222 protein-coding genes, 6 tRNA genes, 1 pseudogene and 1 riboswitch (2 of these 230 running past the window's edge) are annotated in these 227420 nt (G+C 73.0%); of the genes and pseudogenes, 122 read left to right on the top strand and 107 right to left on the bottom strand.

Annotated elements, in window-relative coordinates; all coding sequences use genetic code 11:
• From BLU82_RS29095 to BLU82_RS29150, 12 genes are all read left to right on the top strand, one after another.
• On the top strand, positions 1-1470 hold the 3' portion of the coding sequence (locus BLU82_RS29095) for a DUF6049 family protein (RefSeq protein WP_092624375.1). 717 nt of this gene lie to the left of the window's left edge; the window shows 1470 of its 2187 coding nt (coding positions 718-2187); its start codon lies off the left edge, out of view; it ends in the stop codon at positions 1468-1470.
• The gene (murJ, locus tag BLU82_RS29100; RefSeq protein WP_092624376.1) at positions 1467-4979 is read left to right on the top strand and encodes a murein biosynthesis integral membrane protein MurJ; all 3513 of its coding nucleotides are present in this window, start codon (positions 1467-1469) and stop codon (positions 4977-4979) included. The genes BLU82_RS29095 and murJ overlap by 4 nt, the downstream gene beginning before the upstream one ends.
• Positions 4976-5629 (top strand): RNA polymerase sigma factor SigM, encoded by a 654-nt coding sequence (sigM, locus tag BLU82_RS29105; RefSeq protein ID WP_092624377.1) that lies wholly within the window; start codon positions 4976-4978, stop codon positions 5627-5629. The genes murJ and sigM overlap by 4 nt, the downstream gene beginning before the upstream one ends.
• Positions 5626-6453: an anti-sigma factor gene (locus BLU82_RS29110; RefSeq protein WP_157741329.1), complete on the top strand. Its 828-nt coding sequence runs from the start codon at positions 5626-5628 to the stop codon at positions 6451-6453. Before sigM ends, BLU82_RS29110 begins: the two co-directional genes overlap by 4 nt.
• 77 nt (positions 6454-6530) lie before the next feature.
• A complete protein-coding gene (gene trxB, locus BLU82_RS29115; protein WP_092624379.1) occupies positions 6531-7502 on the top strand; it encodes a thioredoxin-disulfide reductase in 972 nt (323 codons plus the stop codon).
• A gap of 47 nt (positions 7503-7549) precedes the next feature.
• Positions 7550-7873, top strand: coding sequence for a thioredoxin (gene trxA / locus BLU82_RS29120; RefSeq protein WP_053203681.1), 324 nt, complete (start codon positions 7550-7552; stop codon positions 7871-7873).
• A gap of 374 nt (positions 7874-8247) precedes the next feature.
• Entirely contained in the window at positions 8248-8736 is a 489-nt protein-coding gene (locus tag BLU82_RS29125; protein WP_141711372.1) for a hypothetical protein, read from the top strand.
• A gap of 197 nt (positions 8737-8933) precedes the next feature.
• A complete protein-coding gene (locus BLU82_RS29130) occupies positions 8934-11741 on the top strand; it encodes an FtsK/SpoIIIE domain-containing protein (protein ID WP_092624380.1) in 2808 nt (935 codons plus the stop codon).
• Entirely contained in the window at positions 11738-13567 is a 1830-nt protein-coding gene (locus tag BLU82_RS29135) for a hypothetical protein (protein WP_092624381.1), read from the top strand. Before BLU82_RS29130 ends, BLU82_RS29135 begins: the two co-directional genes overlap by 4 nt.
• 108 nt (positions 13568-13675) lie before the next feature.
• Positions 13676-14281, top strand: a complete 606-nt coding sequence (locus BLU82_RS29140; RefSeq protein ID WP_092624382.1) for a hypothetical protein — start codon at positions 13676-13678, stop codon at positions 14279-14281.
• Positions 14282-14283: 2 nt separating this feature from the next.
• Positions 14284-14676, top strand: a complete 393-nt coding sequence (locus tag BLU82_RS29145) for a hypothetical protein (protein ID WP_092624383.1) — start codon at positions 14284-14286, stop codon at positions 14674-14676.
• A gap of 73 nt (positions 14677-14749) precedes the next feature.
• Positions 14750-15979, top strand: coding sequence for a GNAT family N-acetyltransferase (locus BLU82_RS29150; RefSeq protein ID WP_092624384.1), 1230 nt, complete (start codon positions 14750-14752; stop codon positions 15977-15979).
• A 421-nt stretch (positions 15980-16400) separates the two neighbouring features.
• Here the strand turns inward: BLU82_RS29150 and BLU82_RS29155 are convergent, their stop codons facing one another.
• The 6 genes from BLU82_RS29155 to BLU82_RS29180 form a co-directional block, all read right to left on the bottom strand.
• On the bottom strand, positions 16401-16709 hold the full coding sequence (locus tag BLU82_RS29155; protein WP_069109343.1) for a hypothetical protein: 309 nt from the start codon (positions 16707-16709) through the stop codon (positions 16401-16403).
• An 8-nt stretch (positions 16710-16717) separates the two neighbouring features.
• Positions 16718-18577, bottom strand: coding sequence for a hypothetical protein (locus BLU82_RS29160; protein WP_092624385.1), 1860 nt, complete (start codon positions 18575-18577; stop codon positions 16718-16720).
• Between the two features lie 73 nt (positions 18578-18650).
• Positions 18651-19472, bottom strand: a complete 822-nt coding sequence (locus BLU82_RS29165) for a hypothetical protein (protein WP_092624386.1) — start codon at positions 19470-19472, stop codon at positions 18651-18653.
• Positions 19469-20839 carry a CHAP domain-containing protein gene (locus BLU82_RS29170; protein WP_092624387.1) on the bottom strand — a complete coding sequence of 457 codons (1371 nt, stop codon included), beginning with the start codon at positions 20837-20839 and terminating at the stop codon, positions 19469-19471. Before BLU82_RS29170 ends, BLU82_RS29165 begins: the two co-directional genes overlap by 4 nt.
• 97 nt (positions 20840-20936) lie before the next feature.
• Positions 20937-21296, bottom strand: a complete 360-nt coding sequence (locus BLU82_RS29175; RefSeq protein ID WP_092624388.1) for a hypothetical protein — start codon at positions 21294-21296, stop codon at positions 20937-20939.
• Between the two features lie 48 nt (positions 21297-21344).
• A complete protein-coding gene (locus BLU82_RS29180; protein WP_092624389.1) occupies positions 21345-21923 on the bottom strand; it encodes a YbjN domain-containing protein in 579 nt (192 codons plus the stop codon).
• A 109-nt stretch (positions 21924-22032) separates the two neighbouring features.
• Between BLU82_RS29180 and BLU82_RS29185 the strand changes: the two genes are divergently transcribed.
• The gene (locus BLU82_RS29185; RefSeq protein WP_092624390.1) at positions 22033-22893 is read left to right on the top strand and encodes a hypothetical protein; all 861 of its coding nucleotides are present in this window, start codon (positions 22033-22035) and stop codon (positions 22891-22893) included.
• A gap of 13 nt (positions 22894-22906) precedes the next feature.
• Here BLU82_RS29185 and BLU82_RS29190 read toward each other — a convergent pair whose 3' ends face one another.
• The 7 genes from BLU82_RS29190 to BLU82_RS29220 all read right to left on the bottom strand — a co-directional run bounded on the left by BLU82_RS29190 (position 22907) and on the right by BLU82_RS29220 (position 31494).
• Positions 22907-23716 carry a J domain-containing protein gene (locus BLU82_RS29190; protein ID WP_092626457.1) on the bottom strand — a complete coding sequence of 270 codons (810 nt, stop codon included), beginning with the start codon at positions 23714-23716 and terminating at the stop codon, positions 22907-22909.
• 94 nt (positions 23717-23810) lie between these two features.
• Positions 23811-26138 (bottom strand): hypothetical protein, encoded by a 2328-nt coding sequence (locus tag BLU82_RS29195; protein ID WP_092624391.1) that lies wholly within the window; start codon positions 26136-26138, stop codon positions 23811-23813.
• Complete coding sequence (locus BLU82_RS29200; RefSeq protein WP_092624392.1) at positions 26135-27943, bottom strand: ATP-binding protein; 1809 nt, start codon at positions 27941-27943, stop codon at positions 26135-26137. The genes BLU82_RS29195 and BLU82_RS29200 overlap by 4 nt, the downstream gene beginning before the upstream one ends.
• Before the next feature lie 800 nt (positions 27944-28743).
• Positions 28744-29478: a hypothetical protein gene (locus BLU82_RS29205; protein ID WP_092624393.1), complete on the bottom strand. Its 735-nt coding sequence runs from the start codon at positions 29476-29478 to the stop codon at positions 28744-28746.
• A gap of 42 nt (positions 29479-29520) precedes the next feature.
• Entirely contained in the window at positions 29521-29844 is a 324-nt protein-coding gene (locus tag BLU82_RS29210; protein WP_069109353.1) for a hypothetical protein, read from the bottom strand.
• A 46-nt stretch (positions 29845-29890) separates the two neighbouring features.
• The gene (locus tag BLU82_RS29215; RefSeq protein WP_092624394.1) at positions 29891-31171 is read right to left on the bottom strand and encodes a conjugal transfer protein; all 1281 of its coding nucleotides are present in this window, start codon (positions 31169-31171) and stop codon (positions 29891-29893) included.
• Positions 31168-31494 carry a hypothetical protein gene (locus BLU82_RS29220; protein WP_092624395.1) on the bottom strand — a complete coding sequence of 109 codons (327 nt, stop codon included), beginning with the start codon at positions 31492-31494 and terminating at the stop codon, positions 31168-31170. Before BLU82_RS29220 ends, BLU82_RS29215 begins: the two co-directional genes overlap by 4 nt.
• A 253-nt stretch (positions 31495-31747) precedes the next feature.
• On the opposite strand from BLU82_RS29220, the gene BLU82_RS29225 reads away from it, so the two are divergent.
• The 12 genes from BLU82_RS29225 (at position 31748) to BLU82_RS29280 (ending at position 43642) form a co-directional block, all read left to right on the top strand.
• Positions 31748-32548, top strand: coding sequence for a hypothetical protein (locus tag BLU82_RS29225; protein ID WP_092624396.1), 801 nt, complete (start codon positions 31748-31750; stop codon positions 32546-32548).
• Positions 32549-33447: 899 nt separating this feature from the next.
• Positions 33448-33873: a hypothetical protein gene (locus BLU82_RS29230; RefSeq protein ID WP_092624397.1), complete on the top strand. Its 426-nt coding sequence runs from the start codon at positions 33448-33450 to the stop codon at positions 33871-33873.
• A gap of 53 nt (positions 33874-33926) precedes the next feature.
• Complete coding sequence (locus BLU82_RS29235) at positions 33927-34628, top strand: SAF domain-containing protein (RefSeq protein ID WP_092624398.1); 702 nt, start codon at positions 33927-33929, stop codon at positions 34626-34628.
• Entirely contained in the window at positions 34628-35437 is an 810-nt protein-coding gene (locus BLU82_RS29240; RefSeq protein ID WP_092624399.1) for a hypothetical protein, read from the top strand. The genes BLU82_RS29235 and BLU82_RS29240 overlap by 1 nt, the downstream gene beginning before the upstream one ends.
• Positions 35430-37037 carry an ATPase, T2SS/T4P/T4SS family gene (locus BLU82_RS29245; protein WP_092624400.1) on the top strand — a complete coding sequence of 536 codons (1608 nt, stop codon included), beginning with the start codon at positions 35430-35432 and terminating at the stop codon, positions 37035-37037. Before BLU82_RS29240 ends, BLU82_RS29245 begins: the two co-directional genes overlap by 8 nt.
• On the top strand, positions 37034-37942 hold the full coding sequence (locus tag BLU82_RS29250; protein ID WP_092624401.1) for a type II secretion system F family protein: 909 nt from the start codon (positions 37034-37036) through the stop codon (positions 37940-37942). The genes BLU82_RS29245 and BLU82_RS29250 overlap by 4 nt, the downstream gene beginning before the upstream one ends.
• Positions 37939-38844 carry a type II secretion system F family protein gene (locus tag BLU82_RS29255; protein ID WP_092624402.1) on the top strand — a complete coding sequence of 302 codons (906 nt, stop codon included), beginning with the start codon at positions 37939-37941 and terminating at the stop codon, positions 38842-38844. The genes BLU82_RS29250 and BLU82_RS29255 overlap by 4 nt, the downstream gene beginning before the upstream one ends.
• A gap of 124 nt (positions 38845-38968) precedes the next feature.
• A complete protein-coding gene (locus BLU82_RS29260) occupies positions 38969-39169 on the top strand; it encodes a hypothetical protein (RefSeq protein ID WP_157741330.1) in 201 nt (66 codons plus the stop codon).
• A gap of 3 nt (positions 39170-39172) precedes the next feature.
• A complete protein-coding gene (locus tag BLU82_RS29265; protein ID WP_092624404.1) occupies positions 39173-39607 on the top strand; it encodes a TadE/TadG family type IV pilus assembly protein in 435 nt (144 codons plus the stop codon).
• 1 nt (position 39608) lies between these two features.
• Positions 39609-40046, top strand: coding sequence for a TadE family protein (locus BLU82_RS29270; RefSeq protein WP_092624405.1), 438 nt, complete (start codon positions 39609-39611; stop codon positions 40044-40046).
• Positions 40043-40474: a hypothetical protein gene (locus BLU82_RS29275; protein WP_092624406.1), complete on the top strand. Its 432-nt coding sequence runs from the start codon at positions 40043-40045 to the stop codon at positions 40472-40474. Before BLU82_RS29270 ends, BLU82_RS29275 begins: the two co-directional genes overlap by 4 nt.
• A 12-nt stretch (positions 40475-40486) precedes the next feature.
• On the top strand, positions 40487-43642 hold the full coding sequence (locus BLU82_RS29280; protein ID WP_092624407.1) for a LysM peptidoglycan-binding domain-containing protein: 3156 nt from the start codon (positions 40487-40489) through the stop codon (positions 43640-43642).
• Here the strand turns inward: BLU82_RS29280 and BLU82_RS29285 are convergent.
• Together BLU82_RS29285 and BLU82_RS29290 are read right to left on the bottom strand one after the other, a co-directional pair.
• Positions 43639-44553: a hypothetical protein gene (locus BLU82_RS29285; protein ID WP_157741331.1), complete on the bottom strand. Its 915-nt coding sequence runs from the start codon at positions 44551-44553 to the stop codon at positions 43639-43641. The two genes, BLU82_RS29280 and BLU82_RS29285, sit on opposite strands and share 4 nt — an antisense overlap.
• A complete protein-coding gene (locus BLU82_RS29290) occupies positions 44547-45146 on the bottom strand; it encodes a hypothetical protein (RefSeq protein ID WP_157741332.1) in 600 nt (199 codons plus the stop codon). The genes BLU82_RS29285 and BLU82_RS29290 overlap by 7 nt, the downstream gene beginning before the upstream one ends.
• Positions 45147-45264: 118 nt before the next feature.
• On the opposite strand from BLU82_RS29290, the gene BLU82_RS29295 reads away from it, so the two are divergent.
• From BLU82_RS29295 to BLU82_RS29305, 3 genes are all read left to right on the top strand, one after another.
• Positions 45265-46401 carry an N-acetylmuramoyl-L-alanine amidase gene (locus tag BLU82_RS29295; RefSeq protein ID WP_092624410.1) on the top strand — a complete coding sequence of 379 codons (1137 nt, stop codon included), beginning with the start codon at positions 45265-45267 and terminating at the stop codon, positions 46399-46401.
• A 98-nt stretch (positions 46402-46499) separates the two neighbouring features.
• Positions 46500-47837, top strand: a complete 1338-nt coding sequence (locus BLU82_RS29300; RefSeq protein ID WP_231947607.1) for a PLP-dependent aminotransferase family protein — start codon at positions 46500-46502, stop codon at positions 47835-47837.
• A gap of 16 nt (positions 47838-47853) precedes the next feature.
• Complete coding sequence (locus BLU82_RS29305; protein ID WP_092624411.1) at positions 47854-48816, top strand: D-alanine--D-alanine ligase; 963 nt, start codon at positions 47854-47856, stop codon at positions 48814-48816.
• Positions 48817-48949: 133 nt separating this feature from the next.
• Here BLU82_RS29305 and BLU82_RS29310 read toward each other — a convergent pair whose 3' ends face one another.
• The 8 genes from BLU82_RS29310 to rpmH form a co-directional block, all read right to left on the bottom strand.
• On the bottom strand, positions 48950-49972 hold the full coding sequence (locus BLU82_RS29310) for a ParB/RepB/Spo0J family partition protein (RefSeq protein WP_092624412.1): 1023 nt from the start codon (positions 49970-49972) through the stop codon (positions 48950-48952).
• Positions 49965-50879: a ParA family protein gene (locus BLU82_RS29315; protein ID WP_092626461.1), complete on the bottom strand. Its 915-nt coding sequence runs from the start codon at positions 50877-50879 to the stop codon at positions 49965-49967. The genes BLU82_RS29310 and BLU82_RS29315 overlap by 8 nt, the downstream gene beginning before the upstream one ends.
• Before the next feature lie 239 nt (positions 50880-51118).
• A complete protein-coding gene (rsmG, locus tag BLU82_RS29320) occupies positions 51119-51799 on the bottom strand; it encodes a 16S rRNA (guanine(527)-N(7))-methyltransferase RsmG (RefSeq protein ID WP_231947608.1) in 681 nt (226 codons plus the stop codon).
• Between the two features lie 53 nt (positions 51800-51852).
• The gene (locus BLU82_RS29325; RefSeq protein WP_069109372.1) at positions 51853-52374 is read right to left on the bottom strand and encodes a R3H domain-containing nucleic acid-binding protein; all 522 of its coding nucleotides are present in this window, start codon (positions 52372-52374) and stop codon (positions 51853-51855) included.
• A gap of 78 nt (positions 52375-52452) precedes the next feature.
• Positions 52453-53379, bottom strand: a complete 927-nt coding sequence (yidC, locus tag BLU82_RS29330; RefSeq protein ID WP_197682551.1) for a membrane protein insertase YidC — start codon at positions 53377-53379, stop codon at positions 52453-52455.
• A 7-nt stretch (positions 53380-53386) separates the two neighbouring features.
• Positions 53387-53734: a membrane protein insertion efficiency factor YidD gene (gene yidD / locus BLU82_RS29335; RefSeq protein WP_092624414.1), complete on the bottom strand. Its 348-nt coding sequence runs from the start codon at positions 53732-53734 to the stop codon at positions 53387-53389.
• Positions 53731-54102: a ribonuclease P protein component gene (rnpA, locus tag BLU82_RS29340; protein WP_092624415.1), complete on the bottom strand. Its 372-nt coding sequence runs from the start codon at positions 54100-54102 to the stop codon at positions 53731-53733. The genes yidD and rnpA overlap by 4 nt, the downstream gene beginning before the upstream one ends.
• A gap of 37 nt (positions 54103-54139) precedes the next feature.
• Positions 54140-54277, bottom strand: a complete 138-nt coding sequence (gene rpmH / locus BLU82_RS29345) for a 50S ribosomal protein L34 (RefSeq protein WP_053203721.1) — start codon at positions 54275-54277, stop codon at positions 54140-54142.
• A gap of 473 nt (positions 54278-54750) precedes the next feature.
• On the opposite strand from rpmH, the gene dnaA reads away from it, so the two are divergent.
• The 14 genes from dnaA (at position 54751) to BLU82_RS29410 (ending at position 69095) form a co-directional block, all read left to right on the top strand.
• Entirely contained in the window at positions 54751-56223 is a 1473-nt protein-coding gene (gene dnaA, locus BLU82_RS29350) for a chromosomal replication initiator protein DnaA (protein ID WP_231947609.1), read from the top strand.
• Between the two features lie 409 nt (positions 56224-56632).
• Entirely contained in the window at positions 56633-57766 is a 1134-nt protein-coding gene (gene dnaN, locus BLU82_RS29355; RefSeq protein WP_092624416.1) for a DNA polymerase III subunit beta, read from the top strand.
• Positions 57767-57908: 142 nt separating this feature from the next.
• Positions 57909-58829: a phosphogluconate dehydrogenase (NAD(+)-dependent, decarboxylating) gene (gene gnd, locus BLU82_RS29360; RefSeq protein WP_092624417.1), complete on the top strand. Its 921-nt coding sequence runs from the start codon at positions 57909-57911 to the stop codon at positions 58827-58829.
• A gap of 10 nt (positions 58830-58839) precedes the next feature.
• Positions 58840-60015, top strand: a complete 1176-nt coding sequence (gene recF, locus BLU82_RS29365) for a DNA replication/repair protein RecF (protein ID WP_092624418.1) — start codon at positions 58840-58842, stop codon at positions 60013-60015.
• A gap of 19 nt (positions 60016-60034) precedes the next feature.
• On the top strand, positions 60035-60655 hold the full coding sequence (locus BLU82_RS29370) for a DUF721 domain-containing protein (protein WP_092624419.1): 621 nt from the start codon (positions 60035-60037) through the stop codon (positions 60653-60655).
• Between the two features lie 252 nt (positions 60656-60907).
• Positions 60908-62914: a DNA topoisomerase (ATP-hydrolyzing) subunit B gene (gene gyrB, locus BLU82_RS29375; RefSeq protein ID WP_197682552.1), complete on the top strand. Its 2007-nt coding sequence runs from the start codon at positions 60908-60910 to the stop codon at positions 62912-62914.
• Positions 62915-63095: 181 nt separating this feature from the next.
• On the top strand, positions 63096-65567 hold the full coding sequence (gyrA, locus tag BLU82_RS29380) for a DNA gyrase subunit A (RefSeq protein ID WP_092626470.1): 2472 nt from the start codon (positions 63096-63098) through the stop codon (positions 65565-65567).
• Complete coding sequence (locus tag BLU82_RS35860; RefSeq protein WP_231947612.1) at positions 65564-66607, top strand: DUF3566 domain-containing protein; 1044 nt, start codon at positions 65564-65566, stop codon at positions 66605-66607. Before gyrA ends, BLU82_RS35860 begins: the two co-directional genes overlap by 4 nt.
• 87 nt (positions 66608-66694) lie before the next feature.
• Positions 66695-66768, top strand: a tRNA-Ile gene (locus tag BLU82_RS29390).
• A 68-nt stretch (positions 66769-66836) separates the two neighbouring features.
• Entirely contained in the window at positions 66837-67181 is a 345-nt protein-coding gene (locus tag BLU82_RS29395; RefSeq protein ID WP_092624421.1) for a hypothetical protein, read from the top strand.
• 65 nt (positions 67182-67246) lie between these two features.
• A complete protein-coding gene (locus BLU82_RS29400; RefSeq protein ID WP_197682553.1) occupies positions 67247-67777 on the top strand; it encodes a DUF305 domain-containing protein in 531 nt (176 codons plus the stop codon).
• A gap of 85 nt (positions 67778-67862) precedes the next feature.
• The gene (locus BLU82_RS34870; protein ID WP_172885730.1) at positions 67863-68003 is read left to right on the top strand and encodes a DLW-39 family protein; all 141 of its coding nucleotides are present in this window, start codon (positions 67863-67865) and stop codon (positions 68001-68003) included.
• A 133-nt stretch (positions 68004-68136) separates the two neighbouring features.
• A complete protein-coding gene (locus tag BLU82_RS29405; protein WP_197682554.1) occupies positions 68137-68907 on the top strand; it encodes a MerR family transcriptional regulator in 771 nt (256 codons plus the stop codon).
• 112 nt (positions 68908-69019) lie between these two features.
• Positions 69020-69095 (top strand) — tRNA-Ala (locus tag BLU82_RS29410).
• Between the two features lie 228 nt (positions 69096-69323).
• On the opposite strand, the gene BLU82_RS29415 is transcribed toward BLU82_RS29410, so the two are convergent.
• Positions 69324-69530: a hypothetical protein gene (locus BLU82_RS29415; RefSeq protein ID WP_092624422.1), complete on the bottom strand. Its 207-nt coding sequence runs from the start codon at positions 69528-69530 to the stop codon at positions 69324-69326.
• Positions 69531-69595: 65 nt separating this feature from the next.
• On the opposite strand from BLU82_RS29415, the gene BLU82_RS29420 reads away from it, so the two are divergent.
• A complete protein-coding gene (locus BLU82_RS29420; RefSeq protein ID WP_197682555.1) occupies positions 69596-70468 on the top strand; it encodes a phosphotransferase in 873 nt (290 codons plus the stop codon).
• 3 nt (positions 70469-70471) lie between these two features.
• Here the strand turns inward: BLU82_RS29420 and BLU82_RS29425 are convergent, their stop codons facing one another.
• Positions 70472-72754 carry an LLM class flavin-dependent oxidoreductase gene (locus tag BLU82_RS29425; RefSeq protein ID WP_092624423.1) on the bottom strand — a complete coding sequence of 761 codons (2283 nt, stop codon included), beginning with the start codon at positions 72752-72754 and terminating at the stop codon, positions 70472-70474.
• A 65-nt stretch (positions 72755-72819) separates the two neighbouring features.
• Between BLU82_RS29425 and BLU82_RS29430 the strand changes: the two genes are divergently transcribed.
• The 11 genes from BLU82_RS29430 to cobT all read left to right on the top strand — a co-directional run bounded on the left by BLU82_RS29430 (position 72820) and on the right by cobT (position 84031).
• A complete protein-coding gene (locus BLU82_RS29430; RefSeq protein WP_092624424.1) occupies positions 72820-73203 on the top strand; it encodes a helix-turn-helix domain-containing protein in 384 nt (127 codons plus the stop codon).
• Positions 73204-73269: 66 nt separating this feature from the next.
• Complete coding sequence (locus BLU82_RS29435; protein ID WP_092624425.1) at positions 73270-74130, top strand: fumarylacetoacetate hydrolase family protein; 861 nt, start codon at positions 73270-73272, stop codon at positions 74128-74130.
• Between the two features lie 91 nt (positions 74131-74221).
• Positions 74222-75124: a sigma-70 family RNA polymerase sigma factor gene (locus BLU82_RS29440; RefSeq protein ID WP_092624426.1), complete on the top strand. Its 903-nt coding sequence runs from the start codon at positions 74222-74224 to the stop codon at positions 75122-75124.
• A gap of 41 nt (positions 75125-75165) precedes the next feature.
• Positions 75166-75312: riboswitch (cobalamin riboswitch) on the top strand.
• A 72-nt stretch (positions 75313-75384) separates the two neighbouring features.
• A complete protein-coding gene (locus BLU82_RS29445) occupies positions 75385-76356 on the top strand; it encodes an ABC transporter substrate-binding protein (RefSeq protein ID WP_092624427.1) in 972 nt (323 codons plus the stop codon).
• Between the two features lie 4 nt (positions 76357-76360).
• Positions 76361-77422, top strand: a complete 1062-nt coding sequence (locus BLU82_RS29450; protein ID WP_197682556.1) for an iron ABC transporter permease — start codon at positions 76361-76363, stop codon at positions 77420-77422.
• 5 nt (positions 77423-77427) lie between these two features.
• Positions 77428-78231 carry an ABC transporter ATP-binding protein gene (locus BLU82_RS29455; protein ID WP_370246339.1) on the top strand — a complete coding sequence of 268 codons (804 nt, stop codon included), beginning with the start codon at positions 77428-77430 and terminating at the stop codon, positions 78229-78231.
• An 80-nt stretch (positions 78232-78311) separates the two neighbouring features.
• Positions 78312-79196, top strand: coding sequence for an adenosylcobinamide-phosphate synthase CbiB (gene cbiB, locus BLU82_RS29460; protein WP_197682558.1), 885 nt, complete (start codon positions 78312-78314; stop codon positions 79194-79196).
• Positions 79193-80584 (top strand): cobyric acid synthase, encoded by a 1392-nt coding sequence (locus tag BLU82_RS29465; RefSeq protein ID WP_092624429.1) that lies wholly within the window; start codon positions 79193-79195, stop codon positions 80582-80584. The genes cbiB and BLU82_RS29465 overlap by 4 nt, the downstream gene beginning before the upstream one ends.
• Positions 80581-81342: an adenosylcobinamide-GDP ribazoletransferase gene (gene cobS / locus BLU82_RS29470; protein WP_092624430.1), complete on the top strand. Its 762-nt coding sequence runs from the start codon at positions 80581-80583 to the stop codon at positions 81340-81342. Before BLU82_RS29465 ends, cobS begins: the two co-directional genes overlap by 4 nt.
• The gene (cobC, locus tag BLU82_RS29475) at positions 81339-82982 is read left to right on the top strand and encodes an Rv2231c family pyridoxal phosphate-dependent protein CobC (protein WP_092624431.1); all 1644 of its coding nucleotides are present in this window, start codon (positions 81339-81341) and stop codon (positions 82980-82982) included. Before cobS ends, cobC begins: the two co-directional genes overlap by 4 nt.
• A complete protein-coding gene (gene cobT, locus BLU82_RS29480) occupies positions 82979-84031 on the top strand; it encodes a nicotinate-nucleotide--dimethylbenzimidazole phosphoribosyltransferase (protein WP_092624432.1) in 1053 nt (350 codons plus the stop codon). Before cobC ends, cobT begins: the two co-directional genes overlap by 4 nt.
• A 145-nt stretch (positions 84032-84176) precedes the next feature.
• Here the strand turns inward: cobT and BLU82_RS29485 are convergent, their stop codons facing one another.
• Entirely contained in the window at positions 84177-84935 is a 759-nt protein-coding gene (locus BLU82_RS29485; RefSeq protein WP_157741333.1) for a hypothetical protein, read from the bottom strand.
• 147 nt (positions 84936-85082) lie between these two features.
• Here BLU82_RS29485 and BLU82_RS29490 point away from each other — a divergent pair, with 147 nt between their 5' ends.
• Both BLU82_RS29490 and BLU82_RS29495 read left to right on the top strand, forming a co-directional pair.
• Positions 85083-85607 carry a peptidylprolyl isomerase gene (locus tag BLU82_RS29490; RefSeq protein ID WP_092624434.1) on the top strand — a complete coding sequence of 175 codons (525 nt, stop codon included), beginning with the start codon at positions 85083-85085 and terminating at the stop codon, positions 85605-85607.
• A gap of 22 nt (positions 85608-85629) precedes the next feature.
• The gene (locus BLU82_RS29495; RefSeq protein WP_092624435.1) at positions 85630-86559 is read left to right on the top strand and encodes a rhomboid family intramembrane serine protease; all 930 of its coding nucleotides are present in this window, start codon (positions 85630-85632) and stop codon (positions 86557-86559) included.
• A gap of 304 nt (positions 86560-86863) precedes the next feature.
• Here BLU82_RS29495 and BLU82_RS29500 read toward each other — a convergent pair whose 3' ends face one another.
• The gene (locus BLU82_RS29500; protein WP_092624436.1) at positions 86864-87121 is read right to left on the bottom strand and encodes a cell division protein CrgA; all 258 of its coding nucleotides are present in this window, start codon (positions 87119-87121) and stop codon (positions 86864-86866) included.
• Between the two features lie 108 nt (positions 87122-87229).
• Here BLU82_RS29500 and BLU82_RS29505 point away from each other — a divergent pair, with 108 nt between their 5' ends.
• On the top strand, positions 87230-87967 hold the full coding sequence (locus BLU82_RS29505) for a DUF881 domain-containing protein (RefSeq protein ID WP_157741334.1): 738 nt from the start codon (positions 87230-87232) through the stop codon (positions 87965-87967).
• Entirely contained in the window at positions 87964-88605 is a 642-nt protein-coding gene (locus BLU82_RS29510) for an aminodeoxychorismate/anthranilate synthase component II (RefSeq protein WP_092624438.1), read from the top strand. Before BLU82_RS29505 ends, BLU82_RS29510 begins: the two co-directional genes overlap by 4 nt.
• Positions 88606-88671: 66 nt before the next feature.
• On the opposite strand, the gene pknB is transcribed toward BLU82_RS29510, so the two are convergent.
• The 6 genes from pknB to BLU82_RS29540 form a co-directional block, all read right to left on the bottom strand.
• Positions 88672-90561: a Stk1 family PASTA domain-containing Ser/Thr kinase gene (gene pknB / locus BLU82_RS29515; protein ID WP_092624439.1), complete on the bottom strand. Its 1890-nt coding sequence runs from the start codon at positions 90559-90561 to the stop codon at positions 88672-88674.
• A gap of 85 nt (positions 90562-90646) precedes the next feature.
• Entirely contained in the window at positions 90647-92116 is a 1470-nt protein-coding gene (locus BLU82_RS29520) for a penicillin-binding protein 2 (RefSeq protein ID WP_092624440.1), read from the bottom strand.
• A complete protein-coding gene (locus BLU82_RS29525) occupies positions 92113-93507 on the bottom strand; it encodes an FtsW/RodA/SpoVE family cell cycle protein (RefSeq protein ID WP_092624441.1) in 1395 nt (464 codons plus the stop codon). The genes BLU82_RS29520 and BLU82_RS29525 overlap by 4 nt, the downstream gene beginning before the upstream one ends.
• Positions 93504-94934: a PP2C family serine/threonine-protein phosphatase gene (locus tag BLU82_RS29530; RefSeq protein ID WP_092624442.1), complete on the bottom strand. Its 1431-nt coding sequence runs from the start codon at positions 94932-94934 to the stop codon at positions 93504-93506. The genes BLU82_RS29525 and BLU82_RS29530 overlap by 4 nt, the downstream gene beginning before the upstream one ends.
• A gap of 6 nt (positions 94935-94940) precedes the next feature.
• A complete protein-coding gene (locus tag BLU82_RS29535) occupies positions 94941-95417 on the bottom strand; it encodes an FHA domain-containing protein (protein WP_053203759.1) in 477 nt (158 codons plus the stop codon).
• Between the two features lie 4 nt (positions 95418-95421).
• The gene (locus BLU82_RS29540; RefSeq protein ID WP_092624443.1) at positions 95422-96141 is read right to left on the bottom strand and encodes a DUF3662 and FHA domain-containing protein; all 720 of its coding nucleotides are present in this window, start codon (positions 96139-96141) and stop codon (positions 95422-95424) included.
• A gap of 253 nt (positions 96142-96394) precedes the next feature.
• On the opposite strand from BLU82_RS29540, the gene BLU82_RS29545 reads away from it, so the two are divergent.
• Positions 96395-96481, top strand: a tRNA-Leu gene (locus BLU82_RS29545).
• Positions 96482-96548: 67 nt separating this feature from the next.
• Positions 96549-97145, top strand: a complete 597-nt coding sequence (locus tag BLU82_RS29550; RefSeq protein WP_092624444.1) for a short chain dehydrogenase — start codon at positions 96549-96551, stop codon at positions 97143-97145.
• Positions 97146-97203: 58 nt separating this feature from the next.
• Here the strand turns inward: BLU82_RS29550 and BLU82_RS29555 are convergent, their stop codons facing one another.
• Together BLU82_RS29555 and BLU82_RS29560 are read right to left on the bottom strand one after the other, a co-directional pair.
• Entirely contained in the window at positions 97204-98595 is a 1392-nt protein-coding gene (locus BLU82_RS29555) for an MFS transporter (RefSeq protein ID WP_092624445.1), read from the bottom strand.
• A 17-nt stretch (positions 98596-98612) separates the two neighbouring features.
• Positions 98613-99320, bottom strand: a complete 708-nt coding sequence (locus BLU82_RS29560) for a TetR/AcrR family transcriptional regulator (RefSeq protein WP_092624446.1) — start codon at positions 99318-99320, stop codon at positions 98613-98615.
• A 113-nt stretch (positions 99321-99433) separates the two neighbouring features.
• On the opposite strand from BLU82_RS29560, the gene BLU82_RS29565 reads away from it, so the two are divergent.
• Positions 99434-100360, top strand: coding sequence for an NAD-dependent epimerase/dehydratase family protein (locus tag BLU82_RS29565; protein WP_092624447.1), 927 nt, complete (start codon positions 99434-99436; stop codon positions 100358-100360).
• Here BLU82_RS29565 and BLU82_RS29570 read toward each other — a convergent pair.
• The 3 genes from BLU82_RS29570 to BLU82_RS29585 are packed head-to-tail and all read right to left on the bottom strand — an operon-like array spanning position 100335 to position 103329.
• Positions 100335-100931, bottom strand: a complete 597-nt coding sequence (locus tag BLU82_RS29570) for a class II aldolase/adducin family protein (RefSeq protein ID WP_197682559.1) — start codon at positions 100929-100931, stop codon at positions 100335-100337. The two genes, BLU82_RS29565 and BLU82_RS29570, sit on opposite strands and share 26 nt — an antisense overlap.
• Positions 100928-102577, bottom strand: coding sequence for a four-carbon acid sugar kinase family protein (locus tag BLU82_RS34490; protein WP_157741336.1), 1650 nt, complete (start codon positions 102575-102577; stop codon positions 100928-100930). The genes BLU82_RS29570 and BLU82_RS34490 overlap by 4 nt, the downstream gene beginning before the upstream one ends.
• A complete protein-coding gene (locus tag BLU82_RS29585; protein WP_157741337.1) occupies positions 102574-103329 on the bottom strand; it encodes a DeoR/GlpR family DNA-binding transcription regulator in 756 nt (251 codons plus the stop codon). The genes BLU82_RS34490 and BLU82_RS29585 overlap by 4 nt, the downstream gene beginning before the upstream one ends.
• Before the next feature lie 87 nt (positions 103330-103416).
• Here BLU82_RS29585 and BLU82_RS29590 point away from each other — a divergent pair, with 87 nt between their 5' ends.
• The 9 genes from BLU82_RS29590 to BLU82_RS29630 all read left to right on the top strand — a co-directional run bounded on the left by BLU82_RS29590 (position 103417) and on the right by BLU82_RS29630 (position 115589).
• Positions 103417-104340: a hypothetical protein gene (locus tag BLU82_RS29590; protein WP_092624449.1), complete on the top strand. Its 924-nt coding sequence runs from the start codon at positions 103417-103419 to the stop codon at positions 104338-104340.
• Positions 104337-104960, top strand: a complete 624-nt coding sequence (locus BLU82_RS29595) for a hypothetical protein (protein WP_092624450.1) — start codon at positions 104337-104339, stop codon at positions 104958-104960. The genes BLU82_RS29590 and BLU82_RS29595 overlap by 4 nt, the downstream gene beginning before the upstream one ends.
• A gap of 235 nt (positions 104961-105195) precedes the next feature.
• Positions 105196-106602, top strand: coding sequence for an extracellular solute-binding protein (locus tag BLU82_RS29600; RefSeq protein ID WP_092624451.1), 1407 nt, complete (start codon positions 105196-105198; stop codon positions 106600-106602).
• A 70-nt stretch (positions 106603-106672) separates the two neighbouring features.
• Complete coding sequence (locus tag BLU82_RS29605; RefSeq protein WP_092626499.1) at positions 106673-107569, top strand: carbohydrate ABC transporter permease; 897 nt, start codon at positions 106673-106675, stop codon at positions 107567-107569.
• A complete protein-coding gene (locus tag BLU82_RS29610; RefSeq protein ID WP_092624452.1) occupies positions 107566-108465 on the top strand; it encodes a carbohydrate ABC transporter permease in 900 nt (299 codons plus the stop codon). The genes BLU82_RS29605 and BLU82_RS29610 overlap by 4 nt, the downstream gene beginning before the upstream one ends.
• Positions 108462-110966, top strand: coding sequence for a hypothetical protein (locus BLU82_RS29615; protein WP_092624453.1), 2505 nt, complete (start codon positions 108462-108464; stop codon positions 110964-110966). The genes BLU82_RS29610 and BLU82_RS29615 overlap by 4 nt, the downstream gene beginning before the upstream one ends.
• Positions 110963-112324: a GH1 family beta-glucosidase gene (locus BLU82_RS29620; RefSeq protein WP_092624454.1), complete on the top strand. Its 1362-nt coding sequence runs from the start codon at positions 110963-110965 to the stop codon at positions 112322-112324. Before BLU82_RS29615 ends, BLU82_RS29620 begins: the two co-directional genes overlap by 4 nt.
• Positions 112321-114078 carry a hypothetical protein gene (locus tag BLU82_RS29625; protein WP_092624455.1) on the top strand — a complete coding sequence of 586 codons (1758 nt, stop codon included), beginning with the start codon at positions 112321-112323 and terminating at the stop codon, positions 114076-114078. The genes BLU82_RS29620 and BLU82_RS29625 overlap by 4 nt, the downstream gene beginning before the upstream one ends.
• The gene (locus BLU82_RS29630) at positions 114075-115589 is read left to right on the top strand and encodes an FAD-dependent oxidoreductase (protein ID WP_092626501.1); all 1515 of its coding nucleotides are present in this window, start codon (positions 114075-114077) and stop codon (positions 115587-115589) included. The genes BLU82_RS29625 and BLU82_RS29630 overlap by 4 nt, the downstream gene beginning before the upstream one ends.
• A 13-nt stretch (positions 115590-115602) precedes the next feature.
• Here the strand turns inward: BLU82_RS29630 and BLU82_RS29635 are convergent, their stop codons facing one another.
• Positions 115603-117417 (bottom strand): beta-N-acetylglucosaminidase domain-containing protein, encoded by a 1815-nt coding sequence (locus BLU82_RS29635; RefSeq protein WP_092624456.1) that lies wholly within the window; start codon positions 117415-117417, stop codon positions 115603-115605.
• A 24-nt stretch (positions 117418-117441) separates the two neighbouring features.
• Between BLU82_RS29635 and BLU82_RS29640 the strand changes: the two genes are divergently transcribed.
• The 6 genes from BLU82_RS29640 (at position 117442) to BLU82_RS29665 (ending at position 127257) form a co-directional block, all read left to right on the top strand.
• Positions 117442-119262, top strand: a complete 1821-nt coding sequence (locus BLU82_RS29640) for an MBL fold metallo-hydrolase (RefSeq protein WP_092624457.1) — start codon at positions 117442-117444, stop codon at positions 119260-119262.
• A 12-nt stretch (positions 119263-119274) separates the two neighbouring features.
• Positions 119275-120318, top strand: a complete 1044-nt coding sequence (locus BLU82_RS29645) for a LacI family DNA-binding transcriptional regulator (RefSeq protein WP_197682561.1) — start codon at positions 119275-119277, stop codon at positions 120316-120318.
• 812 nt (positions 120319-121130) lie between these two features.
• Positions 121131-122204 (top strand): ROK family protein, encoded by a 1074-nt coding sequence (locus BLU82_RS29650; protein WP_092624458.1) that lies wholly within the window; start codon positions 121131-121133, stop codon positions 122202-122204.
• On the top strand, positions 122197-122793 hold the full coding sequence (locus BLU82_RS29655) for an SIS domain-containing protein (RefSeq protein ID WP_092624459.1): 597 nt from the start codon (positions 122197-122199) through the stop codon (positions 122791-122793). Before BLU82_RS29650 ends, BLU82_RS29655 begins: the two co-directional genes overlap by 8 nt.
• Positions 122790-125330 (top strand): alpha-mannosidase, encoded by a 2541-nt coding sequence (locus tag BLU82_RS29660; RefSeq protein WP_092624460.1) that lies wholly within the window; start codon positions 122790-122792, stop codon positions 125328-125330. The genes BLU82_RS29655 and BLU82_RS29660 overlap by 4 nt, the downstream gene beginning before the upstream one ends.
• Positions 125320-127257 (top strand): beta-L-arabinofuranosidase domain-containing protein, encoded by a 1938-nt coding sequence (locus BLU82_RS29665; protein ID WP_092624461.1) that lies wholly within the window; start codon positions 125320-125322, stop codon positions 127255-127257. Before BLU82_RS29660 ends, BLU82_RS29665 begins: the two co-directional genes overlap by 11 nt.
• Before the next feature lie 92 nt (positions 127258-127349).
• On the opposite strand, the gene soxR is transcribed toward BLU82_RS29665, so the two are convergent.
• The gene (gene soxR / locus BLU82_RS29670; RefSeq protein ID WP_092624462.1) at positions 127350-127826 is read right to left on the bottom strand and encodes a redox-sensitive transcriptional activator SoxR; all 477 of its coding nucleotides are present in this window, start codon (positions 127824-127826) and stop codon (positions 127350-127352) included.
• 122 nt (positions 127827-127948) lie between these two features.
• Between soxR and BLU82_RS29675 the strand changes: the two genes are divergently transcribed.
• The gene (locus BLU82_RS29675; RefSeq protein WP_092624463.1) at positions 127949-128929 is read left to right on the top strand and encodes a zinc-binding dehydrogenase; all 981 of its coding nucleotides are present in this window, start codon (positions 127949-127951) and stop codon (positions 128927-128929) included.
• Between the two features lie 42 nt (positions 128930-128971).
• Here BLU82_RS29675 and BLU82_RS29680 read toward each other — a convergent pair whose 3' ends face one another.
• Positions 128972-130237 carry a PP2C family serine/threonine-protein phosphatase gene (locus BLU82_RS29680; RefSeq protein WP_092624464.1) on the bottom strand — a complete coding sequence of 422 codons (1266 nt, stop codon included), beginning with the start codon at positions 130235-130237 and terminating at the stop codon, positions 128972-128974.
• A 608-nt stretch (positions 130238-130845) separates the two neighbouring features.
• On the opposite strand from BLU82_RS29680, the gene BLU82_RS34495 reads away from it, so the two are divergent.
• The gene (locus tag BLU82_RS34495) at positions 130846-131283 is read left to right on the top strand and encodes a hypothetical protein (protein WP_157741338.1); all 438 of its coding nucleotides are present in this window, start codon (positions 130846-130848) and stop codon (positions 131281-131283) included.
• Between the two features lie 849 nt (positions 131284-132132).
• Here BLU82_RS34495 and BLU82_RS29690 read toward each other — a convergent pair.
• Positions 132133-133092, bottom strand: coding sequence for an AraC family transcriptional regulator (locus tag BLU82_RS29690; protein ID WP_092624466.1), 960 nt, complete (start codon positions 133090-133092; stop codon positions 132133-132135).
• 80 nt (positions 133093-133172) lie between these two features.
• Here BLU82_RS29690 and BLU82_RS29695 point away from each other — a divergent pair, with 80 nt between their 5' ends.
• Positions 133173-134006: an NAD(P)H-binding protein gene (locus tag BLU82_RS29695; RefSeq protein ID WP_092624467.1), complete on the top strand. Its 834-nt coding sequence runs from the start codon at positions 133173-133175 to the stop codon at positions 134004-134006.
• 165 nt (positions 134007-134171) lie between these two features.
• Here BLU82_RS29695 and BLU82_RS29700 read toward each other — a convergent pair whose 3' ends face one another.
• Positions 134172-136685 (bottom strand): hypothetical protein, encoded by a 2514-nt coding sequence (locus BLU82_RS29700; RefSeq protein ID WP_157741339.1) that lies wholly within the window; start codon positions 136683-136685, stop codon positions 134172-134174.
• A gap of 99 nt (positions 136686-136784) precedes the next feature.
• On the opposite strand from BLU82_RS29700, the gene BLU82_RS29705 reads away from it, so the two are divergent.
• Positions 136785-138575 (top strand): LuxR family transcriptional regulator, encoded by a 1791-nt coding sequence (locus tag BLU82_RS29705; protein WP_157741340.1) that lies wholly within the window; start codon positions 136785-136787, stop codon positions 138573-138575.
• 296 nt (positions 138576-138871) lie between these two features.
• Positions 138872-139684 carry a tyrosine-type recombinase/integrase gene (locus BLU82_RS29710; protein ID WP_197682562.1) on the top strand — a complete coding sequence of 271 codons (813 nt, stop codon included), beginning with the start codon at positions 138872-138874 and terminating at the stop codon, positions 139682-139684.
• A gap of 14 nt (positions 139685-139698) precedes the next feature.
• On the opposite strand, the gene BLU82_RS29715 is transcribed toward BLU82_RS29710, so the two are convergent.
• Positions 139699-139944 carry a helix-turn-helix domain-containing protein gene (locus tag BLU82_RS29715; RefSeq protein ID WP_092624470.1) on the bottom strand — a complete coding sequence of 82 codons (246 nt, stop codon included), beginning with the start codon at positions 139942-139944 and terminating at the stop codon, positions 139699-139701.
• Positions 139945-140031: 87 nt separating this feature from the next.
• Between BLU82_RS29715 and BLU82_RS29720 the strand changes: the two genes are divergently transcribed.
• The 4 genes from BLU82_RS29720 (at position 140032) to BLU82_RS29735 (ending at position 141399) form a co-directional block, all read left to right on the top strand.
• On the top strand, positions 140032-140364 hold the full coding sequence (locus tag BLU82_RS29720; RefSeq protein ID WP_092624471.1) for a hypothetical protein: 333 nt from the start codon (positions 140032-140034) through the stop codon (positions 140362-140364).
• Entirely contained in the window at positions 140361-140633 is a 273-nt protein-coding gene (locus tag BLU82_RS29725; protein ID WP_092624472.1) for a hypothetical protein, read from the top strand. The genes BLU82_RS29720 and BLU82_RS29725 overlap by 4 nt, the downstream gene beginning before the upstream one ends.
• Before the next feature lie 109 nt (positions 140634-140742).
• The gene (locus tag BLU82_RS29730; RefSeq protein ID WP_092624473.1) at positions 140743-140922 is read left to right on the top strand and encodes a hypothetical protein; all 180 of its coding nucleotides are present in this window, start codon (positions 140743-140745) and stop codon (positions 140920-140922) included.
• A 261-nt stretch (positions 140923-141183) separates the two neighbouring features.
• Complete coding sequence (locus BLU82_RS29735) at positions 141184-141399, top strand: hypothetical protein (protein WP_157741341.1); 216 nt, start codon at positions 141184-141186, stop codon at positions 141397-141399.
• A gap of 160 nt (positions 141400-141559) precedes the next feature.
• Here the strand turns inward: BLU82_RS29735 and BLU82_RS29740 are convergent, their stop codons facing one another.
• The 23 genes from BLU82_RS29740 to BLU82_RS29835 form a co-directional block, all read right to left on the bottom strand.
• Complete coding sequence (locus tag BLU82_RS29740) at positions 141560-141760, bottom strand: hypothetical protein (protein ID WP_092624475.1); 201 nt, start codon at positions 141758-141760, stop codon at positions 141560-141562.
• The gene (locus BLU82_RS34500; protein WP_157741342.1) at positions 141757-141924 is read right to left on the bottom strand and encodes a hypothetical protein; all 168 of its coding nucleotides are present in this window, start codon (positions 141922-141924) and stop codon (positions 141757-141759) included. The genes BLU82_RS29740 and BLU82_RS34500 overlap by 4 nt, the downstream gene beginning before the upstream one ends.
• Positions 141921-142454 carry a hypothetical protein gene (locus BLU82_RS29745; protein ID WP_092624476.1) on the bottom strand — a complete coding sequence of 178 codons (534 nt, stop codon included), beginning with the start codon at positions 142452-142454 and terminating at the stop codon, positions 141921-141923. Before BLU82_RS29745 ends, BLU82_RS34500 begins: the two co-directional genes overlap by 4 nt.
• Positions 142454-143035, bottom strand: a complete 582-nt coding sequence (locus BLU82_RS29750) for a hypothetical protein (protein ID WP_092624477.1) — start codon at positions 143033-143035, stop codon at positions 142454-142456. Before BLU82_RS29750 ends, BLU82_RS29745 begins: the two co-directional genes overlap by 1 nt.
• Before the next feature lie 4 nt (positions 143036-143039).
• Positions 143040-145220: a hypothetical protein gene (locus tag BLU82_RS29755; RefSeq protein ID WP_092624478.1), complete on the bottom strand. Its 2181-nt coding sequence runs from the start codon at positions 145218-145220 to the stop codon at positions 143040-143042.
• Positions 145217-145576, bottom strand: coding sequence for a hypothetical protein (locus BLU82_RS29760; RefSeq protein ID WP_092624479.1), 360 nt, complete (start codon positions 145574-145576; stop codon positions 145217-145219). The genes BLU82_RS29755 and BLU82_RS29760 overlap by 4 nt, the downstream gene beginning before the upstream one ends.
• 3 nt (positions 145577-145579) lie before the next feature.
• Positions 145580-147334, bottom strand: a complete 1755-nt coding sequence (locus BLU82_RS29765; protein ID WP_092624480.1) for a hypothetical protein — start codon at positions 147332-147334, stop codon at positions 145580-145582.
• Between the two features lie 2 nt (positions 147335-147336).
• Positions 147337-147840, bottom strand: coding sequence for a hypothetical protein (locus BLU82_RS29770; protein WP_092624481.1), 504 nt, complete (start codon positions 147838-147840; stop codon positions 147337-147339).
• A 3-nt stretch (positions 147841-147843) separates the two neighbouring features.
• A complete protein-coding gene (locus tag BLU82_RS29775; RefSeq protein WP_092624482.1) occupies positions 147844-148437 on the bottom strand; it encodes a hypothetical protein in 594 nt (197 codons plus the stop codon).
• Complete coding sequence (locus tag BLU82_RS29780; RefSeq protein ID WP_092624483.1) at positions 148437-148838, bottom strand: hypothetical protein; 402 nt, start codon at positions 148836-148838, stop codon at positions 148437-148439. The genes BLU82_RS29775 and BLU82_RS29780 overlap by 1 nt, the downstream gene beginning before the upstream one ends.
• On the bottom strand, positions 148835-149173 hold the full coding sequence (locus BLU82_RS29785) for a hypothetical protein (protein WP_092624484.1): 339 nt from the start codon (positions 149171-149173) through the stop codon (positions 148835-148837). Before BLU82_RS29785 ends, BLU82_RS29780 begins: the two co-directional genes overlap by 4 nt.
• 1 nt (position 149174) lies before the next feature.
• Positions 149175-149303, bottom strand: a complete 129-nt coding sequence (locus tag BLU82_RS36065; protein ID WP_255367092.1) for a hypothetical protein — start codon at positions 149301-149303, stop codon at positions 149175-149177.
• Positions 149303-151267, bottom strand: coding sequence for a phage major capsid protein (locus tag BLU82_RS29790; protein ID WP_092624485.1), 1965 nt, complete (start codon positions 151265-151267; stop codon positions 149303-149305). The genes BLU82_RS36065 and BLU82_RS29790 overlap by 1 nt, the downstream gene beginning before the upstream one ends.
• A complete protein-coding gene (locus BLU82_RS29795; protein ID WP_092624486.1) occupies positions 151264-151473 on the bottom strand; it encodes a hypothetical protein in 210 nt (69 codons plus the stop codon). The genes BLU82_RS29790 and BLU82_RS29795 overlap by 4 nt, the downstream gene beginning before the upstream one ends.
• Complete coding sequence (locus BLU82_RS29800) at positions 151470-152705, bottom strand: phage portal protein (RefSeq protein ID WP_197682563.1); 1236 nt, start codon at positions 152703-152705, stop codon at positions 151470-151472. Before BLU82_RS29800 ends, BLU82_RS29795 begins: the two co-directional genes overlap by 4 nt.
• Positions 152706-152902: 197 nt before the next feature.
• Complete coding sequence (locus tag BLU82_RS29805) at positions 152903-154249, bottom strand: phage terminase large subunit family protein (protein WP_157741343.1); 1347 nt, start codon at positions 154247-154249, stop codon at positions 152903-152905.
• Between the two features lie 161 nt (positions 154250-154410).
• The gene (locus BLU82_RS29810; RefSeq protein WP_157741344.1) at positions 154411-154701 is read right to left on the bottom strand and encodes a hypothetical protein; all 291 of its coding nucleotides are present in this window, start codon (positions 154699-154701) and stop codon (positions 154411-154413) included.
• Complete coding sequence (locus tag BLU82_RS29815) at positions 154695-154991, bottom strand: HNH endonuclease (RefSeq protein ID WP_092624489.1); 297 nt, start codon at positions 154989-154991, stop codon at positions 154695-154697. Before BLU82_RS29815 ends, BLU82_RS29810 begins: the two co-directional genes overlap by 7 nt.
• A gap of 6 nt (positions 154992-154997) precedes the next feature.
• Positions 154998-155282 (bottom strand): hypothetical protein, encoded by a 285-nt coding sequence (locus tag BLU82_RS34505; RefSeq protein WP_157741345.1) that lies wholly within the window; start codon positions 155280-155282, stop codon positions 154998-155000.
• Complete coding sequence (locus BLU82_RS29820) at positions 155279-156181, bottom strand: peptidoglycan recognition family protein (RefSeq protein WP_092624490.1); 903 nt, start codon at positions 156179-156181, stop codon at positions 155279-155281. The genes BLU82_RS34505 and BLU82_RS29820 overlap by 4 nt, the downstream gene beginning before the upstream one ends.
• A gap of 664 nt (positions 156182-156845) precedes the next feature.
• Complete coding sequence (locus BLU82_RS29825) at positions 156846-157202, bottom strand: hypothetical protein (RefSeq protein WP_092624491.1); 357 nt, start codon at positions 157200-157202, stop codon at positions 156846-156848.
• Positions 157199-157417 carry a hypothetical protein gene (locus BLU82_RS29830; protein WP_157741346.1) on the bottom strand — a complete coding sequence of 73 codons (219 nt, stop codon included), beginning with the start codon at positions 157415-157417 and terminating at the stop codon, positions 157199-157201. Before BLU82_RS29830 ends, BLU82_RS29825 begins: the two co-directional genes overlap by 4 nt.
• Entirely contained in the window at positions 157414-157593 is a 180-nt protein-coding gene (locus tag BLU82_RS29835; protein WP_092624493.1) for a hypothetical protein, read from the bottom strand. The genes BLU82_RS29830 and BLU82_RS29835 overlap by 4 nt, the downstream gene beginning before the upstream one ends.
• A gap of 44 nt (positions 157594-157637) precedes the next feature.
• Between BLU82_RS29835 and BLU82_RS29840 the strand changes: the two genes are divergently transcribed.
• Entirely contained in the window at positions 157638-158114 is a 477-nt protein-coding gene (locus BLU82_RS29840) for a hypothetical protein (protein WP_092624494.1), read from the top strand.
• Between the two features lie 214 nt (positions 158115-158328).
• Here BLU82_RS29840 and BLU82_RS29845 read toward each other — a convergent pair whose 3' ends face one another.
• From BLU82_RS29845 to BLU82_RS29865, 5 genes are all read right to left on the bottom strand, one after another.
• On the bottom strand, positions 158329-158553 hold the full coding sequence (locus tag BLU82_RS29845) for a hypothetical protein (RefSeq protein ID WP_092624495.1): 225 nt from the start codon (positions 158551-158553) through the stop codon (positions 158329-158331).
• Positions 158550-158750 (bottom strand): BldC family transcriptional regulator, encoded by a 201-nt coding sequence (locus BLU82_RS29850; protein WP_092626510.1) that lies wholly within the window; start codon positions 158748-158750, stop codon positions 158550-158552. The genes BLU82_RS29845 and BLU82_RS29850 overlap by 4 nt, the downstream gene beginning before the upstream one ends.
• Positions 158747-159133, bottom strand: coding sequence for a hypothetical protein (locus BLU82_RS29855; protein WP_157741347.1), 387 nt, complete (start codon positions 159131-159133; stop codon positions 158747-158749). The genes BLU82_RS29850 and BLU82_RS29855 overlap by 4 nt, the downstream gene beginning before the upstream one ends.
• Positions 159134-159273: 140 nt before the next feature.
• Positions 159274-159468 (bottom strand): hypothetical protein, encoded by a 195-nt coding sequence (locus BLU82_RS29860; RefSeq protein ID WP_092624497.1) that lies wholly within the window; start codon positions 159466-159468, stop codon positions 159274-159276.
• Positions 159465-159668 carry a helix-turn-helix domain-containing protein gene (locus tag BLU82_RS29865; protein ID WP_092624498.1) on the bottom strand — a complete coding sequence of 68 codons (204 nt, stop codon included), beginning with the start codon at positions 159666-159668 and terminating at the stop codon, positions 159465-159467. The genes BLU82_RS29860 and BLU82_RS29865 overlap by 4 nt, the downstream gene beginning before the upstream one ends.
• Before the next feature lie 108 nt (positions 159669-159776).
• Here BLU82_RS29865 and BLU82_RS36480 point away from each other — a divergent pair, with 108 nt between their 5' ends.
• Positions 159777-160109, top strand: coding sequence for a helix-turn-helix domain-containing protein (locus BLU82_RS36480; RefSeq protein ID WP_370246340.1), 333 nt, complete (start codon positions 159777-159779; stop codon positions 160107-160109).
• Here the strand turns inward: BLU82_RS36480 and BLU82_RS29875 are convergent.
• Positions 160072-160147, bottom strand: a tRNA-Arg gene (locus tag BLU82_RS29875). The genes BLU82_RS36480 and BLU82_RS29875 overlap by 38 nt on opposite strands.
• Before the next feature lie 157 nt (positions 160148-160304).
• Here BLU82_RS29875 and BLU82_RS29880 point away from each other — a divergent pair.
• Positions 160305-161504, top strand: a complete 1200-nt coding sequence (locus BLU82_RS29880) for an amidohydrolase family protein (protein ID WP_092624499.1) — start codon at positions 160305-160307, stop codon at positions 161502-161504.
• Positions 161505-162604: 1100 nt separating this feature from the next.
• Positions 162605-164440 (top strand): phosphoenolpyruvate carboxykinase (GTP), encoded by a 1836-nt coding sequence (locus tag BLU82_RS29885; protein WP_092624500.1) that lies wholly within the window; start codon positions 162605-162607, stop codon positions 164438-164440.
• 477 nt (positions 164441-164917) lie between these two features.
• Here the strand turns inward: BLU82_RS29885 and BLU82_RS29890 are convergent, their stop codons facing one another.
• Genes BLU82_RS29890 through BLU82_RS29910 form a run of 5 tightly spaced genes read right to left on the bottom strand, consistent with a single transcriptional unit; the run spans position 164918 to position 170619 of the window.
• Positions 164918-165871: an LLM class flavin-dependent oxidoreductase gene (locus BLU82_RS29890; protein ID WP_092624501.1), complete on the bottom strand. Its 954-nt coding sequence runs from the start codon at positions 165869-165871 to the stop codon at positions 164918-164920.
• On the bottom strand, positions 165871-167103 hold the full coding sequence (locus tag BLU82_RS29895) for a pyridoxal-phosphate dependent enzyme (RefSeq protein WP_092624502.1): 1233 nt from the start codon (positions 167101-167103) through the stop codon (positions 165871-165873). Before BLU82_RS29895 ends, BLU82_RS29890 begins: the two co-directional genes overlap by 1 nt.
• Complete coding sequence (locus tag BLU82_RS29900; protein WP_092624503.1) at positions 167100-168281, bottom strand: Xaa-Pro peptidase family protein; 1182 nt, start codon at positions 168279-168281, stop codon at positions 167100-167102. The genes BLU82_RS29895 and BLU82_RS29900 overlap by 4 nt, the downstream gene beginning before the upstream one ends.
• Positions 168278-169300, bottom strand: a complete 1023-nt coding sequence (locus tag BLU82_RS29905) for an LLM class flavin-dependent oxidoreductase (RefSeq protein WP_157741348.1) — start codon at positions 169298-169300, stop codon at positions 168278-168280. Before BLU82_RS29905 ends, BLU82_RS29900 begins: the two co-directional genes overlap by 4 nt.
• Positions 169297-170619: a cytosine permease gene (locus BLU82_RS29910; RefSeq protein ID WP_157741349.1), complete on the bottom strand. Its 1323-nt coding sequence runs from the start codon at positions 170617-170619 to the stop codon at positions 169297-169299. The genes BLU82_RS29905 and BLU82_RS29910 overlap by 4 nt, the downstream gene beginning before the upstream one ends.
• A gap of 100 nt (positions 170620-170719) precedes the next feature.
• Here BLU82_RS29910 and BLU82_RS29915 point away from each other — a divergent pair, with 100 nt between their 5' ends.
• Both BLU82_RS29915 and BLU82_RS29920 read left to right on the top strand, forming a co-directional pair.
• Positions 170720-171907, top strand: a complete 1188-nt coding sequence (locus BLU82_RS29915; RefSeq protein ID WP_092624506.1) for a CdaR family transcriptional regulator — start codon at positions 170720-170722, stop codon at positions 171905-171907.
• Positions 171908-171975: 68 nt separating this feature from the next.
• Positions 171976-172413 (top strand): glyoxalase/bleomycin resistance/extradiol dioxygenase family protein, encoded by a 438-nt coding sequence (locus BLU82_RS29920; RefSeq protein ID WP_092624507.1) that lies wholly within the window; start codon positions 171976-171978, stop codon positions 172411-172413.
• On the opposite strand, the gene BLU82_RS29925 is transcribed toward BLU82_RS29920, so the two are convergent.
• Positions 172410-173168 (bottom strand): hypothetical protein, encoded by a 759-nt coding sequence (locus BLU82_RS29925; RefSeq protein WP_157741350.1) that lies wholly within the window; start codon positions 173166-173168, stop codon positions 172410-172412. The two genes, BLU82_RS29920 and BLU82_RS29925, sit on opposite strands and share 4 nt — an antisense overlap.
• Positions 173169-173246: 78 nt before the next feature.
• Positions 173247-174263, bottom strand: a complete 1017-nt coding sequence (locus tag BLU82_RS29930) for a nucleotidyltransferase domain-containing protein (RefSeq protein ID WP_092624509.1) — start codon at positions 174261-174263, stop codon at positions 173247-173249.
• 55 nt (positions 174264-174318) lie between these two features.
• Here BLU82_RS29930 and BLU82_RS29935 point away from each other — a divergent pair, with 55 nt between their 5' ends.
• Positions 174319-174849, top strand: coding sequence for a GNAT family N-acetyltransferase (locus tag BLU82_RS29935; protein WP_092624510.1), 531 nt, complete (start codon positions 174319-174321; stop codon positions 174847-174849).
• A gap of 75 nt (positions 174850-174924) precedes the next feature.
• On the opposite strand, the gene BLU82_RS29940 is transcribed toward BLU82_RS29935, so the two are convergent.
• Positions 174925-175015: transfer RNA gene (locus tag BLU82_RS29940), tRNA-Ser, on the bottom strand.
• 69 nt (positions 175016-175084) lie between these two features.
• On the opposite strand from BLU82_RS29940, the gene BLU82_RS29945 reads away from it, so the two are divergent.
• On the top strand, positions 175085-175738 hold the full coding sequence (locus tag BLU82_RS29945) for a phosphoribosyltransferase (protein ID WP_197682564.1): 654 nt from the start codon (positions 175085-175087) through the stop codon (positions 175736-175738).
• Positions 175739-175902: 164 nt separating this feature from the next.
• On the top strand, positions 175903-177510 hold the full coding sequence (locus tag BLU82_RS29950) for an LCP family protein (protein ID WP_157741351.1): 1608 nt from the start codon (positions 175903-175905) through the stop codon (positions 177508-177510).
• Position 177511: 1 nt separating this feature from the next.
• Here the strand turns inward: BLU82_RS29950 and BLU82_RS29955 are convergent, their stop codons facing one another.
• The 5 genes from BLU82_RS29955 to BLU82_RS34515 all read right to left on the bottom strand — a co-directional run bounded on the left by BLU82_RS29955 (position 177512) and on the right by BLU82_RS34515 (position 181025).
• Positions 177512-178474, bottom strand: coding sequence for a hypothetical protein (locus BLU82_RS29955; RefSeq protein WP_092624513.1), 963 nt, complete (start codon positions 178472-178474; stop codon positions 177512-177514).
• A gap of 19 nt (positions 178475-178493) precedes the next feature.
• The gene (locus BLU82_RS29960) at positions 178494-178970 is read right to left on the bottom strand and encodes a hypothetical protein (RefSeq protein ID WP_069109464.1); all 477 of its coding nucleotides are present in this window, start codon (positions 178968-178970) and stop codon (positions 178494-178496) included.
• A gap of 43 nt (positions 178971-179013) precedes the next feature.
• Positions 179014-179190 (bottom strand): hypothetical protein, encoded by a 177-nt coding sequence (locus BLU82_RS34510; protein ID WP_157574569.1) that lies wholly within the window; start codon positions 179188-179190, stop codon positions 179014-179016.
• A gap of 91 nt (positions 179191-179281) precedes the next feature.
• Positions 179282-180931, bottom strand: coding sequence for a bis-aminopropyl spermidine synthase family protein (locus BLU82_RS29965; RefSeq protein ID WP_197682565.1), 1650 nt, complete (start codon positions 180929-180931; stop codon positions 179282-179284).
• A 1-nt stretch (position 180932) separates the two neighbouring features.
• A tRNA-Ser gene (locus BLU82_RS34515) sits at positions 180933-181025 on the bottom strand.
• Positions 181026-181072: 47 nt separating this feature from the next.
• Here BLU82_RS34515 and BLU82_RS29970 point away from each other — a divergent pair.
• Complete coding sequence (locus tag BLU82_RS29970; protein ID WP_092624514.1) at positions 181073-181834, top strand: phosphotransferase; 762 nt, start codon at positions 181073-181075, stop codon at positions 181832-181834.
• 128 nt (positions 181835-181962) lie between these two features.
• Here the strand turns inward: BLU82_RS29970 and BLU82_RS29975 are convergent.
• Positions 181963-182787: pseudogene (locus tag BLU82_RS29975) on the bottom strand (sulfurtransferase); the annotation flags it as partial.
• A 96-nt stretch (positions 182788-182883) separates the two neighbouring features.
• Here BLU82_RS29975 and BLU82_RS29980 point away from each other — a divergent pair.
• From BLU82_RS29980 to BLU82_RS29990, 3 genes are read left to right on the top strand one after another with little or no spacing between them, the layout of a single operon-like run.
• Positions 182884-183324, top strand: coding sequence for an SRPBCC family protein (locus tag BLU82_RS29980; protein ID WP_092624515.1), 441 nt, complete (start codon positions 182884-182886; stop codon positions 183322-183324).
• Positions 183321-183650, top strand: coding sequence for a helix-turn-helix transcriptional regulator (locus BLU82_RS29985; protein ID WP_092624516.1), 330 nt, complete (start codon positions 183321-183323; stop codon positions 183648-183650). The genes BLU82_RS29980 and BLU82_RS29985 overlap by 4 nt, the downstream gene beginning before the upstream one ends.
• A complete protein-coding gene (locus tag BLU82_RS29990) occupies positions 183647-184018 on the top strand; it encodes a VOC family protein (protein WP_092624517.1) in 372 nt (123 codons plus the stop codon). Before BLU82_RS29985 ends, BLU82_RS29990 begins: the two co-directional genes overlap by 4 nt.
• Here the strand turns inward: BLU82_RS29990 and BLU82_RS29995 are convergent.
• Complete coding sequence (locus tag BLU82_RS29995) at positions 184009-184572, bottom strand: hypothetical protein (protein WP_069109471.1); 564 nt, start codon at positions 184570-184572, stop codon at positions 184009-184011. The two genes, BLU82_RS29990 and BLU82_RS29995, sit on opposite strands and share 10 nt — an antisense overlap.
• The gene (locus tag BLU82_RS30000; protein WP_092626524.1) at positions 184573-186204 is read right to left on the bottom strand and encodes a long-chain fatty acid--CoA ligase; all 1632 of its coding nucleotides are present in this window, start codon (positions 186202-186204) and stop codon (positions 184573-184575) included.
• 158 nt (positions 186205-186362) lie between these two features.
• On the opposite strand from BLU82_RS30000, the gene BLU82_RS30005 reads away from it, so the two are divergent.
• The 5 genes from BLU82_RS30005 to BLU82_RS30025 all read left to right on the top strand — a co-directional run bounded on the left by BLU82_RS30005 (position 186363) and on the right by BLU82_RS30025 (position 191484).
• Positions 186363-187634, top strand: coding sequence for an ammonium transporter (locus BLU82_RS30005; RefSeq protein ID WP_092624518.1), 1272 nt, complete (start codon positions 186363-186365; stop codon positions 187632-187634).
• Positions 187635-187653: 19 nt separating this feature from the next.
• Positions 187654-188937 (top strand): hypothetical protein, encoded by a 1284-nt coding sequence (locus BLU82_RS30010; protein ID WP_092624519.1) that lies wholly within the window; start codon positions 187654-187656, stop codon positions 188935-188937.
• Between the two features lie 24 nt (positions 188938-188961).
• Positions 188962-189843 carry a hypothetical protein gene (locus tag BLU82_RS30015; RefSeq protein WP_092624520.1) on the top strand — a complete coding sequence of 294 codons (882 nt, stop codon included), beginning with the start codon at positions 188962-188964 and terminating at the stop codon, positions 189841-189843.
• A gap of 70 nt (positions 189844-189913) precedes the next feature.
• Positions 189914-190273: a YciI family protein gene (locus tag BLU82_RS30020; RefSeq protein WP_092624521.1), complete on the top strand. Its 360-nt coding sequence runs from the start codon at positions 189914-189916 to the stop codon at positions 190271-190273.
• Positions 190270-191484: an RNA polymerase sigma factor gene (locus BLU82_RS30025; protein WP_092624522.1), complete on the top strand. Its 1215-nt coding sequence runs from the start codon at positions 190270-190272 to the stop codon at positions 191482-191484. Before BLU82_RS30020 ends, BLU82_RS30025 begins: the two co-directional genes overlap by 4 nt.
• Here the strand turns inward: BLU82_RS30025 and BLU82_RS30030 are convergent.
• Entirely contained in the window at positions 191477-192055 is a 579-nt protein-coding gene (locus BLU82_RS30030; RefSeq protein ID WP_092624523.1) for a dihydrofolate reductase family protein, read from the bottom strand. The genes BLU82_RS30025 and BLU82_RS30030 overlap by 8 nt on opposite strands.
• A 66-nt stretch (positions 192056-192121) precedes the next feature.
• On the opposite strand from BLU82_RS30030, the gene BLU82_RS30035 reads away from it, so the two are divergent.
• A complete protein-coding gene (locus BLU82_RS30035; protein ID WP_092624524.1) occupies positions 192122-193048 on the top strand; it encodes an RNA polymerase subunit sigma-70 in 927 nt (308 codons plus the stop codon).
• Between the two features lie 52 nt (positions 193049-193100).
• On the opposite strand, the gene BLU82_RS30040 is transcribed toward BLU82_RS30035, so the two are convergent.
• Genes BLU82_RS30040 through BLU82_RS30060 form a run of 5 tightly spaced genes read right to left on the bottom strand, consistent with a single transcriptional unit; the run spans position 193101 to position 199153 of the window.
• Complete coding sequence (locus BLU82_RS30040) at positions 193101-194543, bottom strand: sulfatase-like hydrolase/transferase (protein WP_157741352.1); 1443 nt, start codon at positions 194541-194543, stop codon at positions 193101-193103.
• On the bottom strand, positions 194540-195835 hold the full coding sequence (locus tag BLU82_RS30045; RefSeq protein WP_092624526.1) for a Gfo/Idh/MocA family protein: 1296 nt from the start codon (positions 195833-195835) through the stop codon (positions 194540-194542). The genes BLU82_RS30040 and BLU82_RS30045 overlap by 4 nt, the downstream gene beginning before the upstream one ends.
• 2 nt (positions 195836-195837) lie before the next feature.
• Complete coding sequence (locus BLU82_RS30050) at positions 195838-196701, bottom strand: carbohydrate ABC transporter permease (protein WP_092624527.1); 864 nt, start codon at positions 196699-196701, stop codon at positions 195838-195840.
• Positions 196701-197744: a carbohydrate ABC transporter permease gene (locus tag BLU82_RS30055; RefSeq protein ID WP_092624528.1), complete on the bottom strand. Its 1044-nt coding sequence runs from the start codon at positions 197742-197744 to the stop codon at positions 196701-196703. Before BLU82_RS30055 ends, BLU82_RS30050 begins: the two co-directional genes overlap by 1 nt.
• Before the next feature lie 5 nt (positions 197745-197749).
• Complete coding sequence (locus BLU82_RS30060) at positions 197750-199153, bottom strand: ABC transporter substrate-binding protein (protein ID WP_157741353.1); 1404 nt, start codon at positions 199151-199153, stop codon at positions 197750-197752.
• 131 nt (positions 199154-199284) lie between these two features.
• On the opposite strand from BLU82_RS30060, the gene BLU82_RS30065 reads away from it, so the two are divergent.
• Both BLU82_RS30065 and BLU82_RS30070 read left to right on the top strand, forming a co-directional pair.
• Positions 199285-200295 carry an Lrp/AsnC family transcriptional regulator gene (locus BLU82_RS30065; protein WP_172885732.1) on the top strand — a complete coding sequence of 337 codons (1011 nt, stop codon included), beginning with the start codon at positions 199285-199287 and terminating at the stop codon, positions 200293-200295.
• A gap of 73 nt (positions 200296-200368) precedes the next feature.
• Positions 200369-200923 carry a GrpB family protein gene (locus tag BLU82_RS30070; RefSeq protein WP_197682566.1) on the top strand — a complete coding sequence of 185 codons (555 nt, stop codon included), beginning with the start codon at positions 200369-200371 and terminating at the stop codon, positions 200921-200923.
• Here the strand turns inward: BLU82_RS30070 and BLU82_RS30075 are convergent.
• Positions 200895-201845, bottom strand: a complete 951-nt coding sequence (locus BLU82_RS30075; RefSeq protein WP_092626526.1) for a DUF389 domain-containing protein — start codon at positions 201843-201845, stop codon at positions 200895-200897. The genes BLU82_RS30070 and BLU82_RS30075 overlap by 29 nt on opposite strands.
• A gap of 36 nt (positions 201846-201881) precedes the next feature.
• Here BLU82_RS30075 and BLU82_RS30080 point away from each other — a divergent pair, with 36 nt between their 5' ends.
• The 7 genes from BLU82_RS30080 (at position 201882) to BLU82_RS30110 (ending at position 207250) form a co-directional block, all read left to right on the top strand.
• Complete coding sequence (locus BLU82_RS30080; protein WP_092626529.1) at positions 201882-202829, top strand: 2-hydroxyacid dehydrogenase; 948 nt, start codon at positions 201882-201884, stop codon at positions 202827-202829.
• A gap of 7 nt (positions 202830-202836) precedes the next feature.
• A complete protein-coding gene (locus tag BLU82_RS30085) occupies positions 202837-203616 on the top strand; it encodes a carbon-nitrogen hydrolase family protein (RefSeq protein ID WP_092624532.1) in 780 nt (259 codons plus the stop codon).
• Positions 203613-204185, top strand: coding sequence for a molybdenum cofactor guanylyltransferase (locus tag BLU82_RS30090; RefSeq protein ID WP_092624533.1), 573 nt, complete (start codon positions 203613-203615; stop codon positions 204183-204185). The genes BLU82_RS30085 and BLU82_RS30090 overlap by 4 nt, the downstream gene beginning before the upstream one ends.
• Positions 204186-204227: 42 nt before the next feature.
• Complete coding sequence (locus BLU82_RS30095; RefSeq protein WP_092624534.1) at positions 204228-204491, top strand: DUF6457 domain-containing protein; 264 nt, start codon at positions 204228-204230, stop codon at positions 204489-204491.
• Between the two features lie 23 nt (positions 204492-204514).
• Positions 204515-205615 (top strand): TrkA family potassium uptake protein, encoded by a 1101-nt coding sequence (locus BLU82_RS30100; RefSeq protein ID WP_092624535.1) that lies wholly within the window; start codon positions 204515-204517, stop codon positions 205613-205615.
• Positions 205616-205628: 13 nt separating this feature from the next.
• Positions 205629-206606 (top strand): NAD(P)H-quinone oxidoreductase, encoded by a 978-nt coding sequence (locus BLU82_RS30105; protein WP_092624536.1) that lies wholly within the window; start codon positions 205629-205631, stop codon positions 206604-206606.
• A gap of 98 nt (positions 206607-206704) precedes the next feature.
• Positions 206705-207250 (top strand): NUDIX hydrolase, encoded by a 546-nt coding sequence (locus BLU82_RS30110; protein WP_092624537.1) that lies wholly within the window; start codon positions 206705-206707, stop codon positions 207248-207250.
• Positions 207251-207253: 3 nt separating this feature from the next.
• On the opposite strand, the gene BLU82_RS30115 is transcribed toward BLU82_RS30110, so the two are convergent.
• Positions 207254-207616, bottom strand: a complete 363-nt coding sequence (locus BLU82_RS30115) for a DoxX family protein (RefSeq protein WP_092624538.1) — start codon at positions 207614-207616, stop codon at positions 207254-207256.
• Positions 207617-207717: 101 nt separating this feature from the next.
• On the opposite strand from BLU82_RS30115, the gene BLU82_RS30120 reads away from it, so the two are divergent.
• The 6 genes from BLU82_RS30120 to BLU82_RS30145 all read left to right on the top strand — a co-directional run bounded on the left by BLU82_RS30120 (position 207718) and on the right by BLU82_RS30145 (position 213573).
• Positions 207718-208125 (top strand): helix-turn-helix domain-containing protein, encoded by a 408-nt coding sequence (locus BLU82_RS30120; protein WP_092624539.1) that lies wholly within the window; start codon positions 207718-207720, stop codon positions 208123-208125.
• 207 nt (positions 208126-208332) lie between these two features.
• Complete coding sequence (locus tag BLU82_RS30125; protein ID WP_092624540.1) at positions 208333-208926, top strand: PadR family transcriptional regulator; 594 nt, start codon at positions 208333-208335, stop codon at positions 208924-208926.
• The gene (locus BLU82_RS30130) at positions 208923-209654 is read left to right on the top strand and encodes an ABC transporter ATP-binding protein (protein WP_092624541.1); all 732 of its coding nucleotides are present in this window, start codon (positions 208923-208925) and stop codon (positions 209652-209654) included. Before BLU82_RS30125 ends, BLU82_RS30130 begins: the two co-directional genes overlap by 4 nt.
• Positions 209651-212389 (top strand): FtsX-like permease family protein, encoded by a 2739-nt coding sequence (locus BLU82_RS30135; protein WP_092624542.1) that lies wholly within the window; start codon positions 209651-209653, stop codon positions 212387-212389. The genes BLU82_RS30130 and BLU82_RS30135 overlap by 4 nt, the downstream gene beginning before the upstream one ends.
• A 168-nt stretch (positions 212390-212557) precedes the next feature.
• Positions 212558-213136, top strand: a complete 579-nt coding sequence (locus BLU82_RS30140; protein ID WP_092624543.1) for a bacterial proteasome activator family protein — start codon at positions 212558-212560, stop codon at positions 213134-213136.
• Positions 213137-213138: 2 nt separating this feature from the next.
• On the top strand, positions 213139-213573 hold the full coding sequence (locus tag BLU82_RS30145; protein ID WP_092624544.1) for a hypothetical protein: 435 nt from the start codon (positions 213139-213141) through the stop codon (positions 213571-213573).
• 9 nt (positions 213574-213582) lie between these two features.
• On the opposite strand, the gene BLU82_RS30150 is transcribed toward BLU82_RS30145, so the two are convergent.
• The 4 genes from BLU82_RS30150 to pheA all read right to left on the bottom strand — a co-directional run bounded on the left by BLU82_RS30150 (position 213583) and on the right by pheA (position 217250).
• Positions 213583-214038, bottom strand: coding sequence for a hypothetical protein (locus BLU82_RS30150; RefSeq protein WP_092624545.1), 456 nt, complete (start codon positions 214036-214038; stop codon positions 213583-213585).
• 158 nt (positions 214039-214196) lie between these two features.
• Positions 214197-215006, bottom strand: coding sequence for an HAD family hydrolase (locus BLU82_RS30155; protein WP_092624546.1), 810 nt, complete (start codon positions 215004-215006; stop codon positions 214197-214199).
• Positions 215007-215008: 2 nt separating this feature from the next.
• Positions 215009-216271: a serine--tRNA ligase gene (serS, locus tag BLU82_RS30160; RefSeq protein ID WP_092626532.1), complete on the bottom strand. Its 1263-nt coding sequence runs from the start codon at positions 216269-216271 to the stop codon at positions 215009-215011.
• Positions 216272-216314: 43 nt separating this feature from the next.
• Entirely contained in the window at positions 216315-217250 is a 936-nt protein-coding gene (gene pheA / locus BLU82_RS30165; protein ID WP_092624547.1) for a prephenate dehydratase, read from the bottom strand.
• Between the two features lie 82 nt (positions 217251-217332).
• On the opposite strand from pheA, the gene BLU82_RS30170 reads away from it, so the two are divergent.
• Positions 217333-219648 carry a hypothetical protein gene (locus BLU82_RS30170; protein WP_092624548.1) on the top strand — a complete coding sequence of 772 codons (2316 nt, stop codon included), beginning with the start codon at positions 217333-217335 and terminating at the stop codon, positions 219646-219648.
• Here BLU82_RS30170 and BLU82_RS30175 read toward each other — a convergent pair.
• Positions 219640-220461 (bottom strand): arylamine N-acetyltransferase, encoded by an 822-nt coding sequence (locus BLU82_RS30175; RefSeq protein WP_092624549.1) that lies wholly within the window; start codon positions 220459-220461, stop codon positions 219640-219642. The two genes, BLU82_RS30170 and BLU82_RS30175, sit on opposite strands and share 9 nt — an antisense overlap.
• The gene (locus tag BLU82_RS30180) at positions 220454-221209 is read right to left on the bottom strand and encodes a glycosyltransferase (RefSeq protein WP_092624550.1); all 756 of its coding nucleotides are present in this window, start codon (positions 221207-221209) and stop codon (positions 220454-220456) included. The genes BLU82_RS30175 and BLU82_RS30180 overlap by 8 nt, the downstream gene beginning before the upstream one ends.
• 36 nt (positions 221210-221245) lie before the next feature.
• Between BLU82_RS30180 and BLU82_RS30185 the strand changes: the two genes are divergently transcribed.
• A complete protein-coding gene (locus tag BLU82_RS30185; protein WP_092624551.1) occupies positions 221246-222472 on the top strand; it encodes an arginine deiminase in 1227 nt (408 codons plus the stop codon).
• 204 nt (positions 222473-222676) lie between these two features.
• On the opposite strand, the gene BLU82_RS30190 is transcribed toward BLU82_RS30185, so the two are convergent.
• On the bottom strand, positions 222677-223594 hold the full coding sequence (locus tag BLU82_RS30190) for a DUF5926 family protein (protein WP_092624552.1): 918 nt from the start codon (positions 223592-223594) through the stop codon (positions 222677-222679).
• Positions 223595-223643: 49 nt separating this feature from the next.
• A complete protein-coding gene (locus tag BLU82_RS30195; protein ID WP_157741355.1) occupies positions 223644-224084 on the bottom strand; it encodes an ATP-binding protein in 441 nt (146 codons plus the stop codon).
• Positions 224085-224606: 522 nt separating this feature from the next.
• Here BLU82_RS30195 and BLU82_RS30200 point away from each other — a divergent pair.
• A complete protein-coding gene (locus BLU82_RS30200; RefSeq protein ID WP_172885733.1) occupies positions 224607-225899 on the top strand; it encodes a globin domain-containing protein in 1293 nt (430 codons plus the stop codon).
• A 49-nt stretch (positions 225900-225948) separates the two neighbouring features.
• Here the strand turns inward: BLU82_RS30200 and BLU82_RS30205 are convergent, their stop codons facing one another.
• Positions 225949-226359 carry a hypothetical protein gene (locus BLU82_RS30205; RefSeq protein ID WP_092624555.1) on the bottom strand — a complete coding sequence of 137 codons (411 nt, stop codon included), beginning with the start codon at positions 226357-226359 and terminating at the stop codon, positions 225949-225951.
• 46 nt (positions 226360-226405) lie between these two features.
• Positions 226406-227420 carry the 3' portion of an AAA family ATPase gene (locus tag BLU82_RS30210; RefSeq protein WP_092624556.1) on the bottom strand. The gene runs 182 nt beyond the window's last position, so only the last 1015 of its 1197 coding nucleotides appear in the window; its start codon lies beyond the right edge, outside the window; its stop codon occupies positions 226406-226408.

A 227420-nucleotide genomic window follows, 5' to 3' on the forward strand; every position in this document is an offset into this window, starting at 1 on the left:
CTCGACACCGTGTCCGTGCTGTCCGACGGCTACAGCGTGGTCACGCCCGAGGGCACCATCGACGGCTCGCAGGCCAACACCGACGCCGCCCTGGCCTGGCGCGAGCGGTTCGACGAGGTCACCCAGGACCACGACGTCTGGATGCTGCCGTACGCGCTGCCCGACGTCGGCGCCTTCGACGAGCACGACGCCGCCCTCGCCGGCACGCTGAGCCGGCAGTCGCTGGCGGCGAGCGAGGCCGCGGCCGAGCAGCTGCCCGCCGCCACGTCCGGCGTCGCCTGGCTCGACGGCGCCGTCACCGACGACGTCCTGACGACGCTGGCCGACGCCGGCGCCGGCACCGTCGTCGTCCCGTCCGACGCGGTCGAGGCCACCGACCAGGACGATGCCGACCACAGCGAGGCCGGCGCGCTCGGCGAGGTCGCCGCCGGCGACACAACGCTGCGTGTCGTCGCCGCCGACGCCGGGCTCAGCTCGGCCATCGCCGACGCCGTCGCGGCCGGCGACCCCACCGCCGGCGCCGCCGACCTCCAGCAGCGCTGGATCGCCGAGACCGCCATGGTCGCGCTCGCCGCCGCCGACGACGACACCGAGCCGCCGCTGCTGGTCGCCGCGCCGCCGCTGCGCTGGCGCCCGGCCGAGCCCATCCCGCAGAGCCTTGTCGCCACGTGGACGTCCAGCACCTGGGTCGAACCGGTCGGCCTCACCGACCTCGTCGGCACCGGCGAGGCGCCGGAGGTTTCGACGGCGCCGTCCGAGGGCACGACCTCGCTGCCGGAAGCCAACGTCGCCGCCACCGCCGCGCTGCGCGACGACGCCACGCAGTACACCACCCTGCTGGCCGACCCCGAGGACGTGACCACCGCGCTCGACCACGCCACCCTGCGCTCGGCGTCCACCGGCTGGCGCGACAACCCCGACACCGGGGTCTCCTACGCCAGGGGCATCGGCGACGCCCTCTCCCGGCGCATCGAGCGGGTCAGCATCACCGTGCCCGAGTCGGTCACGCTGTCCAGCCGGACCGGATCCTTCCCGCTCACCGTCACCAACGACCTGCCCGACGCCGTCAACGTCCGGCTCCAGGTGCGGTCCGAGAACCCCGACCGCCTGCGCGTCTCCGAGGTCGAGACCCAGGAGATGGGCCCGGGCGAGCAGAAGCTGGTCGAGGTCACGGCGCAGGCCGCGGCGAACGGCCGGGTTCCCATCGAGGTGCAGCTGACCACCGACGACGGCGAGCCCATCGGGAACCCGGTGGCCACCGTCGTCAACGCCACCGAGTACGGCACCATCGGCTGGGTCATCGTCGGCGGGGCCGGCGCGCTGTTCCTCGGCGCCATCGTCCGCCGTACGCTGCGCAGCCGGCGGCCGCGCCGGCGCCGTCGTCCCGACGACTCGCCCGACCCAGCCGGAGGCAGCGTTCTCGACGAGCTTCCCGCGGAGGCGAGGCCCACCCAGGAGGCAGCGCGGTGACGGCGACGCAAGAGCCGCCCCGCAGCTCCGGCCTGCTGGGCTCCAGCGCCATCATGGCCGCCGGGACGGTGGTCTCGCGGCTCACCGGGTTCGCGCGCGCCGCCGTCATCGCGGCGGCCATCGGCCTGACGGCGGCCACGGCCGACGTCTTCAACGTGCCGAACGTGCTGCCGAACATGATCTACATCCTGGTCGGCGGCGGCGTGCTCAACTCCGTCCTCGTCCCGGTGCTGGTCCGCGCCATCAAGAACGACGCCGACGGCGGCCAGGCGTTCTCGCAACGGCTGTTCAGCCTGGCCGTGGCGGTGCTCGGACTGGCGACGCTGCTGGCGGTGCTGGCCGCGCCCTGGCTGATGCAACTGATCGTCGACGACCGCTATCTCGAGCCCGACATGCGGCCGTACTTCGACAACATGGTGATGTTCGCCCGGTTCTGCCTGCCGCAGATCTTCTTCTACGGGCTGTACGTGCTGATCGGCCAGATGCTCAACGCCAAGGGCCGGTTCGGCCCGATGATGTGGTCGCCGATCCTCAACAACGTCGTGGCCATCGCGGTGTTCGGCGTGTTCCTGTACGTGTACGGCACCCAGGGCTTCGAGCCGTTCACGACCACCCAGACGCTGCTGCTGGGGCTGGGGTCCACGGTCGGCGTGCTGGCGCAGGCGATCGTGCTGATCCCGGTGCTGCGCAAGACCGGGTTCTCGCTGCGGTTCCGCACCGACTGGCGCGGCCAAGGGCTCGGCGAGTCGGTGCGGCTGGGGCTGTGGACGGTCGCGTTCGTCGTGGTCAACCAGCTCGCGTACCTGGTGGTCGTGAAGGTCGCGTCGGGCGCCAGCAGCGTCAGCGCGGGCGACGCCGGCGCCGGTTACTCGGTGTACGCCAACGCCATGCTGATCATGATGGTGCCGCACTCCATCATCACGGTGTCGCTGGCCACCGCGCTGCTGCCGCGGCTGTCCGACCTCGCCGCCGACGGCCACCTCGACGACGTCCGCGAGAAGCTGGTCGCGGCGCTGCGCATGTGCCTGGCGGTCATCATCCCGCTCGGCGCGCTGATGGCGGCGCTGGCGTTCCCGCTGACGGCGATGATCTTCGACTACGGGTCGGCCGGCGGGCAGACCGGACGACTGGCGCTGACGCTGGTCGTGCTGATGCCGGGGCTCGTCGCGTTCACCGTCCACTACCTCGTGCTGCGCGGCTTCTACGCGCTGCAGGACACCAAGACCCCGTTCTACACGCAGATCTGGGTGTCGGCGGTCATCATGATCGGCGCCGTCGGCGTCGCCGTCGCCGCGCCCGGCCCCCAGTACGTCACCATGGCGCTGGCCGCCGGCTACAGCGTCGCGTACGTCGTCGGCGCCGGCGTGGGCGCCATCAGGCTGCAGCAGCGCATCGGCACGCTCGGCGGCGGCCAGCTGGTGCAGCACGTCATCCGGCTGCTGATCCACTCCGCCATCGCGGCCGGACTGGCCTGGCTGGTGTGGCGCGGCTGGACCGGCCTGGGCGTCAGCGACGCGCTGCCGTCGCTGTTCGCGCGCATGCTGGAGCTGCTCATCGGCGGCACGGTGGGCGTGGTGACGTTCGTCGGCCTGGCCTACGCCTTCCGGGTGGCCGAGGTGCGCTCCGCCGTCGCGATGGTGCTGGCCCGGCTGCGCGGCGGCGGCCGCGCCGCTCCCGCCGTCGACCCCGGCGACCTCCTCGAGGACACCGCCGAGTACCACATCCCGGTCGAGACCGGCACGCTCAGCATCTTCCGCCGTCCGGTCGATCCCACGATGACGTCGGAGTTCTTCCTCGACGAGACCCTGCCCGGCGTGCCGAGCTTCTTCGACACCCATGCCGGCGGGTACCGCGACCGCGCGGGTGTGGGCGGCGCCGCGGCGCTCGGCCTCGACGCGGCCCGCGAGGGCGCGCGCGTCGTCCAGCCGCTGCCCGGCACCCGGCCGGGCGCGCCGTCCGAGCCGCCCGGGCCGGCGCCGGGACAGCGCCGCACGGTCGCGGGACGCTACCGGTTCGAGCGGCTGCTGCAGAACGCCGACGGCATCCAGTCCTGGCAGGCGGTCGACGACGTCCTGCGGCGGGCCGTGTTCGTCCAGGCCGTCGCGCTCGACGACCCGCGGGCGGGCGGGTTCGCCACCGCGGCGCGGGTGTCGTCCACCGTCTCCGACCCCCGGTTCCTGCGCGTCCTCGACGTCGGCAGCGACGACGACGTCGCCTACGTCGTCCGCGAGTGGACCCCAGGGCAGAGCCTGGCCGCGCTGCTGGGGCACGCCGGCGCGTTCCACCCCGAGCAGGCCGCCGCCGTCGGACGCGAGGTCGCCGAGGCCATGGCCACGGCGCACGCCCAGGGGCTGGCGCACCGCCACCTCGACCCCACGCTGGTGTTCGTCACGGCCGACGGCTCGGTGAAGATCGCCGGACTCGAGACGGAGTACGCGTTGCGGGGGGCCGCCCAGACGCCGTGCGCGCCCACCGACCCGTCCCACCCGCGCCCGGCCGAGCTCGACGCCATCGGCATCGGCGGCGTGCTCTATGCCGCGCTGACCGCCCGCTGGCCCGTCGGCACGCCAGGCGGGCTCCCGCCGGCGCCGCTCATCGACGGCCGGCTCGCCTCACCGCGCCAGGTCCGCCCCGGCGTGCCGCGGCTGCTCGACGCCGTCACCGACCGCGCCATCGGGCACGCCCGCCGGCACCACGCCGCCCCGCTGGTCACCCCGCTCGAGGTCGCGACCGAGCTGGCCAACGGCGCACGCCACCAGCAGCGCGCCGTCGTCGCCGACGAAGCCGTCGTCGCGGCGCCGCCCGCGCTCCTCGACGAGCCCGGCGACGTCCCGCCGCCACCGAGCCGGGTCGAGCAGCTGCGGGAACGGCGCAAGTCCGGCCGCACCGCCCGGCTGCTCGGCGTCATGGCGGCCATGCTGCTGCTCGTCGGCGCCACGCTGGTCGGGCTGCAGCTCCTCCTCGGGGCCATCGACGACGCCGGCGACGACTCCACGCCGTCCACCTCGGCCACCGAGGGCGTCACGACGCCGTCCGAGGACACCCCGGCCACGGAGGCGACGCCCGTCGCCGTCAGCGCCGCCACCGACTTCGACCCCGCCGGCAACGGCGAGGAGAACCCGAGCGACGTCGGCAACGTCTTCGACGGCGACCCCGAGACCACCTGGACCACCGTCAACTACTACGACCCGCTCGAGGCGCAGAAGGACGGCGTCGGCGTCTACCTCGACCTCGGGCAGGCGGTGTCCGTGCGCGAGGTCCGGCTGGCGCTGATCAACTCCGGCGCGAGCTTCGAGCTGCGGGTCGCGCCCGAGGACGCCACCCAGGCGCCCGGCGATCTCGACGGCTGGACCGCCATCGACACCGTCGAGGACTCTGAGCAGAATGTCACCCGCACACTTGACGACGCGGTGAGCACCCGGTATCTCCTCGTGTGGTTCACTCAGTTGCCCCTTGCCGACGACGGCAACTACCGGAGCGGAATAGCCGAAGCGGAGGTGCTCGGGTGACGCAGTCCGCGCCCGGACCCCGGGTGCCCGACGAGCAACTGCTGCGTCAGCACGTCGACGGCGACCCCGACGCCTTCGGTGAGCTGGTGAAACGGCATCAGGACCGCATGTGGGCGGTCGCGCTGCGCACGCTCGGCGACCCGCACGACGCGGCCGACGCCCTGCAGGACGCCATGATCAACGCGTTCCGGCGGGCCGGGTCGTTCCGGTCCGAGTCCGCGGTCACCACCTGGCTGCACCGCATCGTCGTCAACGCCTGCCTCGACCGCGTCCGGCACCAGGCCGCCCGGCCCGCCGACCCGGTCGCCTTCGACGGCACCGAGATCCCGGGCGTCGCGCCCGCCACCGAGCCGTCCAGCGACCCCGCCGAGCGCACCGCCCTGAGGGTCGACCTCGAGCAGGCGCTGGCCACGCTGCCGGCCGACCAGCGGCTGCCGCTCATCCTCGTCGACGTCGAGGGGTTCCCGGTCGCCGAGGCGGCCGAGCTGCTCGGACTCCCCGTCGGCACCATCAAGAGCCGCTGCGCCCGGGCCCGCGCCAAGCTCGTCCCGCTGCTGGCCCCCGGCCGGCTCAGCACCACCGGGAACCAAGGCGCCGGTGGCGACGTCCCATCTGGGACGTCGCGTGGAACAGGAGGTGAGCATCGGTGACCACTGCCGGCGCCCATCCGCCTACCCATGTGCTGGCCGACCTCGCCGAAGGCGTCCTCGACGACGCCCAGGCGCGCGAGGTGCGGGCCCACGTCGACGACTGCCCCACCTGCCAGGCCACCCTCGACGAGCTGGCCCAGGTCAGCGTCGCCCTGCGCGCCCTGCCGGCCGAGCTGCCGGTCCCCGAGTTCGTGGCGGCGCGCATCTCGCACGCGCTGGCCGCCGAGCGGGCGTCCGGCGCAGCCGCGACGGCCGCGTCCGCCGACTCCGCCTCCGCCGACGACGGCACCGTCGCCTGGTTCCGGCGCCGGCTGCCGCAGGGCCTGGCCGCCGCCGCGAGCGTCGCGGTCCTCGGCCTGGCCGGGTACGTCGCCGTCGGTGGCGGCGGTGGTGGCAACGACAGCGACGGCGCCGGGCAGCCGGCCGCCGCGGAAGCCGAGGCCCCTGACGAGGCTTCCGCCTTCTCGCAGTCCACGCCGTCCGGCGTCCAGCGGGACGGCACCCCGTCGACCGCCATGGACACCGCCCCGCCGGCCGAGGATCAGTCGGTCGACGCGGCGCCGGAGGCCCTCGAACAGACCCGGCTCATCACCGCCGTCACCGAGGTCGTCCAGGGCGACGCCGACCCCGCCGGCCCGGACACCTGCGGCGAAGAGCTGGCCGACGAGCTCGGCCTGCCGCTGGTGGGCGCCACCAACGTCGGCTCGGGCGTGCTCGTCGTCCTCGACGACACCGCCACCTACGACGGCTGGCTGATCACCACCTGCGCGTCCACGACCAACGAGACCATGCAGCCGCAGGTCGAGGTCCCGAAGAGCGAGTGAACGCCCCGCCGGGAATGCCGACCGCCTAGGATCCGTTGGGGCAGATGAACCAACGCGACGCTAGGGAAGGCACAGGCGTGACCGACATCCGCGACCTGATCATCATCGGTTCCGGGCCGGCCGGCTACACGGCGGCTGTGTACGCTGCCCGGGCCCGGCTCGAACCGCTGCTCATCGAGGGCGAGGTCAGCTGGGGCGGCGCCCTGATGAACACCACCGAGGTCGAGAACTACCCCGGCTTCCGCGACGGCATCCTCGGCCCGGCGCTGATGGAGGAGATGCGCGCCCAGGCCGAGCGGTTCGGCGCCGAGATCCTCACCCGCGACGTCGTCGAGGCCGACCTCACCGGGCCGGTGAAGTCGGTCACCGACAGCGAGGGCAACGTGCACCGGTCGCGCGCCGTCATCGTCGCCACCGGGTCGCGCTACCGCGAGCTGGGCCTCGAGAACGAGAAGCGGCTGTCCGGCCACGGTGTCTCGTGGTGTGCCACGTGCGACGGCTTCTTCTTCCGCGAGCAGGACATCGCCGTGGTCGGCGGTGGCGACTCCGCCATGGAGGAGGCCACCTTCCTCACCCGGTTCGCGCGCAAGGTGTACGTCATCCACCGCCGCGACTCCCTGCGCGCGTCGAAGGTCATGCAGGAGCGCGCCCTCGCGAACGACAAGATCGAATTCGTGTGGAACACCGAGGTGCTCGACGTCCTGGGCGACGACAAGGTCAGCGGGCTGCGGCTGCGCGACACCGTCACCGGCGCCGAGCGTGAGCTGGCCGTCACCGGCCTGTTCATCGCCATCGGCCACGACCCCCGGTCCGAGCTGTTCCAGGGGCAGCTGCGCCTCGACGACGAAGGCTACGTGCTGGTCGACGCGCCCACCACGAAGACCGAACTGGCCGGCGTGTTCGCCGCCGGCGACGTCGTCGACCACATCTACCGCCAGGCCATCACCGCGGCCGGCACCGGCTGCCAGGCCGCCCTCGACGCCGAGCGGTACCTCGCCGACATCGAGGCCGCCGAGAAAGCCGCCACGCCCGAGCTCGCCGTCCGCTGACACCGAGCTCCGTCACCAGAGAAACGCCCACCATCAAGGAGTCACACATGGGCAACATCCAGCACGTCACCACCGCCGACTTCGACGCGAAGGTCCTGCAGAGCGACAAGCCCGTCCTCGTCGACTTCTGGGCCGAGTGGTGCGGGCCGTGCCGCATGATCGCCCCGGTCCTCGAGGAGATCGCCGCCTCGCAGGACAACCTCGAGATCGTCAAGCTCAACGTCGACGAGAACCCGGAGATCGCGGCCAGCTACCGCATCACCTCCATCCCGGCGCTGAACGTCTACTCCGGCGGTCAGGTCGTCAAGCAGATCGTCGGCGCCAAGCCGAAGGCCGCTCTGCTCAACGACCTCGCCGACTACGTGGGCTGACCCCAGCCCGTCGACCATGCGGCCTCCACGGCCGCTCCTGGCGCCCGCCGGTGGACTTCACGGTCCGCCCGGCGGGCGTCGTCGCGTTCGGCGCCGCATCGGCCGAACGCCGGCCGCGCTCATCCATCCGGACGAAAAATCAATCGGACATAACCGCCACAATCGCCTGAAAAACACGTTGTAGCGCGTACTAGTTTGCTCCGGACCTCTTGCCCTGGGGACCGAAACCGACATTGAATGTCGTATCCGCAGAAACGAGCCGCTCCGTTTGCCGAGCGCCGAGTTCTCCCGGATCATCTCGTCACGGAAGTCCTTGCTCGGACACCTACCGTGTCAGTGACCGGGGCTCCTGGGACGTCAGGCGAGAGGTGTACATGGAATACAGAGACGATTTGGTGAACGCCGAGAACGCCGCCGTCGAGGCCTACACCTCGATGGCGGTTCGGCAGACCAAGCTGTTGCTGCTCGGTATCGGCACGATGATCGCCTCGATCGTGGCGATCGTCCTGGCCGCACTGGCGACGCTCGCCGACCTCGCGGGCGTGGCCACGCTTCATGCGGCCTTCATTCCGGTGGCGGTCGTCGGCCTCGCGTGCGGCGGGGTCGATTTCATCGCGCGGCGCCGCGACAACGACTACGTCGCGGGCTGGGCGACGGTCGTGGGCCAAGGCGCGCTCACGGCGGCCGGCGCCATTGCTCTGCTCGGTTGGTTCTCAGCGGACCTCTGGGTGTTCGGAGTGGGCCTGGTGGTCGGAATAGTAACCAGTTCGATCTTGGTCAAGTATCCCGAATGGGAAACCGAAGCGGAAATGATCGAACGGTTTGTCCGAGTTCCCGATGACGGTCAGGACGATTTCTTCTGACCGTCGTCCGTTCGGATGACGCCACGTCCCCCTCGAGCACCTTCCGCCGGCCGACACCCCGGAGTCGGCCGGCCGCGTCGTTCCCGGCCGCGTCCCGCCGCTGATCCCGTCCCGCAGATCCCTCCGCCCTTCCCGGTCACAAACCGGCCATCCCGCGCACTTTCGTAGGGGACAGGCACTCGACAGGAAGGGCAGGCATGCGCGTATCCGCCCTCCACCTCGGTCTTCTCCGCGGTCCCGGCCCGAGCGACGACGGCCCGGCCGCCCTGGCGCACGCCGTCCAGGCCACCGAGGACGCCGCACTCCGCCTGCGCACGCTGGCCCACGCCGCCGCCGAGCGCGAACGCCGCCGGCTCGCCGACGACCAGCAGGCCATCGCCCGCGACTCCCGGCGCCGGCAGGCCCGGTCGCACGCGTCGCTGCTGGCCGCCGCCGACCGCGTCCGCCTCGACATCACCGAACTGCTCGGCCGCGGCCCCGGCTACGCGCACGAGGGCTGGGAGTCCCCGCTCTGGGCCGAGCCGTACGACCAACCGGTCGACGTCACCCAGGTCGTGCGGGCCGCCACCCTCGGGCTCGCGTCGCCGAGCAACATCGTCGAGCTGCCGTTCGTGCTGCCCGCGCTGGGCGGCAACGTCGTCATCACGCACGCGCCCGGCGGCCGCGCCCCGGCGCACAACCTCGCGCAGGCGTTCGTCACCCGCGCGCTCGCGTCCGCGCTGCCCGGCTCGCTGCGGCTGCACCTGCTCGACCCCGGCGGGCTCGGGCAGAACCTCGGCGTCCTCAGCCGGCTGCCCGAGCCGCTGGTCGCCGGCGGCGTGCGGGCCACCCACGAGGAGGTCTCGGCCGAGCTGCGGGCGCTGCGCGAGCACGTCCACCGGCTCAACAGCCAGGTGCTGCTCGGCGACGACGACTCCCTGGTCACCCGCTGGCGCGAGGGCAACGCGCAGGGCATCCCCTGCTCGCTGGTGCTCGCGGCCGGGCTGGGCCCCCACCTCACCGCCGACGACGCCCAGCAGCTCTGGTCGCTGGCGCGCACGGGCAACCGCTGCGGCGTCGCCGTGGTCGCCGTCATCGACACCGGGCGCGAGCTGCCGCACGGCGTCGCGCTGGCCGACCTCCTCGAGAACGCCGAACACCTGCACGTCGACCACGAGGGCGGCGCCACCTGGGCGTCGTCGCCGCCGGCATTGCTGCATCACGCGCGAGTGCGCTGCCCCAACCCGCCCGGTTCGGCGCAGCACCGGTTCCTCACCACCATCCTGGCGCCGGCCGTGCGTCGCGGCGTCAACCGCCCGGTCGTGCTCAGCGACCTGCTCGCCGCCGAGCCTCCCGGCGCCGGCACCACCCACACCCGCATCGCCGCCACCGTCGGCCAGGCCGCCGACGGCTCCGCCCTCGAGCTCGCGGTCGGCGACGACGAAGGCGTGGCCATCGGCGGCATCGTCGTCGGGCCGTCCGGCTCCGGCAAGACGACGCTGCTGCACGCCTTCATCCACGCGCTCGCGCACCGGTACCCGCCCGAGGAGCTCGAGCTCTACCTCCTCGACATGAAGGCCGGCGTCGAGTTCGCCGAGTACGCGCCCCGCCCCGGGCGGCCCGCGCTGCCGCACGTGCGCGCCGTCGGCATCGAGGCCGACGCCACCTTCGCGCTCGGCGTCCTGCAGCACCTCGCCGCCGTCGACGCCCAGCGCAAGCAGCTGTTCAAAGAGGCGTCCGCCGCGAGCGGCCGCGAGATCAAGAACATCGCCCAGTATCGCGAGGCCACCGGTGAGGCGCTGCCGCGCGTGCTGTTCGTCGCCGACGAGTTCCAGCTCATGCTCGCCGGGCCCACCGAGGATGCCGCCTGGAACACCCTCGACGTCCTGGTCAAGCAGGGCCGCAGCCAGGGCGTCCACGTGCTGCTGGCCACGCAGAGCCTCAACTCCGTCGGCACCGGCCGGGCCGCCCAGAAGGCGTCCGTCTTCGACCAGCTCGAGCTGCGGGTCGGGCTGCGGTGCAAGCCCGACGAGCTCAGCCTGCTGCTCGACCGCACCGTCCGCGACCGCCTCGACACCGGCCGCCGCGGCTCCGGGGTGCTCAACCACGCGCGCGGCGACAAAGACGCCGACCAGCTGTTCCAGGGCGGGCTGCTCGACGCCGACGAGCGTCGCCGCATCCGCGACTCCGTCGTCGCCCGGTTCGGGGCCGATCCCCGCATCCGCGTCAGCCGCGGCACCGGCGGCGTCGAGCTGGGCGACGCCGCGCCCGTGCTGGCGTCCACACCCGGGCCCACCGTCTACGTCGGTGCGCCCGTGGGGGTGTCGCCGCCGCTGGTGGGGGTTCCAGCCCGCTCCGGCGACGGTCGCGGGCTGCTGCTGGCCGGCCGCGACGAATCCCACGCCGTCGGCGCCGTCAGCGCCATGATGGCCGGGCTCGCCCTCCAGCCGGGCTCTGACGACGCCGGCTTCGTCGTCGTCGACCTCCTGCCCCCGCGTATCCCCGGCCGCCGCCCCCTCGACCAGGTGGTCCACTGGCTCGGCTCGCGGGTCGCGGTGCTCGACGAAGCCGGGCTCGACGAGTTGCCCGCTGTGGCCACCCGCCCGTCCGGCCCGGTGTTCGTCGCCGTGCTCGGGCTGCAGTACTCGTCGATCGAGGCGCCGCTCTACAGCGACGAGCCCCATCCGCTCGGCTGGCTGTGCGGCACCGGGCCGGCTCTGTCGGTGTTCCCGCTCATCTGGCTCGACACCCCCGACCGGCTGCGCAAGCTCGGCCAGCACGGCGAACGGCTGCAGCTGCGGGCCGACACCGGCGGCGACCTCATCGACACCACCTCCTTCCTCGGCGTCCGCCCACCCTTCCCCGCGTCACGTGGGCGCCTCTGGTTCCACGACCTCGCCGGCGACGCCGACCCCGTCCTGCTCGACCCCCTCCAGGTCGGAACCGTCCTCCCCGATCTCCGTCCGGCTGCGCCTCCTGGCGGTCCTGACGACGAGCCCTCCTCCGGGTTCGGAGCGACGCCATGACCGCCGAGGTCGAGTTCGGCACCACCGGCGATCCCGCCACGCCGAGCTCCGCCGCCCCCGTCCGCACCCCGGCCATGCGCGCCTACTGCGCCACCCTCGCCCGCTTCACGTCGTCGGTGCAGAGCACGGAACAGCTGCTGCGCAACGACGACGCCGGCACCCGCGAAGACGCCGAGCAGCGCGAGCAGACCGCCGCCACTCGGCTCCGTGGCATCCACCGCGCCTCCTCCGCCGCTGATGACGGACTGGCCCACTGCGCCACCGTCCGCTCCGAGTACGGCCTCACCCCGCTCCTCGGCGGCCGGGGTCCCGGCCCAGCCACCGCCGGCCCGCTCGCCCGCCACCCGCACCCCGACCACGCCCCGGGCGCTGCCCCCGCCGCCGACCAGCCGTCCGCCCACGACCTCCACCCCGACTACGCCGCCGCCGCTGCCCCCGCCACCGACAACCCGCTCGCCCGCCACTCCCACCCCGACTACGCCCCGGGCGCTGCCCCCGCCACCGCCGACCAGCCACCCGCTCGCCACCCCCACCTCGGCCACGCCCCCGGCGCTGCCCCCGCTACCGACCAGCCACTCACCCACCACCCGCGCCCCGGCCAAGCCCCCGGCCCCGCCATCGGCGACGATCCGTTCGCCGGCCACGTCCCCACCGCTCACCCCGACGATCACAGGAGCTTCGACGCCGCCGGCCAGCGCTCGTGGCCCATCGCCGACCCGGGCCAGGGGTCGTCCGCTGCCACCGCGGACCACCACCTACCCGCCGATCAACCGCCTAGCAGCTACCGGCGCCCCAGCCAAGCCCCCGGCCCCGCCATCGCCGACGATCCGTTCGCCGCCCCTCACCCCGACGATCACCGGCCCATCGACGCCGCCGGCCAGCTCTGGTCGCCCGCCGCCGACCCAGGCCAGGGATCGTTCGCTGCCACCGCGCACCATTACCCACCCGCCGATCAACCGCCTAGTAGCCAGCGCTCACCGCGTACCGGTGCCGATCCGCACCAACGCCCACCCACCGATTGGACCTACGACGCGCCCCCCTACGCCGACCCGGCCGGGCGTCGCGCCGTCGATCCCGTCTTCCACGGCGATCAGCCGTCCACCGGCTACGGTCACGCGGGGACGGCCGACGCCGACCACGGGTCGTCCGCCAGCACCGCCGGCCACCGTTCTCCGCGCGCCGGCACTGATCCGGACCACGTGCCGCCCACCGGTCACCGTCCATCGGTCGACGACACGTCCGGCTTCGACGCCGGCTACGGTCCCGCCGACCACACGTACGCCAATCGTCCGGCCAGCCCCAGCAGGGCGGCGCCCACGGGCGGCGCCGCCACCGCCGTCCATGCCGACCCCGTCGTGCGGCCAACCGCCCACGAGCTCGACGACCCGACGCCGGCGGTCGACCGGCTGCGTCGCACCGGCGGCGCCGACCTCGGCGTGGCACTGACCGCGCTCGGCCGCAGGCGCGACGAACTGAAGCTGGCCGAGGCCGAGTTCGAGACCTGGCTCGTCGCCCACGACGAACAGTCGCGGCGGGTCACGACGAGCGCCGCCGTGGGCGCCGGGCTGGCCGGGGCCGCCGTCATGGTCATCGCCGGCACGCGCGTGTCCGCCGCCATGACGCTCGCGTTGCTGATCGCCTGCACGCTGGCCGTCGTCGCGGTCGGGCTGGGCGTGGCCGCGGCCCGCCGGCTCCCCCGCGTGTGCCGGGGCGCCGGGCTCTCGCGCCGGCCTGACACAACGGCACTGGTCAGGTACGGCGCACGCATCGGCGGGGCGGCGCTGCTCGCCCTGACGGTGGCCAATATCGCGGCCGGCGCTCTCTGAAATATCAGCGCCACCTGTCACATTCGCCCTCGAAAAACGACCTACAGGAAAGTAAGCGGCCCGATCCCGACCCGGCAGGTGGGGGCCAGAACGAGAAGGGCGGCAGCCATGCCGAGCATCAAGGAATCGGGCGAGATCCTCATCGACGTCGCCAGCGGGCTGACCCGCGGCGGCGACGAGACATCGCGCGGGCTCACCGAGCTGGAACAGAAGGCCAACGCGGCCATCGAGGCGCTGCACGACCTGCGCGCACCGGCCGAGGAGGCCAAGGCGGCCGCCGAACGGCTGCGAGCCCGGGCCGAGAACGCGCGGGCGAAGTTCGAAGAACTCGAGCGCGCCGCCTCGGTCACCGAGGACGGCGCCCGCCTGCTGCAATCCGCCTGCGACGACCTCCAACGCGGCGACGCCGACCTGGCCGGCGCGTTCGAGCCGCAGATCCGGCCCATCGCCGCGCAGGTCACCCAGTTCACCGAGAGCCTGCGGCAGAGCGCCGAGCGCCTCGAACGTGCGGTCGACGGCGTCGCCGAGGGCGCGCAGCAGATCAGCCGGAGCACCGACCAACTGCTCGACCACGGCGAACAGATCACGAAGGGCGCCGGCCAGGTCACGTCCAACCTCGCGCAGGTGAAGAAGCGGCTCGCCCAGGTCATCCCGGCCGCCGCGCGCGCCGTCCGCGACCGCGGCAGCGAAGCCGTCCACGTCGCCCGGCGGTAGCCATGTCCACCGCGCCGTCCACCCTCGGCGGCATCGAAGAGGAGATCCGCCTGCTGCGCGAGTCGCAGCGGGCCCTCCACGATGCCCTCGCCGCGGCGGTGCGCGGCCGTGAGGCCACCGCCGCCGACCTCACGGCCGTTCAGAAGCGCATCACCGCGAAGACCGAGCAGGCGCTCCCCCACGACGCCGCCATCAGCCAGCGCATCGGCAGCGCCATCGAGTCCTCGTTCACCACGGCCATCCGCGCACTCACCGCTCGCTGGAACGAGATCGTCGAGCTCCTCAAGAAGGCGGGCCAGCGGGTCGACGCGGCATTACACGACGCCGAGCGCCGGCGGCGGCAACGTGAGGACGCCGAACACCAGGCACGTCAGGCCCAGCACCGCACCGTCTGACCCGGCCGCCTCACCAGCCCACCCGCGCCGAAAACCTCTGGCCCAGCCGGGAAGCATGCGCTAGACAAGGACGGTGACGAACGACCTGGTCCTGCGCACAGCCACCGACGCCGACTACGCCGAGCTGGAAGCCCACATCGCCAACGCGTTCCTCGAGGACGTCGACGAAGACACCGCCGACTACAACCGGATGATCTTCGAGCCCGGCCGCACCCAGCTGATGACCGACGCCGGGCGCATCGTGGGCTCGGGCCTCGTCATCACGCGCGACCTCAGCGTGCCCGGCGGCGTCATCCCGGCCGCCCACGTCACCGGGGTCGGCGTCGCGTCAACGCACCGCCGGCGTGGAGTGCTGACGGCGCTCATGAACGCCATGCTGACCGAGGCGCACGGCCGCGGCACCGAGCCGCTCGCCGTGCTCTGGGCCAGCGAGGGCGCCATCTACGGACGCTACGGCTACGGCCTGGCATCGTGGCGGGTGTCGTACGAGATCGGCAGCCGCGACATCACCGTCGGCGGCAGCACGCCCGACGGCGCCCGGCTGCGGACGGCCGCCACCCGCGACGTCCTCGACGACATCCGGGCGGTGTTCGACCGCGTGCTGGCGCACCGTCCCGGCCTGTCCACCCGGCCGGGCCAGTGGTGGGAGTACCTCACCGCCGACCCGAAGGGCTGGCGGCGCGGCATGTCGTCCGAACGCACCGTCGTGTACGAGGACGACGGCGGTGTGCGCGGCTACGCCCGGTACCGACTCAAGTCCGGCTGGAACGAGACCGGCCCCGACGGCGAGGTCCGGGTCACCGAGCTGCTCGCCGAGACGCCCGACGCGCACGCCGCGCTGTGGCGGTTCCTGACCTCGGTCGACCTCGTCCGCACGGTCAAGTACACCCACGGCCCCGTCGACGACCCGCTGCCGCACCTGGTCAACAACCCCGACGCGCTGGTCGGGTCGGCCGGCGGCTCGCTGTGGGTCCGCATCCTCGACGTCGCGGGCGCGCTCGCCGCCCGGCGTTACGCCGCCCCCGTCGACGTCGTGCTCGAGGTCACCGACCCCACGTTCGCCGGCAACACCGGCCGCTGGCGACTGGTCGCCGACGACGCCAAGGCCGACGTCACGCCCACCGACGCCGACGCCGACCTCGCCCTGGACGTCCGCGCGCTCGGCTCGCTCTACCTCGGCGGCGTCTCGGCGGCCACGCTGGCGGCCGGCGGACTGGTGACCGAGCGCACCCCCGGCTCCGTCGCGCGCCTCTCGACGGCGTTCGGCTGGCACCGCGCCCCGGTCACGGTCGAGGTCTTCTGACCTAGCCGCGCCCGCCTACCGCGCGCGGCTGCGGGGCTGAGGCCGGTCACCCGCCTCATCGACCGGACGCCGGCCGAGAACGCTCGGACGCCTCGGGTCGGCAGTGAACGCGATGTAGTCGGCGAAGCGAGCGAACCAGGCCAGCTCAAACAGCGCGGGGCCGACCGGATCCTGCGGGCCGGCAGGACCGGCCCAGGTCGGCACGATCGGCCAGGTCGGCGGACCGGAACCTGCGGGGGCGGCGGACCGGACCGGGCGAGGTCGGCAGACCAGGTCCTGCGGGCCGGCAGGGACCGGCCCAGGGTCCACGGGGTCGGTTGGCGCGCAACTCCTCGACCCACGGGCCGGTCGAGTACCGGCCGGACCGAGCGCAGCCCGACGGATCGACGGCGAATGGGGCGGCCGGCGATGCGGGCGAGCGTCAGCTGGTGCCCCAGCCCTCGGTGTCGATCTTCCGGTTCCGGTTGCGTCGCGCCAGGATGCTGCCGAGCGCGAGCACGAACAGCACCAGGCACACCAGCAGCACGACGTGGGCACCGCTGATGCCGGCGCCGTCCCAGCCGGGGACCTCCCAGACGGCGTCGTCGGCGGAGGCGATGAAGCCGCGGTCGATCATCCACTCGCGGCCTTCGTCCCACGAGCTGAACACCAGCGGCGCCACCACCGGCAGGGCCAGCGGCGCGGCCAGGAACATCATGAACACGTCGTTGTCGGAGACGTTGTCGGCCATGGCGCCCCTCAGTAGATGCCGTCGCTGAGGTGCCGGATGCGCACCGCCCGCGTGCGCGACACCACCTGGGACCCGGCGCCGTCGTTGCCACGCCAGTGCAGCTGCAGCTTGGTGCCGTCGTTCTGGACCGGCTCGACCTGCTCGATGATGACCCAGCCGGTGTCGTCGTCGAGGCGGGCGAGGCTGCCGGCCTGCAGCTGCGACACCATGATCATCTCGGACCAGCCGGCGGTCTCGACCTGCGTGGACGCGGCCGCCGAACCGCCGCCGGAGGTGCGGGCGCGGCTCCAGTCGGCGAGGCCGGACGTGCCGGCGCCGTAGCCCTCGGCGAGGTCGGCGTTGAGGTTGACCCGCCACGACGCCTCGGGGCTGTCGGCCAGCGCGCGGGAGCGCTGCACGTGCAGGACGGGGTGTGTGATGACGCTGGGGCGCAGCGCGTCGAGCAGGTAGAGGTCCTGCTCGTCGTTGACGCGGCGCGCCTCGCGCGGGTCGGGGGTCCAGTAGCACTGGATCAGCGCCGGCGTGGCGTCGCCGGACTGGACCGTGGCCCGGCCGGGCACCGGCTCGGCCGGCTCGGTCGGGCGGTCGCTGCCCCACAGTGCCGACGCCACGCGGCTGTCGAGGCGGCCGAGCGCCACGACGGTGCCGACGTCGTCGCGGTGTTCCTCACGCAGCAGCGGGTCGTCGGCGCGCTGCATGCTGAGGACGAGATACACGTTGACCTGGCGGCCGTGGCGGAGCAGGTCGGTGACGCGGTCGTGCGCCAGCGACGCGGCGGCCGGTCCCTGGCCGGCCCGGTTGGCGGCGTCGGCGACGGCGGTGGCGAACTCGCGGAAATGGTGGATGACGACGACCAGCGGCTCGAGCTCGCTGCGGCTGGTCCCGGACTCGATCAGCGCGACCCGGCCCTCCATCTCGCGCCACGCCTGGTTCAGCACGACGATCTGGTCGTCGAGCGTGGACGCGACGATCTGCACGTTCGGCCAGTCGCGCACGCCGAGGAGGTCGACGCGGCGGTGGTCGATGATCCACACCGGCCAGCCGCGCGCCGCCGCCTCGATGGCGATGCCCGTGAGCAGCACCCGCTTCCCGGCGCCGGAGCGCCCGAGCACCAGCAGATGCCCCTGCGGCGCGGCGAGGTTCCAGCCGACCCGCGTGCCGCTGGCGTCGACACCCAGCGGCACCAGCCACGACGACAGGTCGGCCTGGGTGGGCACCGGCCGGGCGACGTGGTCGGGCAGGGCCCGGCGGACGGCGTCGCGGGCCCGCTCGGCGCGCGCGGCCGGCTCGGGCGTGAGCGAACCGGTGCTCCGGGTGGGGTCGCGCAGCGTGAGCCGGTGGCCGCGGACGTTGTGGCGCCCGACGCTGTACTGCTCGTCCAGCTGCAGGTGCACGGCCTCGGCGACGCCGGCGGCCCAGTCGGGTGCGGAGTCGTCGACCTCGGTCGGGTACTGGATGTTCAGCACGTGCGGGACGCCCACCCAGCCGCCCTGCCACTGTCGCGCGTCGATGTCGAGGTACGACGCGTCGGGCACGCCGAGGTGCCGGACCAGCGCCTCGGCGAGGTCGGCGACGGCGTTCTGGCGCAGCCGCCGCCGGACCGACACCGCGTACAGCGCACCGGCGCAGGCCAGCGTCGGCAGCAGGAACAGGACGCCGATGTCGGGCTCGTCGAGCGCCGCCAGGATGGCCCACATCGACACGGCCAGGAACACGACGCCGACGGCGCTCGCGGCCAGCTGCCACGGCGTGAATCCCTTGATGGTGGGCTCGGCCGGGCGCGCCGACGCGAACCTGTCGTCGCCGCCGTCCGGGTCGGGCGGCCCGGACGCGACGGCGAAGGTGTCGGCCGGGTCATGTGGCGCCACGCGACTGCCTCTCCGTTGTCGGTCCTACTGTCGAAGGTGCGCTCGGAGGTGGTCCTGTGACAAGGGGCGGACGTCAGCGGTGCGCCAGCGGCGTCTGCAGCTCGACGACGCGCCACGGCTCGTCCGCCGACGCACGGGCCAGGAACGCGAACCACTGGTGCTCGACCAGCGGCCCGTTCCACGCGTCACGGCCGATCGGCGTCATGCGGACGTAGAACCGGCGCTCGGCGCGGGTCGCGGTGTCGGGGGTGTCGACGTCGGTGGTGTGCGGGTCGATGGCGTTGATCGAGGCGAACGCCTGGTGCCGCGCCCACTGCTCCCAATCGCGCTGGACGTCCTGCTGCAGGCCGTCGAGGTCGTAGGCGGCGTCGTCGTGCGGCGCGGCCAGCCACGTCTGGACCCGGGCCATGGCGTCCTCGGCCGACGTGTCGCTCGCGGCGTCGAAGCTGTAGGCGGCGGTCAGAGCGGCGACGGCGACGGCGGTCGGGTCGGTGTCGTCGACGGTGGCGGGGTCGGGCACGACGACGGGCTCGGGCTGGCGCATGCCCGGCGGCAGGGTGGGGGTCTGACGGGGCGCGGGGGTCGGCTGGGCGGTCGGGGTGTCGGACGGCTCGAGCGGCTCGTCGGCGTCGTCGCTGGTCGCGGCGTCGGTCTCGAGGTCGGACGGCGGAACGGCGGGCGGCTCGGAGCCGGCGTCGTCAGGTGTGACGGCGTCACCGTCGTCCGGCGTGCCCGGGTCCGCGGACGCGGCAGGGCTCGGCGCCGCGCCGGCCGCACCACCCGCGGAGCCGCCGCCGCCGTCGTCGCCACCACCGCCGAAGACCAGCAGCAGCCCGACGACGGCGAGCACCGCCGCGGCGGCGACGAGCAGCAGCGAGGAGCGCGGCCGGGTCATGGGTTCATCCGCCCGTAGCCGAGCACCGGGCCGCTCGGCCCGACGCTGAACGTGCCGGACGAGCGCTGGACGGCGTCGTTCTCGTTGCCGCCGATGGTGACCAGCGTGCGGCTGGCTTCGTCGACCTCGACCACGATGCTCACGTGTCCGGAGTAGATCATGACGTCGCCGGGGCGCGGCGGCTTCGTGGGGCCGGCGCTGCCGACGGGGATGAACTCCTGGCCCTGCCCGCCGGACTCGAACCACGCCTTCATGCCGATGACGGCCGGGATCTGCCACTGATGTCGCCAGAAGTACATCTGGGTGCCGGCTTCGGGCTGGAACGGGATGCCGGCCTCGAGGTAGACCCAGCTGACGAAGTCGGCGCACCACTGCTCGCAGCCGCTGGCGATGTAGGTGTCGGTGATGGTCGGACCGCAGTTGCTGCCCCGCGGCTGTTCGACGATGCCCTTGGCGTACTCCTGCTCCGCGATGCGCACGACGCCGTCGAGGCCGCCGCCGCTGATGCCGCCGCAGCCGGCCCAGCCGCCGCCCTCGCCCTGCTCGCCGTCGCCGCCCTCGCCGATGCCCATGCCGCTCGGCGGCGGATAGGTGGCGTACTGGCCGTAGTCGCCGGTGCCGCCCTGGGTGAAGTTGGACGTGATGAGCGCGTGCACGTTCTCGACGTAGCGTCTGGTCTCGTCGTTGTTCCAGTTGCCCGCCGGTCCGGCGTTGTAACTGGCGGCCGAGTAGACGAAGGTGCCCGGATCCCAGCGGGCGGCGTCGCCCAGCGGCGTCTCGGCGGTGACGCTGCCGTAGACGCCGTCGGCATGCGTGAAGAGGTTCGCCGCGGTGAAGACGGCGTCGCCGGGATCCATGTAGTCGGGTGGACCGCCGCCGGCGCTGTACTTGTACGCGTCCCAGGTGCCGGCGCCGAGGTTGAACTGCATGGGGCCGAAGCAGCAGCCGGAACTCGGCCAGTCGGTGTCGAGATCTTTCCAGGTGTTGCCGTTCTCGGTGAGGTAGATGGCCGCGAGATACGCGGGGTCGATGCTGAACTCGTCGCCGGCGGAGGTGAAGATCTCGGCCCACGGCTCGGGAACGTTGGCCAGCGTGGCGCCGCCGGTGCAGACGTCGCCGCCGGGGGTCATGGTGCACTCGGCCAGCGGCGCGCGGTCGGTGATCTCGCACCAGAGCGCCATGACCGTGGCGACCGGGACGAACGCCAGCGACGACGCACCGACGACGCCGAACACCGTCAGTAGCGCGATGCCGAGGATCCACTTGCGGACCCGGCCGGAGCCCTTGCCACCCGGTGTGCGCGCCGGCTTCGTCTTGGTGCGCCTGGCGACGACGGCTCCGCCGGCGGCGACCGAACCCTGTGCCATACCCCGCCCTCCATCCGGGCGTCCACCACGGCGGCTGGTAGCGGACGTCTGTGTAGGTCGGTGGAGGGGTGGTTCTGTGACAGGTCGCGCGGACGGATCAGGCGCGCGGCCGCACGCGCCAGCCGTCGTCGACGGGGACGAGCTCGGCCGTGAGGTCGGTGGCGCGCGGGGATCCGGCCACCCGGCGGCTGCCGCGGCGGCAACGTGACGGCGCCCGGGCCGGTGCAGGCGCCGTCGCCCGCCCGGACCTCCGCCGTCCGCGGCCGCCCACCGGCGACCACGCACCGCACCACGACGTGCGCCGCCGCCAGCTCGGCAGCACGCAGGACACCGTCGAGGCGAGGACGAGGTCGAACCGGCTGCCGTCGAACTCGTCGGGAGACGTGACGGAGCCGGCCGGACCCGCGCCGATCTCGAGCACCCGCTGCCACGGCTGCAGGTCGGCCCACCGCGCCATGGTGCGGACGTGGAGGTCTGGGCCGAGGTGGGGCACAGTGCGACCGGCTCAGAGCTCGAGGGCGACGGCTTCGGGAAAAGTGAGCGCCGCTTCGTCGAACAGGGCGAGTGCACTGGCCAGGCCGGCGTTGACGGCGCGGTCGAGCTGCTCGTGGGTGACCACCGGGCCGAAGTCGACGGTCAGCTCGCCGTACAGGCCGACCGAGTCGTCGTCGAGCGACCGGACGAACGCCTTGGGCCACGCGCGTTCGGCGTTCCACTCGTTCGCGAACACCGCGGCCTGGGGGTAGAGCTCGGCCGGCAGCGCCCGCTCCCACTGGCCGTAGACCTGGAAGACCGGCGCCTCGCCGTCGTCGGCCAGCAGGAAGAAGTAGAAGTAGCCGTTCTCCCACACGCCGCCGACCGCGTCGTCGCCGTCGACGAAGTACTTCGCCTCGAGATCGTCGAGGACCGCCGTGACCGCGCTCAACGTCAGCGGGACCAGGTGCGCCGGCGCGCCGGCACGGGCGGGCACGACGGTGCCGCGAACGGCCGCCGGCGCCGACGCGCCCAGCGTCTGCTGCGGGCCGGGCATGGCCCTCAGACGGTCGAGCTGACTGCGCGGCCCGTGCCCGTTGGTGTCGTTCATGCCCGTGGTCCTCTCCGATCGCGGCTACCCACGTAGGTGCGTGAACGCGACCCGCTGTGACACCGGGTCGCTACAGTGAAGCCACTCACCACGCCCCGCCGAGGACGCGATGCCCGACGATCTCAGCCCCGCCGCCCGCGACCTCTCTCGCCGCGCACGCAGCGAGGTCGACCTCGACGCCGGCCCGTCCGCGTCCACGCTCGACGGCTCCTTCGACGGCTCGGCCGACCGCCCGTGGCACAGCTGGGAACGCATCCCGGCCGAGGTCAGCGTCGTGCTCCAGCACCACGGCTGCGTTCCCGGAGAGCCGTTCGCCGCGGGCGCCGCCGCGCCGCGCACCCGCCGCCGGGGCGACGACGTCTTCCAGCGGGCGAACGCCTGGGCCGTCGACCCGACCCGGCTCGTCCTCATCGAGGCGATCCGCGGGCTGGAGGCCCTCGACGGCAACCGCTTCCGGCCGAACACCCCCTGGCGCCTGGGCGTCAGCACGCACCCGTTCGTCGGCGAGGTCAGGCAGCGCTCCGGCACGGTGCCGGTGGACGACACCGCGGCCGGCGGCGGTGGTCCGGACGACGCGTCCGGCGGGCCGGAGATCATCGAGCTGCTGCCCGCGCCGGTGCGCCGCCAGCTCCTCACCACCGTCCCGGAGGCGGAGCTGGCCGAGGAATACCTCTACCAGGGCAGCCGCAAGGGCATCCCCCAGCTGCACGAGGCCGGGCTGCTCCGCGCCGCCGGCGACACGATGATCGCGCTGCGCGCCGTCCGCACCATCAAGGTGCCGCGCCGCATGACGGCGGACGAGGCCGAGGTGGCGCTCGCGGCGGCGCCCTGGCACGTCCAGACGCTGACGGCGCGGCTCGGCGCCGTCGAGCACACCGAGCTGACCAGCTTCGAACAGGACAACGCGCTGGCCGGTAACGAGCCGCCGCAGCTCTCCGGTGGCGACGCCGGCCGCCGCGCGCTCACCTGACGAGGTCGGTCGCTCAGGTCGCCTGGTCGAGGCGGAACCGGGCCGACTGCCACAGCGGCACCGCCGTCATCGCGGCCGCGTAGACGATCCAGACGACGGCCACGCCGGCGAACGCCAGCCGCTCCCAGGTCTCGGCCAACCCCCAGTACGCCAGCGGCCAGCCGAGGACCACCAGCACGAGCACGCAGACATGCAGCAGCGTCACGGGCAGCCACAACAGCCCGAGGAAGCCGAAGACCGCCGCAACGGCGTAGACGACGACCACGATCGTCAGCACCGCCCGGTGGTCGAGGAGGGAGCCGAGCACGTCGGCGCCCGCGGCCGTCGGCCTGACCCACCCCGGCAGCAGGAACAGCACGGCGGTCAGCAGGACGAACAGCGCGGCGGTGACCCAGCCACCCCAGCGGACGGCCGCCAGCCCTCGAGGTGTGCGCACCCAGCGCTCGCTCCAGGTCGGAGCGTGCTCGGCGTGGTCGCTCGCGGTCTCCGACGCCCGGCCGGCGCGGCCCGGTTCCGCCGTGCCGCCGGCCTCCCACCGGACCTCGTCACCCCACGACGGCTCCGGCGCGGGGGCGGTGTCGGGCCCCGGATCGCCCGGGCCCGGACGCCCCGGACGCGGACGCCCCGCGCCGGCGTCGTAGGCGGCCCGGGCCTGCGGGTCGGACAGCGTCCGGTAGGCGTCGGTGACCAGCCGGAACATACCCGCGGTGCCGCCGGCGTCGGGGTGGGCGCTGCGGACGGCGCGGTGGTAGGCGGCCTTGATCTCCGCCGCCGTCGCCGTGGGACGGACGTCGAGGATCTCGTAGTAGTCGACGTCGGTCATCGACACCACCCACCCCCAGCCTCCGTCGGGTCAGGGCGAGCGTAGGCAGGCACGATCATCGCGCGCAATCGGGTCACGGGATCGCCCGCGGCCGTCACGACCGGCCACGTCGCCGGCTCTCCCATTCCTGACGGGCGAAGTCGCGGCTGCGCTGCCGCTCGGCCGCCTCCGCCGCGGCCTGCGTGCGATGCCGTCGCTTGGTGAGCTCGGCCTGCGCCCGCGCCGACTGGTACCGGTCGTCGGCGCTGCGGTACGCCCGCTGGGCCTCCTCGGCCCGCATGCGCCGCTCGTAGTTGCGTTTGACCTGGCCGGCCCGGGCGTCCTCGGCGGCGTGGAAGGCGCGGTTGGACATCTCCGCGGTGCCGAACCGGCCGCCGGCCATGCGCGCCATGCCGTCGGCCATGCCGCTGCGGGTCTGGTGGGCCAGCGTCCGCAGGCCGTCGACCGGCAGGTGCCCGGCCCGCCCGGCCGCGGCGACCCGGCCCCGGTAGCTGTTGCGCAGGCCGGCCGTGCCGCGACCGGTCCAGGCGGCGAACTGCTCCATGCGGCCGCGCGAGCGCGTCGCCGTGCGGGACAGCTCGACACCGAGGCGGGTGCGGCGCGCGGCGGCGATGCCGGACTGGGCGACGCTGCGGCTGCTCTCGCCGAGCGCGATGGCGCCGCGCCTGGCCAGGCCCCCGGCACCGCGCGCCGCACCGCGGACCGCGGTGGACTTCGCCGCCACGGCGCCACCCTTGACGGCGAGCGAGCCGCCGCCGGTGGCCCAGGCGAGACCGGCGGTGCCGACCAGGCCACTGGTGCGGCGGATGACGCCCTGCAGGCGGCCCTGACCACCACCCGCCGGCCGCAGACCCACGTTGCGGGCGGCGTCGCCCACCGCGTTCAAGCCGTTCAGACGGCGCATGGCGCCGCCCGGGCCGCCGGCGGGCATGAGCGACGAGCCGCCGCCGAACCCACCGCCACCTCCGCCACCGCCGGAGTTGAACTTCGACGCCATGGCGGCGGCGACGCGGTCCTTGGTCTCGTGGACGGCGCCGCGGCCACGCCAGAAGAGGACGATGCCGGCGATCAGCAGCAGGTCGATGAGCAGGAACTTCCCGATCTCGGCCCAGCGGACGGAGCGGTCGTCGGGGTTGCCGGTGGGTGCTCGGCCCGCCGCCATGATGTCCGTGACGACGTGGAGGAACACGCCGAGGAAGACGATGCAGAACATCAGCATGAGAACGGTGGCGAACAGCTGGCCGATGTTGCGCCACAGCACGGATCTGGCGCCGCCGGGGAGGATCGCCAGCAACAGCGTGATCAGCAGCTTGATGCACTGGACGAGGGCCGAGAGGCCGGCGATGAACACGACGCCGGCGATGATGAGGATCAGCACGGCCAGGATGGTCACCGCGGGCTGAATGGCGAACTGCGCCATCCAGCTGTCCGGCCGGGCCATCTTGGCGAAGGTGTCGACCTCGTCGTTGAGGCAGCTGCCCACCACCTTCCAGACCTCGGGGTCGTAGTCGACGGGCTCGTCGCCGGTGCCGCCCCACCAGGTGCCGGGATCGGTCAGCTCGGAGCCGGTGTCGACGCCGTCGGCGGCGGACCCGCGTCCGGCGAGGTCGCGGTCCTCGAGGTGGCCGCGGAGGTCGTCCTTCGACGAGCTGTTGCCGGCATGGGACAGCGCGACGACGTAGGCCTCTTCGCAGTCGCCGTCGAGGATGTAGCCGAAGTTGACCAGCATGGCCGGGTGGTAGAGGAACGTGTTGAGGATGCTCTCGCCCGGGCTGACCCGCTGGTTCTCGGGATTCGTGAGGTCGTCGAGGTACTCGTCGTCGTTGACGATCTGGCCGACGAGGTACTGCGAGGTGTCGCGGGCGTCGTAGAGCAGGCCCTCCTGGCTGTCGTTGTCGCCGACCAGCCAGCTGATGGGGTTGATCGGCGCCAGGTTGTTGTCGGGATGCTGGCTGTCGTAGCTGATGGCCGCCACCGCGTAGTTCGCGATGATCAGCGACAACAGGAGTTGGACGAGGCCCTTGCCCCACATGCCTCTGGCCATCCAGAGCATGCAGATGAACGCCGTGATCGTCAGCATCGCGACGTACATGTTGAGGTTCGACAGCATGCCGGCGATGGAGTCCTGGAAGTCGCCGGCGATGCCGGTGAACCAGTCGAGCCACGTCATGCCGAGCACGAAGTCGGTGACCCACGCCAGCGCGATGACCTGGAACTGGTAGATCGCCCAGGTGATCGTCATGAGCACCTTGAAGATCAGGTGGAACGGGTCGGTGATGCCGCCGGCCAGCGACAGTTGCACGTGAAACGCCGACAGCTCGCAGTTGCCCGTCGGGTTGATGAACTGGTCGCCCAGGCCGTTGCCGCCGGGGACCTGGCAGGCCTCGGCGGCGATGCTGACGGCGCCGGCGACGACGCTCATGCGGGCCTCGAACCGACGGCGCGGCCGGCCTCCAGCTCGGGCGGTGCGTCGCCGGGCTCGAGCTCGCCGGCGTGGGACGCCCGTCCGCCCAGCGCACCGCCGGGACGGTGGCCGCCGATCAGCACCTCGGGCGGCGATGTCTTCATCGCCTCGAACCGCTCGGGGCGTGACGGCGGCATGACCTTGATGCGGGCGACGTTGCCCAGGGCGTCGCGCATGAGCGCCTCGCCGCGGCGCATCTCGGGGACGCCGTCGGGGCCGACCGGGCTGGTGTGCTCGGTGATCAGCGCGACCAGCGATTCGTCGTCGGGGTCGAGGTCGAGCCACTTGAGGCCGCGCTTGGCCAGCGTCTTGTCGCGGTGACGCATGAGGATGCGGGTGGGGATGAGGCCGCGCAGGGTGGCGTCGCCGAAGTCGCTCTCGGGGTCGTGGCTGCCCAGGGCGACCGCGGCCTGGTGCTTGCGGCCGTCGCGGACGAAGACGGTGATCTCGCGTTCGCCCTCGGGCGACGCGGTGACGTGGTGCGCTTCGTCGACGATGAACAGCGCCAGTTCGGAGCGGTCGCCGAAGCAGACCTGCCGGCCCATGCTGGCCATCAGCGCGTACATGGCCCGGCCGAAGATCTTCTCCAGCTTCAGCTGCTCGAACAGGTGCGCGTGCTGCAGTTCGTCGCGGTCGGGCAACTCCAGCGTGCGGGTCCAGAACACGATGGCGCGGTCGCTGAGCTCGACCGGCGGCAGCGAGGTGTCGAAGATGACCCGGCCGAACTCCTTGCGGGCGAACACGTTCATCAGCCGGCCCAGCTCGTAGGCGCCGTCGAGCGTGCAGCTCTCGAGCAGGTGCTTGGTGAGGTCGCCGAGGCCGCGGACTCCGTGGCGGGCGAGGTAGCCGACCTCCAGTACCTCGGACAGCAGGACGCCGCGCTCTGACGTCGGCGACACGTTGAGCAGCGGGGTGAGGAACGACTGCGCGACTCGCGACCCGGTGTGGCGGTCGAACACGCGGAGGGGGTCCATGCTCATGGTGGGGTCGACGACGGAGACGACGGTGGGCGTGGTGAGCGCGCGGGCCATCGTCACCCACTCGCCGGACTCCGTGCGGTCGAGCGCGATGAACCGGCCGCCGCGGTCGACGGTGTCGGCGGCGATCTTCTTCAGCGCGACGGACTTGCCGGCGCCCAGCTCACCGGCGATGGCCAGCGAGCCGGAGACGTCGAGCCTCGTGGTGGCGCCGGCGGGGTCGTGGTGGACGACGCCGGTCTGGCCGGTGGAGATGTTCAGGCCGAGCAGGCTGCCCTTGCTGTCGCCGACGTCGCAGGTGACCACCGGGACCGACGCGGAGAAGGAGTGCGACGTGGTGATCTGCCCGAACTCGCGGACCGACTTGGACAGCGGGGCGCCGGGCAGCATGGCCCACCAGAGGTCCTCCTGGTTGCCCAGCGGGTGAGTGAGCTTGAACCCGGAGGCGCCGTAGAACGCCTGCAGCTCCTTGGCCTGCTCCATGACCTGTTCGCCGGTGCGCCCGGCGACGCAGAAGATGACCGTGGCCTCGACCTCGACCTCGAGGTCGTCGGCGGACAGCAGCGCCTCGTACTCGGCGAGGTCGCGCGCGGACCGTTCGATGGCGTGCATGCCGGTGGCGAGCTGGCCCTCCTGCTGGAGGAACTGGTCGTTGAGGTTGGCGACGGCGCGCCGGTTGCGCGCGATGACCTCTTCGCGCGTGCGGGTGTGCAGCCGCACCGCCCAGTCGACGTCGAGGCCGGCGTCGTCGACGCGGCCGAGGTACTCGCCGCCGGGGAAGACCATGCCGTCGGCGGGGTGTCGGCCAGCGCCAGCAGCCCCTGGTACGAGACGGCATCGGGGTGGTCGGGCTGGGTGATCTTGACGAACTTGCGGCGCAGCGGGTTCCAGCTCTTGAGCTGACGGCGGTCGAGCTCGGACTGGCCGCCCTCGTCGATCAGCGCGTCGGGCCAGAGCACGCCGTGACGGGGCACGACGGCGGCCTCGTGGTCGGCCCGCGTCTCGGGGAGGTCCATGTCGGCGAACAGCCCGCGCTGCAGCGTGTGCTGGTAGAGCCAGACCAGCTGGGCGACGGTGGCCGGGCGCGGCCGGAACACGGCGGGGATGCCGAGTTCGACCTTGCGGGCCTGTTCCGTGCGCACCTTCAGCTCGGCCGGCGAGATGCCGTGCCGCGGCAGCGCCAGCTGATCGCGGAAGTCGTCGACGGCGGCCCGGAAGGACTCGTTGAGGTTGCCGAACCGGCCGCCGTTGCGCAGCGGGACGCTCAGCCAGAACGTCCGCTGGCCCAGCGCGAGGTCGTCGAGGGTGTCGAGGGTGGCCTCGCACTCGGCCGCCCACTCGGGGCAGTGCTCCAGCGGGATGCCGTTGATCATGCGCTCGACGATGGCCGCGGGGTCGAGCGCCGCGCAGGCGCCCACCAGCAGCGCCTCGCCCGGCAGCGCCCGCAGCAACGCCTGGTGCGCCGCCCGCACGCCGTGTTTGTCCTTGTCGGGACGGAAGCCGTACGGCAGCGCCTGCAGACGCCACGTCGCCCACACCGTGCCGCCCCCGACCAGAGCAGATGGCCGGCCATGGCCCGCGCCGGACTACGCATCGTCCTCACCCCACGAATCGCTGACCTCGCCGCTCCCCTGCCGGACGGCGGTGCGCTGCTGGCCCCGCTGACGTGGCGCCGGACGGCGTCCGCTCGCGGGTTGGTCGTGCTGGTCGGCCGGGAGCAGGGCCAGCAGCGCCTGCACCCCGCTCAGTGGCGCGCCCGGTTGCGCCGGTTCCGCCGCGGCGAGCGGATGGTCGAGCGGCTCGGGCGCCGGTTCGGGCGTGCGGTCGAGGCGCCGCCGCAACCCGTCGGGCAGCTCGCGACCGGCGGCGACGGCGACGCCGGGCTCGAGACCGCTCCACGGGTCGGTGCCGGGCAGCGGGCCGAGGTACACGTTCGTGCGGCTGCGGACCCGCCGCGGCCGCCGGAAGCGCACCTGCTTGCCCTGGTACCTCCCCGACGCGGGAGCGTTCAGCACGCGGTACAGGCCGAGCAGCGCGTACAGCGGGTTGCGGCCGTTCATCGGCAACCTGCCGATGAGGAAGACCGCGCCGAACGCCGCGCCGAACAGCACGGCGATGTTGCCGAAGACCCCGAACACACCCCAGGTGTCGATGGTCAGCCCGCCGATGACGATGATGAGGATGGCCGCGATCAGCTGCTGGACGGTGTACGGCCCGCCGGGGATCTTCGTGCCGTCGGGCATGCGCCCGAGCAGCTGCGGGAACTTGCGCGCCCGCGTGTAGTACTTGACGGTCTCGAGTTCCTCGGGGTCGTCGGCCATCGATCGTCACCTCCTCTCGCGGCTGGCCGGGGGCGGGGGCGACTACGTCAGGTCGACCTGCTGCGACACCGGCGCCGACCCGGGGAGGTCTTCGCCGACGGTGTCGCGCAGCGCGGTGACGTTGTAGACGATCCAGATGAAGACGCCGGCGGCGAGCGCGGACACGATGATCGTGCCGATGGCGAACTTCGAGTTCACGGCCTTGTAGACCACGAACAGGATGGCCACGGTGATGGCCACCACGCGAAGCACCGTCTGCAGGCTCGAGGCGGTGTCGGTGGTCCAGTCGAGTAGTCCGGCCTGGATGGTGATGGACGAGGTGGCGAGGTCGGGTGCCGTCGCCGTGAGTCCGGTGATGAGGCTCATGGCTCCTTCTCCTTGTGTGCGGGCTGAGGTGCGTGGACGTGGTCGGCTAGGGCGACTCGGTGGTCGACCCGGTGGCTGGTGGGTCTGATTCGGCCTCCCTCGTCGGAGTTGGGCCCTGGGACGAGGTCGCGCTCGTCCCAGGAGTCGGGGTGGTGACCGGCGCCGGCTCGGGCAGCGGGACCGGCTCGGCAAGCGCGGGCGACGTGCGCAGCCGGGCCACCTCCCACCGGCCCTCGCGCGCACGGAGCACCAGTGAGTACTGGGCGCCGAGCTGCTCGCCGTTGGAGCCGCTCAGCGTGACGTTGGCCTGGACCTCGGTGGTCTCGCCGTCGGACGGCTCTTCGCTCGGCGCCTCGCCGCCGGCGGCGACGATGGTGTCGACCTGGACGCCGGCGTACGGCACCGGGTTCAGCGCGCGGAACGACGTGCCCGGGCTGCTGTAGGCCTCGAGCGAGGCTTGGTCGCCGCTGACGAGCATGGCGTTGAGGAAGTTGGCGACGCGGGCGTACGCGGGGTGGTCGGCCGCGAGCCCGTGGTCGTAGGCGGAGGCCAGCTGCTCGAACTCGTCGGGCGCCGGGACCGGTGCGGGCAGCGCCTGCGCGATCATCTCGCCGTCGACGTAGAGGACGGGCACCTGGAAGTAGAGGCGGCCGGAGGTGATGCGCTCGACGGGTTCGGCGTCGGGGTCGTCCTCGGCGGGGGTGTCGGCCGGGGTCTCGGCAGGCTCGGCCGGCGCGTCGGCTGCCGCGTCGGCCGCGGGCTCGGCGTCGGCCGGCGGCTTGCCCTCGGCGGCGTCGACGCCCACCGTGACCGCCCAGAGCCCGGTGTCGTCCTTGACGATCTCGGCGACGGCCGAGCCCGACGTCGTCCACGGGATGTCGGGCCGGCTCTGCCCGAGGTCGCCGAAGTAGGGGCGCAGGTCGTCGGACCGCTCGCCCGGCGTCTCGAGCCAGGCGACGACGGCGCGCTCGGCGAACTCGCTGACGGCGGCGGCCTCGCCGATGCGGTCGACGGAGCCGTCCTGGCTCACGACCGGCCGGCTCTCGGGCATGAGCACCTGCAGCGCCAGCGCCAGCGGGCCGGCGACGAGCGCGACCCACAGCAGGCCGACGACGACGCGGGTGGCGAGCTGGGAGCCGCCGGTCCACGTGTGCTGCTCGGACCGCGGGCCGCCGGTGTCGGCGTCGTGGGAGTCGGCGGTGCGGCCGTCTGCGGCCGGGGTGCCGGCGTTGGCGCCGCGCGTACCCGCCCCGCGCCCGCGGGCCTTGCGCCCGCCGGCGTCGGCGTCGTCGTCCTTCGGTGGACCGAAGCCCCAGTTGATCTTCATGGCGCCGGTTCCTCGTGAGTGGCGTCGTGCCGGTGCGGGCTCGAGGACGGCGGAGCCACCTCACCGTCCGAGCCCGCACCGGAGCCTGTGCCGACCACGCCCGGCTCCCACGGCTCGGAGATCTCCGTGACGTGCACCAGCCGCTCGAGCGCCTCCTGCGCGCGGTCGGCGTTGGCGCCCACGGCGTCGTGCAGCCGCTTGGCCGCGTCGCGATCGAAGGGGTCGGCGATGAGGTGAGCGAGCTCGCGGTCGATGGCCCGTCGCGCCGCCAGAACCGTGGCCGCGTCCATGAGGGACTGCCGGTTGCTGAAGCGCTGTGTCATCTCGGGCTCCTCGGTCGGCGGGTCGGTTGTCTGCGTAGGTGCCGGGGGGTGGCGTCCTGTGACGGGGTGATCGGGGCGGGTTGCGGCGGCGGATCGGGCATTTGGATCATCACGGTCATCGGGCAAGCCGCTGACCTGCGCACTCCCCGACCGGGCAAGCGAAATTCCGCCCTCTCGACCCTTCCGGGCAAGACCCAGGGCAAGCCCCTCCGACCACGGTTGAAGCGTCGATCCACCCCGGAGGAGACACCCGATGCCGACACCCGTCACCACCGCCCCCGACGTCACCCGCAGCGGCGCCCGCCGTCGTGCCGACGCGAGTCTCGTGGGCCGGTTGAACACCGAATGGAGCGGGCTGTGCGCCGACCCGCGCACCGAGTCCGCGGTCGCCCAATGGGCCCGCCGGCACCCCGAGCTGTCCGGCTGCCTCGCCCTCGAGGACGTCGAACTCGCCGTCGCCGCGGCCGGCGCCGAGCAGGCCGACCGCATCCTGCTCGCGCTGCTGCGCCTCGCCCGGGCCGGCGACTCACTGGCCGGGCGGACCGTCCTGCAGCTCATGCTCGGCAAGGCGGTCCGCATCGCCATGACGCGGTCCGGCCGCGACACGAAGCCGGCGCTCGAGCACACCGCGGTCGCCGCCCTGTGGACGACCATCGCGACGTACCCGATCGAGCGGCGGCCGGTGAAGGTGGCGGCGAACCTCGCCATGGAGACGCTGCGCGCCGTCACCGGTGAGCTGACCCATCAGCTGAGCGAGACCCCCACCAGTCCCGACGTCCTGGCCGCCGACCTCATGCCGCTGCCGCCGTCCGAGCGGACCACCGCCGACCACGAACTGCTCGATCTCCTCACGTGGGCGGTCGACGACGGCACCATCACGGCGGCCGATGCCACGCTGATCCTCGACATCTACACGCCGGCCCCCGGCACCGAGGGCGGCGCAGCGGCGGCCGAACGGCACGGGCTCAGCTGGGCGGCCGCGCGGCAACGGGCCAGCCGCGCCATCCGCAAGGTGGCGCGCGCCCTCCGCGCCGACGTCCCCGCGGCGGCGTGACCGGCCCCCGGCGACGTAGGCGGCGCGGCAGGGCCTGCACCCGGCGACGACGGTTCCCGATGGACGCCGGCCGGGTGGTGCCCTGGCGCACGTGCCGCGTCCCCCGGCGGCCGCGGCCTCCCGGCGGTGCCGGCGGCGCGTGCAGTGGTGGCGGGCCGCGCGCTTCCGGCGGCCTCGCCGATGCCGCCGGCCCGGACGGATCGGACGACGCACGCGACCCGCGCGCTACCGGCGACCAGGGCGAGGCAGGCGGCTCTGACGATGCCGGCGGCCGACAGGATGACTCGGCCGGTGCGGACGGCGAGCGGCCCGGGCGCTACCGGCGACCAGGGCGCTACCGGCAGCTCTGACGATGCCGGCGGCGGCCCGGGCTGTTCCGCCGGGACGGCGTGCGTGGCTCGGACGGCCGAGACGGAAGCGCGGCAGCTGGGGCGACGGGTCCGCCGGCGGCAGCTGACGGGCCGGATCCGATGGGGCCGGGCGGGTCGTTGCCGTCTGCGGCCGTGAATCGGTGACAGCCACGGCAAGGCGATCGAGGTGCCCTCCAGCGCTCGCATCGTGGGACAACCCGCCGGTGCGGTCTAGACCTATGACCTGCACCCCTGCATCATCCGGGCACACCCTTCACGTCCGTCACTCAGGACGCGGGATGATCATGGAAGTAGGCCGTTCGGGTTGCGCCCGCACTGGTCAGTGGTGAAGATCGTCTGAACGGCCGAGCCGGCAGGGAGGCTCGCGTCGCCCCGGACGGAGCCCATACATGGGTCATACAGCCACCAGACGGTCGCCAAGACTTAACAATTCGCGCCCTATGCAGTTGTGGGCTCAGTCACATACCCTCATGCCACGAGGCCGTCCATGCAGGGCACGGCCTCGCAGGTGTCTCGAGGAGGCCGGCGTTGACCGAGAGCACTCCGACCACTGAATTCCTGCGGCAGGGCACGGAACCGGTGGTCGGTGCCGACAGCGCGCCCGTCATCAAACCGAGCGTCGTGCACGTGCCGTCGTCGCTGGTGTCGTTGGTGGCGGCGGAACGCCAGAGGTCGGGCCGGTCGAACGGGCAGATCCTCATCGATGCGATCGAAGCCGGCCACGGTCACCTGGTCAAACTCCACAACGAGTCCAACAGCATAGGAGGCCGACTCTTCACCGCCCGCACGGCGAAGCCCCAGCTTCCCGTGGCCCAGCCCCTCTCGCCGCTCAACATCCGGCTCTACGAACAGGACTACGAGGTCCTGGACCGGTTGGTCACCGAGCTCGGCGCCGGTTCCCGCAGCCGGCTGGCGACCCTGGCCCTCACCTTCTACCTGGACAGCCCGACGTAACGCAGCACCGCAGCACGAACAACACCTTCCCCGGACAAAGCAGGACGGCAACGATGAGTTCGCCCCCCACCCATCAGCCGGCACCCGATCACCTCGACGACGAGTTCGACATCGCCGAGGCCAAGCTGGAACCGGCCGTCGCCGCGCCGCCGAAGCAGCGCCGCCGGCCGGCGTTGATCGGGCTCGGCGTAGCCCTGGTCGCCCTCGGCGGCCTGGGCGCGGCCTGGCTGGCCACCAGCATGAGTGACACCGTCGACGTCCTCGCGGTGCGCGCCGACGTCGCACGCGGCGAGCAGATCACCGAGGACGACCTCACGACGGCGAGCATCAACGCCGACCCCGCGCTCGACCCGATCCGCGCCGAGCGCAGCAGCGAGGTCGTGGGCCAGTACGCGTCCGTCGACCTCCCGGCCGGCACGCTCGTCACCGCGAACTCCTTCAGCGGCGCCATCCAGCCGGCCGAGGGCGAGTCGATGGTCGGCGTCGCGGTCACGCCGGCGCAGCTGCCGAGCGAGCCGCTGCGCCCCGGCGACACCGTCCGCATCGTCGACACCCCGAACCCGCAGGACAACCCGCCCGGCTCGACCCCCGACTCCATCGAGGCGACGGTCGTGTCGACCACGACGGACGACGAGACCGGCCAGCGCATGGTCAACGTCGTCCTGCCCGAGGTGCGCGCCCCTGACCTCGCCGCCCGCGTCGCGACCGGGCGCATCGTCGTCGTCCTGGGGTCGCGCGCGACGGGAGGTGAGTGATGGCGGTCGTCGCTCTCACCTCGGCACGAGGCGCACCCGGCGTCACGACCACGGCACTGGCGATGGCCATGCTGTGGCCGCGGCCGGTCGTGCTGGTCGAGGCCGACGTCGCCGGCAGCAGCAGCATCCTCGCGGGGTACCTCCGCGGCACCGTCCCACCCGACCGCGGGCTGGTCAGCCTGGCCGTCGCGCACCGCCGTGGCGTGCTGGACGAGAAGTTCTACGACCAGACGGTCGCGCTCATCGAGAACCGCGTCCGGCTCGTCCCCGGGCTGGTCAACGCCCAGCAGGCGGCCAGCATGGACAAGCTGTGGTCGCCGCTGAGCATCGTGCTGGCCAACCTCGAACGCACCGGCACCGACGTCATCATCGACGCCGGGCGGCTGGGCATGCGACACGGCCCGATGCCGCTGCTGCGCTCCGCCGACGCCGTGCTGCTGGTCACGCGCACCACGCTGCCCGCCGTCAGCTCGGCCCGGGCCCGGGTCAACGTGCTGCGCGAGGACCTCGTCGAGCTGGGTCAGGGCGACGACACCCTGGCCATGCTGCTCATCGGCGAGGGCCAGCCGTACCGCGCCCGCGAGATCCACTCCGCCCTCGGCGTCCCGGTGCTGGCCTCCATCGCCTGGGACCAAGCCGCGTCCGACTCCCTCAGCGTCGGCGCCGCGTACGGACGGCGCTTCGCGGCGGCCCCGCTGTTCCGCAGCACGCGGGTCGTCATCGGCGCCGTGCACGAACTGGTCGACCGCCATCGCACCCGGCTGGCCCCGGCCGCGGAGTCCCTGATGGAGGAGCACACCTATGGCTGACCCCACGAACGCCGCGGCGAGCCTGGAGAACCTGCCGCTGTTCGCGGAGCCTGACAACGGCAACGGCAACGGCAACGGCGACGAGTGGGGCGACACCCATCACTCGCTCAGCGGCCCGGGACAGACCGACCTGCGCCGGTCGCTGCAGGCCCGGCTCGCGTCCGCCTCGGCGCAGCGCGGCCGCGGCGGGCTGCCGAGCGGCGCCCATGCCCGTCGCGCCGACGACGACCTCACGGCGCTCGAACGCAGCGGCGGCATCCTGCGCCCGACCAGTCGCGGCGGCGAGGTCGACTGGGGCCTGGTCCGCGCCTACCGCGAGCAGGCCGCCGACCAGCTGGCGCACGCGCTGCGCAGTCGCGAGGGCCTCGACGACGCCGGACGGCGCGAGCTGGGCCGCAGCATCGTCGTCGAGCTGCTCGCCGACCACGCCGAGCGGGCGCTCACCAAGGGCTTGCCGATCATCACGCCGGACGAGCAGATCCAGCTGGCCGAGGCCATCATGGCTGCGCTGTTCGGGCTCGGCCGGCTGCAGCCGCTGGTCGACGACCCCGGCATCGAGAACATCGAGATCAACGGGCACGACAACGTGCACCTGATCTACGACGACGGCCGCATCGTCGACGGCCCGCCGGTGGCCGACAGCGATGAGGAACTGATCGAGACGCTGTCGTTCCTGGCCACCCGCACGGGCACCAACGAGCGGCCGTTCTCGCCGTCGAACCCGCGGCTGCACCTGCGGCTGCGCGACGGCTCGCGGCTGGCGGCCACCGCGTGGATCACGCCGCGACCGGTCGCCGTCATCCGCAAGCACCGCCTCACCGACATCGGCATCAAGGAGCTCGTCGACCTCGACATGCTCAGCCCGGCCGCGGCGGCGTTCCTCGCGACGGCCGTCCGGGCCCGCAAGAGCCTGGTCGTCTCCGGAGCGCAGGGCGCCGGGAAGACCACGCTGGTCAGGGCTCTGACGAACGAGCTGGACCCGATGGAGCGCATCGGCACCATCGAGACCGAGTACGAGCTGCACCTGCACGACATGCCCGAACGGCACAAGCGCATCGTGGCGTGGGAGGCGCGGCCGGGCAGCGGCGAGCGCGGGCCCGACGGCCGCGCCGTCGGCGAGATCACCCTCGACGACCTCGTCTTCGACTCGCTGCGGATGAACCTCTCGCGTCTCATCGTCGGCGAGGTGCGCGGCCGCGAGGTGCTGCCGATGTTCAAGGCCATGCAGTCCGGCGCCGGCTCGCTGTCGACGACACACGCCCACTCCGCGCGGGCGGCCATCGAGCGCCTGGTCACCTGCGCCATGGAGGCCGGCCAGCACGTCACCGAATCGTTCGCGTACCGGCAGATCGCCGAGCACATCGACCTCATCGTCCAGATCGAGCTGGTCGACAACAGCCACTCCGGCGGCAAGCGGTCGCGCTACATCAGCGAGATCATCGCCATCGAGCCCGGCGAGCACGGCCTGCCCGCCGTCACCGACGTCTTCCAGCCCGGCCCCGACGGCCGCGCCGTGCCCGGCACGCCGCCGATCTGGCTGGGCGACCTCGAACGGGTCGGCTTCAACCCGCGGCTGCTCGACCACGGCGGTGTGCCATGACGGCGTTCGCCGCGGCGTTCGCGGCCATCCTGGTGCTCGGCGGCATCCTCGTGATCGTGCTCGGGCTGATCCCGCAGCCGCCGCAGGCCCGCCCGGCCACGGCCGGTCAGCGGCTCAAGGCACGGTTCGTCAGTATGACCGGCGGCCGCAACGCGGCGGCCCGGCAGCTGCGCATCCTGCTCGGCATCGGCCTCGCCGGCGGCATGGTGGGCTGGCTGCTCACCGGCTGGCTGATCCTCGTGGTGCTGGTGCCGGCCGCGCTGATCGGCCTGCCCGCGCTGCTCGCCCCGCCGGCCACGGCCACCCCGGTCGCGAAGCTCGAGGCGATGGAGGAGTGGACGCGGTCGCTGGCCGGCGTTCTCACCGTCGGCGTCGGCCTGGAGCAGGCCATCACGGCCACCATGAAGTCGACCCCCGACGCGCTGCGGCCGGAGGTGACGACGCTGGTCGCGCGGCTGCGCGCCCGCTGGCCCACGGTGGCGGCGCTGCGAGCGTTCGCCGACGACCTCGACGACGCCACCGGCGACCTCATCGCGTCGTCGCTGATCCTCGGTGCGACGCGACGCGGCGCCGGCCTCGCGGCGGTGCTGGAAGGGCTAGCGGCGACGGTGGCCCAGGACGTCCAGGTGCGCCGCAAGATCGAGGCCGACCGGTCGAAACCGCGCACGACCGCCCGCATGGTCACCATCATCACGCTGGTCGTGCTGGCCTTCATGACGTTCAACAGCTCCTACATCGAGCCGTACGGCTCGGCCATCGGCCAGATCGTGCTGATCGTCCTGCTCAGCTGCTACGTCCTGTGCCTGCTGTGGATGCGGCAGATCACCCGGCCCCGGCCGCTGCCGCGGATCATGGGCTGGGATCTGCGCTCGTCCACCGGACCGACCCGGGCGGAGGCGCGATGATCTGGGAGCTGGGCATCCTCGCCGGCGCGCTGGCCGGGCTCGGGCTGGCGCTGGTCGTCCGCGAGCTGGTGCCGGCCCAGCCGCACCTGCGCGCGACGCTCGGCCGTCTGCACGACACCGGCACCGAGACGACGCGCGCGCTGGAGCCGCAGGCCACCCAGTCCGGCTCGCTGTTCCAGGACCGCCTCGGCCGGTTCCTCGAACAGCGGCTGCCGACGCTGGTCGGGTTCCGGCTGCCGCGCCAGGAACTGGACCTGCTGCGCATCCCCGCCTACCGCTACTACGGCGAGAAGGCGCTGTGGGCGCTGCTCGGCCTGGCGTTCCCGGCCATCCTGACGTTGACGCTGGCCATCACCGGCGTCTCGCTGCCGTTCACGGTGCCGGCCTTCGTCGGCCTGATCCTCGCCGTCGTCATGTGGTTCCTGCCCGACATCGAGACCCGGCAGAAGGCCAACAACGCCCGCGAGGAGTTCACCCGCGCGCTCGGCGCCTACATCGACCTCGTCGCGCTGGAACGGGCCGGCGGCGCCGGCTCCACCCAAGCGCTCGAGAACGCCGCCGAGGTGGGCGACTCCTGGGTGTTCCAGCGCCTGCGCGAAGAGCTGGCCCGGGCCCGGTGGTCCGGCACGACGCCCTGGGAGGGCCTGCACACGCTCTCGATCCAGCTCGGGCTCAGCGACCTCGACGACCTCGCCGACATCATGCGGCTGTCCGGCGAAGAGGGCGCCACGGTCTACGAGAGCCTGCGCGCCCGCGCCAGCGGACTGCGCGACGCCATGCTGTCGGCCGAGCACGCCCGCGCCAATGCCGACAGCGAACGAATGGTCATGCCCGTCGCACTTCTGGGCGTGGTTTTCATGGCTCTACTCGCGGCTCCGACGGTGATGCGTATGCTCGAATGACCCTTTGTCCGTAATTTCCTCAGTCAGGAATTCCCCGGTCCTGACACGTCACAGAAGTCTCCCCGGACATGCCTACAGCTGTGACGGGTCGGGAACAGCCCGCACCCCCGAGAGGAACACGACAATGCTGCAACTCCAGGCATGGATGACGGTCCTGTCCGCCGAGCTGCGCGACCGCTACTCCGAGTTGACCGGCCGCCGCCGCGAGCAGGGCGCCACGACGCTCGAGTACGTCGTCATCGCCGCCGCGGTCTTCGTCGCCGCCGTCGCCCTGGTGGGCATCATCATCGGCGTCATCAACCGCGAACAAGCGAAGATCCAGTAGGCCATGAGCCGCCGGCCACGTGACGGGCAGCGGCGTCGCACTCGGCGCCGCCTCCCCGGACGTCCCGAACGAGGCGCGGCGACGCTGGAGCTCGTAGTCCTGTTCCCGGTCGTCCTGCTGATCACCTTCGGCGTCATCGAGGGTGCGTTGTGGTACCACGCCCGCAACGTCGCGCTCGCCGCCGCCGAGGAAGGCGTACGGGCGGCCACCGGCAACGGCGGGTCGCTCGCGTCCGGCGTCGCCGAGGCGCGCTCGTTCGCCCAGGAGGCGGGCGCCGACGGCGTCCTGAGCAGCGTCACCGTCAGCGGCGACGGTGGCGACGTCGAGGTCACCATCACCGTCGAGGGCTCGTCGCAGAGCCTGTTCCCCGGCTGGTCCGGGCACCAGGTCTCGCAGTCGGCCAGCGGCCCGGTCGAGCGCTTCACCGGGCCGGGCTGACATGTCCGCGCAGGCAGCACGCAGGGAGCGCGGCTCCGCCACCGTCGAGCTGGCGGTGGTCGGGCCCGGCCTGCTGATGATCATCGCGCTGCTGGTGCTGGGCGGCCGGGTCACCATCGCGGGTGGCTCGGTCGAGCACGCCGCCGCCGAGGCCGCACGCACCGCGTCCATCGCCCGCACCGAGACCGACGCGCTGGTGCAGGGCCGCAACGCCGCCGAGGCGTCGCTGCAGCGGCAGGACCTCCGCTGTGTCGGCGGGCCGTCGGTCCAGATCGACACCAGCCAGTTCAGCCGCCCGCCGGGCGAGCCGGCCACGGTGTCGGCCACCGTCACCTGCCGCGTCCAGCTGTCCGATCTCGCCATCCCCGGCCTGCCCGGCTCGCGGGAGATCACCGAGACGGTCGAGAGCCCGCTCGACACCTACAGGATGCGCCGATGACGGCCCGGGCGCCGCGCTCCGGCGGCGAACAGGGCGCGGTCGCGATCTTCGCGGTCGTCATCGTCATGGCGTTGTTCCTGGCCATCGGGCTGGTCGTCGACGGCGGCGGGAAGATCCGGGCCATGCAGCGGGCCAACGCCATGGCCGCCGAGGCCGCCCGCACGGCGGCACAGGCGGTCATCATCGACGGCAACGGCGCGGGCCACCCGACCATCGACTTCGCCCGGGCCTGCACCGCGGCCACCACCTACGTCACGGCGGCGGGCGGTCAGGCCACCGACTGCCGCCGCGTCAACGACACGACGGTGCAGGTCGACACCGCCATCACCTACGACAACGTCTTCCTGTCGCTGATCGGGCCCCCGACGTCCCAAGCCACAGGCAGCGCGCAGGCCCGCCTCGCGCGTGGCGTCGGTACGGAACAGTGAGGAGTACCCCCCGTGCCTCGAACCCATCGAACCGCCCGCCCCCGGCGCACGACCGCATCGGTCCTGCGTGGTCTGGGAGCGCTGGTCGTCATCGTCGCGGTCCTGGTCGGCATCCCGCTCGCACTGATCGCCGTCGCCGGCAACCCCTTCCCCGGCTCCGTGCCCAGCTGGGACGACGTCACGTCGGCGCTCACCGAGCCCGACGACGGGTCGCTGTTCCTGCAGGCGCTGGTCGTCATCGGCTGGCTGGGCTGGCTGACGTTCGCCGCCGGCCTGCTGGTCGAGATCCCGGCCGCGCTGAGCGGCCGCAGGGCGCCCCGGCTTCCCGTCCTGCGGGTGCAGCAGCGCGCCGCCGCGGGCCTGGTCGCCGCCGTGGCCGCCGCGTTCGTCGTCGGGCCGGTCGGTGTGGCTACGGCCGCCGAGCCGGTGCAGCCCCCCGCGCAGCAACCGGCCCCGGTCACGACGGCGCAGACGCCGGCCGCGTCCGAGGTGGCGACGACCGAGGCGGCCCCCGAGGCGGCCGCCCAGCCCGAGACGGTGCAGCGCACGCACACCGTCCAGCGTGGCGAGTCGCTGTGGCGCATCGCCGAGCAGGAACTGGGCGACGGCGCGCGCTGGCCGGAGATCGCCGAGCTCAACTACGGCGTCGAGCAGCCAGGCGGCCGTGCGCTCGACAACACGCACTGGATCGACCCCGGCTGGCAGCTGCTGCTGCCGCCCGAGCCCGCGCCGTCGGCCGTCCCAGTCGCCGACACCGGCGCCACCACGCACGTCGTGGCCGAAGGCGACACCCTGTGGGGCATCGCCGAGCAGCGGCTGGGCGACGGCGCACGGTATCCCGAGCTGGTCGAGGCCTCTCGCGACACCGTCCAGCCCGACGGCGGCAGGCTCAGCGACCCCGACCTCATCCGGCCGGGCTGGACCATCACCGTCCCGGGCGCACCGGGCACGCCGCCGGTGGTCGGCGACCCGGTGTCGCGCGAGCCGGTCGAGCCGCCGGCCCCGGAAGAGCCGGTGCAGCCGCCCGCTCCGGAGCAGCCCCAGGAGGAGGCGCCGGCCGAGGAGGCACCCGTCGAGGAGCAGCCGCCGGCCGAGGAGCCCGTGCAGCCGCCGGTCGCCGAGCAGCCCGACGACACCGAGCTGGGCGACTCCGCGACCCAGGCCGTCGGCGACGACGTCGACGTGCCCATCCGCACCACGGCCGGCGTCGGCGCCCTGCTGGCCGCCGGCGTGCTGGCCTTCCTCGCCGCCCGGCGCCGGTCCCAGCAGCGACGACGCGAGCCCGGCGAGCGCATCGCCATGCCCGCCGGCGCGGCCGCCGAGACCGAGCGCGAGCTGCGCGGCGTCGCCGACCCGATGAGCGTCGAGGTGGTCGACGTCGCGCTGCGCGGGCTGGCCGCCGACTGCGCCCAGCGCGGGGTGTCGCTGCCCCCGCTGCGCATCGCGCGGCTCACGTCCGAGCAGTTCGAGCTGTACCTCGCCGACGAAGCCGTGCTGCCGCCACCGTTCGTCGCGACCGAGCAGGCGCACGTGTGGCTGCTGCCGGCCGCCGCCGGGCGCGCGTTCGACGCCGCCGCGCTGCGCGACGTGCCGGCGCCGTACCCGAGCCTGGTCACCGTCGGGCACGGCCCCGAGGACGGCCACCTGCTGCTCGACCTCGAGCGGCTCGGCACCCTCGCCGTCGTCGGCGACCGCGAGCCGTCCCGCGAGGTCATGGCCGCGCTCGCCGTCGAGCTGGCCACCAGCCCGTGGGCCGACGACCTCCAGGTCACGCTGGTCGGCACCTGCCCCGAGCTGGCCAGTGGCCTCGACACCGGCCGCATCCGCTACCTGCCGTCGGTCGGCAGCCTGCTCACCGAGCTGAGCACGCGGGCCCGGCACGACCGCGTGGCCATGGCCGAGTCCGGCGCCTACTCGCTCGACGACGCGCGCGCCCGCGGCGTTGCCGTCGCGGCGTGGACGCCCGAGATCGTGCTGCTCGGCGAGCCGCTCGGGCCCGACCAGGACGCCCAACTGGCCGAGCTCGTGCAGTCGCTGCCGCGGGTCGCCGTCGCCGCCGTCACCAGCGGCCACGGCGCCGTGGGGCAGTGGTCGCTGGAACTGGCCGCCGGCGAGCCCGACACCGCCGTTCTGCAGCCGGTGGGCGTCGACGTCCAGCCGCAGCGGCTCGACCAGCACCAGTACCGTCAGATCCTCGAGCTGCTGGGCGTCACCACTCAGCCGGCCCGGCCGTGGATCGACTCCGGTGGCCGCCCGGCCGACGAGCCCGAGCCGGGCGACGTCGGTCCCGGTCTGCTGGACAGCCTCGAGGCCGACTTCGACCGCCCGGCCGCGCCCGATCCGGCGCCCTCGCCGGTGGCGGACGAGCCGCCCATGACGCCCGTTGCAGCGACGCCCGCACCGCCCCCGGTGCCGGGCGACGGGCCCACCATCCTGCTCCTCGGGCCGGTCGAGGTCGACGACGCCGAAGGGCCGGTCGAGCAGTCCAAGTACCGGCAGCTCACCGAGATCGCGGCGTTCATCGCGCTGCACCCCGGCCTCGGGCACGCCGCACTCGACGACGCCATGTGGCCGGGCAGCCGCGTCACCCAGAACACCCGCAACACCGCCATCTCCAAGCTGCGCCGCTGGTTCGGGCGCGACGCCCACGGCGACGACTACCTGCCGCGGGTCGACACCGGCTACCGGTTCCACCCCGGCGTCACCACCGACTGGGACGAATGGCGCTCACTGGTCGGCGACGACCCCGCGCTGGCCGGCACGCAGCAACTGGTCGCGGCGCTCGAGCTGGTCCGCGGCCAGCCGTTCACCGGCGTCAACCCGCGCCGCTACGGCTGGGCCGAGCACCTCAAGCAGGAGATGATCGCCGCCATCGTCGACACCGCGCACGAGCTCGCCCAGCGCGCCCTCCGCGGCGGCGACGCCCACCTCGCCCGCAAGGCGTCGACCATCGGCCTGCAGGTCGAGCCCGGCATGGAGCTGCTCTGGCGCGACCGCATCAAGGCCGAGCACCTGGCCGGCAACCGGCCCGGCATCGACGACGCCATCGCCCGCATGACCGCCATCAGCGCCGACCTCGGCGACGACCTCGAAGTCGCCACCGTCCGGCTGATCGCCGAACTCACCAGCCCCGCGCCGGAACACACCGGCGTGCCGGAACGCCTCTAGCTGCTGCGCACCAGCGCCTGGATCTCGCCAACCGGGACGACGGTGCCGTTCCAGGGGCTCTCCAGGGTGTCGGGCACGCCCGGCAGGCTCACCTCGACGCCGCCCATGGTGAAGGTGACGTCGTAGACGAGGCGGGCCTGGGCGGCGAAGCCCGGGCGGCCGTCGAAGTCCTGGGCGGTCTGCTCGTGCGACATCTCGAGGTAGACGTGCTCGCAGGCGGTCGAGCGCAGGTCGGGGTTGCAGTCGAAGGTGTCGGACCCGTCGCCGGGGTCGATCTCGACGTGGCTGAGCGTGCCGGTGGCCTGCAGCGGCCCGGCCACGCTGCCGATGATCTCGCCGTCGCCGAGGCCGTCGAGGAGGTAGCGGGTGTCGGCGCCGACGTAGGTCATGCCGGCCGGGCTGAAGCTCATGGTGAACGCCGGCGTCTGGAGCCGTCCCAGCGCCTGCCAGCCCAGGCCGGGGAGCGCGCCCTCGTAGGGCACGATCCAGCGCCACCGCTCCCACGGTTTCGGATCGCCGGGCACGCGGCACTGGACGAACGTGAAGATGTGGTCAGGGCTCGGCCGGGTGTGCTCAGGCCACTCGTCCTCGGGCAGCGGCGACGGGATGTCGGCCCGGCAGGCCTTCGTGCCGAGGCAGAACTCGTCGTACGGCTCTTCGGTGAGGTCGCAGCGCGGGCCGTCGCCGCCGGTGCCGCCGTCCTCGCCGCTGTCGTCCTCGTCGGGGTCGGGGCAGATGTTGACGTACTCGAAGACACCCGGGCTGACCTGGATGAGGACGTAGCAGGGGTCGTTGGCGGGGTCGACACCGCGCACGCCGGCCGCCTGGCCGGGTGCGATGCTGCCCAGCAGGCCGACCAGCAGGACGGCGACCGCCGTCAGGACCTGGGACACGCGTCGGGGGGTCAGCATGTGATGGTCCCTCCAGGTTCGATCGGGTCGCCGATGAGCCAGCCGCCCTCGGACTCGACGACCTCGTACACCACGGGGTGCGGCGCCGCCAGCTCCTCGGCCGGCGGGATGGTGGCGCCCGATGCGAGCCGCGGCGCCCACGCGGACTCGTCCATGCAGGCGCTGACGACCCCGGACCGGTCGACGACCTGGACGTTGACATCGCTGATGACTGGCTCGCCGACCCGGACGATGCCTTGGTCGGCATAGCGCGACGCGATGCCGACGTTCAGCTCGGTGGTCTCGTCGGTGGCCAGGCCCTCGAACAGCGCCTCGAGGTCGTCGGCGGTGCCGCTCTGGGCCTCGACGACGGCCGCGATGAACTGCTCGAACGTCGTTCGAATCTGATCTTCCACCTGCGCGGCAGCGTCTTGTGTGACGGCGGCCGTGGGCGTGGGGGACGCGGGATCGCCGGTGGTGTCGTCGCCGCTGCATGCGACCACGACTGCGAAGCTCACCAAGCCGACCGTGAAGCGTCGGCCCGTCCGGGGAAACGAGCCGCTCATGCAGGGACAATAGCGATCAAGCCATGACACCGGCAACAGGAACGTCATGAACGCCGGATGTCATTTCCGCTGGCCGCGCCGGAAATCCGGTCCGACCGCGAGGCGGTTGCGACCGCCCGCTGTGGGTAGAATCGGCGCGACACGGCCAGGAAGGAACCACCCCCGGATGACCTCGCTTCGCTACCAGTTGGGCGACACCGGTCCGGCGATCGCAGAGATCCGCTCCAAGCTCACGCAGCTCGGACTCCTCGACGACACCGCGCCCGGCCCCAGCACCTTCGACGAGGACGTCGCCCAGGCCGTACGCCAGTTCCAGCAGGAGCGCGGCCTCACGGCCACCGGCATCGTCGACGCCACGACGTACCGGGTGCTCGACGAAGCGCGCTGGCGGCTCGGCGACCGACTGCTGTCCTACGTGGTGGGCAACCCGCAGGCCGGCGACGACGTCATCGCGCTGCAGCGGCGGCTGTCCGAGCTGGGCTTCGACGTCGGCCGCGTCGACGGCGTGTTCGGCTCGCGCACCGGCGACGCCCTGCGCGAGTTCCAGCGCAACATCGGCCTGCCCGCCGACGGCACCTGCGGCCCCAGCACGTTCAAGGCGCTCGGCCGGCTGGCGCCCATCGTCACCGGCGGGCGGCCCGAGAGCCTGCGCGCGGTCGAGGCGCTGCGTCAGGCCGGCAAGCGGCTGCCGGGCAAGGTCGTCGTCATCGACCCTGGTCACGGCGGTCCCGACCGCGGCCACCGCGCCAACGGTCTCGACGAGGCCGCCGTCGTCGAGGACCTCGCCGCCCGCATCGAGGGCCGGCTGACGGCCACCGGCGTCCAGACGTACCTCACCAGGGGCCCGGGCGCCGACGCGTCGCCGTCCGAGGCCGAGCGGGCGGCGTTCGCCAACGACTCCGGCGCCAACCTGCTGATCTCGCTGCACGTCGACTCGCACCCCAACCCCGACGCCGCGGGCGTCGCCACCTACTTCTACGGCAGCCGCGAGCCCGGCACCGCCAGCGCCATCGGCGAGCAGTTCGCCGGCCTGGTGCAGCGCGAGATCGTCGCCCGAACCGACCTCGTCGACTGCCGCGCGCACCCGAAGACGTGGGACCTGCTGCGGCACACCCGCATGGCCGCGGTCCGGGTCGAGCTCGGCTACATCACCAACGACGGCGACGCCGCCCGGCTGGCCGATCCCGACTTCCGCGACGTCGTGGCCGAGGCCATCGTGGTCGCCATCCAGCGCGTCTACCTGCCGTCGGGCGAGGACGCCGCCACCGGCGCGCTGCGGTTCCACGACCTCGCCACGGGATGACACGCCTGCTCACCCTGCGGAATTGGATTCGCGTACTCCCGCCGCGATGAGGCACAGTTGACCCTGTCTGTGTCGGTCCTGTCCCGGGAGGTGTGTGCGTGAGCCAGCAGTCCAGCCCGAACCGGAAGACCACCGACGCAGCAGCCGCCACCGGTTCACGTCTCGACTCATACGTCGACCGCTACGCCACCCGCACGCACGGCATGACCGCCTCCGAGGTGCGGTCGCTGTTCGCGGTGGCCTCCCGGCCCGAGGTGGTGTCGCTGGCCGGCGGCATGCCGAACATCTCCGGCCTGCCGCTCGACGTCGTCGGCTCGCTGGTCAGCGAGCTCGTCACCAAGCGCGGCATGACGGCGCTGCAGTACGGCTCCGGCCAGGGCGATCCCGTGCTGCGCGAGCAGATCTGCGACGTCATGCGTCCGGTCGGCATCGTGGCCCACCCCGACGACGTCACCGTCACGGTCGGCTCGCAGCAGGCGCTCGACCTCGTCACCCGCATCTTCATCGACCCTGGTGACGTCATCCTGGCCGAGGCGCCGTCCTACGTGGGCGCGCTCGGGACGTTCCGCTCCTACCAGGCGTCGGTCGTGCACGTCGAGATGGACGACCACGGCCTGGTGCCCGAGCGGCTGAGCGCGGCCATCGACGCCGTCCGAGCGGCGGGCAAGCGCATCAAGTTCCTGTACACCATCCCGAGCTACCACAACCCCGCCGGCGTCACCATGACGGCCGAGCGGCGCACCCAGGTGCTCGAGATCTGCCGCCGGGCCGACGTCCTCATCATCGAGGACGACCCCTACGGCCTGCTCGGCTTCGACGGCGAGGTGCCGCGCGCCATCCGGGCCGACGACGCCGAACAGGTCGTCTACCTGGGCTCCTTCTCGAAGACGTTCGCGCCGGGGCTGCGCGTCGGCTGGGCGCTCGCGCCGCACGCCGTCCGCGAGAAGCTGGTGCTCGCGGCCGAGAACAGCGTGCTCTGCCCGCCGGCGTTCAGCCAGCTCACGGTGTCCGAGTACCTCGCCGGCCACGACTGGATGGCGCAGGTCAAGGACTTCCGCGAGACCTACCGCGAGCGTCGCGACGCCATGCTCGAGGCGCTCGACGACCTCATGCCGGCCGGCGCGCACTGGACCCACCCGTCCGGCGGGTTCTACGTGTGGCTCACCCTGCCCGACGGCATCGACGCCAAGGCCATGCTGCCGCGCGCCGTCACCAACCGGGTCGCCTACGTGCCCGGCACCGCGTTCTTTGCCGACGGTTTCGGCTCGCGCTCCATGCGGCTGTCGTACTGTTACCCGACGCCTGAGCGCATCCGCGAGGGCGTGCGCCGGTTGGCGCAGGTCATCGAGCAGGAGATGGAACTGCGCGCCACGTTCGGGGCCTGGGGTGCCGCACAGCGGCCCGGCCTCGACGCACCGGCGCCAGACCAGAGTTGAGGGGTTTCGTTCCAGTATGAGCGATCTGGGCCGCGTTCTCGTTCTCGCCGGCGGTCTCTCGCACGAGCGCGACGTGTCACTGCGTTCGGGCCGGCGGGTGGCCGAGGCGTTGCGTGAGGTGGGCCTCGACGTCGAACAGCGCGACGCCGACGCCGACCTCCTCGCGTCACTGCGCCACGACGCGCCCGACGTCGTCTTCCCGCTGCTGCACGGCGTGTCCGGCGAGGACGGCGCCATCCAGGAGGTGCTGTCGCTGGCCGGGCTGCCCTACGTCGGCTCGGCGCCGACGGCCTGCCGGCTGGCCTTCGACAAGCCGGTGGCCAAGGCCATCGTGCGACGCGCCGGCATCGCCACGCCGACGTCGGCCGTGCTGTCGCAGTCGACCTTCCGCGAGCTGGGCGCCGGTGTGCTGCTCGACGCACTGGTGGCCCGGCTCGGGTTGCCGCTGGTCGTGAAGCCGGCACGGGGTGGTTCAGCGCTGGGCACCACGGTGGTGCGTTCGGCCGACGAGCTGCCCGCGGCCATGGTCGAGTGCTTCGCGTACGGCGAGCGCGCGCTGATCGAACGGTGGATCGACGGCACCGAGGTCGCGGTGTCCGTCGTCGACACCGGCGACGGCCCGAAGGCGCTGCCGGCGGTCGAGATCGTCCCCGAGTCCGGCACGTACGACTACCACGCCCGCTACACGGCCGGCGCCACGGAGTTCTTCGTCCCCGCCCGCCTCGACGACGCCGCGGAGACGGCTGTCGCCGAAGTGGCGGTGGCGGCGCACCAGACGCTCGGCCTCAGCGACCTGTCCCGCACCGACCTCATCGTCGACCACGACGGCGTCCCGTGGCTGCTGGACGTCAACGTCGCGCCGGGCATGACGGAGACGTCGCTGCTGCCGCAGTCGGTGCAGGCGGCCGGGCTCGACCTCGGCGTTCTGGCGCGGGAGCTGCTGGCCGTGGCGGTGGACCGGCATCGGCTCGCTGGCTGACCTTCTGGGTCCGGTCGGTGGGTGGGGCTGCCGTCTCCGCCCGCCTCGCTCGTTCCTCGCTCGGACGCCCGCAGCCTACCCCTGACGGCAGCCCCACCCACCGACCTGGCTCGTCTGTCGGCTTGCGGCCCTGTTACTCGGGCTCGGCGGCGTCTTTCACGTGCTTGGTCATGCGGGGGTCGATGGTGCTGACGATGCGCTCGAGGTCGTCGATGCTGGCGAACTCGATGGTGACCTTGCCCTTGGAGCGGCCGAGGTCGACCTTCACGCGGGTGTCCAGCCGCTCGGAGAGCGCCGCCGCGATGTCGCCGAGCCGCGGCGCCACTGGACGGGAGCCGCGGCGGGCCCGCGTCTTGGGCGTCTCGGCGTCGTCCAGTGACACGATCTCTTCGACGGAGCGGACGCTGAGGCCCTCGGCGACGATCCGCTGGGCCAGCCGTTCCTGAGCGGCGCCGTCGCCGAGGCCGAGCAGCGCCCGGGCGTGGCCGGCGGACAGGATGCCGGCGGCGACGCGGCGCTGCACGAGCGGCGGCAGCTTGAGCAGCCGCAGCGTGTTGGAGATCTGCGGCCGGCTGCGCTTGATGCGCACCGCGAGCTCGTCGTGCGTGCAGCCGAAGTCGTCGAGCAGCTGCTGGTAGGCGGCCGCCTCTTCCAGCGGGTTCAGCTGGCTGCGATGCAGGTTCTCCAGCAGCGCGTCGCGCAACATGTCGTCATCGCGCGTGGTGCGGACGATCGCCGGGATGGTCGGGAAGCCGGCCTCCTTGGTCGCCCGCCACCGCCGCTCGCCCATCACGAGCTCGTAGCGGCCGGACTCCAGCTGCCGGACGACGATCGGCTGCAGTAGGCCGACCTCCTGGATGGACGACACCAGCTCGGCCAGCGCGTCCTCGTCGAAGACCTGCCGCGGCTGCCGGAGGTTCGGCACGATGGAGTCGACCGGGATCTCGGCGAACGTCGCGCCGTCGACCGGCAGCAGCTCGTCGTCGTCCGGCTCCGTTTCACGTGAAACGTGCGCCGCCGAGCCGTTCGGCGCCGGGCCACCGCCCAGGACGAAGGCGTCGACCGGCGACTTGCGCAGCGCGTCGCCGTTCGTCGGCTCCCCCGTCGGGATCAGGGCGCCGAGACCGCGCCCCAACCCCCGCCTCTTCTCAGCCATGTGTCGTCTCCCCATGTGTACTGCCCGATGCTCCCCGCTCGGCGATCTCGCGCGCGGCTTCCAGATACGACAGCGCGCCACTGGAGGCGGCGTCGTACGTCATCACGGTCTGGCCGTAGCTCGGCGCCTCGCTGATGCGCACCGAGCGCGGAATCGCCGTCTTCAGCACGGTGTCGCCGAAGTGCCGGCGGACCTCGTCTGCCACCTGCGCGGCCAGTCGCGTGCGGCCGTCGTACATGGTGAGCAGGATCGTCGAGACCGCGAGATCGCGGTTGAGGTGGGCCCGCACCATGTCGATGTTCTTGAGCAGCTGGCTCAGGCCCTCGAGCGCGTAGTACTCGCACTGGATCGGGATCAGCACTTCGTCGCCGCCGACGAGCGCGTTGACCGTGAGCAGGCCCAGCGACGGCGGGCAGTCGATGAAGACGTAGTCGTACTCGACGCCGGGCTCCTGCAGGTGCTGATCGAGCGACTTCCGCATGCGCGACTCGCGCGCGACCATCGACACCAGCTCGATCTCGGCGCCGGCGAGGTCGATGGTGGCGGGCACGCACCACAGGCCGTCGATCTCCTCGACCTTCTGCACGACCTCGCCGACCGGCGTCTCCTCAACCATGACGTCGTAGATGCTGGGGATCTCGGCATGGTGGTCGATGCCGAGGGCGGTCGACGCGTTGCCCTGGGGGTCGAGGTCGATCACCAGCACGCGCAGGCCGCTGACCGCGAGCGCGGCGGCGAGGTTCACCGTGGTGGTGGTCTTGCCCACCCCGCCCTTCTGGTTGGCGACGACCATGATGCGCGTCTGGTCGGGCTTCGGCATCGGCGCGGTGCGCCGGCCCACCGCCATCAGTGCGACGGCGGCCTCACGGGCGATCGGGGTGTCCAGGTCGGCCAGCGAGCCGGACATCGCGAAGTCCGCGAGGTCGGCCGTCGAACGTACGTGGGTGCTCGCGGCCGGTTCGGCCGGTCGGTCGCCCGCATTCACCGAAATCTCACGCTCCAGGTTCGACGGTCCGCCCGCCGGATCAATGGTCCCACTGATGAGCGGCCAGCCGTTGGGCGACCGCCGTTCCCCCGTAGCGCTCTCGATTGCGACGACCCCACCGACTACGGGCCACCCCAGGCCCGCCACGACGGTGGCATCGGTCATCTCTTCGTCCTCCGTTGTCGTGCACCGTGCTTCGGCGCCGTCCCCGTGCGGCCGGCGACCACGACGGCGACCCGTGTGGCCGGGTCGACCACACCGGCGCCGACTTCCTCAACTCTCCACGACGCCGCGCCCATTCTCGCCAATGACGCGGCGGAATCGTGCAACTCTTCAGAAACCGACTGTCCCTTGAGCGCCAGCAGCACCCCGCCGGGACGCAGCAGCGGCAGCGTCCAGCCCGCCAGCCGGTCCATCGGCGCGACCGCGCGCGCCGTCACCACGTCGAACCGGGCGCCCGGCTGGACGTCCTCGGCCCGCGACCGCAGGACGGTCACGCCGTCGAGCCCGAGCGACTCCACCGTCTCGGCGAGGAACTCGCTGCGCCGCAGGAGCGGCTCGATCAGGACCACCTCGAGATCGGGCCGGGCGATCGCCAGGGGTATACCCGGCAGGCCGGCACCGGAACCCACGTCCGCGACGGTCCGGCCGTCGTCGATCAGGTCCGCCACGACGGCAGAGTTCAGAATGTGCCGGTCCCAGATCCGCGGGACCTCCCGCGGCCCCAGCAGGCCGCGCTCGATGCCGGGGCCGGCGAGCCGCGCGGCGTACGCCGCCGCCAGCTCCAGCCGGTCCCCGAACACGACGGAGGCCGAGTCCGGCACGGCGAGAACGTCGTCCAAGACTCGGCCTCCTGAGAATGTCAGCGATGTGGTTTCACGTGAAACGTGGACCACTAACCGGGCATCACCACGACGTAGCGCCGGGGCTCCTCGCCCTCGGACTCACTGCGCAGCCCCGCCTCGGCGACCGCGTCGTGGACGACCTTGCGCTCGAACGGCGACATGGCGCCCAGCGACTCGGGCTCGCCCGACGTGCGGACCGCCTCGATGACCCGCTTGGCGAGTTCCAGCACCTCGGCCCGCCGGTTGGCCCGGAAGCCGCCGACGTCCAGCATCAGCCGGCTGCGCTCGCCGGTCTCGCGAACCACGGCGAGGCGCGTCAGCTCCTGCAGCGCCTCGAGCACCTTGCCGTTGTCGCCCACCAGGGCGTCGAGACCGTCACCGATGATCGAGACGACCGCACGGTCGCCCTCGACGTCCATGTCGATGTCGCCGTCGAGGTCGGCGATGTCGAGCAGTTCCTCCAAGTAGTCCGCCGCGATGTCGCCCTCGCGCTCGAGCCGCTTCGCCAGCGGCTCGCCGGCCTCGCTCTCTCGTTCCTGCGCCGCATCGAGTTCCGTGCCAGCGTCGCTCACCGTCGACTCCTTCTACGTTCGTTGTGGGGCGGGTCTGCTGCCCGCCGAGCCCTGCCGCCGTGCGGTCGTCGCCGCCGGCTACTTCTTCTTGCGCTGCGAGCGCGTCGTCTTCTTCGGCTGCCGCCGAACCACCTCGGTCTGTTCCGGCTCCGCCGGCGTCCCGGTGTCGGGCGTGGGCAGTTCGACGCCCTTCTTCCGGGCCTTCTCCTCCAGGCGGCGCTGGTGCGCCTTCTCGGCCTCGGTGCCGGGCGCCGGCATCCGGCGGATGACGTACAGCTGCTGGCCCATGGTCCAGAAGTTCGACGTCAGCCAGTACAGGACGGTGCCCAGCGGGAAGTAGACGCCGGAGAACGCGAAGACCAGCGGCAGCACGTACAGCAGGATCTTCTGCTGCTGCGCGAACGGGCCCTCCAGGGCCTCCTTCGGCATGTTCTTCCGCATGATCTGGCGCTGCGTGATGAACTGCGTGACCACCATCAGCACGACCATGACGGCGGCGATGATCTTGGTGTTGATGTTGTCAGAGCTGATGAACGAGTCGGCCAGCCGCGCGCCGAAGATCTCCGCCCGTCCCGCCGACTCGAACAGGTCCGGCTGGCTGGTGAACGCGCCCCGCTCGTGCCCCTTCGCGATGCCGTCGAGCACCCGGAACAGCGCGAACAGGAACGGCGCCTGGAGCAGGATGGGCAGGCAGGACGCGAACGGGTTGGTGCCCGTGTCCTTGTACAGCTTCATCATTTCCTGCTGCAGGCGTTCACGGTCGCCCTTGTACTTCTTCTGCAGCTCGCGCAGCTGGGGCTGGAGGATCTGCATCTTCCGCTGCGACTTGATCTGCCGCACGAACAGCGGGATCAGCAGGATGCGGATGACCACCACGAGGCCGATGATCGACAGCGCCCAGTTCACGCCGTCGTGATTGATGCCGATCAGCTCTGAGAACAGCCAGTGCCAGCCGATCATGATCCAGCTGACCAGGTAGTACAACGGCGCGAGGATGGTATCCACGGGTGTATCAGACTCCTCGGAGTGAGGTCGGTGCGGCGGGCGGCAGGTCCGTCCGCGCCGCGGAAGCTTCATGCGACGGAGCCGCGTGCGGCTCGTCGTCGCCGTCAGTCCCGGCCGCCCGGCCCCACCAGCGGTAGTTCTCGCGCGTGGGGACGAGGTCGACGCCGCCGGCGCACCAAGGGTGGCAGCGGCCGAGCCGACGCAGGGCCAGCCAGCTTCCGCGCAGGGCACCGTGCCGCTCCACCGAGCTCAAGGCGTACGCCGAGCAAGACGGGTAGTAGCGGCAGGTCTGCCCGTACAGCGGGCTGATGACGAGTCGGTAGCCCTTGAGGAGGGCGACCAGGATGGTCTTCATCGCCGTTGCTCCGCTCGGGTGACGGCGCGGTCGATGGCCGCGTCGAGCTCACGCGCGAGGGCGGAACTGGGAGCGCCGGCGATGCCGGGCAGCGCCCGGACCACGAGCTTGGAACCGGAGGGGAGACGGTCGACCCGCTCGGCGAGGAGATGACGCAGCCGGCGTCGTACCGTGTTGCGCACCACTGCACCCCCAACCGTGCGTCCGACGACCAGACCCACCGACGATGCGCCGGCACCCGCGACGTCACCGGACTCGCCGGCGGGCAACAGATGCACGACCATGGTCGGCCGTCCGACACGAACCCCACGGCGCACGATCACCCGGAAGTCGGCCGAGCGCCGCAGGCGGTGCTCGGCCTTCAGCACCTCGGATCGTCGAGCGAGCGCAAGCGTGCCAGCCGGATCAGGCGGACAGCTTGGCACGGCCCTTGCTGCGGCGGGCGGCGAGGATGGCACGGCCGGCACGCGTACGCATGCGCAGCCGGAAGCCGTGAGTCTTCGCACGACGGCGGGTGTTCGGCTGGAAGGTGCGCTTGACCACGTCCGGGCTCCTGTGTCGATCGATGAGAGATGTGCGTGCTTCGGGGTGCCGTGCGGGATCCGATCATCCCCGGGAAGTTCAGGCCCGGGCATGACAAAAGGAGCCCTCGTCGGACCGATTTACGGTACGCGGTGGCGACGCTTCAGGTCAAACTCGCGACCCGCTGCCACGTGCACGGCGACAACCGTTCATCATGGCACTGAATGACAGCCCGGAACCGGCAACGACACGCCGGCATCTGGGGGCAACCTGTGGACATCAGTTGAAGCGCTGGCCGCATGTTGTTAGCGTCACGTGCTCCAGCACGCTGTCCGCTCTGTACCGCACCACGGTATCGGAGCCGCGTTCTCGCAGGTCACAATGGAGCGGATGGAGACAAAACCGCACGTGTCGACACCCTCCACACCCTGTGGACGACCGTGTGGACAACACGACGGGGTGGCCAGCCAGTTGCCGCCAGTTTGGAGTGAACTGTGGCAGACGAGGCCGGAATCGACTTCGCCACCGCATGGGCCAAGGCTCTGGCAGAGCTCGACTCCATCGAGATCGGGCCCCAACAGCGCGCGTTCCTGTCGCAGGCCCGGCCCGTCACTCTCGTCGAGGGTACCGCCGTCATCTCCGTCCCGAGCGATTTCGCGCGAGCCCAGGTCGAGCAGCGGCTGCGTTCGGTCATCATCGACGCGCTGTCCGAGGTGCTCGGCCGGCCGGTCGGCCTGGCCGTCAGCGTCGCGCCGCCGGCCGACGGCGCCGCACCCGACGGCGTGCCGCCCCCGCCGCCGGGCGGGTTCCTCGACGCACCGTCATCGTCCTCGGTCGACACCGAGGAGATCCCGCTGGTCAGTGCCGCTACCGAGGCGCCGGCATTCGTGCCACGCCCGCCGGCCGAGGCACCCCGGCGCGGTGACACCGAACCGCACCTCAACCCGCGGTACACGTTCGACACCTTCGTCATCGGTTCCAGCAACCGGTTCGCGCACGCCGCCACCGTCGCCGTCGCCGAGGCGCCGGGCAAGGCCTACAACCCGCTGCACGTCTACGGCGAGTCCGGGCTGGGCAAGACCCACCTGCTGCACGCCATCGGGCACTACACGCGGACGATGTACCCCGGCACCCGGGTGCGCTACGTGAGCTCCGAAGAGTTCACCAACGACTTCATCAACTCCATCCGCGACGACAAGGCGTCGGCGTTCCAGCGCCGCTACCGCGACGTCGACGTCCTGCTCATCGATGACATCCAGTTCCTCGAGGGCAAGATCCAGACGCAGGAGGAGTTCTTCCACACGTTCAACACGCTGCACAACGCGAACAAGCAGATCGTCATCACGTCCGACCGCCCGCCGAAGCAGCTGTCCGCGCTGGAGGACCGCCTGCGCAACCGGTTCGAGTGGGGCCTGACGTGCGACGTGCAGCCGCCCGACCTCGAGACCCGCATCGCGATCCTGTCGAAGAAGGCCACCCAGGACCACCTCAACGTGTCACCGGACGTCCTCGAGTACATCGCCAGCCGCATCGCCACGAACATCCGCGAGCTCGAGGGCGCACTGATCCGCGTCACGGCGTTCGCCAGCCTCAATCGCCAGCCGGTCGACCTCTCGCTGGCCGAGATCGTCCTGCGCGACCTCGTGCCGACCGACTCCGGTCCCGAGATCACCGCGGCCACGATCATGGCGCAGACGTCGGCCTACTTCGGCCTGACCATCGAGGACCTGCAGGGCACCAGCCGCAGCCGGGTGCTCGTCACGGCCCGCCAGATCGCCATGTACCTGTGCCGCGAGCTGACGGAGCTGTCGCTGCCGAAGATCGGCCAGCACTTCGGCGGCCGCGACCACACCACGGTCATGCACGCCGAGCGGAAGATCCGCACGCTGATGGCCGAGCGGCGCAGCGTCTTCAATCAGGTCACCGAACTGACCAACCGCATCAAGCAGCAGGCCCGGCAGTCGTGACGGTCCGAGAAGCACACGCGCACGGCGTGATCGACTTCTCACAGGCTGTGGACAAGTTTGTGGACATGAGTGCCATCGCCGTGGACCGACCCGGGGACAATGTCACTCATCGGTGGACAACCTCGAACGGTCCACGTCACCCACTGGCCCCGCCCACAGCCTCCGTGGACAACGGTAGCGGCGCTCACCTGCGACGTTCATGGTTTTCCACACTTTCCACCGACGCTATGAACATGACTGACCTATCCATGGATCGACTGGCAGCGCACAAGCCTTGCGGGCCGGTTCCTGTGGATCGTGTGATTCACGGCCGCCGATTGACGCCTCTGGCCGCCGCTGTCGGTAGCCCGTGGAAGGATGACGTCGAACCACAACGACCCGGGCGCGTGCCCGAGGGGAGGACGGACCGGTGAAGTTCCGGCTCGATCGCGATGTACTGGCAGAGGCGGTGGCCTGGACGGCCCGCACCCTGCCCAACCGGCCGACGGTGCCGGTCCTGGCCGGCCTGCGCATCGACGCGTCCGACACCCAGGTGACGTTCTCGTCGTTCGACTACGAGGTGTCCGGGCGCGTGTCCGTCGACGCCGACGTCGCCGACGGTGGCACCGTTCTGGTCTCCGGCCGGCTGCTGGCCGACATCGCCCGGTCACTGCCGAACAAGCCGGTCGATCTCAACGCCGACGGCGCCAAGGTCACCATCACGTGTGGCAGCGCCCGGTTCACGCTGCTGACGCTGCCGGTCGAGGAGTACCCCGACCTCCCCTCCATGCCCGACGCCTCGGGCACCGTCGACGGCGCCGTCCTCGCCGAGGCGGTCAGCCAGGTGGCGGTCGCCGCCGGCCGCGACGACATGCTGCCCACGCTCACCGGCATCCGCATCGAGATCGAGGGCGAGACCGTCACCCTCGGCGCCACCGACCGGTACCGGCTGGCGGTCCGCGAGTTCACCTGGAACCCCGGCTCCCCCGACATCTCCGCGGTCGCGTTGGTACCGGCCCGCACGCTGGTCGACGCCGCCAAGACGCTCGGCCCGGCCGGCGAGGTCACGCTCGCGCTCGGCACCGGCACGCAAGACAGCCTGCTCGGCCTGGCCGCCGGCGGACGGCACACCACCAGCCGGCTCATCGACGGCGAGTGGGTGCCCAATTACCGCCGGCTGTTCCCGGCCGAGACCGCCACGGTCGCGCGGGTCGAGATCTCCGCGCTGGTCGAGTCGGTGAAGCGGGTCGCGCTGGTGGCCGAGCGCAACACCCCGGTCCGGCTCGCGTTCGACGAAGGCCAGGTCGTGCTCGAGGCCGGCAGCGGCGAGGACGCGCAGGCCTCCGAGGCGCTGCCCGCCGAGGTCCAGGGCCCGGCCATCGCCACCGGCTTCAACCCGACGTACCTCCTCGACGGGCTGCAGGCGCTCGGAACCCCGTTCGCCCACCTGTCCTTCACCGACACCCCGCTGAAGCCGGTGGTCATCCAGGGTGTCGACAGCGCCGAGGCCGAGCCCACCGGCGGCTACCGGTACCTCGCCATGCCCATCCGGCTGTCGGGCTGACGGCCTGTGCCGGCTCATCCGGGCGAACGACCCCTGGTCGCACACGGCGGGTCCGGCGCGCGAGGATGGTGACATCGGGCTCGCGCCGCGACACGGCGCATCGTCACGGGGAGGAACTCTGGTGGCCACGGAAGGAAACGTCATGGAGCTGGGCCTGGTCGGCCTCGGTCGTATGGGCGGCAACATGCGCGAGCGGCTGCGGCGCGCCGGCCACACAGTGGTGGGCTTCGACCGCAACCCCGAGGTCAGCGATGTCGGCAGCCTGAAAGAGCTGGTCGAGCGGCTGTCGGCGCCCCGCGCGGTGTGGGTCATGGTGCCGGCCGGCGAGGCGACTCGCGCCACCGTCCAGGAGTTGGGCGAGCTGCTCGACGCCGGCGACCTCGTCATCGACGGCGGCAACTCCAAGTTCACCGACGACCGCGAGCACGCCGACATCCTGGCCGGTCACGGCGTCGGCTACGTCGACTGCGGGGTGTCCGGCGGCATCTGGGGCCTCGACGTCGGCTACGGGCTGATGGCCGGCGGCGACAAACAGCACGTCGAGCGCCTCATGCCGATCTTCGACGCGCTGCGCCCCGAGGGCCCGCGCGACGAGGGCTTCGTCCACGCCGGCGGCGTCGGCGCAGGTCACTACGCCAAGATGGTGCACAACGGCATCGAGTACGGCCTCATGCAGGCCTACGGCGAGGGCTACGAGCTGCTCGCGGCCTCCGGTGTCGTCGACGACATCCACGGCACGCTCAAGGCGTGGTCGCGCGGCACCGTCGTGCGCTCCTGGCTGCTCGACCTCCTGGTCCGGGCGCTCGAGCAGGACCCCGCGCTGGCCGAGATCGAGGGCTACGTCGAAGACTCCGGCGAGGGCCGCTGGACGGTCGAGGAGTCCATCCGCAACTCCGTGCCGGCGCCGGTCATCACGGCCGCGCTGTTCGCCCGGTTCGAGTCCCGGCAGGACGACTCCCCGGCCATGAAGGCGGTGGCCGCGCTGCGCAACCAGTTCGGCGGCCACGCGGTCAAGGCGGCCGAGGCCGGGCCGACGTCCGGGACCGGCGACACCCGGGCCTGACGGCTCGCGCATGCACGTCGCCCATCTGTCGCTGGCCGACTTCCGCTCCTACGCCTCGGTCGAGCTGCCGCTCGAGCCCGGCGTCACGGCGTTCGTCGGCCCCAACGGCCACGGCAAGACCAACCTGGTCGAGGCGCTGAACTACCTCGCCACGCTGGGCAGCCACCGGGTCGCGCAGGACGCTCCCCTGGTCCGGCTCGGCGCCGAGCGGGCGGTCGTGCGCGGCAGCGTCGTCGAGACCATGGGCGGCGAGCCGCGCAGCACGCTGCTCGAGATCGAGATCACGCCGGGCAAGGCCAACCGCGCCCGGCTGAACCGGTCGCCGGTCCCACGGCCGCGTGAGCTGCTCGGCGTGCTGACCACCGTGCTGTTCGCGCCCGAGGACCTCGCGCTGGTCAAGGGTGACCCGTCCGAGCGGCGCCGGTTCCTCGACGAACTGCTGGTCGCCCGCGCGCCGCGGTTCGCCGGCGTCCGCTCCGACTACGACCGGGTGCTGAAGCAGCGCAACGCGCTGCTGAAGTCGGCCGGCATGGCCATGCGGGCCAGCCGCGGCGGCGGGTCGTCGCGCGGGCCCGACCTCAGCACGCTGGACGTCTGGGACACCCACCTGGCGCAGGCCGGCGCCGAGTTGCTGGCCGCCCGTCTCGACCTCGTCGAGGCACTCCAGCCGCTGGTCACGAAGGCGTACGACGCGGTGGCCGGCGGCTCCGGCCCGTCCGGCGACCGCGAGGCGCGGCTCACGTACAAGTCCTCGCTCGGCCCCGGCGCCGAGTTGGTGCCGTCGCGCGACACGCTGGCGGCGGCGCTGCTCGAGGCGCTGGCCGGAGTCCGCCGCGACGAGCTCGACCGCGGCGTGTCACTGATCGGGCCGCACCGCGACGACCTCGTGCTGTCGCTCGGCCCGATGCCGGCGAAGGGGTACGCGAGCCACGGCGAGTCGTGGTCGTTCGCGCTGGCGCTGCGACTCGCCTCGTACGAGCTGTTGCGTTCTGCCGGCAGTGACCCTGTACTGGTCCTGGACGACGTGTTCGCCGAGCTCGACGGCGGCCGGCGCGACCGGCTGGCCGAGCTGACGGCGGGCGCCGAGCAGGTGCTGGTCACCGCCGCGGTGCCGGCCGACGTGCCGGCCGGGCTCACCGGGGCCAGGGTCGACGTGCTCGGCGGCGAGGTCCGGCGGGCGGAGTGACGGGAGGTGCGCGCGGCCGATGAGTGACAGCGACGATGTCACCGTTCCGAGGCCCGACGTCGACCTGCCGGCGCCGGCCACCGAGCCCGTCGGCCCCGCCGACGGTTTCACGTGGAACCCCGACGGCGAAGAGCTGGCGAAGGCGCTGCTCGCGCGGGCGAAGGCGGCCGGCCGCCCGGGCCGGCGCGCACCGTCGCGCAAGTCCGGCGACGGCGGGAGCGGCGGCCGCACCTGGCGCCGTCGCCGGGCACCGGGCGCCGGCTGGAGCGGGCCCGGCTCCGACGACCGCGACCCGCAGGCCGTGGGCTCGGCCGTCGACCGGCTGATCGGCGAGCACGGCTGGGCCGAGGACATCGCCGTGCACGGCGCCGTCGCCCGCTGGGACCACGTCGTCGGGCCCGAGGTCGCGGCGCACGTCCAGCCGGAGCACTACGAGGACGGCGTGCTGACCGTCCGCGCCGACTCCACCGCGTGGGCGACGCAGGTCAGGCTGTTCGCGGCCGAACTGGTCCGCCGGTTCAACGCCGAGATCGGCGACGGCTCCGTCACCAGGGTCGACGTGCGCGGGCCGCAGGCGCCGAGCTGGCGGCGCGGTCCCCGGAGCGTGCCCGGTCGCGGCCCGCGCGATACGTACGGCTGACCGAATTCGGCCGATCCGCTCCGCGGCGCCAGACGGCCCCCAGCGACGCCGAGGCGCCCGGTGTGGGTATGGGGACACATGCGAGCCGATCCGTGCGGCTCCACGGGGCATTCAGGGCCGCAGAACGCGCATTCTCGCGTCGGCACAAGGTAGAATGGTGACGTCCATCCAGGCCGCACGGTCTCCTGGGCCTCTCAAGCGGCCTGAGGGAGGCGTGGTGCGGCCTGATCCCTGGCAGGAGGTCCCCCGCTCGTGACGGACACTACGTCCTACGACGCCAGCGCCATCACCGTACTCGAAGGTCTCGAAGCGGTCCGTAAACGCCCTGGCATGTACATCGGCTCCACCGGCGAGCGAGGTCTGCACCACCTGGTCTACGAGGTCGTCGACAACTCCGTCGACGAGGCCTTGGCGGGCTACTGCGACCACATCGACATCACCCTGCTCCCCGGCGACGGCGTCCGGGTGGTCGACAACGGCCGCGGCATCCCCGTCGACGAGCACCCCGTCGAGAAGCGGCCGGCGGTCGAGGTCGTCATGACGGTCCTGCACGCGGGCGGCAAGTTCGGCGGCAGCGGCTACAAGGTCTCCGGCGGCCTGCACGGCGTCGGCGTCTCCGTCGTCAACGCGCTCTCCACGAAGGTCGACGTCGAGATCCACCGCGACGGCTACCGATGGACGCAGTCGTACACGTACGGCGTCCCGGACGCCCCGCTGGAGCGGCACGAGGCGTCGGAGCGCACCGGCAACTCGACGACGTTCTACGCGAGCTCGGACATCTTCGAGACCACCACGTACGACTTCGAGACGCTGTCCACCCGGCTGCGCGAGATGGCCTTCCTCAACAAGGGCCTCACCATCGTGCTGCGCGACGAGCGCCCCACCGAGCCCGACGCCGGTGCCGAGGACGACGTCGACGCCGACTCCGAGGCGCCGGACGGTCCGCGCGAGGTCCGGTACCGCTACGACGACGGCCTGGTCGACTACGTCAACCACCTCAACACCGCCAAGACGCCGATCCACCCCACCGTCATCTCCTGGGAGGCCGAGTCGACCGACGTCGACGGCCAGCCGATGAGCCTCGAGATGGCGCTGCAGTGGAACGACCAGTTCACCGAGTCGGTGCACACGTTCGCCAACACCATCAACACCCACGAGGGCGGCACCCACGAAGAGGGCTTCCGCGCCGCGCTGACCACGCTGGTCAACCGGTTCGCCCGCGACTGGGGCGTGCTGAAGGAGAAGGACGCCAACCTCACCGGCGACGACGTCCGCGAGGGCCTCACCGCCATCATCAGCATCAAGATCGCCGAGCCGCAGTTCGAGGGCCAGACGAAGACCAAGCTCGGCAACACCGAGGCCAAGGGTTTCGTCCAGCGCATCGTCAACGAGCAGCTGGGCGCCTGGTTCGAGCAGAACCCGTCCGAGGGCAAGCTCATCGCGCGCAAGGCGCAGAGCGCGGCCATCGCCCGCGTCGCGGCCCGCAAGGCCCGCGACGCCGCCCGCAGCCGCAAGGGCCTCATGGGCGGCGGCGGCCTGCCGGGCAAGCTGGCCGACTGCCAGTCGACCAACCCTGAGGAGTGCGAGCTCTTCATCGTCGAGGGCGACTCCGCCGGCGGCCCGGCCAAGCAGGGCCGCGACCCGAAGGTGCAGGCCATCCTCCCGATCCGCGGCAAGATCCTCAACGTCGAGAAGGCGCGCATCGACAAGATCCTGCAGAACCAGGAGGTCCAGGCGATCATCAACGCCCTGGGCACCGGGGTGCACGAGGAGTTCGACCTCAACCGCCTGCGCTATCACAAGATCGTGCTGATGGCCGACGCCGACGTCGACGGCCAGCACATCCGCACCCTGCTGCTGACCCTGCTGTTCCGGTTCATGAAGCCGGTCGTCGAACACGGCCACGTGTTCCTCGCCTGCCCGCCGCTCTACAAACTCAAGTGGGGCGGCCGTGACTCCGCTCCCGAGTACGCGTACTCCGACCGCGAGCGGGACGCGTTGCTGCGGGCCGGCCAGGAGGCCGGCAAGCGGCTGCCGAAGGACGAGGGCATCCAGCGCTACAAGGGTCTGGGCGAGATGAACGACGACGAGCTGTGGGAGACCACCATGGACCCCGAGCAGCGGCTGCTGCTGCAGGTCACGCTCGACGACGCCGCTCAGGCCGACGAGGTGTTCAGCACCCTGATGGGCGAGGACGTCGAGAGCCGGCGCAAGTTCATCCAGCGCAACGCCCGCGACGTCCGCTTCCTGGACATCTAGTCGCGCCGGACATGAAACACAACGGGGACGAAGACAACCGTGGGCCTGTCCCGCGCGTCATTCATGACGTGTGGCCGGCAGGTCGCACCTGGAGGAACCACTCGTGACCAACGACACCACCACGGCCGGCGACGCGTTCGGACCCGGGGGACGGATCGAGCCTGTCGATCTGCAGGTCGAGATGCAGCGCAGCTATCTCGACTACGCGATGACGGTCATCGTCTCCAGGGCGCTGCCCGACGTCCGTGACGGTCTCAAGCCGGTGCACCGCCGCGTCCTGTACGCGATGTTCGACGGCGGCTACCGGCCCGATCGCGGTTTCTCCAAGTGCTCCCGCGTCGTCGGCGACGTCATGGGCAACTACCACCCGCACGGCGACACCGCCATCTACGACACCCTGGTCCGGCTGGGCCAGTGGTGGTCGATGCGGTACCCGCTGGTGCAGGGGCAGGGCAACTTCGGGTCGCGCGGTGACGACCGCCAGGCGGCCATGCGCTACACCGAGTGCCGCATGGCGCCGCTGGCCATGGAGATGGTCCGCGACATCGAAGAAGAGACCGTCGACTTCTCCCCCAACTACGACAGCCGCGGTGCCGAGCCCGACGTGCTGCCGGCCCGGTTCCCGAACCTCCTGGTCAACGGCTCCGGCGGCATCGCCGTCGGCATGGCCACGAACATCCCGCCGCACAACTTGCGCGAGGTCGCGTCGGGCGTCGACTGGTACCTCGACAACCCCGAGGCGTCGAACGAGGAGCTGCTGACCGCGCTGCTCGAGCGCGTCAAGGGTCCCGACTTCCCGACCAGCGCGCTGATCGTCGGCACCAACGGCATCGAGCAGGCGTACCGCACCGGCCGCGGCTCGGTGACCATGCGCGCCGTCGTGGAGGTCGAGGAGGACAGCCGCGGCCGCACCTGCCTCGTCATCTCCGAGCTGCCGTACCAGGTCAACCCCGACGCGCTGATCCGTAAGATCGCCGAGCTGGCCGACACCGGCCGGGTGCCGGGCATCGCCGACCTCAAGGACGACTCGTCGTCGCGCACCGGCATGCGCATCGTCGTCGTGCTCAAGCGGGACGCCGTCGCCACCGTCGTCCGCAACAACCTGTACAAGCACACGCAGCTGCAGGACAACTTCGGCTGCAACATGGTGGCGCTGGTCGACGGCGTGCCACGCACCCTGTCGCTCGACGCGTTCGTCCGCCACTGGGTCACGCACCAGGTCGAGGTCATCCGCCGGCGCACCGAGTTCCGGCTGCGCAAGAAGCGCGAGCGCCTGCACATCGTCCTGGGGCTGCTCAAGGCCATCGACGCCATCGACGAGGTCATCGCCCTGATCCGTCGCTCGCAGGACGTCGAAGAGGCGCGCACCGGCCTCATGCAGCTGCTCGACATCGACGAGATCCAGGCCACGGCCATCCTCGACATGCAGCTGCGCCGGCTGACCGCGCTGTCGCGCGACGAGCTGCAGAACGAGCACGACATGCTGGTCGCCGACATCGCCGAGCTGCAGGCGATCCTCGAGTCCGACGAGCGCAAGCGGACCATCATCCGCGAAGAGCTGGCCGAGATCGTCGAGAAGTACGGCGACGAGCGACGCAGCCGTATCGTCCCGGCCGAGGGCGATCTCACCGCCGAGGACCTCATCCCCGAAGAACCGGTGGTCGTCACGATCACCCGCGGCGGGTACGCCAAGCGCACCAAGGCCGACCTCTACCGCCTGCAGAAGCGCGGCGGCAAGGGCGTGCGCGGCGCGCAGCTGCGCGAGGACGACGTCGTCGACCAGTTCTTCGTCACCACGACGCACCACTGGATCCTGTTCTTCACCAACCGCGGCCGGGTCTACCGCGCCAAGGCGTACGAGCTGCCCGAACTGGCCCGCGACGCCAAGGGCCAGCACGTCGCGAACCTGCTGGCGTTCCAGCCCGACGAGCAGATCGCCCGCGTGCTGACGCTCAAGGACTACGAGCAAGCGCCGTACCTCGTCCTGGCCACGAAGCACGGCATGGTGAAGAAGACCAAGCTCACCGAGTACGACTCCAACCGCTCCGGCGGCGTCATCGCGGTGCTGTTCCGCGAAGAGGACGACGAGCTGATCGGCGCCGAGCTGGTCAGCGCCGACGACGACATCCTGCTGGTGTCGCGCAAGGCGCAGGCCATCCGGTTCACCGCCACTGACGACCAGCTGCGGCCGATGGGCCGGGCCACCGGCGGCGTCGTCGGCATGAAGTTCCGCGACGGCGATGAACTACTCTCGATGTCCGTTGTGCGCGATGGAACCGACTCGTACGTCTTTACCGTCACAGATGGTGGATTCGCCAAACGAACCGTCGTCGAGGAATATCGTGTTCAGGGACGCGGGGGTTTGGGTATCAAGGCGATGAAGATCAATGAAGACCGAGGCTCTCTCGTGGGTGCCCTGGTCGTCGGCGACGGCGACGAGGTACTCGCCATCCGGGCATCCGGAGGGGTGACGCGTAGTCCTGTGGCGGACGTTCCCGCCAAGGGTCGTGACACCATGGGGGTCAAGTACGTTGCGCTCGGTGGCGACGATGTGGTCGTCGCCATCGCGCACAGTGCCGAGGAAGACTCGGTGGAGGAGGCCGTCGAGGACGTGACGGGCTCCGAGATCGACGCGGAGGGTGATGGCTCGTGACGAGCAGCGGCGCGACCGGGCGTCCGGGGTCCGACCAGGACGCGCGTAAGAAGAACGCGCCTCCTGCGGACCGCCAGGACCAGCAGGCCAATGGCGCGAAGCCCGGGGCGCCCGGCAACAACGGGTCGCCCAACGGGCAGCGCGACGCCGACCCCGCGGTCGACAACCGCCGTCAGCAGGGTGGCGGGCAGCCGCGCGGTGCTGCCGCCGCTCGCGTCGCCACGCGCAACCGCTCGCGCGAGGACACCACGCCGCGCTCCGGCGGCGACGCCACGCAGAACCCGTGGTCCCGGCCGGCCGAGCAGCCCGCGCAGAACGGCGGCCCGCAGAACGGCAACGGCCAGCGTGGCGGGCAGCCGCAGGGCAACGGCCAGCGGCCCGCCGGGCCCAGCTCGCCCAACGGCGGCCAGGCCGCCACTCCGAACGCGCCGGTGCCGCCGCCGTCGCTGGTGGCGAAGCAGAACGCCGCCGCTCCGGCGGCGTTTCCCGCTGCTCCCGGCACGCCGCCCGGCCCCGTCCCGGCCGCGCCCGTGCCGCCGTCCGACCTCGCCGCCGACACCCAGGCCAGCCTCGAGGCGGTCCCGCCGGCCACGCCGCGCACGTCCGGCTCGGCCAAAGCGGCCGCTTCCGCCACCCCGTCGCGGTCCACCAGTTCGCGCCGTCCCGGCCGGGTCCGCAAGGCCCGTCTCCGGCTGCTGCGGGTCGACCCCTGGTCGGTCATGAAGACGGCGTTCCTGCTGTCGGTGGCGCTCGGTATCACCATGTTCGTCGCGGTCGCCGTGCTCTGGTCGGTGCTCGACGCTGCCGGTGTGTTCAGCTCCATCGACGAGATCGTCACCGACATGACGGCGTCCGACAGCAACTCCGGCATCGACATCAACCAGTACGTCGAGCTGTCCCGGGTGCTCGGCTTCACCACCCTCATCGCGGTGGTCGACGTCGTGCTGCTGACGGCGCTGGCCACGCTGGGCGCGTTCCTGTACAACCTCTCCGCCAGCCTGCTCGGCGGCCTCGAGCTGACCCTCGCCGAGGACGACTGATCCGGCACCCGCGGCGGCGGTCAGCCGGTTTGGGTTGGCCGCCGACGGTGAGGTACGCTGGCGCGGCGCACTCGGTGCGAGATTCCCGGGCCTATAGCTCAGACGGTTAGAGCGCTTCCCTGATAAGGAAGAGGTCACAGGTTCAAGTCCTGTTAGGCCCACCCAGCTCAGAGCCCCTATCGACACCTTCGGTAGGGGCTTTCGTGTGCCCATGCCACATGATGTGCGCATGGAGCCCGAAGAGGAAGACCCCGCGCTTCTCGTGGGATCGTTCGTGGTCGAAGCCGGCCGCCGCCAGGCCTGGCCGTTCGTCAACCTCTACAACCCGGATACCGACCGTGAGGTCAGGTTGTTCATCGACACGACCTTCTCGGTGCACCCAGGCTGGCCGGCGTTGGAGCAGGACGACGACCCGGTCCTCAACGTCCTGGATTCCCTGCAGGGGCAGACGGTCAGAGCCGTCGAGCGGCCGAACGGTGCCCTCCGCCTCGTGCTCGACGACGACTACCTCCAGATCGACGGCGTCGACAATCGCCTGACCACACACTCGCCGTGGTCGATCGGCGCTCCATAGCGCTTCGTGCTGTCCGGGCCGTCGCCCCGGGCCACCGTCCACGCACCCCCGAAGGGACCGCTTCCATGCACCGTAGGCGCTTCGCCCTGCCCGCTCTCGCCCTCGTCGCCGTGGCCGCCTGCGGCTCGTCCGGCGACGGCGACGAGTTCGCCCCCGCCGACGTCGACTTCGCGCGGCAGATGATCCCGCACCACGCCCAGGCCGTCGAGATGGCCGCCATGCTGCCGGACGACGGCGTCAGCCCGGAGCTGGTCGAGCTGGCCGCCGCCATCGCCGGCGCCCAGCAGCCGGAGATCGATCAGATGACCGCGATGCTGGACCGCTGGGGCTTCGTGCCGCCGCCGCTGGAGGGCGGTCACGCACACGAGATGGCAGGCATGCTCACCGAGGAGGACCTCGCCGCGCTGGACGCCGCCGCCGGCGCCGAGTTCGAGCGGATGTGGCTGACCATGATGATCGAGCACCACGAGGGCGCCATCGACATCGCCGAGACGCAGCTCGACGACGGTATCGACCCGGAGGCGCGCGAGCTGGCCGAGGAGATCGTCGACACCCAGCAGGCCGAGATCATGCGGATGGAGCGAATGCTGGAGTGACGTGATTCCGATGTCGCCCTGCTGTCGCCGGGATCTCTGCGTTAACCTCACACGAGAGTCGACCACCGTCTGGAGGCGGACCATCGTGTTCAACAAGAAGATCCTGTTCGGAGCGGTCGTGGCCGTGGTGGGGTACCTCGGTTACCGCCGTTACCAGTCCGGACAGGCCGAGCAGGACCTGTGGGCCGAGGCAACGGATCCGATCCCGCCCGCCGACCCGCGCTGACCCACCCACTGACGGCCACGTGAGTCCTCGCTCGTTCGCGGCGAGGTCTGCGTGGCCGTTCGCTGTCTCGCCGACTTGAAGTTGACGCAGCGTCAACGATTACCGTCGTGGACGGATCGGAGAGTCCGGTCCGGTGAACGACACGGAACAGACGATGAGCTGGTCGATCAACGAGGTGGCGCGGGCGTCCGGGGTGACGTCGCGGACGCTGCGGCACTACCACGCGATCGGGCTGCTCGAGCCCGCGTGGACGGCCGACGGCGGCCGGCGCTACTACGAGCAGGAGCAGCTGCTGCGGTTGCAGCGCATCCTGCTGCTGCGTGAGCTCGGGCTCGGGCTGGAGGCCATCGGCGAGGCACTCGCCGCACAGGACGGCGCCGGCGCCGTCGACGTGTTGCGGCGGCATCGCGCCTGGCTGCTGGCCGAGCGCGATCGGCTCGACCAGTTGGTCGCGACCGTGGAGTCCACCATGACCACCCTCGAGGAGGGAGGAACCATGACGGCGAACTCGATGTTCGAGGGGTTCGAGCAGAACCCGTACGAGGAGGAGGCGCGCTCCCGCTGGGGCGACCTCGCCGTCGACGACGCGACCGCCCGCATCCGCGGCTGGTCGGCGGAGCAGGCGGAGCTGGCGAAGTCGGGGTTCGGTGCGGCCATGGACACCCTGCGCACGCTGCGCGCCGACGGTGCTCCCGTCGACGACGCGCGGGTGCAGGAGGTCGTCGACCAGCATCACCGGTGGCTGTGCCTGTTCTGGACCCCGAACCGCGAGTCCTACCGCGGCCTCGCCGACCTCTACGTCGATGACGACCGCTTCCGCCAGAGCGTCGGCCAGGGCGACGATGCGCTGGTCGAGTACCTTCGCGACGCGATGAAGGCCTACGCCGACGAGCGGCTGACCTAGGGTGTAGCCGCCCGGGTTCGGGCATGAATTCGCTGTACAACGCGGTGACGCGCTATGGTTGCTGGCGCGGTCCGGCCCTGCGCCCTCGGTGCGGTGGCCGCTCCGCACCAGCGGGGACGTAGCTCAATTGGCAGAGCACCGCCTTTGCAAGGCGGGGGTTAGGGGTTCGATTCCCCTCGTCTCCACCAGCGCTAACAGCGACCCCGGGCCGTGTACGGCATGCGACGGACCTTCGCCCCTGTTCGATGATCAGGTTCGGGGGTACGGATGATCATGGGTCGCCTCACGCCCAGCCCCCGCACCGAGGCGGCCAAGTCCCCGCACCGGGGTCTGTCCCCCATTTCAGCGCCCCGGTACGGGGGCGCCAGCGCCTGCGGTGAGCAGCCCGGGAATGCCGCGCTCATGCCGACCATCGGCTAGGCCTGGCGGGTGCGGGTCGGCCGGATGGTCGAGCCGACGATGCGCATCTCGTACTGGTCGGCGACGAACGTGGTGTGCTGGTGGGCGCCCGCGTGGTCGCGCGCCGCCGCGTCGGCCGTGGAGTAGCGGACGAACTGGCGGCCGATCCAGGCGCAGTCGACGCAGCGACCCCGATAGCGCAGCTGGCCAGGAGCCTGGGACATGTCGGCAGAATAACCGGCGACAATGCACTGGGCCTCAGTAGCGACTACTGGTCTATCGTGACCCGGTGCTGCCCGACGCCGTCCTGATGAGCCTCACCGGCCGGCCACCCGCCGACGTGGCGGAGGTCGAGGAGACGCCGCTGCGCGAGGGCACCGGCGCGGCGACCGCCGGGTTGACGCGGGTGACGGTGCGGCTGCGCGACGGCGTGACGGCGACGGCGATCCGGAAGGAGTTCCGTCCGCTGACGTCGGGGCGGCACCGGCACGGCGCGACCGACCCGCGGCACTGGGCGTATTGGCGGCGCGAGCCGCTGGCGTACGCGTCGGGACTCCTGCCGGACGGGCCGGGGCTGCGGGCGCCGCGCTGCTACGGCGTCGTCGGCGAGGCGGTGTACCTGGAGGACGTGGGCTCCGCGCCGGTCGACGTGCGGACGGCGGCGCGGCAGCTGGGCGCGTGGCAGGCCGGCGCCGCGCTGCCTGACGTGGCCTGGCTGGGCGGTCACCAGCTGGCGCAGCGGGTCGCGGTCTCCGGGCTCGACTGGTCCGCCGTCGACGCCGACGAGCGGGCGCGGCGGCTGTGGTCGCGCCGCGACGAGCTGCTGGCGCGGCTGGGCGCGCTACCGCACGTGCTCTCCCACGGCGACGTGCATCCGGACAACCTGCGCGCCGACGGGCCGGACACCGTCGCGCTGGACTGGGGCACGCTGGGCGCCGCGCCGGTGGGGGCCGACCTAGCGCACCTCATGCTGGGCGCGCGGACCGCCCTGCTGGACGACTACCTGGCCGGCGCCGGTGGGGCCGTCTCGCGCGACGACGTCGAGGCGGGCTGCCGGGCGACGCTGGGGCTGGTCGGCGCCAGCCGCGTGCACTGGATGCTCGCGACCGGCGCCGCCGTCCCGCCCGGCTACGTCGACTTCCTGTGGGCGAACCGACCGTGACGGTCAGCTCGTCACGGCCGCCGGCGTGGCGCTGGGCGCGACGTTGAAGTTGTGGCGGAACACGTTGGCGGGGTCGTAGCGGTCCTTGACCTCGCGCAGCCGCTGCATCGTCGCCGGCGGGAAGGCCGCGGCCAGCGCCTCGGGGCTCTGGTCGGTCTCGAAGCTGAGGTACATGCCGGAGAAGAACGGCCGCAGCGTCGCCCACGCCTCGTCCAGCCGGCGGGCGTTGGCGCCCATCGCCGTCACCGAGAAGTTCGCCGACCGGTGCGCGTACGCCGTCGCGTCGGCCGGGACGTCGGAGACGGCGCCGCCCACGGCGCGGAGCTGGAAGAAGTAGATCGCGCCGCTGGTCAGAGCCGCCGCGGCCGCCGCGGCGAACTCGGGAGTGAGGTGCTCGACGAGGCCGCTGTGGGCCACCGGCTCGCCGGTCGCGACGTGGGCGGTGGCCGCGACGTTCTGCATGATGCCGGCGTACGGGGTGATCGTCACCTCCTGGTCGTAGAGCGGCGCGATCGACGCGATCTCCTGCAGCCGCGCGATCACGACCTCGGGGTCGTCGGACTCGACGACGCTGCGGCTCTGCGCGACCGCCGGCTGGCCGTTCCGCGGCGGGCCCATGACGAGGAAGCTGGTGAGGTCGCGGGGCGCGTTCTCGACGACGGACCCCCAGCGGACCAGGTAGTCGGCGATGTCGTCGGGCACCTGGGTGAGGAAGCCCCAGCCGACGTCGCCCACCTCGTCGGCGACGAGATCGAAGGACGTGACGATGCCGACGTTGCCGCCGGCGCCGCGCACCGCCCAGAACAGATCCGGGTGCTCCGTCTCGCTGGCCCGGACGACGGACCCGTCGGCCAGCACGACCTCGGCCGCCCGCAGGTGGTCGATGGTCAGCCCGTGCGACCGCGACAGGTACCCGATGCCCCCGGCCGTCGCCAGCCCGCCCACCCCGACGCCCCCGTAGTCGCCTGACGACAACGCCCACCCGTGCGGAGCCAGCGCCGCCGCCACGTCCGCCCACCGTGCGCCGGCCCCGACCCGCACCAGCCGCTCCGAAGCATCCAGCACCTCGATCCCGTTCAGCCCGCCGACGTCGATGACCAGTCCGCCGTCGTTCGTCGACCGGCCGCTGATGCCGTGGCCGCCGCTGCGGACGCCGAGCGGGAGGTCGGGGTGGCGCCGCGCGTACGCCAGCGCCTCGACCACCTGGTCCGTCGTCGACGGGCGCAGCACCAGGCCGGGTGCGCCGCCGCGCAGGTAGCCACCGCGCGCCGTCCGGTAGCCGGGGTCGCCGGGCTCGACGGCGGTGTCGCGCAGCGCCTCCGGCACGCCGTCGTAGTCGATGCCGTCGCGGCGGGCCGCGGTGGCCGCCGCCGGGCGGATCCGCTCCCCGGTCGAGCCGGCCGGCAGCGCGTCGTCGACGGCCTCGCGCAGCGCCGGCATGACCTCCTCGGCGAACTGCTGCATGGTGCGCGGGTCGTCGCCCATGACGATGAAGGTGCCGATGCCGTCCTCGACCACCATGGGCAGCAGGTCGTCGACCCAGTCCTGGCTGGTGCCCTGCAGGAAACCGGTGCGCGACGAGGCGAACCGGCCGCCGAGGTTCACCATGCGGCGGATCTCGCGCGGGTCGCGCCCGGCCGACCGCGCCGCCTCGTCGATGATCGCGTTGCCGCGCTTCAGGTCGCCCGGCTCGAGGTACGGCAGGCTCGGCAGCCAGCCGTCGCCCTTCTCGCCGATCAACCGGAGCATGCGCGGCTTCAGCGCGCCGATCCACAGCGGGATCGGGTGCTTCGGCGCCGGGCCGCGCTTGGCGCCGTCGAGCCGGTAGAACTCGCCGCCGACCCGGGCGCCGCCGCGCGCGTCGACGTCCCACAGCGCCCGGATGACGTCGATCGCCTCGCTGAGCGCCTGCACGGCCTCGCCCGGAGCGAGCCGCCGTCCGCCCATCGCCTCGATCGCGTCCCAGAAGCCGCCCGCGCCGAGCCCGAGCTCGGCCCGTCCGTCGGAGAGCAGGTCGAGGCTGGCCGCGGCCCGCGCGAGGACGGCCGGCGTGCGCAGCGGGATGCTGTGGACGTTCGCGGACAGCCGCACCCGCGACGTCCGCGCCGCGACCCAGGTGAGCAGCGTCCACGTGTCGAGGAACGCCGGCTGGTACGGGTGGTCCTGGAACGTCACGACGTCGAACCCGAGCTCTTCGCTCAGCTGCGCGAGCGTGACGGGCGTCTGGGGCGACTGGTTGGTGGGCGTGATGAAGGTGCCGAACTCGAGACGGTGGCCGTAGTTCACGCTTCTCAGTCTGCGGATCACGAGCGTCGTTGGCCAACTGCCCGTTAGCGACTTACTATGAGTGAGTGGCTATCGAGACCAGACTCGTGCCGGACCGGCCGGAGACCGGGTTCGAGCACATCGACGACGAGAAGTGCCGCCTCTTCACCGGCTATATCGAGATCATCGGTAAGAAGTGGAGCGGCGGCATCATGCTGGCCGGCGTCCGCGGCGCGCGGCGGTTCGTGGAGTACCGCGCGGCGGTGCACGGCATCTCCGACCGGCTGCTGAACCAGCGGCTCAAGGAGCTCGAGGCGGAAGGGCTGATCGAGCGGACCGTCGTGCCGACGACGCCCGTGCTCGTGCAGTACCAGCCGACCGAGCGGGGGCGGAGCCTGATGCGCGCGCTCGAGCCGTTGGTCGCCTGGGGCGTGGACGATCACGAGCGGCAGCTGCGGGAGCACGGCTAGCCGCACTCTCGGCACGCCGCGCTGCCTACGATGGGTGAGCCCTCGGCCGCGACTCGAAGGAGACCCATGCGCCTGGCGTCCATCCTCGTCGACGACGTGCCGAGGGCCGCCGTCGTGCATCCGACGAAGGGCGTGGCGGTGGTCGCCGACCTGCTGCCCGAGTTCACCGGCGACGTCATGTCGCTGATCGCCGACCGGCGCATGGACGAGGTCGAGGAGGCCGCGGCCGTGGCGGACGGCGCCGCGTTCCGGCCGGCGGACGACGTGACGTACACGGCGCCGTACCGGAACCCGCCGAAGATCTGGGGCATCGGCCTCAACTACGTCGACCACGCCGCCGACCTCGCCGAGGTCGTGCCGGACGAGCCGGCGTCGTTCATCAAGGGCAACCACACGATCATCGGGCCGGGCGAGCCGATCCCGCTGCCCGTGCAGAGCGAGCGCGTCACAGCCGAGGCGGAGGTCGGCCTGGTCATCGGCCGCTACTGCCGCAACGTCGAGGAGGACGCGGCGCTCGGCCACGTGTTCGGCCTGTGCGCGATCCTCGACCAGACCGCCGAGGACATCCTGCAGCGCAACCCGCGCTTCCTGACCCGCTCGAAGAACTTCCCCGGCTTCTTCTCGTTCGGCCCGCACATCGTCCCGCTGGCCGAGGCGCTCGCCGCCCAGCCGGGCGGGCCCGATCTCGCCGGCGTCGAGGTCAGTACGGTCGTGAACGGTGAGCGGCGCCGCAGCAACGTCGTCGGGCGTATGCGGTTCTCGCCCGCGTTCCTGGTCAGCTTCCACAGCAAGGTCATGCCGCTCTACCCCGGCGACATCATCTCGACGGGTACGCCGGGCGCCGTGGTCGTCACGGCCGGCGACGTCGCCCGCTGCGAGGTGTCCGGGCTGGAGCCGCTGGTCAACCCCGTGGCCGGCCCGATGTGAACCAGCTCGTCGCGGTACCGCCGTCCTGCCGGCGACGGGCTGTCACATCCGGCGCCCGCCGCGCGTCAACGTAGTGACGACGGGAGACACCATGCACGACGACGACTGGCTGGCCGAGCGGTTCGAGGAGAACCGGCCGCGGATGCATGCCGTGGCCTACCGCATGCTCGGCTCGGCCACGGAGGCCGACGACGCCGTCCAGGAGGCCTGGATCCGGCTGAGCCGCACCGACGCCGACGACGTGCGTAACCTCGGCGGCTGGCTGACGACCGTGGTGTCGAGGGTGGCGCTGGACATGCTGCGCTCGCGGACGTCGCGGCGCGAGGACCCGTTCGACGACGCCGAGCGCGACACCGTCACCGCCGACGACGCGGCGCCCGACCCCGAGGGCGAGGTGGTGCTGGCCGACAGCGTCGGCCCGGCGCTGCTCGTGGTGCTCGACTCGCTCGCGCCCGCCGAACGGCTGGCGTTCGTCCTGCACGACCTGTTCGCGATGCCGTTCGACGAGATCGCCGCGATCCTCGAGCGCACGCCGGCCGCCACCCGCCAGCTGGCAAGCCGGGCCCGTCGCCGCGTCCAGGGCGCGCGGTCGTCGTCGGCCGACCCGGCCCGGCAGCGGCTCGTCGTCGACGCGTTCCTGGCGGCGTCGCGCAACGGCCAGTTCCACGACCTGCTCGCCCTGCTCGACCCCGACGTCGTGCTCCGGGCCGACGAGGTCGCGATCGAGAACGCGCGGGCCGGCCGGGCGCAGGGCGCGCCGGAGCTGGTCCGGCTGCTGCGTGGCGCCGACGCCGTCGCGGGTGTCTTCTCCGGCCGCGCGGCGCACGCCGAGACCGTCCTCGTCGACGGTGTTCCGGCGGCCGCGTTCGCGCCGGGCGGGCGGCCGAAGGCGCTGTTCCGGTTCACCTTCGACCGCGACCGCATCGTTGCCATCGACATGGTCGGCGACCCCGAATCGATCGACGCGGCGCAGGTCACGCTGCTGCGGCCGTGACGCTCTGACCGGCGCGGGCAACGGACGGCGCCGGGAGGCGATAGGATCGCGAATGCCCGGGCTCCGGCCCGGGTGCGACGAGTGTCTGCGAAGTCCGGTTCGATTCCGGCGCTGTCCCGCAACTGTGAAGCCGCCCGCCTGCCGCGGACGGACGAGTCAGGTCGCCAGCCTCGTGGCCCGGATTCGTCCTCGGTAGAAGGGCGGTTCGCAGGTGGCAACCGGCCATCGGCGCCCCCTCACCGTCGTGAAGGAGGCGTACGTTGCGATCCACCCGTCCCACGCGGGCCGCCCTGCTGCTGGCCGCGCTCCCGCTCGTCCTCGTGGCCTGTGGCGACGACGACGGCGGCTCGGCAGCGCCGAGCGACGCGCCCTCGTCGGCCCCGGCCGCCGACGCCGGCGACGCCGCGTTCCCCGTCACCGTCGACACCGCGAACGGCCCGGTCGAGCTCGCCGAGCAGCCGGAGAAGATCGTCTCGCTGTCGGCCACGGCCACCGAGATGCTGTTCGCCATCGGCGCCGGTGACGCCGTCGTCGCGGCCGACTCGTACTCGAACTACCCGGCCGACGCGCCGACGACCGAGCTGTCCGCGTTCGAGCCGAACGTCGAGGCGATCGTCGGCTACGACCCCGACCTCGTCGTCGCCTCCAACGACCCGGGCGAGCTGGTCTCCGGCCTGTCCGCCGTCGGCATCCCCGCCATCGTCCTGCCGGCCGCGGCCACCCTCGACGACACGTACGCGCAGATCGAGCAGCTGGGCGCCGTGACGGGCCACGTCGGCGACGCCGCCGAGGTGGTCGGCACCATGCAGTCCGACATCGACGAGCTGGTCGCGCAGGTGCCGGCCGACGCGCCGCCGGTGACGTACTACCACGAGCTCGACGCCAACCTGTACACCGTCACCAGCGGCACGTTCATCGGCGAGATCTACGGGCTGGCCGGCCTGGCCAACGTCGCCGACGAGGCGCCCGACGCCGCCGGGGGCTACCCGCAGCTGTCGCCGGAGTTCATCGTCACCGCGAACCCGGAGATCGTCTTCTTCGCCGACGGCGGGGTCGGCGGGGTCACCGCCGACGACATCGCCGCTCGGCCCGGCTGGGACCAGCTGAGCGCGGTGCAGCAGGACCGCATCGTCGAGGTCGACCCCGACATCGCCAGCCGCTGGGGTCCGCGCATCGTCGACTTCCTGCGTGTCGTGGTCGAGGAGCGGGCGGCGCTCGCGCCGGTCGACTGACGCCGTGAGCAGGGCCGTGGGCACCGACCAGCACACCGCGACGGCGACGTTGCGGGCGGTCCGGCTGCCCCGGCGCTGGCTGTTCGGCTCGCTGGCGGTCCTGGTGGCGGCGGTCCTGCTCGGCCTGACGGTCGGGCCCGCGGGGCTGCCGCTGCGCGGCGTCGTCACCGAGATCGTCAACCTCGTCCCGGGGGTCGACCTCGCCGGCGGGCTGGACGACCGCGAGGCGGCGGTGCTCTGGCAGCTGCGCGCGCCACGGGTAGTGCTCGGCCTGCTGGTCGGCGCCATGCTGGCGCTGGCCGGGGCCGGGTACCAGGGCGTGTTCCGCAACCCGCTGGCCGACCCGTACCTGCTCGGCGTCGCCGCCGGCGCCGGGCTGGGCGCGACGTTCGCGATCGTCTCCGGCGGCAACCGCCTGCTGGTGCCGCTGGCCGCGTTCACCGGCGGCGTGCTCGGCGTGGCCGCCACCTACGCGCTGGGCCGCAGCGTCGGCGGGCGCAGCACGAACTCGCTGATCCTGGCCGGCGTCGCGGTCGCGGCGTTCCTCACGTCCGTGCAGACCTACGTGAACCAGCGCAACTCCGACTCGCTGCGCGAGGTGTACGGCTGGATCCTCGGCCGGCTGCTCACCGCCGGCTGGGACGAGGTGCTGGCGGTACTGCCGTACATCGCGGTGTCGGCGCTGGTGATCCTGGCGCACCGGCGGCTGCTCGACGTGCTCAGCGTCGGGCCCGACGAGGCCGGCACGCTCGGCGTGCCGGCCTCGCGGGTGCGGCTGGCGGTGGTGCTGGCGGCGACGCTGGGCACGGCGGCGGCGGTGTCGGTCAGCGGGCTGATCGGGTTCGTCGGCATCGTCGTCCCGCACATCGTGCGCATGCTGGCCGGGTCGTCGTACCGCATCGTGCTGCCGCTGGCGGCGGTGGTCGGTGCGACGTTCCTGGTGGTCGCGGACCTTGTCGCCCGCACCGTCGTCTCGCCCGGCGAGCTGCCGGTGGGCGTCGTCACGGCGTTCGTGGGGGCGCCGTTCTTCACGCTGGTGCTGCGCAGCGCACGGAGGCCGTGGTGACCATTCTGACCGTCGAGGGCGTCGGCGTCACCCTGCTGGAGCGGCGGGTGGTCGACGACGTCAGCCTCAGCGTCCCGGCCGGGACGTGGGTGACGCTGGTCGGCCCCAACGGCGCCGGCAAGTCGACGCTGCTGCGGGCGGTGTCCGGTGCGGTGGAGCACGCCGGCGTCATCGCGTTCGACGGCGTCGAGGTCGCCCGGCTGCGTTCGCGCGAGCGGGCCCAGCTGGTCGCCGTCGTCCCGCAGGACCCGGCCCGGCCCGACGGCATGACCGTCCTCGACTACGTGCTGCTCGGGCGCACGCCGTACGTCCCCTACCTGGGGACGGAGTCGGCGGAGGACCTCGCGGTGGCCGGCGAGCTGCTGGACACGCTGGAGCTGCGGGCGCTGTCCGACCGCATGGTCACCGAGCTGTCCGGCGGCGAGTTCCAGCGCTCCGTCCTCGCCCGGGCGCTGGCCCAGCAGGCGCCGGTGCTGCTGTTGGACGAGCCGACCAGTTCGCTGGACCTCGGGCACGCCCAGCAGGTGCTGGAACTGGTCGACGAGCTGCGGGCGTCGCGTGGGCTGACGGTGGTCAGCGCGCTGCACGACCTCACCACCGCCGGGCAGTTCGCCGACCACCTGGTGCTGCTGGTCGACGGCCGGGTGGTCGCGCAGGGGTCGGCGCAGGAGGTGCTGACCGAGGAGCTGATCCGCGATCACTACGGGGCGCGGGTGCGGGTCGTGACCGATCCGCACGGTGGTGTCGTCGTGGTGCCGCTGCGGTCGCGCCCGGCCCGCAGCGTCCGCGATGTCGGCGGGGTCGCATGAGCCCGCTTTGCAATGAGCACCGATACGCATCGATGCGTATCGGTGCTCATTGCAAGGGCCGACGGGCTGCCGCGGCCACCGTGGCTGTCGCCGCCGGTCTGGACGCCGCGTTCCGGGAGCCGCCGCTGGCCGTGCACCCGGTGCGCTGGGCCGGCCGCTACCTGACGTGGGCGGGGCGGAGGGTGCCGTCTGGTCCGCCCGCTCGCGCGGTCCTGACCGGCGGGCTGGCCTGGGCGGTGGGCGCGGCGACGGCGTACGGCGCGGGCGTCGCGGTGGCGCGGGTGGCCGGACTGCTGCCCGGGCCGGTGCGCCCGGTCGTCACCGGCGCGGCGCTGTGGCCGCTGTTCGCGCATCGCATGCTGCTCGACGAGGTCGCCGGGGTCGAGCGGGCCCTGGCCTCCGGCGGCGTGACGGCGGGCCGGGCGGCCGTGGCGCGCATCGTCAGCCGCGACGTGTCCGGGCTGACGGCGGACGAGGTCCGGCAGGCGGCGGTCGAGTCGCTGGGCGAGAACCTGTCCGACTCGGTCGTCGCGCCGCTCGTCTGGTACGCGGTGGGCGGGCTGCCCGCGGCTGCGACGTACCGGTTCGCCAACACCGCCGACGCTGTGTGGGGCTACCGCACGCCGCGCTGGAACCACGCCGGCCGGGTCGCGGCCCGCGCCGACGACCTGCTCAATCTGGTGCCCGCTCGGCTCACCGGCGTCCTGCTGGCCGGTCGCCGGGTGCCGTGGGCCCGGCTGCGCGCCGAGGCCGCGCTGACCCCGTCGCCGAACGCGGGCTGGCCGATGGCGGCGCTGGCCCTGCGGCTCGGGGTGCGGCTGGCCAAACCCGGTGTCTACAAGCTGGGCGCGGGCGGCCGGGCCGTCGGTCCGGCGGACGTCGCCGCTGCGCTGCGCCTGGCCCGGCGCCGCGGGTGGGCACTGGCCGCCGCTGCCGCCGTCGTCGCGGGGGTGCGGGCCCGATGAGCGCCGTCATGGTCCAGGGCTGCACCAGCTGGGCGGGGAAGAGCCTGCTGACGACCGCGCTGTGCCGCTGGTACGCGCGTCAGGGCCTGACGGTGGCGCCGTTCAAGGCGCAGAACATGTCGAACAACGCGCGGGTCGTCGACGGCGGCGAGATCGGCGTCGCGCAGTGGCTGCAGGCGCGCGCCGCGGGCGTCGAGCCGGAGGTCCGGATGAATCCCGTCCTGCTCAAGCCCGAGTCCGGGACCAGCCAGGTCGTGCGGCTCGGCCGGGTAGACGCCGACCTGTCCCGGCGGCCGTGGCGCGACCGCAGCGAGGCGCTCTGGCCCACGGTCGAGAACGCGCTGGCCGAGTTGCTGGACGAGTACGACGTCGTCGTCATCGAGGGCGCCGGCAGCCCGGCCGAGATCAACCTCGCCGCCAACGACATCGTCAACATGCGTGTCGCCGAGCGGGCCGACGCTCCCGTGCTGCTCGCCGTCGACATCGACCGCGGCGGCGCGTTCGCGCACCTCTACGGCACGTGGGCGCTGCTTCCGCCGCGGCACCAGCAGCGCATCCGCGGCTTCGTGCTCAACCGGTTCCGCGGCGACGCGTCGCTGCTGCCGCCCGGCCCGGAGCAGCTGGAGCGGCTGACCGGCGTGCCCACCGTCGGCGTCGTCCCGATGGTCCGGCACGACCTCCCCGACGAGGACGGCGCGGCGCTGCGGGCGCCGGTGCGCGGCGGGCTGCCGCCGGTGGCGATCGTCCGCTATCCGGCCGCGTCCAACCTCGACGAGTTCGCCCTGGTCGAGCAGGTCGCGGACGTGCGCTGGGCGACGCAGCCGTGGCACCTCGACGGCGCTGGACTGGTGCTGCTGCCCGGGTCGAAGCACGTGGCGTCCGACCTGGCGTGGCTGCGGGCGTCGGGTCTGGACGCCGCCGTCGTGGCGGCGGCGCGGGCCGGTGTGCGGGTGCTGGGCGTCTGCGGCGGGCTGCAGCTGCTCGGGCGCCGCCTGGAGGACCCGCACGGCGTCGACGGCTCCGGCGACGGGCTCGGCCTGTTGCCGCTGACCACGACGTTCGCACGCGACAAGCTGGTCCGGCGGCGGTCGCTGACGCTGCCGGCGCTGGGTCCGCCGTGGGCCGCGCTGAGCGGGCTGCCCGTGTCGGGGTACGAGATCAGGCAGGGCCGCACCGTCGACGCCTCGGGGTCCGACGCGGTCGTCGTCGCCGACGGGAACGTCGCCGCGTGGTACCCGCACGGCCTGTTCGAGGACCCCGCCGTGCTCGAGGCGCTGTTCGGCGCCCGGCCGGAGCGCACGCTGGACGCGACGTTCGAGCGGCTGGCCGACGTGGTGGAGGCGCACGTGGACACCGGGGTGCTGCGGTCGCTGGCGGGGCTGTCGTGATCGGGGCGCTGCGGGCGGCGGTCGGGTTCCTCACCCGCATCCCGGTCGGGCCGGCGCCGTTCTCCGGGCCCGCGCTGGACCGGGCGGGGGCGTGGTTCCCGCTGGTGGGCGCGGTGGTCGGGGCGGCCGGGCTGGGCGTGTGGTGGGTGGCCGACGAGCTGGCCGGTCCGCTGGTCGGCGCGGTGGTCGCGGTACTGGCGACGGTGATCGTCACCGGTGCGCTGCACGAGGACGGCCTCGCCGACACCGCCGACGGCCTCTGGGGCGGCGCGACCCGGGAGCGGCGCCTGGAGATCATGCGCGACAGCCGGCTCGGCACGTACGGCGCGCTGGCGCTGGCCGGCGACCTGCTGCTGCGGGTCGCGTTGCTGGCCACCGTCGGTGCCGGTTCGGACGCGTTCGCCGACGTCGCCCGCGTTCTGGTCGCCGGACACGTGATCGGGCGGGCGGCGCCACTGGTGCTGGCCGCCTGGCTGCCGCCGGCCCGGACCGACGGCCAGGGCCGCCGCCTCGGCCGGCTCGGTGTGGTGGACTCGCTCGTGGCGGCCGCGACGGTGCTTGTCGTGGCCGTGCTGGCGGCCGGCTGGTGGGCGCCGGTGCTGCTCGCCGCGGCCGCCGTTCCGGTGCTCGGCCTGCGCCGCGCGGCCCGGCGGCGCATCGGCGGCGTCACCGGCGACGTGCTCGGCGCCGCCGTGGCCCTGACCACTCTCGCGGTCGCGATCGCCGTCGCGGCCCTCGTCCAGGAGGACCTGCTGTGAACCCGTCGCCACATTCCCAGACCGGCCCGTCGCCGCGAGGGCGGCTGACGCTCGTGCTGGGCGGGCAGAAGTCGGGCAAGTCGGGGCTGGCGGCGCGCCGGGCCGAGGCCAGCGGCCGCCCGGTCGTGGTCGTCGCGCCGGCCGTCGTCCGGGACGAGGAGTTCAAGGCGCGGGTCGAGCGGCACCGCGCCGACCGCCCGCCGCACTGGCGCACGCTGGAGACGTTCGACCTGGCTGCTGCCGTCGCCGAGGCGGGCGAGGGCGCGTTCGTGCTGGTCGACGCGCTGGACACCTGGCTGGCCGAGACGCTGGAGTCGGCCGGCGTGTTCGTCGGCGACGACGTGCCCGACCCGGACCGGCGGGCTCGCGCCGAGGACGCCGTGGTGGCGGCGCTGCGGGCGTTCACCGGCGCGGTCGCCGCCCTGGACGTCGACGTGGTGGTGATCGCCGGCCAGCCCGGCCTCGGCGTGCACGCCGGCGGACCCGGCGCCCGCCTCTACGTCGACGTGCACGGACGCGCGCTGCAGACGCTGTCGGCGGCGGCGGACGAGGCGCTGCTCGTGGTCGGCGGCCGGGTGGTCCGGCTCGAGCCCGACGCCCCGCCGGCCGCCCCCGCCGACCCGCGGTTGCGCGAGCACGGCGACACGCAGGTCCCGCCGGGCACCACCGACCTCGCCGTCAATGTGCAGCCGGGGCCGCCGTCGTGGCTGGCCGACCGGCTGGCGGCGGCCGTGCGCGACCTCGCGGCCTATCCCGACGACCGCGCCGCCCGGGCCGCGGCGGCCGCCCGGCACGGCCGTCCACCGGAGGAGTGCCTGGTCGTCGACGGCGCCGCCGAGGCGTTCTGGCTGCTGGCCGACGTGCTCCGGCCGCGGCTGGCCGCCTGCGTGCACCCGTCGTTCACCGAGCCGGAGGCCGCGCTGCGGGCGGCCGGCGTCCCGGTCGTCCGGGTGTGGCGCCGCCCGGAGCAGGGCTGGCGGCTGGACCCGTCCGCCGTCCCGCCCGACGCCGACCTCGTCGTGCTCGGGCGGCCGGACAACCCGACCGGCGTGCTCGATCCGGTCGAGACGATCGCGGCGCTGGCCCGGCCCGGCCGCACCGTCGTCGTGGACGAAGCGTTCACCGAGTTCCTCGACGACGCCGGCGGCGTGGCTGGGCGCCGCGACCTCCCGGGCGTCGTCGCCGTACGGAGCCTGACGAAGCTGTGGGGCCTGGCCGGCCTGCGCGTCGGGTACGTCACCGGCCCGCCGGACGTCGTCGCGCGCCTCGCCGCCCGCCGTCAGCCGTGGAGCGTCAACAGCCTCGCCCTGACCGCGATCGAGGCCCTGACCTCGCCGGTCGCCGAGGACGAGCGGCGTGCCCGGGCCGCCGCGGTCGCCGAGCTGCGGGCCGAGCTGATCGCCGCGATCCGGGCGCTCGGCGGCCCGCGGGTGTGGGACGCGCACGCGAACTTCGTGCTGGTCCAGGGCGAGCGGCCGGGCCTGCGTGAGCGGCTGCTGGAGCACGGCCTGGCCGCCCGGCGGGCCGACACCTTCCCCGGCCTGGACGACCGCGCCGTGCGGGTCGCCGTCCGGGACCGCGAGACCACCGCGCGGCTGGTCGCCGCGCTGCGCAGCATCGAGGACGGGAGCCTGGCATGACGGTGGAGAAACTGATCGCGGCGGTGCGCCCGGTCGACCAGACGGCCCTGCGGCAGGCCCGCGACCGGCACGCCGGGCTGGCCAAGCCGCCGGGCAGCCTGGGCCGGCTGGAGGACCTCGGCGCCCGGCTGGCGGCGATGAGCGGGCGGTGCCCGCCGCCGGTGCCGTCGTCGCCCGTGGTGGTCGTGGCCGCGGCCGACCACGGCGTGCACGCCGAGGGGGTGTCGGACTGGCCGCAGGAGGTCACGGCGGCGATGGTCGCGACCGTGGCCGCCGGTGGCGCCGCCGTCAACGCCATCGCGAAGACGGTGGGCGCGCGGGTCGTGGTGGCCGACGTCGGGACGCTGCGGCTCGGCCCGGTGCCCGACGGCGTCCGCGACGAGCGGGTGCGCAGCGGCACCCGCGACCTCGCCGTCGAGCCGGCCATGACGCTGGACGAGTGCCGGACGGCGATCCTGGCGGGCGCCCGGGTCGCCGCGGAGCTGGTCGACGACGGCGCCGACCTGCTGGTGACCGGCGAGGTCGGCATCGGCAACACGACCGCGTCGGCCGCCCTGATCGCGGCGTACACCGGTGCCGACCCCGCCGACGTCACGGGGAAGGGCGCCAACCTCGACCACGGCCGGACGGCGCACAAGGTCGGCGTGGTGCGCACGGCGCTGGCCCGGCATGCTGGCGGACCGGACCACGGGGCCCTGGGGACCCTTGCGTCGCTGGGCGGGCTGGAGCACGCCGCCCTCGCCGGCGTCATGCTGGCCGGTGCCGCCGCCCGCGTCCCCGTCCTCGTCGACGGCGTCGTGGCCGGAGCCGCCGCGCTGGCCGCCGTCGCGCTCTGCCCGGAAGCCGGCGGCTACCTCGTCGCCGGGCACACGTCGGCCGAGCCGGGCGGGCGCACGCTGCCCGACCGACTCGGCGAACCGGCCCTGCTCGATCTGTCGCTACGCCTCGGCGAGGGCACCGGTGCACTGCTGGCGGTGCCGCTGGTGCAGGCCGCCGCCCGTGTGCTCGCCGAGATGGCGACGCTCGCCGACGTGACGAAGAACGCCTAGGTGGTCGTGGAGCGTGCGGCGGGTGCTGCGCCGGCTCCGCTTCGCGGCGGTGAAGCATGCCGCGTGCGCTCTTGACGCCGGCTCCGCACCCGCCGCACGCTCCACATCGACCGGACGGCGGTCGTCCAGTCGACTCGCTGGTTGGTTAGTTCTGGCTGCCGTCGAGGGTGCCCTGGGTGCTGTTGCCGGACGCCGAGGCGGGCGCGGACTTCTTCGCCGGAGCCTTCTTCGCGGTGGCCTTCTTGGCCGGCGCGCTCTTCTTCGCCGGCGCCTTCTTGGCGGCCGGCTTGTCGTCGCCGGGCTTCTCGGTGGCTGCCTTCTTGGCGATCGGGCCGGGCTCTTCCTCGGCGGCCGGCTCGGCGTCGGTCGCGGGAGCCGGTGCGGGGGCCCACGGACCCGTGGACGGGTCGTACGTCGTCCACTGGTCAGACTGCCCGCGGCGGCGGACCACCGCGGCCAGCGCCGCACCCGCGGCGGCGAACCCGCCCAGCACGGCGACGACCTTGCGGCGGCGCTTCTTCTTGCGCTGCTTCTCGGTCTTCTCGGCGAGGGCGGCGGTGCGCTCGGACAGATCGTGCGCGCGCTCGGAGAACTTGTCGGCCGCAACGGCCAGCGAGTCGGCGACCTTCGGGACGACGTCGTGCAGCAGCGTGTCCTTGGCCTGGTTGGCGGCCGGACCCACCTTCTCGCGGGCCGCCTGGACCTTCGGGCCCATCTTGTCGACAGCCGACTCGACCACCGGCGTCAGCTTCTCGCGTGCGGAGTCGACCACCGGTGTCGCGGCCTCACGTGCGCGCCGGCCGGCCTCACGTGCAGCCTGGCGGGCTTGTTCCGCAGCCTCCTGCGTGCGCACCTTGGCGTCGTCGGTGCCGCTGTTCCGCCGGATGCTGAATAGCCTGCTCACGTTGGGCCTCCCTTGTCGGATCGCGTGCAGGGCCCCTGTCCCCGTTGTCTCCCCCGATCTTGCCTTACTGACGACCGTATGCCGACATACGCCACGGCGTGCGAGGATGGAGCAAATCGAGGACATCAGACAGCGAAGGGCTTACCCGTGGCCGACGAGCTTCATGCCACCCTGCACACCAACCGCGGCGACATCACCGTGGCTCTGCTGCCGAACCACGCGCCGAAGACGGTGCGCAACTTCGTCGAGCTCGCGAAGGGCGAGCGCGAATGGGTCAACCCCGAGACCGGCGAGAAGACCAGCGACAAGCTGTACGACGGCACCGTCTTCCACCGCGTCATCGGCGGCTTCATGATCCAGGGCGGCGACCCTCTGGGCAATGGCACCGGCGGCCCCGGCTACGACTTCGCCGACGAGTTCCACCCGGAGCTGGCGTTCAACAAGCCGTACCTGCTGGCCATGGCCAACGCGGGCCCCAACACCAACGGCTCGCAGTTCTTCATCACCGTCGGGCAGACGCCGCACCTCAACCGTCGTCACACCATCTTCGGTGAGGTGGCCGACCAAGCCAGCCGCGACGTCGTCGACGCCATCGCCAACACCCCCACCGACCGCGCCGACCGGCCGCTCGAGCCCGTCGTCATCGAGTCGGTCACCGTCACCGGCGGCTGAGACCGAGAGCCGGCGTTCCCCCATGACCGGAAGTGCCGGCGGTCCGGCCGGGCCGCCCACCAGCGGCGACTCGGCCGCCCCGCCGACCTGCTATCGCCACCCCGACCGCGAGACGTACATCCGGTGCTCGCGATGTGAGCGGCCGATCTGCCCCGAGTGCATGATCTCCGCGCCGGTCGGTTACCAGTGCCCCGAGTGCGTCGCCGAGGGCCGCAAGGGCGTCCGTCAGGCCCGCACCGTGCTGGGTGGCCAGCGGCGCGAGACCAGCGCCACCATCGTCACGCTCACCCTCATCGGCATCAACGTCGCCATCTGGGTGGCGGGCCTGGTCGTCGGCACCCGCGGCGACTCGTTCTACGACCGCTACGCGCGCGGCATCGGCACCAACGAGCTGAGCGCCCGCCTCGGCCTCGTCCTCGGTGAGCGCAACGACCCGTTCTCCTTCGGCATCGTCGACGGCCAGTGGTACCGCCTCCTCACGGCGGCGTTCACGCACGAGAACGTGCTGCACATCGGGCTGAACATGGTCGCGCTGTACATGCTCGGCTCGTCGCTGGAGCCGGTGCTCGGCCGCAGCCGGTTCCTCACCCTCTATCTGTTGTCGGCCCTCGGCGGCACGGCGGCGTCGCTGCTGACCGTCGCCGACCCGTACTCGCTGTCGTACGGCGCGTCGGGCGCGGTGTACGGGCTGTTCGGCGCGCTGTTCATCATCGCCCGGCGGCTGGGACGCGACACCGGCGGCATCGTCGTGCTGCTGGGCATCAACCTGGTGTTCGGGTTCACCGTGCCCGGTATCGACTGGCGGGCCCACCTCGGCGGCCTCGTCATCGGCACGGCGCTGGCGGCGGTGTTCGCCTACGCGCCGAAGGAACAGCGCGGACTGTGGGGGCTGATCGGCTCACTCTGCGCCGCCATGCTCATCACCACCGCCGTCATGGTCGCTGTCGCCTGAATTCCGCCGTCGCCGCCCGGTCGCTCGTCGCAGCGGCCGGGCGCTCGACGGCCGGCGGCGGGTCCGCCGCCGTGGCTGACCCAGGCGTCCGTCGGCCGGACGCCGGGGTGCCGACGCGTATCCCCACGCCCCGGCACGCCCTCGAACCCCACGGTCGCCGGTCCTGGCGCCATCCACACCCCACCGTCGCGGACGGAGTTATCCACAGGGGTTATCCCCACTGGGGAAAATTACACCCGTGTAATCACAGCTGTGCAATAACCTGTGGACAACCCCGTCCCCGCAGGTCAATGGCGGTTTGCCGTCACTTCCAGCGGGTTGCGGTCATGAATCCGCCGGTGATCAGGCCCATGCCGATCAACAGGTTCCAGCCGCCGAGGTCCTTGACGACCGGAATGTCGTCGCCGACGAGGTAGTAGACGACGATCCACACCAGGCCGACGAGCAGCAGGGTGACCATGGTGGGGACGACCCAGCGACCGGAGACCGTCGGGTCCTTGAGCTCGCTCCGCTCCGGCGGGGTGTAGTCGTCGTCCTTGCGACGGCTGCGAGACTTGGGCACGGTCGGTTCCTCTCGGTCTTGGCTGGTTGCGGTGATGCTCGGCTAGCGTAGTCGTCAGCGGGCCGAGCGCCACATCGCGGCGTGCAGTCCTGATCGTCCCACTTGGAGGTGAACACCATCAGCCGGCCGTCCGACTATCCCCGAGTATGGCGCTTCCTGGCGCCTCTGGTGCTCGCCGGGTGTGGTGTCCTGCTCATCACCAGCGCCAAGGCCGCCGACGGCGAAGACCTGCGCGGCAGCGACGTCGTCGCGTTCTCCGACCTGGTCAGGGCCGAGGAGCAGCGGGTGCAGGAGCTGCAGGCGCGCATCGACGACCTCTCGTCCGACATCGACGACCTCACGGCCGGCCAGGGCGACGGCAAGTCCGCCGAGATCGACCGCCACACCGAGGAGATCATGCCGGCCGCCGGTCTCACCGCGGTGCAGGGGCCGGGGCTGACGGTCACGCTCGACGACGCGGACCTCCCGAACAACCTGGGCGAGGACTCGCCGTTCAACACCGAGGACTACCTCGTGCACCAGCAGGACCTCGAGGGCGTCATCAACGCGCTGTGGGCGGGCGGCGCCGAGGCGCTCACCGTCATGGACCAGCGCATCATCTGGACCAGCACGGTCCAGTGCGAGGGCCCGGTGCTGCTGCTCAACGGCCGCACCTTCTACCCGCCGTACACCATCAGCGCCATCGGCGACGCCGACGCCATGCGCCGGGCGCTCGACAACGAGCCGAAGGTGCGCGAATACCGCGCCTGGGCCGACCGCATCGGGCTGTTCTACGGCGTGACCGACGACGACAACATCGCGATGCCCGCCTTCGAGGGCAGCGTTCAAGGAGGCAGGCGGTCGTGAGCCGGCGCATTCTCGTGGTGGACAACTACGACAGCTTCGTCTTCAACCTGGTCCAGTACCTCGCGCAGCTCGGCGCCGAGTGCGACGTGCGCCGCAACGACGAGATCGGCTCGACCGACGGCTACGACGGCGTCCTGCTCTCGCCCGGGCCCGGCACGCCCGAGAAGGCCGGCGGCTGCATCGACCTCGTCCACGCTCTGGCCGGGCGCACCCCCGTCTTCGGCGTCTGTCTCGGCCTGCAGGCCATCGGCGTGGCGTACGGCGCCACCGTCGGCCGCGCGCCCGAGCTGCTGCATGGCAAGACCAGCCAGGTGCTCCACCACGGCGACGGCGTGCTGGCCGGCCTGCCCAGCCCGTTCACCGCCACCCGGTACCACTCGCTGGCGGTCGAGCCCGGCACCGTCCCGGCCGAGCTGGAGGTCACGGCGCGCACCGCCGGCGGCGTCGTCATGGCCATGCGGCACCGCACGCTGGCGGTCGAGGGGGTCCAGTTCCACCCCGAGTCGGTGCTCACCGAGGGCGGCCACCGCATGCTCGCCAACTGGCTGGCCGTCTGCGGCGACGACGGCGCGGTGGCACGGTCCGCGGGGCTGGCCCCGGTCGTGGCGCACGGCTCGGCCACCGACCTCCCCGCCTGACCCCGTCACACGAAACAGCCGCGCGGCCCGGGATCAGCTCCCGGGCCGCGCGGCTGTCGTCATCGGTCAAGGATTGCCGATGATGCCGCCTTCGTCCGTGCCGGCATCGGTGCCCTGATCGGTCCCGTTCTCGGTGCCGGTGTCGGTGCCGGTGTCGGTGCCCTGCTCGCCGGACTCCGTGCCGCCCACTCCGGACTCGTTCCCGGTCGGGTCGTCGGTCGGCGTGTCCGTCTCGGTCTCCGTCGGCTCGTTCGTGGGCTCCTCCGGCGGAGCTTCGGCGACGTAGATGATGACGGTGTCGCCCTCTTCCAGCTCGGTGCCCTCGCCGGGCTCCTGCCGGAACACGTTGCCCTCGACCTGGTCGCCGGTCTCCTCGCGGCGGACGTCGGGCTCGAGGCCGAGTCGCTGCAGCTCGTTGACCGCGGCGTCCTCGCTCATGTCGACGAGGTTCGGCACCAGAATGGCGACTTCGCCGCTGGAGATGACCAGGTTCACCGGACTGTTGGGAGCGATCGAGGTGCCGCCCTCAGGGTCCGTGGCGAGGACGGTGCCGGCCTCTGCCTCGTCGTCCTGCTGCGTGACGTTCCCGGGTTGCAGCCCGGCGTCACGGATGGCCTGTTCCGCCTCGGCCTGCGGTCGGCCGACCACGTTGGGCACGCTGGTCATCTCGGGCGGTGCGCCGATGACGAGCGTGACCGTGGACCCCTCGTCCAGCTGGGTCGAGGGGCGTGGGTCCTGGCGGATGACGGATCCCACCTGCGCCTCGTCGTTGGTGGGTTCGTTCTGGATCTCGGGTTCGAGTTTCTCGTCGGTGAGCCTGGCCTCGGCCTCTTCCTGCGTCATCCCGACCAGGTTCGGCACGGTGGCCTGCGCCGTTCCGCCGCCGTTGAAGACCAGGTAGCCGATGAGACCGGCGATGGCCAGCACGGCCAGCGCGCCGAGCACAACGGCCCACCAGCTGAAGCCCTTGCGCTGGTCCTCATCCTCCTCGTCGACGAGCTCGTCGGGGTACGGGGTGTCGTCGTCGAGCGCCATGGCGCCGGCGGCCACGGTGGGCGGGCCGGCGTTCGCGATCAGCTGCGTGGCGGCGGAGGTGTCGGCGGCCGCGGCCACCGGCAGCCCGGCGGCCGCCCGCTCGAGGTCGGTGCGCATCTCGTAGGCGCTCTGGTACCGGTGCAGGCGGTCCTTGGCCAGCGACTTCATGACGATGGCGTCGAGCTCGGGCGTGATGTTCGGGTCGAGCGCGGACGGCGGCGTGGCCTGCTCGCGCACGTGCGACACCGCCACCGACACCAGCGACTCGCCGATGAACGGCGGCCGGCCGGTGAGCAGCTCGTAGAGCACGCAGCCGCTGGCGTAGAGGTCGCTGCGGGCGTCGGCCTGCTCGCCGCGGGCCTGCTCGGGCGAGATGTACTGCGCGGTGCCGACGACGGCGGCGGTCTGGGTGAGCGCCATGCCGGTGTCGGCCAGCGACCGGGCGATGCCGAAGTCGGTGACCTTGACCTCGCCGCCGCTGGTGATCATGATGTTGCCGGGCTTGATGTCGCGGTGGACGATGCCGGCGCGGTGGCTGTACTCCAGCGCGTCCAGCGTCGACACCAGGATCTCGATCGACCGCTCGGGCGTGAACCGCTGCTGCTCCTGCAGCATCTCGCGCAGCGTCTGGCCCTCGACGTACTCCATGACGATGTACGGAATGCGGTGGCCGTCGATGTAGTCCTCGCCGGTGTCGTACACGGCGACGATGTTGCGGTGGTTCAGCGACGCCGCCGACTGCGCCTCGCGGCGGAACCGGGCCTGGAAGGTCGCGTCGCTGGCGTGATCGACCCGCAGCATCTTCAGAGCGACGATGCGGCCCAGCCTGGAGTCGCGGCCGCGGCGAACTTCGGCCATGCCTCCCCGGCCGATCACCTCGCCCAGCTCGTAGCGATCTCCGAGGAGTCGCAACTCGTTCATTGTGCGGCCCTTTCTCGACTCGACCCCGGGCAGGCTACCCGTTCCGGACCACCCGGCGCTGTACCTGACCGAACAGTGAAGATGTTCACGATCCCAACACCGCTTCCATGACGTCCCTGGCGATGGGCGCCGCGAGGCGGCCACCGCCGATGTCGTCGCGGGCGGTGTCGGGCGCGTCCTCGATGACGACGGCGACCGCGACGCTCGGCTCGTCGGCCGGCGCGAACGACGTGAACCAGGCGTACGGCGGACGGTCGGCGGAGCTCTGCGCGGTGCCGGTCTTGCCGGCGACCTCGATGCCGTCGATCTGCGCGTTCCGGCCGGTGCCGTTCTCGACGACGTCGACCATCATCTGGGTCAGCTCCTCGGCGGTCTCCGGCGAGACGGCGCGGGTGCGCTCCTCGGGCTCGGTCCGCTCGATCGGGCTGACGAGGTCGGGGCCGCTGACCTCGCGGACGAGGTACGGCTCCATCAGCACGCCGTCGTTGGCGATCGCCGCGGAGACCATCGCCATCTGCAACGGCGTGGCGGCGACCTCGTACTGGCCGATCGCCGAGTAGGCCAGGAGCGCGTCGTCGAGCTCGGCCGGGAAGACGCTGGTCGCGGCGTTCATGTCGTCGTTGGTGAGCGGTTGCGTGCCGAAGCCGAACCGCTCGGCCTGCTCGCGCAGCGCCTCGTCGCCGATCTCGTTGCCGAGGTAGGCGAAGGCGGTGTTGCAGGAGACCCGGAGTGCTTCGGTGAGCGTCGGAGTGCCATCGCCGCAGGGTTGGCGGTTCTGGTTCGGCAGCGTGTTCGTGGACAGCGGCACGTCGTAGTCGGCCGGGCCGGGCACCTCGGTGTCGGGCTCGAAATCGCCGGACTCCAGCGCCGCGGCGGCGGTGACCAGCTTGAACACCGAGCCCGGTGGCAGCCGCTGCGCGATGGCGCGGTTGAGGTCGGGCTTGTTGGGGTCGGCGGCCAGCGCGTCGCGGGTCTCCTGCTGGACCTCGGTCGAGTGGCTGGCCATCGGGTTGGGGTCGTAGGACGGCGAGCTGACCATGGCCAGGATCGCGCCGGTCTCGACGTCGATGGCGACCACCGCGCCCTTGTAGCCGCCCTCGGTGAGGCCGTCCCAGGCAGCCTGCTGGGCGGCGGGGTCGATGGTCAGCCGGACGGCGCCGCCGCGCGGCTCCTCGCCGGTGACGAGGTCGATGAGGCGGCGGACGAACAGCCGGTCGTCGTCGCCGGAGAGGATGTCGTTCTGCGCCCGCTCCATGGCCGTCCGGCCGAAGAAGTACGAGTAGTAGCCGGTGACCGGGGCGTACATGGGCCCCTCGGGGTACTGCCGCTGGAACTGGTACTCGTCGTCGACCGGCACCGACTGCGCGATGGGGGTGTCGTCGGCGAGCAGGATCGGGCCGCGCTCGCGCGAGTACTCGTCGAGCAGGACCCGGCGGTTCTCGGAGCGCGCGTTGAGATCGTCGGCCCAGAACGCCTGCACGTACGTCGCGTTGATCAGCAGCGCGACGCAGAGCAGCAGGCAACCGGCGGAGATACGGCGGATCGGGGAGTTCATCTGATTCTCACGACCTGGGTGACGGCGGTGTCCGTCGTCGAGGACGACGTCGCGGACGGCGGGGCCGGCCGCCTGGCCGCGTCGGACAACCGGATGAGCAGTGCGACCAGCACCCAGTTCATCACCAGTGACGAACCACCGAGCGACAGGAACGGCGTGGTCAGGCCGGTCAGCGGGATGAGCCGGGTGACGCCGCCGAGCACGATGAAGACCTGCAGGAAGAAGCCGGCGGCCAGCCCGGCGGCCAGCAGCTTGCCGAACGGGTCGCGCAGCAGCAGGCCGGCCCGCAGGCCGCGCGACGCGAGCAGCGCGTACAGCAGGATGATCGCGATCAGCCCGGTCAGCCCCAGCTCCTCACCGAGCGCGGAGCCGATGAAGTCGCTCTCGGCGATGGGCGTCAGCTCCGGGCGGCCCTGGCCGAGGCCGGTGCCGAGCAGGCCGCCGTACGCCAGCCCGTACAGCGACTGCGCGACCTGGCCCTGCGGGTCGATGAACGGGTCCATCCAGAAGTCGATGCGCTCGGCGACGTGCGAGACGACGGCGTTGGCGGCGAACCCGCCGGCCAGGATCAGCAGCAGGCCGAGGATGATCCATGAGATGCGCTCGGTGGCGACGTAGATCATCAGCACGAAGATGCCGAACAGCAGCACGGATGGGCCGAGGTCGTTCTGCACGACGAGGATGCCCAGGGCGCCGAGCCAGACCAGCAGGATCGGCCCGAGGTCGCGAGCCCGCGGCAGGTCGACGCCGAGGAACCGGCGCCCGGCCAGCGCGAGCGCGTCGCGGGTCTGGACGAGGTACGCGGCGAACGCGATGATCAGGATGATCTTCGCCGCCTCGCCCGGCTGGAACGTCATGCCCCCGACGTTGATCCAGATGCGGGCGCCGCGGATGGAGTGGCCGATGAGCGGCAGCAGCGGCAGCACCAGCAGCAGCAGCCCGGCCAGCCCGGCGAGGTACGGCAGCCGCGACAGCACCCGGTGGTCGCGCACGAACAGCAGCACTCCGACGAACAGGGCGACGCCGATCGCCATCCAGGTGAGCTGGGTGGACGCCCGCGTGGTGCCGTCGGCGAGGTCGAGCCGGTGGATCATCGCCAGGCCCAGCCCGCACAGCGTGACGACGATGGGCAGGATGACGGGGTCGGCGTACGGCGCCCGGAGGCGGATGACGACGTGCGCCACCGCCGTGGCCGCCGACAGCCCGCCGAGGTAGGCCAGCGCGTTCGGCGGAACCCGGCCGAGCGCACCGAGGTCGACGCTGATGTAGGCGAAGGTCGCGATGCCGATGGCGAAGATCAGCAGCACCAGCTCGGTGCCCCGGCCGCGGCGCGGGGTGACCGTCTCGGGCGCCGGTGGTTCGGTGCGGGCGCGGGCGCGGTCGAGACTCATGATGCCCCCGCACAGAGCAGGCCGGGGTAGCCGACCTCGTCGCCGAGCCAGTCGTCGCCCTCGGTGGTGCCCTCGGCAGGGTCGGTCGGCTGTTCGGTGGCCGGCGGCTCCGCCGGCGGGGTGGTGGCGGCAGCGCCGGCCTGCGGCGTCGGGGTGGGCGTGGGGGTCGGCGTCTGGCCGCCCACGCGCTGATGCGCCCGGCAGGCCTCCAGCCGCAGCCGGTCGACGACAGCGTCGGCGTCGTCGATGTCGTCGGCCGCGATGGTGTCGGTGACCTGCTCGCGGTAGATGTCGGGCAGCGCGTCGACCGGCAGCCCGCCCGGGATGTCGTGCAGCTCGGACAGCCGGATGGGGCCGATCTCCTGGCTGACGCCCTGGTAGATGGCCACCTGGCCGTTGCTGTCGCCGACGTAGTACTGGTGGCGGACCCAGCCGCTGGCGAGGTCGAGGCCGACCCAGCCGATGGCACCGACCACGGCGACGATGATGACCGTCCGCAGCCAGCGGCGGCGCCGCGGCGGCTGCGGCGCGTACCGCATGGCCTCGAGGTCCTCGGGGGTCGGCCGGTGCTCCTCGGCGCCGACCAGCGCCCGTAACGCCGCGCCCGGACGGCGTCGGTGCGGCCGCTCGGGCGGCGGTGCGTCGTTGCTGGCCGCAGCGCCGACGAGGAACGCCTCGGCGGTGTCGTCGGGTTGGCGCGGGGTGTCGGTCTCGACGACGTCGGCCAGCACCAGCGTGACGTTGTCGGGCGCGCCGCCGGCCAGCGCCAGCCGGATCAGCTCGTCGGCGGCGTCGTCGAGGCCCTCGACCGAGCCGAGGGTGTCCTGCAGCGTGGCGTCGGACACCACACCGGTGAGGCCGTCGCTGCAGACCAGCAGGCGGTCGCCCGGGTGGACGTCGAGCACCTGGAGGTCGGGGTCGACGTCGCCCTGGCCCTGCAGTGCCTTGAGGATCAGCGAGCGGGCCGGGTGGACGCCGGCCTCCTCGAGCGTGATGCGGCCCTCGTCGACCAGCGACTGGACGAACGTGTGGTCGTGGGTGAGCTGGCGGATGGCGCCGTCGCGCAGCAGGTAGGCGCGGGAGTCGCCGACGTGGCCGAGGCCGAGCGCCGTACCCGTCCACAGCAGCGCCGTGACCGTCGTGCCCATGCCCTCGCGGCTGGAGTCGTCGACGATGAGCTGACGGATGCGCTTGTTCGCCGACTCGATGGCGGTGGTCAGGGTCTGCAGCGGGTCGCCGTCGTGCGGCTCGCGCTCCGTCAGCACCAGCTCGTCGATGGCCGCCTGGCTGGCCACCTCGCCGGCGGCGTGGCCGCCCATGCCGTCGGCGACGGCCAGGAGGTAGGGGCCGGCGTAGCCGGAGTCCTCGTTGCCCTCCCGGACCAGACCGACGTCGGAGCGCGCGACGTAGCGCAGCGTCAACGGCATCGAGACCTACTTCCGCAGCTCGACGACGGTCTTGCCGAGCCGGAACCGGCTGCGGGCGGTGACCGGCGTGCTGCGTGTGAGCCGCTGGTTGCCGACGTAGGTGCCGTTGGTGGAGCCGAGATCCTCGACGTACCACTGGCTCTCGTGGAACCGCAGCCTGGCGTGCTGGGTGGACACGTACTCGTCGGCCAGCGGGATGGTGCAGTCGGCGCCGCGGCCGAACGTCACAGGGGTGCCGTCGAGCGCCACCGATTTCCCGGTGTCGGGCCCTTCGACGATGAACGCTCTGGTGGGCGTGCCCTTGGCGCCGCGCGGCTGACGGTTCTGCCGGGCCGCGTCGCGGGCTTCCTTCTGCGGTTTGGGTTGCTTCGGTGGTCGCACGCCGAACAGGTCGGCCCGCATGGCCGACGTGACGGAGAGGATCAGCAGCCACAGCACGGCCAGGAAGCCGAGCTTGATGACCGTGAGTGTCAGCTCCGACACTCGTTCACCTCCCGGAACCGCGCCGACGGACGTCGATCGTGGTCGAGCCGATCACGATGCGGGAGCCGTCGGTGAGGGGCGCCTGGCCCACCCGGGCGCCGTCGACGACCGTCCCGTTGGTGGATCCGAGGTCGACGGCCACCAGCTGGGACTGCGGCCCCTGCTGGTAGACGCGGATCTCCAGATGCCGGCGCGAGACGCCGGGATCGTCGATGCGAAGGTCGCACTCGCTCCCGCGGCCCAGGACGACCCCGGGCGGCAGCACCGGGTGCTGGGTGCCGTTGATGATGAGGACGGCGTCGGCCTGCCGCTCCGAGGTGGGCGTCGGCGCGAACGACGACCCGCGGTCGACGCCGGCCCGCACCGCGCTGCGGATGCGGAAGGCGCCGGTGCCGAGGTCTTCGTGCCGTTCGAACCCGACCCCGACCGGTCCCGTGAAGGCGTAGTGCTGCAGTTCGGCGTGCTCGCGGGCGAGCTCGACCAGCTCGGTGGCCAGCGTGCCGATGTACGCCGTCAGCCGGTCGTAGTCGCTCGGCCCCAGCTCGACGACGAAGTCGTTCGGCACGAGCGAGCGGTCGCGGCTGACGATCTGCGCGTTGTTGTCCAGCTCGCGCTGGATGGCCGCGGCGATCTCGACGGGCTGCACCTCGGAGCGGAACGCTCGGGTGAACGCACCTTGGACCATGCTCTCGAGCCGGCGCTCGAAGCGCTGCAACACCCCCACGGGTACCTCCCTCCACGTCTCGCACCTGGTGGCCGCGGGCAAGACCCTGATCGTAACGGCGCGTAGCGTGGTGGTGCGGCTGCGCCCTGGATCGGGGCCGTGCGGAAACGGCCGTCGCAACCTTATGTGACGAAGGACGGCTGGCGGCTGGTTCCGGCGGCGCTCAATGTCTTCCCGACCATGCTGACATCCACAGGCCCGGATCGTGGAATCGACCACCCGCTGAGGCGTGTTAACCTTGGTGCCGCAGCACGCGCGGGTGGCGGAATAGGCAGACGCGCACGGTTCAGGTCCGTGTGTCCGAAAGGACGTGGGGGTTCAACTCCCCCCTCGCGCACCACATCGAAGATCCCGGTCAGGTATTCACCTGGCCGGGATCTTCGCGTTCGGAGCCATGGAGGCAGCACGTGAAGATCGTGGTCATCGGGGCGAGCGGCATCGTGGGGTCGGCGGTGGCCGAGGAGCTGGCCGGGCGCGGGCACGAGGTGGTGCGGGCGGCGCGGCGCGGGCCGGTGGTCGTCGACCTGGCCGAGCCGGCCACGGTGGACGAGCTGTTCCGGGCGGTGCCCGGCCTCGACGGCGTGGTGTGTTGTGCGGCCAACGCGCCGACCGCCGACCTGGTCGAGGCCCGCGACGACGAGTTCCTGGCCGGGCTGCAAGGCAAACTGCTCGGTCAGGTGCGGCTGGCGCGCACGGCGCTGCACCACGTTCGCGACGGCGGTTCCGTCACGCTCACCGGCGGCACGTTCGTCGAGCCGCTGCCGGGCGGGTCGTTCGGCGCTCTGGTCAACGCGGGGCTGGCGGCGTTCGTCGAGGCCGCGGCGGGTGAGCTGCCGCGCGGGCTGCGGCTCAACCTCGTCGCGCCGGGGTGGGTGCGCGAGTCGCTCGAGGCGTTCGGCTGGGACCCCGAGCCCGGCGTCCCGGCGGCCGATGTCGCGCGGGTCTACGCCGACCTCGTCGACGGGACGGGGACGGGGCAGGTGGTGCCCGTCACGGCGCGCTGATGAGTGGGGTCGGCAGGCGGTCGGCCGGCTCCTGCCGAGACCGGTCGGGCCGGCCGCGCTACGACGTCCGCGTGCCGACGGGAGCGGTGCGGTCGGTCACGACGCGGCCCGCCGTCAGCAGTCCGGCCAGCGCCACGACGCCGCCGGCCACGAGGATGCCCGCGAACGTCGCCGGGCCGGGCGACGTCAGCGCGACCGCCGCGCCGCTGACCGCGAGCGCCGCCGCCGTGCTGAGCGATCCGGCCAGCTGCCCGGCGCTGACGTTGCGGCCCTGGTTCGTCCGGTCCGACCCGGCCAGGATCAGCAGCGACAGCACCGGTGACGTCAGCCCCATTCCGACGCCGGCCAGCGCCCAGCCCAGCAGCCCGGCCACCGGCGGCAGCGCCGGCCAGGCCAGCAGCGTCGTCACGGCGAGCCCGGCCGTCATCGCGGCCAGCCCGGCCCGCAGGACGACCGCCGGGGCGCGGCCGTGATCGCGGCCCTGCAGCCACGAGCCGAGCGCCCACGCGACGCCGGTGATCGACAGGCTCACGCCGGCCGTCGTCGCCGTGAAGCCGTGCACCAGGGTCAGCAGCAGCGGCAGCCACGCGCCCACGCCCGCGAACGCGGCCGCCGCGAACGCCCGCTGCGCCACCACGGCGGGCAGGCCGCGCCGCACGCGGAACGTCCCGCGCGGGAGCAGCCGCACCGCCGCGAGCCCGGTCCCCGCCGCGCCCAGGACGACGACCGCGACGGCCGGTACGGGCTCGGCGGCCAGGTGCTCCCCGGCCAGCGACAGCCCGAACACCGCGGCCGCCGCGATGACGGCCCACGGCAGCACCGCTCGGGGCGCTGTGCCCGCCTGCGGCGCGGCGCCGGTCCGCGGCCCGCTCTCCGACGGCGGCAGCGTCCGCAGCGCCGGGCGGAGCAGCACCCACACCGGGACCAGCACGGCGAGAGCGCCGAGGAACACCCACCGCCAGCCGATCCCCTCGGTGACGAGCCCGGTGAAGAACGGCCCGAGGACGGACGGCAGCACCCAGGCGGCCGCGAAGAGCGAGAACATCCGCGGCCGCAGCGCCTCCGGCAGCGCCCGCGCGATCAGCACCATGATCCCGACGTCGATCAGGCCCTCGGCGAGGCCGCTGAGCAGCCGTCCGCCGATCACCTGGGGCATCCCGCCAGCCGTCCCGACCAGCACCTGCGCGACGGCGAACGTGACGGCGCCGGCTCGCAACGGAGGCACCGGGCCGGAGCGGTCGGCCCACGCCCCGGCCAGCGCGAGCGACACGACGTACGTCGCGATGGGCGCGGCCGTGGCCAGCCCGAAGCTGCTGACGGCGTCGAACTCGCGCACCAGCGTCGGCAGCGCCGTGCCGACCGCACGGTTCTCGAAGGCGCCGAGCGTCACCAGCGCGACCGCGCCGATCGCCAACGGCAGGTACTCCCGGCTGAACAGCGAGGACGGCATCGTCCGATGGTGCAACCTCAAGGTATGTTGAGGTCAAGTCCGATCAGCCGGCCGAGCGTGCGGACGTGGTGGTCGAACAGCGTCGCGCGCTCCTCGACGACGTTGGTGAGCTGGCCGAACAGCTCGAAGTTGAGGAACCCGAACAGCCCGGTCCACGCGGTGACGGCTCGTGCGACGAGGTCGTCGGGGACGCCGGGCATCAGTTCGCGGACCACCTCGGCGTCGCCCGCGAACGAGGTTGGCGGCGTGGGGAACCCACTCGGCGGGGTCAGGACTCCGTCGGCGTACGCCGCGGCGAGGATGCGCCCGTAGACGACGGTGTCGCGCACCGCCGGCCCGATGGTGTCGGCAGGCGCCTGGTAGCCCGGCACCGGCGAGCCGTAGATCAGCGCGTACTCGTTCGGGTGCGCGAGCGCCCAGTCGCGGACGGCGTGGCAGACCGCCCGCCACCGGCCGGCGTGGTCGTGGGGGTCGCAGCCGGCGTCGGCCCGCTCCACCGCCTCGCCCACCGCGTTGTACGCGTCGATGATCAGCGTGGTCAGCAGCTCGTCGCGGCTCGGGAAGTAGCGGTAGATGGCCGACGAGACCATGCCCAGCTCGCGGGCGATGGCGCGCAGGTTGAGCCCGCCCGCGCCTTCGGTGCCCAGCTGACGCCGGGCGATATCGGCGATCTCCCTGGTCAGTTCGGCGCGGGCGCGCTCGCGTGCGGTGCGTCCGGAGTTCATGCGCCGACTCTAGCAGAGCGCTGCACTAAAAAGAGAGCGCTGCTCTTGACACACCTGCTCTGAACAGAGAGCATTGCTCTCGGAAGAGAGCGATGGACACAGAGGAGCGAGTCATGGGCAAGCACGTCATCGTCGGCGCCGGCCAGATCGGCCGGCTGCTGGCCGAGCGCCTCGTCGCCGACGGCCACGAGGTCACCGTCGTCAGCCGGTCCGGTTCGGGACCCGACGGCGTCACGAAGGTCGCGGCCAGCGCCGCCGACGAGGCCCGGCTGACGCAGGTCACGCAGGGCGCCGACGTCCTCTACAACTGCGCGAACCCGCAGTACCACTGCTGGACGCAGGACTGGCCGCCGATGGCCGCCGCGCTGCTCGGCGCCGCGCAGGCCACGGGCGCCGTCCACACGACGCTCGCCAACCTGTACCCGTACGGCGCGGTCGACGGCCCGATGACCGAGGACCTGCCGTTGACCGGCGGCGGCGTGAAGGGGCAGGTCAGGGCGCGGATGTGGGCGGACGCGCTGGCGGCGCACGAGGCCGGGCGCATCCGCATGACCGAGCTGCGCGCGTCGGACTACTACGGGCCGGGCGTGCGCGACCAGGGCCACGTCGGCGACCGGTTCTTCCCGCCGGTGCTGGCCGGCAAGCCCGCCACCTACCTGCACGACCCCGGCGTCGTCCGCAGCTGGACCTACGTGCACGACGTCGCCGCCGCGCTCGCGACGGCCGGCAGCGACGAGCGCGCCTACGGCCGGGCCTGGCACGTCCCGACGGCGCCGCCGTTCAGCGCGCGTCGGCTGGCCGAGGCGGCGGCCGCCGCCGCGGGCACGTCGCCGGCCCGGATCCGCCGGCTGCCGTACTGGGCACAGGACGTCGCGGGTCTGGCGGTGCCGATGATGCGCGAGCTCAAGGAGACCCGCTACCAGTTCACCCGGCCGTTCGTCATCGACTCGTCGGCCTTCGAGTCGACCTTCGGCCAGCGCCCCACCTCGTTCGACGACGCCGTCGCCGCCACGGTCAGCTGGTGGCAGGCCCAGCGCTGATCGGCGGCAGCTCGCGGTACGGCAGGCCGCGCAGCAGCAGCGCCAGCCGGGCGGCCGACTCTAGCTCCTCGGCGAGATCGGCCGCCAGGTCGACGTCGGCCGCGGCGACCACGCTGCCGTGGTTGGCCAGCAGTGCCGCGTGGTGGCCGGCCAGCGCGACGGCGACGCCCTCGGCCAGCGCCGCGCTGCCCGGCGGGGCGTACGGCACCAGCGGCAGCGGCCCCAGCCGCGTCACCTGGTACGGCGTCAGCGTCGGCAGCGGCTCGTCCAGGCAAGCCACCGCGACGGCGTGGACGGAGTGCAGGTGCACGATGGCCCGCGCCTCCGGCCGCACGCGGTACGCGGCCAGGTGCAGCGGGAACTCCTTCGACGGCCGCGCGCTGGACAGCGGCTCGCCGGTCAGCGACAGCACTGCCAGGTCGGCGTCGGTCACCCGGCTCAGCGCGCCTCCGGTCGGGGTGACGAACACCTGCTCGCCCACCCGCACGCTGACGTTGCCGGACCCGCCTGGTGACAACCCCAGCGCGGCCAGCCGTCGGCACGCCGCGACCAGCGCGTCGACCTCGATCACGGTCCCACCTCCCAGGCGGTGGTGAACAGGTCGGGCGGCCCGAAGTTGCCCGACTTCAGCAGCAGCGCCACGGGCCGCGGCCCGGTGCTGACGGTCCACGGAACGCCCGGCGCGACCTGCGCGCCGATGCGCACCTGCCTGATCCCGAGCGCCTCCGTCACCGCGCCGGACGTCTCACCGCCGGCGATGAGGAACCGGCGCACGCCCGCGTCGGCGAGCGCGCGTGCGACGGCGGCGAGGGCCCGCTCGGCCAACGCCGCGGCCCGGTCCCGGCCGTGTCGCTCCTGGACGGCGCGCAGTTCCTCGGGCGGCAGCGAGGTCGCGACGACGACCGGCCCGTCCGCGAGCGCCGCCAACGCTTCGTCGACGGCGGCCGCGACGGCGCGGGCCGGGCCGGCCGCCCGGTCGGCGGAGGTGCCGGTCGCCGAGTCGTCGACGGGCTTGGCTGCGGGCTCGGCGGCGAGATCGTCGACGGCGATCCGGATCACCGGTCCCTCGAACGCGGCGATCTGCTCGCGGGTCCGCGCGGAGCAACTGCCCGCCAGCACGACGCGGCCGCCCAGTGGCAGCATCGGCAGCCCGCCCGGCCTCCCCAGCGACCCGGTCGTCCGATCCGGCGCTGCCGCCGTTGGCTGGGGCGGGGTCGTCGGTGGTTGGACGGAGGTGCCTGTTGGCTCGGGCGATGCGGCGGGAGGTCGCGAGGACCCGGCCGGCGGCTGGGACGTCGCGGCGGAGCGTGCCGCGGCGGACTGTGTCAGTGCCCGCCCGTAGGGTGGGCCTCCCACCCGGCCGGGCGGGGTGTCACTGTCGCCGAAACCGACGTCGACGGGACGGGCCACGTCGGGACGAGCCTCGCCACCACGGACGTCGTCGGGACGAGGCGGGTCGGGACGGGCGGCGGTGGTGGGCACGCCGGGCGAGGGCTCGGACGACGGCGGAGTGGAGGCGGCCCAGTGCCGGGCCAGGGCGGCGGCCAGGCCGGACGCGCCGCCGAGGAGGTCGGAGCCGTCGGCGAGGGCGGCGGCGTGACGGTCGAGGTCGGCGTCGGTGAGGGCGTCCAGCAGCATGTGCGCAGCGTCCGGAACCGCCGCAACCCCCGCAACGCCCGGAATCCCCGTGGAGGGCCAGCGCACGAGCCCGACCGGCCGCGCCGTCTGGGCCGAAAGCAGCCGCACGAGGTCGGCGTCGGTCATCGGGGTCAGCGGGTGGTCGCGCAGCGGCGACTCCGACAGCAACCTGCCGTCGACGAAGAGGTGGCCCTGATAGACGGTCCGGCCGACGGCGGGCGTGGCGGGCGTCCCCACCGACCGCCCGCCGACGAGATCGGCCAGCGCGTCGGCGACCGGCCCGATGTTCCCGGCGGCCGTCGAATCGAACGTCGAGCAGTACTTCTGGTACAGCCGTCGCGCCCCGTGCTCGAGCAGCCACCGCCCGGCCGCCACCGACTCCGCGACGGCGGAGGCGACCGGCGCCGTCCGGGTCCGCAGCGCGACGACGACGCACGCGGCGCCGTCCGGGGGCACGTCCGACGGTGACGGCGGGCCGAACAGCACCGACGCGGGCAGGCCGGCCGCCGTCACGACGCCGGCGAGGTCGCAGGCACCGGTCACGTCGTCGGCCACGACGCCGAGCCGCAGCGTCGTCACGCCTGGATCACCCGCGCCCCGGCCGCCCGAACGGCGTCGACGGCGGCGGCATCGGCGGATGAGTCGGTGACCAGCGTCGACACCGACTCCAGGGACGCGAACCGGATCGGCGCCCGCGCCGCCAGCTTGGATCCGTCGGCCGCCACGACGACCGACCGCGCCGCCGCGGCCAGCGCTCGCTTCGTCTCGGCGTCGTACGGGTCGGCGCAGAACACGCCGGACGGCCCGACGGCGGTCGCGGACAGCACGGCGAGGTCCACCACGATGTCCGACAAAGCGGCACGCACCGCCGGCCCGCCGAACGACCGCGTCGCCGGGTTGAACACCCCGCCGAGCCCGATCAGCCGCAGTTCCGGCCGCGCCGCGCACACCGTCACGACCGGCACGGAATGGGTGACGACGGTGAGCCCGGCGGGCAGCAGCTCGGCCAGCCGGGCGACCGTCGTCCCGGAGTCCAGCGCCACCGTCGCCCCCTCGGGCAAGAGCGCCACCACCGCCCGCCCCACCGCCGCCTTCCCCGCGGCGAAGCGGTCCGCCCGCAGCTCGAACGGCACGCCGTCGCCGTCGGGCAGCCGCGCGCCGCCGGTGACCCGCACCGCGACCCCGTCCACCTCGAGCTGGCGCAGGTCGCGCCGGATCGTCATCTCCGACACATCCAGTTCGGCCGCCGCGTGGGCCGCGGACAGATAGCCGGCCGTCCGCAGGCGTCGCAGCAGCTCGTCGCGTCGGCGCGGCGCGTCGGTGTAGCGCACGTCCCCAGCCAACCCGTCGACCGCACAGAATGTCAAGAATCCAACACTCCTTGCATAATCTGTGAGACTTCGAACAAACTCAGTCGCATGACGGAACCCACTCTCGACGCGCTGGCCCGGCCCGGCGGCGGCCTCGCGATGGTCGCGATGGATCAGCGCGAGAGCCTGCGCACGATGTTCGACGACGCGGGCACCGGGCGTCCGCCGGACGACGTGCTGACGGCGTTCAAGCTGGCCGTCGCGCGTGAGCTCGGGCCGCTGGCCTCAGGCTTCTTGATCGACCGCCGCTACGGCTTCGACCAGCTGCGCGGCGACCGGCTGCTGCCCGACGGCTGCGGGCTGATCCTCGCCGTCGACGACCTGACGCAGGACGACGGCGGGCCGGTCGAGGAGACCGCGCTGGACCCCGACTTCGTTGCCGAGGACAGCGACCTGGACGGCGTCGCCGCCGTGAAGCTGCTGGTCATCTGGCGCCGGGACGAGCTGCGCGAGCACCGCGTCGAGCTGGCCAGAACGTTCGTGGAGCGTGCGGCGGAGCGCGGCGTGCTGTCCGTCCTGGAGCCGGTCGTGCGGGCCACCCCGGCCGAGCTCGACCGCGGCGCGTGGGACCTGAACGCGGCGATCGCCGAGGCGGCCCGCGAGCTGTCGCCGCTCGGCCCGAGCCTGTACAAGGCGCAGGTGCCGAGCGCCGGCGCGGGCGATCCGGCCGCGCTGCTCGACGCCTGCCGGGCGCTCGACGACGCCGTCACCGGGCCGTGGGTGGTGCTGTCGCAGGGCGTGCGGCAGGACCGCTTCCCGGCCGCGGTCGAGGCCGCCTGCCGGGCCGGTGCGTCCGGGTTCCTGGCCGGCCGGGCGCTGTGGAGCGACGTGGTCGGCGGCCCGCTGACGGAGCTGGCGGCGCGCTCGGCGCCCCGGCTGCGACGGCTCACCGAGATCGTCGACGAGCACGCGACGCCGTGGTGGAAGTCGAGCCGCGGCCCGGCGCGCCAGAGCGACGGAGGACGGGCGTGACCCGGCTCGGGCTGGTCCACACCGTCCCGGCGCTGGCGGCGACGTTCCACGACCTCGTGACGGAGGCGGCGCCGGCGGACGTCGAGGCGATCCACGTCGTCGACCCGTGGCTGCTCCGGACGGCGCTGTCCGGCGGCGTCGGTCCCGAGATCGTCGACCGCCTCGCCGCGCACGTCGCCCACCTGCGCGACCGCGGCGTCGCGGGTGTCCTCGTGACGTGCTCGACGCTGGGCGAGGCGACCGAGCAGGTGCCGGAGCCGGACCTCCCGGTCGTGCGGGTCGACCAGGGGATGGCCGACCGCGCCGTCGAGCTGGCCGGCGACGGCGGCCGTGTCGCCGTCCTCGCGACGGTCGCCTCGACGCTCGGCCCGACCGAGCGGCTGCTGCACCGCAGCGCACGCCAGGCCGGCCGCGCCGTCACCGTCGAGGCCGAACTCGTGGACGGCGCCGCGACGACCGAAGCGGCGATCCGGCGGTGGGACGGCCGCGCCGACGTCGTCGTCCTGGCGCAGGCCTCGATGGCCGCCGCAGCGGCGCAGGTGGGCGTCACGACGACCCCGGTGCTCACCTCGCCGGAGCTCGCGGCGCGCCGCCTCGTCGCGCTGACGACACCGGCCTGACCTGCGGAGGAACCGTGCGTTTCCGTTTCGTTAGGCCAGAGCCGTTGACGGCGTGGGACAGTGTGGGTACGTTCTCACATGGCAACGATGCCACATTGGGCGCGGAGCCAGCCGTCCTCCGGCATCAGGCCGGAACGGCGCGTACTTGCGGACAACGCGACGCTCCCTCCTGGACGTCGCTACAGACGTTCGGGCGCCGCTCGCCGGCGCCTCCCTCTGGAGTGGAGGACGGTCCATGAAGACAGCAGCCGTCAGGTGGAGCGCACTGGCGCTGACGGCCGGCCTGGTGTTCGCCGGGTGCGCTCAGGGCACCAGCGATTCGTCCGACGACGAGACCGGTGGCAGCGGCACCACGTTCGACCCCGAAGCGGAACTGAGCGGTGAGCTCGACGTCATGGGGTTCGGCGCCGGCGACGAGATCGGCCAGACCCGCGTCGACCTCGCCAACGCGGCCATCGCTCCGGCGACGGTCAAGCTGATCGAGGGCGACCTCGACATCCAGCAGTTCCTGTCGGCCATCGCCAGCGGTGAGCCGCCGGAGCTGGTCTACGCGAACCGCGACCAGATCGGCACCTTCGCCTCCCGCGGAGCGATCATCCCGCTGGACGCGTGCATCGACGGCGAGGGCATCGACACCTCGATCTACCGCGAGCCGGCGCTGAACCAGGTGACCTTCGACGGCAGCGTCTACGGCATCCCCGAGTTCAACCAGGTGCAGATCACCCAGGCCAACGCCGACCTGCTCGCCGCCGCCGGGCTCACCATCGACGACGTCAACGGCTCGGACTGGGACGCGATCACCGCCGCCAACCAGGCGATGTACGTCGGCAGCGGCGGCTCGCTGTCCGTCATCGGCTACGACAGCAAGCTGCCCGAGTTCCTGCCGCTGTGGGCCAAGGCCAACGGCGCCGACCTGCTCTCCGAGGACGGCCGGACGGCGCAGCTGGACGACCCGAAGGTGGTCGAGGCGCTGGAGTGGGCCGTCGGCATCTACGACGCCCAGGGCGGCTTCGGCACGGTGAAGGCGTACCGCGACTCCGCCGACTTCTTCGGCGCCGGCAACCAGTTCGCCACCAACGTGCTCGGCGCGATGCCGATGGAGCAGTGGTACGTCAACGTGCTCAACGACGTCTCGCCGGACGCGCCGATGGCCTTCGACACCGTCCGTGACCGCGAGGGCGAGCCGCTGGCGTACGCGTCCGGCTCGGCGTGGGCGATCCCGAAGGGCACCGAGAACCCCGAGGCGGCCTGCCGGTTCATCAAGACGATGACCGAGACCGACAGCTGGATCGCCGCCGCACAGGCCCGCGTCGACCTCCGCGAGGCCGAGGGCAAGCCGTTCACCGGCCTGCTCACCGGCAACGCCGAGGCGGACCAGCAGATCCAGGACCAGTTCGTCACGCCCAGCGGCGACGCCAAGTGGGACGCGGCGGTCCAGGCCACCTACGACGCCAACGACCACACGTTCACGCTGCCGGCCAACCCGGCCGACGCGGAGTTCAAGACCGCCTGGCAGGACGCCGTCAACCGCGTCCTCAACGGGCAGCAGGAGCCCGCGGACGCCCTGGCCCAGGCCCAGGACGAGGCACAGACGGTGCTGGACGAGGCGTGGTCGACCTGGGACGAGCGGGAAGAGGGCTGACGCCTTGGCGTCCACGCAGGTCAACGCGTCCGGGGCGCTCGGTGATGACCGAGCGGCCCGGGCGCGCCGCATCAGCCGCCGGCGGGAGACGCGTGCGGCGCTGCTGTTCATCAGCCCCTGGATCGTCGGGTTCCTGATCTTCACTCTGTGGCCGATCATCTACAGCGGCTATCTGTCGCTGACCGACTACGACGTGATCAACAACCCGAACTTCGTCGGGCTGGAGAACTACGAGGAGCTGTTCCGCGACCCGAAGATCAGAACGGCGCTGTGGAACACGTTCATCTTCACGGTCATCCAGGTGCCGCTGTACTGCGTGGTGTCGCTGGCGCTCGCGCTGCTGCTGGACAAGGCCGGGCGGGCGTCCGGGTTCTTCCGCACGGCGTTCTTCCTGCCGAAGATGACGCCGCCGGTGGCCGTCGGGATCCTGCTCCTGCTGCTGTTCAACGGGCAGGAAGGGATGATCAACGGGGTGCTCGGCTGGTTCGGCATCGACGGGCCGGCGTGGACGACGGACCCGAACTGGGTGAAGCCCGGCCTGATCCTGATGAGCCTGTGGTCGGTCGGGTCGTCGGTGATCATCCTGCTGGCGGCGTTGCGCAACGTGCCGCAGGAGCTCTACGACTCCGCGAAGGTCGACGGCGCCGGCTGGTGGCAGCAGACCCGCAAGATCACCGTTCCGATGATCAGCGGCGCGCTGTTCTTCATCTTCATCGTCAACACCATCGCCGGGTTCCAGACCTTCACCGAGGCGTACACGGCGTTCTTCGGGTCGGGCAACACCACCTACAGCAACGACGCGGCGCTGTTCTACGTGATCTACCTGTTCCGCCAGGCGTTCGAGTTCCTGAACATGGGCTACGCCTCGGCGATGGCCTGGCTGCTGTTCGTGATCATCATGATCTTCACCGCGATCCAGATCAAGGTCAGCCGGCGGTTCGTCTACTACGAGGGTGAGCAGCGATGACGGCAGACACGCGGCTCGACGCACCGGCGGAGCCGGAGACCGTCCGCAAGCCGCCCCGGCGGCGCCGCCGGATCACGCCGGTCAAGGCGCTGATCTGGACGGCGCTGATCCTGGCCACGCTGGTCTTCATCTACCCGTTCATCTGGCTGCTCAGCGCGTCGTTCAAGCCACGCGGCGAGGTCTTCGACAACAAGATCATCCCCGAGACGTTCACCTTCCAGAACTACCTGGACGTCTGGCACGAGGCGCCGATGGCGCTGTGGCTGTGGAACACCGTCCTGGTGACGGTGCTGGCCGCGGTGACGGTGACGATCAGCAGCGCGATGGTCGCGTGGGGGTTCTCGTACTTCCGGTTCCGCGGCTGCAACTTCCTGTTCGGCATCGTGCTGGCGACGATGATGCTGCCCGGCGCGGTGACGATGATCCCGCAGTTCCTGATCTGGAACAGCCTCGGCATGGTCGACACGCTCACGCCGCTGTGGGCGCAGAACCTGTTCGGCAGCGCGTTCTACATCTTCCTGCTCAGACAGTTCTTCCTCGGCCTGCCGCGGGAGCTGTTCGACGCGGCGAAGATCGACGGCGCGAACAACTGGCGGATCTTCACCCGCATCGCGATGCCGCTGTGCAAACCGGCGCTGATCATCACGCTGATCTTCGAGTTCCAGGCGGCGTGGACGGACCTCATGCGGCCGCTGATCTACCTGCGCGACAGCGACAACTTCACCGTGCCGCGCGGTCTGAAGGCGCTGCTGGACCAGTACGGCTTCGGCGGCGAGTGGCACTGGGAGATCGTGGTCACCGCGAGCGTCATCACGACGATCCCGATGATCATCCTGTTCTTCCTCGGCCAGCGGCACTTCGTGCAGGGCATCGCGACGACCGGCAGCAAGGGGTGACGACGGTCGACCTCGGCGGTTCGTGGTCGGTGCGGGAGGCGCTCGGCGACACCTGGCAGTGGTTCGTGGACCAGCCGGTCACGGCGCGCAACAACGCGGGCGCCGTGGCCGGTGCGGCCGCGCTGGCGCCCGGCTGGCTGCCGGCCCGCGTGCCGGGCGCGGTGATCGGCGACCTGGTCCGGGCCGGCGAGCTGCCGTCTCCGTACGTCGGCCGCAACTCGCGGGCCGCGGAGTGGGTGAGCACGCGGTCGTGGGTGTACCGGCGGACGTTCGCCGCCGCGGCACTGGCGGACGGCGAGCGCGCGGTGCTGTGCCTCGATGGCGTCGACCCGGGCGGGACGGTGTTCGTCGACGGCGTGCGGGTGGGCCGGGTGGACGGGCTGTACCGGGCCGCTCGGTTCGACGTGACGGCGCTGGTGGCTGGGGGCGGTGCGCACCGGCTGGCCGTCGTGGTCGACCCCGCGCCGACGACGGAGCCGCAGGTCGGCCGCACCGACCGGGTCCGGCTGCACGCGCCGCGGATGGGCTACGGCTGGGACTTCTGCCCGCGGCTGGTGCACCAGGGCATCTGGCGCGGCGTCCGGCTGGAGATCGGTGCCGTGCACCTGGAGGACGTGTTGGTGCGGCCGGTGGTGTCGCCGGACCTGGTGGTGGCGACGGTGGAGGTGGCCGGCCGGGTGTCGGGGGCGGCGTCTGCCGTGGTGGAGGTCCGGTTCGGCGGTGACGTGGTGGCGGCCGGGCCGCTGTCCGTCGACGCGTCCGGCGCTCTCGGCGGTGCCGTCGACGTGCCGGATCCGGCGCTGTGGTGGCCGAGCGGGCTCGGTGAGCAGCCGCTGTACGAGGTGGTCGTGCGGGCCGGCGACGCGGAGCGCCGGGTGGTCACCGGGTTCCGTCATGCCGCGCTGGCGCCGAACGACAGTGCGCCGTCCGGCGCACTGCCCTACACCGCGGTCGTCAACGGCCGCCGCGTCGAGCTGACCGGCTGGAACTGGGCGCCCGCCGACGCGCTGTACGGCGAGATCACCGACGCGAGGGTCGAGCACCTGGTCGAGCTGGCCCGCCGGTCCGGGGCGCGGCTGCTGCGGGTCTGGGGCGGCGGGCTGATCGAGACACCGTCGTTCTACGCCGCGTGCGACCGCGCCGGGCTGTTCGTCTGGCAGGAGTTCTCCCAGTCCAGCTCCGGGATGCAGAGCGCGCCCGCGGCGGACCCGGCGTTCGTCGGCCACCTGCGGGCCGAGGCGGCCGCCGTCGTGCCGGCTCGCACGCACCACCCGTCGCTGCTGCTGTGGGGCGGCGGCAACGAGTTGGAGGACGACGCCGGCCCGCTGTCGGACGACCGCTCCCCCGCGCTGGCGGCGCTGCGCGACGAGGTCGCCCGGCTGGACCCGGGCCGGTCGTGGCTGCCGACGTCGCCGACCGGGCCGAACTTCCACTTCCGCGACGGCGGGCACGACACGCACGGACCGTGGGAGCACCAGGGCCTCGCGGCGCACTACACGCTGTACAACGAGGGCAGCGCGCTGGCGCACACCGAGTTCGGCGTCGAGGGCATGGCGAACCGGCGGCTGTGGACCGCGCTGGTGCCGCCGGACGACCGCTGGCCGGTCGGCCGCGACAACCCCGTCTACCGGCACCTCGGCGACTGGTGGAACAACGCGACGCTGGTGCAGGAGTGCTTCGGCGGACGACTCGACACGCCCGACGCGTTCCGCCGGGCCAGCCAGTTCCTGCAGGCCAGCGGGCTGGCGTACGCCGTCGAGGCGGACCGGCGGCGGTGGCCGCGCTCGAGCATGGTCCTGCCGTGGCAGCTGGCGGAGTCGTACCCGAATGCCTGGTGCACGGCCGTCGTCGACCACGCCGGCGAACCGAAGCCAGCGTACCACGCGGTCGCCCGGGCGTTCGCGGCCGAGCGGGTCACGGCCCGGCTGGACCGGCTGGCGTTCGACGGCGCGCCGGTCGAGGTGGAGGCGTGGCTCTGGTCCGGGCCCGGCCGCGCGGCCGGCGGGACGGTGACCGCTCGGCAGCTCTCCGCGTACGGCGAGGTGCTGGCCGAGGAGCGCTGGCCGGTCGCGGACCCCGTCGGCCCACCCCGTGCGATCGGGCGGCTGACCGCGTCGTCGCCGGCCGGTGTCGTGCTGGTGGAGTTGGCCTGGGCCGACGCGGACGGAACGCTGATCGACCGGGAGTGCCTGCCGCTGTCGACGGCCGCCGACCTCACCCCGCTGCTCGACCTCGAGCCCGCCAAGGTGTGGTTCCACGTGGAACATGGGGGCGCATCGGTGGAGGTCGCGCACGCCGCCGGGCCCGCCGTCATCGGCCTGCGGATCAGCGACGACCGGCCGCCGGAGTCGACCGGGTGGGCCCTCGTCGACGGAGATCCGCGGCCGCTGCTGCCCGGCGAGCGCCGCAGGTTCACCGTCGAATGGCGCCACGACACCGGGCCGCGGCGGCTGCTGCTGGAGTCGTGGAACACCCAACCGTCTGATCTGGAGCTCGCATGACCCTCCGTTTCCCGCCGGACTTCCTGTGGGGCGCGGCCACGTCGGCCTACCAGGTCGAGGGCAGCCTCGACGCGGACGGCCGGGGCGAGTCCGTGTGGGACGTCTTCGCCCGGCGGCCGGGCGCCATCGAGGGCGGCGGCGACGGCTCGCTGGCCAGCGACTCGTACCGCCGCTGGGCCGACGACGTCGAGCTGATCGCGTCGCTGGGGCTGAACGCCTACCGGTTCTCCGTCGGTTGGTCGCGGATCCTGCCCGACGGCCGAGGCCGGGTCGAGCAGCGCGGGCTGGACCACTACGAGCGGTTCGTCGACGCGTTGCTGGCCCGCGGCGTCACGCCGGTGCTCACGCTGAACCACTGGGACATGCCGCAGGCGCTGATGGCCGACGGCGGCTGGGTCGCGCGGTCCTGCGTCGACGCGTTCGCCGAGCTCACGACCGCCGTCGCGGACCGGCTGGCCGACCGCGTCGAGTGGTGGATCACGCAGAACGAGCCGTGGATCATCGCGCTGCTCGGCTACCAGTTGGGGCTGCACGCGCCCGGCGTCCGCGACCTCAGCGCGTCGGTGACGGCCGGCCACCACGTCATGCTCGCGCACGGCGCGGGGGCGGACGTGCTGCGGGCGCACCGCGGCGTCAAGGCCGGCGTGGCGCTGAGCCTGTTCCCGTGCGACCCCGCGACGCCGTCCGAGGAGGACGCCGCGGCCGCCCGGGGCTCCGACGGCTACGTCAACCGCTGGTACCTCGACCCGCTGGCCGGCCGCGGCTACCCCGCCGACATGCGCGAGCACTACGAACGCGCGCTGGGCCGGCCGCTGAACGAGATCCGCGACGGCGACGAGGACGCCATCGCCGGGCGCAGCGACTTCCTCGGCGTGAACTACTACACCCGCCGGGTCATGGCCGCCGCGCCGCCGGGACCGTTCCCCTGGCGCGTCGTCGGCCCGTCCGGCGACGTCGCCCGCACCGACGAGGGCTGGGAGGTCGCGCCGGACTCCTTCCGCGAGCTGCTGCTCCGCCTGCACCGCGACTACCCGTTCCCACTGGTCGTGACGGAGAACGGCGGCGTGTTCGGCGACGCGCCGCTGCACGACGGACGCGTGCGTGACGTGCGCCGCCAGGCGTTCCTGCGCGCGCACGTGCGGGCCATGGGCGAGGCGATGGCCGGCGGCGCCGACGTGCGCGGCTACCTGCACTGGTCGCTGCTGGACAACTTCGAGTGGTCGCTGGGCTACCGGCCGCGGTTCGGGCTGGTGCACGTCGACTACCCGACCGGGCGCCGGACGGTGAAGGACTCCGGCCGGCTCTACGCCCGCATCGTCGCGGCCGGTGGGCTGGACGGCATCGAGGAGGACGCGTGACCCTGACCGTCGACGGAACTACCGTGGTCGCTCCCGGCTATCGGCTGGAGGTGCACCCCGTGCAGCCGCGGGCCGTGCTGCGCGACGCCGAGGGGACGGTGTGGACCGAGCTGTCACTGCTGGCGAGCCTGGACGTCGTCGGCGTGCGGGACGAGTCGTACGACGTCGCGCCGGCCCGGATCGTCGCCGCGACCGCTGACGCCGTCGAGCTGGTGGTCGAGGCGGCGAGCGCGGTGTGGGAGCGCAAGGCCGTGCACGTGCGCTGCGCCGACGGTGCGATCGAGGTGTGGGCGACGGCGGCCGGTCAGTCGCGTGCGGACGCCCGGCTCGGCGAGGTGACGCTGCTCGGCGGCCGCGCGGTCCTGCGCAGTGGCGCGGCCGGGACGTTCCGGTCCGCGATCCGGTTCGCGTCGCTGTTCAGCCCGGCGCCGACCGAGCCGGTGCACGTCGTGCGCCCGGCGAGTGCGGCGTCGTCACTGGGCGTCGTCGGTGACGCCGAGCCCGGGCGGCTGCACGGCATCTTCTCGCCGCCGCCGCTGTGCTGGGCGCTGGGTTCCCGTCCGGCCGAGGGTGCGACCGACCTGCCTGACGGGCCCTGGTGGGGGCTGTCGGTCCGGGCGCCGGTCGACGAGCTGACGATGACCGCCGTCCGCTACGACCCCCTCGACGGTGGCTTCCTGCTGCGGCTGGACTACGAGGGGCACACCGTCGCCGGCGCCGACGTCCGCACGCCGTCCGTCGTGCTGCGCCCGGCCGCGACGCCGTGGCAGGCGCTCGCCGACTACCGCGACGACCTGGTCGAGCGCGGGCTGGCGCCGTCCGCACCTCCGGAGCCGCGGCCGGACTGGTGGACCGAGCCGATCTTCTGCGGCTGGGGCGCCCAGTGCGCCCGCGCCGCCGCCGGTGCCGGCGTGCCGGCCGCCGATCTCGCCCGCCAGGACGTGTACGACGAGCTGCTCGGCGTCCTCTCCGCGGCGGGGGTCTCGCCTGGCACCGTCGTCATCGACGACCGCTGGCAGGCGGCCTACGGCACCGGCGAGGTCGACGCGGATCACTGGCCGGACCTGCGCGGCTGGATCGCCGCGCAGCACGCCGCCGGGCGCCGCGTCCTGCTGTGGTGGAAGGCCTGGGACCCGGCCGGACTGCCCGCGGACGAGTGCGTCACCGACCCGGCCGGCCACCCCGTCGCCGTCGACGTCGCCGCGCCCGCCTACCGCGCGCGGCTGACCCGCGTCGTCACCGCGTTGCTCGGCCCGGACGGCCTGGACGCCGACGGCTTCAAGGTCGACTTCACCCAGCGGGCGCCGTCGGGCGAGTCGCTGCGCGCGACCGACGGGCCGTGGGGCATCGCCGCCCTGCACACGCTGCTGGCCACCCTGACCGCGGCGGCGAAGGCGGCCAAGCCGGACGCGCTGGTCGTCACGCACACGCCGCATCCGTCGTTCGGCGACGTCACCGACATGGTCCGGCTCAACGACGTGCTCGAGCGCGACACCGCCGGTCGCCCCGTGCCCGTCGTCGACCAGCTGCGGTTCCGGCACGCCGTGACGCGCGCCGCCCTGCCGGGCCACCCGATCGACACCGACCAGTGGCCGATGCCGGACCGCGCGTCCTGGCGGGCCTACGTCGAGGCTCAGGCGTCGCTGGGCGTGCCCGCGCTGTACTACGTGGAGTCGATCGACAACTCCGGCGAGGCCCTGACGGCCGACGACCTCGCGCTGGTCGCGCGCACGTGGGCGGAGCACCGCTCATGACCGAAGTCGTCGTCTACGGGGCCACGTCCGGCGGGGTGTGCGCGGCCGTCGCCGCGGCCCGGGCCGGCGCGTCCGTCGTCCTGCTGGAGCCGGGGCGCCACGTCGGCGGCATGACGTCGGGCGGGCTCGGCTACACCGACGTCGGCGATGTGCGCGTGGTCGGTGGGATGGCCGGCGAGCTGCGCCGCGCGATCGCCGACTGGTACGGCGTTCCCGTCGGGCACTACGCGGGGCCGGAGCCGCACGTCGCCGAGGCGATCTACCTGCGCTGGCTGGAGGAGGCCGGGGTCGACGTCCGGTTCGGGTCCGTCCTTGCGGCGGCGGTCGCCGTGGGCGGGTCGATCCGGTCGGTGACGCTCGCGGACGGATCGGCCGTCGCCGGCGCGGTCTTCGTCGACGCGTCGTACGAGGGCGACCTGCTCGCCGCCGCGGGCGTGCCGTACGCCGTCGGGCGCGAGGCCCGGTCGCTGTACGGCGAGCGGTACGCCGGGCGGCAGGAGCTGGTGCCCGGCATGCACACCGTCCCGCCCTGGATCTCACCGTTCACCGACGACGGCGACCTGCTGCCGCAGCTGCACGACCGCCCGCTCGCGCCGGTCGGGAGCGGCGACGGCGGCGTCATGTCGTACGGCTACCGGGTCTGCCTGACGACCGCCTCCTCGCGGGTGCCGTTCGCACGCCGTGACGGGTACGACGACGCGCACTGGGAGCTCGGCCGGCGCCTCTTCGACCGGTGGCGGCGCGACGGCGTCGAGGTGCGGGCCGGGCGGCTGCTCGGCTTGGAGCAGAACCTGCCGAACGGCAAGTGCGACGGGAACTCGATCGGCCCGTTCTCGCTGAGCGTGCTGGACGGGTCGGCGTGGGCGTATCCGGCGGCTAGTCGTGACGAGCGGGAACGGATCCGGCTGCACCACCTGCACCACGCGCAGGACTTCCTGTGGTTCCTGTCCCACGACCCCGCGGTGCCGTCGTCGGTCCGGTCGGAGCTCTCGGGCTGGGGCTATGCCGCCGACGAGTTCGCCGACACCGGGCACCTGCCGCACCAGCTGTACGTCCGCGAGGCGCGCCGGATGCTCGGCGAGTACGTGCTGACCGAGCACGACCTGCTGCCCGAGCCGCGGCCGCAGCACGACGTGGTCGCGATGGGCTCCTACCACGTCGACATCCGCGAGGTGCAGCGCACGTGGCGCTGGGTGGCCGAGCACCCGAAGCCGGTCGGCATGGTGTTCACCGAGGGCTACCTGTCGGTGCCGGTGCGGCCGTACCCGATCCCGTATCGCGCCCTGGTGCCGCGGTTCGCCGACTGCACGAACCTGCTGGTCCCGGTCTGCCTGTCCGCGTCGCACGTGGCGTTCGCGTCGGTGCGGATGGAGGTGCAGTACCAGCTGCTCGGCCACGCCGCCGGCCTGGCCGCGGCCGACGCCGCCCGCACCGGGCGCCCCGTCCAGTCCGTCGACGTGGCCCGCCTGCAGGACGCCCTGCGCGACGGCGGCCAGGTGCTCGCCGTCTGAGCGTCCCTGGGGCTCAGCGGTCGAGGACGGCGCGGACGAACGGCGGGACGACGCCGCGGAGGACGTTCTGCTCCTCGTGCGCCTCAGCGACGGCGAGCGCTTCGGCGGCCGCCGTCCGCTCCGCTTCGCCGGCTGACGGGGCGAGCGCGGCCAGGGCCGCCAGCCCAGCCCGGCCGGTGTCGGCCAGCGCGACGAGCCAGGGGCCGACCTCGCGCTCCATCCGCTCGGCCGGCCGCCGCCCTTCGTCGGACGACCGCTCCCACGCGCCGGCCGACCGTCCCCACTCGTCGGTTGTGTCTGACGCGACGGCTTGTGGCGGCGACGTGTGCTGGTAGGTGGACCCCGCCCCGGTAGGGAGGGACCCCACCCTAGGGGTGGGCTCCGACACTTGCTGTTCGCGCTGGTCAGCGGCCTGCGGCGCAGGGTCCGGCGCTCGGTCGTCGGCGGGGGCGGCGGCGACCATCGCCTCGAACCGGTCCCGCAACCGCTCCGCCGCCGCGGGCGAACCACCCAGCGTGGCCTCGATCAACGCCGACAGCTCCGGGTCCTGCGGCGCCGACGGCGGCCACGACGCACACGCGCGGGCCAGCGTCCGCACCGCCTCCGTGGCCCCGACGGCGTCCAGCGCGCGCTCGTGCGCGGCGGCCGGGTCGTACGACGCGAGGTTCCACGCCCAGTCGGCGACGGTCGCGACGGCGATCCGCGACGCGGCCTCGTGCGGCATCGGGTTCGCCGTGATCCCGGCCAGCGGCGCGCCGTCCAGGTCCGTCGTCCGGCCGACGAGCGGGCCGAGGAACAGCCGCGGGAAGTCGAAGTCGTTGACCGGGAAGTTGTCCCAGAGCAGCAGCTCGTGCCCGTACGAGCGCGCCGCCGCGTCGATCTCGGCCCGCGTGACGTCGCCGACGACCACGCCGCGGCCGGTCCACCACACCAGCACGTCCGACGGCAGCTCGGCGGCGAGCAGGTCGCGGTGCGGCGTCGCCTCGATGCCGGCGTAGTCGGTCGGGACCATGATCAGCGGCCGGTCCAGCCGCTCGATGACGGCGCGGCAGACGGCGGCGTGCGCCCGCGCCGACGATCCCGGCGCCGCGCCGAACGCCGTCCGGTCGGCCTCGTGCTCGAGGTCCGGCGGGATGTCGTCGAACAGCAGCGCGAAGTCCTCGACGCCGACGGCGCGGACCTGCTCGAACTTCGCGAGCAGCAGGTCCACCTCGGCCGGGTCGCTGTAGACCATCGAGAGCCCGGGCGAGACGGAGAAGACGAAGCGCACGTGCGAGCTCCGCGCCGCGGCGACCAGTTCGCCGATGCGCTTCAGTTCGGCCTCGGGATACGGCTCGCGCCACTGCTTGCGGTGGTACGGGTCGTCCTTCGGCGCGTAGACGTACGTGTTGAGCTTGTGCCGGCCGGCGAACTCCAGGTGTGCCAGCCGGTCGGCGTGCGACCACGGCGGGCCGTAGAAGCCCTCGATCGTGCCGCGCCAGCGCAGGTCCGGGCGGTCCTCGACGGTCACCTGCGGCAGCACGCCGTCCACCGTCAGCGCCCGTAGCGTCTGGGCGCCGTAGAACGCGCCGGCCGGGTCCGACCCGTTGATCGTGACGTGGGTGCCGTCGACGACCAGGCGGTAGCCCTCCGGCGGTCCATCGGGCGCGGCGTCGACGGTGACCGCGACGGTGATCGGCGCGCCGCCGGGCGCCGTCGGCAGGTCCGCCAGCACGGCGGCCGCGGTGTCGCAGTGCACGCCGGCGTCGATCGCGACGGAACCGACGCGGACCCCGTCGCGCTCGGGAGCGCTGGTCGTCACGAGGTGGTGAGGACGCGGGAGCAGCATTGTGGGAACGATACCATCGGGTCCATGTCGTGGAGTGAGATCGCGCCCGGGGTGTTCCGCGTGCGCGACACCTGCAACGTCTACGTCGTCCGGTCGCCGAACGGACGCGACGCCATCGCCGTCGACTTCGGCTCCGGCGCCGTGCTCGATCACCTCGCCGAGATGGGCATCGAGCGGCTCACCGACGTCCTCATGACGCACCACCATCGCGATCAGGGCCAGGGCCTGCCGCGCGCCGCGGCCGCCGGCGTCGCCGTCCACGTGCCGCCGGTCGAGCAGGACCTGTTCGCGCACGTCGACGACATGTGGGCGTCACGCCCGATCGTCAACGACTACAACCTGCGCCAGGACAAGTTCTCGCTGCTGTCCTCCGTCCCCGTCGCGGGCGTCGTGCCGGAGTACCGCACCGCGACGTACGGCGGCATCGAGGTGCGGGTGCTGCCGACGCCGGGGCACACGACCGGCTCCGTGACGTACGTCGTCGGCGGCATCGCGTTCACCGGCGACCTCATCCACGCGCCGGGCAAGGTGTGGTCGCTGGCCGCCACGCAGTGGTCGTACACCGAGAACGAGGGGCCGGCGATGACCGTCCTCTCCTGCTACCAGCTGCTCGAACAGCCGCTGGACCTGCTGCTGCCGTCGCACGGCGAGCCGATGCCCGACCCACGGGCGGCTCTGGAGCTGCTGGCCGAACGGATGCAGCGCTACGTCGACGCGCGCCGTCCGCACCCGTGGGACCTGCGCGGCCGGCTGGAGTCGCCGTTCCGGGAGCTCACCCCGCACCTGCTGCTCAACCGCACCAGCAACGCGTGCTCGTACGTGCTGCTGTCGGAGACCGGGAACGCGCTGCTCATCGACTACGGCTACGACATGACGACGGGGCTGCCGTCGGGCACCGACCGCGCGTCGCGGCGGCCGTGGCTGGCGTCGCTGCCGGCGCTGCGCCGTCAGTACGGCGTCGCGCGGGTCGAGGTGGCGCTGCCGACGCACTACCACGACGACCACGTCGCCGGGCTGCCGCTGCTGCGCGACGTCGAGGGGACCGAGATCTGGGCGCCGTCGACGGTCGCGCCGATCCTCGAGCATCCCGAGCGCTACGACCTGCCCTGCCTCTGGTACGACCCGATCCCGGTGGACCGGTCGCTGCCGGTTGGCGAGTCGTTCCGGTGGCACGAGTACGAGATCACGGTGCACGACCTGCCTGGTCACACGCTGTACCACGCCGGCTTCGAGTTCGAGGTCGACGGCGTGCGGGTGCTGGCGACCGGCGACCAGCAGGAGCACCTGGGCGTGTCCGGCGGCCGGCGCGAGGTGCTGAACTACCAGTACCGCAACCTGTTCCGCGTCGGCGACTACCAGCGCAGCGCCGCCCTGTACCGCCGGGTCGCGCCCGGGCTGATGGTGAGCGGCCACTGGGAGCCGCGCTGGGTCGACGACGAGTACCTCGCCCTGCTGACGGAGCTGGGTGACGAGCTGGTCGAGCTGCACGAACAGCTGCTGCCGCTGGAGTCCGTCGACTTCGGCGCCGGCGGGGTGGCCGCGCGGATCACGCCGTACCGCAGCCGGGTGGCGACGGGCTCCACGCAGCGGCTGGACGTCGTCGTCCGCAACCCGCTGCCCGAGAAGGCCGAGGTCACCGTGCGGATGGTGATCCCGCTAGGCTGGTCCGCGGAACCGGCGGAGCAGGTGCTCACGCTGGCCGCGGGCGACGAAGGCACCGCCGCGTTCGACGTCACGGCCGGCCGCACGCCGCGCCGGCGCACACCGGTCGCGGCCGATCTGACCGTCGGAGAGCTGCGGCTCGGCCAGCACGTCGAGGCGCTGGTCGACGTCGTCGAGCCGTGAGGGAGGCGCAGGGTGGGTCGTCGGGTCAACGGTGACGGCACGGCAGCGACCGAGCTGCAGCGCCGCGCCACCATCAAGGACGTCGCCACCGCCGCCGGCGTCTCACGCTCCACGGCGTCGCGGGCGCTGACCGGCCGCGGCTACGTGGCCACCGACGTGCGCGAACGCGTGCTGGCCGCCGCCGAGGACCTGCGCTACGTGCCCGACGCCACCGCCCGGTACCTCAAGCAGCAGGTCTCGCTGTCGCTCGGCGTGCTCGTCTCGGACCTGCGCAACTCGTTCTACGCCCGCCTCGCCGCCGGCGTCGGCCAGGCGGCCCGCACCCAGGGCTACAGCCTCGTCCTCGCCGAGGACGGTGGCTCGGCCGAGGCCCAGGTCGAGGCCGCCGAGACGTTCGTCGCCACCCGCGTCGCCGGGGTCGTCGTCACCCCCGTCTCCGCCGACGTCACCACCTACCTGTCCCGGCACCGCATCCCCGTCATCGAGGTCGACCGCCAGTTCGCGGCCGGCGTGTGCGACGCCGTCGTCGTCGACAACCATCGGGCGTCCTCACAGGTCATCGCCGAACTGATCGGGCTCGGGCACCGGCGCATCGCGCTGTTCATCGACGAGACCACGTGGACGACCGGCCGCGACCGCCACGCCGGCTACCAGGCCGCGCTGACGGCGGCCGGCATCGCCCTCGACCCCGACCTCGTCGTCTCCTCCGGCTGGGACGTCGACGCCTCCCACGCCGCGGCGGTCGCGCTGCTCCGGCCGTCCTCGCGGCCGACCGCCGTGTTCGCCGCCAACAACGTCCTCGCCGAGGGCGTCTGGCGGGCGGCGAACGACCTCGGGCTGCGCATCCCCGACGACCTCTCCCTCGTCTCCTTCGACGACGCGCCCTGGATGAGCCTCGTGACCCCCGGGCTCACCGCCGTCGCTCAGGACGAGGCCGCGCTGGGGGCCGCGGCGGTGCAGCGGCTGCTGGAGCGCATCGCCGACCCCGACGCCGGCCCGGAGACCGTGATGATGCCGACGCAGGTCGTGCATCGCCAGTCCACCCGCGCCGTCTGACGGCGGTTTCGGGGCCGTTCGCGGGATTGCGGCCCGGTCTGGCTGTTGTCGCTGCCCTCGCCCGGCCACGGCTCGGCGGCGCCGGTCGAGCCTGATCGCCGCGTCCGGCCGTAGTGATGACCCGCCCCGTTGGGGTTGGGACCCCCCTACGGGCGGGCACCGACACTCGCCGCATCGTGCGCTCGCCGTCGCACGGCCCGGTCGCGCCGCCGCGCTCACCGTCACCCGACCGCGTCGCGCCGCCGCGCTGACCGTCACCCGGCCGCGTCGCGCCGCCGTCGCTCCCCCGCCGTCGCTCGCCCCCGCCGCGGCTCGCCTCCGCCGCGGCTCGCCTCCGCCGGCCGCGCCGGTCGCCGTCGCCTGGCCGGTCCGCGCTCTCGCTTTGCGGCCGTAGTCATGGCCCGCCCGCTTGGGGTTGGGACCCCACCCTACGGGCGGGCACCGACACTCCCCGCATCGCGCCGCATCGCGCCGCCGCGCCGCCATCCGCATCACGCTGCCGCTGCTCACCGTCGCCCGGCCGGACCGTGCCGCCGTCGCCGTCGTCCGGTCGCGTCTCGCCGCCGCGCCGCCAATCGCATCACGCTGCCGCCCGGCCGGGCCTCGCCTCCTCCGCTTCGCCGGCCTCCGCGCGTCCGGTCAAGCTCTGCCCCCGCTCCTGTCAGCCGTCGCGCCACGCACGTATGGGAACGATCCCTCTTGACTCGGTCAGGGTGCACTTGTCATGATGCGGAGGCCACCTGGGATCGATCCCACGTGGAGCGGGGCGCCGAGGCCGACGTCCCTGAGACGGGGACGGAGAAGCGGACCGGATGGACGAGCAGGATTCCCGCGCATCGGGGCGGGCGGTGCTGTCACTCGACATCGGCGGCACCAAGCTGGCCGTCGGCGTGGTCACGCCGGACGGCGCGGTGCACGGCCTGATCGTCGAGCCGACGCGGCGCTGGGAGGGCCCGGACGCGGTCATCCGCCGGCTGTTCGACCTCGGCCACCGTGCCGTCGCCGCGGCGGCGCTCGATGCGCCGATCGCCGCCGTCGGGATCTCGTGCGGCGGGCCGCTCGACAGCGCGACCGGCGTGCTCATCTCGCCGCCGCACCTGCCGGGCTGGATCGACGTGCCGCTGGGCGAGCTGACGCGGCAGGAGTTCGGCGTGCCGGCGTACCTCGAGAACGACGCGACGGCGGCCGCGCTCGGCGAGCACCGGTTCGGCGCGGCCCGCGGCCTGAGCACGATGATCTACCTCACCATCTCGACGGGCGTCGGCGGCGGCGCGGTCATCGACGGACGGCTGCACCGTGGCGCCGCGGGTAACGGCGGCGAACTGGGCCACCTCATGGTCCGTCCCGGCGGGCGGACGTGCTCGTGCGGGCGCCGCGGCTGCCTCGAGGCGTACGTGTCCGGGACGAACATCGCCGAGCGCGCGGCGGAGGGCCTGCGCGCCGGCGCGACCTCCTCCCTGCGCGCCGCCGAGGCCGACGCCGACGCAGCCGACGCCGCCTCGCTGACGGCGGCCGACGTCGCCGCGGCGGCGCGGGCCGGTGACGCGTTCGCGCGAGAGATCTGGGCCGAGACGACCGACGTGCTGGGCCAGGCGGTGACCGATCTGGTGAACGTGTTCGAGCCGGACCTCGTCGTGCTCGGCGGCGGCGTCACCCGGGCCGGCGAGATGCTGCTCGACCCGGTCGCCGAGGCGGTCGCCCGCGACGCCATGCCGCCCGCGGCAAAGGCGGCCCGCGTCGTTCTGGCCGGGCTCGGCGACGTCGTCTGCGTCGTCGGCGCCGGCGTCGTCGCATTGGACGCGCTCGGCGCAGCGGACGCGGCGAACGTGCCGCACGCGCCAGACGTGCCGCACGCGCCGCACGCACGGGAGGACCACCATGCCTGACCAGCTCGAACGGCACCTCGCCGACCACGTCGCCGCCGCCGAGGCCATGCGCGACCTGCTCGCCGGCATCCGCGACGTCGCCGACCTCATCTGCCAGGCCTTCGCCGCCGGCGGCGTCCTCTACACGTTCGGCAACGGCGGCAGCGCGGCCGACGCCCAGCACTTCACCGGCGAGCTGATCGGCCACTACGACCGCGACCGCCGGCCGCTGCCCGCCGTCACGCTCACCACCGACGCCACGGTCATGACCTGCATCGCCAACGACTACACCTACGCCGACACCGTCGCCCGCCAGGTCGAGGCGCTGGCTCGCCCCGGCGACGTCGTCGCGGCGTTCACCACCAGCGGCCGGTCGCCGAACGTCGTCGCCGGGCTGGAGGCCGCGCGCAAGAACGGCGCCGCTACGGTGCTGTTCGGCGGCGGTGACGGCGGACCCGCCCGCGCGTACGCCGACCACGTCCTGCTGGCGCCGTCCACCCAGACACCGCGCATCCAGGAGATGCACACGCTCGCCCTGCACCTGATCAGCGAGATCGCCGACGCCTGGGCCGCCGGCACCGAGAGCGCACCGGAGGAACCGACCGTATGAGCCCCGACGACTTCCGGCCGCCGGCCATGCGCCGGCGCACGCTGCACATGGTGGGCAACGCGCACCTCGACCCGGTGTGGCTGTGGCCGTGGCAGGAGGGCTACCAGGAGGCGCGGGCGACGTTCTGGTCGGCGATCCAGCGCATGGACGAGTACCCGGACTTCGTCTTCACCTGCGACCAGATCGTGCTGCTGGCGTGGGTCGAGGAGCAGGACCCGGAGTTGTTCGAGCGCATCCGCGAGCGCGTCGCCGAGGGCCGCTGGGTCATGACGGGCGGCTGGTGGGTCGAGCCCGACTGCAACGTGCCCGGCGGCGAGTCGTTCGTCCGCCAGGGCCTGTACGGGCAGCGCTACCTGCACGAGAAGTTCGGCGTCATCGCGACCGTCGGCATGAACGCGGACCCGTTCGGCCACAACGCCATGCTGCCCGCCGTCCTGCGCGGCCAGCGGATGGACTCCTACACGTTCCTGCGCCCCGGCCCGCACGAGAGCGATCTCGACGGGACGGCGTTCTGGTGGGAGGCGCCCGACGGCAGCCGCGTGCTGGCCTACCGCATCCCGTTCGAGTACTGCAGCCCGCCCGGCGACGTCGCGCACCAGACGGAGAAGTCGCTCGGCCAGCTGGACCGTTCGCTCGGCGACGTCATGATCTTCTACGGCGTCGGCAACCACGGCGGCGGGCCGACGAAGGCCAACATCGAGTCCATCCACCGCCACGACCAGCGGGGTTCGTACGGAAGGATGATCATGTCGTCGCCGCGCCGCTACTTCGACGAGCTGATCGCCCGGGGCAAGGCCTCCGGGCTGCCGGTCTGGCGCGACGACCTGCAGCATCACGCGTCAGGCTGCTATTCGGCGCACTCCGGCATCAAGCAGTGGATGCGACGGGCCCAGGCGGCGCTGCTCTCGGCGGAGCGCTGGGCCGCCGTCGGCGCCGTCGTGCACGGCGACGCCTACCCACGCGACGAGCTGGGGCACGCGTGGAAACAGCTGCTGTTCAACCAGTTCCACGACACCCTGCCGGGCTCGGCCATCGAGCCGGCGTACGACGACGCGCGCGACCAGCTCGGCGAGGCGGTCGCCATCGCGAAGCGCATCATCACCCGCGTCCACAATCGCATCGCCCGCGACGTCGCCGTCCCGTTCGAGGACGGCACCCAGCCGGTGCTCGTCTTCAACCCGCACCCGTGGCCGGTCTCCACCGACATCGAGCTGCAGTACGGCGTGCAGCCGACCGGCGTGCACGTGGTCGACGCGGACGGCGGGCTGGTGCCGTCGCAGCGGACCCAGTCCGTGGCGACGACGAACGACAAGGGCCGCGGCGCCGTCGTGTTCCGGGCCGACCTGCCGCCGCTGGGCTACCGGCTGTTCCGGCTGCTTCCCGGGACGACCGGCGGCCTGACGTGGGCCGACGGCGCCACGCCGGGCACGCTGAGCGCGTCCGAGACGGTGCTCGAGAACGACCTGCTGCGCGCCGAGCTGGACCCGTCCACCGGCTGGCTGACGAGCCTGCTCGACAAGCGCACGGGGGCGGACCTCGTCGCCGGCGCCGCCGGTGAGCACACGCAGGTCAGCGAGGACCCGACGGACACCTGGGGCCACGGCGTCGTGACCTACGCGTGGCCGGGCGAGCCGATGAAGACGACCCGCGTCGTGTTGCGCGAGAGCGGTCCGGAGCGGGCCCGGCTGCGGGTGGAGCGGTCGTGGGGCCGGTCGACCATGACCGAGGAGTTCATCCTCCGCCAGGGCGCCGACGAGCTCGAGGTGCGGGTCACGATCGACTGGCGCGAGCAGGCGCACCTGCTCAAGCTGCGGTTCCCGGTCGCGCTGGCCGACCCTGAGGCGACCTACGAGATCCCGTTCGGGACGCTGCGGCGGCCGGTCGACGGCGCCGAGGAACCCGGGCAGTCGTGGGTCGACCTCAGCTCGGGCGGCGCGGGGCTCGCGGTGGTGAACAACGCCAAGCACGGGTACGACGTGTCGCCGGCGTCTGACGGGGCGTCGCCGTCCATCGGCATCACGGCGGTCCGCAGCCCGGTCTACTCGTGGCACGACCCGCGGCTGCTCGACCCCGACGGCGTCTACTCCTTCCAGGACCAGGGCATACAGCGGTTCACCTACCTGCTGGTCCCGCACGCGGGCGACTGGCGTGCGGCGGGGCTGACGCGGCGGGCCGCGGTGCTCGGATCGGCGCCGCGGGCGATGCTGGAGAGCTCCCATGACGGTTCGCTGCCCGCCACCGGGAGCTTCGCCGCCGACGACGGATCGGTGCTGATCACCGCGGTCAAGGGCGGCGAGGACGGCGATCCGGCCGCGCCCGACCTCATCGTCCGCGCCGTCGAGACGACGGGGACCGCGGTGACGGGCGCGCGGCTGGCGCTGCCGCTGGTCGACCGGGTCGTCGAGGCGGACTTCGGGCCGTATCAGCTGCGGACGTTCCGGGTCCCGCGCGATCCCGCCGCGCCGGTCGTCGACGTCGACCTGCTCGAGTGGCCGGTCGACGCCGAGGTTCCCGGTTCGCCTGCCGATGACGACTGAGCCCGCGCCGGTCCTGCGGCTGGAGGCACTCGACGCCGGCGGGACGGTGGTGGGGACGACGGCGGTGGGCCCGGCCGCCGGGACGGCGGCGGCCGGGACGCCGGGCGAGGTCGTCGCCGGCCCGTTCACCGTCGAGGTGACGGCCGGGCCGCCGAGCGCCGCCGGGCTGGTCGACGTCACGCTGTCCGTGGCCGTGAGCGCGCCGTTCACCGGGCACCTGCGCCTGGTCGCGGCCGTCGCCGACGCGGCCGAGCCGTGGTGGCTGATCCCCGGCCTGTTCTACGGCGAGAACCGTCCCGCCGACTGCGACCGCCGGTTCCCGCGGTTCGAGGCCGGCGCCGACGATCCGGCCGGCATGGTCAGCGACCACTGGTCGTTCCGGTCCGACCGCGCCGCGACGCCGGCGGCGTTCGCCTGGGGCGCGTCCGGCGGCGCGATGGCCGGGACGGACGAGACGTCGCCGGCCGGGCCGACCGGCGTCGGGCTCGCCCATCGCGGCGACGTCGCCGAGGTGCACGTCGTCTTCCCGTTCCGCGAGGACCCGGTCACCTACTACGGGTCCGCGACGCCGCTGCCCGCGACGTCGGCGACGTACATCTGGCGGCCCGGCGGACGGGTCGAGCTGCGGGCCGTCGTCGCGACGCTGCCAGCCGACCGCCATGCGTACGCACCGATCCTGCGCGCCGTCCACGAGCGGAGCCGGCCGCTGCACCCCGTCACACCGTGGGTGACGGTGCCCGAGGCGGCCGACATCGCCGCCGAGGGGCTGGTCCGCTGGCACTACGACCCCGATCCCGGCGTGCTGCTCGAGACCGTCGGCTTCGACCGCGAGGTCACCGGCGGCGACGGCCGCCCCGTCGACCGTCAGGCCATGCACGTCGGCTGGGTGAGCGGCATCCCGTGGGCGTACGCGCTGCTGGCGCACGGCCGGCGGACGGGATCGGCGGCGGCCGCGGACGCGGCGACGCGGGTGATCGACTTCTGCTGCGCGAACCTGTCGCCGTCCGGCACGTTCTGGGGACGGTGGGAGCGGGACGGCGGGTGGACGCAGAGCTGGACGCCGATCCGGGGCGGACTGCACGCGCGGACCCTCGGCGAGGCGACGCTGTTCCTGCTGCGGGCGCTGGAGGTCGACGAGCGTGCGACGTGGGCCGCCGCGGCGCGGTCCAATCTCGACGTCGTCCGCGACCGGCAGCGCACCGACGGCAACCTCGGCTCCGTCCACGACGCCGTCGACGGACGGGTGCTGTCGTGGGCCGGCGCGTCCGGGATGACCTGGATCGCGGCGTTCTGCTCGGCCGCTCGTCTGGACGACGACGGCTCGTACCTGGCGGCCGCCGTCCGAGCCGGCGAGTACTACGCGCGGTTCGTCGAGCGCGAGTTCGTCCACGGCGCCCCCGAGGACGTCGACCTCGCGCCGACGTCGGAGGACGGCTACGCGGCGGTCATGGCGTACGTGGCGCTGTACCGGCGGACGGGCGACGCGCGCTGGCTGGACCTCGCCCAGCGGGCGGCGGACTGGATGCTGACGTTCCGCTACACCTACAACGTGCGGTTCGCCCCGCGCACCCCGCTCGGCGCCTACGGCTTCGCCACCCGCGGCGGCGACCAGGCGTCGCCGTCCAACCAGCACCTGCACGCGTACGGGCTGGTCTGCACCCGCGAACTGGCCGAGCTGTCCGCCGCGACCGGCGACCCGCACTACCGCGAGCGCGCCGACGAGGCGCTGGACTGCTTCCGCCAGCTGCTCGCGACCGCCGACGGCGAGCTGAACTCCTACCGCGGCATGATCACCGAGCGCTACTACCAGACCGAGTGCTTCCAGCCGAAGGGCATGGTGCTGACACTGTCGCACGCGTGGAGCGCCGGGGTGCTGCTGCTGGCGTGCGAGCAGGTCATCGCCGGTGAGGGACAGCCGGACGGCTGACCGCGGGCCGCACGAGCGCCGGCCCGCGTCCGCTGGACCGGGCGGCCGCTGGGCCGGGCGAGCGCCGGCCGGGCGGTCGCTGGGCTGGGCGGTCAGCCGCAGCAGACCCCGTCGCGGTCCTCGATCAGCCGCCGCGGTCCCGGGCCGTGCTCCCCCAGCTCGTCGTGCATGTTCGCGAGCCTGCAGTTGCGCAGCGACAGGCAGCCGCAGCCGATGCAGTCGGTGAAGTCGTCGCGCAGCTGCTGCAGCCGCCGGATGCGCTCGTCGAGGTCGGCCTGCCACTGCGAGGACAGCTCCGCCCAGTCCTTCTGGTTGGGCGTGCGGCCGTCGGGCAGGCAGGCCAGTGCGCGGTTGATCTCGGCGAGCGGGATGCCGACCCGCTGGGCGATGCGGATCAGCGCGACCCGTCGCAGCACCGCACGCTTGTATCGTCGCTGGTTACCCGACGTGCGCCGCGACGTGATCAGGCCCTGCCGCTCGTAGAAGTGCAGCGCCGACACCGCGACGCCGCTGCGTTGTGACAGCTCGCCGACGGTCAGCTCGGACTTGTTCCACGCGACGGTGTCCACGGCGGCTCCTCGATTTGACCTCAACTTTGATTCAGGTTTTAGCGTAGCGGCGACAGCATGCGAAGCCAACGGGCGCCGCACCCGCCGAACCGGTGGGCGGCGCCACGACGCGGAGGACCTGGATGCACGCGATCCGTCTGCACGAGTTCGGCCCGGCCGAGAACCTGCGCTACGAGGAGGTGCCCGATCCGGTGCCCGCGGCCGGCCAGCTGCGCGTCGCCGTCGAGGCCAGCGGCGTGCACCTGATCGACACGGCGCTGCGGTCCGGTGGGGGCGGCGGCGGTCCGTTGCCGTTGCCGGCGCTGCCGTCGATCCCCGGCCGGGAAATCGCGGGCACCGTGGACTCCGTCGGCGACGGCGTCGATCCGGCGTGGGTGGGGCGGCGGGTGGTGGCGCACCTCGGTCAGGCCGGCGCCGGGTACGCGCGGCTGGCGGTCGTGGCGGCCGAGTCGGCGCACGTGCTGCCGGACGGGCTTGGCGCCGACGCGGCGGTGGCGATGATCGGGACCGGGCGGACGACGGTCGGCGTGCTGGATCGGGCCGCTCTGACCGGTGACGACGTGGTCCTGGTGACGGCCGCGGCGGGTGGGGTGGGCAGTCTCCTCGTCCAGGCGGGGCGGGCCGCCGGCGCCGTCGTCGTCGGGTTGGCCGGGGGTTCGGCGAAGGTGCGGCAGGTGCGCGCGCTCGGCGCCACGCACGCCGTCGACTACACCGACCCGGCCTGGCCGGAGCACGTCCGCGCCGCCCTCGGCCCGCTCGCCCCGACCCTCCTCCTCGACGGCGTCGGCGGCCCGCTCGGCCGTGCGGGCATGGACCTCCTCGGCGTCGGCGGACGGCTCGTCATGTTCGGGTGGTCGTCCGGCGAGCTGCTCCCGTTCGCCTCCTCCGACCTCGTCGAACGCGCCCTGACTGCGTCGTGGCCGATCAGCCGGCACCAGGTCGGGCGGCCCGGGTTCCTGCGCGGACTGGAGACACGAGCGCTCGCCGAGGCAGCGGCCGGCCAGCTGGTCCCGCTGGTGCACCGGTTCCCGCTCGAACGCGCCGCTGACGCCCACTCCGCCCTCGAGTCCCGCCGGACCACCGGCAAGGTCGTCCTCGTCTGACGGCGCCGTCGTACTCGGGACGCCGTGCCGCGGGAGCTGCGCCTACCCGGCGCAGAGCAGCCCGGGGAAGCCGACCTCGTCGCCGAGCCATTCCTCGCCGTCGCCGTTGCCGGTCTCGGTGGTCTCGCGCTGGTGCGCCCGGCAGGCGCGCAGCCGCAGCGTGTCGATCACCTGCTCGGCGTCGGAGAGGTCGCTGGCGGCGATGGTCGCGCCGACCTCGTTGCGATACACCGTCGGCAACGCGTCGAGCGGCAGACCGCCGGGCACCGCGTACAGCTCAGACAGGTGCACGGGACCGAGTTCGTGCCGGACGCCCTGGTAGATCGCCACCTGACCGTTGCTGACGCCGACGTAGTACTGGTCGCGGACCCAGCCGTTGGCGAACGTCAAGCCGGCCCAGCCGAGCGCCATCACCGCCGCTACCGCGATCGCCGGCCGCAGCCAGCGCCGCCGCCGGCGCCGTCGGGCACGGGGCGCGTAGCGCATGGTCTCGGCGTCCTGTTGCGGCTCCGACGGCTGGTCGCCGTCGAGGCTCTCGGCGGCCGATCCGACGACGTACGACTCAGAGGCGGCGTCCGCGCCGGCGGCGTCGGCCTCGACGATCTCGCCGACGACCGCGGTGACGTTGTCGGGCGCGCCGGCGTCGAGGGCCATCGCGATGAGCTGGCCGGCCGCGTCGTCGACGGTGTGCGCGCGGGCCAGCGCCGCCTCGATCTCCTGGTCGGTGACGACGTCGGACAGGCCGTCACTGCAGATCAGGAGCCGATCGCCGGCCTGCACGTCGATGATCGAGTAGTCCGGGCGGATCGGCGACTGCCCCTGCAGCACCTTCGTCACGACGGAGCGCGCGGGATGCTCGCGGGCGTCCTCAGGCGTGATGCGGCCGTCGTCGACCAGCGACTGGACGAACGTGTGGTCGCGGGTGATCTGCGTCAGCGACCCGTCGCGCAGCAGGTACGCGCGGGAGTCGCCGATGTGCCCGAGCGCCAGCTGCACGCCGTTCCACAGCAGCGCCGTCGACGTGGTGCCCATGCCGGCGCGGGACGGATCGGCGCGCGCCATGTCGTCGATGCGGCCGTTCGCGGCGCTGACGGCGGCCGACAGGACGTCGATCGGGTCTCCGTCGGGCAGGTGGTCGGCGTTGACGAGTTCGTCGATGGCCGCCCGGCTGGCGACCTCACCCGCTGCGTGGCCGCCCATGCCGTCGGCGACGGCCAGGAGGTACGGGCCGGCGTAGCCGGAATCCTCGTTGCCCTCCCGGACCAGGCCGACGTCGGAACGCGCGGCGTAGCGCAGCGTCAGCGGCATCGATTCCCTACTCCCGCACCCATTGAGGCGCCGGGGGCCCGGAGAGCGCCCACACGCCGCCTCCCCCCAGAGACTTGTCGATCACAGCGGATCGTAGCCGCCCCCGGTTCCTGACTGTGGAGACGCCACGCGGACGGGCCTTGTCCACAGCCCACTCCGATCTGCCGACTTGTCCACAATTCCGGGTTCGGCGGGAGCGGGCGGGTGCCGGTTCGGCGAACGATGAAGGGGTCCGGCCGCGAATGGTCGGACCGAGGTGCCAAGCCTCGTCGGTTTCGTCGGAGAGGACGCTATTCATGCAGCTCATCAAGAGTGCCGCCGTGTGCGGCGCGACGGTCGCGGCGTTGGTCGCGGGAGCGTCGGTCGCCGCTCCCGCGTGGGGCACGGTTCGGCCGGCGGAGAGTCCGCCGTCCGTCGAGGCGTTGGCCGGCCAACCGCCGGCGCGCGTGGTGACGGAGCCCGGGTCGGCTCGCGCCGCACCGAGACCCACGGCAGTGGTGACGGATGCGGCGGCGGGCGCGGTGGCGGATGCGGAGCCGGGCGCGGCGCCGGCCGCAGGCACGCCGACGACGACCTCCGTGCCGGGCTGGACGGTCGACTGCAGACCCATGCCGCCGCCCCGGCATCGCCAGCTGCTCGACGGATTCGCGCTCGGCTGGATGCCGCCGGGCATCGGCCCACTCGTCAGCGACTTCGCGTACGAGTGGGACGACGTCGGCTTCCGGTCGCGGGTCTGGGAGTCCGGCCCGTACCCCGACGACTCCTACCGGGTCGACCTCCAGGTCACGGTCATGCGCAGCCCGACGTTCACCGATGCGGCGGCGCTGCGGGGTTTCCTGGTCGAGTACCTCGAGCGCGATCCCGCCGGCTGGGCCACCGACCCGTTCGCCCACCCCGACGGCCCCGGCTTCACCGACGTCGGTGAGCTCTTCTGGCTCGCCTCCCCCGGCGTCGCGGTCCGCGTCTTCGGCTGCGGTGAACAGGTCGACTTCCGCGATCTCACCCGGACCGCCTGTGCCGTACGGCAGGTGCTGCCGATGCGCTGATGCCTTTAGGCCGCCCGACTGGACGCGTTGGCAAGGGAGGACGAGATGACGAAGACCTGACGACAATCTGGACGCGCGCTGCCTGGTCCAGCACCGGCACGAGTAGCGACGGCCGCAGCGTCTGGTCGAGCGCCGGCACCGGTAGCGACGGCCGCGGCGTCTGGTCGAGGGCCGGCACCGGTAGCGCCGGCACCGATGTCTGGTCGAGCGCCGGCGCCGGTAGCGACCGCCGTGACGTCTAGTCGACTGCCGGAGCCGGTAGCGACCGGACGTCCGGTGGTGCGGGTGGCTGACCGGACTCCACCCGCCGGCCGCCGCGCGTGCACCGGACCCAGGCCAGGCTGTGGCGCGCCGAACAGGGCTCGCCAGACCTGGGGCCGGCCGTGTCGCGCGGGCTTGCGGCACCGGTGGACTGCGCCGGGCTCGCCACCGTGCCGGGCAGCCGCCGCGCCGGGCCGCGGGTGCCGTCCCGGTCGCCGGAGGTGGGCCGTGTGGCGGCCGTGCCTCGCGGTGGCTGCGCCGGGGGTGGTGGCCGCGCCTGCCGGGTTGGGCTCGCCGGAGGTGGGCCGTGCGGTGGCCTTGCCTCGCGGTGACTGCGCCGGGGTGGTGGCCGCGCCCGCCGGGTCGTCCCCGTCGGGCGTCGGCGGGGCGGTGGCCGCGCTCCGCGGTGACCGCGCCGGGGGTGGTGGCCGCGCCTGCCGGGTTGGGCTCGCCGGAGGTGGGCCGTGCGGTGGCCTTGCCTCGCGGTGACTGCGCCGGGGTGGTGGCCGCGCCCGCCGGGTCGTCCCCGTCGGGCGTCGGCGGGGCGGTGGCCGCGCTCCGCGGTGCTACGTCGGCGCAGCGGCGTGGTCAGCCGGCGGCGTCGCGGGTGTGGCGGGTCGGTTCGGGAGCCGGGCGGGCGATCGCTCGATGCTGCGACGGCGTCAGCCCGCGGCGTCGTTTGAACGCGGCGCTGAGCGCGAACGCGCTCCCGTACCCGACCTGCCGGGCGATGCTCTCGACCGTCGCGTCGGTCTCGCGCAGCAGGTCGGCGGCGATCGACAGGCGCCAGCCGGCGAGGTAGCTCATCGGTGGCTCACCCACGCGGGCGACGAAGTCGCGGGCCAGCAGCGCCCGGGACACGCCGGTCGCGGCGGCGAGCGAGCCGACCGTCCACCCGCGCCCGGGATCGTCGTGGAGGAGGCGGAGCGCCTGGCTGACCGGCGAGTCGTCCAGCCGCGAGTACCAGTGCGGCGCCGACGCCTGCGGCCGGTCGAACCAGCCGCGCAGCGTCGAGACCAGCATGAGGTCGAGTAGCCGGTCGAGCACGACCTGCTGGCCCGGCCGGTCCGCGGCGATCTCGTCGGCGACGAGATCGAGCATCGGGCACGCGCAGTCGTCCTCGGCGATCACCAGCACCCGTGGCAGCGCGTCGAGCAGCCGTTCGCTGATGCCGGCGGCGCCGTCGTACGTCCCTGTCAGCACGACGGTCTCGCCGGCGACGCCCGGGTCGCAGGTCCGCCCCACGGCGCCGGCTTGCGCACTCCTGGCGCAGTAGTCGGCCAGCGCGATGGCGTCGTCGGGGCGGGCGTCGGGATCGGCGGCGACGGTGAACGGCTCGGGCCCGCGGACGACGGCGATGTCGCCAGTGCCGACTCGAACCGGATTGCCGTCGAGCGGGTGCAGCCAGGCGGTCCCGTCGAGGACGGCGACCAGCGTCAGCTCGGCGCCCGTCGCGAACCGCACCGACCAGCGCGAGTCGAGCACCGTTCGCCCGATCAGCGCGCCGCTCGCCCGCACGCCGTCGAGCAGGTCGGTCAATGGATCCACCCCTCCACCGTAGACGACGTCGCATGAATCAGAGTGTCTGGACCATTCATCGTCCACCGGTGGCGAGGTTGGCTGGCGGCATGACGATTCTCCTCACCGGCGCCACCGGCAAGGTCGGCCGCCGGGTCGCCGCCCGCCTCGACGACCTCCGGGTGCCGTTCCGCCCGGCCAGCCGCACCAGCGCGACGCCGTTCGACTGGACCGACGAGACCAGCTGGCCGGCCGCGCTCGACGGGGTGCGGTCGGCGTTCGTGGTCCCATACGACGCCGCTCCGCTGACGCGCCCGTTCGTCGATGCCGCGATCAAGAGCGGGGTGGAGCGGATCGTGCTGCTCTCCGGTCGCGGCGTGGACGTGCCCGACTATCTGCCGCCGCACCTGATGGAGGGCAACGCGCACATCGACGGCGAGGCGGCGCTGCGCCCGGCCGCGGTCGAGTGGACGATCCTGCGGCCGGGCTGGTTCGCCCAGAACTTCAGCGAGGGCTTCTTCCTCGACGCGGTGCTGGCCGGCGAGCTGCGGCTGCCCGCCGGCGACGGCGCCGCGAGCTACGTCGACGCCGACGACATCGCGGCGGTCGCTGTGGCAGCTCTGACCGAGGATCGCCACGTCGGGCAGACGTACGAGCTGTCCGGCCCGCGCGCGGTCACGATGGCCGAGGCTGCCGCCGAGATCACCACGGCGTCCGGCCGCAACGTCCGATACACCCACATCGACCACGACGACCTCGTCCGCGAGCTGGTGAGCGACGGCTGGCCCGCCGCCGAAGCCGACGAGTACGTGAGCCTCATCGGACCGATCCGCCGCGGCATCGACGCCCACCTGTCCGACGGAGTGGAACGCGCACTCGGCCGCCCGCCGCGCGACTTCCGCGCCGTCGTCCAGGCGGCCGCGGCCGCCGGGGCGTGGTCCTGACGCCGGCGGGCTGACACGCGCCGGCCGGACGCGCTTGCGCGGCGACGCCGGGCCCCGGCCACGAGAGCGCCGACCCGTCCTGCGGGACAGGGTCGGCGCTCCGGAGCATCGCGCTGTGCTGATCAAGCCCGGGCGCCACTCACCCGGCGGCCAGTGCGGGACGGGTCAGGCGGTGTCCATGGCGCGGTGACGCGCTCGCAGGGCCAGCAGACCGGCGGCGAGCAGGAGTGCGGCGAGCGCGACGCCGCCCAGCGTCCACACCCCGGTGTCCGGCAGCAGGTCGTTCTCGGCCGGGCCTTCGTCGCCCACGCCGGAACCGTCGTCCGAACCGGCCTCCGAACCGGCCTCCGAGCCAGACTCCGAGCCAGACTCCGAGCCAGACTCCGAACCGCTCCCCGACTCGGAACCGGACTCGTCGCCCGGGCCGTCGGTCGGATCGGGCGACGGGGACGGCGTGGGCGGCAGGTCCGGCGCCGAGGTGACGCGCAGGAGCACGTCGGCGCCGTCCCACACCGCGTCGAACGTGTAATCGCCCGACGTGACCTCCTGCGCCGCCAGATCCGTACTGCCCGGCCCGGACGTCGTCACGACGGCGAACTCGTCGCCCTCCGCCGGGGCGAACCCGTCGAGCACTGTCACGTCCCAGGTGATGTCGCCGAGGGTCTGGAACGAGGTGGCGATCCGGTCGAACCCATCGCACGCCGCGTGCCCGCCGAGCTCGACGCCGAGGGTGCCGTTACCGGTGAACTCGTCATTGACGGTGAGACAGCCGGCCGACGACCCGGCGGCGACCGTCCCGCCGTCGAGCGCGAGCGACAACACCGTCCCGGTGCCGCGCAGCATCCCCTGCGCCGTCGCCGCCGTCTGACCCAGGTCGCCGTCGACCGCCACCGACCCGCCGGCCACCGACAGCCGCGACCCGTCGGCGTTCTGCGTCCAGTCGCCGCCCAGCACCAGCGAGCCGGAGCCGCCGTGCCGCAACGTCCCCGCACCGCGCAGGTCGCCGCCGAACGACGTCGACGCGGAGCCCACGACGGACAGCGCCGACGCCGCGTCCACCAGCAGCACCGAGCCCGAGTCCGATCCGGACCCGGACAGCGCGCCCACCGCCTCGTTGTCGTTCAGCACGAACGTCCCGCCGCCGGTGATCGACAGCTCGGCGGTGTCCGGGATCAGGTCGTGCAGGTCGGCGTGGTCGGTGTGGACCGTCGTGACGTGTGCGTCCTGGATCTCGAAGTCGCCCGGCACGGACGTGTCGCGGTGCAGCGAGACCGCGCCGCTCTCGGCGACCGTCCGGCCGGCGAACGTGCTGGACCCGCCGTCGCTGAAGATGATCGGCGCGTCGATGCCCGCGCTCTCGAGGCTCAGGTCGCCCGAGCCCGCGACGGACACGAGGTCGACGACCGACGGCGTGGCCCGGGTCTCGACCCGCCCGCCGCCGTTCGTCAGCGCGACGTCGGTCACCGTCAGGCTCGCCCCGGGCGCGAGCGTGGCCAGCACCGACTGGTCGCCGATCCGCAGCTCCTCGTCGAGCGTGATCGTGTCCGCGGTGCCCACCACCGCGCCGTCGTACGCCGTCGTGATGCCCGACCCCGCCGGCCCCAGCGCCAGTGCGTCGTTCACCACGAGCAGCGACTCCGCGCCGTTGACCGCAGTCAGGCCGTCGTGACCCAGCTGGCCCTCCTCGATGCTCAGGCGCCCCGGGCCGTGCGCCGTCCCGACCCGCACCTCGCCGTTCGGGTCGCTGGTCAGGCTCGCGAACTGCGGCACGACGGCGTCGCCGTCGAGGGCGAGCACACCGTCACCGACGTGCAGGTCGCCGGCGAACGACAGCGGGTCGCCGCCGCTGCCGCCCTGCACGTGCACGTACGCGCCGAGCGTCACGGGCTCAGCGAGCGTGACGGCGTGCGGCCCCGCGACCAGCGAGTACGGCCCGAGAACCCCGCCGTCGCCGAGTGTGATGGGCCGCTCGAACTCGGTGTCACCGGTGAACTCCACCGTCGCCTCGTCGACGACGGTAACGGCGCCGCCCGCGCCGCCGCAGTCCGTCCCGCCGCAGCGCAGCGTGATGTCGTCCTCCAGCCCGATCGTCCCCGCGTAGGTCGAGCCGCGGAGTGCGACGGTCCCGGCGCCGCGGAACCGCAGCGCCTCGTCGTCGCCGCCGATGCGGGCCGCAAGCGTCGCGCCGTCCTCCAGCTGGACGATGTCCGTCGCGTTCGCCGCCTGCGTGAACCGCAGCTGGTGCGGCGCCTCGATCGTGAGATCGGCGGTGACGTGGTGCAGATGCTCGCCCGCGCTGGACGGGACCTCCAGGCCGGTCGCCAGCGTCGTCGGCGCCGAGACGGTGAAGAAATGCGCCTCGATGTCGTCGCCGGAGAGGTCGTAGCCGGGCGCCTCGACCCGCAGCACGCTGAACGTCGTGCCGCCGAGGTCGTTGACGGCCTCCTGGGCGGCGGCACCGGGCCCGAAGACGACGCCGTCGCCCTCGCCGGGCGCCCCGCCCGCGCAATCGGCCCAGTTCTCTGCGGTGGACCAGTTAGCATCGCCCCCGGCTCCGGTCCAGCGGCAGGTCAGGCCGAGGGCTTGGGCGGGTGTGGCCGGAAGTGTCAGCGCGACGAGCACCGTGGTAACGGCGCAGGTGGCAGCGGCCCGGAAACGGGCAGAGGTCGTCGAAGTCACGGGCTCGACCGTAGGGAGGGGGCACGGGATGGGCGAGTGGGGTTCCTACGCATGCCGCCGTCCGGGCATGGGGGTTTCCACGGTTTCTCGGTGGCGGCGGTGAGGCGGGGACTGGTCGACGGCGAGGGCGCCGCGCTCGCGAGCGGGTCGTTGCCGGCGCTCACGCGCGGTGATGTGGCGGCGGCGCTGACGACGTCCGCGCGCGGCGTGCTGCGGCTGGCGCGGTACGAGCAGCTCAGCGGGCGGGAGCGGCCGGCGCACGAGCGGCTCACCGCGGTCCTGCCGACGCTCACCGACGCGGCGCTGCGCCGCGACGTCGAGGTGCAGCTGCAGCTCGGGGTGGCGTTCGAGCCGGCGTTCGGCGCGTTCACGCTGACGCTCGACGTCCCGCTCCCGGGCGGGCCGGCGGGGACCGCCGCGACCCGCGTCCGCGCCCTCGTCGCCGTCGCGTTCCACCGCCTCGTCATGGACGGCGTCGAGCCGGCCGGAGGTTGGACGGCGGCGCCGACGGCCGCGGACTGGGCGGAGCAGCTGTCGCTCGAGGAGCAGGCCCGGATCGGGTTCCTGGAGCTGCTGGAGCGCGGCGACCCGGACGAGATCCTGGACGCGATCGACCTGCTCTACTGGGTGCCCACGCTGTCGCTGGCGCACTCATTGGTGGTCGAGGCGCTGGCCGTGGCCGACGCCGCCCGGCGCGCGGCCGAGCGGGCCGGGATCGGCGCGATCGGGCCGTTCCTCGACCACACCACCGGCTGCAGCTACACGACACAGTTGCGGGTGGCTGACGCGGCGGGGCTGATCGAGCGGGCGCTGACCGGCTTCGAGGACTCAGGCAACTGGTCGTGGTGGATGCACGCGCGCTCGGTGCAGCACGTACTCGCGGTGATGTCGCGCGAGCAGCTGCCCGACGGCGGCGCGACGATGTCCGAGCTGGAGCGGCTGCTGCTCCTCGGCGACTGGCGGGAGGGACGGCGCTCGCTGGGGCACTCGGTGCTGATGGAGATGGCGATCGTCCTGACCAGCGTCGGTGACGCCGACGGCGCCCGGCGGCTCGTGCTCGCCGACGGCGGCATCGACGAGATGGTGCTCACCAACTCCGACCGCGCGCTGATCGCCGAGATGCTGTTCGCGGCCGCCGTGGCCGACGGCGACGACGCCGAGGCGGCGCGGCTGCGGCGCGTCGTCGAACACATGATGCCGTCGCCGTACGTGCTGATCGTGCGGGAGCGGATGGGAGCGCTGCTGTCCGGCGGCGCCGTCCAGGAGGCACCGGTGGTCGAGGATCTGGGCAACGGGTTCGAGATCTTCCGGACCCGCTGGCTGCTGCTGTCCGACGCCGTCCGGCGCGGTCGCCGCGACGCGGCGCTCGGCGCCCTCGCCAACCTCGACGCCTACGCCAGCGAGGCGCGCGTCGCCGCCGTCCGGACCCGGGCGGTGCAGCTGTTCCGGACGCCGGTGGCCGCGGCCGAGGACCTGCTGAGCACCAGGCAGCTCGAGGTCGCGACGCTCGCCGCCGCCGGCCGCACCAACCGGGAGATCGCGGCGGCGCTGTTCCTCGGCGTGCGGACGGTCGAGGGGTACGTGGCGAGCGCGCTGCGGACCCTCGGGCTGACCCGCCGGGAGGACCTGGCGACGGTGTCGCTGCCGGTCTCGCTCGGCGACGCGGACGGGACGTCGGCGGAGCCGGTGTACCTGACGTTGCGGCAGGGCCAGGTGGCGGCGCTGATCGCGGCGGGCGCGAGCAACCTGGACATCGGTGAGGCGCTCGGGATCACCGAGAAGACGGTCGACAAGCACATCGCGGCGATCAAGGAGCGGACCGGGCTGGGGACGCGGACCGCGATCGCCGCGTCGTTCCACACCGTCCTGGCCCAGCCCGCCGCGACGTGAGAAAACACGAAACCCCAGACCGGTTGCGGCCTGGGGCTTCACCGTGCGCGCCCGAAGGGACTCGAACCCCTAACCTTCTGGTTAGAGGCCGCCACCCAAGTTGACCAGCCACGATACCCCGGGCCAGCGCTCGTGCCCGCCGCGTCCACGGACTGGTCAGTAGCGTCACGACACGACGGCGATGTCGTCACGCTTCGGCCAACTAGGTTTAGCGGACGTGCGGCATGATCCCGGAACGGGATATTGCATTGTCCGTGACTAACCCATTTTCCCCGGAATGGGCGGTCGTGATCGATATGTTCGCTACCGCTCTGCGGGCTGCCGGGCAGCCCGACTCCACCATCAAGACACGCACCGCCCACACGAAGCGGCTCGCCCGCGTGTTCTCCCCGACAGGGCCGTGGGAGATCACCGGCGAGCAGCTGGTCACGTGGGCCGGCACCCAGCGGTGGGCAGCCGAGACCCGCCGCAGCTACTACGCGTCGTTCAGGAAGTTCTACGGCTGGGGGTTCGGCAGCGGCCGCACGTCAGCCAACCCGGCGCTGACGCTGCCCAGTGTCCAGCCCGGCCAACCCTGCCCGCGGCCGACACCGGACCGCGTCTACCGGGAAGCCCTGCTCGCGGCCGGCCGCCGCGAGCGGCTCATGGTCCGGCTGGCGGAGGAACAGGGCATGCGCCGCGGCGAGGTTGCCGTCAGTCACGCCGACGACCTGATCGAGGACCTGGCCGGCTGGTCGCTGATCGTGCACGGCAAGGGCGGCAAGACCCGCATCGTGCCGTTGTTGGACACCATCGCCGCCGAGCTGCTCGCGCTCGGACCCGGGTACTTCTTCCCCGGCCGGGTGAACGGGCACCTGTCGGCCGAGTATGTCGGGAAGCTGATCGCCCGGATCATGCCCGGCACCTGGACCATGCATTCGCTGCGGCACCGGTTCGCCAGCAAGGCGTACGCGGTCGACCGGGACCTGTTCACCCTGCAGGAGCTGCTCGGCCACGCCAACCCGAACACGACCCGCGTCTACGTCCACGTCGCCGACGACACCCGCCGTGCGCTGGTGCACGCCGCCGCCGGCGTACGCCAGCGCGCCCAGCTGGCGACGGTGGCGTGACGATGTGCAGCCGATCAGCCGCGGCGGGCGACCTCGAACCGCTCGACCACGGCCGCCAAGGACGACCCCAGCGCGTCGGCCACGTGCGCCAGCTCGACGACGTCGAGGCGCCGTTCCCCCGACTCGTACTTGGAGACGAACGACTGCGGGGTACCGAGCCGCCCAGCGACGTCGTACTGGGTCAGGCCGGCCTCATGCCGGAGCGCACGCAGCACCGCGCACAGGTGCTCGTACTCGACCGACCCCCGGGACCTCTCCACGAGGTGAACTCGACCGCCTCACCACGCGTAATCCCAAACCAGGATCACGGCCCGCGAGCCGACACGGACTCCCCGAGAGGAACGATCATGACCGCCACCACCGACGCTCCCGCGATCGACATCAAGGCCCCGATCGGTGCTCGCGAGGTCCAGGCCGTCGCCGACCTCCTCGACACGCACCGCGACCTGGCGCCGCCGCGCTACCTGACGATCGGCCGCTATAGCGACGACCTCGGCGGCAACGTCTACGCCAGCTGGTCCGCCGACAGCCGCGAGGACGTCGCCGCCTGGGCAGCCATGCTCGGCGCCGACGTCTACGAGTACACAACCGGCGTCGGGTGCTCCCTGCGTGCCACCGTCACCGTTGACGGCCTCGACGTCGAGGTGGCGCTGCTCTGGCAGGCCGGGCAGGACCGATGAGCGCGCGCGGCGACCACGCCGAGTACGTCGCGTTCGCGCGGCGGATCCTGCGCGCACTCGGCCGGCGCATGGCGGCAGCCGACCCCGAGGACCTGGTCGAGCTGCTCGCGCTGTCACGCGACGTCGACACCGCGATCGTGCAGGCCATCGTCGGGCTGCGCGCCGCCGGGTTCTCGTGGTCAGAGATCGCGATCGCCACCGGGACCACGCGGCAGGCCGCCCACAAGCGGTGGGCTGCCGACGTCGATCGGCTGTCAACCGCTAGTTGACGTCCCCGAGCACGGCGGACCCGCCGTGCCGACGGGGCGGACCCGGCTCGGTGGTCGCACACCGGGCCGGGCCCTTGATCCACCACCAGATCGAACCTGGAGGCAGACCATGTCCGACCCTACCCAGCTCGCCCGGCTCGTCGACGTCGTCGTGGACGACCTCGACCGCATGCGGGGATTGCTCGACAGCGCGCGGGTGACGCTTGCCGCGGCCGTCGACGTCGTCGACAACAGCAAGACCGGCCTGACCGCACTCCGCGACCAGCTCGGCAATCGGTCAGCACGGTGAACCGCCGCCGTGTCGAGATAGCAGCCTGGCTGCTCGCGCTGGCGCTGCTCACGATCGTCATCTGGCTCGTCTGACGAAGCGAGGGCCCGGCACCGTGATGGTGCCGAGCCGCACGCCGTCTACCCCATCCACCATCCCAGGCCCCCGCGCTAACCTCCCACGGCGCGTTCGGCCTCTCACGTCGGGACGCTACCAGATGATCCCAATTTGGGATATCGTCACCGTCGCACCGCCGCATCAACCGTCCGGGGAGTGTGCTACATGACGATCATGACGAAACCCACGCCGAGTCGGCCGGCGGCCGGCCGCCGCCCGCCGATCGTCCTCCTGCTGGCGCTCGCCCTCGCGGCCGTCGCCCTGGTCGTCGTTCCGATCGTCGTGCTCGAGCAGCGCGACGATCGCAGAGAGCGCGAGACGCAACAGGAGATCGAGCAGCTCGACGACGCGCTCTGCTACCCGGGCGAGCCTGGCTGCTGAGACTCGGCGTCAACCTCACCGCCCGCTGGCACTTGCATGGTGCCGCCGCGGGGCCACGGATGGATGGCCGGAGAGCGGGACCCTCAAGCCTGCGAAGACCCGACCAGCGCCGAAGCGGGACCCCCGCCACCCACGCAGAGGTGACGGGGGTCCCGCACGTTCAGCCGCCGAAGACGCCGCCGACGTACGAGCCGATCGCTGACCCGCCGGCCGCTGCGAGGCCGGCCGCGATCCACAGGGCGCGCTCGAGCTTGCGGATCCGCGTCTCGTGGTCGAGCACCTTCGGTGCGAGGTGCTCGCGCAGCAGTGTGTGGATCTCGACGATGCGGTCGTGGTCGGAGGTGATGGCGTCGTCGGTCACGGGACCGCCTCCGGGCCAGCGGTGCACTCGGGGTCGAGCATCGCGAACCCGAACCGGTCCCGCGGCGCCTCGTGCTCGAAACCGCCGACGTGCACGCACATCGCGACGCCGCCGGTGCTGGCCAGCCCGACGATCTGCGTCTCGCCCTGCTCCTCGTCGCTCATGCTGCGAAGTACACCCCTCCCACGCTGATGACGTCACCCGACACCCAGGTCCCGCCGGACAGTGGCGAGGTGGCCTGTAGCGAGTTGCCGTCCATCCACAAGTTGATCGTGGTAGATCCCGACATCCGACATGCCAGCGTCATCCGACCAGTGCCGGAGGTGCCACGGGACACATAGCCGGACCCCACGGTCATCCACGATGCGCCGGTCACGAGCGTTGGCAGGTCGACTGCGAGCGTGCCGGTGATGGTCGACGTGGACCCGAGAACCCACTTCCACTGCCATGCCACGAGGTCGCCGATGCGGCCCCAGTAGGCGTTCACCGCACCGTTCCCGACGCTCGCGTTGGTGAACGTCGGCGTCCAGGCCGAGGCGTTGCCGCGGCCCTCGAGGGCGTCGAGGCGGGCGCGGTCGTTCGCGATCTCGTCCGAGACCGACTCCTGGCCCAGGTTGAGCAGGTCGGAGAACGGCGCGGCGAGGTCGGTCTCGTCGTAGATGTAGATGCCGTTGGCGTCGAGGGATCCGGACATCAGGCCACCCCCAGGCAGATGTAGTCGAGCCGGTTGAGGATGCCGGAGAACGGCGCGTTGGTCGCGCAGACCTTGGCCCTGATGAACACGTTCTCGCTGTTCCAGGACGGCTGCTGGTCGCGGACCACAACGAGGATCGCCGTCGAGTCGTGGTCGAGTCGCGGCATCGGCATGATCAGCGAAGGAGTGAACGGCGCGCCATGGGGCAGCGCGAGGTCACCACTGGACCCGAAGTTCAGATCCTCCCAGGTGCCCCAGTGGATCCGGAAGCCGAGATACTGCGGGGAGAGCTTGCCGGTAGCGCGGCGGAGCACGTTGGCCGACGACACCGTCAGGATCGCGTTCGTGGACCGGTTGATCTCCTCGGCCCAGGCGGCGCCGTAGAGGTCGCCGCGCCCGGTGCCGCCGCGCTTGACCGGGAGGAAGCCGGAGGTGATCTGGTCGGCGCGGTGGGTGCCGTCGGTGCGGTGCCGGGCGATGTAGTCCCTGGTGACGTTGATCTCGTCATACGCCTGCCGGATGTCCTCCGAGCCCGCGACGGTGTCGTAGCCCACCGCGGCGGCGTCGTCGCCGTTGGCCATTCGTTCAGCCCTCCCAGGCGTACTCGGTGTACGACGTCCCGGCCGGGACGTCGTCGTAGCTCACCCCGGGCGGGGTGTACAGGTAGCTGTTCTGGTCGATGCCGAGCAGATCGCGGGTGCGCACGGTCATGACGTCGTCGGGCTGCGACCACGAGACCGCGGCGACGGCGCCGGCCTGAACGCCTCCGTCGGGCATCGTCATGAGGAACGGCTGATAGGGCCGCACGGAGTAGTCCGAGACGCCGCCCAGGCCGAGCACGCGGCCGAGCGCCCGGGCCCGGCGCAGGATCCCGCGGGCCAGCCCGGCGCCCGGGTACGGGCGCTCTACGGTGCGGGTGATGGTGCGGGTGCCGGTGACGCCGGCAGCGTCGTAGCGGGTGCGGCGCTGGCCGGTGCCGGCGTCGTCCCACTCGTAGGTGACGACCGCGCTGTCGCCCCAGCCTCCCTGCTCGCGGGACAGGGCGTCGGTGAGGTCGGTCGCGGTGAGCGGTGACGCGGCCAGCACGCCGGGCACGATCAGCACCTCGGGGTCCTCGAGGTGCCACAGGCCGCGCTCGTCGCACCACAGCCGCAGCCCGGCGATGCCAATGATCCCGGACAGGTACGACCAGGCACCCTCGCCAGGCTGCCACGGCAGCGCGTCGGTCTCGACGAGCTGGCTCCCGGCCGGTCCGGCGGGCAGCGCGACGCCGAGCACGTGGCCCAGCACCATGTTGCAGCAGTCGCGGATGGTCGACCCGGACGGCGTCATCGCCGTGGTGGCGGTCAGCGCGTAGTCCGTCAGCAGCGCGTCGGCCGACGCGGCGACGATCTCGACCGTGCCGGCGGCGTAGTCGACGGTCCGGTCTCGCAGGTGGAGGTTGGCGCGGACCCTGGTCGACGGCCGCCAGCCGCCGGGGTTGAACGGCTCGCCGTACTCGGTGGTGAAGCTGGCCAGCCCCATCCGCCCGTACCGGAACGTGACGTCGTCGACGTAGGCGTGCGGGTTCGTGCCGCTGAGGCGGATCTCCATGCGGGCGAACCGGTAGCCGGCCGCCTCGATCGGCGACGGCACGCTCTCGAATCCCGACCCCAGCCGTGTCCACTGGCCGACCGGCGGGTTGGCGATCGCCGTGCCGACCCACACGTACTCGACGCCGTCGGCGTCGTAGTAGTAGCGGCGCAGCTGCGCCAGCGTGATCGGCGTCGTCGGGTAGACCCACGCCCGCCAGTACCAGCGCACCAGGGTCTCGATCGGGAACATGTCGGTGGTCCACGCCGTCGCGCTACCGCCGGCCGGGTTGGTGATCTCCATCGAATGCGTGCCGGTGTGGGCCTGGGCGTCGGTCCACGCGATGGTCGTGCCAGCGCCGCCGTCGCTCGGCTCCCACTCGCTGATGCCGTACTCGAAGGACCCGTCATCCGGCGCGATGACGGTGGGCGCGATCTCCATCTCGGCGAGCGTCTGCCCGGCGTAGAAGGCCGAGAGGTCGGCCACCGGCCGGCCGTAGCCGAACGCCTGCGTCAGGCCGACGTGGACCCGCTGCGGCGGGCTGGTGCGCGGGTCCAACGTGAGCACGGGCGACGCCCGGTACAGCTGCACGCCGTCCTGGCGCAGCTGGTCGCCGATCGCGTAGCCGTCGACGGCGCGGGTCTCAACGTGCACGTGGATGTACTCCGGCCGCTCCGGCGCGGCGAACTCGACCTCGAGCTGCTGCCACTGCCCGGCCGGGATGTTGGCCAGCGTGACCCGGCCGACCTCCGCAAACCAGCCGCCCTCGCGGACCAGCTCGACGACCATCGTGGCGGTGAGCAGGTCGACGTCGGCCATGACCCGCGTGTGGGCGGTGTAGGAGTAGAGCCCCTGCACCGGCACATACTGGAACGAGGTGCGGGAGTGCGGCAGCGCCGACGACGGCGCCGTCCAGGTCGTCACCCACTGGCCGTCGACGAGCACCGTGTCGGCAGGGCCCGGCACGCCGTGCGGGTTGAACCACCAGGACTCCGGGTCCTCCGCGAAGATGTCCCGCGGCCCGAACTGGCCGCGGCCGTTCGTGGTGACGTCGCGGTCCCGGCTGTCGATCGGCAGCGTGGCGCGCATGAGTGCGTACGGCACGCGATCCTCGTCGAGGTCCAGCGAGAGGCTGTCCGGCTCGAAGGTGAACCCGCCGACCTGCAGCCGGTTGATGTGCGTCGACGCGGTCACGGCAGCACCTCCGTGAAGTCGGCCGTGACCACCCAACGCAGGAGCGTCACCTGGTCTAGCTCCGTCGTCAGCTGCCCGCTGACCACGTACGCCATCGCGGCCGTGGCGACATCGTCGTCGGCCAGCGTCAGCACCGTGCCGGCGGCGTGCATCTGCTCCATCGCCGCGGCGGCGACCTCGTCGGCGCAGAGGATCCGCAGCTGCCCGGCGCGCAGCGCGTGCGGTCGCAGCGTCACGTCCGGGTCCGGCCGGCCGAGCAGCTGGTGCACGCGGGTCCGCGCCTGCCGCGCCGGCGCCCAGCCGAGCACCAGCAGCGGCGTGAGGGTGGTGGTGCCATCGGTGATCGTGGTCGTCATCGCCTACACCGCCTGGTTGCCGAAGGTCTGGACCCGGATGGGCACGGTGATGCCGTTGCGACTCACGCGATTCGCCCACGCGACCCATGCCGAATCGTCGACGCGAGTGCGAATCGCCGGCCCCTCCACCGTGGCGGGCAGGGTCCGCTCCAGCCCGCCGACGACCCCGTTCGCCTCCGCGGTCCCCTTCCGGTCGCCGATCGCGGTCAGGCGGGCCAGCGCGTCGGCCCGCAGCTCGGGCGTGGCGTTGATGAGTCCCTGTAGCGCCAAGAACCCGTCCTCGCCCATGTCGAGCAGCACGCCCCGCTGCGTCGTGGTGAGGTTCTGCTGTGCCCACGCCCATGCCTGGATGCGCTCTTCCTGGTCGGCGAGCTGCTGGTCCAGGATGCCGATGAGTTCCTGCGCGGTGATCTCGCCGTCGCTGATCGCTGCGTCGCGCACCTCGGCGTAGGCGTCAGTCAGTCCGAGCACGCTCTCGGCGATCTGCTGGTCCGCCGCGACAGCCGCGTCGACGCGGGCCTGCTGCATGTCCTCTTCGCGCTGCTTGTTCGTCTCGCGGGCCGCGGCGAGCCGCTCATCATGCGCGCCGCGGGCCTCCTCGATCCGGGCGTTGGTCTCCTCGGTCGCGCGAGCGCGCTCCTCGTCCTGTGCGATTGCCGCTGCGGCCTGCTCGCTGCGGGCGGTGGCGGCCTGCTCCTCCGCGGTCTGCTCCGCGCCCAGCAGCTCGAGCCGGCGCTCGGCGTCGGCGATCTGCCTGGCACGCTCGCGGCCCTCGCCACGCAGCACGTCCAGCACAGAGATGTCGCGATCCTTCGCGATCTGCAGTTCTCGCTCGGCCAGCTCGATGGCCCGTTCCCGCGCCTGCGGGTCACCGGCGACACCACGCAGGTAGTTGGTCCAGTCGATCTCGGACAGGTGCTCGGCGCCCTCGGTGAGCCGGTCGAGGTTGAGCTGATCGGGGTCGGTCTCGGCGACGATCTGCCGCATCCGGTCGGCGACAGCGCTCAGCGCGGACTCGCCGTCCACGCGCACGGCGAGGAAGTTCTCGCGGATCTCACCGATGCGGTCCCGCAGCTCCTGCGCCTTCTCCTGGCTCTTGTCGAACGCCGCGCCGATGAGGCCGATGCCGATGGCGCCGGCCGCGCCGATCGCAGCACCCACGGGGCCGAGCCCGGCGACCAGCCCACCGAACGTGCCCTGGATGCCGTCGGCGAACGAGCGGGCCGACCCGTCGAAGGACGAGAACGTCTCGCTGGCGTTCTGCAGGCCCTCCTGCTTGATCTCCTGCATCGACGCCTTGGTGCGCGACTCGGTCTCCTGGACGTCGGCCACGGTGCGCTGCGAGGCCTGCTTGCTCGCCCCGCCAGCGGAGTCGAACGCGTCTTTGAACGACTGTTCCATCCGCTCGGTCGCGGACTCCACCTGCGCTGCGGCCTGGTCGACCTCCGCTTCGACGGTCTGCATGCCGCTCTTCGCGGCGTCGCTGACCTGATCGAACGCGGCCTTGCCGTCGTCGCCGATGCGGTCGAGCTGCTTGCCCGAGTCGGCCAGGTCATCGACGGCACGTTCGGCGTTGCGGGCGCCGTCCTCGATGCCGTCGGACAGCGCCCGGCCGGCGTCACGCCCGGCGTCCTGTGCCTCGCGGGAGACGTCGTCAAGGGCGTCGGCGACCTCGTCGAGCGCGCCCTCGACGTCGCGGGTGCCGCGGAGGAAGCCGGAGACGTCGGAGACGATCGGGATGCGGATCGGTCGCGCCATGCTCAGCTCCTCCCTTCGGCGGCCTCGTGCACCCGGCGGACGACGGTCTGCACCATCAGCGACGCCAGCCGCGGCCCGAGCTCGGCGAAGGCCGGGTGCGCGACGCGGCCCTTCGGGGCGCGGCGGGCGAGCTGCTTGGTGGTGTTGCGGGTGACGCGGTGGGTGCCGCCGGAGCGGCGGTTGCGGCGGGTGTAGGTCGTGGTGCGGTTCTGGTTGGACCCGAACTCGAACCCGGGCCACGCGACCACGGGGACCAGGCCGCCGGACAGTGCCCTACGTGAGCCGGCGGCCTGGGCGACGGGCGGGTTGCCCGACGCGATCCGGGTGCCCGGGACGATGACCCGGTCGTCCATGTGCCAGCTCGCGTGCTTGGCGACGACGGACTTCCACTCCGGGCTCATCGTCTTGACCAGGTCGCGCCGGAGGTCGCGAGCGAGGCTGCGGTCCATCGCCTTGAGGGCGAGGACGACAGCCTGCAGCTCGCGGTGGTCTCCGACCCGGAGCATGGGTCAGGAGACCTGCAACCAGGCGACCGAGCCGTCGATGACCACGTTGCTGCGCCCGGGCGCCGCAGGCTCGGTGGCGTCGGACGTGCCGTCGGTGAGCGCCCGCAGGACCACGGTGCCACCGTCGATGCCGACCCGGTCGCCGACGTCGTAGACGGTGGCGGTCACCCAGGCGGCGGGAGCGGGCGACGGGTCGACCAGCACCGGCCGACCCTGCACACCGCACGCCACCGACGCGGTGGCGTAGGCGTTGCCCGTGCCGCCGATGGCCGGGGACACGAGGGTGACGTTGGCCTCGAAGGTGGGGCCGCTGCCGGACTTCGGCTTGAACGTGACCTCGACGGTGGAGCCAGCGTTCTGGTACAGGTACCGGGCCAGCGAGTCGGGAGTCTCCCAGTCCTGGGCGATCTCCATCGTCACGGTCCACGTCTCCGAGCCGGGGTCGGTGAAGACCGCGGTCGGGGTGAGGCCGCGCCACTCCTGCGCGGAGTTGGCCGGGGTGAACGTGACCGCGCTGACGTGGGCCTCGTAGTTGTCGGTCTCGACGGTGAACAGGACGTCCTTCAGGACGAAGGGCGCCACGGCGATGGTGGCCATCAGGGCTCCTCGGGATTCTCGGTCTCCTTGGTGCTGATGCACCACGTGCTGATGCTGTAGCCGGGGTACTGCTGGTCCCCGTTGACGGTGCGGTCGGCCCGCGTCCATGTCAGGCCCTCGAAGTCGTCGTCCGTCTCGATGACGGTCAGCACGGCGTGCACCGCCGCGTCGAGGGCCGCGTCGGCCTTGGCCGGGTCGGTGATGCTGGTCATCACGTCCACGGTCAGCTCGTGCCGGCGCGCGCCCTGGACCCCGCCGGGCTCGGCCAGCGTCCGATACACCGACACGTACGTCCTGCCCGGCTCGGCGCCGTCCGGCGCCCACAGGTAGCCGCGCACGATGTACGCGTCCGGCAGGGCGTCGTCGAGGACCTGCGCGGCCCACGCCTGGATGCTCGTCACGTCGACGCACCTCCGACCATCCACGGGTCGACGCCGCGGCGTGGCCGCAGCAGCTGCTTCACCGAGTCGGCCAGGGGCCGGACCCGGATCGCGTAGTCGCCGTCGAACCCGAGCACGTCGCCGTCGCGCTGGGCGTTCGACCAGGTCTCCCGGGCCTGCTGCACGACGGCCTGCTTGTACCGGGCCGGCACCGGCGCCCCCTCAGCGAGCGCCGGTGCGTAGGCCTCGCACAGCTCCTGCGAGACGTCGAGCAGGTGCTGCAGGAGGGCAGGGTCCATTTCGACCGCGTCAGCCCAGATGAGCTGCGCGTCCTCGGTGTCTGCCCACGGCGCCATGTCAGGCGTCCTTCCGCGCCTCGTCGGTCTCGCCGGCCCGGGCGGCGATCTCGGCGTTGACCTTCGCCAGGTCGGCCTCGAGCTTCGCCTTCCGGGCGGCCAGCTGGGTGATCGTCGCCCGGGCCGCCATCAGGCGACGTCCTGCGTGGCGAGGGTGACGTAGGCGGCGCGATTCTGGATCGTGCCGTCCGCCCGCTCCCACGCCGTGAACTCGATCTCCCCGTTGTTGGCACGCGACCACGGGTTGACGACGACCGCGAGGTTCGACACGCGGCGGATCACGTACGCCTCGCGCAGGTCACCCAGCGCGGCGAACGCGACGTTGTCGCCAGACACGGCGGGAGCGCCCTGGTCGATGGTGACCGGGTACCCGAGCAGCACCTTCTCCGGCCGGCCACCCATGCCCGACGCCGCCTGCTCCGTGATGAGCGGCCGGTCGTTGCCGTCCACGATCCCGCGGATCTGCGTCCACGCGGCCTTGTTGAGCAGCCACTTCGCGGTCGCCTCATACTCAGGGTCCAGCAGGCCCTCCGTGTCCAGGAGGTCCTGGTAGGTGATCACGGTCGTCGCGGCCAGGTTGTTGTTCTTCGTCACGTTCGGGTTGAGCAGGCCGAGCGGCAGCGTGGTGCCGGCGCCGACCACCCAGTCCTTTGCCTGCTTGCGGGCGATACGCGTGCCGAGCGCCCGAGACACCAGGCCGACGACGTCGAACGCGGAGTCCTGCAGCAGCTCGACCGAGACCCGCAGGGGCGTGTTCTGCCCGCCGACGTCCTCACCGGCCGAGGTGTACTTGAACGCGTTCAGCTCGACCTCGCCGAACACCAGGTCAGCGCCGCCCTCGAACGCGGCCCCTTCGGCGGTGATGCCGCCCTCGTTGGCGGTGTCGTTCAGCGTCGGCCACGGCAGCTTGTTGCCGGTCTCGGTGGTGATCTCCTCGGCCTCGTTGGCCAGGCCACCGAACGCCTTGCGCACCTCCGTCAGCTTCTGCCGGAACCCCTCGGGCACCATGTACCCGCCGTCGGCGCCGCTGCCGACGCCCTGCGCGTTGGTGACCCGCAGGTCGGCGATGTCCGCGTTCGGCTGGCCGGTGCGCAGGTAGGCCTCGAACGCCTTGTCGAGCGTGTCGGTCTCCTCACGGGCCGGCGCCACGGCGACGGCGGCGGCCGGAACGTGGTCGCGCACCGGCGCCTCGTAGGCGGCCATGCGGGCGCGGATCTGCTCGGTGCGCGCGGTGGCGAGATCGTCCTCGAGCGCCTCGAAGCGCTTGGACTCGTCGTCGGTCAGCTTGCGGCCCTGCGCGCCGTCGGTGATGGCGCGCATCGCGGCCATGATCTCCGCGATGTCCATGGTGTTCCCTCCTTGGTTGGTCGTCGACGCCATCGCGAAGACGGGTTGGCCGCGCCGGACCGGTGCCGGTGCAGGTGTCTGGGTGGTGGCGGCCGGAGAGACCGGCGTCGCCCTGTTGTCGGCGGCCGCCCGGTCGTTCGCGACCTGGTCAGCCAGGCCCGCGGCGACGGCTTCGGCGGACGAGTACCAGGTCTCGACCTTCATGGCCTCGCGCCAGGTCTCGACGTCGCCGCCGGCCCGGTCGGCGTAGATGCCGGCGATGGTGTTCGACAGCTCGTCGAGCAGGTCGGCCAGCTCGCGCAGGTCCGCGGCGTTGCCGTAGCCGAAGCTGCCAGCGTCGTGGATCATCATGTGCGCGGGCTTCTCGATCGAGATCGTGTCGCCGGCCATTGCGACGAACGACGCAGCCGACGCGGCGATCCCGTCGATGTGGACATCCACGGTGGCGGGGTGGTTCAGCAGCGCGGCGTGGATGGCGATGCCGTCCCAGACGAGCCCGCCGGTGGAGTTGATGTGCAGGTCGATGGCGGGTGCGGTGATGGCGCGCAGCGATCGGGCGAACTGGGCAGCGGTGACGTCGTCGTCGCCCCAGTAGTCGCCGATGGCGCCGTAGATGAACAGCTCGGCTCGCTCGTCGCTGTCGGCGTTCTCGACGCGGAACCAGCCGTCGGCCGCGCGGTTCTCCGGCGGGCGGTTGATCAGGTGGCGGCCGCGGTCGGCCAGCTTGAGCAGCGCGTCGAGGTTCATGCGGGTGCCTCCTGGGCGACGACCTGGAACGTGATGCCGGCCTGGACGATCACGACGTTGACGCCGGCGGGCAGTCGCTCACGGAGCGCGCGGTGCACGTGGTCTGCGTCGGCGGCGTCGAAGTCGTTCGGGACGGTGACGATGAGGCTCTCGCCGGGCCGGACGTCGAGCCGGGCGATGCTCTCGACCTCGATGGTCTGGCTCATGCGTTGGCCTCCTGGGGCACGGGCGGCTCGACGTCGAGGTCGGCCAGTGCGACGCCGCCGACGCGGAGCACGTCACCGCCGGGGACCGGCGGGAGGTTGCGGATGCGGCGCGCCTCGTTCAGGGTGAGCAGGCCAGCGTTGACCTGCTTGATGAGCAGGTCGATCTCCTGCTCCGGGGTCGGCCGTTCGAGGCCGGCGTACTCGAACTCGCAGAAGGTCGGCCGCGAGAGCGTCAGCGACAGCCGCTGCTCGAACCGGCCGGTCCAGCCGGACAGAGTGAACCGGCCCAAGCCGCGGTTCTGCTCGGCCACGCCGGTGCCCCAGCTGGTCTGCTTCTCCGTCTGCATGAGCAGGTGCGGCGCCACGCCGGTCCAGCGGGCGATCTCTTCGATCTGGAACTGCCGCGACTGCAGGAACTGGGCGTCCTCGGCGGACATGGTCCACGGGGTGAAGTTCAGCTTGCGGCTGACGAACGCGATGGAGCCGGCGTTCTCCCAGCCGGCGGTGCGGCTGTCGAGTCCGGCCTTGACCGCCTCGGCCTCGTCCTCCTCGAGGTCGTCCTCGGGGGTCACGAGGCCGGAGATCAGCGCGCCGTTCTTGAACATCTTCGCCGCGGCGCGGTCACCGGCGATGGTGGTGCCGAGGCTGTTGCGGGCGACGCCCAGGATGGACAGGCCGCGCAGGCCGTCGAGTGACGGCCCCATGACCTGCGTCATCTCCGCTTCGGTGAACGTGCGGACGCGGCCGTTGTCGAGGGTGGCGCGGAACAGCTTGCGGCCGGTGTACCGGCCGGCGGCGTCCTTCTCCCACTCCGGCGCCACGCACAGCGGGTGGATCGGGACGGCGCCGATGAGGGCACCTCCGACATTGAAGACGTGCTTCAAGTAGGTGTTGCCGTGCAGCAGCAGGTGCAGCAGGCAGGTCTCTTTCCACTCGAACGGCGTCTGCCCGTCGACCCCGCCGGGGTTGTCGAGCCACGAGGTCAGCCGCTGGCGCTGGCCGTCCACGGTGTCGCGGTACGTCTTCAGCGGCAGGCCTGCGATCGTCGTGCTGATCAGGGTGACGGCGCGGAAGAACGCCGAGATCCCGAGCGCGGTGGACTCGCTGACCGGGACGCCGGAGTAGTTGGGCTGGACGTTGAAGTAACTGGCGAGCGCGGGGTCGCTGATCGAGATCAGCTCGTTCGTCGGCGCGACGCGCGGGATGCGCTGCCACGGCCAGGTCCACCTCACGGGCCACACGGTAGGTAGCGGTCCGGGCCCGACCCGGCCACTGTCGCGAAGGTCGTCATGCTGCGCGATTCGCGCGGGCTGTAGCCGTCGGAGCCACGCGGCAGACCGGCCCGACCAGCGGTGAGCCTCCGAGGCGATCGGCTGTCAACCGCCAGTTGACGTCCGCTCGTCGCCGCGGACTCGCCGTGACGACGGGGTCAGGCGACGGATGCGACTACCACCGCGGCCCGCTTCGGGAGCCGGTCGAAGGCCAGCAGCGCGACGGACCCGCCGACGATCGGGGTGATGTCGGCCGCTGATGCTCGCCGGCCGAACAGCTGCCCGGAGTCGCCGAGCGTGCGCCAGGCCGCGCCGTCGGCGGCGGCGTTGAGCGCCTTCTGGTCGGGGTGGTGCAGCTCGCCCGCCCGGAGAGCAGAGACCAGCGCAGCCTCGGCCGTGACGACGTCCTTGGTCCCCATCGGTGTCGTCTTCGGCTTGGGCTTGGACCGGGCCAGCATCTCGGCGACTTCGAGGTTGGCGCCGATGGCGTCGTAGGCGATCGGCACCTTGTGCTTCACCCACAGTCGGTAGGCCTCGCGGCCGACGGCGCGCGGGTCGGCGTGCAGCAGCACCTCGACGTGTGCGATGCCATCGTCATCGCGCCAGCCGGCCATGAGCGCGGCCGTGCTCGAGTCCGGGGAGACGTCGAATGCCAGCCCGAACCGGCGCGGCTTCTCGGCGAACTCGGCGGCGCCAGCTGCCCACAGGCCCGCGTCGATGGCGCGGGAGTCGTCGGTGCCGGGCCAGATCCCGAGGTACTCCATCGCGAACGCCAGCGCCGACGACGCCTCTTCGCGGCGCTCGAGGATGCGCTCGAGCGTGGTGAGGGTGCCGATGCCGGGGTGCACCCGCAGCAGGACGTCGTCGTCGTCCCACGCGTCGTCGGGCTGGGCGGCGTAGACGGACACGGCGGTGCCCTTGGCGTAGCGGCCCCGGACAATACCCGTGCGGCCCGCCAGGCCGGTGCTGAGCGCCTCCCAGTACCAGCCGGACCGGACTTTCCCCGGCGTGCCGGAGAGGACGACCTGGCCCTGCGGGCGGGTGTCGAACAGCGGCATGACGGCCTGCTTGATGTCGAGCGAGACATCGGGCGCCAGCTCCTGCGGCTCGTCGACGTAGACGACGTCGACGGCGTCACCGCGGACGCTGCCGGACTCGGGCGCGACGATCCACAGCCGGGACCCGTTCCGGAACTCGAAGGCCTCGTCGCCCTTGCCCTCGCGGATCTTCGGTCCGCCGGCCTCCTCCGGCCAGTGCCGGTCGAGCATGCGCTTGACGTCGTACCAGCGCTCGCGCGCCTTCTGGCGGGTCTGGGCGGTGACCATGATGTTGGTGTCCGGCTCGAGGTCGCAGCGACCGATCAGCCAGGACCAGCAGCCGGTCGTCTTGCCGGCGCGGCGTGGCCACTGGACGGCGGTCGTGGTGGTGCCTTCGTCGAGCAGCTGGCCGAGCTCGAGCTGGTGCAGGTGCATCGTCAGGCCAAGCCGTCCGGCGCCCGCGGTCATCCGGGGGGATTCCGGGCCTGACCTGCCCGTATGTGCCACTGGTTGCGGCTGTGTGCGGGTGCGGCGGCGCTTCTTGCTGGCCTCCGCGCGGCATGCCCCCTTGCAGTATCGGGCGTCAGATCGGCCCTCGAACTCGGCGCCGCATTCAGCGCAAGTGTGCCTCATTTAGGCCTCTGACCAGGGGAGATGCGAGGTGGGGAGGGAAAGGGAGCGGAGTGCGCGTTGGGGTTATCAGGGGCTCCGAACTTTCCGGGCGCGCGGTCGGTGACCTGAGGAACGAGCGCATCCAGCACGAGGACGATCGCGTTGAGACCGTCGATGGTGTTCATTGGTGCGCTCTTCCGTCGTTGCCCGGTGACCGCGACGTCGACCTCCATCCGGAGCACGCGCAGGCCCAGCGCCAGCTCGGCCACGGTCTGGATCAGCAGTTCGTGTGGTGTCGCCGTCACCATCGTCGCGTCCCTTCGGTGCGTTGGGTGGTGGCCCGCCGTCGTGCGGCGGCGAGCTGGCCGCCGAGCTTGCCGCCAGCTGCGGTGTTGCAGCGGGCGTGTGCGGGGCCGTGGTTGGTGGGGTCGTCCTTGGCGCCACCGAGTGCCAGCTCGACGATGTGGTCGACGTGCCAGGTCTCGCGGTCGAGGTCGATGGCCCGCCCGCAGCGGGTGCAGGGCTGGACCTGGCCGCGGGACCGGATGGCCGCTCGGGCCTTCGTGACCCGCCTCCCGGCCCAGCCCCTGCTGCTCATCGTTCGTCAGCCGACCTGGATCAACCGGCTGTGCTCGTCGAGCGTCTGACCGGTCGGGTACGCGGACGCCTCGCCGGCCACGTATCCCTCGACGGGGTCAGTGCGGACGAGGACCGTCGGGTCGTCGTTCTTCGGTGCCGCGGCGACCAGGCCGGCGCCCACGAGGACGGCGACGCCGATGAACGTCCACTCCTGCGCGGTGATGGTGCCGTCGGCGAGCGCCGTCCCGGCCGCGGACAGGCCGGACGCCAGCCCTCCGGCCGCGGCCTTCACGTACTCCCGTGCGCTCACTGGCCGCCGCCGTTCCGGCCGTCGTACGCGTCACCGGGGTACACCGACTCGGCCTCAGCCTCGGTGACCGCCGCCGGCTCGGCCTCGACGGCAGCCAGCGCGGCGACGGCGCGGGGGTTGCCCGCGGCGGCCTCGGCCTTCGCCCACTGGTACATCGACTGGATCGCGGTGCCGATGTGCGGGCCGGAGCGGCCGAGCCACTGGCCGTGTACGCCGATGCCGGCGATCTCGGCCAGCTCGCGCCGAGTGGTGGGCCCATCGCGGAACCCTTCGGCGAGGATGTTGTTGATCTCCTGCCGGACGGCCTTGTTCTTCAGCAGCGCCAGGAACTGTTCGGGGGTCATGTCGTCGTCCTCCTGGGGGTCGGTGGGTCGGGGTGAGCCGGCGAGCACGCCGGCGCTGATGAGGTCCATGAGCGGGTCGCCAGGGCACTCGGTTGAGGCGCCGTTGACCTGCTGGTGGCCGCGGAGCCGGGTGGCTCGCGGGGACCGCTTGAGGATGTCGGCGCGGAGCTGGCGGAATGCGTTGATGCACGCCGTCGTGGGCTCTTCGTCGTCGCCGATGACGAACAGCACGCCGATGCTGTGACGGTTCTGGCTGGGGTTGCTGTCAGAGGCGGCGTGGGCGCCTACGCGGTCGAGGCCTCGGAGGGTCCAGATGCGGCCAGCGCCGTCGACGGCCATGTTGTAGCCGATGTCGACCCACCCGCGCTGGTTGACGTGGTAGTCGCGCCAGCCGCGGAGTCTGGAGGCGACCTGGGCCTCGCTGAGGCCCTGCAGGCGGACGTTGCCGGATGCGGGGTAGTGGACGTCGATCTCGTCGACGTCGGCGGCGGGCAGCGGGTCACCCTTGGCGGCGGTGGGTGTCCAGACGCCGCGTGCCTTGTACGTCGTAGTCATCGTTCCTCACTCGATGGGTCGTGGGGTTCGGCGTGACCGTCGCCTACGCCGCCGCGGCGCGGATGGCGGTGGCTCGACCCGAGTGCCGGGGCCCGGTGCGTGCTCGGGTCGGCTCGATCGGGGAGCGTTCTGGTCGCCGGCCTTGCGGTCGGCGGCGCATCCACGGCATGGCAGCGGCAGCCAGTGCAGCTCGCAGCGCTCTCGCGCGCGTTCTGGACCTTGGTCACCTGCAGTACCCCTGATCTCTGGTTCTTTACTTATGGTTCTGGGCCGCAAATTTGCGGCCATGCCCTCCGCATTTCTGCGGCTGTATTGCTGTGGTGTAGCCGCAGATCTGCGGCCCTTTGGGCGGTGCTGGAGCCTGTAGCGGTTGGTGCGCTTGCGGCCGAGTCCGCGGTCGACGATGACCAGCCCGGCCGCCTCGAGTTCGGCGACGGCGCGGTCGACGGTGTCGGTCGCGCACCCCATGTCACCGGCCAGGTGGGCTCGGGAGGTCCACGTGTCCGCGCGTGACCCCTGGTGGACGTCGAGCAGGCCCCAGACCTGGATCGCGCGGGCGGACAGGCCCTCGCCGAGCAGGCTGGCGGGGATCTGCGCGAAGCCGTTGAGGCATGGCGGAGAGGCCGACGGGTCGCCGGCCTCCCAGAGAACGGGGTCCAAACCGTCACGCCGTCACGCGGCTCGACGCGGCGACGACCAGCCCGGCGATCGCGCGGGCCGACCGGATCGCGAGGCCGGCGGCCGCCAGGTGACGGGAGATGTCGGCGCCGACGGTGCCCTCGGCGAACTCGACGTCGTACAGCTCGGGGTCGCCGAGGGTTTCGAGGGCGCGGACCGCGGTCGCGTGGTCGGTCTCCATGATGGTGAGCGCGTTGAGCAGGTCGAGCCGGGCCAGGTCGATGTTCGCGGCGTGCTGAGCCTCGCGGTCGGCGTCCTCAGCGGTGCGCTGCTCGGGCGTCAGGTTGGCCCGGCGCTCGCGCTCCATCTCGCGGCGCACAGCGGGGTCGATGTGGAACGTCATGGTCGGTTCCTCCCGTGCGGGTCGGGGCGTGCGGTCGTGATCGTGGGGCCGCCGGGGAGCTGGCGGCGCTGAACGTGCGGGCGGCAGATCGGGCACGGGATCGGCCGCCCGGACCAGTCCTCGCCGTCCCAGCCGTCGCGGCAGTCGTGGCGGTCCGACGGCTCGGGCACCAGCTCCCCGTTCGGCTCGCGGTGCATGCCGTCTGGGCGGCTCACGGGTCGTCCTCGCAGTCCGCGCACACGACACCGTTTGCCGGCGGCCGGTCCAGCCACGGCCCGACACCAGGTGCCGCGAGCGCACCGCACACGGCGATGTTCGAGCGGCTCTGTCGGTGCCAGCCGCCCCACACGTCGATGAACCAGCGCCGCTGCCGGTCGGCGGTGATCGTCATCGCCGTACCGCCGAAGTGTCCAGCCTCAGGCGTACCGTCCACGCATGGACCTCAGCCTGTTCATTGCGTTCGCCGCCGCCGTGATCGCATTGGGAGCTGCGATCTTCACCGGCCTGCAATGGAGCGAGAGTCGCCGATCCGCGAACCAGGCGACGCGCTCGGCCGACGAGGCGGCCAGGGCCGCCGATGCTGCCGACCGATCTGCGGCGGCCGCCGAAGGCTCGCTCGAGCTTCAGCGTAGGGCGGCCGACCAGGAGCGAGTCGTGTGGGAGTTCACCCAGATCTCTGGGCAGGGTCGCTACGCACTTCGAAACGACGGCACGGACGCCGCGCTGAACGTCCGGATCGAACCGCACGCCACCGTCTTCGAGGGCGAGACCCAATACGACGAGTTCGCGGCTGGCCAGGAGGAGGCGTACCACGCCGAGGAGTACGGCAACGAGGGCTACATCATCGTGCGATGGCACCAGGAGGGTGATGCCGCCGATAGCCGTCCCCGCGCGAAGAAGCTCCATCTGTAGGGCGGTGACCAGGACTGGCGGCTTCACCCGACAGCCCTTCCCCGTCGGTATCGCCCGCGGCCGCGGCGCACCGCTGGCCGCCACGAGCGGCCCGCGACGCGGCGTGCGGGTGTCGGCGGCCAGGCCGGCGAAGCCGGCCGCACAAGGCGGGCAGCGCGGAAGGTGCCGAGGCTGATCGCGAGCGCCGGGCCCCACACGGCGACGAACTCGTGGATCATGACTCGATCACCTCGACCGTGCACCGCTCCGGCACCAGCAGGAACGGCCGGCCGTTCAGCACCACCCACGTCCGCTCGAGCTGGTGCACGATCCGGTCGAGTACGCCAGCTATCCGGGTCGGTCCGGTCGTCAGGTTGGGCGCGTGCTGCTCGGTCACGATGACCTGCCGTCCGATGTCCTCGCCGGACAGCGTCGCCAGCGGTCGCGCCGTCGCCGTCACCGTGCGCCGCCGTTGCGCAGGGCGAGGACTTCGGCCTCGCGGTAGCGGCGGTGGCCGCCCGGCGTGTAGACGGGGGTGAGCTTCCCGGCCTCGGCCCACCGGCTGACCGTCTTGACGTTCACGCGGAACAGCTCCGCCACCTCGAGCGGCAGCAGCAGCGGCTCGGCGGCAACGGGCGCGGCGCGACGGCGCGTCACGGCGTCACCGCCGCGGGCCGGTTCGGCACCCACCGTGCCGCAGTCGTCGACGTCCCAGGGTCAGCGCTCCACCCACCGTCACGGGCAAGCTCGAGCGCCTGGCCGACGGCGGCCTCGTACGGCAGCTCGACCGGCAGGGTGTAGGCGCCGATCCGGCGGTCCAGCTCGACCAGGTCGGCCACGGTCTCGAGGGCGATCTGCAGCGCAGCGACGATGCCGCCGTAGACGCCGCCCATGCGCAGCGCGGACTTCATCAGCCGCACCGCGGCGCCCTCGACCTCAATCCGCTCGCGGAGCAGCTCTTCCCGCCGGGTCTTGCGGGCCAGTTCGTACACGTACGGGCCGCCCCGCAGCCCGCCTGCCGGTGCTTGTTCAGTCGGCATGGGATACTCCGATCTCTTGGTCAAGGCGGGCGCCGGCCCTTCCGGGGATGGTCTGGTCGGTGCCCGCCGATCTACGTCGGGTCGGTGGATTCCCGGGTGGCGCCGGGGCAGGGAGTCACCGGCGCCACCCGGGCGCTCGGTCAGTCCTCCGTGTAGCCGTGTCGCTCGAGTGCGGCGCGTGCGCGGGCGGCCATGTTCGCCCGGTCGACCGCCTGGCCGACGTCGTCACGGGACGCCTTGCCGCGCCGTCGGGCGCGTTCGGTCGCCGCCACCCGCCGCGTCGCGGACTCCTCGCGCTCCCGCGCCTGCCGGGCCACGTCACGGGACTTGCTCATCGGGTGGCCGCCCCAGCCGTGAGGAGGGTCCGGACGTCCCCGCGGCGGAAGCGGCGGTGCCCGGTCGGTGTGCGGTCCGAGGCGATCTTGCCGGCGCGCTCCCAGCGCTTCAGCGTGTCGGGGTGCACGCCCAGCATCGAGGCAGCCTCACCGACGGGGATCAGATCCTCGTCGCTGTGCCGTGCTTGCGTAGGTTGCATGCGGCAGACCTAAGCATGCTCAGATTCAAAGTGTCAACGGTGTGATTCGGCGTGGCGGCATTCAAGCGGCTCTTGCGCCGGTTTGCATGGGGTGGCAAGATGCCCGCTATGCAGAACTCGACCGAACGCGCCAGGCCGCTGATTCCTGAGTGGACACTGGCTGACCGGCTGCGGAAGGTTCGGCTGACCACGGGGCTGCAACAGCGCGACTTCGCCGAGAGGCTGCAGGTGACGGCGAGCGCCTACGCGCAGTGGGAGGCGGGCAACACGAAGCCGCGTGACATCGTCACGGTGGCCCGTCGAATCGAGATGCTCACCGGAGTGCCGGCGACGTGGATTCTCGGTCTGTACACGGAAACACCCCGGCCAGATGGCCCGGCCGGGGTGGAGGGTGATGACTCGGTGGCGCGCCCGAAGGGATTCGAACCCCTAACCTTCTGATCCGTAGTCAGATGCTCTATCCGTTGAGCTACGGGCGCTCAGTCCGCGATGAAGCGAACCGGAGACCGAGTGTACCGGTCCGAGCGACCAGGCCGAAATCGGATTCGGCCGCCGGCCGGCGGACCGCTCGCGACCAGCGCGGACGGCACCTATAGCGTGTGACATGACACCACCACGACGAGAAGGTGACCGCCCATGGGCCAGCAGCCGGCCAGCCTGACCATCACGAACGCCCGCATCTTCGACGGCTCCTCGGCCGAGCTGACCGAGGGCGACGTCCACATCGTCGACGGCGTGATCGTGGACCCCGGCACCGTCGAGGACCGCGCGGCGACGACGATCGACGCGCGGGGTGGGACGGTCGTGCCGGGGCTGATCGACGCGCACTGCCATGCGTACGGCATCGGGCTGGACATGGTCGGCATCGAGTCGAGCCCGCTGAGCTACGTCGCGCTCAAGGCGGCGCAACGCCTGAACAACGCGCTGTGCCGCGGCTTCACCACCGTCCGCGACGTCGCCGGCGGCGATCCCGGCCTGGCCAGTGCGCTGGACGAGGGCCTGGTGGCGGCGCCGCGCTACTTCTACACCGGCCCGGCGCTGTCCCAGACCGGCGGCCACGGCGACCCCCGTCCCGGCGACCGCGACCTGTGCGCCGGGCACTCCCACATGACCGAGGTCGTCGACGGGGTGGACGCGGTGCGCACGGCCGTCCGCGACCGGTTCCGCCGTGGCGCCCACGCCATCAAGATCATGACGTCGGGCGGGGTGGTGTCGCTGACCGACCCGATCCACCGGCCGCAGTACAGCGTCGACGAGGTCCGTGCGATCACCGACGAGGCGGCCCGCCGCGGCTCGTACGTCGCCGCGCACGCGTACTCGCCGGAGGCGATCGAGCACTCCGTCGTCAACGGCGTCCGCTCGATCGAGCACGGCAACCTGCTCGACGAGCCGACCGCCCGGCTGATGGCCGACCACGGCGCGTTCCTCGTCCCGACCCTGGCCGCGTACGACGCCATGGACCGCCGCGGCGACGCGGTCGGGCTGAACCCGATCTCCAAGGCCAAGAACCGCGAGGTGCTCGACTCCGGCAAGCACGCCATCGAACTGGCGCGGGCCGCCGGCGTCCGGGTCGGCTTCGGTACCGACCTCATGGGCGACCTCGAGGACGACCAGCTGGTCGGGCTGCGGCTGCAGGTCGAGGTGCTCGGCGTGCTGGACGCGCTCCGCTCGGCCACATCGGTCAACGCCCAGTTGCTCGGCCGCGACGACCTGGGCCGGATCGGCGCCGGTGCCGCCGGCGACCTCCTCCTGTTCGACGGCGACCCGTTCGCCGATGCGTCGCTGCTGTGGAACGAGAAGGGGCGGACGGTCATCCGGGCGGGCGCCGTCGTCTGATCCCGGGGGCGGGCCGGTGAGCTGGGCGCCTTGCCGGTCCGCGGCGGGCGAACGGGTCCGCGCGGGGCGGCGCGGCAGCGGTCGAGCAGGCCGGACGTGCCCGAGGCCGCGGCGGGCCAGCGGACAGCGAGCCGGGGCGCAGGGCTGGCGGGCACAGGGCGGGCACGGGGCTGGCTGGCACAGGACCAGCGGAGAAGCGAGCCGGGGGCGCAGGGCTGGCGGGCACAGGGCGGGCACAGGGCTGGCGGGCAGCGCGGTTCGCGGCGCGAGGTTGTCGGTGCCCGCCCGTAGGGTGGGCCCCACCCGGGCCGGGAGGGGTCGACCTGCCACCGCGCGACGTGGCGCTCCTGGGGTCGTGGGTGGGGTGTCGGTGCCGCGTGCCGGGAGGGGTCGACCTGCCGCCGCGCGACGTGGCGCTCCTGGGGTCGTGGGTGGGGGTCGGTGCCGCGTGCCGGGTGCGGTCGGGCTGCCGTGCCGGATGCGGCCGAGCTGCCGTGCCGGTTGGTGGACGGGTCCGGCGCCGCACGCCGGGAGTGCCCGAGCCCGTGGTGCCGGCGCGGCAACGGGCTCCGTGCCTCGTGCCGAGTCGCGGTAGCGGGCGGTGCGCTGGTCCGGCGGTTCGTGCCCGAGTCGCGGCGGCAGGTGGTGCGCGGGTATCAAGGCTGACTGCGCGACCCGCCCGGAGCCGCGGCGGCGGGCTGGTGTGCCGGGTCGCGGCCCGGCGTGCCCCAGGCGTGGCGCCGAGCGAACCCCGCGCGCGCCCGGCCCGAGGCGGACGGTGGTCCGGTCGTCCCCGGCGGGTGGCGCGCAGTCGCCCGTCCGAAGCGTCCCGACAGCAGCGCTCCTGGTACGTACCACCATCATCAACTGGTGCGGTGAGGTACGTACCACTGTCCATTTTGTCCGGAATTTTGGGCACCTGTGTGGTCCTGATCACCCCATCGTCGGTTCCAGCACCTGAGATGCCGGTCCTAGCGTGCTGAGCATCCCCGCGGAACACCGCCCGTCTCCGAATGGCCTGAGACCGGGTCGCTTCCGCACACCCGGAACGCGCCGCAGGGCCGACTGCGCGCCCCGATCACGAAAAGGGTGACCGCTACATGACGACGTTCGCCGAACCCGGAGCTGCACACGATCTCGACGACGCGCCCACGTCCCACGCAGGTTTGCTCGCCTGGGTCCGCGAGGTCGCGGAGCTGACCCAGCCGGACCGCATCCACTGGTGCGACGGTTCCGACGAGGAGTGGACGACCCTCACCGACGAGCTGGTCGACGCGGGCACGATCGTCAGGCTGAACCCGGAGAAGAAGCCGAATTCGTTCTGGGCGCGCACGGACCCGACGGACGTGGCGCGGGTGGAGGAGCGGACGTTCATCTGCTCGGTGAACGAGGCGGACGCGGGGCCGACGAACAACTGGCGCGACCCGAACGAGATGAAGGCCGAGATGACCGAGCTCTACAAGGGCTCGATGCGCGGCCGCACGATGTACGTCATCCCGTTCTGCATGGGCCCGCTGACGGCGGCGAACCCGATGTTCGGGGTCGAGCTGACGGACTCGCCGTACGTGACGGTGTCGATGCGCATCATGGCGCGCATGGGCGCCCGCGTCCTCGAGGCGATGGGCGACGACGCGCCGTTCGTGCCGTGTCTGCACAGTGTCGGCGCGCCGCTGGAGCCGGGCCAGCAGGACGTCGCATGGCCGTGCAACGAGACCAAGTTCATCACCCAGTTCCCCGAGGAGCGGATGATCTGGTCGTACGGCTCCGGCTACGGCGGCAACTCGCTGCTGGGCAAGAAGTGCTACTCGCTGCGCATCGCCAGCGCCATGGCCCGCGACGAGGGCTGGCTGGCCGAGCACATGCTGATCCTCAAGCTCACCGCACCGCACGGCGCCGTCCACTACATCGCGGCCGCGTTCCCGTCGGCCTGCGGCAAGACGAACCTGGCGATGCTGGAGCCGACCATCCCGGGCTGGAAGGTCGAGACGCTCGGCGACGACATCGCGTGGATGCGCTTCGGCGACGACGGCCGGCTGTACGCCGTCAACCCGGAGTTCGGCCTGTTCGGCGTCGCGCCCGGCACCGGCTGGAAGACCAACCCGAACGCCATGCGCACCATCGCCAAGGGCAACAGCGTCTTCACCAACGTCGCGCTCACCGACGACGGCGACATCTGGTGGGAGGGCATGACGGACGAGCCGCCGGCGCACCTGACCGACTGGAAGGGCCGCGACTGGACCCCCGACAGCGACGAGGTCAGCTCGCACCCGAACTCGCGGTTCTGCACGCCCATCGAGCAGTGCCCGATCATCGCGTCGGAGTACGACGACCCGCGTGGGGTGCCGATCTCGGCGATCCTGTTCGGCGGACGGCGAGCGACGACGATCCCGCTGGTCACCGAGGCGCGCGACTGGACCCACGGCGTCTTCATGGGTTCCACGCTCTCGTCGGAGACGACGGCGGCGGCGGCCGGCAAGGTGGGCGTCGTCCGGCGCGACCCGATGGCGATGCTGCCGTTCATCGGCTACAACGCCGGCGACTATTTCGCGCACTGGATCGCGATGGGCAAGGACGCCGACGCCGTCAAGCTGCCGAAGATCTTCTACGTGAACTGGTTCCGCCGCGACGACGACGGCGGCTTCCTCTGGCCGGGCTTCGGCGAGAACGGCCGCGTCCTCAAGTGGGTCGTCGAGCGGCTGGAGGGCCTGGCGGCGGCGACGGAGACGCCGATCGGCCACGTGCCGACGCCGGAGTCGCTGGACACCTCGGGCCTGGATCTGACGGCTGAGCAACTGGCCGCCTGCCTCGAGGTCGACCCGGAGGAGTGGCGGGCCGAGGTGCCGGGCATCGCCGAGTGGTTCGACAAGTTCGGCGACCAACTGCCGACCCTGCTCTGGGCCGAGCTCGACGGCCTCAAGGCGCGCCTGGGCATGTGACCACGACGGGCGCCCGGCCGCCGGCCGGGCGCGTGGCCGCTGGCCGGGTGCCTGGCCGCCGGTTGGGCGCCAGAGCGAGGCCCGGCTGGCGGCGCGCCCGAGCGCGGCGCGGCTGAGCGGGCGGCTGAGCGCGGCGCGGCTGAGCGGGCGGCTGAGCGGGCGCGGGATGGGCAGTCGCGTGGCCAGGCGTTTCGGAGGTTGTCGGTGCCCGCCCGTAGGGTGGGCACCCTCCCTAGAGGGGCGGGTCATACCTACCTCGCGACGCCGCCGCCACGACACTGCCACCCGGGTCAGCCAGCGGCGGGCACCCGGGTGGGCGCGGCTGGCAGTGTTGCCGGGCGGGCGCGGGTGGCTGGGCGGCCGTGTGGCCAGGCGTTTCGGGCGTTGTCCGTGCCCGCCCGTAGGGTGGGCACCCTCCCTAGAGGGGCGGGTCATACCTACCTCGCGCCGACCGCCGCCACGACACTGTCACCCGGGTCACGACTCGACGGCGGCGCGGGCGAGCCGCAACGTCTCCTCGGGCTCGACGTCGGGATCGTCGCGGACGACGGCGACGTCCAGGCCGGCCGCGGCGAAGCGGGCGAACGCGGCCCTGACCTCGTCCGGCGTCCCGGCGGCGACCAGCCGGTCGAGCAGGTCGTCGGTCACCAGGTCGACCCGTGGCGCACCCGCGACCAGCCCGGCCCGGAACTCCGCGCACGCCGACGCCGACAGCCCGGCGGACCGGGTGATGAGGTGGTCGCCGTGGATGCCGAGGAACCGCGCGACCAGCGGCCGGATCCGGTCCCGCGCCGCGGCGCCGGACGCGTCGACGGACAGCCCGACGTACCCGGCCAGCCGCATCGACGGGCCGACCAGCGACCGCACGGACCGGACGTACGACGGTCCGGCCAGGATCGACAGCAGCACGCCGTCGGCCGACTCCGCCGCCAGTTCCAGCGCCCGCGGCCCCTTGACGCCGAGCACGATCGGCAGGTCGGGCCGCAGCGGCCGGAACGACAGCGCGGCATCGACGGTGTACGCCGGGCCCGAATGCCGGACGTGCTCGCCCGCGAGCAGGCGGCGCACGACGGACACGGACTCGGTCAGCCGGCTCAGCGGCCGGTCGAACGGGATGCCCAGCTGGCCGGTCATCCACCGCTCGTTGCTGGCGCCGATCCCGGCCAGCGCCCGCCAGCCGCTCAGCTCGTCCAGCGTCGCGAACTCCATCGCCAGCACCACCGGGTGCCGGGTCCACGGGTTCACCACGCCGATACCGACCTGCACCGACGACGTCGCCTGCGCGATCGCCCCGGCCAGCGCGAACGCCCCGCGCTCGACGTAGTCCTCGGTGACCCACACCTCGTCGAACCCGGCCTCCTCGGCGGCGACGGCGGCGGCGACGGCCGACCGGCTGGGCCGGTGCCCCGAGAGCGAGAACGCCAGCCGCATCAGGACCCGATCGCGGCCAGCAGCGCGTCGACCGCCGGCTCGATGACCGGCACCTCGGGCAGCGTGGCCGCCGTCGCGCCGACATCCTTGAGCCCCGTGGACGTCCCGATGACGACAACCGACGCGGACGGGTCCAGGTCCAGCGCCGCCAGGGCCGGCCACGCCGTCGCCGACGCCGCCTCCTGGTACAGCCCGGCGGACGCTGCCAGCTCGCGCTGGGCGGCCAGGATCACGTCGTCGGACGGGACCGCGACGGCAGCGCCGCCGGTCGAGCGCAGCGCGCTGAGCCCCTGGAACGTCCCCACCGGCGACGCCGTCGAGAACGCGACCGACGGCTGGTACGGCACCGGCCCGGCGACCTCGGACCCGCTGGCCAGCGCCGCGGCGTGCGGTCCGAACGGCTCGGCCGCCACCATGCGCGGCGACCGCTCCAGTACGCCAAGCTCGACGAGGTCGGCGAAGCCGCGGGCGACGCCCACCAGGCCGTCGGCGTACGCGGCCGGGACCACGACGACGTCGGGGGGTGCGTCGAGCTGGTCGGCCAGCTCGTAGGCGATGGTCTTGTAGCCGTCGACGCCGTACGGGTTGGAGCCGACGGGCGGGTCGGCGTGGCCGGACATCGCCAGCCAGCCGAACTTCTCGACCAGCTCGCGCATCAGCCACCACCGCTGCCGCGGCTCGGGCAGCGCGACCACCGACGCGCCGTACGCCTGCATCAGCGTCTTCATCGTCGACGGCACGCTGGCCACCGTCAGCACGACGCAGCGCAGCCCGGCCCGCGCCGCGTACGCCGCGATGGCGGCGCCGTGGTTGCCGGTGCTCGCGACGACGACGGTGTCGATGCCCAGCTCGACCGCCTTCGTGACGGCGACCGACGCCAGCCGGTCCTTGTAGGACCACGTCGGGTTGCGGGTCTCGTCCTTGACGACGACGGACGCGACGCCCAGGCGCTCGGCGACGGCCGGCAGGTCGACGACCGGGGTCGCCCCCTCAGCAAGGGAGACCACCGGGGTCCCGGCGGCCAGCGGCAGCAGCGCCCGGTACCGGAACAGCCCGGGCTCGCCGTCGGACACCGGCACGGCGCTCAGCCCGGCGAGGTCGTAGACCGGCAGGACGTTCGACGGCACCCCGGCCGCCTCGCAGGCCGGGCAGCCGCGGCCGACCAGCTCCAGCGACGGATCGGGGTAGCTCGCCGCGCAGCGCAGGCACGCGAGCGTCCGGGTGTACGTCATGCCGCCACCACCCGCAGGTCGCGGCCGGACCGGGTGAGCCGGTCCACGCCGCCGGCGGTCACGACGACCGCGTCCTCGACCATCATCCCGCCCCATCCCAGCTCGTAGTACGGCGTCTCGAAGCAGAACGTCATGCCCTCGGCGAGCTCGGTTCCGACGCCTGGCGCGACGATCGGCGGCTCGTAGATCGACAGCCCGATGCCGTGCCCGCAGTGCTGCCGACGGTACCGGGGGACGCCGCGCGCGACCGCGTCGAGGCCGATCCCGAACAGCGTCGACGCGGGCAGTCCCGGCCGCGCGGCCGCCAGCTGCTCGTCCTCGCCGGCCTTCACCGCGGCGTAGACGTCGCGCTGCCGGGCCGACGGTTCCCCGAGCACGGCGGTGCGGCCGATGTCGGACCAGTAGCCGTCGACGACGCAGCCGACGTCGAAGCGGGCGATCTCGCCCGGCTTCCACGCACGTCCGGACGGGACGGCGTCGGCCAGCGCGGATCGATCGCCCGTGAGCGCCACGACGAAGCGCGGGTCACCGCCGCCGGCCACCATGGTCCCGGCGACGACGGCGGCCAGCTCGGCCTCCGTGGTGCCCGGCCCGGCGGCTGCCAGCGCGGCGTCGATGCCGGCCTCGGCCAGCTGGGCGGCGTAGGCCAGCAGCTCCACCTCGGCGGGGAGCTTGCGCGACCGGGCGGCGAACAGCAGGCCGGCGCCGTCCTCGACCACATCGCCACAGGCGGCAAGCACGTCGGCGGGCACGTCGCGGGTCTCGACCGCCAGTCGCGCCGACGACGGCAGCGTCGCGGCGGCCGCCGCCAGCGCCTGGGCCAGCCCGTCGTGCCGGTCGGCGACCTCGGTGACCGGGTCGGGCGCCGCGGACTCGACGTAGAAGCGGCCGAACGGCGAGATCCGGTCGACGGGTAGGACGGTGGCGCCGGCGGGCACGTCTGCCGCCGGCGCCACCAGCCAGAGGTCGGTGGCGGTCACCAGCGCCGCCATCCGATGGGTGCGGAACACCTGGCCGGGCATGCTGCGGTAGCCGGTCGCGTACAGGACGCTCTCCGGCTCGGTCAGCACGACCGCGTCATAGGGCTGGTCCGCGAGACCGGCGCGCAGCCGGGCCAGGCGGTCCCGGGCCAGCGCGGCGGTGTCGATCGTGGGCTTGGTGGGGAGGCCGGGCGTCATCGGCTGCCCTTCGTCTCGGCGGCGATGATCGTCTCGCTGAACCCGGCCATCGCGTCGGTCGTCTCCTCGACGGTGTCGACGGCGAACAGCAGACCGGCCAGCGTCGTCACCCCGGCGTCGCGGTAGGCGCCGACCTGCGCGGCGACGTCGTCAGGGGTGCCGATGAGGTTGCGGGCGGCGAGGTCGCCGACGCCCTGATCCTTCAAGGTGGTCTTCGACAGCGACGCGAGGTGCTTGAACACCTGCGACGACTCGAACCGGCGCCACGCCTCCTCGCGGGTCGGCGCGACGCTGACGGCGACCTGCAGGGCGACCTCGAAGTCGGCGGGCAGCTCGCGGCCGTGCTCCGCGGCCTCGGCCGTGATGCCGTCCAGGGCGACCCGGACCTCGTCCGGCGTGAGGCAGGCCGGCAGCCAGCCGTCGCCGTGCCGTGCCGCTCGCGACCGCGAGCCGGGCGAGTTGCCGCCGGACAGGATCGGCAGCCACCGGTCCCGGTACGGCTTCGGGAAGCTCTCGACGTCGGTGAACTCCACCCAGCTGCCGTGGAACGACGCCGACCGCTCGGTCAGCAGCGCCCGCAGCGCCGGGATCGCCTCCTCGGCGTGCTCGCCGCGGTGGATGCGGCGGGCCGGCTCGACCGCCTCCAGCTCCTCGCGGTACGCGCCGATGCCGACGCCGAGCACCGCCCGTCCACGCGACAGCTGGTCCAGCGTGGCGGCCTGCTTCGCGGCGACGACCGGGTGCCGGAACGGCAGCACCATGACCGCCGTCGCCAGCCGGATCCGCTCCGTGACGGCGGCGACGTAGCTCAGGTAGCCGAACGGGTCGTAGTAGCGCGGCGCCTGGTCGAACTCGGCGCGGACGTAGCGCTGCGTCGTCAGGTGGTCGTTGCCCCAGATCGACTCGAAGCCGAGCCGTTCCGCCGTCACCGCCAGCTCGACCGCCTGGTCGATGTCCGCATACGGGACCGGGTACATGAGCCCCTCGGTCCCGGTGGGGACGCCGAGTCCGAACCTCACGAGCGCACCTCCGCGGCCTGTTCCGAGGAGCGCCATCGGCTGACCGCGGTGCCGACGACGGCGTACAGGACGAATCCGGCGATCAGGCCCTCGATCGCGTCGGCGATGATCAGGTCGGTGTACCGGGCGATCAGCGCGCCGGCCACCCAGCAGCCCAGTGCCTCCCACCGGACCGACGGGGCGGTGCGCAGCAGCTCGGTCGCGTCCCAGCGCCTGACCACGACCCAGAAGTACGCGATCAGCACGCCGGCGAACGGCGGCACCACCACCGAGATGACGCCGAGGAAGCGCTGGAACTCCGCCGCCAGGCCGGCGAACGCGATGAGCAGCGCGATCAGCACCGCGAACACGGTCCACACCGGCTTCGCGACCTTGAGGCCGAGCGTGTTCGACGCGTTCGTGAACGCCAGTGACGCCGAGTAGATGTTGTTGTCCGCGGTGTTCCACAGCGCGAGGAAGAGCATGACCGCGGCCGGCGCGAGCAGCCCGAGGCCCTGCATGACGACGACGAAGTTGCTGTTGCCGACCTTCATCGCCGAGACCGTCGCGATGAGCTCGAAGACCGCGGCGCCGACGGCGAAACCGCAGAAGCTGGAGATGACGACGTCACGGGCGCTGACGGCGTAACGCTGCACGTCGCCGACCAGCGCGGCGCCGGTGACCCACGTCGCGATGACGGCGCCGATCGCCACCGAGAACCCGATCGGCGCGGCCGGCGCGTAGTTGACGACGTCGCTGAATCCGCCGTCGAGGTCGCCGATACGGACCAGTGCGAACAGCGCGATCGCCACCTGCACGGGCACCGCGATCGCCGAGTACCGCTGCAGGCCCTTGAACCCGAAGATCGCCGTGGTGAGGATCGCCCCGCTGAACGCCACGATGAACGCCCACTTCGGGATCTCCGGGATCAGCTGGTTGACCGCCAGCCCCCAGGTGTCCATCAGCACGCCGATGAAGCCCATCGCCACGACGCCGAGGAACAGCGACACCACCACCGCGCCGTGCGTCCCGAACACCGCACGCGACGTGAGGTAGCTGGTCAGGCCGGTGCGGAAGCCGACCATGCCGACCAGGCTGGCGACCACCGCGAGCAGCACGTTGCCGATCAGGATCGCCAGCAGGCCCTCGGTGAACGACGTGCCGCCGCCGACGACGCCGCCGACGAGGAAGCTGCTGACGCTGATGTTCCAGCCCATCTGGACGACGATCAGCTGGACCAGCGGTTTGCGCCGGTCGGCGGGGACCGGTTCGAGGGCATGGTCCTCGATGTCCGCGGCCACGGTGCTCTGGACGGCTGTGGTGTCACGCTCGGTGCTCACGAATGCCTCCCCGGTCGCCGACGTCTGCTGGGGTGCCATGTTGTCCACAATCTGCCCGTCGCTCTATGGGGTATCTCCGGAAGTTGTCACACTACGTTTTGTGGATCTGACACAACGGGCCGAGCTCCTCCTCAGCCGCGTCCCCGACGTGGCGCAGTCGCTCGTCGGCGACGTCTGGGAACGGCTGCCCGGCTACGACGACGCCCGCATGGACCTCGACGACCTCGTCGGCGTGGTCACGCCGAACCTGCGCGCGCTGCTGGTCGCGGTCGCCGGGAACCGCGGGCTGCGGCCGGACGAGGTGACGCCGGCGGCGCAACTGGGCGAACGGCGGGCCGTCCAGGGCGTGCCGATCGAGGGCGTCGTCGCGTCGTGGCACTCGGCCGAGCGGCGGCTGCTCGATCAACTGGTCGCCGCCGGCCCGCCGATGCCGCCGGACGAGTACACGCGGCTGGCCCGGCTACTGGCCGGCGCGGTCGACGTCATGGTCGCGGTGTCGACGGAGGCGTACCGGCGCACGCGCAGCGAAGCGGCGGCGCACCTCGACCAGATCGCGACCGACCTGGTGTCGCGGCTGGCCGGCGGCGAACCGCTGGATCCGGCGCACGTCGAGGAACGGGCCCGGTTGATCGGTGTCGCCGCGCAGGTCCCCCATCGCGCCGTGGCGGTGGGTGGGGCGGGCGACGATCCGTTGCAGGTCGCGCGGGCCCAGCGGGAGATCGTCGACGTGCTGCGGCCGCGGCTGCGCTCGCGGATCCTGGTCGGCTCTAAGGACGCGACGATCCTGCTGGTGCTGCCGGACCTGCAGGGGCTCGGCGACATGCTGTCGCGGGCGGCGCGGCGTCCGGGCGTGGCTGCGGGGACGGTGATCGGACTCGGCGAGCCGCGCGACCGGCTGGGTGAGGCGGCCGCGTCCTGCCGTGAGGCCGTGGCGGCGCTCGAGGCCGGCCGGCGCGCCGGGCTGGACCGCGTCGTCGTCCCGTTCGACCAGGTCATCGCGGACGTCATGTTGATCGACAACCCGCTGGACGCACACCGCTTGGCGGCCAGGGCGCTGTTGCCGCTGGCCGGGCACGGGCAGCTCGTCGACACCGTCCGGGCGTATCTGGCGACCGGGCTGTCGGTGCGGCGGACGGCCGAGCGGCTGGCGGTGCACGAGAACACCGTCTCGTACCGGCTGCGCCGGGTGTCGTCGCTGCTGGGGCTGGAAGGGCCGGAGCAGCTGATCCGGGCCGACCTGCTGCTCGCGCTGCGCGCCGTCGACCTCGGGTTGTACGCGGCGCCGTGAGGTCCCATTCGTCCAAGCGGGGGCTGCCGCCGCGGGTCTAGCGTGGATCGGGCCGGAAGGAGAGACTCATGGCCACCGTCACCCCGTATCTCTGTGCCGAGGACACCGCGGCCGCACTCGAGTTCTACGCGAAGGCGTTCGGCGCGGTCGAGACCAGCCGCTGGACCGACCCCGCCACGGGCGCCGTCGGGCACGCCGAGTTCACCGTGCAGGGCGCCCGCGTCATGATCGCCGACGAATGGCCCGACGGCGGTGTCTACGCGCCCACGCCGGGGCGTTCGTCCGTGTCACTCGTGCTCGAGGTCGACGACGTGGACGGCCTGTTCGAGCGGGCGGTCGCGGCCGGCGCCACTGTCGACCGTCCGGTCACCGACTCGCCGCACGGCCGCGGCGGCTGGCTGTACGACCCGTACGGGCACCGCTGGCACCTGACCGCGCCCTCGCCGCCGGACGTGTCGAAGGCCGATCTGCAGAGCGCCGTCGGCGACGACTACGTCATCAGTTAGTAGCCCGCGGCCTGCAGCGCGGCGTCGATGGCCCGTGCGACGTCGACGAGCTCGGCGCCGCCGCTGGCCAGGCTGGCCGACACCGACGCCGAGACGTCGTCGCGGCGCCAGGCGACCTGAAGGTTCGACGCCGCGCCCAGCGCCGCCCACGCCTCCGTCCCGAGGCCGTCGACCGTCTCGGCGACGCCGAGCGCGCCGGCCGCGCCCACCCAGTCGTCGAACGTCGAGACGTTGAGCACCAGCTCGCCACCGGCGCCGGTCCAGCCGCAGGACGGGCCGAACTCCGCCGGGTCGGACAGGTCCTCGGGCGTCGGGGCGGCGCCGAGCAGCGTGGCGATGGCGTCGGCGCCCAGCGTGCACGCGTCGATCGGCTGGGCGACCGGCGGCGGCGCGTCGCCGTCTCCGTCGTCGCCGGGGTCGGGCTGCGGCTGCTGGCCGCCGCCGTCGGTTCCGCCGTCGGCCGGTGCGCCCGCGGCATCTCCGCCCGCGGCCGGATCGCCCGCCGGTGGCTCACCGCCGTCGTCGACGGGCGCCTCGGGTGCGTCGGGCGCGGCCTGCGGGTCGTCCGTCGCGGCCGGCGTCTCCTCCACCACTGCGTCGGTCGGTGCCGCTCCTCCCGGCGTCGACTCCCACGCCGGCGTGGGCGTCGACGCACCGCTCGCGGCGTCGTCGTCACCGCCACCACACCCGGCCAGGACGCCGGCGGACAGAATCAGGGCAGCCGCTGCCGCGGACCGCTTGGACGAAGTGTTCACCTGCGGAAACCTCTCGTGAGCACATCGAAGCGATCCGACCCTAGCAACACCCCAGCTGGGGGTCGATGTCCGATTCGGTCACGATCGAGCCAGTTCCCGGAGGGCGCCCACGGCGGCGCGGACGTCCGCGTCCGGTGGCGGGCGCATCCAGGTGTACGCCGAGCGCGGGAAGCGGCGATGGTAGAGGCCGGCGTAGGCGAGGTGGTTGTCGCGCGCGTTCTGCTCGGGGGTGACGTCCTCGCCGACGAGCTGCCGGGCCTCGTAAGACAGGGCGATCCGGTCGGCGAGCCACTCCGGCACGTCCGCACGGGGCGCGGGGTGGGCGTGCGCCGCGGTGAGCAGCCGGTCGGCGAACGCGGGGTCGCCGTGGCGGCGGGCGCGGGCCTCGAAGAGCGTCCAGTAGCGCCCGAGCGAGCCGGCCCGCTCGCCCCAGCGTTCCGTCGCGACCTCGGCGATCGCGGTCGCGGCCTGCCGGACGGCGATCCAGGCGGCGGTGGCGTCGTCGTCGGCCCGCCGCTGTGCGTCGGCGAGCGCCCGCTGCGCCGTGGCGAGCCACGCCTCGACCCGGCGGCCGACGACGGCCTCGTCGAAGCGCCGGCGGGCCGAGAGCTCCAGCAGGGCCGACGCGACGCCGTCATCGTCGCGGGCCGGGCGGCCGCCGTAGACCTTGTCGAGGCCGTGCAACCAGCGGTGGTCGTCCATCCGCTCGGCCGGGTCGCCGCTCAGCTCGCCCGCGTCGAACGTCAGCCGCCCCGCGTCGACGGCCGTGTATATGCCGCTGGTCCCCCACATCTCGCTCAGCTGGTAGGCGCACTGGTCGACCTCGGCGGCCAGGTCCGCGACCGGGCGGCCGGCGCCGACGACGATGAGGTCGAGGTCGCTGAGCGGCCAGTGCTCGCCGCGCCCGAAGCTGCCGCCGAGCACCACCCCGGCCACCCCCGGGATCGCGCCCACCGCCGTCGCGGCCTCCTCCGCGCGGGCCGCCAGACGGGCGCGCCAGTGCCGCAGCCTCGGATCGGTCTCCTGCATACCCCTCAGCTCACCCGCCTGCCCGACGTCGGCCGGCCGCGCCCCGATGGCCGGCGGCCACACCACCGCCTCACGCTACGCACCTCGGGCCGGCCCGCCGCATCGTTGACACCGTGCCAGCATGTCGCGTGTGCGCATTCTGGACAGCCTGGAGACCGATCGCCTCATCCTTCGGCGTAGCCGCGTGGAGGATGCCACGGTCTATCGCCAGTTGTGGACCGAGCGGGACCCGCGGGTGCCGCCGCATCGGCGGATCGATCCCGAGGGCCGGCCGACCGTGGAGGACATCGCCGCGCGGTTGGGTGCGGCGGGCGACGAGTCGAGGCCGGGGATCCTGACGGTGGAGCGGAAGGACGCCGCCGACGTCATCGGGTATTGCGGGCTGACCCCGTACGGGAACGGATCGCCTGACGAGCCCGAGTTGGCGTACGAGCTGCTGCGTGCGGCCCACGGTCGCGGTTATGCCACCGAGGCGGGCCGGGCCGTTGTGGCGTGGGCGAGCGAGGTGGGCTACCGGCGGCTGTGGGCGGGGGTCTGGAACTGGAACGTCGCGTCGCGACGGGTCCTGGAGAAGCTCGGGTTCCGCGAGACCGGCCGGGTGGAGCCCGTCTCCGTCCACGGCTACAGCCTGCTCACCGTACGAGAGCTCTGAACGACCGCAGGCGTCCGCGACGCACGTCGGGCCGGTCCTGGGGTGGACCGGCCCTCGGCATCCTTACTGGTGGGGCGGAGGCGGCGGGATTTGAACCCGCGAGAGGGTTTGAGCCCTCAACCCGCTTAGCAGGCGGGCGCCATAAACCGGGCTAGGCGACGCCTCCATGCCCGAACGAAACACCGGGCGACGCAAGGCTACCGTTCCGGCGGCGGAGACGGCAAAGTCGGGTGGTGTGAGATCGCGCGGGCGGGGCTGGCGGGATCGTCGCGAGGCTGGTGAACGGCTGGGCGCAGCGGTCCTGGAGCGGCTCGGCGACGCCGGGGAGGCGCTGGTGCTGGGGTTGCCGCGCGGGGGCGTGGCGGTCGCGGCGCCGGTGGCCGCTGCGCTCGACGGCGAGCTGGACGTGCTGGTGGTGCGCAAGGCGGGCGTGCCGTGGCAGCCGGAGCTGGCGCTGGGGGCGGTGACGGCGTCCGGGCATCGGGTGGTGAACAAGGCGGTGGTGCGGGGCGTCCGGTTGCGGCCGGCCGAGCTCGAGCAGGTGTTCCGCCGGGCACAGGAGGATGCGGAGGAGAAGGAGCGCCTGCTGCGCGGCGACCGCCCCCCGCCGCGGCTGGAGGGGCGGACGGTGGTGCTGGTGGACGACGGCATCGCGACGGGCGCGACGGTGCGGGCGGCGACCGAGCTGTTGGTGACGGCGCGGCCGCGGCCGGGCCAGGTGGTCGTCGCGGTGCCGGTGGGGCCGAGGGAGACGGTGGAGGAGCTGGAGCGGGTGGCCGACGCGGTGGTGGTGCTGGAGCGGCCGGTGACGTTCCAGGCGGTCGGTGAGTGGTACGTCGATTTCACTCAGGTCGAGGACGCCGACGTCAGGGCGCTGCTGAAACCGTGACGGTGGTCACGATGGCAACTTATGGGCCGGTTCGCGCGTCTTGCTACAGAGGTGGTTACGCGGAGGTCCGGCTGAGCCGGGCCGCGGTGTGATTATCCTGGCTTCGGCGGACAGAGCGGATCATGAGTGCTGACGACGTGAGAGCGAGGAGGGGTGACCGGCCGGTGCAACGCGCCCGACGAGCTCAAGGGGCTCGCCGTTCTCGGCTGCAGACGCGCCGGGAACAGCGCAATCAGCGCTACGGCCGCTTCATCGGACTCACCGCTCTCGGGTCGCTGATCCCCGGCACCGGGCTCATCGCCGCCGGCAAGCGCCGCCTCGGCACGACCGTCCTGGTCATCCTCGCCGCACTCGCCATCCTGGCGCTCGCCGTCGTCGTGCTGATCCCGCCGACGGAGCTGGCGTCGTACGGCGGCGACCGCCAGATGATGCTGATCCTCGGGACGGCGCTCGCGGCCGGCGCGGCGGCCTGGCTGCTCATCGCCGTCGGCAGCCACCGGTCGCTGGAGCCCGACGGCCTGCCCGCCGGCAAGCGGCTGGCCGGCGCGCTCGTCGTCGTCCTCAGCGCGTCGGTCGTGGTGGCGCCGCTGGCGGTCGGCTCGCGGTACGCGTTCACCCAGCGCGACCTCGTCGGCAACATCTCGTCCAGCGGCGGCAGCAACACCACACCCGACGTCGACGTGTCCGACCCGTGGGCCGACAAGCCGCGCCTGAACGTGCTCTTCCTGGGCGGCGACGCCGGCGAGGGCCGCACCGGTCTTCGTCCGGACACCCAGATCGTCGCCAGCATCGACACCGAGACCGGCGCGACGACGATGATCTCGCTGCCGCGCAACCTCTCGCAGATCCCGTTCCCCGAGGGCACCCCGCTGGCCGAGGCGTACCCGAACGGCTTCACCGGCAGCGGCGACCCGCTCGAGTGGATGCTCAACGCCGTCTACGCCAACGTGCCGCGCGACCACCCCGACGTGTTCGAGGGCGTCGGCGACCCCGGCGCCGACGCGACGAAGTGGGCGGTCGAGGGCGCGCTGGGCATCGACGTCGACTACTTCATCATGGTCGACCTCGCCGGCTTCGAGGCCGTGGTCGACGCGCTCGGCGGCATCACCGTCAACGTGCCGCGCGACATCCCGTGGGGCAACAAGAGCCTTCCCGACGGCAGCTGCACGCAGGCCAACGGCTACATCGAAGAGGGCGACAACCAGCTGCTCGACGGCTTCCACGCGCTCTGGTTCGCCCGCTCACGCTGCGGCAGCGACGACTACGAGCGCATGGAGCGGCAGCGCTGCGTCATGAACGCCATCGTCGACAAGGCCGACCCCGCCACGCTGCTCAGCCAGTACCAGAGCCTGGCGTCGGCGGCCGGCGACATCATCACCTCCGACGTGCCGGCCGACCTGTTCCCGGCGTTGATCGAGCTGATGGTGAAGGTCCGCACCCAGCCGCTGGAGAGCCTGACGCTCGACAACGAGTTCTTCGGCAGCATGGGCACGACGTCCAGCGACCCCGACTACGACCAGCTGCACGCGCGCATCCAGGAGATCCTGGCGGGCACTCCGGCCACGCCCGACGCCGGTGAGACGCCGCCGGCCGACGAGGACACCACCGAGGCGACCGGCCAGAACGCCAGCAGCGAACGCTCCGGCGCCGCCGTCGAGCAGGCCTCCGGCGAGGCCGAGGAGCCGGCCGAGGAACCGGCCGACGAGCCCACCGACGGCGCGACGGACGAGCCCGCGGCCGACGAGCCGGTCGACGCCGGCGCGGTCTGCTGACTCACTCGTACAGCACGTAGTCCGGCGTCGGCACCAGCGCCAGCACCTCGGCGGGCGTCATCAGCGGCCCGCGCTCCGCATCCTCGTCGAAGAACAGCTTGAACCCGGCGGCGACGTGCGGCGGCTTGGTGCCCATGAGCGTCGTCCAGGTGCGCTCCTTGTCGGCGCGGCTGCCGATGCCGTCGACGCTCTTGACGGTGACGACGCCCGGGTGCGGCCGCAGCGCCGCCTCGTCCGCGACGACCGACGCGTGCAGCTGGTGGAACACCATGACCTTCTCCGGCAGGTCGTGCTCGGTGACCAGCGCCGACAGGTAGGCGGCGACGGAGTCCAGTTCGGCGCCGGTGGTGCTGCCGAAGACGTCGCCGGGGACCTCGTCCGGTCCGACCGCCCACTCGGGGTCCAGCGCCAGCCCGACGTCGGGCTCGCTCAGCCACGGTTCCAGCCGGGTCACCTCGTCGAGGAAGCCGGCCCGGCCGGGCTGGACGTTGAGCAGCAGCAGCGCCCCGTGCCGCCGGGCCGCGTCCAGGTACGCCGTGATGACGTCGTCCGGCTCGTGCGTGCGGTACAGCCCGTCGGCGGCGGGCGAGTCGTGCGCGATGACGGTGATCAGCTCGAAGACCGGCAGGACGGTGCGGCCGTCGCCGTCGTACTCGGCGGCGACGGCGTCGATCTGCTCGGCGGCCGCGTCCAGGCCGTCCGGGGTGAGCCGTCCGAACGCCGGGGAGCGGCCGCCGGCGAAACCGACGAGGCGGTGCTCGGGCAGGATCGTCGTCCCGCCGCCCGGCAACGTGGGCGACGGCGTGGGTGACGGCGTGGGCGTCTGGTCCGGCGGGGGCGACGCGGGCTCCGACACGGACGGCGTCGTCGGCGTGGGCCGGCCGCCGGCCGCGCCGTCATCGTCGTCGGCGCAACCGGCCATCGCCAGCGCGGCGATCGTCAGCAGGAGAACAGCTCTACGCACTCCTGCCTAGTGTGCCGGATCAGGCGAGATCGTCCTGGCCCGAGAGCGGCCGGTAGCCGCGGTCGCGGTTGAGCCGGCCGCGCAGCTCGCGGGCCAGCACCCGCGGCTCGACGTCGATGGACGCGGTGCGGATGAGGCTCTGCCGCCCGCCGGAGAGGTCGACGGAGACGATGGCGCCGTCGGTCTGCACCTTGCGGACGTCGCGCCACGGCACCCGCCGCCCGACGCCGAACCCCGTCGCGTTGACGAAGCCGTCGTCGTCGAGCACCAGCCGGGTGCCGCGACCGAGCACCCGCAGCACCCCGACCAGCAGGATGACCAGCGACACCGCCGCGGCCAGCGCCAGCAGCACCAGCAGGACGGCCTGCAGCCAGCCGGGGAGGTCGACGGCCAGCACGACGGTCAGCGCGATGGTGACGAGACCGAGACCGGCGGCGCCGACTCCGACGCCGCGGACCGCGAGCTGGGTCGGTGGGCCGTAGACCGTGCGTGTCACGGACCCAGTGTGTCACGCGAGCGCAGGTCAGCCCGCGTGGAGGTCAGGCCGTGGAGGCCATGCGGGCGCGGTTCTCGGCGATGATCCGGCACAGCGGGCAGAGGTCGAGCCCGTGCAGCCGGCTCCAGCCGGAGAGCGTCGCGCGTGCGTGATGTGGCGTCGATCCGAGGTTCCCCAGGTCGCCGCATTGATCGCAGACGATGGCCACCCGTGTGCTCATGGTCTCCTGCCTGTTCGTCGTGCGCCGCCCCCGGCGCTTCCCACCCGTCTCCAGGATGCCCGACGGACGGCGTCGCGGTGGGCCGAAACGATCAATTGGCGGTGACGGCGGCGAGGATGGCCGCGATGCGGTGTGCCGGCAGCTCGACCAGCGACGACTCGAGCACGTGCGGCGGCAGCCCGGACGCGTTGACGATGCGCCGCGCCTCGTTCTTGGTGAGCGGCTCGCCGCCCGTGCGCCGGCCGGCCTTGACCAGGGCGTCGCGCCAGGCAGAGCCGAGGCGCCTGTGCGCGGCGTCGAGCAGGAATCGCCGGGCGACGTCGGCGGGCGGGAGATCGGCGGCGTCGACGGCGACGGCCTCGACGATCGCGTGTTTCGGGTCGGGGGTGCTGCGCCGGAACCGCAGCCGCCACTTCGCGCCGACCAGCCGCTGCAGCTCCTGCTGCCCGGCCTGCGACGTGACCGCCGGGTGGGTGTTCTGGACGGCGAGCGCGAGGCGCCGTACGTCGAGCGCGAGCAGGGTGCGCAGCAGCCAGGTGTTCGGGTCGCCGACGAGGTGGACGGCGACCGCGGCCGTCCGGGCGTGCGGGATGGCGGCTGCGGCCCGGCCGGCGAACACGTCGCCGAGCGCGATGCCGCCGGGCGGTCGCCGCAGCGCGACGACGGCACCGACGTCCAGCGACTCGGGTCCCGCGGCGGCGTCGAGCAGCGCCGTCATGACGTCGTGGGTGTCGGGCCGGCCGCTCTCCAGCGACTGTGGCCCGTGCGTGTAGATGGCCTCCTGGGTCGCCCGCGGCAGCGCCTTCCACGTGGCCGCCGTCGGCTGGAGGACGTAGAGGTCGCTGGCGCTGCCGATGGCCTGGGCGCCGTCATAGCGGTTGAAGTGCGGCAGCATCGCCTCGGTGACCAGCGACAGGCCGACCAGCTCGCGCTGCACCTTGAGCCCGAGCGCCGGCTGGTGGCGGCCGTGGCCGTAGGCCAGGACCAGGCGGCCGTTGGCGTGGTCGCGCAGGCTCTCGAGGCCGCGGGTGAGGAACAGCCGGACGCCCTCGGGGGTGTACGGCGGATCGGTGACGACGAGGTCGCCCACCTCGCGCGCGACGGACGGCAGCCCGGCCCGGAAGTCGGCCCACACGGTGCGGATCGGCAGGCCGAGCGCGGCGGCCCGCTCGTCGACGTACGCCAGCAGTTCCTCGTCGAGGTCCGCGACGACGACGTTCACCCGCGGGTTGACCAGGCACAGCGCGATGGACGTCAGGTCGTGGTCGCCGACGCAGACCAGCGTCGCGCCGTCGAGGTCGTACGTGGCGTCGAGCCACAACGCCCGCCTCAGCGCGGTGACGGGCGTCGCGGGCACGTGGTCGAGCGCCTGAACCGCGGCCGGCGCGGCGGCGATGACCTCCGCGACCCGGCTCGCGACATCGCTGCCGGGCAGCGCGTCGACCGGGCCGGGCAGATCGGGCTGCGGCAGGCGGTCCAGTCCGAACCGGTCGCGGTAGGCCGCCCGCGCGCCGTCGCGCACCGTGAACCGTCCGCCGTGCGTCTCGAGGTCGCCGCCGAGCGCGTCCAGCAGCCGCTCCACCTGACGGCGCGGCACCGCGGCCCGCCGGACGAGGTCGTCGAGCGGCGCTGACCCGGCGACGAGCGCAGCCAGCACCTCACGCAGCGGGCGCGCGCCGACGCCGAGCCCCGACACCAGGTCGGCGACACGGTCGATGGCGTCGGCGTTCAGCGGGTCCAAGCGGAGGGCATGGGATTCGAACCCATGAGGACGGAGAGGGCCCCGCCCTAGAACTTTTCAAGAGTTCCCCGTTCGGCCACTCCGGCAGCCCTCCAGGCAGGTGCAAGTGTGCCACGTCCGGCGTGTGGCAGCATCGGGCCGGTGAGCGAGGCCGAGACACCGTTGCCGGGTGGCCGGGTGGGCGGCGCCGTGCGGGTCGGCGACACCGTGCGGCGGCCCGCCGGAGCGTGGACGCCCGCCGTCCATGCGCTGCTGGACGGGTTGCGCACGGCCGGTCTCGACGGCGTCCCTCCGGTGCGCGGGGTCGACGAGCGGGGGCGCGAGGTGCTCGGGTGGATCCCGGGCCGTTCGGTCGCGCGTGACGAGGTGGTGAGCTCGGCGCTGCTGGCGGACGGTGCCCGCTGGCTGCGCCGCTTCCACGACGCCGTCGCCGGGTACCGGCCGGACGGCGAGGTCGCGTGGCGGCATGGGAGACGGGCGCTCGCTGCCGGAGAGATCGTCTGCCACAACGACCCGGCCGCCTACAACTGGATCGTCGACGGCGACCGCGTCGTCGGCGTGGTCGACTGGGACATGGCCGGCCCGGGCGTCGCGCTGGACGACCTGGCGTTCCTCGCGTGGATGTCGGTGCCGCTGCGTCGCGCCGATGTGCCGGTCGACGTCGCCGCGCGCCGGCTGGCACTGTTGGCCTCCGCCTACGGCGACGTCGCGCCGTCGGCGGTGCTGGCGCACGTGCAGGTGCGGATGGGGATGGCGGTGGACCGCATCGAGGCCGGCCAGCGTCGTGGCGACCCGGGGCTGCTGAACCTCGCGGCGATCGGCGAGCCGGGTCGCACGCGGGCGGCGCTGGTGGACCTGGCGGCGCGGGAGCCCGCGATCGTGGCCGCGCTCCGCGCCGGGTGATCCAGCCCGCCCGGCTGGGAGGGGGCCCACCCTACGGGCGGGCACTGACAACGTCGGCTGATCGCGTGCTCAACGGTGGCTATGGCGCACGTCAGGGGCGGCGGGCCCGTGGTGGCCGGGCCCGGGGGTCAGGGGCCGGTGGCGGCGGGGCGGTCGGGGTCGGCGGACCATTGGGACCAGGAGCCGGGGTAGAGGGTGGCGTCGATGCCGGCGACGGCGAGGGCGGCGAGCTCGTGCGCCGCCGTGACGCCGGAGCCGCAGTAGGCGCCGACGGGGCGGGAGCCGTCGATGCCGAGGGCGGCGAAGCGGGCCCGCAGCTCGGAAGCCGGCAGGAAGCGGCCGGTCGGGTCGAGGTTGTCGGTGGCCGGGGCACTGACGGCGCCGGGGATGTGCCCGGCCCGCGGGTCGACCGGCTCGGTCTCGCCACGGAACCGCTCGCCCGCCCGCGCGTCCAGCAGCACGCCGTCCACGGCCAAGGCGGCGGCAGCGGAAGCGGTCAGCGTCGGCAGCGCCCCCGCCCGCAGGACCACGTCCCCGGCGGGCGGCGTCACGGTCCCGGTCTCGAGCGCCCCGCCGGCCGCCGTCCACGCGGCCAGCCCGCCGTCGAGCAGCCACACGTCCGTCAGCCCGGCCCAGCGCAGCAGCCACCACGCCCGCGCCGCCGACAGGCCGCCGAGATCGTCGTAGGCGACGACGGTGTCGCCGGCGCGCACACCCCACCGCCGCGCGGCCGACTGCAGCACGTCCACCGACGGCAGCGGGTGGCGGCCGGCGGAAGGGGACGGCGGGCCGGCCAGCTCGGTCTCGAGGTCGACGTACGCGGCGCCGGGCAGGTGGCCGGCGAGGTAGTGGTCATGGCCGAAGGGATCGCCGAGCTTCCAGCGGACGTCGAGCAGGACGATGCGCTCCCCCGTGGCCAGCCGCCGCCCGAGCGAGTCGGTGTCGATCAGCACGCTCATGCCGCCCACGCTAGCGCGCGCAACCCACGAGTTGCACAACAGCCACGCCTTGTGCAACTCTGTGGTTGCACGATGAGCGAGGAGGACGGAATGACCGACCGCATCGAACGCGACATCGTCATCGCCGCCGCACCCGAGCGGGTCTGGGCGATCGTCACCCGCGCTGAGCACCTCGGCACCTGGTTCGCCGACGCCGGCGCGACGATCGACCTGCGCCCCGGCGGCGAGCTGACGCTGACCTGGAAGGAGTACGGCGTCTCGCGCGGCGTCGTCGAGACCGTCGAGCCGCACACGACGTTCGCGTTCCGCTGGGCGCTCGACGACGGCGCGCCGGGCGACGGCAACTCGACGCGGGTCGTGTTCACGCTCACGCCCGACGGCGACGGCACCCGGTTGCGGGTGGTCGAGAGCGGATTCGACGGCCTCGCCGGCGGCCCGGAGCAGCAGGCGAAGCACGTCGAGCAGAACACCGAGGGCTGGCGGCTCGAGCTGGACGAGCTGCGCGCCTACGCCGAGTCGCACCCGGCATGACCCGGACGTTGCTCGACGCCGTGCTGGTGGCGCTGGCCGAGCCGACCAGGCGGCAGCTGCTCGACCTGCTGGCCGAGCGCGGCGAGGCGAGCGCCAGCACGCTGGCCCAGGGGCTCCCGGTGACCCGGCAGGCGGTCGTCAAACACCTCGCCGTGCTCGACGACGCGGGCCTGGTGAGCAGCCGGCGGGCCGGGCGCGAGGTGCGCTACCGGACCCGGCCGGACCGGCTGGCGGAGGCGGCCCGCGACCTCAGTGAGCTGGCCACCGCATGGGAGACCCGCCTGGCGACGATCAAACGCCTGGCCGAGGAGGAAGAGGAAGCATGACGTTCGAGGGCAGTGTGAACATCGCCATGAAGATCCCGGCGGCGCAATACCCGGAGACGGTCGCGTTCTACCGCGACGTGCTGGGCCTGCCCGCGAAGGACGTCACCGGCACCGACATCGCCGCCGGGGTGAGCCGCAGCGTCCGCGTCGAGTTCGGGCCGAACGTGCTCTGGCTGGACGAGGTGCCGAACTACAGCCGCTCCGACGTCTGGCTGGAGCTGTCCACCGACGATCTGCCCGACGCGATGCGGCGGCTGGCCGAGGCCGGTGTCGTGGCCCGGGACGAGCTGGAGCCGCTGCCCGACGCCATGCGGGCGCACTGGATCGCCAACCCCGCGGGCGTTGTGCACCTGGTGGCTCAGGCCTGAACGTGCCGGGTCCACGTCTCGTGGGTGGCGATGACCGCCGACGAGTGGGCCCGGCCGTCGGCGCCGCCCACCTCCGGCCGCCCGAGCACCCGCGCGCCGTCGACCTCGAGGGTGGCGTCGGTGCAGAACGTCAGCAGGTTGGTCAGCGTCCACGGCACGCCGCCCAGTTGCCACGACTCGGCCTCGCCGGGACGGGTCTCGACCGGCCGGCTGATCGTCGTGACCACCCGGGTGCCGTCGGCGCCGACCACCTTCGCGCGGGCGTGGTCGGAGCCGACGTGCCATTCGACGACGTCGCATTCGACCGGTTCGCCGATCTCCGGCAGCCCCTCCAGCTCCGGGAACCAGCGGCTGAAGGTGTCGGTCAGCCAGCCGCCGAGCGGCGCGTCAGGGGTGAGCAGCCGGACGACGTCGTCGCCGTCGACCCAGACGAGCAGCGCGAGGCCGGAGCCCTGCACGCTCCACTCCGCCTCCCAGAGCGAGACGAAACCGGCACGGGAGTCCGCGCGCATGAGGGTGGCGCTCGGGTTGGCTCCGATGAACTCGACCGGCATTCAGCCGAGCGTAGTGACGTTGAGGTCGTCGTGTGCGTAGGCCGCGCGAATGATCTTCTTGTCGAACTTGCCGACGCTCGTCTTCGGGATCTCCGGCACGACGGCCCAGCGCTCGGGCAGCTGCCACTTCGCCACCTTCGTGGCCAGGAACTCGCGCAGTTCGGCGACGTCGACCTCTTCGCCCTCCTTGACGACGACGGTGGCCAGCGGCCGCTCGCCCCACTTGTCGTCCGGGACGCCGACGACGGCCGCTTCGGCGACGGCGGGGTGCGCGGCGAGGTGGCCCTCCAGTTCGACCGAGCTGATCCACTCGCCGCCGGACTTGATGACGTCGCGGGCGCGGTCGGTGAGCCGCAGGTAGCCGTCTGACGTGACGGTGCCGACGTCGCCGGTGCGCAGCCAGCCGTCGTCGAAGCGCTCCTCGTCGTTCTCCTGGTAGTACGAGCCGGTGATCCAGGGCCCGCGGACCTCCAGCTCGCCGACGGACTCGCCGTCCCAGGGCAGCAGCTCGCCGTCCGGGCCGACCAGCCGCGCCTCGACCGGCGCGGCGAACCGGCCCTGGGTGAGCCGGTAGCCGTCGACGTCCTCGTCGGCGGCGTGGGCCGGCGGCCGCGAGAACGTGCCGAGCGGGCTCATCTCCGTCATGCCCCACGCGTGCAGGCCGGTGATGCCGCGGGCGTCCAGGCCGCGCATCAGTGTCTCGGACATCGCCGATCCGCCGACGACCAGGCTGGTCAGCGACGAGATGTCCACCTCCGGGTGGGCCTCGAGGTACTGCAGCAGCCCGACCCAGACGGTCGGCACGCCGGCGCCGATGGTCGGCCGCGCCGCCGCGATGAACGCGGCCAGCGGCTCCGGCGCGAGGAAGCGGTCCGGCATGGCCAGCGACGTGCCGGCGGCGAACGCGGCGTACGGGAGCCCCCACGCGAGAACGTGGAACTGCGGGACGACGGTCAGCAGCAGGTCGCGGGCGGACAGGTCGAACAGGTCGGGCATCGCCTCGGTCAGCGCGTGCAGGTAGATCGACCGGTGGCTGTAGACGACGCCTTTCGGGTGGCCGGTGGTGCCGGACGTGTAACACATCGCGGCGGCGGCCCGCTCGTCGACGTCCGGCCAGTCGTACGTCACCGGCTGCGCCGCCAGCAGCGACTCGTAGTCGTGCACGCCGACGCCGGTGCCCTCCAGCAGACCGCGGTCGGCCGCACCCGCGACGATGACATGGCGCACCGGCTTCAGCGACGGCAGCAGCTTGGCGAACCCGGGCAGCAGCGAGCCGTCGACGATGACGACGCGGTCGGCCGCGTGGTTGGCGGTGAACGCGATCTGCTCCGGGAACAGCCGGATGTTCAGCGGATGCAGCACCGCGCCCATCGCCGGCACCGCGAAGTACGCCTCGACGTGCCGGTGGTTGTTCCACATGAACGTCGCCACACGGTCGCCGGGCCGCACGCCGAGCGACGAGAGCGCTCCGGCCAGCCGGGCCGCGGCCCGGGCGACGTCGGCGAAGGTCGTCTCGTGGACACCGGACCCGGTGTCGGTGGCCGTGACCACGCGGCTGCCGCCGTGGATCGTCGCACCGTGCTCGAGCAGCCGGCGCACCTGCAGCGGAACGTCCATCATCGTGCTGGTGATCACGGAGACCTCCCCATCGAGGACCCGGCGACGCCGTGTCTGTCGCCCATACCCTGCCGCAGGAATGTCACCGGCGGAAGCCTTGATCGCTTCCGGATTAACCGCCTCGTAACGGCAGGCGCCCACCTGGCGAAACGCCCCGCGACCACGCTGCCCGCATGGATACCGGAGACACCGCGTGGATTCTCGCGTCCACCGCACTGGTGATGCTGATGACCCCCGGCCTCGCGCTGTTCTACGGCGGCATGGTCCGGGCGAAGAGCGTCGTCAACATGATGATGATGAGCTTCGGCGCGCTCGGCGTGATCAGCGTGCTGTGGGTTCTGTACGGGTACTCGATGGCCTTCGGCACCGACCTCGGCGGCGGCCTGCTGGGCGATCCGGGTGAGTTCTTCGGCCTGTCCGGCCTGATGAGCCCCGACGCGCTGTCCGGCACGATCCCGTCGATGCTGTTCGTCGGGTTCCAGGGCATGTTCGCGGTCATCACCGTCGCGCTGGTGTCGGGCTCGATCGCCGACCGCGCGAAGTTCTGGACCTGGCTGCTGTTCGCCGCGGTCTGGGGCACGCTCGTGTACTTCCCGGTGGCCCACTGGGTGTTCGCGTTCGCCGACGGCGACGGCGGCTGGATCGCCGACCGCCTGCTCGCGATCGACTTCGCCGGCGGCACCGCGGTGCACATCAACGCCGGCGCGGCCGGTCTCGCGCTGGCGTTGGTGCTCGGGCGGCGCCGCGACTTCGCCAAGGGCGCGCACCGTCCGCACAACCTGCCGCTGGTGATGCTCGGCGCCGGCCTGCTGTGGTTCGGCTGGTTCGGCTTCAACGCCGGGTCGGCCGTGGGCGCCAACGGCGTCGCGGCGGTCGCGCTGGTCAACACCGTCGCGGCGACGGGCGCGGCGATGCTGGCGTGGATCGTCGTCGAGAAGCTGCGCGACGGCCACGCGACGTCGCTGGGCGCGGCGTCCGGCGTGGTGACCGGCCTGGTCGCGATCACCCCGGCGTGCTCGGCGCTGAACCCCGTCGGGTCGCTGATCCTCGGTGTCGTGGCCGGGGCGATCTGCTCGCTGGTGGTCGACCTGAAGTTCCGGCTGCGCTACGACGACTCGCTCGACGTGGTCGCGGTGCACCTGGTCGGCGGCCTGGTCGGCACCATCGCGATCGGCTTCCTGGCCACGGCGGACGCGCCGGCCGGAGTCGACGGGCTGTTCTTCGGCGGCGGCGTCGACCAGCTGTGGCGGCAGGCCGTCGGCGCTGGTGCGGTGCTGGCCTACTCGTTCGTCGTCACGTACCTGATCGGCCTCGTGCTGCAGCGCACGATCGGGTTCCGGGTGGACGACGACCACGAGGTGGTCGGCGTCGACCGAGTGCACCACGGCGAGTCGGGCTACGAGATCGGCTCCGACGAGGTGTCGGAGGACGTCGTCACGGCGTAGCTGTGCTTACGGTGTGCCGATGCAGACTGCAGAACTCGGCACCCGGGGCACGGCGTGGTCGCCGGAGACCCGGCTGTACTCCGACGGCGTGGTCATCGGCACCGACGGCGCGCCGCTGATCGTCCCGCCGCACAGCGGGCTGCGGCGGCTGCCCGGCACCGGCTACCTCGACCCGTCCTCCGGCGCGCTGCCCGGCGCGGCGGTCCCGACCGGCGACGAGGCCGACGCGGCGCGTGAGCTGCTGGCGGCGACCGAGCTGCCGGGCCGGGGCACGCCGTACCAGGCGATGGCCGAGGAGGCGCTGATCGACATCGGCGTGCTGACGTTCGCCAACGGCGCCGCGGTGGCGGCCGGCAGCCCGTACTGGCGCTACGTGTGGCCGCGCGACGTCGGCTACATGGCCGCCGCGCTGACGGTGTGCGGGCGGCCCGAGCCGGCGTTCGCGCAGCTGGCGTACGTGGCCGCCATGCAGGAGCAGGACGGCACCTGGCAGGCGCGCTACCTGCCCGACGGCTCGCGCGGGGTGCCCGACGACCGCGGACTGCAGCTCGACGGCATCGGCTGGACGCTGTGGGCGACGTGGCTGTGGGCCGGCGCGACGGGTGGCGCCGTGGGTGCGCTGGCGCCGATGGTCCGCTCCGCCGTCGACGCCGCTCTGGCCGCGCTGGACCCGTCGACCGGGCTGCCGCGCGTGTCGCAGGACTTCTGGGAGATGGACCTCGACGAGGCGACGCTCGGCTCGGCGGCCCCGCTGCTGCTCGGCCTGCGGGCCGGTCGTGAGCTGCTGACCCTGCTCGGCGGCCCGGACGACGCTCGGCTCGCGGCCCGGGCCGCCGACGGCGCCGAGCGGCTGGCCGCGGCGGTCGCCGGCGGGTTCGGCGCGCACGGCTACGCACGGCGCATCAGCGGCGCCGGCGGCCGCGACGCGTCGGTCGCGTTCCTGCTGCCGCCGTTCGCTCCCGCCGACGACGCCGTCGCGGCGGCCTGGCGTTCCGCCGTCGACGCCACCAGCATCGGCAACGGCGGGGTCCGGCCCGGCGAGGAGTGGACCGACGTCCTCACCGCGTGGACGCCGCAGGTGTCGCTGCACGCGCTGACCGCCGCGTCGACCGGCGACACCGCGCTGGCCCACCGGCTGCTCAGCTGGCTCGACCTGCGCCGGACCGCCCTCGGCGCGCTGGCGGAGAAGGTCACCGCCGACGGCCGCCCGTCCGCCGTCGCACCGCTCGGCCTGACCGGCGCCACCGTCCTGCTGGCGCTGGCCGCCCTCGACGGACGGCCGTTGCCGGTGCCTCCACACTGACGCGGCAGCGGGAGATACTGGACCATGCGCCGGCTGCGGTTCGTCCTGGTCCTCGTCGTCACGGTGCTGCTGGCCGGCATCGCGGCCACGGTCGTGGCGCTGACCACGGACGATGACGACGACGTCGCGGGCGGCGACGGCGCCGGTGCGGCGGCGCCCGACCTCAGCGCCACCGCCGAGATCCGCCGCTCGTTCAACCGCTCCGGCCTGGTCGTCATCGCCGTCACCAACCACGGCGCCGAGCCGGTCACCGCCACGTCGGCGGAACTGCTCAGCGACTCGTTCGAGGCCACCGGCCCGCAGCCGCGCGACTCCACCATCCGGCCCGGCGACATCCCGGTGGACCTCCAGGTCGAGTACGGCCCGGCCCGCTGCCCCGACGGCATCGACTCCGCGGCCGCCCCGTCGCAGGTCCGCCTGACCACCCGCGTCGGCGACGGCGACGAGCACGAGCAGGTGCTCGACCTCCCGCACCCCAACGGCACGCTCGACCGCCTGCTGCGCACCGACTGCCGCGACGCCGCGCTGGCCGAGGCCGTCACGCTGGCGATGGGTCCGCTGGAGCCGCGCGCCGACGGCACCCTGACCGGCGTCCTCACCGTCACCCGGGTCGACGGCGGCACGACGCCGGCGACCATCACCAACACCCGCGGCAGCGTGCTGTTCACCATCACGCCCGAGGCCGACACCGCGCTCCCGCCCGGGCAGCTGCGTGTGGTGGCCGACGTGCTGCGCTGCGGCGGCCACGCCATCGGCGACGCGAAGCGGCCGTACGGCTTCACCGCGTGGATCGACCTCGGCGACGGCGCCGAGATCCCCACCGCGATCCCGGTCGACGACGCCCACCGAGCGGCGCTCGACGCCATGCAGCCGGTCCGCTGCGCCGGCAAGGACAACGACATCTGAGCCGGTTGTCGAGAGCACGACGCCGGCTCCGACTCACTGCCGAGAACGCCCACGAGACGGGAGCGACCCGATGAAGTACATGTTGATGATGTTCGGCGACACCGAGTCGATGCAGGCCACAGCCTCGAAGGAGTGGATCGAGGAGATGATCGGCTTCATGGTCCAGCTCGACAAGGACCTCGAGGCGTCCGGCGAGCTGGTGTTCCAGCAGGGCCTCGCCGACCCCGGCGCCGCGAAGACGGTGCGGCTGCAGGACGGCCTCCCGGTCGCCACCGACGGTCCGTTCGCCGAGGCGAAGGAGTCGCTGATCGGCTTCTGGGTGGTCGACGTCGAGAGCGAGGAGCGGGTGCTCGAGCTCGCCGGGCAGATCGTGAAGTACTCCGGACGGCTCGAGGTCCGCCCGGCGATGGACGCCCCGCCGGACCTGTGACCGACCCCGCCGTCGAGGACCTGCTGCGCGCCGCCGCGCCGCAGGTCCTCGGGGTGCTCGTGCGCCGGTACGGCCAGTTCGACGCCTGCGAGGACGCCGTCCAGGAGGCGCTGCTGGCCGCCGCGACGCAGTGGCCGGCCGACGGCGTTCCGGACAGCCCGAGCTCGTGGCTGGTGACGGTCGCGTCGCGCCGGTTCGTCGACGAGGTGCGCAGCTCCGAGGCGCGCCGTCGCCGCGAGGAGACCGTGGCCGCACTCGACCTCGTCGAGCCGGGCGAGGTGGAGCGCGCCGACGACACCCTCACGCTGCTGTTCCTGTGCTGCCACCCGTCGCTGGCGCTGCCCGCCCAGCTGGCGCTGACGCTGCGCGCGGTCGGCGGGCTGACGACGGCGCAGATCGCGGCCGCGTTCCTGGTGCCCGAGGCGACGATGGCGCAGCGGATCAGCCGGGCCAAGCAGAAGCTGCGGGCCGGCGACGCGCGGTTCGGCCCGCCGCCGCCGGAGCAGCGGGCCGAGCGGCTGCGCACCGTCCTGCACGTGCTCTACCTGATCTTCAACGAGGGCTACACCACCAGCTCCGGCCCGGCGGCGCAGCGGACCGACCTCACCGCCGAGGCGATCCGGCTGACCCGGCTGCTGGTCCGGCTGACGCCCGGCGACGGAGAGGTCACCGGGTTGCTGGCGTTGATGCTGCTCACAGACGCCCGCCGGGCCGCGCGCAGCACGGGTGACGGCGTCCCCGTCCCGCTGGCCGAGCAGGATCGGTCGCGGTGGGACGCCGCCCAGATCGCCGAGGGCGTCGCGCTGCTCACCGGCGTGCTCGGCGGCGGCCCCGTCGGCCCGTACCAGCTGCAGGCCGCCATCGCCGCCGTCCACGACGAGGCGCCGACGGCCGACGACACCGACTGGCCGCAGATCGTCGCGCTCTACGAGGTGCTCGAGCGGGTGGCGCCCGGCCCCGTCGTCACGCTGAACAAGGCCGTCGCCGTGGCGATGGTGCACGGGCCGCGGGCCGGGCTGGCGCTGCTCGGCACGCTCGACGCCGACGACCGCATGGCGCAGACGCACCGGCTCGACGCCGTCCGTGGTCACCTGCTCGAACTGGCGGGTGACCCGGACGGCGCCCGTGCGGCGTACTTGCGCGCGGCGCGGCGGACGGCGAGCGTGCCGGAGCGGCGCTACCTGACGCTGCGCGCCGCCGGCGTCACTTGAGCACGCGGTAGCGGACATGCGTGGCGGCGTCGGTCGGCACCGTCTCGACCTGCTCCAGCTCGATGTGCTCGGCGCCGGTGCGGCCGAATAGCCGGACGCCGTCGCCGAACACCACCGGCACGATGTGCAGCGAGATCTCGTCGACCAGCCCGGCCGCGAGGTACTGCCGGGCGACGTTCGCGCCGCCCATGACCGCCACGATGCCGTCGCCGGCCGCCGCGCGGGCCTGCGCGAGCGCATCCTCGATGCCGGTCGTGACGAAGGTGTAGACGCCGTTCTCCGGCGACTCCGCCGGCGCCTCGTGCGTCAGCACGATCAGCGGCCGCCGGGCCGGTCCCGTCGGGCCGTCGGCGCCCCACCAGCGCAGCGAGTCCTCGTAGTTCTTCCGGCCGGTGATCAGGGCGCCGAGCCCGCCCACCGAACGCTCGGTGTACTCGCGGTTCTGCTCGTCGCCGAACGCCCAGGCGTGCAGGCGCTCGCCACCCTGGCCGAGGGGCTGGTCGGGGGTCTGCCCGCCCGCCGTGATGAAGCCGTCGAGGGAGATGCTGATGTCCAGTACGAGTGTGTTCATGCCCGTGTAACGACACCCCGGGCGCGGACTCATCGGTGCGGGGCGAACGACTTGCAGAATGTCCCGATGGACGACTTCACCGCCGCGGCCGAGGGCCACCGGCGCGAGCTGCACGTGCACTGCTACCGCATGCTCGGCTCGTTCGACGACGCCGAGGAGGTCGTGCAGGACGTGCTGCTGCGGGCGTGGACGCACCGCGACTCCTACGAGGAGGGCACCAACCTGCGGGCGTGGCTGTACCGCATCGCGACCAACGCCTGCCTCGACCTGCTGCGGCAGCGGTCCCGGCGACCCGAGCAGGTGCGCTCGTTCGCCGAGGTGCCGTGGCTGCAGCCGTACCCGGACCGGCTGCTCGACCAGGTCGCGCCGCACGCGGACGAGCCCGAGGCCGTCGTCGTGGGCCGCGAGACGATCGAGCTGGCGTTCGTCGCGGCCATGCAGGAGCTGCCCGCGCAGCAGCGCGCCGTCCTCGTCATGCGCGACGCGATCGGCTGGTCGGCCGCCGAGACCGCGGCGATCCTGGAGACGTCGGTGCCCGCGGTCAACAGCGCGCTGCAACGGGCCCGGGCGACCCTGCAGCGCTCGCCCCGGTCGCCGGAGACCACCCCGCCGCGCACCGTGCTCAGCGCCGACGAGCGCGACCTGCTCGACCGCTACGTCGCCCTGAGCGAGCGGCCCGACGTCGGCCGCATGGCCGAGCTCGTCCGCGACGACATCCGTGTCACCATGCCGCCGCAGCCGGTCTGCTTCGACGGCTGGGCCGCGCTGGCGCCGCTGCATGCCGCTGCGGCCGAGCACGGCGACTGGCGGCTGCTGCCGACGTCGGCGAACCGGTTGCCGGCCGCCGCCTGTTACCTGCGCCCGCCCGGCGGGACGGCGTTCGACGCCTTCAAGATCGACGTGCTCCGGGTGGAGGAGCGCCTGATCGCCGAGATCACCACCTTCGGCCCCGAGCTCTTCCCGGCGTTCGACCTCCCCGCCCAGCTCCCATGATCATCAATGATCCAACACGGCCGATCATTGATGATCATGGGGCGGGGTGGTGTCAGTGCCGGACGTCGAGGTAGAAGGCCTCGGTGTGGTAGCCGGGCCAGCCGTTCGCCCGCTGCTCGGCGACGGTCTCCTCCATCGGCTCGACGGCGGGCAGGGCGCCGTCCGCGGTGAGGTGCCGCTCGCCGCCGGCGTCGACGAGCGCCGTGACCAGCCGGTCGCGCCAGTCGGCGACGGACCCGGTCCGGGCCAGGTCGTGCAGTTCGAGAGGGTCGGAGGAAAGGTCGAACAGCTGCTCGGCCGGCCCCTCCGGGTACCAGACGTACTTGTGCCGCCCGTCCGTCATGGCCAGGTAGTACGGGATGCCCGGCGGCCCGGCGTCGCCGCCGGCCAGCCCGACGACGACGCGTGGACGGTCTCCGGCGGCGGCCAGCGCGACGAGGTCCACGCCGTCGACGTCGTCGGGGTCCGGTCCGCCGGCCGCCGCCACGAACGTCGGCAGCACGTCGGCCAGCGTCACCGGCGTCCGGACCACCGTGCCCGGCGGGACGGCCGACGTGCCCGCCGCCGGCCGCACGATCATCGGCACGCCCGCCGCCGCCTCGTGGAAGAACACCTTGTTGCCGGTGCGGTGGTCGCCGAGGAACTCGCCGTGGTCGGACGTGAACACGATCGTCGTCCGGGTCAGCTCGCCGGCGTCCTGCAGCGCCGCCAGGACCCGGCCGAGGTTGTAGTCCAGCTGCGTCACCAGCCCGTAGTACGCCGCCCGCGCGGCGCGCACGGTCGCGGCGTCGAGGAGGTCGAACGAGCCGCGGTGGCGCTGCCGCCGGAACGCCGCGGGCGCGTCGCCGCCGGCCCAGTCGCCCACGACCGGCTCGGGCACCGGCGCGTCGCGGTACATCGAGTAGTACGGCTCGGGCGGGTCCAGTGGCGGGTGCGGCTTGCTGTACGACAGCCACAGGAACAGCGGCCGGGTCGGGTCGCGGCGGTACCGGATGTGCTCGACCGCCCGCTCCGACAGCCACGACGTCAGCGTCTCCGCCTCGGGGACGGTCGCCATGCCCGGCGCCAGCTCGTTCTGCCCAAGCCCGTGCCGCATCGCCGGCACGCCCGCCCGGTAGTAGTCGTCGGGCAGGATCAGCTCGTCGAAGCCGTGGTGCGCCCGCGGCGGCGTGAAGTGCATCTTCCCGATGCCGACGGTCGCGTACCCGAGCGCGCCGAGCCGGGCCGGCAGCGTCGGCGCGTCCGGCGCCAGCACGTCGCAGGTCCGGCCGTTGTGCGTCATGCCGTGCCGCAGCGCCGACCGTCCCGTGAGCAGCGTGACCCGCGACGGCACGCACACCGGCGTCGACGCGTAGGCGGCGTCGAACCGGATGCCCTCGTGCGCCAGCTGGTCCAGGTGCGGCGTGCGCAGGAACCCCGGCGCCCCCGGCCCGACGGTGTCGCGGCGCTGCTGATCGGTGGTGACCAGCAGCAGGTTCGGCCGTTGCCCCGTCACAGGTACTCGACGGTGCCGTTCTGGCGGGACCGCTCGGCCGCGAAGGCCACCCAGTGGCTCTCCAGGCTCTCCTCGAACGCGCTCGGCGCGGCCTGGACGGGCAGCCCGGCCCGGCGCCGGCGGGTCCGCTCGACGAAGTCGGCCATCAGGCCCGCGTCGCCGCCGGAGTGCCCGGCACGGTCGTTCCACACCTGCTCGACGCGCCGCTCGGCGGGCGGCAGGCCGGCCACCTCGGGCGCCGAGTCACCGAACCGGACCACCTCGATGCGGCCGGACTCGAGGTCGGCGTTGAGCTCGCCATGGCTGCCCATCATCGTGATGACGCGGGTGTTCTGCTCGGTGAACGCCGACACCACCAGCGACGCCGTCACGCCGTTCGCGTAGCGCAGCGAGGTCGTCTGGTGGTCGACGACGTCGTTGTCCATGCGGTACACGCAGCGGCCGTAGTCGGTCTCGCGCAGCGCCTTCAGCCGGCCCTCCGGCGACGGGTCGTCGGTGATGACGGAGACCGGCCAGGTGTCGACGCCGGCCAGCTGTTCGACGTAGAACCGGTGCGCGTTGTACGGGCAGGTGGCCGCGACGGCGCACCCGTCGACGCAGCGGTCGGTGGAGCCGCGCGGCGCGTTCTCGATGCGGAAGTGCCGCCGGTCGCCGAACGACGACACCGCGATGCACGGCGAGCCGACCAGCCAGCGCAGGATGTCGAGGTCGTGGCACGCCTTGGCCAGCAGCATCGGGCTGGAGTCGGCCGTCCGGTGCCAGTTGCCGCGGACGTAGCTGTGCGCGAAGTGCCAGTAGGCGATGTGCTCGGCGTGCTCGATGCCCTGCAGGTCGCCGATGGCGCCCTCGTCCAGGAGCCGCTTCAGCGTGTTGAAGAACTCCGTGTAGCGCATGACGTGCGAGACGGTGATCGCGCCGGGCCGGTCCTTCGTCGCGGCGATCAGCCGGTCCAGCTCGCTCGGCGTCGGCGCGATCGGCTTCTCCAGCAGCACGTCGTAGCCGTGCTCCAGCGCCCGCACCGTCGGGTCGACGTGCATGCGGTCCGGCGTGGTGACGACGACGGCGTCCCACGGCCCCTGGCGGGTCAGCGCGGTCCGCCAGTCGGTGTACCGGTGCTCCGGCGGTACGCCGTGCGCGTCGCCGACGCCGGCCAGCCGCCGCTCGTCGCTGTCGGCGATGCCCGCGACCACGGCGGCCTCCGGATGCTCGAGGCACCAGCCGGCGTAGGCCTGGCCGCCGCGGTTCCCGGCTCCGATCACCAGCAACCGCACCGGAGCGTCGATGTCCGTCATGCTCACCCTTTCTCGGCCCCGGCGGTGAGGCCCTCGACCAACAGACGCTCGGCGGCGAAGAACAGCGCGATGACCGGCAACGTCAACAGCACCGACCCCGCCATCAGGACGGTCGCCGACACGCTGATGTCGTCCAGCTGTGCCAGCCCGAGCGAGACCGTCCAGTTGTCCCGGCTCTCCAGCAGGAAGAGCAGCGCGAACAGGTATTCGTTCCAGGCGATCATGAACACGTACAGCGAGGTCGCGGCGATCGACGGCATGGCCAGCGGCAGCACGATCCGCACGATCACCTGCGCCCGGTTACAGCCGTCGACCATCGCCGCGTCCTCCAGCGCACGCGGGATGGAGCGGAAGTAGTTGCGCAGCATGTACACCGACACCGGCACCGTCGACGCCAGGTAGATGACGATCAGCGCCGGCAGCTCGCCGCGCAGCCCGAGTCGTGAGAACAGCACGAACAGCGGGATCGCCATGACGATGCCGGGGAACATGTAGCAGGCGAAGAACGAGATGTTGATGACGTTCTTGCCGGGGAAGCGCAGTCGCGTCGCCGCGTACGCCCCGAGCACCGACAACAGCACGGTCGCCACCACGGAGCCCAGCGCGACGATCAGCGAGTTGCCGAAGAACGACAGCAGGCCGTACCCGCCGTCCTCCGGCGACGCGATGACCTTCCGGTACGCCTCCAGGTTCAGCTCGCTCGGCGACGGCACACCGAGCGGGTCCTGCAGCACCGCCTGCAACGGCCGCACCGACAGCAGCAGCATGTAGAGCAGCGGCAGCACGCAGGCGATCAGCACCACCGTCAGCCAGAGCACTCGGGCGACGCCGAGCACCCGGGTCTCGACCCGTTCGCGCGACGGCATCAGACCTCCGACTCCTGCTTGAGCACGCCGTACCGGTAGTAGACGGCGAACGCGATGATCAGCACGACGGACATCAGCAGGCCGAGCGCGGCCGCCCCGCCGACGTCGTTGCGCGCCACCAGGTACTGGTAGACCTGCACCGCGACGACCTCGGTGCCGGCGGCGCCGCGGGTCAGCAGGTACACGTCGTTGAAGTTCTGGAACGTCCAGATGAACCGCAGCAGCACCAGTAGCGCGATGACGCCGGACAGCTGCGGCGCGATGACGTACCGGAACCGCTGCAGCGGGGTGGCGCCGTCGACGCGCGCGGCCTCCTCCAGGTCACGCGGCAGGCCCTGCAGCCGGGCCAGGATGAACAGGAACGCCAGCGGGAAGGTCTTCCACGCCTCGAACGCGATGACGGAGAGCAGCGCGATCGGGGCGTCGAACCCGACGCCGAACAGCTCGATGCGGTGGAACCGCTCGCTGAGGAACCCGATCGGCTGGTCCCAGCCCAGCACGTCGACGCCGAACACGTTGACCGGCCCGAACTGCGGGTTCAGCAGCGTCCGCCAGACCAGCGCCGCCGACACCACCGGGATGACGTACGGCACCAGCACGAACGCCCGGATGATCATCCGGCCGGGGAACCGGTGCCGCAGCGCCAGGGCCGTCGCCAGCCCGGCGCCGATCGACAGCGCCGTGCCGCCGATGCTGTAGATCAGCGTGGTGCGGACCATCTCCCACAGGTCCGAGCTGCCCAGCACGGTCTCGAAGTTGCGTAGCGTCAGCGTGATGTCGAAGACGTTCTGCAGGTCGATCAGCCGCAGCCGCTGGAACGACATGATGATCGTCCACAGGAACGGCAGCACCACCACCAGCAGCACGATCAGCACGGTCGGGCTGACCAGCACCAGCCCGGCGCGGCCCTCGCGGACACGCAGCGACGGGCCGCGCCGGCCGTCGCCCGGCCGCCCGCGCCGGCCGCGCCATCCGCCGCGGCCGGGCCCGGTGCCGGTCTCGGCCGCGTCAGCGGCGGACGGGGCGATCGGTCCGGAGGCCATGGGCGTCAGCCCAGTTCGGACTGGAGCTGCGTGGCGCTCTCGTCCATCTGCGCGGCCGCCTCAGCCGGCGTGATGGTGCCGTCCAGCGCCTCGCGCAGGATGTTCGTCAGCTCGAGGTCGCCGTACATCGCGGTGACCAGCGCGCCCTGCCCCTGCGGGAAGCCCCAGCGCTCGAACCCGGTGGCGCCTTCGGTGATGGTCTGCACCGCGTCGTCGCCGTACAGCTCGCCCACGCTGAGCTGCGCCTGCCCGGAGCCGACCGCGAGATCGGACCAGCCGTCGACGTAGGACGTGTCGCCGGCCTCGGGGCCGTTGCGCATCGGGAACCGGCCTTCCGGCGAGATCGACAGGAAGCCCATGTAGCCGTCGCCGAGCAGGTAGCGGACCAGCTCCTTGGACGGCTCGGTGTCGGCCGACGACGTGATGCCGAGGTTGATGGTGAGGCCGAACTGGGTCGGCTGGTCGCCGGACGGGCCCTGGAAGAGCGGCAGGATGGTGGTGCGGTCGACCAGCCACTGCTGGTCGGCGGCGCACTCGGCGCAGGTCAGCGGCGTGTCCGGGAACAGCCCGGCCAGCTCGTCCAGCAGGTGCGGCGACCACGACGTCATGGCGGTCTGCCCGGCCAGGTAGTTGGCCCGGGTGGTGTCGACGTCGCCGGCGCCGGTGGGCGCGTACTGCGCGAGGTCGACGTAGAACTGGATCGCCTCCTCGCACTCGGGGCTGTCCAGCGTCACCTCGCCCTCGTCGTCGACCAGTTGGCAGTCGTTGGCCAGCGCGACGTGCTCGAACACCTGCATGGTGAAGCCGTCGCCGCCGGTGCTGCCCAGCGCGAAGCCGGAGACGCCGTCCTGGCCGTTGAGCGCCTCGGCCGCGGCCAGCACGTTCTCGTAGTCGGTCGGCGGCTCCAGCCCGGCGGCCTCGAACAGGTCGGTCCGGTAGAAGATCATCTGACCCCAGCCGTCGGACGGGACGGTGGCGTACTCGCCCTCGGCGTCCTCGACCCGGATGAGGTTCAGCGCGCTCTCGTTGAACGTGTCGGTGCCCAGCTCGTCGATCATCTCGCTGGCCACGACGGGGTCGAGGATGCCCTCGGCGACCCAGCCGGCGGCCACCTCGACGCCGTGCACGACGACGTCCGGCAGGTCACCGGCGGCGGCCGCGGACACCATGGCCTGCGTGAGGTCGGGCGCGCTGACGCCGACCAGCTCGACCTCGATGCCGGACTGCTCGGTGAAGTCGGCCAGCACCTGCTGCATCGTCGCCATGCGGTCGGCGGTGTCGTAGACCGTCCACAGCGTGATGCTGCCGCCGCCCTCGCCGGAGTCCGCGCTCTCGCTGTCGTCGTCGCCGGAGCAGCCCGCCGCGACCAGGCCGATCACCGCGAGTGCGGTCAGAGGTCGTCGCCACATGATGCCGTCCCTCCTCGTGAAGCGCCTGACGAATATGGGGCACCATGGTTCGGATCGGTGATTCAAGGTGTCAACGAATGGACAAGATGTGCAAGGAATCATGAACACAAGGCGGTGATCTGATGGATTCAGTGAAGATCGACGAACTCGACCGCCTCGTCATCGGCGCCCTGCTGGCGCAGCCGCGAGCCACCCACGCCGTCATCGGGCAGGCGGTGCGCAGCTCCGAGGCGACGGTGTCGCGGCGGCTGGCCCGGCTGCGGCGCACCGGCGCCGTCCGCGTCGTCGGTGCGCTCGACTCGCAGACGAGTCACCGGGCGCGGTCGGTGTTCGTGCGGCTGCGCTGCGCGCCCGGCGCGGCCGACGAGCTGGCGCTGCCGCTGGCGCAGTGGGAGGAGACCGGCTCGGTCAAGGTGCTGACCGGCAGCGTCGACTGCGTCGCCGAGATCGCCTACACCTCCAACGAGCACCTCTACCGGCTGATGATGCACGAGCTGCCGCGGTTCGACGGCGTCATCGCGACGTTCAGCAACCAGGTGATCCGGCGGTTCTCCACCCCGCACGGCTGGAACCCCGGGCTGCTCCCCGACACCGTCGTCGCCGAGCTGCGGGCCGAGCGGCGCGACCGGTGGAGCGAGCATCCCGAGCCCGACGAGGCCGCGCCGATGTCCGAGCTGGACGAGCAGATCGTCGCCGTGCTCATCGACGACGGCCGGATCAGCTGGCAGGACCTCGCCGCCCGGTGCGGCGTCACGCCGAGCACGGCACGCCGGCGCACCGAGACGCTGATGGCCCAGGGCGTGCTGCGCATGCGCACCGTCGTCGAGCCGGAGGTGCTGGGGCTGACGGTCAACGCGTTCGTCTGGCTCACCATCAACCCGACGAAGATCGGCCTGGCCGGCGAGATCCTGGCCCGGCACCGCAGCGTCGTGATGATCGCGGCCACCACGGGCGACCGCAACCTCTGCGGCGAGATCGCCGTGGCCAGCGACAGCGCGCTCTACGAGTTCCTCTCCGAGACCGTCGGCCACCTGCCGGGGCTGATCCACGCCGACGTCGCGGTGGCGCTGCGCACCGTGAAACGGGCCGGCATGATCGACCCGGAGCTGCGCACCGTCGCCGGGTCGCCGTCCGGGCCGTGAACAGGGTCGGAACTCCGGACGATCCTGCGAATCTCATGCGTCACAACGGGGGTCGGAGGGCTATGGTCGAGGCATGCACGAGAGTGAGGCTGCGCACGATGCTGTGCGCCGCGACCCGATAGACATCCATCCTTACGACACCGCGTGGCCCGAGTCGTTCGAGCAGCAGCGCCTGCAGGTCGAACCGGCCCTGCGTCCGTGGCTGATCGGCTCGGTCGAACACGTCGGCAGCACGGCCGTGCCGGGACTGCCGGCCAAGCCCATCATCGACATGATGGCCATGGTGCCCTCCTACGAGCAGGCCCAGGGCGCCGTCGCCGCGATGCGGGAGATCGGCTGGACCCACGTGGCCGAGGCCGGCGACGAAGAGCTGCGGCGCTGGTCGTTCTGCTACCCGGAACCGGCCTGGCGCACGCACCACCTGCACGTCGTCGAGTACGTCTCTCAGCTCGGCCGCGACTGCCTGGCCTTCCGCGATCACCTGCGCCACCACCCCGACGACGCGCGTCGCTACGCCGAGATCAAGCAGAGCCTGGCGGCCGTGCACCACGACGACCGCCCCGCCTACCGCGCGGGCAAGGCGCCGTTCATCGAAGACATCATGCGGCGGGCGTCCGTCCAGCACTGAGCCGGGGCAGCCGGCCGGTGGCCGCCTTCAACGCGATGAGGGTCAGGATGCCGGCCAGCACGATCGCGGCCAGGTTGATGCCGAGCTGAGCGGCCGCGCCGCCGACCTCGGCGCCGTCACCGAGAGCCAGGGCCAGTCCCAGGTTCCCGGCGGCGGGGACGGTCGTCACCGAGATGAACACGCCCACCAGGGCTCCCGACTTCGCGGACGTGAGCGACAGGATGCCGGCGATCCCGGCGATGAACGCCACGACGAACGACCACCGGTCCGGATGCCAGATGAACCCTGTCAACGGCCGGTCGGTCGTCAACACCGACGCGTCGATCCACCCTGCCCACGACGCCACCAGGCCGAGCACGGTGGCGACCGTGATCGCGATCGTGAACCCCACCGCCAGGGTCACCAGCCCCTGCCGCACGATGCTGAACCGCCGGTGCACCAGGCCCACGGCGATGCCCGCGAGCGGGCCGAACTCCGGCCCGACGACCATCGCGCCGACCACCAGGATGGCGGAGTCGAGCACGATCGCGATGGCGGCCAGCACGGCGGCCAGGCTGAGGAACCAGACGAACGTGTTGGACAGCACTGAGTCCTCGTCGGCGCGGCGCACGACCTGCTCCCAGATGACGGCGTCGGCGCCCTCGCCGGGCGCCTCGTCCTCGGCCCGCTCGGCGGCCGCGGAGACCGACGTCTCGACCGACTCGAGCGCGATGGTGCCGGTCTGGTCGACGCCCAGCTCGCGCAGCGCCTGGATCATCCCCTCGGCGGACTCGCGGGCCAGCTCGGCCAGTACGAGGTCGCCCTCGGGGCGCACGGACGCGCCACGCAGGACGGCGATGCTGGCCACGCCCGGGCACTCGTCCAGCAGCTCGACGATGCGGTCGGTGGTCTCCGCCGGCGTCGTGACGCGCAGGTGCAGCACGGCGCCATCGTAGGGCGTGCGACGCCGGCTTGTACGCTGGCGACCGTGACTGACGGTGTGATCCTGCAGGTCGGCGGCCTCCATCCCACGGCCGAACGAGGGCTGGCGACGTACGGGGCGCTGCGGCTGCCGTCCGGGCCGGCGCGGGCGGCGTTCCTCGCCGAGCACGGGCCCGACGTCACCGTCGCGGTCACCGGGGCCGGCATGGACGCCGAGCTGATCGGCGCGCTGCCGCGGCTGGCCGCCGTCATCAACCTCGGCGTGGGCTACGACTCCGTCGACGTCGCGGCGCTGAAGCCGCGCGGGATCGCGCTCAGCAACACCCCTGACGTGCTCACCGACTGCGTCGCCGACCTCGCCGTCGGCGGGCTGATCGACGTGTTCCGCGGCCTGTCCGCCGGCGACCGGTTCGTCCGGCGCGGCGCGTGGGCGGCCGGCGACAAGGCGCCCCTTCGGCGCCGGGTCAGCGGTACCCACGTCGGCATCCTCGGGCTCGGCCGCATCGGCGCCGCCATCGCGCACCGGCTCGAGGCGTTCGGCTGCACCGTCAGCTACCACAACCGCCGCCGCGTCGACGACGTCCCGTACGCGTACGCGGCCTCGCCGGTGGAGCTGGCCCGGTCCGTGGACGCGCTCATCGTCGTCACCCCCGGCGGCCCGGGCACCCAGGCGCTGGTCTCCGCCGACGTCATCGCGGCGCTCGGGCCGTCCGGCTTCCTCGTCAACGTCGCGCGCGGCAGCGTCGTCGACCAGGACGCGCTGGTGGCGGCGCTGACGTCGGGCGCACTGGGCGGCGCCGCGCTGGACGTGTTCACCGACGAGCCGCGCGTGCCGGAAGAGCTGTTCGCGGTGGACAACGTCGTGCTGCTGCCGCACATCGGCAGCGCGACGGTCGAGACGCGTGAAGCGATGGCGCAACTGGTGCTGCGCAACCTGGAGCGGTTCCTGGCCGACGGGACGCTCGCGACGCCGGTGCCGCTTTAATGACCGTATGCGGGTAGCACTGGTCCAGCTCTCGGCCGGCACCGACGTCGCCGAGAACACGGCGGCGATCCGGCGGCTGACCGACGGCGTCTCGGCCGACCTGCTCGTGCTGCCGGAGGCGGTCATGCACGACTTCGGCGACCCCGCGCTGCCGCTCGGCCCGGTGGCCCAGCCGCTGGACGGCCCGTTCGTCGCGACGCTCGCCGAGGTGGCGCGGGCGGCCGGCGCCGTCGTCGTGGGCGGCATGTTCGAGCGGTCCGACGACCCCGACCGGCCGTACAACACGCTGGTCGCGGTCGGCCGCGACGGCGCCGTGCTGGCGACGTACCGCAAGGCGCACCTCTACGACTCCTTCGGCTACCGCGAGTCCGACCGGCTGCGCGCCGGCGACGCCCTGCCCGCCGTGCTCACCGTCGACGGCGTCCGGCTCGGCCTGCTGACCTGCTACGACCTCCGCTTCCCGGAACAGGGCCGGGCGCTGGTCGACGCCGGCGCCGACGCGTTCGTCGTCCCGGCCGCGTGGGTGCGCGGGCCGCTGAAGGAGGACCACTGGCAGACGCTGCTGCGGGCGCGGGCGATCGAGAACACCGTCTACGTCGCCGCGGCGGCGCAGACCGGGCGGGCGTACTGCGGCCTCAGCCAGCTGGTCGACCCGCTCGGCGTGGTGGTCGCCGCCCTGGGCGATGAGGAGGGCCGGCTGGCCGCCTGGCTGGACCCGGCGCGCGTCGCGGCGGCACGTGAGCGCAACCCGGCGCTGCGGCACCGACGCAACTGGCCGGCCTCATGACCGCCGGGCCGTGGGCGGCGGTGATCCTCGCGGGCGGATCCGGTCGGCGGCTCGGTGGGACGGACAAGCCCGCGCTGGTCGTCGGCGGGCAGACGCTGCTGGACCGCGCCGTCGCCGCGGCGGACGGCGCGGGCGCGGCGCAGGTGGTCGTCGCGGGCCCGCGGCGCGACACGTCCACGCCGGTCACCTGGACCCGTGAGGACCCGCCCGGCGGCGGCCCGCTGGCCGGGCTCGGCGCGGGCCTGGCCGCCCTGGACGTCGCGCCGGACGCCGTCGTCGTCCTCGCCGCGGACCTGCCGCGGGTGTCGTCGGCGCTGGTCGGACGGCTGCTCGCCGGGCTGGAGCAGAACGTCGACGCCGTCGCCGTCGTCGATGCCTCCGGCTGGGTACAGCCGCTGGTGGCGGCGTACCGGATCGAGCCGCTGCGGGCCGCCCTGGACGCCGTCGGCGACCCGCGGGACCGGCCGGTCCGCGCGCTGCTGGAACGCCTGCGCGTGGCGACGCTGCCGGACGACGACGGCGCCGCGGACATCGACACGCCGGGCGACCTGGCCCGATGGCGGCCATGATCAGTGGAGGATGGGCCGGACGGCGGGAGGAAGGTACGTGACATGGACAGCTGGGTGAGCGCGTTGTGTGAACGTCTGGGGGTACCGGTCGACGACGTCGACGTCGGCGGGATCCTCGACCTCGCCCGCGACGCCGCGCACACGGTGGAGCGGCCCGCCGCGCCGGTGACGGCGTTCATCGCAGGCTACGCGGCGGCCACCAAGGGCGGTGGCGCGGCTGCCGTCAACGCCGCCCTCGACATCGCCGGCGAGCTGGCTCGCGACTGGAACGACGGTCCGGACGTCACCACGCCGACCCTGCAGTGAACCGCGTCCGCTAGCGTCACGCTGTGCAGACCAAGAGTTCCGTCCACCTGCCGGCCCCGGCCGAGGTGGTCGACCCGCTGCGCCTGCTGACCAAGCGGGTGATCATCGCGGTCGGCGTGCTGGTGTTGACGGCGCTGCTCGTCTACCTCGACCGTGAGGGCTACACGGACAACTCCGACGGCTCGGTCGACTTGCTCGACGCGTTCTACTACACGACCGTGTCGCTCTCGACCACCGGCTACGGCGACATCACGCCGACGTCGGACAGCGCGCGACTGGTCAACATCGTGCTGATCACGCCGCTGCGGGTGCTGTTCCTGATCGTCCTCATCGGTACGACACTGGAGACACTGACCACCCGGAGCCGGGAGCAGGTGCGGCTCAACCGCTGGAGGAAGAAGTTGCGCGACCACACCGTCGTCATCGGCTACGGCGTCAAGGGGCGCAGCGCGGTGGCCACGATGCTCGCGAACGGCATGTCGACCGACACGCTGGTCGTCGTCGATCCCGACCCCGCCGCCATCGCCGAGGCGAACGAGCAGGGGCTGGTCGCCGTCATGGGCGACGCCACCCGCACCGAGGTGCTGCGCCGGGCCGGCGTCCCGGCCGCGAGCCGCATCGTCATCACCACCGCCCGCGACGACGCCAGCGTGCTGGCCACGCTCACGTGCCGGCAGCTCAACCAGACCGCGAACATCGTGGTGTCGGTCCGCGAGGCCGACAATCTCGCGCTGGTCCGTCAGGGCGGCGCCAACGAGGTCGTCACGTCGTCCGACGCCGTCGGCCGCATCCTGGGCCTCGCGACCGTCAGCCCCGCACTCGGGCACGTGCTCGAGGACCTCACCACGTCCGGCGTCGGCCTCGAGGTCGCCGAGCGGCTGGTGTCGCCGCGCGAGGAGGGCAAGCAGCCGCGGCAGGTCGCCGACCTCGTCGTGGCGGTCGTCCGCGACGGCGACGAGCTGCCGTTCCACTCGCCGGCCATCGGGCACCTCGTCCGCGGCGACCGCCTCATCGTCATCCGCCCGTCCGAGGAGTACCCGTGGGCCCGGCGCGAGGACGTCCACGAGCCGCCGCCGGTGGACGAGCCCGAGGACCCGGCGGACCGTCCGCCGGGCGGCGTCTGAGCGGAGGGGTCACGTGCGTGCGGTCGTCATCACCGAGCCCGGCGGGCCGGAGGTCCTGCGCTGGACCGAGGTGCCCGACCCCGTCTGCGGGCCGGGCGAGGTGATCGTCGACGTCGTCGCGTCCGCCGTCAACCGGGCCGACCTCCTGCAGCGCATGGGCAAGTACCCGGTCCCGGACGGTGCGCCGGCCTGGCCCGGGCTGGAGTGCAGCGGCACCGTCAGCGAGGTCGGCGAGGGCGTCACCGGCTGGAAGGCCGGCGACCAGGTGTGCGCGCTGCTGTCCGGCGGCGGGTACGCGGAGCGGGTCGTGGTACCGGCCGGCCAGTTGCTGCAGGTCCCACGCGGCGTCGACCTCGTCACCGCGGCTGCGCTGCCCGAGGTCGTGTGCACCGTCTGGTCGAACCTCGTCATGACCGCCGGGCTGCGGGCCGGCGAGGTGCTGCTGGTGCACGGCGGCGGGAGCGGCATCGGGACGGCCGCGATCCAGGTCGGGCGCGCGCTGGGCGCCCGGGTCGCGGTGACGGCCGGCTCGTCGGCCAAGCTGGAGCGCTGCGCCGAGCTGGGCGCGTCGATCCTGGTCAACTACCGCACCGACGACTTCGTCGAGGTCGTGCGGTCCGCGACGAACGGCCACGGCGCCGACGTCGTCCTCGACATCATGGGCGGTGCGTACCTGGCCCGGAACGTCGAGGCGCTGGCGATGGACGGCCGCATCACCATCATCGGGACGATGGGCGGGCGGCGCGCCGAGCTGGACCTCGCCGCCGTCATGGGGAAGCGGGCCCGCGTCACCGGCTCGCTGCTGCGCCGGCGCACCGTCGCCGGCAAGGCCGCCGTCGTCGCCGAGGTGTGCGAGCACGTGTGGCCGCTGATCGAGTCAGGCGCCGTCCGCCCCGTCGTCGACCGCGTCGTCCCGATGCCCGACGCGGCCGAGGCCCACCGCGTCGTCGCCGACGGCGAGCACGTCGGCAAGGTGCTGCTCACCACCTGAGACAGCGATCACCAGCGGCGATGACGCGCGACGGATGACTCGATGCGACATCGGCGGTCACGGGTGCTCGAAGGGGGCGTACCCTGGCGAACGTGGTCATGTCGCTGGAGTCCGATCTCGATCGGCCGGTCACGCACCGCCGCACCGCCCGGGTGCTGCTCCTCGAGCCCGGCGGCCGCATTCTGCTGTTCGAGGACAGCGATCCGTCCGCGCCCGGCGCGCCCACCTTCTGGATCACCCCCGGCGGCGGCGTCGACCCCGGCGAGACCCTCCTCGACGCCGTCGTTCGCGAGGTCGAGGAGGAGACCGGCCTGCGGCTCTCGCCGTCCACGGTTCGCGGCCCCATCGCCGAACGCACGGTGGTCCATGCCTACTCCGACAAGATCGCCGTCCAGTCCGAGACCTTCTTCGTCGCCGACGCGCCCGGCCAGGAGATCGAGCCGGCCGGGCTGACGGAGGAGGAGCAGCTCACCGTCATCGGCCACCGCTGGTGGAGCCTCGACGAGCTGGCGCGGACCGAGCGGCCCATCTGGCCGGTCGGGCTGGCGTCGCTGGTCGCCGCCGCGCACGTCCCGGCTCGCTGGCCGGTGGTGCTGAGCGCCGCCGAGGAGTCGACGGTGCCGACGAACCACTTCGCCCGCTGACGCTCACCAGGTAGTGGCCAGCCAGGCCGTGACGGTAGCCAGGGCGATCAGGACGAGGTTGAGCCCGATCTTCCCGGCCTCGCCGCGGGAGAGGTGCAGGCCGGTCGCGAGCACCTGCAGGACGATGAACCCGACGGCCGCGGCGAGTGCCAGGGCCGGCGCGACATCGGTCAGCGGCGGCAGGATCAGCCCGGCGGCGCCGAGGACCTCCACGGCGCCGATGCCGCGCACCAGCCACATCGGGACGGTGTCGACCCAGCTCATCATCGGCGCCAACTGCTCCTGGCCCTGCCCGACCTTCTTCCCGCCGGCGTAGAGGAAGAAGACTGCCAGCACGGCGGCGACGATCCAGTAGGCGATCTCCATGGCCCGTCCGATGGTTACGACTTGTAAGCAAGCACATGATGAGTGACTATCGGAGGCGGTACAAAAGGCACATCGGTGTGCGTTACTGACAGGGGACGTCCGTGTCGCAGTACGAGCGAACCTGCCTCATCCGCGGCGACGGTGGCCGCACGATCCGCCGGGTGCTGGAGCGCATCGGCAACAAGTGGACCCTCCTGGTCGTCGCGACACTGCACGGCGAGCGCATGCGCTTCACCGAACTGCAGCAGCGCATCCCCGGCATATCGCAGCGGATGCTGTCGCTCACGCTGCGCCACCTCGAGCGCGACGGCCTGGTGTCGCGGACCGCCTACGCCGAGGTGCCGCCCCGCGTCGAGTACCAGCTCACCGACATCGGCCGCACGCTGATCGATCCGGCCGTGCGGCTGGCAGAGTGGGCGGCCGAGCACGACGCCGACATCGACCGCAGTCAGCGTCGCTACGACGCGCTCAGGGAGCCGCGGGGCGAGCGGCCGGCGCCGTCCGCCTGACCGGCGGGTGGGGGCCGCCGGTCGCCGGGGTGCGGTGCCAGCTGCGGGTCGCTGCGTCGGCCCGGGTACGGTCCCCTCCCGGCCCGGGTGGGGCCCACCCTACGGGCGGGCACCGACAACGTCGCCGACGATCTCGGCGACTTCGCCGACACCGCTCTGACCAGCGTCGGCTTGACGGAACATACCGGGTATGCATACTTGGTAGCCATGTCGATTCGTCACGGTCTGCTGGCGTTGCTGGAGCGGTCCCCGATGTACGGCTACCAGTTGCGCCACGAATTCGAACGGTCCACCGGCGCCACCTGGCCGCTGAACGTCGGGCAGGTGTACACCACGCTGGCGCGGCTGGAACGCGACGGCCTGGTGGAGCAGACCGGTGAGTCCGACGAGGACGGCAAGGTCGTCTATCGCCTCACCGACGCCGGGCATGCGGAGCTGACCGGCTGGTTCGCCACGCCGCTCGGCGGCAGCGACCGGCCCCGCGACGAGCTGGCGATCAAGGTGGCGCTCGCGCTGACGACGCCCGGTGTCGACGTGCGGGCGGTGTTGCAGACGCAGCGCACGGCGACGCTGCGGCACCTGCAGGAGCTGACGCGGCTCAAGGCGGTCGCCGACGGATCCGAGGACACCGCCTGGCTGCTGGTGCTCGACTCCATGATCTTCCGGGCCGAGGCCGAGGTGCGCTGGCTCGACCACTCCGAGACCCGGCTGGCCCGCCTGGCCACGGCGCCCCGCGCGGCGAACCCGCCGAGCACGGCGCCCGTCCAAGCGGACGAGACCGATCGGACCGTGCGGCGATGACCACCGACCCGGTGCTCGAGCTGCGCGCCGTCGACCGCGTGCACGGCGACGGCGCCACGGTGGTGCACGCGCTGAGCGACGTCAGCCTGACGCTGCGGGCGGGCGAGCTGATCGCCGTCATGGGGCCGTCCGGCTCGGGCAAGAGCACGCTGCTGCACCTCGCCGGCGGTCTCGACACCCCGACGGCGGGCGCCGTCCTCGTCGAGGGCACCGACCTCGCCACGCTGAGCCGCGGCGAGCTGGCCGCCGTCCGCCGCCGCAGCCTCGGCTACGTCTTCCAGGACCTCAACCTCATCCCCGCGCTCACCGCCGCCGAGAACGTCGCGCTCCCCCGCGAGCTGGACGGCGTCCGCGTGCGGGCCGCCCGGGCCGAGGCGCTCGAGGCGCTGGCCGAGGTCGGCGTCGGCGACCTCGCCGACCGGTTCCCCGACGAGATGTCCGGCGGGCAGCAGCAGCGGGTCGCCATCGCCCGCGCGCTGATCGGGCCGCGGCGGCTGGTGCTGGCCGACGAGCCCACCGGCGCGCTCGACTCCCAGACCGGTGAGGACGTGCTGCGGGTGCTGCGCGCACGCTGCGACGCCGGCGCGTCCGGGCTGCTGGTGACGCACGAGGCCCGGCACGCCGCCTGGGCCGACCGCGTCGTGTTCCTCCGCGACGGCGCACTGGTCGACGACACCGGCGTCGCGCCGCCGCCCGAGGTGCTGCTGACCGCGGACGGGTTCGGGTGAGGCACCCCTGGCGCGGCTGGCGGCCCGCGCTGCGCATCGCCCGGCGGCAGGTCCGCCGCAACCTCGGCCGCTCGCTGCTGATCGCGGTGCTGGTGGGGCTCCCGGTGGCGGGCGCGACCATCGCCGACGTCCTGTACCGCAGTGCCGACTCGCCGGAGCGCACGGCCTACTCCCGCATGGGCGACGCCGACGTCATCGTCGAGGTCACACCGTGGGCCGACCTCCCGCTGCCCGCCAACGGCCTGCAGCCGCTCGTCGACATCTCGTACAACGCGATGCCCGACGAACCGCCGAACCGCGACCCCGGCACCGTCGACCTACCCGCGCTGCTCCCGCCGGGCACCGTCCTGGAGCCCGAGCGCCGGATCCAGGGCATCCGGCCGCGTCACGGCGACACCGCGCTGCGCGGCGTCATGCTCGACATCGGCACGCAGGGCGGCCCGCTGACCGACCACGCGTTCCGGCTCGACGGCGGTCGCTGGCCGGAGGCGCGCGACGAGGTCGTCGTGACGCCGCGGCTGGCCGAGCGGCTGGACCTCCTCGACGACGGCGACCTTCGGTCCGACGCCACGGTGACGTTGGACGACGGGCCGCGGATGCGCGTCACCGGGCTCGTCGTCGACCCGTTCTACCTCGACGACCAGGTGATCAGCGCCGCGCCGGGTTCTGTCGCCGCCGAGTTCGCGGCCACCCTGGAGACCGGCTGGGGCGACCTCGCCTCCACCGGCGGGGTGGCCTATCTGGCCGACCTCCCGGCCGGGACGGACGTCGACGAGCTCGGCCGGCGGCTGGCCGCGGACGGGGTCGGGCTGCTGCCGCGCGACGCCGTCGCCGATCCGGACCAGTTCTACGAGTCCTCCGGCGGGCCGACGGTCGACGACCTGCAGCGGGCGGCCCTCGTCGCGCTGGTCGTCGGCCTGGGGCTGCTGGAGGTCGTGCTGCTGGCCGGCGCCGCGTTCGCCGTCGGCGCCCGGCGGCAGGTCCGCGAGATCGGGCTGCTGGTGTCGGGCGGCGCTTCCGCCGCGCAGGTACGACGGACGGTGCTGGCTCAGGGTCTGGTGCTCGGCGTCATCGGCGCGGTGCTGGGGGTCGTGGCCGGTGCGCTGCTGGTGCCGGCGGTGGCGCCGCTGTGGGAGTGGTATCTCGGCGCGCTGATCGACGACTGGACGTTCGGCTGGCTCGAGCTGGTCGTCGCCGCCGTCGTCGGCGTGCTGTCCGGGGTGGCCGCGGCCGTGGTGCCGGCCATCGGCGCTGCCCGGATGAAGCCGGTCGACGCGCTGGCCGAGCGGTTCCGGACCACGCGGGTGGCGGCGCGGCTGCCGGTGGCCGGGCTGGTGCTGTTCGTCGTCGGCGCCGGTGGCGCCCTGATCGCCAGCCGCATCATGTCCGGGAACCTGGCCGAGTACGGACGCCGGCTGGAGCAGCTCTCCGGCACCGGCGCCTACGTCACCCAGCCCTCGACGGCGCCGTACATCGCCATCCAGCTGGCCGGGGCGCTGGTGGCGACGGCCGGCCTCGTCGTGCTGCTGCCCGGGCTGATCTCGGCGCTGGCCCGCGGAGCGCACCGGCTCGGCCTCTCGGCGCGCCTGGCGCTGCGCGACGCCGCCCGGCACCGGCACCGCACGGCTCCGGCGGTCGCGGCCATCGCGATCGTCGTGGCGGGGTCGACGGCGGTCGCGTTCGGCGCCGGCGGCTCGGCCAAGGCCGACGAGCTGCGCTACACGCCGTCGCTGCCGGACAACGTCATCCGCATCGACGTCGACTGGTACGCGCTACCCGGCGACGAGGCCGCGGCGCAGCTCGTCGCCGCCGAGGAGGCCGCCGCCAGAACGCTGCCCGGCGCCGCCACGCACCGGCTCACCGAGGCGACGCTGCGGTTCACGCCGGACGACGTCTACAACGTCGTCTGGCTGCAGGGGTCGCCCGAGTGCACCGGCTGCGCGGGGTGGACCAGCGGATCGACATCGGCGGCCGTCGCGGACCCGGCCGTCATGGCCGCCGCCGCGGGCAGCGCGCCCGGCCAGGCCTTGCTCGACGCCGTCGAGCGCGGTGCCATGGTCGTCTACGATCCCTCGTTCCTCCGCGACGACGGCGACGTCGTCGTCGACACCTACCCGACGGACGGCGAGCCGGTGCCGATCCGCTTCCCCGGATACGCGGCCGAACGCGATCTCGCCTACTCCGGCCTGCCCGGCGCGTTCGCGTCGGCTGAGACGTTGACCGCGCAGGGCTTCGAGTTGCGGACGACGGGCAGCATCGTCACGTTCGACGGCGCCACGCCCGAGCAGCTCGACGCCGCGCTGCAGGCCATCGAGTCGACCGGGGCCTGGGTCTCCGTCGAGACCCCGTTCGAGCCCGAGGCCGACGCCGCGGTGCTGGCGCTCACCGCCGGCGCGGCGTTCGTCACGCTGGTGGGCGTGGCGATCGCGGTCTCGCTGGCGGCCGCCGAGGGCCGGGCCGACCTCGCCACCCTCGCCGCCGTCGGGGCGCCGCCGCGGCGCCGTCGCGGGCTGGCCGGCGCGCAGGCGTTGGTCGTGGGTGGAATCGGGGTACTGATCGGGTCCGGATTGGGTATCTATTTCGCGTACCTGGTGTGGCCGGCGCTCGGAGCGCCGCGCTTCATCTGGGCCTGGGACAGCCTCGTCCTCACCGGCGTCGCCGTCCCGGTCCTGGCCGTCCTCGTCGCGGTGATCTTCACCCCGAGTCGGTTGCCGATGATCAGGAGGGTCGAGTGAACAGCACGACAATGCGCCGCGCGCGTCAGGCCGCGCGGCGCCGGACGCTGGAGCTGCTCGCCCTGCGCAGGGCCGAGGCCGCCGGCCGGCGCCTGGTGGAACGACGGACCGTGCGTCAAGTTCGACCCGGAGGTGCCGAGAGGGGGACCGAGGGGTGAAGATGGTGCCATGACGGAGCCCAACCAGAACGCCGAGTCCCACGACACCCACGAGGACGACGAGCAGCGCGTCGTCGTCGTCGGCCCTGGCGGCATGGCCGTCGAGTCCGCGCCCGGCAGTCAGGACGAGCAGCGCTCGCTCACCGACCTCGTCGAGCAGCCGGCCAAGGTCATGCGCATCGGCAGCATGATCAAGCAGCTCCTCGACGAGGTGAAGGCCGCGCCGCTCGACGAAGCGAGCCGTCGCCGGCTGGGCGAGATCCACCGGGCCTCCATCGACGAGCTCGAGGACGGCCTGGCGCCGGAGCTTGTCGACGAGCTCGAGCGGCTCGCGCTCCCCTTCGACGACGACAACGTGCCCACCGACGCCGAACTCCGGGTCGCGCAGGCCCAGCTGGTCGGCTGGCTGGAAGGGCTGTTCCACGGCATCCAGACCACGCTGTTCGCGCAGCAGATGGCGGCGCGGGCGCAGCTCGAGCAGATGCGCCGGGCGCTGCCTCCGGGCGTGCAGCTGGCGCCCGGTCAGGCGATGCCGGGCCAGCAGATGCCCGACGAGGGCGACCAACGCGGCAGCGGGATGTACCTCTGACGATGCCGGCGGGCGATCCGCTGCTCGAGCGGATCGCCGCGGCGGTCGCCGTCGGCCACACCGAGTCGCGCACGACGGCGCGCACACTCCTGTCCGAGCTGTGGGAGTCGTCGGCCACGCCGCTGCACCGCTGTGTGGTGGCGCACCACCTGGCCGACCTGCAGGACGACGTCGCCGAGGAGCTGGCGTGGGACCTGCGCGCGCTGGCGGCGGCGGACGAGTTCGACGCCCGCGGATTCGCGGCGTCGCTGCAGCTCAACGTCGCCGAAGCGTACCGCCGGCTGGGCGACCTCACGGCCGCGCGGTCGCACCACGCGCTCGCCCTGGCCGCCTGCTCCGAGCTAGAAGACGACGGCTACGGCCGGATGATCACGGCCGGGGTGGCCCGCCTGGCCGAGCGGCTCGACGACGTCGACGCTGCCCGGCCACGCGGGTGAGTGAGCCCGTCAGGCGGCGGTGCGGGCGTGGCTCTCGATGACACTGGCGAGGCGCGGCAGCGCCTCTTCGACGTGCTTCTGCGCCTGCGGACGCAGCTTGCCGTAGACCTTCTTGACGCTGTCGCGCTGCGACGCCGCGGCGCGCGCGTCGGACACCCCGAGCAGGGCGTCGGCCACCTCGGTGCGGCGGCCCTCGAAGTAGTCGGCGAGCGAGCCGCCGCCCGTGGCCTGGAAGTCGGCGTAGAACGGCTCGGCACGCTCGACGAAGGAGTCGAGCATGTTGTCGATGGTCTCCGGGACGAACCCGGCGTTGATCTTCTTCAGGACCGCGTAGCCGCCCTTGACGGCCATCCCCGAGACGCCGCTCTTGTCGGAGACCTCGGCGTCGACGAGCTGGTGGAGATCCTTGACGACGGCGGGCCGGCGGGCCGGGTCGAGAAGGATCTCGCGGAGTGTGTCAGCCATGTGGGAAGTGCCCCTCAGTATCGATTTTGATCAGATGTGACGGACGTGCTCCGCCACTGTAGAACACGAAGATCGGTGCGGCGAAGAGCGGTATTTGTCCGGTTTGGTGCGCGTGCGGTCTCGTGGGATCAGAGTGGTCCGAGTGGCGAGACCTGCCGCTACTCCGGGACGGGGTAGTAGGTCTCGAGGAGCGCGGCGAGGCCGTTGGACTCCACGTCCCCGCAGACGGTGTCAGCGACGGCCTTGACGTCGTCGGGGGCCTGGCCCATCGCGACGCCGACGGCGGCCCAGCGCAGCATCTCGAGGTCGTTGTGACCGTCGCCGACGGCGAGCGCGTCGGCCGCCGTCAGTCCCAGCCGCGCAGCGACCTTCGCCAGCCCGGACGCCTTCGACACACCGACCGGCATGATGTCCAGCCACGCCGTGTAGCCGATCGCGTAGTCGACGCTGGGCAGGCCGGAGTCGCGGGCGATGACGCGCAGCCGCTCGCGGTCGCCGTTGGGCCAGCGCACCACCAGCCGCGTCACCGGCTGGGCGACCAGTTCGTCGTGCTCGACGACGGTGACGTGGCCGTCGAGGTCGCCGGCCGGGAACTCACCGGTGACGCGGTAGCCGCGGCCCAGCTCCTCGACCGCCAGCACGGCGTCGGGGATGGTGGCGGTGAAGTAGCGGACGGTGTCGGTGATGTCGAACGTCTCGATGTCGACCGGCGAGCGGGTCGCGACGTCGACCACCACCGCGCCGTTCGAGCAGACCGCGTAGCCGTCCTTCAGCCCCAGCTGGTCCAGCAGCGGCAGCGTCGAGTGCATCGACCGCCCGGTCGCGACGACGATGTGCGCCCCGGCGTCGTGCGCCCGGCGCACCGCGTCGACGACCGGCGGCCGCGGCTGCTCGTGGAACTCGGCGTACGTGACGATGGTGCCGTCGACGTCGAGCGCCACCAGCTCCGGGCGCCACCCGTGGGGCATCGTCACGTCGCGACCGGCGTCAGCAGCTCGCGTCCGCCGAGGAACGGGCGCAGCGCCTTCGGCACGTACACCGAGCCGTCGGGCTGCTGGTGGTTCTCGAGCAGCGCCACGATCCACCGGGTGGTGGCCAGCGTGCCGTTGAGCGTCGCGACCGGACGGGTGCCGGCGTCGGTGCGTTCGCGGACGCCGAGGCGCCGGGCCTGGAACGTCGTGCAATTCGACGTGGACGTCAGCTCGAGGTAGCGCTGCTGCGACGGCAGCCACGCCTCGCAGTCGAACTTGCGGGCCGCGCTGGACCCGAGGTCGCCCGCGGCGACGTCGATGACGCGGTACGGCAGCTCCATGTCGCCCAGCATCTGCTCCTCCCACCCGAGCAGGCGCGCGTGCTCGTCGGCGGCGTCCTCCTCGTGGCAGTAGCAGAACATCTCGACCTTGTGGAACTGGTGAACGCGGATGATCCCGCGGGTGTCCTTTCCGTAAGAACCCGCTTCGCGGCGGTAGCAGGCCGACCAGCCGGCGTAGCGCAGCGGCCCGTCGGAGAGGTCGACGATCTCGTCGGCGTGGTAGCCCGCCAGCGCGACCTCGCTGGTGCCGACGAGGTACAGGTCGTCGGCGTCGATGCGGTAGACCTCGTCGGCGTGCGCGCCGAGGAAGCCGGTGCCGCCCATGATCTCGGGCCGCACCAGCGTGGGCGTGATGACCGGCGTGAACCCGGCGGCGACCGCGGTGGCCATGCCGTGGTTGAGGATGGCCAACTCGAGCTGCGCACCCACCCCGGTGAGGAAGTAGAACCGGGCGCCGGACACCTTCGCGCCGCGCTCGGTGTCGATGGCGCGCAGCCCCTCGCCCAGCTCGAGGTGGTCGCGAACGGTGTCGAGGGTCGGCTTGTCGCCCACCTCGCGGAGCACGGCGTAGTCGTCCTCGCCGCCCGCGGGCACGCCGTCGAGCACGAGGTTCGACGGCACCCGCGCCAGCTCGTCGAGCTTCGCCTGCGCGTCGTCGGCGGCGGCCTCGGCGCTCTTCACCGCGGCCGCGAGCTCACGGGTGGTGGCGAGCAGCTGCTGCTTCTCGTCGGGTGCGGCCTTCGGGATGAGCTTGCCCAGGCGCTTCTGCTCCGCGCGCAGCCGCTCGAACTCGGCCAGGGAGGACCGGCGCGACTCGTCGGCGGCGAGCAACTCGTCGACGACGGTCTCGCTCTCGCCGCGCGCTCGCTGCGAGGCGCGGACACGGTCGGGGTCTTCCCGGATCAGGCGCAGATCTAGCACCACCCGAGGGTATCGGGCCGGGGCGCGGGAGCGCGCGGGGGTTTCAGCCGCGCAGCTGCGCCAGCCACTCCGCGGCGTCGGTGAAGTCGCTGTTCGACGTGCCGGGGAGGACGGGTGGCCGGACGCCGTCGGCGCGGGGGTAGGAGCCGAGGAAGCGCACCGTGGCGCACACTCGGCGCAGGCCCATCATCGCCTCGCCGACCCGGGCGTCGGCGACGTGGCCCTCGACGTCGATGGCGAAGCAGTAGCGGCCCATGCCGTTGCCGGTGGGCCGCGACTCGATGCGGGTGAGGTTCACGCCCCGGGCGGAGAACTGCTCGAGGATCTCGAGCAGCGCGCCGGGGTGGTCGTCGCGGATGAAGGCGACGAGGGTGGTCTTGTCGGAGCCGGTCGGACGCCCCGGCCGCCCCGGCGGCGTGACGAGGACGAAGCGGGTGACGGCGTCGGAGTCTTCACCGATGTCGACGGCGAGGGCGTCGAGGCCGTAGCGCTCGCCGGCCAGCGGCGCGGCGATGGCGGCGTCGGCGACGGTGCCGTCGGGGCCGGGCGTGCGGCCGGCGACGGACGCGGCGGCGGCGGCCGTCGACGGGCCGAGGGAGATGACGGCGTCGGGCAGCTTCGCCGTGACCCACGCGCGGCACTGCGCCTCGGCCACCGGGTGCGTGACGATGCGCCGGATGCCGGCGAGGTCCGTACCGGGGCGGGCGAGCAGCGTGAACGTGACCGGCAGCAGCACCTCGGCGGTGATGGCGAGCGGCTCGCCGCGGATCAGCTCGTCGAGCGTGGCGTTGACCGACCCTTCGACGGAGTTCTCGACGGGGACGACGGCGCCGGAGACCTCGCCGGTACGCACGGCGTTGATGGCGGCGTGCACCGTGGGCGACGGCTCCAGCGTCGCGCCGGCCAGGGCGGGGAACCGCAGGGCGGCCGCCTCGGTGAACGTCGCCTCCGGGCCGAGATAGGCGTAACGATCGGTCATGGTCAGAAGACTAGTGTGTCAGCCTGGCCACAATTAGCGCCGTCGTTGGCGTGAGATCGGCCCGCTACGGATACGGTCGTGCATGATGGACGTGGAGCGCGCAGGCAGCAGCGGCACGCATCCCGGCGCCGTACGGCACCGGGTGCGGGCGGGCCGGGCTCGCCTCGCCGGCCTCCTCGTGGCCCTGCTCGCGGTCCTCGCCCCGCTCCTGACGGCGTCCCCCGCGGCCGCCGAGACACCGGCGCCGTCCACCACGTCCGACCCGCAGCAGCGCGTCGTCCTCCTCGGCATCCCGGGCCTGTCGTGGCCCGACATCACCCCCGAGGGCATGCCCACCCTCTATGACATGGCGGGCTCCGAGGCGGCCGGATCGCTGACGGTGCGCACCGTCCGCACCCGCACCTGCGTGGTCGACGGCTGGCTGACGGTGAGCTCGGGGCGCCGCTCCACCGACCTCCACGACATCGACGCCGACGGCGGGGGCGACCGCTTCTGCCGCCAGCCGCCGGAGCCGACGTCCGCGCCCGACGGTCCTGGCGTCGTCGTGCCGGGCTGGGAACTGCTGCAGCAGCAACAGGACGACAACTCCTACAACGCCGAGATCGGCCTGCTCGGCGACCGCCTGGCCGAGGCCGGCGTGTGCGCCACGGCGGTCGGCCCGGGCGCGGCGCTGGCGCTGGCCGACTCCACCGGGCGGGTCGCGTCGTACCACCAGAGCTCCGGCGACATCGGCGCCGGGCTGCTGAACCAGTGCCCGGTCACGGTCGTCGACCTCGGCGGGCTGTCGAACCCGGCGCCGAACGGCAGCGACGAGCTCGCCGACCAAGCCGCACTCGACGCCCGCGCTCAGACCGCGGCCGCCATCGACCAGCAGGTCAAGCGCATCATCGACCAGCTGCCGCCCGACACCGCGCTGATGATCGCGGGCCTGTCCGACAGCGTCGGCACCACCATCCCGCTGCCTGACGAGCCGACACCCATCCCGCCGGCCGGGCTGCGCGCCGCGCTCGCGATGGGCCCCATCGCCGACGGCGGCACGTTCGGGCCGAACTGGCTCACGTCGTCGTCCACGCTGTGGCCGGGCCTGGTGCAGCTCACCGACATCGCGCCGACGCTGCTCGCCTACGCCGGCGTCGAGGACCCCGCGAAGGACGTCGTCGGACGGCCGTGGCGGGCGGCCGGCCCGCACCCGGGCAGCTCCGCGGGCACGGTGTCCGAGCTGATCGGCGTCGACCGCGCGTCGGCGATCTACCGCGACCAGTCCGGGCCGTTCTTCCAGATCCTCGGCGGGCTGCTGGTGGTCGTGTGCGCGGCGGCCCTGCTGGCGCTGCTGCGCGGCGTCTCGTTCCGCCCGGCCGTCCTGCGTGTCGTGCAGGTGGTGGCCGTGCTCGTGGCGGCCGCGCCGGTGGCGTCGTACCTCGCCAACATCACCCGGTGGTGGCGCTACGACCAGCCCAACACCGTGCTGTGGACGTCGATCGTGGTCAGCACGCTGGCGCTGACCATCGTCGCGCTGGCCGGGCCGTGGCGGCGGCGCGCCTACGGCCCGCCGGGCGTGGTGGCCGGGGTGACGGCCACGGTGCTGGCGGTCGATGTCGCCAGCGGGTCGAGCCTGCAGCAGTCCAGCCTGCTGGGACTCTCGCCGCTGGTGGCCGGCCGCTTCTACGGCTTCGGCAACATCCCGTTCGCGATCTTCGTGGTGGCCAGCTTGGTGGCCGCGGCGGCGCTGGGCCAGTGGCTGCTCGACATCGGCAAGTCCCGGCGGTTCGCCGCTGGCGCGGTGGCCGCCGTCGGCATGATCGCCGTGGTGGTCGACGGCGCGCCGCAGGCCGGCGCCGACGTCGGCGGCATCCTGGCCGCGATCCCCGGCTTCGCCGTCCTCGTGCTCGGCACCCTCGGCGCCCGCATCACCATCGCGAAGCTGGCGCTCGCCGCGCTCGGCGCGACGGCGCTGTTCGGGCTGTTCGCGTTCCTCGACTGGCTGCGCCCGCCCGGCTCGCGCACCCACTTCGGCAGCTTCTTCGCCGACCTGCTCTCCGGCGACGCGCTGACGGTGATCTTCCGCAAGGCCGAGGCGTCGCTCGGCACGCTGGAACGCTGGCCGATCTACGGCTGGCTGGTGCCGCTGGCGTACCTGCTGATCCTGTGGCTGATCCGCCCCGACGGCGAGAACGCGGTCAGCCGCACGGTGCAGCACTGGTCGCTGTTCCGGTACCTGGTGTGGGCGGCGCTGCTGACCGGCGCGGCCGGGTTCGCCGCCAACGACTCCGGCATCATTGTGCCTGCGCTGCTGCTGACGGTGGGCGTGCCGCTGGGCATGGCGGCGGTCGCCGCGTCGCAGGGCCCGACGCCGGCGCCGTCACCCGCCGAGCGCGAGCTGCTGACGCCGTCACCCTAGAGCGGCGACGCGCTCCAGCAGCCGGGTCTCCTCGTCGGCGCCGAGCGGCACCTCGAGCACCCGCAGCCACTCGACGAGCTCGCCGTCGCGCAGGTCGCGGTGCTCCGTGGCCTCGCCGGGCCGGCGGATGGTCACCGTGCGGTGGGTGACCATGACGTGCCGGCCGGGCAGGTGCTTGCCGACCATGAGGCCGGTGCGGAAGTGGATGCCGGGGAACGTGCTGGTGTAGTGGTGCGCCATGACGACGTCGATCGGCTTCACGTCGTACTCGTCCGTCGTGTGCGCCAGCTCCCACCCCGCCTCGCGGAAGCGCTGCAGCCCCCAGAGTCCGGGCCCGGTGCTGACGACGCGGTACGGCCAGCCGTCCTGGTCGGACTCGGCGCCGTCGGCCAGCGGCGTCGGCCGCAGCAGGCCCATGCCGAACCCGGGGTCGCAGAGCAGCCGTTCGCCGTCCAGGACGACCTCGACGACCATGTGGCTGCGGCCCTGCTGGGTGCCGGCCGCGGGGTCGCCGACGCGGCCGAGATGCCGGACGACGTCGTAGCCGAGCCGCTGCAGCGCCGCGGCGACGATCGTCGAGTGCTCGAAGCAGTAGCCGCCACGACCGCGGCCGGCGAACTTCGCCTGGACGGCGGGCAGCCCCACCCCCGGATGTTGGTCGAGCAGGACGTCGACGTTGTCGAAGGTGAACGTGCGGACGTGCGCCTCGTGCAACTCGTCGAGGGCCGCCCGGCTCGGCGGGCGCTGCGCGATGCCCAGCCGGCCCAGGTAGCCGTCGAGATCGAGCCGATCGGTCTCCCAGGCGTCAGACACGGCGGAACCGGGCCGGGGCGGACGGGCGGATGCCGCGGGTGACCAGCGCCCGCATGACGTGGGCGTACTGCTTGCCGCGGTGCAGCTGGGCCTTGAGGTCGGTGCCGGTGACGCGGTGATGGAACTCGACGTCGACCTCGACGACGCGGAAGCCGGCCCGCAGCAGGTCGATGGTGAGGCCGGTCTCGACGCCGAACCCCTCGGCCAGCGGCAGCGCGGCCTCGAACGCGGGCCGGGTGAGGCAGCGCTGGCCGGACAGCGGCTGCGTGGCCGTCCAGCCGGTGGCCCGCTCGATGCCGGTGCGGGCGAGGTCGACCACGAGCCCGCGGCCGCCGCCCTCGGTGCGCTGGGCGGGCAGCACGCCGATGGTCATGTCGGCCTCACCGGCCAGGACCGGGCCGATCAGCGGCTTCGCGTTGCCCGCCGTCGACTCGAGGTCGGCGTCGAGGAAGAGCAGCGCGCGCGGCGCCGTGCGGCCGGTCTCGCGCGCCTCGATGGCGGCCAGCGCCGTGGCGCCGGTCTCCATGGCGGCGGCCTTGCCGCGGTTGCGGGCGTGCCCGACGACGATGGCGCCGGCCTCGGTGGCCGTGGCGGACGTGCGGTCGGCGGAGCCGTCGTCGACCACGACGACGAGATCGACCCCCGGGATGCTCTTGGTGGCCTCGACGGTGGCCGCGATGCGGTCCTGCTCGTCCTTGGCCGGGATGATCGCGGCGACGCCGTCGGCCCGTGGGTCCTCGGTGGTCATGGGCGCCAAGCTTAGGGGCTGTAGCCTCTGCTCTCGATGACAACGTCCGCGTCCACCACCGTCGACGCCGCCGACTCCGAGGTCGGGCGGCTGCGCACCGTCATGCTGCACCGGCCCGGTCCGGAGCTGAAGCGGCTCACACCGCGCAACAACGACAAGCTGCTGTTCGACGGCGTCCCCTGGGTGGGCCGAGCGCAGGAGGAGCACGACGCGTTCGCCGGCACGCTGCGCGATCACGGCGTCGAGGTGCTCTACCTCGCCGACCTGCTGACGCAGACGCTGTCCGGCGACGACGCGCGCCACGAGTGCGTCGAGGCGGCGCTGGCCGACCCACGCCACGGCGACACCTTGCGCGACGTGCTCCGGTCACACCTCGGCGGGCTGCACCCCGACGACCTCGCCCAGGTGCTCATGGCCGGGCTTGCGCACGAGGAGCTGCGGTCCGGCCGCGGGCTCACCTATCGGCTGATGGACCCCCACGACTTCGTGATCGACCCGCTGCCGAACCTCTTGTTCACCCGCGACTCCAGCGTGCGCATCGGCGACCACGTCGCCGTCACCAGCCTCGCCATGGCCGCGCGGCGCCGCGAGACCAGCCTGACGTCGGCGATCTACCGGCACCACCCGCGCTTCGCCGGGATGCCGGAGGTGTACGGACCGCAGCTGGAGAACCTCGAGGGCGGCGACGTGCTGCTGCTCGGGCCCGGTGTCGTCGCGGTCGGCACCGGCGAGCGCACCACGCCGGCCGGCGTCGAGCGGCTGGCCCGCAACGTGCTCAGCGGCGGCCTCGCGCACACCGTCCTGGCCGTCCCGATCGCGCAGGACCGCGCCACGATGCACCTCGACACCGTGCTCACGATGGTCGACCACGACGCCATCGTCATGTACCCGAACGTCGCCGACGAGCTGACGGCGGTCGCCCTGCGGTGGTCCGGCGACGACCTCGTCATCGACCCCGAGCCGGCGCCGTTCGTCGAGGCGGCCGCGGCGGCCATGGGCATCGACGCGCTGCGCATCGTCGAGACCGGCCTCGACCCCGTCACCGCCGAGCGTGAGCAGTGGGACGACGGCAACAACACGCTGGCCATCGGGCCGCGGCTGGCCGTCGCCTACGAGCGCAACATCGAGACAAACGCCCGGCTCGAGGACGCCGGCATCGAGGTGCTGCGCATCGCCGGCAGCGAGCTGGGCTCCGGCCGGGGCGGGCCGCGGTGCATGTCGTGCCCGATCCGCCGCGACTCCGCGCTGGCGAACCCGCACTGACGCCGGAGTTACCTCGCGCCACGGCACCGTTTCGACAACGGTACAGACCGGTCGAGACCGGAACGTAACGGAATGAATCTCAAGAAGTCGCCAATCAGTGGAACTTCTACCCTTGGTAGGCGGTAAGCTCCAAAGAGGCCCCGGTCGCTCGTGTTCCCCCGTCGTGAGCGGTCGGGGTCTTCTCTGCACCGGGCGCCGGTGACGTCAGCGGATGGTCACCTGACGGTTCGCGAGGCCGGCCCGCGCGCGGCGCTGCTCGGACGTCAGCGGCGCCTTCTCGGCCACCGCCGCGGCCAGCCGTTCGCCCAGCGCGGCGGCGGGTTCCTCGACGGCGTCGGCGGGCGTGCCGTCGACCAGATCCCAGACCGGGACGAGCAGGCCGGCGGCGCGGAACGTGCCGAGCAGCCGGGTGCCCTCGCCGAGCGTGTCGTCACCCGCGGCGTGCAGCCGTGCCAGCCCGTCGAGCAGCGGCTCCTCGTCGTACGGGAGTACCCAGCGGACCTGGTCGCGGTCGCCGAGGCTGCACCAGTAGGCCGCCTCGACCGACGTCAGCCGGGCCGCCGGAACGACGGCCGAATTGGCCTCTTCGAGCGCCGCCTTGGCCTCCGAAGCAGCATCCGACTCGGGATCCAACCAGTAGTCGAATCCGTCGTGAACCGTCACCTGGAATTCCGCGTCGGTGTCGATGAGGTCGTGCAGACGGGGCGCGCCGGCCGTGCGCGGCGCCGGGCTCACCGTCGAGCCGGGCTCGGTCTCGAGCGCCGCGGCCAGCGTGTGCCCGAGGTCGGCGGCGGGGTCGCCGGTGGACGTCATGGTCTGCAGCGCCAGCAGGATCTCGCCGTTCTCGCGCACCAGCGCCGGGAACGCGCCCGGCAGCAGCGTGCAGACGACGACGGAGCGGTCGTCGCCCGAGGCCAGCCGCAGCGGCGCGGTGGCGGCGGACACGATCTCGCGCATGGCCACCCAGTCGCACTCGCCCGGCAGCCCGGCGAACGGCCGGACGACGTACTGCCGCTCGGCGTCGCGGGCCTGCTTGCCGTGGCAGACCTTGTAGCGCTTGCCCGAGCCGCACGGGCAGGGCTGGCGGGGGCCGACGACGGGAACTTCGGTAGTGGCACTCACGACAGGCGAGGGTAGCCGGTTCCGGCCGCCGGGTGTGAGCCGGACGGCGTCAGGCGCCGGAGTTCCACGGGCCGACGACGGCGTGCACCGTCACCCGGCCGGGCTCGGAGCGCACCCGCCACTCGCGCGCGATGGCGTCGACGATGGACAGCCCGCGGCCTTGGTCCTCGGTGGACGTCGCCTGGCGCACGCGCGGGCGCTCGGAGCCGCCGCCGTCGCTGACCTCGATGAGGACGTCGTCGCCCAGGACCGCCCACTGCAGCACGACCCCGGTGCGGGTGCCGCTGAGCGGCAGCGGCTGCGCGTGCAGGATGGCGTTGGTGACGAGCTCGGTGACGACGATGAGCGCGTTCTCGATGACCGTGGGAGAGACGTTGGTGTTGCGAAGGTCTTCGGCGACCAGGTGGCGAGCGTGCGGCACGTTGCTGACCTCACCGGTCAGCTCGACGGAGCGTGCGCTGTTGGATCGAGCCTCACGCCTCGTGGCCACGACTCGACCCACTGGTTGATCTCCCTTCACCGGACCCACGCCACCCGCATCCAGTGGTGCCCACTGCACGACTCTGCCAAACCTCCCGACAGTGAACCATTCGCCACCCGATCACGTCCATATGTTGAGATGTGACTTCTCCGGCTCTCCGGTTTCGCGGCCGACTGTGCAGGTGGCCGGGCTATGACCGTCACACCGTTGATCACCAGCGCGTTTACCTGATCTTGCGCTGCCGGTGGGCGCGCGGGCCGGTGATCGTGATGCCCACATCGCGCGGATATGTCCGGCCGTGGCTCTTCCTTCCGTGCCGAAGTGGCGGATCGACCGCTAGGTTAGGGCGGGGCGGAGAGGATGACGATGTGGACTCACTCCCGGTCTTCGGGACAACGTGGGGCGGAAGGGGATCGGACCGGGGGAGCGTCGGGCGACGCCATGGTCGACGCTACCGGTGACGATGTACCCGGCCGTACCGACACGCGCGGCAACGTGTCGTGGTTCGAACCCGGCGTTCCAGTATCGCCGGTGCAAGGGCGGCAGAACGGCGCGGCCGCGGTTGCGGATGCCGGCCAGGAGGGTGACACTCGGTCGGGTCCGGCCGGCGAGGACACGCCGTCACCCGACGGCGCTTCAGGGGCCGGCACGGCAGCAGGTACCGAGGCAGAGCCGGAGCGAGCACTGGAACCTCAGCCAGCCAACACCACAGGCCTCGACGACGAGGCGCTGCGGGAGAGCCTGACCATCGTCGAGGACCACCTCGACACGGTCGGCACCGACTTCTACGCGCAGCTGTTCACCATCGCGCCGGAGACCCGCGAGCTGTTCGGCGCGGGCATGGCGGTACAGCGGTCGCGGCTGGTGGGCGCGCTGGTGCGCATCGTCGGCAACGCCGGCGACCGCGAGTCGTTGCAGCCGTACCTCGAAGGGCTCGGCCGCGACCACCGCAAGTTCGGCGTCATCGACCAGCACTACGCGCCCGTCGGCACGGCGCTCATCCTCGCGGTCCGCCGCTCGCTCGGCGACGCGTGGACGCCGCGGCACGAGAAGGCGTGGATCGACGCCTACGACTACATCGCCGGCGTCATGGTCGGCGCCGCCCGCCGCGACGCCGTCATCTCGCCGCCGTGGTGGGACGCCGAGGTCGTGTACCACCGGCGCATCCTCGACGACCTCGCGATCATGCAGGTCCGCCCGCACACGGACTATCCGTACCGGCCCGGCCAGTACGCGTACGTCACCACGCCGCGGCGGCCGAAGATCTGGCGGGCCTACTCCATGGCCTCCGCGCCGCGCGACGACGGCCTGCTCGAGTTCCACGTTCGCACCGTCGGCGCGGGCTGGGTCAGCAGCGCGCTGGTCTGGCGCACCGAGCCCGGCGACGTCCTGCACCTCGGCGCGCCGCAGGGCCACGACGTCGCCACGCCGCGGTCCGAGCACGACCTGCTCTGCATCACCGGCGGCACCGGAATCGCGCCCGTGCTGGCCACGCTGCAGGAGCTGGAGCAGCGCCAGGACGGCCGCCGCGTCCACGTGTTCTACGCCGGGCGCGACCGCGACCACCTGTACGCGCTGCCGCACCTCGAGTCGATCGGCGTGCGCTACCGGCGGCTGACCGTCGTGCCGGTGGTGTCGCCCGACGGGCCCACCGACCGCAGCCCCGACCTCATGGGCAACATCGTCTCCGCCTACGGCGACTGGCGAAAGCACCGTGTCTACGTCGCGGGCCCGACCGGCATGGTCTCGACCAGCCTCGAGCGGCTCCGGCAGCAGGGCGTGCCCGACGAGCAGATCGTCGTCGACGATTACGGTCTCTGGTGAGGTCTAGGACTTTCTAGTTCTGAGGCTAGACATCGCTAGAAGCCGCGATTCATCCGACGCCGCGCTCGTGCAGGGCGTCGGCGAGCGCGCGGCTGACCTTGGCCGCCCCGGTGACGTTCTTCGGCGACATGACGCCGAGGGCGCCGGGCGGGCACGGGCCGATCAGCTCCGCGCCCGCGCTCTCGCGGATGACGATCTGCGAGAGCGCGTCGGGGAGCTTGCTCAGCTGCGCGAACCCGTAGATGTACGCGGAGCCCGCCGCGGACTCCAGCCGGACCGTCCGGGTTCTCGTCAGCCGGGCCGTGAGCGCGGCGACCTCGGACTCGAGGTCGGTGCCGTTCTTGCCCTGCAGGCGGATGACCCCGTCGCGGACGGTGAGGACGCGCATGCCGCCGAGCGGGGCGAACCTGTTGCGCTTGAACCCGACGATCGCGACGAGGGGGATGGCGACGTCGTTCATCGGCCCATCATCGGCGCAACCCGCGGCCCGGGCAACCCGGCATACGTCAGACGGTAGCGTGTTTGCGCAGGTAGATGCCGAAATGTGGGACGGTGAACGCGATGGTGCCGCGCTCGGCGGAGTAGACCAGGCCTTTCTTGATCAGCGAGTCGCGGGCCGGTGACAGCGACGACGGCTTGCGGCCGAGGAAGGTGGCGACGTCAGAGGTGGGGACGACGCCGTGGGTGTGGTCGGACAGCGCGGCCATGGCGCGCAGGTACTCGCGTTCGGCCGGCGTCGCCCGCTCGTAGCGCGAGCCGAAGAAGCCGACCGCCAGCTCGGCCTCGGCCTCCGGCGCGGCCATGCGGACGTCGTCGGCGCCGATCGGGTCGGTGGGCGCGTTGTCCCACGTCACCTTGCCGTAGGCCTGCACGAAGTACGGGTAGCCCTCCGTCGCCGCGTACAGCGCGTCGAGCGCCGCCGCGTCGTACCTGACGCCCTCGTCCTCGGCCGGCGCGACCAGCGCGCGGTCGGCGGCCTCGCGGTCCAGCCGGTCGATGCGCACGTACCGGAACAGCCGCTCGGAGTACGACTTCGACGCGGACAGGACGGCAGGCAGGTGCGGCAACCCCGCCCCGACGACGACCAGCGGCAGGCCCTGCTGCGACAGCTCGTGGCAGGCGGCGCACAGCGCCGACACGTCGGGCGCGGGGATGTCCTGCATCTCGTCGACGAACAGCGCGATGCCCACCCCGACGTCGCGGGCGACCCCGGCCGCGTCGACCAGCAGCTCGACGAGGTCGACCTCGATGTCGCCGGTGTCGGCCCGCCCCGTCGCCGCGGGCGCGTCGATGCCCGGCTGCCAGCGGTCGCGCAGCTTCGCCCCGTCGCCGGCCGAGCGCAGCGCGAACGCCTTCAGCACCCCGAGGAAGCCGTCGACGCGGTCGGGGTCGCGGTGCCGCGGAGTCAGCTCGCGGACCGCCATGTGCAGCGCGCTGGCCAGCGGGCGGCGCAGCGATTGGTCGGGCCGCGCCTCGATCTTCCCGGTGCCCCACATGCGCCCGATGGCCTGCGACCGCAGA

The organism is Jiangella sp. DSM 45060 (genome assembly GCF_900105175.1).
Classification (GTDB): Bacteria; Actinomycetota; Actinomycetes; order Jiangellales; family Jiangellaceae; genus Jiangella.

Coding starts and splice junctions, on each gene's coding strand:
- BLU82_RS29725 (WP_092624472.1), top strand. CDS start 140,361: ATGAGCGCGCGCGGCGACCACGCCGAGTACGTCGCGTTCGCGCGGCGG.
- BLU82_RS29250 (WP_092624401.1), top strand. CDS start 37,034: ATGACGGCGTTCGCCGCGGCGTTCGCGGCCATCCTGGTGCTCGGCGGC.
- BLU82_RS29285 (WP_157741331.1), bottom strand. CDS start 44,553: ATGCTGACCCCCCGACGCGTGTCCCAGGTCCTGACGGCGGTCGCCGTC.
- BLU82_RS29735 (WP_157741341.1), top strand. CDS start 141,184: ATGACGATCATGACGAAACCCACGCCGAGTCGGCCGGCGGCCGGCCGC.
- BLU82_RS29310 (WP_092624412.1), bottom strand. CDS start 49,972: ATGGCTGAGAAGAGGCGGGGGTTGGGGCGCGGTCTCGGCGCCCTGATC.
- cobT (WP_092624432.1), top strand. CDS start 82,979: ATGACGGTGGAGAAACTGATCGCGGCGGTGCGCCCGGTCGACCAGACG.
- BLU82_RS29765 (WP_092624480.1), bottom strand. CDS start 147,334: ATGGCGCGACCGATCCGCATCCCGATCGTCTCCGACGTCTCCGGCTTC.
- BLU82_RS29840 (WP_092624494.1), top strand. CDS start 157,638: ATGGACCTCAGCCTGTTCATTGCGTTCGCCGCCGCCGTGATCGCATTG.
- BLU82_RS29140 (WP_092624382.1), top strand. CDS start 13,676: ATGCCGAGCATCAAGGAATCGGGCGAGATCCTCATCGACGTCGCCAGC.
- BLU82_RS29240 (WP_092624399.1), top strand. CDS start 34,628: ATGGCGGTCGTCGCTCTCACCTCGGCACGAGGCGCACCCGGCGTCACG.
- BLU82_RS29395 (WP_092624421.1), top strand. CDS start 66,837: ATGGAGCCCGAAGAGGAAGACCCCGCGCTTCTCGTGGGATCGTTCGTG.
- BLU82_RS29200 (WP_092624392.1), bottom strand. CDS start 27,943: ATGGTCTTCCCCGGCGGCGAGTACCTCGGCCGCGTCGACGACGCCGGC.
- BLU82_RS29600 (WP_092624451.1), top strand. CDS start 105,196: ATGAAGACAGCAGCCGTCAGGTGGAGCGCACTGGCGCTGACGGCCGGC.
- BLU82_RS30145 (WP_092624544.1), top strand. CDS start 213,139: ATGCCGGCGGGCGATCCGCTGCTCGAGCGGATCGCCGCGGCGGTCGCC.
- yidD (WP_092624414.1), bottom strand. CDS start 53,734: ATGAAGACCATCCTGGTCGCCCTCCTCAAGGGCTACCGACTCGTCATC.
- BLU82_RS30030 (WP_092624523.1), bottom strand. CDS start 192,055: ATGAACACACTCGTACTGGACATCAGCATCTCCCTCGACGGCTTCATC.
- BLU82_RS29820 (WP_092624490.1), bottom strand. CDS start 156,181: ATGACTACGACGTACAAGGCACGCGGCGTCTGGACACCCACCGCCGCC.
- BLU82_RS29995 (WP_069109471.1), bottom strand. CDS start 184,572: ATGCCGGTCGAGTTCATCGGAGCCAACCCGAGCGCCACCCTCATGCGC.
- BLU82_RS29590 (WP_092624449.1), top strand. CDS start 103,417: ATGACGGAACCCACTCTCGACGCGCTGGCCCGGCCCGGCGGCGGCCTC.
- BLU82_RS29225 (WP_092624396.1), top strand. CDS start 31,748: ATGCCGACACCCGTCACCACCGCCCCCGACGTCACCCGCAGCGGCGCC.
- BLU82_RS29185 (WP_092624390.1), top strand. CDS start 22,033: ATGCCCGACGATCTCAGCCCCGCCGCCCGCGACCTCTCTCGCCGCGCA.
- BLU82_RS29220 (WP_092624395.1), bottom strand. CDS start 31,494: ATGACACAGCGCTTCAGCAACCGGCAGTCCCTCATGGACGCGGCCACG.
- BLU82_RS29750 (WP_092624477.1), bottom strand. CDS start 143,035: ATGGCCAACGGCGACGACGCCGCCGCGGTGGGCTACGACACCGTCGCG.
- BLU82_RS30035 (WP_092624524.1), top strand. CDS start 192,122: ATGGACGACTTCACCGCCGCGGCCGAGGGCCACCGGCGCGAGCTGCAC.
- BLU82_RS29560 (WP_092624446.1), bottom strand. CDS start 99,320: ATGAACTCCGGACGCACCGCACGCGAGCGCGCCCGCGCCGAACTGACC.
- BLU82_RS34495 (WP_157741338.1), top strand. CDS start 130,846: ATGCCGCCGCCCCGGCATCGCCAGCTGCTCGACGGATTCGCGCTCGGC.
- BLU82_RS29610 (WP_092624452.1), top strand. CDS start 107,566: ATGACGGCAGACACGCGGCTCGACGCACCGGCGGAGCCGGAGACCGTC.
- BLU82_RS29465 (WP_092624429.1), top strand. CDS start 79,193: ATGAGCGCCGTCATGGTCCAGGGCTGCACCAGCTGGGCGGGGAAGAGC.
- BLU82_RS29640 (WP_092624457.1), top strand. CDS start 117,442: ATGTCGTGGAGTGAGATCGCGCCCGGGGTGTTCCGCGTGCGCGACACC.
- BLU82_RS29760 (WP_092624479.1), bottom strand. CDS start 145,576: ATGACGACCACGATCACCGATGGCACCACCACCCTCACGCCGCTGCTG.
- trxA (WP_053203681.1), top strand. CDS start 7,550: ATGGGCAACATCCAGCACGTCACCACCGCCGACTTCGACGCGAAGGTC.
- BLU82_RS29415 (WP_092624422.1), bottom strand. CDS start 69,530: ATGTCCCAGGCTCCTGGCCAGCTGCGCTATCGGGGTCGCTGCGTCGAC.
- BLU82_RS29620 (WP_092624454.1), top strand. CDS start 110,963: ATGACCCTCCGTTTCCCGCCGGACTTCCTGTGGGGCGCGGCCACGTCG.
- BLU82_RS29890 (WP_092624501.1), bottom strand. CDS start 165,871: ATGCGGCTGGCGTTCTCGCTCTCGGGGCACCGGCCCAGCCGGTCGGCC.
- BLU82_RS30205 (WP_092624555.1), bottom strand. CDS start 226,359: ATGAACGACGTCGCCATCCCCCTCGTCGCGATCGTCGGGTTCAAGCGC.
- BLU82_RS29295 (WP_092624410.1), top strand. CDS start 45,265: ATGACCTCGCTTCGCTACCAGTTGGGCGACACCGGTCCGGCGATCGCA.
- recF (WP_092624418.1), top strand. CDS start 58,840: ATGCACGTCGCCCATCTGTCGCTGGCCGACTTCCGCTCCTACGCCTCG.
- BLU82_RS29985 (WP_092624516.1), top strand. CDS start 183,321: ATGACCCGGACGTTGCTCGACGCCGTGCTGGTGGCGCTGGCCGAGCCG.
- BLU82_RS34500 (WP_157741342.1), bottom strand. CDS start 141,924: ATGAGCGACGAGGAGCAGGGCGAGACGCAGATCGTCGGGCTGGCCAGC.
- BLU82_RS29865 (WP_092624498.1), bottom strand. CDS start 159,668: ATGCAACCTACGCAAGCACGGCACAGCGACGAGGATCTGATCCCCGTC.
- BLU82_RS29525 (WP_092624441.1), bottom strand. CDS start 93,507: ATGAGTCTCGACCGCGCCCGCGCCCGCACCGAACCACCGGCGCCCGAG.
- BLU82_RS29125 (WP_141711372.1), top strand. CDS start 8,248: ATGGAATACAGAGACGATTTGGTGAACGCCGAGAACGCCGCCGTCGAG.
- BLU82_RS29920 (WP_092624507.1), top strand. CDS start 171,976: ATGGCCACCGTCACCCCGTATCTCTGTGCCGAGGACACCGCGGCCGCA.
- BLU82_RS29520 (WP_092624440.1), bottom strand. CDS start 92,116: ATGAACTCCCCGATCCGCCGTATCTCCGCCGGTTGCCTGCTGCTCTGC.
- BLU82_RS29315 (WP_092626461.1), bottom strand. CDS start 50,879: ATGTCCGGCTCGCTGGCCGACCTGGACACCCCGATCGCCCGTGAGGCC.
- BLU82_RS29630 (WP_092626501.1), top strand. CDS start 114,075: ATGACCGAAGTCGTCGTCTACGGGGCCACGTCCGGCGGGGTGTGCGCG.
- BLU82_RS29260 (WP_157741330.1), top strand. CDS start 38,969: ATGCTGCAACTCCAGGCATGGATGACGGTCCTGTCCGCCGAGCTGCGC.
- BLU82_RS29265 (WP_092624404.1), top strand. CDS start 39,173: ATGAGCCGCCGGCCACGTGACGGGCAGCGGCGTCGCACTCGGCGCCGC.
- BLU82_RS29555 (WP_092624445.1), bottom strand. CDS start 98,595: ATGCCGTCCTCGCTGTTCAGCCGGGAGTACCTGCCGTTGGCGATCGGC.
- BLU82_RS34510 (WP_157574569.1), bottom strand. CDS start 179,190: ATGAGCACACGGGTGGCCATCGTCTGCGATCAATGCGGCGACCTGGGG.
- BLU82_RS29860 (WP_092624497.1), bottom strand. CDS start 159,468: ATGAGCAAGTCCCGTGACGTGGCCCGGCAGGCGCGGGAGCGCGAGGAG.
- BLU82_RS29710 (WP_197682562.1), top strand. CDS start 138,872: ATGTTCGCTACCGCTCTGCGGGCTGCCGGGCAGCCCGACTCCACCATC.
- BLU82_RS29730 (WP_092624473.1), top strand. CDS start 140,743: ATGTCCGACCCTACCCAGCTCGCCCGGCTCGTCGACGTCGTCGTGGAC.
- BLU82_RS29130 (WP_092624380.1), top strand. CDS start 8,934: ATGCGCGTATCCGCCCTCCACCTCGGTCTTCTCCGCGGTCCCGGCCCG.
- BLU82_RS29665 (WP_092624461.1), top strand. CDS start 125,320: ATGACGACTGAGCCCGCGCCGGTCCTGCGGCTGGAGGCACTCGACGCC.
- BLU82_RS30045 (WP_092624526.1), bottom strand. CDS start 195,835: ATGACGGACATCGACGCTCCGGTGCGGTTGCTGGTGATCGGAGCCGGG.
- BLU82_RS29245 (WP_092624400.1), top strand. CDS start 35,430: ATGGCTGACCCCACGAACGCCGCGGCGAGCCTGGAGAACCTGCCGCTG.
- BLU82_RS30170 (WP_092624548.1), top strand. CDS start 217,333: ATGATGGACGTGGAGCGCGCAGGCAGCAGCGGCACGCATCCCGGCGCC.
- BLU82_RS29495 (WP_092624435.1), top strand. CDS start 85,630: ATGACCGGAAGTGCCGGCGGTCCGGCCGGGCCGCCCACCAGCGGCGAC.
- BLU82_RS30115 (WP_092624538.1), bottom strand. CDS start 207,616: ATGGAGATCGCCTACTGGATCGTCGCCGCCGTGCTGGCAGTCTTCTTC.
- BLU82_RS30020 (WP_092624521.1), top strand. CDS start 189,914: ATGAAGTACATGTTGATGATGTTCGGCGACACCGAGTCGATGCAGGCC.
- BLU82_RS30150 (WP_092624545.1), bottom strand. CDS start 214,038: ATGGCTGACACACTCCGCGAGATCCTTCTCGACCCGGCCCGCCGGCCC.
- BLU82_RS29215 (WP_092624394.1), bottom strand. CDS start 31,171: ATGAAGATCAACTGGGGCTTCGGTCCACCGAAGGACGACGACGCCGAC.
- BLU82_RS36480 (WP_370246340.1), top strand. CDS start 159,777: ATGCAGAACTCGACCGAACGCGCCAGGCCGCTGATTCCTGAGTGGACA.
- BLU82_RS30090 (WP_092624533.1), top strand. CDS start 203,613: ATGACCGCCGGGCCGTGGGCGGCGGTGATCCTCGCGGGCGGATCCGGT.
- BLU82_RS29530 (WP_092624442.1), bottom strand. CDS start 94,934: ATGCCGTTGACGCTGCGCTACGTCGCGCGCTCCGACGTCGGTCTGGTC.
- BLU82_RS29170 (WP_092624387.1), bottom strand. CDS start 20,839: ATGGCACAGGGTTCGGTCGCCGCCGGCGGAGCCGTCGTCGCCAGGCGC.
- BLU82_RS30010 (WP_092624519.1), top strand. CDS start 187,654: ATGCAGACTGCAGAACTCGGCACCCGGGGCACGGCGTGGTCGCCGGAG.
- BLU82_RS29270 (WP_092624405.1), top strand. CDS start 39,609: ATGTCCGCGCAGGCAGCACGCAGGGAGCGCGGCTCCGCCACCGTCGAG.
- BLU82_RS29790 (WP_092624485.1), bottom strand. CDS start 151,267: ATGAACCTCGACGCGCTGCTCAAGCTGGCCGACCGCGGCCGCCACCTG.
- BLU82_RS29195 (WP_092624391.1), bottom strand. CDS start 26,138: ATGAGCGTCGTCGCCGGCGCCGTCAGCATCGCCGCCGAGGCCTGCCAG.
- BLU82_RS29745 (WP_092624476.1), bottom strand. CDS start 142,454: ATGTCCGGATCCCTCGACGCCAACGGCATCTACATCTACGACGAGACC.
- BLU82_RS30140 (WP_092624543.1), top strand. CDS start 212,558: ATGACGGAGCCCAACCAGAACGCCGAGTCCCACGACACCCACGAGGAC.
- BLU82_RS29785 (WP_092624484.1), bottom strand. CDS start 149,173: ATGGCGCCGTGGGCAGACACCGAGGACGCGCAGCTCATCTGGGCTGAC.
- BLU82_RS30070 (WP_197682566.1), top strand. CDS start 200,369: ATGCACGAGAGTGAGGCTGCGCACGATGCTGTGCGCCGCGACCCGATA.
- BLU82_RS30085 (WP_092624532.1), top strand. CDS start 202,837: ATGCGGGTAGCACTGGTCCAGCTCTCGGCCGGCACCGACGTCGCCGAG.
- BLU82_RS29770 (WP_092624481.1), bottom strand. CDS start 147,840: ATGCTCCGGGTCGGAGACCACCGCGAGCTGCAGGCTGTCGTCCTCGCC.
- BLU82_RS30015 (WP_092624520.1), top strand. CDS start 188,962: ATGCGCCGGCTGCGGTTCGTCCTGGTCCTCGTCGTCACGGTGCTGCTG.
- BLU82_RS29440 (WP_092624426.1), top strand. CDS start 74,222: ATGCACGACGACGACTGGCTGGCCGAGCGGTTCGAGGAGAACCGGCCG.
- BLU82_RS29305 (WP_092624411.1), top strand. CDS start 47,854: ATGAGCGATCTGGGCCGCGTTCTCGTTCTCGCCGGCGGTCTCTCGCAC.
- BLU82_RS29660 (WP_092624460.1), top strand. CDS start 122,790: ATGAGCCCCGACGACTTCCGGCCGCCGGCCATGCGCCGGCGCACGCTG.
- BLU82_RS36065 (WP_255367092.1), bottom strand. CDS start 149,303: ATGGCGGCCCGGGCGACGATCACCCAGCTGGCCGCCCGGAAGGCGAAG.
- BLU82_RS30155 (WP_092624546.1), bottom strand. CDS start 215,006: ATGCCCCACGGGTGGCGCCCGGAGCTGGTGGCGCTCGACGTCGACGGC.
- BLU82_RS29400 (WP_197682553.1), top strand. CDS start 67,247: ATGCACCGTAGGCGCTTCGCCCTGCCCGCTCTCGCCCTCGTCGCCGTG.
- BLU82_RS29435 (WP_092624425.1), top strand. CDS start 73,270: ATGCGCCTGGCGTCCATCCTCGTCGACGACGTGCCGAGGGCCGCCGTC.
- BLU82_RS29180 (WP_092624389.1), bottom strand. CDS start 21,923: ATGAACGACACCAACGGGCACGGGCCGCGCAGTCAGCTCGACCGTCTG.
- pknB (WP_092624439.1), bottom strand. CDS start 90,561: ATGAACGAGTTGCGACTCCTCGGAGATCGCTACGAGCTGGGCGAGGTG.
- BLU82_RS29650 (WP_092624458.1), top strand. CDS start 121,131: ATGGACGAGCAGGATTCCCGCGCATCGGGGCGGGCGGTGCTGTCACTC.
- BLU82_RS29275 (WP_092624406.1), top strand. CDS start 40,043: ATGACGGCCCGGGCGCCGCGCTCCGGCGGCGAACAGGGCGCGGTCGCG.
- BLU82_RS29145 (WP_092624383.1), top strand. CDS start 14,284: ATGTCCACCGCGCCGTCCACCCTCGGCGGCATCGAAGAGGAGATCCGC.
- BLU82_RS29290 (WP_157741332.1), bottom strand. CDS start 45,146: ATGACGTTCCTGTTGCCGGTGTCATGGCTTGATCGCTATTGTCCCTGC.
- BLU82_RS30095 (WP_092624534.1), top strand. CDS start 204,228: ATGGACAGCTGGGTGAGCGCGTTGTGTGAACGTCTGGGGGTACCGGTC.
- BLU82_RS29155 (WP_069109343.1), bottom strand. CDS start 16,709: ATGGCCGACAACGTCTCCGACAACGACGTGTTCATGATGTTCCTGGCC.
- pheA (WP_092624547.1), bottom strand. CDS start 217,250: ATGACCGATCGTTACGCCTATCTCGGCCCGGAGGCGACGTTCACCGAG.
- BLU82_RS29855 (WP_157741347.1), bottom strand. CDS start 159,133: ATGCCGACTGAACAAGCACCGGCAGGCGGGCTGCGGGGCGGCCCGTAC.
- BLU82_RS29810 (WP_157741344.1), bottom strand. CDS start 154,701: ATGGTGACGGCGACACCACACGAACTGCTGATCCAGACCGTGGCCGAG.
- gyrA (WP_092626470.1), top strand. CDS start 63,096: ATGCAGCGCAGCTATCTCGACTACGCGATGACGGTCATCGTCTCCAGG.
- BLU82_RS29675 (WP_092624463.1), top strand. CDS start 127,949: ATGCACGCGATCCGTCTGCACGAGTTCGGCCCGGCCGAGAACCTGCGC.
- BLU82_RS30125 (WP_092624540.1), top strand. CDS start 208,333: ATGTCGATTCGTCACGGTCTGCTGGCGTTGCTGGAGCGGTCCCCGATG.
- BLU82_RS29835 (WP_092624493.1), bottom strand. CDS start 157,593: ATGACGATCACCGCCGACCGGCAGCGGCGCTGGTTCATCGACGTGTGG.
- BLU82_RS30110 (WP_092624537.1), top strand. CDS start 206,705: ATGTCGCTGGAGTCCGATCTCGATCGGCCGGTCACGCACCGCCGCACC.
- BLU82_RS30130 (WP_092624541.1), top strand. CDS start 208,923: ATGACCACCGACCCGGTGCTCGAGCTGCGCGCCGTCGACCGCGTGCAC.
- BLU82_RS29165 (WP_092624386.1), bottom strand. CDS start 19,472: ATGACCCGGCCGCGCTCCTCGCTGCTGCTCGTCGCCGCCGCGGCGGTG.
- BLU82_RS29720 (WP_092624471.1), top strand. CDS start 140,032: ATGACCGCCACCACCGACGCTCCCGCGATCGACATCAAGGCCCCGATC.
- BLU82_RS29235 (WP_092624398.1), top strand. CDS start 33,927: ATGAGTTCGCCCCCCACCCATCAGCCGGCACCCGATCACCTCGACGAC.
- BLU82_RS30050 (WP_092624527.1), bottom strand. CDS start 196,701: ATGCCGTCGCGCGAACGGGTCGAGACCCGGGTGCTCGGCGTCGCCCGA.
- BLU82_RS29255 (WP_092624402.1), top strand. CDS start 37,939: ATGATCTGGGAGCTGGGCATCCTCGCCGGCGCGCTGGCCGGGCTCGGG.
- BLU82_RS29825 (WP_092624491.1), bottom strand. CDS start 157,202: ATGACGTTCCACATCGACCCCGCTGTGCGCCGCGAGATGGAGCGCGAG.
- BLU82_RS29935 (WP_092624510.1), top strand. CDS start 174,319: ATGTCGCGTGTGCGCATTCTGGACAGCCTGGAGACCGATCGCCTCATC.
- BLU82_RS29895 (WP_092624502.1), bottom strand. CDS start 167,103: ATGACGTACACCCGGACGCTCGCGTGCCTGCGCTGCGCGGCGAGCTAC.
- BLU82_RS30055 (WP_092624528.1), bottom strand. CDS start 197,744: ATGGCCTCCGGACCGATCGCCCCGTCCGCCGCTGACGCGGCCGAGACC.
- gnd (WP_092624417.1), top strand. CDS start 57,909: ATGGAGCTGGGCCTGGTCGGCCTCGGTCGTATGGGCGGCAACATGCGC.
- BLU82_RS30060 (WP_157741353.1), bottom strand. CDS start 199,153: ATGTGGCGACGACCTCTGACCGCACTCGCGGTGATCGGCCTGGTCGCG.
- BLU82_RS29775 (WP_092624482.1), bottom strand. CDS start 148,437: ATGGCCACCATCGCCGTGGCGCCCTTCGTCCTGAAGGACGTCCTGTTC.
- BLU82_RS29885 (WP_092624500.1), top strand. CDS start 162,605: ATGACGACGTTCGCCGAACCCGGAGCTGCACACGATCTCGACGACGCG.
- BLU82_RS30005 (WP_092624518.1), top strand. CDS start 186,363: ATGGATACCGGAGACACCGCGTGGATTCTCGCGTCCACCGCACTGGTG.
- BLU82_RS29815 (WP_092624489.1), bottom strand. CDS start 154,991: ATGAGCAGCAGGGGCTGGGCCGGGAGGCGGGTCACGAAGGCCCGAGCG.
- BLU82_RS29805 (WP_157741343.1), bottom strand. CDS start 154,249: ATGACCGCGGGCGCCGGACGGCTTGGCCTGACGATGCACCTGCACCAG.
- BLU82_RS30180 (WP_092624550.1), bottom strand. CDS start 221,209: ATGACCACCGAGGACCCACGGGCCGACGGCGTCGCCGCGATCATCCCG.
- BLU82_RS29565 (WP_092624447.1), top strand. CDS start 99,434: ATGGGCAAGCACGTCATCGTCGGCGCCGGCCAGATCGGCCGGCTGCTG.
- BLU82_RS29655 (WP_092624459.1), top strand. CDS start 122,197: ATGCCTGACCAGCTCGAACGGCACCTCGCCGACCACGTCGCCGCCGCC.
- BLU82_RS29190 (WP_092626457.1), bottom strand. CDS start 23,716: ATGACCGACGTCGACTACTACGAGATCCTCGACGTCCGTCCCACGGCG.
- BLU82_RS29205 (WP_092624393.1), bottom strand. CDS start 29,478: ATGGCCGACGACCCCGAGGAACTCGAGACCGTCAAGTACTACACGCGG.
- BLU82_RS29795 (WP_092624486.1), bottom strand. CDS start 151,473: ATGAGCCAGACCATCGAGGTCGAGAGCATCGCCCGGCTCGACGTCCGG.
- BLU82_RS29990 (WP_092624517.1), top strand. CDS start 183,647: ATGACGTTCGAGGGCAGTGTGAACATCGCCATGAAGATCCCGGCGGCG.
- BLU82_RS29210 (WP_069109353.1), bottom strand. CDS start 29,844: ATGAGCCTCATCACCGGACTCACGGCGACGGCACCCGACCTCGCCACC.
- BLU82_RS29880 (WP_092624499.1), top strand. CDS start 160,305: ATGGGCCAGCAGCCGGCCAGCCTGACCATCACGAACGCCCGCATCTTC.
- BLU82_RS29370 (WP_092624419.1), top strand. CDS start 60,035: ATGAGTGACAGCGACGATGTCACCGTTCCGAGGCCCGACGTCGACCTG.
- BLU82_RS29980 (WP_092624515.1), top strand. CDS start 182,884: ATGACCGACCGCATCGAACGCGACATCGTCATCGCCGCCGCACCCGAG.
- BLU82_RS29175 (WP_092624388.1), bottom strand. CDS start 21,296: ATGGCGCGGTGGGCCGACCTGCAGCCGTGGCAGCGGGTGCTCGAGATC.
- BLU82_RS29695 (WP_092624467.1), top strand. CDS start 133,173: ATGACGATTCTCCTCACCGGCGCCACCGGCAAGGTCGGCCGCCGGGTC.
- BLU82_RS29635 (WP_092624456.1), bottom strand. CDS start 117,417: ATGCTGCTCCCGCGTCCTCACCACCTCGTGACGACCAGCGCTCCCGAG.
- BLU82_RS29680 (WP_092624464.1), bottom strand. CDS start 130,237: ATGCCGCTGACGCTGCGCTACGCCGCGCGTTCCGACGTCGGCCTGGTC.
- BLU82_RS29900 (WP_092624503.1), bottom strand. CDS start 168,281: ATGACGCCCGGCCTCCCCACCAAGCCCACGATCGACACCGCCGCGCTG.
- BLU82_RS29135 (WP_092624381.1), top strand. CDS start 11,738: ATGACCGCCGAGGTCGAGTTCGGCACCACCGGCGATCCCGCCACGCCG.
- BLU82_RS30185 (WP_092624551.1), top strand. CDS start 221,246: ATGACAACGTCCGCGTCCACCACCGTCGACGCCGCCGACTCCGAGGTC.